The sequence below is a fragment of the Rhizobium sp. SRI_017 genome, from assembly GCF_057586295.1.
Window position 1 is genome coordinate 56,022 of sequence record NZ_JBYCZP010000008.1, and the last position, 221,185, is coordinate 277,206.

239 protein-coding genes and 20 pseudogenes (2 of these 259 only partly in view) are annotated in these 221,185 nt (G+C 58.7%); 135 read left to right on the forward strand and 124 right to left on the reverse strand.

The genetic code is table 11. The features are described 5' to 3' along the window. The 3 genes from AC2YI2_RS18210 to AC2YI2_RS18220 all read left to right on the forward strand — a co-directional run. A protein-coding gene (locus tag AC2YI2_RS18210; RefSeq protein WP_487387911.1) for a hypothetical protein crosses the window boundary here: on the forward strand, nt 1-42 show its final stretch. Its footprint begins 153 nt before the window's first position; the window shows 42 of its 195 coding nt (coding positions 154-195); the start codon falls outside the window, past its left edge; the stop codon is at nt 40-42. A 224-nt stretch (nt 43-266) separates the two neighbouring features. Then, the gene (locus tag AC2YI2_RS18215; RefSeq protein ID WP_487387912.1) at nt 267-521 is read left to right on the forward strand and encodes a DUF2188 domain-containing protein; all 255 of its coding nucleotides are present in this window, start codon (nt 267-269) and stop codon (nt 519-521) included. Between the two features lie 30 nt (nt 522-551). Next, a complete protein-coding gene (locus AC2YI2_RS18220; RefSeq protein WP_487387913.1) occupies nt 552-914 on the forward strand; it encodes a DUF4087 domain-containing protein in 363 nt (120 codons plus the stop codon). 533 nt (nt 915-1,447) lie between these two features. Here the strand turns inward: AC2YI2_RS18220 and AC2YI2_RS18225 are convergent. The 4 genes from AC2YI2_RS18225 to AC2YI2_RS18240 all read right to left on the reverse strand — a co-directional run bounded on the left by AC2YI2_RS18225 (nt 1,448) and on the right by AC2YI2_RS18240 (nt 4,573). After that, on the reverse strand, nt 1,448-1,717 hold the full coding sequence (locus AC2YI2_RS18225; RefSeq protein ID WP_487387914.1) for a hypothetical protein: 270 nt from the start codon (nt 1,715-1,717) through the stop codon (nt 1,448-1,450). Between the two features lie 396 nt (nt 1,718-2,113). Next, a complete protein-coding gene (locus tag AC2YI2_RS18230; RefSeq protein WP_487387915.1) occupies nt 2,114-2,344 on the reverse strand; it encodes a hypothetical protein in 231 nt (76 codons plus the stop codon). A 315-nt stretch (nt 2,345-2,659) separates the two neighbouring features. After that, the gene (locus AC2YI2_RS18235) at nt 2,660-2,818 is read right to left on the reverse strand and encodes a hypothetical protein (protein ID WP_487387916.1); all 159 of its coding nucleotides are present in this window, start codon (nt 2,816-2,818) and stop codon (nt 2,660-2,662) included. 1,401 nt (nt 2,819-4,219) lie between these two features. Then, nucleotides 4,220-4,573: a DUF6894 family protein gene (locus AC2YI2_RS18240; protein WP_487388157.1), complete on the reverse strand. Its 354-nt coding sequence runs from the start codon at nt 4,571-4,573 to the stop codon at nt 4,220-4,222. Nucleotides 4,574-5,067: 494 nt separating this feature from the next. Between AC2YI2_RS18240 and AC2YI2_RS18245 the strand changes: the two genes are divergently transcribed. The 4 genes from AC2YI2_RS18245 to AC2YI2_RS18260 are packed head-to-tail and all read left to right on the forward strand — an operon-like array spanning nt 5,068 to nt 6,653. Beyond that, nucleotides 5,068-5,298, forward strand: a complete 231-nt coding sequence (locus AC2YI2_RS18245; RefSeq protein WP_487387917.1) for a hypothetical protein — start codon at nt 5,068-5,070, stop codon at nt 5,296-5,298. Between the two features lie 2 nt (nt 5,299-5,300). Beyond that, on the forward strand, nt 5,301-5,576 hold the full coding sequence (locus tag AC2YI2_RS18250) for a hypothetical protein (RefSeq protein WP_487387918.1): 276 nt from the start codon (nt 5,301-5,303) through the stop codon (nt 5,574-5,576). Nucleotides 5,577-5,614: 38 nt separating this feature from the next. After that, nucleotides 5,615-6,334, forward strand: a complete 720-nt coding sequence (locus AC2YI2_RS18255) for an SOS response-associated peptidase family protein (RefSeq protein WP_487387919.1) — start codon at nt 5,615-5,617, stop codon at nt 6,332-6,334. 1 nt (nt 6,335) lies between these two features. Beyond that, nucleotides 6,336-6,653, forward strand: coding sequence for a hypothetical protein (locus tag AC2YI2_RS18260; protein WP_487387920.1), 318 nt, complete (start codon nt 6,336-6,338; stop codon nt 6,651-6,653). 199 nt (nt 6,654-6,852) lie between these two features. Here the strand turns inward: AC2YI2_RS18260 and AC2YI2_RS18265 are convergent. After that, a pseudogene (locus tag AC2YI2_RS18265) lies at nt 6,853-7,788 on the reverse strand (pirin family protein). A gap of 172 nt (nt 7,789-7,960) precedes the next feature. Next, nucleotides 7,961-8,872: a LysR family transcriptional regulator gene (locus tag AC2YI2_RS18270; protein WP_487387921.1), complete on the reverse strand. Its 912-nt coding sequence runs from the start codon at nt 8,870-8,872 to the stop codon at nt 7,961-7,963. Nucleotides 8,873-8,905: 33 nt separating this feature from the next. On the opposite strand from AC2YI2_RS18270, the gene AC2YI2_RS18275 reads away from it, so the two are divergent. Together AC2YI2_RS18275 and AC2YI2_RS18280 are read left to right on the forward strand one after the other, a co-directional pair. After that, a complete protein-coding gene (locus tag AC2YI2_RS18275) occupies nt 8,906-9,550 on the forward strand; it encodes a hydrolase (RefSeq protein ID WP_487388158.1) in 645 nt (214 codons plus the stop codon). A 398-nt stretch (nt 9,551-9,948) separates the two neighbouring features. After that, complete coding sequence (locus AC2YI2_RS18280) at nt 9,949-10,299, forward strand: ethanolamine utilization protein (protein ID WP_487387922.1); 351 nt, start codon at nt 9,949-9,951, stop codon at nt 10,297-10,299. Nucleotides 10,300-10,501: 202 nt separating this feature from the next. Here AC2YI2_RS18280 and AC2YI2_RS18285 read toward each other — a convergent pair whose 3' ends face one another. The 3 genes and pseudogenes from AC2YI2_RS18285 to AC2YI2_RS18295 all read right to left on the reverse strand — a co-directional run bounded on the left by AC2YI2_RS18285 (nt 10,502) and on the right by AC2YI2_RS18295 (nt 12,346). Beyond that, nucleotides 10,502-10,927, reverse strand: coding sequence for a DUF1801 domain-containing protein (locus AC2YI2_RS18285; protein WP_487387923.1), 426 nt, complete (start codon nt 10,925-10,927; stop codon nt 10,502-10,504). After that, nucleotides 10,920-11,562 (reverse strand): annotated as a pseudogene (locus AC2YI2_RS18290) (class I SAM-dependent DNA methyltransferase). The gene AC2YI2_RS18285 and the pseudogene AC2YI2_RS18290 overlap by 8 nt, the downstream one beginning before the upstream one ends. 16 nt (nt 11,563-11,578) lie before the next feature. Next, entirely contained in the window at nt 11,579-12,346 is a 768-nt protein-coding gene (locus tag AC2YI2_RS18295) for an SDR family NAD(P)-dependent oxidoreductase (protein WP_487388159.1), read from the reverse strand. Here AC2YI2_RS18295 and AC2YI2_RS18300 point away from each other — a divergent pair. The 4 genes and pseudogenes from AC2YI2_RS18300 to AC2YI2_RS18315 all read left to right on the forward strand — a co-directional run bounded on the left by AC2YI2_RS18300 (nt 12,254) and on the right by AC2YI2_RS18315 (nt 14,628). After that, nucleotides 12,254-12,472 carry a hypothetical protein gene (locus AC2YI2_RS18300; RefSeq protein WP_487387924.1) on the forward strand — a complete coding sequence of 73 codons (219 nt, stop codon included), beginning with the start codon at nt 12,254-12,256 and terminating at the stop codon, nt 12,470-12,472. The two genes, AC2YI2_RS18295 and AC2YI2_RS18300, sit on opposite strands and share 93 nt — an antisense overlap. Before the next feature lie 43 nt (nt 12,473-12,515). Next, nucleotides 12,516-13,715, forward strand: coding sequence for an MFS transporter (locus AC2YI2_RS18305; RefSeq protein ID WP_487387925.1), 1,200 nt, complete (start codon nt 12,516-12,518; stop codon nt 13,713-13,715). 12 nt (nt 13,716-13,727) lie between these two features. After that, nucleotides 13,728-14,126, forward strand: a pseudogene (locus AC2YI2_RS18310) (DMT family transporter); the annotation flags it as partial. 256 nt (nt 14,127-14,382) lie between these two features. Beyond that, nucleotides 14,383-14,628 carry an EamA family transporter gene (locus tag AC2YI2_RS18315; RefSeq protein ID WP_487387926.1) on the forward strand — a complete coding sequence of 82 codons (246 nt, stop codon included), beginning with the start codon at nt 14,383-14,385 and terminating at the stop codon, nt 14,626-14,628. Between the two features lie 2,936 nt (nt 14,629-17,564). Here AC2YI2_RS18315 and AC2YI2_RS18320 read toward each other — a convergent pair. The 6 genes from AC2YI2_RS18320 to AC2YI2_RS18345 form a co-directional block, all read right to left on the reverse strand. After that, nucleotides 17,565-18,314 carry a ribonuclease activity regulator RraA gene (locus AC2YI2_RS18320; protein WP_487387927.1) on the reverse strand — a complete coding sequence of 250 codons (750 nt, stop codon included), beginning with the start codon at nt 18,312-18,314 and terminating at the stop codon, nt 17,565-17,567. Nucleotides 18,315-18,335: 21 nt separating this feature from the next. Next, the gene (locus AC2YI2_RS18325) at nt 18,336-19,499 is read right to left on the reverse strand and encodes a mandelate racemase/muconate lactonizing enzyme family protein (RefSeq protein ID WP_487387928.1); all 1,164 of its coding nucleotides are present in this window, start codon (nt 19,497-19,499) and stop codon (nt 18,336-18,338) included. A 33-nt stretch (nt 19,500-19,532) separates the two neighbouring features. Continuing rightward, nucleotides 19,533-20,630 carry an ABC transporter ATP-binding protein gene (locus tag AC2YI2_RS18330; RefSeq protein ID WP_487387929.1) on the reverse strand — a complete coding sequence of 366 codons (1,098 nt, stop codon included), beginning with the start codon at nt 20,628-20,630 and terminating at the stop codon, nt 19,533-19,535. Nucleotides 20,631-20,640: 10 nt separating this feature from the next. Beyond that, on the reverse strand, nt 20,641-21,531 hold the full coding sequence (locus tag AC2YI2_RS18335) for a carbohydrate ABC transporter permease (protein WP_487387930.1): 891 nt from the start codon (nt 21,529-21,531) through the stop codon (nt 20,641-20,643). Then, nucleotides 21,528-22,487, reverse strand: a complete 960-nt coding sequence (locus AC2YI2_RS18340; protein ID WP_487387931.1) for a carbohydrate ABC transporter permease — start codon at nt 22,485-22,487, stop codon at nt 21,528-21,530. The genes AC2YI2_RS18335 and AC2YI2_RS18340 overlap by 4 nt, the downstream gene beginning before the upstream one ends. Before the next feature lie 76 nt (nt 22,488-22,563). Then, entirely contained in the window at nt 22,564-24,045 is a 1,482-nt protein-coding gene (locus tag AC2YI2_RS18345; RefSeq protein ID WP_487387932.1) for an ABC transporter substrate-binding protein, read from the reverse strand. A gap of 212 nt (nt 24,046-24,257) precedes the next feature. Here AC2YI2_RS18345 and AC2YI2_RS18350 point away from each other — a divergent pair, with 212 nt between their 5' ends. From AC2YI2_RS18350 to AC2YI2_RS18395, 10 genes are all read left to right on the forward strand, one after another. Next, nucleotides 24,258-24,968 (forward strand): GntR family transcriptional regulator, encoded by a 711-nt coding sequence (locus AC2YI2_RS18350; RefSeq protein WP_487387933.1) that lies wholly within the window; start codon nt 24,258-24,260, stop codon nt 24,966-24,968. A 55-nt stretch (nt 24,969-25,023) separates the two neighbouring features. Next, nucleotides 25,024-26,190, forward strand: a complete 1,167-nt coding sequence (locus AC2YI2_RS18355; protein WP_487387934.1) for a mandelate racemase/muconate lactonizing enzyme family protein — start codon at nt 25,024-25,026, stop codon at nt 26,188-26,190. Between the two features lie 63 nt (nt 26,191-26,253). Further along, the gene (locus AC2YI2_RS18360) at nt 26,254-27,615 is read left to right on the forward strand and encodes a mandelate racemase/muconate lactonizing enzyme family protein (RefSeq protein ID WP_487387935.1); all 1,362 of its coding nucleotides are present in this window, start codon (nt 26,254-26,256) and stop codon (nt 27,613-27,615) included. 42 nt (nt 27,616-27,657) lie between these two features. Beyond that, on the forward strand, nt 27,658-27,984 hold the full coding sequence (locus tag AC2YI2_RS18365; RefSeq protein WP_487387936.1) for an NIPSNAP family protein: 327 nt from the start codon (nt 27,658-27,660) through the stop codon (nt 27,982-27,984). Nucleotides 27,985-27,992: 8 nt separating this feature from the next. Continuing rightward, nucleotides 27,993-29,216 carry a mandelate racemase/muconate lactonizing enzyme family protein gene (locus tag AC2YI2_RS18370; protein ID WP_487387937.1) on the forward strand — a complete coding sequence of 408 codons (1,224 nt, stop codon included), beginning with the start codon at nt 27,993-27,995 and terminating at the stop codon, nt 29,214-29,216. Nucleotides 29,217-29,707: 491 nt separating this feature from the next. Then, entirely contained in the window at nt 29,708-30,631 is a 924-nt protein-coding gene (locus AC2YI2_RS18375) for an ArsR/SmtB family transcription factor (protein ID WP_487387938.1), read from the forward strand. Nucleotides 30,632-30,734: 103 nt separating this feature from the next. Next, a complete protein-coding gene (gene arfA / locus AC2YI2_RS18380) occupies nt 30,735-32,243 on the forward strand; it encodes an arabinosylfuranosidase ArfA (protein ID WP_487387939.1) in 1,509 nt (502 codons plus the stop codon). 48 nt (nt 32,244-32,291) lie between these two features. Continuing rightward, entirely contained in the window at nt 32,292-33,566 is a 1,275-nt protein-coding gene (locus AC2YI2_RS18385) for an extracellular solute-binding protein (RefSeq protein ID WP_487387940.1), read from the forward strand. An 88-nt stretch (nt 33,567-33,654) separates the two neighbouring features. Then, nucleotides 33,655-34,539 (forward strand): carbohydrate ABC transporter permease, encoded by an 885-nt coding sequence (locus tag AC2YI2_RS18390; RefSeq protein WP_487388160.1) that lies wholly within the window; start codon nt 33,655-33,657, stop codon nt 34,537-34,539. After that, nucleotides 34,536-35,378 carry a carbohydrate ABC transporter permease gene (locus AC2YI2_RS18395; RefSeq protein WP_487387941.1) on the forward strand — a complete coding sequence of 281 codons (843 nt, stop codon included), beginning with the start codon at nt 34,536-34,538 and terminating at the stop codon, nt 35,376-35,378. Before AC2YI2_RS18390 ends, AC2YI2_RS18395 begins: the two co-directional genes overlap by 4 nt. A gap of 77 nt (nt 35,379-35,455) precedes the next feature. Here AC2YI2_RS18395 and AC2YI2_RS18400 read toward each other — a convergent pair whose 3' ends face one another. After that, nucleotides 35,456-36,541 carry an ABC transporter ATP-binding protein gene (locus AC2YI2_RS18400; protein ID WP_487387942.1) on the reverse strand — a complete coding sequence of 362 codons (1,086 nt, stop codon included), beginning with the start codon at nt 36,539-36,541 and terminating at the stop codon, nt 35,456-35,458. 814 nt (nt 36,542-37,355) lie between these two features. Between AC2YI2_RS18400 and AC2YI2_RS18405 the strand changes: the two genes are divergently transcribed. Together AC2YI2_RS18405 and AC2YI2_RS18410 are read left to right on the forward strand one after the other, a co-directional pair. Continuing rightward, nucleotides 37,356-37,862, forward strand: a complete 507-nt coding sequence (locus tag AC2YI2_RS18405) for a GyrI-like domain-containing protein (RefSeq protein WP_487387943.1) — start codon at nt 37,356-37,358, stop codon at nt 37,860-37,862. A 118-nt stretch (nt 37,863-37,980) separates the two neighbouring features. Next, complete coding sequence (locus AC2YI2_RS18410) at nt 37,981-38,403, forward strand: YybH family protein (protein ID WP_487387944.1); 423 nt, start codon at nt 37,981-37,983, stop codon at nt 38,401-38,403. 188 nt (nt 38,404-38,591) lie between these two features. Here the strand turns inward: AC2YI2_RS18410 and AC2YI2_RS18415 are convergent, their stop codons facing one another. From AC2YI2_RS18415 to AC2YI2_RS18455, 9 genes are all read right to left on the reverse strand, one after another. Continuing rightward, the gene (locus tag AC2YI2_RS18415; RefSeq protein ID WP_487388161.1) at nt 38,592-39,296 is read right to left on the reverse strand and encodes an SDR family NAD(P)-dependent oxidoreductase; all 705 of its coding nucleotides are present in this window, start codon (nt 39,294-39,296) and stop codon (nt 38,592-38,594) included. Between the two features lie 132 nt (nt 39,297-39,428). Further along, entirely contained in the window at nt 39,429-39,896 is a 468-nt protein-coding gene (locus tag AC2YI2_RS18420; RefSeq protein WP_487387945.1) for a TspO/MBR family protein, read from the reverse strand. A gap of 50 nt (nt 39,897-39,946) precedes the next feature. Continuing rightward, on the reverse strand, nt 39,947-40,474 hold the full coding sequence (locus tag AC2YI2_RS18425; RefSeq protein WP_487388162.1) for a lipocalin family protein: 528 nt from the start codon (nt 40,472-40,474) through the stop codon (nt 39,947-39,949). Between the two features lie 354 nt (nt 40,475-40,828). After that, complete coding sequence (locus AC2YI2_RS18430; RefSeq protein WP_487387946.1) at nt 40,829-42,277, reverse strand: UdgX family uracil-DNA binding protein; 1,449 nt, start codon at nt 42,275-42,277, stop codon at nt 40,829-40,831. Further along, complete coding sequence (locus tag AC2YI2_RS18435) at nt 42,277-43,512, reverse strand: putative DNA modification/repair radical SAM protein (RefSeq protein WP_487387947.1); 1,236 nt, start codon at nt 43,510-43,512, stop codon at nt 42,277-42,279. The genes AC2YI2_RS18430 and AC2YI2_RS18435 overlap by 1 nt, the downstream gene beginning before the upstream one ends. 80 nt (nt 43,513-43,592) lie before the next feature. Then, entirely contained in the window at nt 43,593-44,030 is a 438-nt protein-coding gene (locus tag AC2YI2_RS18440; RefSeq protein WP_487387948.1) for a pyridoxamine 5'-phosphate oxidase family protein, read from the reverse strand. Nucleotides 44,031-44,595: 565 nt separating this feature from the next. Then, nucleotides 44,596-44,820 carry a hypothetical protein gene (locus tag AC2YI2_RS18445; protein WP_487387949.1) on the reverse strand — a complete coding sequence of 75 codons (225 nt, stop codon included), beginning with the start codon at nt 44,818-44,820 and terminating at the stop codon, nt 44,596-44,598. 489 nt (nt 44,821-45,309) lie between these two features. After that, entirely contained in the window at nt 45,310-45,492 is a 183-nt protein-coding gene (locus AC2YI2_RS18450; RefSeq protein WP_487387950.1) for a hypothetical protein, read from the reverse strand. Between the two features lie 56 nt (nt 45,493-45,548). Next, nucleotides 45,549-46,046: a DUF3597 domain-containing protein gene (locus tag AC2YI2_RS18455; RefSeq protein WP_487387951.1), complete on the reverse strand. Its 498-nt coding sequence runs from the start codon at nt 46,044-46,046 to the stop codon at nt 45,549-45,551. A 336-nt stretch (nt 46,047-46,382) separates the two neighbouring features. Between AC2YI2_RS18455 and AC2YI2_RS18460 the strand changes: the two genes are divergently transcribed. The 3 genes and pseudogenes from AC2YI2_RS18460 to AC2YI2_RS18470 all read left to right on the forward strand — a co-directional run. After that, complete coding sequence (locus AC2YI2_RS18460; RefSeq protein ID WP_487387952.1) at nt 46,383-46,580, forward strand: hypothetical protein; 198 nt, start codon at nt 46,383-46,385, stop codon at nt 46,578-46,580. Between the two features lie 130 nt (nt 46,581-46,710). Further along, nucleotides 46,711-46,851, forward strand: a pseudogene (locus AC2YI2_RS18465) (IS6 family transposase); the annotation flags it as partial. Continuing rightward, nucleotides 46,851-47,045 (forward strand): annotated as a pseudogene (locus AC2YI2_RS18470) (IS6 family transposase); the annotation flags it as partial. The pseudogenes AC2YI2_RS18465 and AC2YI2_RS18470, both read left to right, overlap by 1 nt. A 115-nt stretch (nt 47,046-47,160) precedes the next feature. On the opposite strand, the gene AC2YI2_RS18475 reads toward AC2YI2_RS18470, so the two are convergent. Then, entirely contained in the window at nt 47,161-48,042 is an 882-nt protein-coding gene (locus AC2YI2_RS18475; RefSeq protein ID WP_487387953.1) for a GntR family transcriptional regulator, read from the reverse strand. Between the two features lie 290 nt (nt 48,043-48,332). Between AC2YI2_RS18475 and AC2YI2_RS18480 the strand changes: the two genes are divergently transcribed. The 3 genes from AC2YI2_RS18480 (at nt 48,333) to AC2YI2_RS18490 (ending at nt 51,917) form a co-directional block, all read left to right on the forward strand. Beyond that, nucleotides 48,333-49,313: a substrate-binding domain-containing protein gene (locus AC2YI2_RS18480; RefSeq protein WP_487387954.1), complete on the forward strand. Its 981-nt coding sequence runs from the start codon at nt 48,333-48,335 to the stop codon at nt 49,311-49,313. 65 nt (nt 49,314-49,378) lie between these two features. Beyond that, on the forward strand, nt 49,379-50,926 hold the full coding sequence (locus tag AC2YI2_RS18485; protein ID WP_487387955.1) for a sugar ABC transporter ATP-binding protein: 1,548 nt from the start codon (nt 49,379-49,381) through the stop codon (nt 50,924-50,926). A gap of 22 nt (nt 50,927-50,948) precedes the next feature. Continuing rightward, nucleotides 50,949-51,917 (forward strand): ABC transporter permease, encoded by a 969-nt coding sequence (locus AC2YI2_RS18490; RefSeq protein WP_487387956.1) that lies wholly within the window; start codon nt 50,949-50,951, stop codon nt 51,915-51,917. A gap of 49 nt (nt 51,918-51,966) precedes the next feature. On the opposite strand, the gene AC2YI2_RS18495 is transcribed toward AC2YI2_RS18490, so the two are convergent. Further along, on the reverse strand, nt 51,967-52,881 hold the full coding sequence (locus tag AC2YI2_RS18495) for a phosphotriesterase family protein (protein WP_487387957.1): 915 nt from the start codon (nt 52,879-52,881) through the stop codon (nt 51,967-51,969). Nucleotides 52,882-53,196: 315 nt separating this feature from the next. Then, on the reverse strand, nt 53,197-53,970 hold the full coding sequence (locus AC2YI2_RS18500) for an AraC family transcriptional regulator (RefSeq protein ID WP_487388163.1): 774 nt from the start codon (nt 53,968-53,970) through the stop codon (nt 53,197-53,199). Nucleotides 53,971-54,106: 136 nt separating this feature from the next. Here AC2YI2_RS18500 and AC2YI2_RS18505 point away from each other — a divergent pair, with 136 nt between their 5' ends. Beyond that, nucleotides 54,107-55,258: an MFS transporter gene (locus AC2YI2_RS18505; RefSeq protein WP_487387958.1), complete on the forward strand. Its 1,152-nt coding sequence runs from the start codon at nt 54,107-54,109 to the stop codon at nt 55,256-55,258. 545 nt (nt 55,259-55,803) lie between these two features. Here AC2YI2_RS18505 and AC2YI2_RS18510 read toward each other — a convergent pair. Further along, complete coding sequence (locus AC2YI2_RS18510) at nt 55,804-56,364, reverse strand: cysteine hydrolase family protein (protein ID WP_487387959.1); 561 nt, start codon at nt 56,362-56,364, stop codon at nt 55,804-55,806. 110 nt (nt 56,365-56,474) lie between these two features. On the opposite strand from AC2YI2_RS18510, the gene AC2YI2_RS18515 reads away from it, so the two are divergent. Beyond that, entirely contained in the window at nt 56,475-56,918 is a 444-nt protein-coding gene (locus AC2YI2_RS18515; protein WP_487387960.1) for an Lrp/AsnC family transcriptional regulator, read from the forward strand. A 99-nt stretch (nt 56,919-57,017) separates the two neighbouring features. Here AC2YI2_RS18515 and AC2YI2_RS18520 read toward each other — a convergent pair whose 3' ends face one another. Continuing rightward, entirely contained in the window at nt 57,018-57,605 is a 588-nt protein-coding gene (locus tag AC2YI2_RS18520; RefSeq protein ID WP_487387961.1) for a TetR/AcrR family transcriptional regulator, read from the reverse strand. 87 nt (nt 57,606-57,692) lie between these two features. Between AC2YI2_RS18520 and AC2YI2_RS18525 the strand changes: the two genes are divergently transcribed. After that, on the forward strand, nt 57,693-58,730 hold the full coding sequence (locus AC2YI2_RS18525; RefSeq protein WP_487387962.1) for an SDR family oxidoreductase: 1,038 nt from the start codon (nt 57,693-57,695) through the stop codon (nt 58,728-58,730). 43 nt (nt 58,731-58,773) lie between these two features. Next, nucleotides 58,774-59,163, forward strand: a complete 390-nt coding sequence (locus AC2YI2_RS18530) for a nuclear transport factor 2 family protein (protein WP_487387963.1) — start codon at nt 58,774-58,776, stop codon at nt 59,161-59,163. 361 nt (nt 59,164-59,524) lie between these two features. Here the strand turns inward: AC2YI2_RS18530 and AC2YI2_RS18535 are convergent, their stop codons facing one another. Next, nucleotides 59,525-61,111 (reverse strand): calcium-binding protein, encoded by a 1,587-nt coding sequence (locus AC2YI2_RS18535; RefSeq protein ID WP_487387964.1) that lies wholly within the window; start codon nt 61,109-61,111, stop codon nt 59,525-59,527. A 28-nt stretch (nt 61,112-61,139) separates the two neighbouring features. Between AC2YI2_RS18535 and AC2YI2_RS18540 the strand changes: the two genes are divergently transcribed. Together AC2YI2_RS18540 and AC2YI2_RS18545 are read left to right on the forward strand one after the other, a co-directional pair. Then, entirely contained in the window at nt 61,140-62,240 is a 1,101-nt protein-coding gene (locus AC2YI2_RS18540; protein WP_487387965.1) for a sensor histidine kinase, read from the forward strand. Then, nucleotides 62,237-63,049, forward strand: a complete 813-nt coding sequence (locus AC2YI2_RS18545; RefSeq protein WP_487387966.1) for a LytR/AlgR family response regulator transcription factor — start codon at nt 62,237-62,239, stop codon at nt 63,047-63,049. The genes AC2YI2_RS18540 and AC2YI2_RS18545 overlap by 4 nt, the downstream gene beginning before the upstream one ends. A 410-nt stretch (nt 63,050-63,459) precedes the next feature. On the opposite strand, the gene ligD is transcribed toward AC2YI2_RS18545, so the two are convergent. The 3 genes from ligD to ku (AC2YI2_RS18560) are packed head-to-tail and all read right to left on the reverse strand — an operon-like array spanning nt 63,460 to nt 66,224. Then, entirely contained in the window at nt 63,460-64,503 is a 1,044-nt protein-coding gene (ligD, locus tag AC2YI2_RS18550) for a non-homologous end-joining DNA ligase (RefSeq protein WP_487387967.1), read from the reverse strand. Next, entirely contained in the window at nt 64,500-65,312 is an 813-nt protein-coding gene (gene ku, locus AC2YI2_RS18555) for a non-homologous end joining protein Ku (RefSeq protein WP_487387968.1), read from the reverse strand. Before ku (AC2YI2_RS18555) ends, ligD begins: the two co-directional genes overlap by 4 nt. Nucleotides 65,313-65,327: 15 nt before the next feature. After that, nucleotides 65,328-66,224, reverse strand: a complete 897-nt coding sequence (gene ku, locus AC2YI2_RS18560; protein WP_487387969.1) for a non-homologous end joining protein Ku — start codon at nt 66,222-66,224, stop codon at nt 65,328-65,330. Nucleotides 66,225-66,424: 200 nt separating this feature from the next. Between ku (AC2YI2_RS18560) and AC2YI2_RS18565 the strand changes: the two genes are divergently transcribed. After that, entirely contained in the window at nt 66,425-66,601 is a 177-nt protein-coding gene (locus AC2YI2_RS18565) for a hypothetical protein (protein WP_487387970.1), read from the forward strand. Nucleotides 66,602-67,144: 543 nt separating this feature from the next. After that, nucleotides 67,145-67,384, forward strand: coding sequence for a DUF6894 family protein (locus AC2YI2_RS18570; RefSeq protein ID WP_487387971.1), 240 nt, complete (start codon nt 67,145-67,147; stop codon nt 67,382-67,384). 915 nt (nt 67,385-68,299) lie between these two features. On the opposite strand, the gene AC2YI2_RS18575 is transcribed toward AC2YI2_RS18570, so the two are convergent. Beyond that, nucleotides 68,300-68,605 carry a hypothetical protein gene (locus AC2YI2_RS18575; protein ID WP_487387972.1) on the reverse strand — a complete coding sequence of 102 codons (306 nt, stop codon included), beginning with the start codon at nt 68,603-68,605 and terminating at the stop codon, nt 68,300-68,302. Then, nucleotides 68,606-68,797 (reverse strand): hypothetical protein, encoded by a 192-nt coding sequence (locus tag AC2YI2_RS18580; protein WP_487387973.1) that lies wholly within the window; start codon nt 68,795-68,797, stop codon nt 68,606-68,608. A gap of 557 nt (nt 68,798-69,354) precedes the next feature. Between AC2YI2_RS18580 and AC2YI2_RS18585 the strand changes: the two genes are divergently transcribed. Continuing rightward, nucleotides 69,355-69,693, forward strand: coding sequence for a hypothetical protein (locus AC2YI2_RS18585; RefSeq protein ID WP_487387974.1), 339 nt, complete (start codon nt 69,355-69,357; stop codon nt 69,691-69,693). 128 nt (nt 69,694-69,821) lie between these two features. Here AC2YI2_RS18585 and AC2YI2_RS18590 read toward each other — a convergent pair. Then, nucleotides 69,822-70,189 (reverse strand): annotated as a pseudogene (locus tag AC2YI2_RS18590) (nucleotidyl transferase AbiEii/AbiGii toxin family protein); the annotation flags it as partial. 47 nt (nt 70,190-70,236) lie between these two features. Continuing rightward, nucleotides 70,237-70,697 (reverse strand): annotated as a pseudogene (locus AC2YI2_RS18595) (DUF6088 family protein); the annotation flags it as partial. A 131-nt stretch (nt 70,698-70,828) separates the two neighbouring features. Between AC2YI2_RS18595 and AC2YI2_RS18600 the strand changes: the two are divergent. Continuing rightward, the gene (locus tag AC2YI2_RS18600) at nt 70,829-71,032 is read left to right on the forward strand and encodes a hypothetical protein (RefSeq protein WP_487387975.1); all 204 of its coding nucleotides are present in this window, start codon (nt 70,829-70,831) and stop codon (nt 71,030-71,032) included. A 130-nt stretch (nt 71,033-71,162) separates the two neighbouring features. Next, nucleotides 71,163-71,402: a hypothetical protein gene (locus AC2YI2_RS18605; RefSeq protein WP_487387976.1), complete on the forward strand. Its 240-nt coding sequence runs from the start codon at nt 71,163-71,165 to the stop codon at nt 71,400-71,402. Nucleotides 71,403-71,883: 481 nt separating this feature from the next. Here the strand turns inward: AC2YI2_RS18605 and AC2YI2_RS18610 are convergent, their stop codons facing one another. Continuing rightward, complete coding sequence (locus AC2YI2_RS18610) at nt 71,884-72,207, reverse strand: HWE histidine kinase domain-containing protein (protein ID WP_487387977.1); 324 nt, start codon at nt 72,205-72,207, stop codon at nt 71,884-71,886. Here AC2YI2_RS18610 and AC2YI2_RS18615 point away from each other — a divergent pair. From AC2YI2_RS18615 to AC2YI2_RS18630, 4 genes are all read left to right on the forward strand, one after another. Next, nucleotides 72,199-73,089: a methyl-accepting chemotaxis protein gene (locus tag AC2YI2_RS18615; RefSeq protein ID WP_487387978.1), complete on the forward strand. Its 891-nt coding sequence runs from the start codon at nt 72,199-72,201 to the stop codon at nt 73,087-73,089. The genes AC2YI2_RS18610 and AC2YI2_RS18615 overlap by 9 nt on opposite strands. A gap of 262 nt (nt 73,090-73,351) precedes the next feature. Beyond that, nucleotides 73,352-73,561, forward strand: a complete 210-nt coding sequence (locus AC2YI2_RS18620; protein ID WP_487388164.1) for a cold-shock protein — start codon at nt 73,352-73,354, stop codon at nt 73,559-73,561. A 115-nt stretch (nt 73,562-73,676) separates the two neighbouring features. Further along, nucleotides 73,677-73,895 carry a hypothetical protein gene (locus AC2YI2_RS18625; protein ID WP_487387979.1) on the forward strand — a complete coding sequence of 73 codons (219 nt, stop codon included), beginning with the start codon at nt 73,677-73,679 and terminating at the stop codon, nt 73,893-73,895. Beyond that, a complete protein-coding gene (locus AC2YI2_RS18630; protein WP_487387980.1) occupies nt 73,892-74,896 on the forward strand; it encodes a sensor histidine kinase in 1,005 nt (334 codons plus the stop codon). Before AC2YI2_RS18625 ends, AC2YI2_RS18630 begins: the two co-directional genes overlap by 4 nt. A gap of 285 nt (nt 74,897-75,181) precedes the next feature. On the opposite strand, the pseudogene AC2YI2_RS18635 reads toward AC2YI2_RS18630, so the two are convergent. Continuing rightward, nucleotides 75,182-75,433: pseudogene (locus tag AC2YI2_RS18635) on the reverse strand (DUF2171 domain-containing protein). 319 nt (nt 75,434-75,752) lie between these two features. Between AC2YI2_RS18635 and AC2YI2_RS18640 the strand changes: the two are divergent. Both AC2YI2_RS18640 and AC2YI2_RS18645 read left to right on the forward strand, forming a co-directional pair. Then, the gene (locus AC2YI2_RS18640; protein WP_487387981.1) at nt 75,753-76,628 is read left to right on the forward strand and encodes an SDR family oxidoreductase; all 876 of its coding nucleotides are present in this window, start codon (nt 75,753-75,755) and stop codon (nt 76,626-76,628) included. Nucleotides 76,629-76,745: 117 nt separating this feature from the next. After that, nucleotides 76,746-77,009 carry a DNA ligase-like domain-containing protein gene (locus tag AC2YI2_RS18645; RefSeq protein ID WP_487387982.1) on the forward strand — a complete coding sequence of 88 codons (264 nt, stop codon included), beginning with the start codon at nt 76,746-76,748 and terminating at the stop codon, nt 77,007-77,009. Between the two features lie 419 nt (nt 77,010-77,428). On the opposite strand, the gene xth is transcribed toward AC2YI2_RS18645, so the two are convergent. Next, nucleotides 77,429-78,202 carry an exodeoxyribonuclease III gene (xth, locus tag AC2YI2_RS18650; RefSeq protein WP_487387983.1) on the reverse strand — a complete coding sequence of 258 codons (774 nt, stop codon included), beginning with the start codon at nt 78,200-78,202 and terminating at the stop codon, nt 77,429-77,431. After that, complete coding sequence (locus AC2YI2_RS18655; protein WP_487388165.1) at nt 78,199-78,381, reverse strand: hypothetical protein; 183 nt, start codon at nt 78,379-78,381, stop codon at nt 78,199-78,201. The genes xth and AC2YI2_RS18655 overlap by 4 nt, the downstream gene beginning before the upstream one ends. A gap of 292 nt (nt 78,382-78,673) precedes the next feature. Between AC2YI2_RS18655 and AC2YI2_RS18660 the strand changes: the two genes are divergently transcribed. The 3 genes from AC2YI2_RS18660 to AC2YI2_RS18670 all read left to right on the forward strand — a co-directional run bounded on the left by AC2YI2_RS18660 (nt 78,674) and on the right by AC2YI2_RS18670 (nt 80,466). After that, nucleotides 78,674-79,582 (forward strand): 3'-5' exonuclease, encoded by a 909-nt coding sequence (locus AC2YI2_RS18660; RefSeq protein WP_487388166.1) that lies wholly within the window; start codon nt 78,674-78,676, stop codon nt 79,580-79,582. 163 nt (nt 79,583-79,745) lie between these two features. Next, nucleotides 79,746-79,889 (forward strand): DUF1127 domain-containing protein, encoded by a 144-nt coding sequence (locus AC2YI2_RS18665; RefSeq protein WP_487387984.1) that lies wholly within the window; start codon nt 79,746-79,748, stop codon nt 79,887-79,889. A gap of 364 nt (nt 79,890-80,253) precedes the next feature. Next, entirely contained in the window at nt 80,254-80,466 is a 213-nt protein-coding gene (locus AC2YI2_RS18670; protein WP_487387985.1) for a hypothetical protein, read from the forward strand. Nucleotides 80,467-80,663: 197 nt separating this feature from the next. Here the strand turns inward: AC2YI2_RS18670 and AC2YI2_RS18675 are convergent, their stop codons facing one another. The 5 genes from AC2YI2_RS18675 to AC2YI2_RS18695 form a co-directional block, all read right to left on the reverse strand. After that, nucleotides 80,664-80,906, reverse strand: a complete 243-nt coding sequence (locus AC2YI2_RS18675) for a hypothetical protein (protein WP_487387986.1) — start codon at nt 80,904-80,906, stop codon at nt 80,664-80,666. After that, a complete protein-coding gene (locus AC2YI2_RS18680; protein WP_487387987.1) occupies nt 80,906-81,193 on the reverse strand; it encodes a hypothetical protein in 288 nt (95 codons plus the stop codon). Before AC2YI2_RS18680 ends, AC2YI2_RS18675 begins: the two co-directional genes overlap by 1 nt. A gap of 593 nt (nt 81,194-81,786) precedes the next feature. Next, entirely contained in the window at nt 81,787-82,413 is a 627-nt protein-coding gene (locus AC2YI2_RS18685) for an MOSC domain-containing protein (protein WP_487388167.1), read from the reverse strand. Nucleotides 82,414-82,648: 235 nt separating this feature from the next. Continuing rightward, nucleotides 82,649-83,398, reverse strand: a complete 750-nt coding sequence (locus AC2YI2_RS18690) for a DNA polymerase III subunit epsilon (protein WP_487388168.1) — start codon at nt 83,396-83,398, stop codon at nt 82,649-82,651. A gap of 211 nt (nt 83,399-83,609) precedes the next feature. Continuing rightward, complete coding sequence (locus tag AC2YI2_RS18695) at nt 83,610-83,864, reverse strand: GlsB/YeaQ/YmgE family stress response membrane protein (RefSeq protein WP_487387988.1); 255 nt, start codon at nt 83,862-83,864, stop codon at nt 83,610-83,612. Nucleotides 83,865-84,406: 542 nt separating this feature from the next. Here AC2YI2_RS18695 and AC2YI2_RS18700 point away from each other — a divergent pair. After that, entirely contained in the window at nt 84,407-84,610 is a 204-nt protein-coding gene (locus AC2YI2_RS18700; RefSeq protein ID WP_487387989.1) for a hypothetical protein, read from the forward strand. Nucleotides 84,611-84,954: 344 nt separating this feature from the next. Here AC2YI2_RS18700 and AC2YI2_RS18705 read toward each other — a convergent pair whose 3' ends face one another. Then, nucleotides 84,955-85,278 carry a winged helix-turn-helix transcriptional regulator gene (locus AC2YI2_RS18705; protein WP_487387990.1) on the reverse strand — a complete coding sequence of 108 codons (324 nt, stop codon included), beginning with the start codon at nt 85,276-85,278 and terminating at the stop codon, nt 84,955-84,957. Nucleotides 85,279-85,420: 142 nt separating this feature from the next. Here AC2YI2_RS18705 and AC2YI2_RS18710 point away from each other — a divergent pair, with 142 nt between their 5' ends. Beyond that, nucleotides 85,421-85,729, forward strand: coding sequence for a putative quinol monooxygenase (locus AC2YI2_RS18710; protein WP_487387991.1), 309 nt, complete (start codon nt 85,421-85,423; stop codon nt 85,727-85,729). Nucleotides 85,730-86,100: 371 nt separating this feature from the next. Here the strand turns inward: AC2YI2_RS18710 and AC2YI2_RS18715 are convergent, their stop codons facing one another. The 3 genes from AC2YI2_RS18715 to AC2YI2_RS18725 are packed head-to-tail and all read right to left on the reverse strand — an operon-like array spanning nt 86,101 to nt 86,770. Then, complete coding sequence (locus AC2YI2_RS18715; RefSeq protein ID WP_487387992.1) at nt 86,101-86,346, reverse strand: hypothetical protein; 246 nt, start codon at nt 86,344-86,346, stop codon at nt 86,101-86,103. A gap of 53 nt (nt 86,347-86,399) precedes the next feature. Beyond that, nucleotides 86,400-86,564: a hypothetical protein gene (locus tag AC2YI2_RS18720; RefSeq protein ID WP_487387993.1), complete on the reverse strand. Its 165-nt coding sequence runs from the start codon at nt 86,562-86,564 to the stop codon at nt 86,400-86,402. Further along, nucleotides 86,561-86,770, reverse strand: a complete 210-nt coding sequence (locus AC2YI2_RS18725) for a hypothetical protein (RefSeq protein WP_487387994.1) — start codon at nt 86,768-86,770, stop codon at nt 86,561-86,563. Before AC2YI2_RS18725 ends, AC2YI2_RS18720 begins: the two co-directional genes overlap by 4 nt. A 924-nt stretch (nt 86,771-87,694) precedes the next feature. Between AC2YI2_RS18725 and AC2YI2_RS18730 the strand changes: the two are divergent. Next, nucleotides 87,695-87,990, forward strand: a pseudogene (locus AC2YI2_RS18730) (transposase); the annotation flags it as partial. Nucleotides 87,991-88,142: 152 nt separating this feature from the next. Here AC2YI2_RS18730 and AC2YI2_RS18735 read toward each other — a convergent pair. Then, on the reverse strand, nt 88,143-88,439 hold the full coding sequence (locus AC2YI2_RS18735; RefSeq protein ID WP_487387995.1) for a DUF982 domain-containing protein: 297 nt from the start codon (nt 88,437-88,439) through the stop codon (nt 88,143-88,145). An 87-nt stretch (nt 88,440-88,526) separates the two neighbouring features. Beyond that, nucleotides 88,527-89,003, reverse strand: coding sequence for an Hsp20 family protein (locus tag AC2YI2_RS18740; protein ID WP_487387996.1), 477 nt, complete (start codon nt 89,001-89,003; stop codon nt 88,527-88,529). A gap of 579 nt (nt 89,004-89,582) precedes the next feature. On the opposite strand from AC2YI2_RS18740, the gene lov reads away from it, so the two are divergent. Then, nucleotides 89,583-90,638 (forward strand): blue-light-activated histidine kinase, encoded by a 1,056-nt coding sequence (lov, locus tag AC2YI2_RS18745; RefSeq protein ID WP_487387997.1) that lies wholly within the window; start codon nt 89,583-89,585, stop codon nt 90,636-90,638. A 255-nt stretch (nt 90,639-90,893) separates the two neighbouring features. Here the strand turns inward: lov and AC2YI2_RS18750 are convergent, their stop codons facing one another. From AC2YI2_RS18750 to AC2YI2_RS18760, 3 genes are all read right to left on the reverse strand, one after another. Continuing rightward, entirely contained in the window at nt 90,894-91,175 is a 282-nt protein-coding gene (locus tag AC2YI2_RS18750) for a methyl-accepting chemotaxis protein (RefSeq protein ID WP_487388169.1), read from the reverse strand. Between the two features lie 139 nt (nt 91,176-91,314). After that, nucleotides 91,315-92,742 (reverse strand): phospholipase D-like domain-containing protein, encoded by a 1,428-nt coding sequence (locus AC2YI2_RS18755; protein ID WP_487387998.1) that lies wholly within the window; start codon nt 92,740-92,742, stop codon nt 91,315-91,317. Between the two features lie 682 nt (nt 92,743-93,424). Further along, on the reverse strand, nt 93,425-93,622 hold the full coding sequence (locus AC2YI2_RS18760; RefSeq protein ID WP_487388170.1) for a hypothetical protein: 198 nt from the start codon (nt 93,620-93,622) through the stop codon (nt 93,425-93,427). A gap of 141 nt (nt 93,623-93,763) precedes the next feature. Here AC2YI2_RS18760 and AC2YI2_RS18765 point away from each other — a divergent pair, with 141 nt between their 5' ends. From AC2YI2_RS18765 to AC2YI2_RS18835, 15 genes and pseudogenes are all read left to right on the forward strand, one after another. Continuing rightward, nucleotides 93,764-94,000, forward strand: coding sequence for a DUF6894 family protein (locus AC2YI2_RS18765; protein WP_487387999.1), 237 nt, complete (start codon nt 93,764-93,766; stop codon nt 93,998-94,000). 44 nt (nt 94,001-94,044) lie between these two features. Then, nucleotides 94,045-94,737 (forward strand): Crp/Fnr family transcriptional regulator, encoded by a 693-nt coding sequence (locus tag AC2YI2_RS18770; protein ID WP_487388000.1) that lies wholly within the window; start codon nt 94,045-94,047, stop codon nt 94,735-94,737. Between the two features lie 111 nt (nt 94,738-94,848). Continuing rightward, a complete protein-coding gene (gene katE, locus AC2YI2_RS18775; RefSeq protein ID WP_487388001.1) occupies nt 94,849-97,011 on the forward strand; it encodes a catalase in 2,163 nt (720 codons plus the stop codon). Between the two features lie 220 nt (nt 97,012-97,231). Further along, nucleotides 97,232-97,771 carry a nutrient deprivation-induced protein gene (locus tag AC2YI2_RS18780; protein ID WP_487388002.1) on the forward strand — a complete coding sequence of 180 codons (540 nt, stop codon included), beginning with the start codon at nt 97,232-97,234 and terminating at the stop codon, nt 97,769-97,771. Beyond that, nucleotides 97,764-98,180 carry a phage holin family protein gene (locus AC2YI2_RS18785; RefSeq protein WP_487388003.1) on the forward strand — a complete coding sequence of 139 codons (417 nt, stop codon included), beginning with the start codon at nt 97,764-97,766 and terminating at the stop codon, nt 98,178-98,180. Before AC2YI2_RS18780 ends, AC2YI2_RS18785 begins: the two co-directional genes overlap by 8 nt. Beyond that, nucleotides 98,177-99,172: a DUF3618 domain-containing protein gene (locus AC2YI2_RS18790; protein WP_487388004.1), complete on the forward strand. Its 996-nt coding sequence runs from the start codon at nt 98,177-98,179 to the stop codon at nt 99,170-99,172. Before AC2YI2_RS18785 ends, AC2YI2_RS18790 begins: the two co-directional genes overlap by 4 nt. A gap of 133 nt (nt 99,173-99,305) precedes the next feature. Then, entirely contained in the window at nt 99,306-99,485 is a 180-nt protein-coding gene (locus AC2YI2_RS18795; RefSeq protein WP_487388005.1) for a Gfo/Idh/MocA family oxidoreductase, read from the forward strand. Continuing rightward, on the forward strand, nt 99,482-99,850 hold the full coding sequence (locus tag AC2YI2_RS18800) for a Gfo/Idh/MocA family protein (RefSeq protein WP_487388006.1): 369 nt from the start codon (nt 99,482-99,484) through the stop codon (nt 99,848-99,850). The genes AC2YI2_RS18795 and AC2YI2_RS18800 overlap by 4 nt, the downstream gene beginning before the upstream one ends. Beyond that, nucleotides 99,765-99,977: a hypothetical protein gene (locus AC2YI2_RS18805; protein WP_487388171.1), complete on the forward strand. Its 213-nt coding sequence runs from the start codon at nt 99,765-99,767 to the stop codon at nt 99,975-99,977. Before AC2YI2_RS18800 ends, AC2YI2_RS18805 begins: the two co-directional genes overlap by 86 nt. A 229-nt stretch (nt 99,978-100,206) precedes the next feature. Then, on the forward strand, nt 100,207-100,989 hold the full coding sequence (locus AC2YI2_RS18810) for an SDR family oxidoreductase (protein WP_487388007.1): 783 nt from the start codon (nt 100,207-100,209) through the stop codon (nt 100,987-100,989). Beyond that, nucleotides 100,986-102,770: a malto-oligosyltrehalose trehalohydrolase gene (treZ, locus tag AC2YI2_RS18815; protein WP_487388008.1), complete on the forward strand. Its 1,785-nt coding sequence runs from the start codon at nt 100,986-100,988 to the stop codon at nt 102,768-102,770. Before AC2YI2_RS18810 ends, treZ begins: the two co-directional genes overlap by 4 nt. A 396-nt stretch (nt 102,771-103,166) precedes the next feature. After that, nucleotides 103,167-103,612, forward strand: a pseudogene (locus AC2YI2_RS18820) (DUF6766 family protein). A gap of 151 nt (nt 103,613-103,763) precedes the next feature. Continuing rightward, the gene (locus tag AC2YI2_RS18825) at nt 103,764-104,381 is read left to right on the forward strand and encodes a flavodoxin family protein (protein ID WP_487388009.1); all 618 of its coding nucleotides are present in this window, start codon (nt 103,764-103,766) and stop codon (nt 104,379-104,381) included. Between the two features lie 31 nt (nt 104,382-104,412). Beyond that, on the forward strand, nt 104,413-104,613 hold the full coding sequence (locus tag AC2YI2_RS18830) for a hypothetical protein (protein ID WP_487388010.1): 201 nt from the start codon (nt 104,413-104,415) through the stop codon (nt 104,611-104,613). A gap of 4 nt (nt 104,614-104,617) precedes the next feature. Further along, nucleotides 104,618-105,700, forward strand: coding sequence for a DNA topoisomerase IB (locus AC2YI2_RS18835; RefSeq protein WP_487388011.1), 1,083 nt, complete (start codon nt 104,618-104,620; stop codon nt 105,698-105,700). A 337-nt stretch (nt 105,701-106,037) separates the two neighbouring features. Here AC2YI2_RS18835 and AC2YI2_RS18840 read toward each other — a convergent pair whose 3' ends face one another. The 10 genes and pseudogenes from AC2YI2_RS18840 to AC2YI2_RS18885 all read right to left on the reverse strand — a co-directional run bounded on the left by AC2YI2_RS18840 (nt 106,038) and on the right by AC2YI2_RS18885 (nt 112,197). Beyond that, nucleotides 106,038-107,048 carry a YihY/virulence factor BrkB family protein gene (locus AC2YI2_RS18840; RefSeq protein ID WP_487388012.1) on the reverse strand — a complete coding sequence of 337 codons (1,011 nt, stop codon included), beginning with the start codon at nt 107,046-107,048 and terminating at the stop codon, nt 106,038-106,040. Next, nucleotides 107,026-107,538, reverse strand: a complete 513-nt coding sequence (locus tag AC2YI2_RS18845; RefSeq protein WP_487388013.1) for a DUF3833 family protein — start codon at nt 107,536-107,538, stop codon at nt 107,026-107,028. Before AC2YI2_RS18845 ends, AC2YI2_RS18840 begins: the two co-directional genes overlap by 23 nt. Further along, nucleotides 107,529-107,975, reverse strand: coding sequence for a pyridoxamine 5'-phosphate oxidase family protein (locus AC2YI2_RS18850; protein ID WP_487388014.1), 447 nt, complete (start codon nt 107,973-107,975; stop codon nt 107,529-107,531). Before AC2YI2_RS18850 ends, AC2YI2_RS18845 begins: the two co-directional genes overlap by 10 nt. 170 nt (nt 107,976-108,145) lie before the next feature. Beyond that, a complete protein-coding gene (gene nadE / locus AC2YI2_RS18855) occupies nt 108,146-108,961 on the reverse strand; it encodes an NAD(+) synthase (RefSeq protein ID WP_487388015.1) in 816 nt (271 codons plus the stop codon). A gap of 10 nt (nt 108,962-108,971) precedes the next feature. Further along, nucleotides 108,972-109,394 (reverse strand): low affinity iron permease family protein, encoded by a 423-nt coding sequence (locus AC2YI2_RS18860; protein WP_487388016.1) that lies wholly within the window; start codon nt 109,392-109,394, stop codon nt 108,972-108,974. Nucleotides 109,395-109,746: 352 nt separating this feature from the next. Further along, nucleotides 109,747-110,174, reverse strand: a pseudogene (locus AC2YI2_RS18865) (SDR family NAD(P)-dependent oxidoreductase); the annotation flags it as partial. 120 nt (nt 110,175-110,294) lie between these two features. After that, the gene (locus tag AC2YI2_RS18870; RefSeq protein WP_487388017.1) at nt 110,295-110,840 is read right to left on the reverse strand and encodes a YidB family protein; all 546 of its coding nucleotides are present in this window, start codon (nt 110,838-110,840) and stop codon (nt 110,295-110,297) included. A 145-nt stretch (nt 110,841-110,985) separates the two neighbouring features. Continuing rightward, on the reverse strand, nt 110,986-111,177 hold the full coding sequence (locus AC2YI2_RS18875; protein ID WP_487388018.1) for a hypothetical protein: 192 nt from the start codon (nt 111,175-111,177) through the stop codon (nt 110,986-110,988). An 84-nt stretch (nt 111,178-111,261) separates the two neighbouring features. Next, nucleotides 111,262-111,858 (reverse strand): hypothetical protein, encoded by a 597-nt coding sequence (locus AC2YI2_RS18880; protein WP_487388019.1) that lies wholly within the window; start codon nt 111,856-111,858, stop codon nt 111,262-111,264. Between the two features lie 30 nt (nt 111,859-111,888). Beyond that, nucleotides 111,889-112,197, reverse strand: a complete 309-nt coding sequence (locus AC2YI2_RS18885) for a PepSY domain-containing protein (RefSeq protein ID WP_487388020.1) — start codon at nt 112,195-112,197, stop codon at nt 111,889-111,891. Between the two features lie 170 nt (nt 112,198-112,367). Here AC2YI2_RS18885 and AC2YI2_RS18890 point away from each other — a divergent pair, with 170 nt between their 5' ends. Further along, nucleotides 112,368-112,652, forward strand: a complete 285-nt coding sequence (locus AC2YI2_RS18890; protein ID WP_487388021.1) for a hypothetical protein — start codon at nt 112,368-112,370, stop codon at nt 112,650-112,652. 263 nt (nt 112,653-112,915) lie between these two features. Here the strand turns inward: AC2YI2_RS18890 and AC2YI2_RS18895 are convergent, their stop codons facing one another. Then, nucleotides 112,916-113,758: a sialidase family protein gene (locus AC2YI2_RS18895; RefSeq protein WP_487388022.1), complete on the reverse strand. Its 843-nt coding sequence runs from the start codon at nt 113,756-113,758 to the stop codon at nt 112,916-112,918. 280 nt (nt 113,759-114,038) lie between these two features. Next, entirely contained in the window at nt 114,039-114,434 is a 396-nt protein-coding gene (locus AC2YI2_RS18900; RefSeq protein WP_487388023.1) for a response regulator, read from the reverse strand. A 225-nt stretch (nt 114,435-114,659) separates the two neighbouring features. Between AC2YI2_RS18900 and AC2YI2_RS18905 the strand changes: the two genes are divergently transcribed. The 6 genes from AC2YI2_RS18905 (at nt 114,660) to AC2YI2_RS18930 (ending at nt 118,772) form a co-directional block, all read left to right on the forward strand. After that, complete coding sequence (locus AC2YI2_RS18905; RefSeq protein WP_487388024.1) at nt 114,660-115,160, forward strand: YciE/YciF ferroxidase family protein; 501 nt, start codon at nt 114,660-114,662, stop codon at nt 115,158-115,160. Nucleotides 115,161-115,215: 55 nt separating this feature from the next. After that, on the forward strand, nt 115,216-115,875 hold the full coding sequence (locus AC2YI2_RS18910) for a DUF6766 family protein (protein ID WP_487388025.1): 660 nt from the start codon (nt 115,216-115,218) through the stop codon (nt 115,873-115,875). After that, nucleotides 115,872-116,843 carry an NAD(P)/FAD-dependent oxidoreductase gene (locus tag AC2YI2_RS18915; RefSeq protein WP_487388026.1) on the forward strand — a complete coding sequence of 324 codons (972 nt, stop codon included), beginning with the start codon at nt 115,872-115,874 and terminating at the stop codon, nt 116,841-116,843. The genes AC2YI2_RS18910 and AC2YI2_RS18915 overlap by 4 nt, the downstream gene beginning before the upstream one ends. Further along, complete coding sequence (locus AC2YI2_RS18920) at nt 116,840-117,334, forward strand: DUF4142 domain-containing protein (protein WP_487388027.1); 495 nt, start codon at nt 116,840-116,842, stop codon at nt 117,332-117,334. Before AC2YI2_RS18915 ends, AC2YI2_RS18920 begins: the two co-directional genes overlap by 4 nt. After that, a complete protein-coding gene (locus AC2YI2_RS18925) occupies nt 117,321-117,917 on the forward strand; it encodes a cysteine hydrolase family protein (RefSeq protein ID WP_487388028.1) in 597 nt (198 codons plus the stop codon). The genes AC2YI2_RS18920 and AC2YI2_RS18925 overlap by 14 nt, the downstream gene beginning before the upstream one ends. 630 nt (nt 117,918-118,547) lie before the next feature. Then, entirely contained in the window at nt 118,548-118,772 is a 225-nt protein-coding gene (locus tag AC2YI2_RS18930) for a hypothetical protein (RefSeq protein WP_487388029.1), read from the forward strand. Nucleotides 118,773-119,008: 236 nt separating this feature from the next. Here the strand turns inward: AC2YI2_RS18930 and AC2YI2_RS18935 are convergent, their stop codons facing one another. Both AC2YI2_RS18935 and AC2YI2_RS18940 read right to left on the reverse strand, forming a co-directional pair. Continuing rightward, nucleotides 119,009-119,623 carry a transglutaminase-like cysteine peptidase gene (locus AC2YI2_RS18935; RefSeq protein WP_487388030.1) on the reverse strand — a complete coding sequence of 205 codons (615 nt, stop codon included), beginning with the start codon at nt 119,621-119,623 and terminating at the stop codon, nt 119,009-119,011. Between the two features lie 133 nt (nt 119,624-119,756). Further along, nucleotides 119,757-120,158 carry a DUF1236 domain-containing protein gene (locus tag AC2YI2_RS18940; RefSeq protein WP_487388031.1) on the reverse strand — a complete coding sequence of 134 codons (402 nt, stop codon included), beginning with the start codon at nt 120,156-120,158 and terminating at the stop codon, nt 119,757-119,759. Between the two features lie 366 nt (nt 120,159-120,524). Here AC2YI2_RS18940 and AC2YI2_RS18945 point away from each other — a divergent pair, with 366 nt between their 5' ends. Then, nucleotides 120,525-120,884: a hypothetical protein gene (locus tag AC2YI2_RS18945; RefSeq protein WP_487388032.1), complete on the forward strand. Its 360-nt coding sequence runs from the start codon at nt 120,525-120,527 to the stop codon at nt 120,882-120,884. A gap of 713 nt (nt 120,885-121,597) precedes the next feature. Here the strand turns inward: AC2YI2_RS18945 and AC2YI2_RS18950 are convergent. Continuing rightward, nucleotides 121,598-121,831: a hypothetical protein gene (locus AC2YI2_RS18950; protein ID WP_487388033.1), complete on the reverse strand. Its 234-nt coding sequence runs from the start codon at nt 121,829-121,831 to the stop codon at nt 121,598-121,600. Nucleotides 121,832-122,512: 681 nt separating this feature from the next. On the opposite strand from AC2YI2_RS18950, the gene AC2YI2_RS18955 reads away from it, so the two are divergent. Beyond that, nucleotides 122,513-122,995 (forward strand): DUF2231 domain-containing protein, encoded by a 483-nt coding sequence (locus AC2YI2_RS18955; RefSeq protein WP_487388034.1) that lies wholly within the window; start codon nt 122,513-122,515, stop codon nt 122,993-122,995. Further along, nucleotides 122,988-124,478, forward strand: coding sequence for a PQQ-dependent sugar dehydrogenase (locus AC2YI2_RS18960; protein ID WP_487388035.1), 1,491 nt, complete (start codon nt 122,988-122,990; stop codon nt 124,476-124,478). Before AC2YI2_RS18955 ends, AC2YI2_RS18960 begins: the two co-directional genes overlap by 8 nt. A 450-nt stretch (nt 124,479-124,928) precedes the next feature. On the opposite strand, the gene AC2YI2_RS18965 is transcribed toward AC2YI2_RS18960, so the two are convergent. The 4 genes from AC2YI2_RS18965 to AC2YI2_RS18980 all read right to left on the reverse strand — a co-directional run bounded on the left by AC2YI2_RS18965 (nt 124,929) and on the right by AC2YI2_RS18980 (nt 127,865). Further along, nucleotides 124,929-125,204, reverse strand: a complete 276-nt coding sequence (locus tag AC2YI2_RS18965) for a hypothetical protein (protein WP_487388036.1) — start codon at nt 125,202-125,204, stop codon at nt 124,929-124,931. Nucleotides 125,205-125,573: 369 nt separating this feature from the next. Next, nucleotides 125,574-126,344, reverse strand: a complete 771-nt coding sequence (locus AC2YI2_RS18970) for a class I SAM-dependent methyltransferase (RefSeq protein WP_487388037.1) — start codon at nt 126,342-126,344, stop codon at nt 125,574-125,576. A 33-nt stretch (nt 126,345-126,377) separates the two neighbouring features. After that, complete coding sequence (locus AC2YI2_RS18975) at nt 126,378-127,232, reverse strand: alpha/beta fold hydrolase (protein ID WP_487388038.1); 855 nt, start codon at nt 127,230-127,232, stop codon at nt 126,378-126,380. A 51-nt stretch (nt 127,233-127,283) separates the two neighbouring features. Continuing rightward, nucleotides 127,284-127,865, reverse strand: coding sequence for a glutathione S-transferase N-terminal domain-containing protein (locus tag AC2YI2_RS18980; protein WP_487388039.1), 582 nt, complete (start codon nt 127,863-127,865; stop codon nt 127,284-127,286). Nucleotides 127,866-128,157: 292 nt separating this feature from the next. Here AC2YI2_RS18980 and AC2YI2_RS18985 point away from each other — a divergent pair, with 292 nt between their 5' ends. Continuing rightward, a complete protein-coding gene (locus tag AC2YI2_RS18985) occupies nt 128,158-131,037 on the forward strand; it encodes a helix-turn-helix transcriptional regulator (protein ID WP_487388040.1) in 2,880 nt (959 codons plus the stop codon). A 38-nt stretch (nt 131,038-131,075) separates the two neighbouring features. Here AC2YI2_RS18985 and AC2YI2_RS18990 read toward each other — a convergent pair whose 3' ends face one another. The 4 genes from AC2YI2_RS18990 to AC2YI2_RS19005 form a co-directional block, all read right to left on the reverse strand. Further along, entirely contained in the window at nt 131,076-131,945 is an 870-nt protein-coding gene (locus AC2YI2_RS18990) for an alpha/beta fold hydrolase (RefSeq protein WP_487388041.1), read from the reverse strand. A 524-nt stretch (nt 131,946-132,469) separates the two neighbouring features. Next, on the reverse strand, nt 132,470-132,772 hold the full coding sequence (locus tag AC2YI2_RS18995) for a hypothetical protein (protein ID WP_487388042.1): 303 nt from the start codon (nt 132,770-132,772) through the stop codon (nt 132,470-132,472). Then, the gene (locus AC2YI2_RS19000) at nt 132,769-135,291 is read right to left on the reverse strand and encodes a cbb3-type cytochrome c oxidase subunit I (protein WP_487388043.1); all 2,523 of its coding nucleotides are present in this window, start codon (nt 135,289-135,291) and stop codon (nt 132,769-132,771) included. The genes AC2YI2_RS18995 and AC2YI2_RS19000 overlap by 4 nt, the downstream gene beginning before the upstream one ends. Continuing rightward, entirely contained in the window at nt 135,288-135,902 is a 615-nt protein-coding gene (locus tag AC2YI2_RS19005; RefSeq protein ID WP_487388044.1) for a cytochrome c oxidase subunit II, read from the reverse strand. The genes AC2YI2_RS19000 and AC2YI2_RS19005 overlap by 4 nt, the downstream gene beginning before the upstream one ends. A gap of 72 nt (nt 135,903-135,974) precedes the next feature. Here AC2YI2_RS19005 and AC2YI2_RS19010 point away from each other — a divergent pair, with 72 nt between their 5' ends. Beyond that, nucleotides 135,975-136,496: a DUF2231 domain-containing protein gene (locus AC2YI2_RS19010; protein ID WP_487388045.1), complete on the forward strand. Its 522-nt coding sequence runs from the start codon at nt 135,975-135,977 to the stop codon at nt 136,494-136,496. Here AC2YI2_RS19010 and AC2YI2_RS19015 read toward each other — a convergent pair. The 6 genes and pseudogenes from AC2YI2_RS19015 to AC2YI2_RS19040 all read right to left on the reverse strand — a co-directional run bounded on the left by AC2YI2_RS19015 (nt 136,466) and on the right by AC2YI2_RS19040 (nt 141,212). Beyond that, complete coding sequence (locus tag AC2YI2_RS19015; protein WP_487388046.1) at nt 136,466-137,026, reverse strand: CopD family protein; 561 nt, start codon at nt 137,024-137,026, stop codon at nt 136,466-136,468. The two genes, AC2YI2_RS19010 and AC2YI2_RS19015, sit on opposite strands and share 31 nt — an antisense overlap. Beyond that, the gene (locus AC2YI2_RS19020; protein ID WP_487388047.1) at nt 136,972-137,517 is read right to left on the reverse strand and encodes a cytochrome c oxidase assembly protein; all 546 of its coding nucleotides are present in this window, start codon (nt 137,515-137,517) and stop codon (nt 136,972-136,974) included. The genes AC2YI2_RS19015 and AC2YI2_RS19020 overlap by 55 nt, the downstream gene beginning before the upstream one ends. 930 nt (nt 137,518-138,447) lie before the next feature. Then, nucleotides 138,448-139,219: pseudogene (locus AC2YI2_RS19025) on the reverse strand (phosphatidate cytidylyltransferase). Between the two features lie 29 nt (nt 139,220-139,248). After that, nucleotides 139,249-139,863: pseudogene (locus tag AC2YI2_RS19030) on the reverse strand (lysophospholipid acyltransferase family protein). After that, nucleotides 139,860-140,117 (reverse strand): annotated as a pseudogene (locus AC2YI2_RS19035) (CDP-alcohol phosphatidyltransferase family protein); the annotation flags it as partial. The pseudogenes AC2YI2_RS19035 and AC2YI2_RS19030, both read right to left, overlap by 4 nt. 657 nt (nt 140,118-140,774) lie before the next feature. Then, nucleotides 140,775-141,212, reverse strand: a complete 438-nt coding sequence (locus AC2YI2_RS19040) for a thermonuclease family protein (protein WP_487388048.1) — start codon at nt 141,210-141,212, stop codon at nt 140,775-140,777. Nucleotides 141,213-142,108: 896 nt separating this feature from the next. Here AC2YI2_RS19040 and AC2YI2_RS19045 point away from each other — a divergent pair. Continuing rightward, nucleotides 142,109-142,369 (forward strand): hypothetical protein, encoded by a 261-nt coding sequence (locus AC2YI2_RS19045; protein WP_487388049.1) that lies wholly within the window; start codon nt 142,109-142,111, stop codon nt 142,367-142,369. Between the two features lie 59 nt (nt 142,370-142,428). Here the strand turns inward: AC2YI2_RS19045 and AC2YI2_RS19050 are convergent, their stop codons facing one another. Then, the gene (locus AC2YI2_RS19050) at nt 142,429-142,614 is read right to left on the reverse strand and encodes a hypothetical protein (RefSeq protein ID WP_487388050.1); all 186 of its coding nucleotides are present in this window, start codon (nt 142,612-142,614) and stop codon (nt 142,429-142,431) included. 254 nt (nt 142,615-142,868) lie between these two features. Here AC2YI2_RS19050 and AC2YI2_RS19055 point away from each other — a divergent pair, with 254 nt between their 5' ends. Genes AC2YI2_RS19055 through AC2YI2_RS19070 form a run of 4 tightly spaced genes read left to right on the forward strand, consistent with a single transcriptional unit; the run spans nt 142,869 to nt 146,102 of the window. Further along, entirely contained in the window at nt 142,869-143,147 is a 279-nt protein-coding gene (locus AC2YI2_RS19055; protein ID WP_487388051.1) for a copper-binding protein, read from the forward strand. An 8-nt stretch (nt 143,148-143,155) separates the two neighbouring features. Continuing rightward, complete coding sequence (locus tag AC2YI2_RS19060; protein ID WP_487388052.1) at nt 143,156-143,656, forward strand: response regulator; 501 nt, start codon at nt 143,156-143,158, stop codon at nt 143,654-143,656. Further along, a complete protein-coding gene (locus tag AC2YI2_RS19065) occupies nt 143,657-144,937 on the forward strand; it encodes an NRAMP family divalent metal transporter (RefSeq protein ID WP_487388053.1) in 1,281 nt (426 codons plus the stop codon). A 34-nt stretch (nt 144,938-144,971) separates the two neighbouring features. Next, entirely contained in the window at nt 144,972-146,102 is a 1,131-nt protein-coding gene (locus AC2YI2_RS19070; RefSeq protein ID WP_487388054.1) for an AI-2E family transporter, read from the forward strand. 274 nt (nt 146,103-146,376) lie between these two features. Here the strand turns inward: AC2YI2_RS19070 and AC2YI2_RS19075 are convergent, their stop codons facing one another. Then, nucleotides 146,377-146,844: an anthrone oxygenase family protein gene (locus AC2YI2_RS19075; RefSeq protein WP_487388055.1), complete on the reverse strand. Its 468-nt coding sequence runs from the start codon at nt 146,842-146,844 to the stop codon at nt 146,377-146,379. 67 nt (nt 146,845-146,911) lie between these two features. Between AC2YI2_RS19075 and AC2YI2_RS19080 the strand changes: the two genes are divergently transcribed. Next, nucleotides 146,912-147,574: a TetR/AcrR family transcriptional regulator gene (locus tag AC2YI2_RS19080; protein WP_487388056.1), complete on the forward strand. Its 663-nt coding sequence runs from the start codon at nt 146,912-146,914 to the stop codon at nt 147,572-147,574. A gap of 7 nt (nt 147,575-147,581) precedes the next feature. Here the strand turns inward: AC2YI2_RS19080 and AC2YI2_RS19085 are convergent, their stop codons facing one another. Next, a complete protein-coding gene (locus AC2YI2_RS19085) occupies nt 147,582-147,806 on the reverse strand; it encodes a hypothetical protein (protein ID WP_487388057.1) in 225 nt (74 codons plus the stop codon). 127 nt (nt 147,807-147,933) lie between these two features. Between AC2YI2_RS19085 and AC2YI2_RS19090 the strand changes: the two genes are divergently transcribed. Then, entirely contained in the window at nt 147,934-148,422 is a 489-nt protein-coding gene (locus AC2YI2_RS19090; RefSeq protein WP_487388058.1) for a hypothetical protein, read from the forward strand. A 40-nt stretch (nt 148,423-148,462) separates the two neighbouring features. Beyond that, nucleotides 148,463-148,882 (forward strand): hypothetical protein, encoded by a 420-nt coding sequence (locus AC2YI2_RS19095; RefSeq protein WP_487388059.1) that lies wholly within the window; start codon nt 148,463-148,465, stop codon nt 148,880-148,882. A gap of 178 nt (nt 148,883-149,060) precedes the next feature. On the opposite strand, the gene AC2YI2_RS19100 is transcribed toward AC2YI2_RS19095, so the two are convergent. The 5 genes from AC2YI2_RS19100 to AC2YI2_RS19120 all read right to left on the reverse strand — a co-directional run bounded on the left by AC2YI2_RS19100 (nt 149,061) and on the right by AC2YI2_RS19120 (nt 152,751). Then, complete coding sequence (locus AC2YI2_RS19100; protein WP_487388172.1) at nt 149,061-149,246, reverse strand: YnfA family protein; 186 nt, start codon at nt 149,244-149,246, stop codon at nt 149,061-149,063. A 35-nt stretch (nt 149,247-149,281) separates the two neighbouring features. Further along, nucleotides 149,282-150,484: an MFS transporter gene (locus AC2YI2_RS19105; RefSeq protein WP_487388060.1), complete on the reverse strand. Its 1,203-nt coding sequence runs from the start codon at nt 150,482-150,484 to the stop codon at nt 149,282-149,284. A 114-nt stretch (nt 150,485-150,598) separates the two neighbouring features. Then, a complete protein-coding gene (locus AC2YI2_RS19110; protein WP_487388061.1) occupies nt 150,599-151,219 on the reverse strand; it encodes a class I SAM-dependent methyltransferase in 621 nt (206 codons plus the stop codon). A gap of 24 nt (nt 151,220-151,243) precedes the next feature. Then, entirely contained in the window at nt 151,244-151,936 is a 693-nt protein-coding gene (locus AC2YI2_RS19115; protein ID WP_487388062.1) for a phosphate/phosphite/phosphonate ABC transporter substrate-binding protein, read from the reverse strand. Between the two features lie 134 nt (nt 151,937-152,070). Beyond that, complete coding sequence (locus tag AC2YI2_RS19120; RefSeq protein WP_487388063.1) at nt 152,071-152,751, reverse strand: ArsR/SmtB family transcription factor; 681 nt, start codon at nt 152,749-152,751, stop codon at nt 152,071-152,073. A 76-nt stretch (nt 152,752-152,827) separates the two neighbouring features. Between AC2YI2_RS19120 and AC2YI2_RS19125 the strand changes: the two genes are divergently transcribed. The 6 genes from AC2YI2_RS19125 to AC2YI2_RS19150 all read left to right on the forward strand — a co-directional run bounded on the left by AC2YI2_RS19125 (nt 152,828) and on the right by AC2YI2_RS19150 (nt 157,866). Next, entirely contained in the window at nt 152,828-153,568 is a 741-nt protein-coding gene (locus tag AC2YI2_RS19125) for an MBL fold metallo-hydrolase (RefSeq protein WP_487388064.1), read from the forward strand. Between the two features lie 3 nt (nt 153,569-153,571). After that, complete coding sequence (locus AC2YI2_RS19130) at nt 153,572-154,822, forward strand: MFS transporter (RefSeq protein ID WP_487388065.1); 1,251 nt, start codon at nt 153,572-153,574, stop codon at nt 154,820-154,822. A gap of 14 nt (nt 154,823-154,836) precedes the next feature. Beyond that, nucleotides 154,837-155,148: a rhodanese-like domain-containing protein gene (locus AC2YI2_RS19135; protein WP_487388066.1), complete on the forward strand. Its 312-nt coding sequence runs from the start codon at nt 154,837-154,839 to the stop codon at nt 155,146-155,148. Nucleotides 155,149-155,358: 210 nt separating this feature from the next. Continuing rightward, the gene (locus tag AC2YI2_RS19140; RefSeq protein ID WP_487388067.1) at nt 155,359-155,676 is read left to right on the forward strand and encodes an ArsR/SmtB family transcription factor; all 318 of its coding nucleotides are present in this window, start codon (nt 155,359-155,361) and stop codon (nt 155,674-155,676) included. Then, nucleotides 155,673-156,158: an SRPBCC family protein gene (locus tag AC2YI2_RS19145; RefSeq protein ID WP_487388068.1), complete on the forward strand. Its 486-nt coding sequence runs from the start codon at nt 155,673-155,675 to the stop codon at nt 156,156-156,158. Before AC2YI2_RS19140 ends, AC2YI2_RS19145 begins: the two co-directional genes overlap by 4 nt. A gap of 502 nt (nt 156,159-156,660) precedes the next feature. After that, complete coding sequence (locus AC2YI2_RS19150; RefSeq protein ID WP_487388069.1) at nt 156,661-157,866, forward strand: multidrug effflux MFS transporter; 1,206 nt, start codon at nt 156,661-156,663, stop codon at nt 157,864-157,866. 181 nt (nt 157,867-158,047) lie between these two features. On the opposite strand, the gene AC2YI2_RS19155 is transcribed toward AC2YI2_RS19150, so the two are convergent. Together AC2YI2_RS19155 and AC2YI2_RS19160 are read right to left on the reverse strand one after the other, a co-directional pair. Continuing rightward, nucleotides 158,048-158,293: a DUF982 domain-containing protein gene (locus AC2YI2_RS19155; protein ID WP_487388070.1), complete on the reverse strand. Its 246-nt coding sequence runs from the start codon at nt 158,291-158,293 to the stop codon at nt 158,048-158,050. Nucleotides 158,294-158,457: 164 nt separating this feature from the next. Beyond that, nucleotides 158,458-158,871: a VOC family protein gene (locus AC2YI2_RS19160; protein ID WP_487388071.1), complete on the reverse strand. Its 414-nt coding sequence runs from the start codon at nt 158,869-158,871 to the stop codon at nt 158,458-158,460. Between the two features lie 206 nt (nt 158,872-159,077). Here AC2YI2_RS19160 and AC2YI2_RS19165 point away from each other — a divergent pair, with 206 nt between their 5' ends. Further along, the gene (locus AC2YI2_RS19165; protein WP_487388072.1) at nt 159,078-160,121 is read left to right on the forward strand and encodes a hypothetical protein; all 1,044 of its coding nucleotides are present in this window, start codon (nt 159,078-159,080) and stop codon (nt 160,119-160,121) included. A gap of 585 nt (nt 160,122-160,706) precedes the next feature. Further along, entirely contained in the window at nt 160,707-161,648 is a 942-nt protein-coding gene (locus AC2YI2_RS19170) for a hypothetical protein (RefSeq protein ID WP_487388073.1), read from the forward strand. A gap of 137 nt (nt 161,649-161,785) precedes the next feature. Here AC2YI2_RS19170 and AC2YI2_RS19175 read toward each other — a convergent pair whose 3' ends face one another. Next, a complete protein-coding gene (locus tag AC2YI2_RS19175) occupies nt 161,786-162,769 on the reverse strand; it encodes a phosphotransferase enzyme family protein (protein ID WP_487388074.1) in 984 nt (327 codons plus the stop codon). 299 nt (nt 162,770-163,068) lie between these two features. Between AC2YI2_RS19175 and AC2YI2_RS19180 the strand changes: the two genes are divergently transcribed. The 3 genes from AC2YI2_RS19180 to AC2YI2_RS19190 all read left to right on the forward strand — a co-directional run bounded on the left by AC2YI2_RS19180 (nt 163,069) and on the right by AC2YI2_RS19190 (nt 165,489). After that, nucleotides 163,069-163,854 carry a class I SAM-dependent methyltransferase gene (locus tag AC2YI2_RS19180; RefSeq protein ID WP_487388075.1) on the forward strand — a complete coding sequence of 262 codons (786 nt, stop codon included), beginning with the start codon at nt 163,069-163,071 and terminating at the stop codon, nt 163,852-163,854. Nucleotides 163,855-163,874: 20 nt separating this feature from the next. Next, nucleotides 163,875-164,261: a GNAT family N-acetyltransferase gene (locus AC2YI2_RS19185; protein WP_487388076.1), complete on the forward strand. Its 387-nt coding sequence runs from the start codon at nt 163,875-163,877 to the stop codon at nt 164,259-164,261. A gap of 190 nt (nt 164,262-164,451) precedes the next feature. Then, a complete protein-coding gene (locus tag AC2YI2_RS19190) occupies nt 164,452-165,489 on the forward strand; it encodes a hypothetical protein (RefSeq protein ID WP_487388077.1) in 1,038 nt (345 codons plus the stop codon). Between the two features lie 472 nt (nt 165,490-165,961). Here the strand turns inward: AC2YI2_RS19190 and AC2YI2_RS19195 are convergent, their stop codons facing one another. Further along, entirely contained in the window at nt 165,962-166,990 is a 1,029-nt protein-coding gene (locus tag AC2YI2_RS19195; protein ID WP_487388078.1) for an IS110 family RNA-guided transposase, read from the reverse strand. Between the two features lie 361 nt (nt 166,991-167,351). On the opposite strand from AC2YI2_RS19195, the gene AC2YI2_RS19200 reads away from it, so the two are divergent. The 7 genes from AC2YI2_RS19200 to AC2YI2_RS19230 all read left to right on the forward strand — a co-directional run bounded on the left by AC2YI2_RS19200 (nt 167,352) and on the right by AC2YI2_RS19230 (nt 174,555). Continuing rightward, nucleotides 167,352-169,022, forward strand: a complete 1,671-nt coding sequence (locus tag AC2YI2_RS19200) for a hypothetical protein (protein WP_487388079.1) — start codon at nt 167,352-167,354, stop codon at nt 169,020-169,022. 291 nt (nt 169,023-169,313) lie between these two features. Further along, nucleotides 169,314-169,664, forward strand: coding sequence for an iron chaperone (locus tag AC2YI2_RS19205; RefSeq protein WP_487388080.1), 351 nt, complete (start codon nt 169,314-169,316; stop codon nt 169,662-169,664). Nucleotides 169,665-169,846: 182 nt separating this feature from the next. After that, entirely contained in the window at nt 169,847-170,221 is a 375-nt protein-coding gene (locus tag AC2YI2_RS19210) for an ArsR/SmtB family transcription factor (RefSeq protein WP_487388081.1), read from the forward strand. Continuing rightward, the gene (locus AC2YI2_RS19215; RefSeq protein WP_487388082.1) at nt 170,218-170,694 is read left to right on the forward strand and encodes an SRPBCC family protein; all 477 of its coding nucleotides are present in this window, start codon (nt 170,218-170,220) and stop codon (nt 170,692-170,694) included. Before AC2YI2_RS19210 ends, AC2YI2_RS19215 begins: the two co-directional genes overlap by 4 nt. A gap of 1,115 nt (nt 170,695-171,809) precedes the next feature. After that, a complete protein-coding gene (locus AC2YI2_RS19220; RefSeq protein WP_487388083.1) occupies nt 171,810-173,042 on the forward strand; it encodes an endonuclease/exonuclease/phosphatase family protein in 1,233 nt (410 codons plus the stop codon). A gap of 16 nt (nt 173,043-173,058) precedes the next feature. Further along, nucleotides 173,059-173,544 (forward strand): hypothetical protein, encoded by a 486-nt coding sequence (locus AC2YI2_RS19225; RefSeq protein ID WP_487388084.1) that lies wholly within the window; start codon nt 173,059-173,061, stop codon nt 173,542-173,544. A 246-nt stretch (nt 173,545-173,790) separates the two neighbouring features. Further along, nucleotides 173,791-174,555 carry a DUF429 domain-containing protein gene (locus AC2YI2_RS19230; RefSeq protein ID WP_487388085.1) on the forward strand — a complete coding sequence of 255 codons (765 nt, stop codon included), beginning with the start codon at nt 173,791-173,793 and terminating at the stop codon, nt 174,553-174,555. A gap of 6 nt (nt 174,556-174,561) precedes the next feature. Here AC2YI2_RS19230 and AC2YI2_RS19235 read toward each other — a convergent pair whose 3' ends face one another. From AC2YI2_RS19235 to AC2YI2_RS19245, 3 genes and pseudogenes are all read right to left on the reverse strand, one after another. Beyond that, nucleotides 174,562-174,981: a hypothetical protein gene (locus AC2YI2_RS19235; RefSeq protein ID WP_487388086.1), complete on the reverse strand. Its 420-nt coding sequence runs from the start codon at nt 174,979-174,981 to the stop codon at nt 174,562-174,564. A gap of 22 nt (nt 174,982-175,003) precedes the next feature. Then, nucleotides 175,004-175,109: pseudogene (locus AC2YI2_RS19240) on the reverse strand (transposase); the annotation flags it as partial. Nucleotides 175,110-175,261: 152 nt separating this feature from the next. Next, a complete protein-coding gene (locus AC2YI2_RS19245) occupies nt 175,262-177,433 on the reverse strand; it encodes a putative bifunctional diguanylate cyclase/phosphodiesterase (protein ID WP_487388087.1) in 2,172 nt (723 codons plus the stop codon). A gap of 486 nt (nt 177,434-177,919) precedes the next feature. On the opposite strand from AC2YI2_RS19245, the pseudogene AC2YI2_RS19250 reads away from it, so the two are divergent. The 3 genes and pseudogenes from AC2YI2_RS19250 to AC2YI2_RS19260 all read left to right on the forward strand — a co-directional run. Beyond that, nucleotides 177,920-178,123: pseudogene (locus AC2YI2_RS19250) on the forward strand (3'-5' exonuclease); the annotation flags it as partial. 163 nt (nt 178,124-178,286) lie between these two features. Continuing rightward, nucleotides 178,287-178,430, forward strand: coding sequence for a DUF1127 domain-containing protein (locus AC2YI2_RS19255; RefSeq protein ID WP_487387984.1), 144 nt, complete (start codon nt 178,287-178,289; stop codon nt 178,428-178,430). A 217-nt stretch (nt 178,431-178,647) separates the two neighbouring features. Then, nucleotides 178,648-179,037: pseudogene (locus tag AC2YI2_RS19260) on the forward strand (NAD(P)(+) transhydrogenase (Re/Si-specific) subunit beta); the annotation flags it as partial. Nucleotides 179,038-179,061: 24 nt separating this feature from the next. On the opposite strand, the gene AC2YI2_RS19265 reads toward AC2YI2_RS19260, so the two are convergent. The 3 genes from AC2YI2_RS19265 to AC2YI2_RS19275 are packed head-to-tail and all read right to left on the reverse strand — an operon-like array spanning nt 179,062 to nt 179,947. Continuing rightward, nucleotides 179,062-179,373, reverse strand: coding sequence for a hypothetical protein (locus AC2YI2_RS19265; protein WP_487388088.1), 312 nt, complete (start codon nt 179,371-179,373; stop codon nt 179,062-179,064). Beyond that, the gene (locus AC2YI2_RS19270; RefSeq protein WP_487388089.1) at nt 179,370-179,639 is read right to left on the reverse strand and encodes a hypothetical protein; all 270 of its coding nucleotides are present in this window, start codon (nt 179,637-179,639) and stop codon (nt 179,370-179,372) included. Before AC2YI2_RS19270 ends, AC2YI2_RS19265 begins: the two co-directional genes overlap by 4 nt. 14 nt (nt 179,640-179,653) lie before the next feature. After that, a complete protein-coding gene (locus AC2YI2_RS19275) occupies nt 179,654-179,947 on the reverse strand; it encodes a hypothetical protein (protein WP_487388090.1) in 294 nt (97 codons plus the stop codon). Between the two features lie 397 nt (nt 179,948-180,344). On the opposite strand from AC2YI2_RS19275, the gene AC2YI2_RS19280 reads away from it, so the two are divergent. The 3 genes from AC2YI2_RS19280 to AC2YI2_RS19290 all read left to right on the forward strand — a co-directional run bounded on the left by AC2YI2_RS19280 (nt 180,345) and on the right by AC2YI2_RS19290 (nt 182,147). Then, on the forward strand, nt 180,345-180,776 hold the full coding sequence (locus AC2YI2_RS19280; RefSeq protein WP_487388091.1) for a SyrB-like regulator: 432 nt from the start codon (nt 180,345-180,347) through the stop codon (nt 180,774-180,776). A 355-nt stretch (nt 180,777-181,131) separates the two neighbouring features. Further along, the gene (locus AC2YI2_RS19285) at nt 181,132-181,530 is read left to right on the forward strand and encodes a hypothetical protein (RefSeq protein WP_487388092.1); all 399 of its coding nucleotides are present in this window, start codon (nt 181,132-181,134) and stop codon (nt 181,528-181,530) included. A 32-nt stretch (nt 181,531-181,562) separates the two neighbouring features. Beyond that, nucleotides 181,563-182,147, forward strand: a complete 585-nt coding sequence (locus tag AC2YI2_RS19290; protein WP_487388093.1) for a hypothetical protein — start codon at nt 181,563-181,565, stop codon at nt 182,145-182,147. Between the two features lie 117 nt (nt 182,148-182,264). Here AC2YI2_RS19290 and AC2YI2_RS19295 read toward each other — a convergent pair whose 3' ends face one another. Continuing rightward, nucleotides 182,265-182,471 (reverse strand): hypothetical protein, encoded by a 207-nt coding sequence (locus AC2YI2_RS19295; protein WP_487388094.1) that lies wholly within the window; start codon nt 182,469-182,471, stop codon nt 182,265-182,267. An 811-nt stretch (nt 182,472-183,282) separates the two neighbouring features. On the opposite strand from AC2YI2_RS19295, the gene AC2YI2_RS19300 reads away from it, so the two are divergent. After that, nucleotides 183,283-183,537 (forward strand): hypothetical protein, encoded by a 255-nt coding sequence (locus tag AC2YI2_RS19300; RefSeq protein ID WP_487388095.1) that lies wholly within the window; start codon nt 183,283-183,285, stop codon nt 183,535-183,537. Nucleotides 183,538-183,722: 185 nt separating this feature from the next. Here AC2YI2_RS19300 and AC2YI2_RS19305 read toward each other — a convergent pair whose 3' ends face one another. The 4 genes from AC2YI2_RS19305 to AC2YI2_RS19320 form a co-directional block, all read right to left on the reverse strand. Beyond that, complete coding sequence (locus AC2YI2_RS19305; RefSeq protein ID WP_487388096.1) at nt 183,723-183,848, reverse strand: hypothetical protein; 126 nt, start codon at nt 183,846-183,848, stop codon at nt 183,723-183,725. 151 nt (nt 183,849-183,999) lie between these two features. Beyond that, a complete protein-coding gene (locus AC2YI2_RS19310) occupies nt 184,000-184,281 on the reverse strand; it encodes a hypothetical protein (RefSeq protein ID WP_487388097.1) in 282 nt (93 codons plus the stop codon). A 414-nt stretch (nt 184,282-184,695) separates the two neighbouring features. Then, nucleotides 184,696-185,082, reverse strand: coding sequence for a type II toxin-antitoxin system VapC family toxin (locus tag AC2YI2_RS19315; RefSeq protein WP_487388098.1), 387 nt, complete (start codon nt 185,080-185,082; stop codon nt 184,696-184,698). Continuing rightward, nucleotides 185,079-185,327 carry a type II toxin-antitoxin system VapB family antitoxin gene (locus tag AC2YI2_RS19320; protein WP_487388099.1) on the reverse strand — a complete coding sequence of 83 codons (249 nt, stop codon included), beginning with the start codon at nt 185,325-185,327 and terminating at the stop codon, nt 185,079-185,081. Before AC2YI2_RS19320 ends, AC2YI2_RS19315 begins: the two co-directional genes overlap by 4 nt. A gap of 214 nt (nt 185,328-185,541) precedes the next feature. Between AC2YI2_RS19320 and AC2YI2_RS19325 the strand changes: the two genes are divergently transcribed. The 3 genes from AC2YI2_RS19325 (at nt 185,542) to AC2YI2_RS19335 (ending at nt 187,485) form a co-directional block, all read left to right on the forward strand. After that, on the forward strand, nt 185,542-186,360 hold the full coding sequence (locus tag AC2YI2_RS19325) for a calcium-binding protein (RefSeq protein WP_487388100.1): 819 nt from the start codon (nt 185,542-185,544) through the stop codon (nt 186,358-186,360). A gap of 168 nt (nt 186,361-186,528) precedes the next feature. Continuing rightward, the gene (locus AC2YI2_RS19330; RefSeq protein ID WP_487388101.1) at nt 186,529-186,861 is read left to right on the forward strand and encodes a hypothetical protein; all 333 of its coding nucleotides are present in this window, start codon (nt 186,529-186,531) and stop codon (nt 186,859-186,861) included. Nucleotides 186,862-187,047: 186 nt separating this feature from the next. Further along, the gene (locus AC2YI2_RS19335; protein WP_487388102.1) at nt 187,048-187,485 is read left to right on the forward strand and encodes a hypothetical protein; all 438 of its coding nucleotides are present in this window, start codon (nt 187,048-187,050) and stop codon (nt 187,483-187,485) included. Between the two features lie 622 nt (nt 187,486-188,107). On the opposite strand, the pseudogene AC2YI2_RS19340 reads toward AC2YI2_RS19335, so the two are convergent. After that, nucleotides 188,108-188,558, reverse strand: a pseudogene (locus tag AC2YI2_RS19340) (IS5 family transposase); the annotation flags it as partial. Nucleotides 188,559-188,702: 144 nt separating this feature from the next. On the opposite strand from AC2YI2_RS19340, the gene AC2YI2_RS19345 reads away from it, so the two are divergent. Next, a complete protein-coding gene (locus AC2YI2_RS19345) occupies nt 188,703-189,173 on the forward strand; it encodes a hypothetical protein (protein WP_487388103.1) in 471 nt (156 codons plus the stop codon). Nucleotides 189,174-189,469: 296 nt separating this feature from the next. Here AC2YI2_RS19345 and AC2YI2_RS19350 read toward each other — a convergent pair whose 3' ends face one another. Continuing rightward, on the reverse strand, nt 189,470-189,775 hold the full coding sequence (locus AC2YI2_RS19350) for a hypothetical protein (RefSeq protein ID WP_487388104.1): 306 nt from the start codon (nt 189,773-189,775) through the stop codon (nt 189,470-189,472). Between the two features lie 529 nt (nt 189,776-190,304). Between AC2YI2_RS19350 and AC2YI2_RS19355 the strand changes: the two are divergent. Continuing rightward, nucleotides 190,305-191,678 (forward strand): annotated as a pseudogene (locus tag AC2YI2_RS19355) (ISNCY family transposase). 713 nt (nt 191,679-192,391) lie between these two features. Here AC2YI2_RS19355 and AC2YI2_RS19360 read toward each other — a convergent pair. The 5 genes from AC2YI2_RS19360 to AC2YI2_RS19380 all read right to left on the reverse strand — a co-directional run bounded on the left by AC2YI2_RS19360 (nt 192,392) and on the right by AC2YI2_RS19380 (nt 198,867). After that, nucleotides 192,392-193,627 (reverse strand): CapA family protein, encoded by a 1,236-nt coding sequence (locus AC2YI2_RS19360; RefSeq protein ID WP_487388105.1) that lies wholly within the window; start codon nt 193,625-193,627, stop codon nt 192,392-192,394. A gap of 102 nt (nt 193,628-193,729) precedes the next feature. Then, nucleotides 193,730-195,388, reverse strand: a complete 1,659-nt coding sequence (locus AC2YI2_RS19365) for a dipeptide ABC transporter ATP-binding protein (protein WP_487388106.1) — start codon at nt 195,386-195,388, stop codon at nt 193,730-193,732. Next, entirely contained in the window at nt 195,385-196,260 is an 876-nt protein-coding gene (locus tag AC2YI2_RS19370; protein ID WP_487388107.1) for an ABC transporter permease, read from the reverse strand. The genes AC2YI2_RS19365 and AC2YI2_RS19370 overlap by 4 nt, the downstream gene beginning before the upstream one ends. An 11-nt stretch (nt 196,261-196,271) precedes the next feature. Then, nucleotides 196,272-197,249 (reverse strand): ABC transporter permease, encoded by a 978-nt coding sequence (locus AC2YI2_RS19375; RefSeq protein ID WP_487388108.1) that lies wholly within the window; start codon nt 197,247-197,249, stop codon nt 196,272-196,274. Between the two features lie 4 nt (nt 197,250-197,253). Beyond that, nucleotides 197,254-198,867 carry an ABC transporter substrate-binding protein gene (locus tag AC2YI2_RS19380; protein ID WP_487388109.1) on the reverse strand — a complete coding sequence of 538 codons (1,614 nt, stop codon included), beginning with the start codon at nt 198,865-198,867 and terminating at the stop codon, nt 197,254-197,256. A gap of 916 nt (nt 198,868-199,783) precedes the next feature. Here AC2YI2_RS19380 and AC2YI2_RS19385 point away from each other — a divergent pair. Then, complete coding sequence (locus tag AC2YI2_RS19385; RefSeq protein ID WP_487388173.1) at nt 199,784-200,014, forward strand: helix-turn-helix transcriptional regulator; 231 nt, start codon at nt 199,784-199,786, stop codon at nt 200,012-200,014. A 23-nt stretch (nt 200,015-200,037) separates the two neighbouring features. On the opposite strand, the gene AC2YI2_RS19390 is transcribed toward AC2YI2_RS19385, so the two are convergent. The 3 genes from AC2YI2_RS19390 to AC2YI2_RS19400 all read right to left on the reverse strand — a co-directional run bounded on the left by AC2YI2_RS19390 (nt 200,038) and on the right by AC2YI2_RS19400 (nt 203,596). Next, nucleotides 200,038-201,456, reverse strand: a complete 1,419-nt coding sequence (locus AC2YI2_RS19390; protein ID WP_487388110.1) for a hypothetical protein — start codon at nt 201,454-201,456, stop codon at nt 200,038-200,040. A 1-nt stretch (nt 201,457) separates the two neighbouring features. Continuing rightward, nucleotides 201,458-202,528, reverse strand: coding sequence for a class I SAM-dependent methyltransferase (locus AC2YI2_RS19395; RefSeq protein ID WP_487388111.1), 1,071 nt, complete (start codon nt 202,526-202,528; stop codon nt 201,458-201,460). A 204-nt stretch (nt 202,529-202,732) separates the two neighbouring features. Further along, complete coding sequence (locus AC2YI2_RS19400) at nt 202,733-203,596, reverse strand: helix-turn-helix transcriptional regulator (RefSeq protein WP_487388112.1); 864 nt, start codon at nt 203,594-203,596, stop codon at nt 202,733-202,735. Between AC2YI2_RS19400 and AC2YI2_RS19405 the strand changes: the two genes are divergently transcribed. The 13 genes and pseudogenes from AC2YI2_RS19405 to AC2YI2_RS19465 all read left to right on the forward strand — a co-directional run bounded on the left by AC2YI2_RS19405 (nt 203,595) and on the right by AC2YI2_RS19465 (nt 215,899). Continuing rightward, complete coding sequence (locus AC2YI2_RS19405) at nt 203,595-204,782, forward strand: MFS transporter (RefSeq protein ID WP_487388113.1); 1,188 nt, start codon at nt 203,595-203,597, stop codon at nt 204,780-204,782. The two genes, AC2YI2_RS19400 and AC2YI2_RS19405, sit on opposite strands and share 2 nt — an antisense overlap. Nucleotides 204,783-205,062: 280 nt before the next feature. Further along, on the forward strand, nt 205,063-205,239 hold the full coding sequence (locus tag AC2YI2_RS19410) for a hypothetical protein (RefSeq protein ID WP_487388114.1): 177 nt from the start codon (nt 205,063-205,065) through the stop codon (nt 205,237-205,239). Nucleotides 205,240-205,445: 206 nt separating this feature from the next. Continuing rightward, entirely contained in the window at nt 205,446-206,480 is a 1,035-nt protein-coding gene (locus AC2YI2_RS19415) for a DUF3991 and toprim domain-containing protein (protein ID WP_487388115.1), read from the forward strand. Nucleotides 206,481-206,544: 64 nt separating this feature from the next. Beyond that, a complete protein-coding gene (locus AC2YI2_RS19420; protein ID WP_487388116.1) occupies nt 206,545-207,150 on the forward strand; it encodes a DUF1419 domain-containing protein in 606 nt (201 codons plus the stop codon). Between the two features lie 83 nt (nt 207,151-207,233). Beyond that, nucleotides 207,234-207,434 (forward strand): hypothetical protein, encoded by a 201-nt coding sequence (locus AC2YI2_RS19425; protein WP_487388117.1) that lies wholly within the window; start codon nt 207,234-207,236, stop codon nt 207,432-207,434. A gap of 892 nt (nt 207,435-208,326) precedes the next feature. Next, a complete protein-coding gene (locus tag AC2YI2_RS19430; protein WP_487388118.1) occupies nt 208,327-210,063 on the forward strand; it encodes a ParB/RepB/Spo0J family partition protein in 1,737 nt (578 codons plus the stop codon). Between the two features lie 77 nt (nt 210,064-210,140). Next, nucleotides 210,141-210,461: a hypothetical protein gene (locus AC2YI2_RS19435; RefSeq protein ID WP_487388119.1), complete on the forward strand. Its 321-nt coding sequence runs from the start codon at nt 210,141-210,143 to the stop codon at nt 210,459-210,461. A 388-nt stretch (nt 210,462-210,849) separates the two neighbouring features. Then, nucleotides 210,850-211,437 (forward strand): annotated as a pseudogene (locus AC2YI2_RS19440) (hypothetical protein). A 292-nt stretch (nt 211,438-211,729) separates the two neighbouring features. Then, complete coding sequence (locus AC2YI2_RS19445; protein ID WP_487388120.1) at nt 211,730-212,629, forward strand: ArdC family protein; 900 nt, start codon at nt 211,730-211,732, stop codon at nt 212,627-212,629. A gap of 623 nt (nt 212,630-213,252) precedes the next feature. Then, entirely contained in the window at nt 213,253-213,564 is a 312-nt protein-coding gene (locus tag AC2YI2_RS19450) for a DUF736 domain-containing protein (protein ID WP_487388121.1), read from the forward strand. Between the two features lie 136 nt (nt 213,565-213,700). Then, nucleotides 213,701-214,756, forward strand: coding sequence for a Fic family protein (locus AC2YI2_RS19455; RefSeq protein WP_487388122.1), 1,056 nt, complete (start codon nt 213,701-213,703; stop codon nt 214,754-214,756). 346 nt (nt 214,757-215,102) lie between these two features. Continuing rightward, nucleotides 215,103-215,414, forward strand: coding sequence for a DUF736 domain-containing protein (locus tag AC2YI2_RS19460; protein ID WP_487388121.1), 312 nt, complete (start codon nt 215,103-215,105; stop codon nt 215,412-215,414). 320 nt (nt 215,415-215,734) lie between these two features. After that, nucleotides 215,735-215,899 carry a hypothetical protein gene (locus tag AC2YI2_RS19465; RefSeq protein WP_487388123.1) on the forward strand — a complete coding sequence of 55 codons (165 nt, stop codon included), beginning with the start codon at nt 215,735-215,737 and terminating at the stop codon, nt 215,897-215,899. A 47-nt stretch (nt 215,900-215,946) separates the two neighbouring features. Here the strand turns inward: AC2YI2_RS19465 and AC2YI2_RS19470 are convergent, their stop codons facing one another. The 6 genes from AC2YI2_RS19470 to traC all read right to left on the reverse strand — a co-directional run bounded on the left by AC2YI2_RS19470 (nt 215,947) and on the right by traC (nt 219,747). Continuing rightward, nucleotides 215,947-216,225, reverse strand: coding sequence for an HU family DNA-binding protein (locus AC2YI2_RS19470; protein WP_487388124.1), 279 nt, complete (start codon nt 216,223-216,225; stop codon nt 215,947-215,949). A 78-nt stretch (nt 216,226-216,303) separates the two neighbouring features. Then, entirely contained in the window at nt 216,304-216,672 is a 369-nt protein-coding gene (locus AC2YI2_RS19475) for a WGR domain-containing protein (RefSeq protein WP_487388125.1), read from the reverse strand. Nucleotides 216,673-216,877: 205 nt separating this feature from the next. After that, on the reverse strand, nt 216,878-217,282 hold the full coding sequence (locus AC2YI2_RS19480; protein WP_487388174.1) for a thermonuclease family protein: 405 nt from the start codon (nt 217,280-217,282) through the stop codon (nt 216,878-216,880). Nucleotides 217,283-217,327: 45 nt separating this feature from the next. Beyond that, a complete protein-coding gene (gene traG / locus AC2YI2_RS19485) occupies nt 217,328-219,244 on the reverse strand; it encodes a Ti-type conjugative transfer system protein TraG (protein WP_487388126.1) in 1,917 nt (638 codons plus the stop codon). After that, nucleotides 219,231-219,446 (reverse strand): type IV conjugative transfer system coupling protein TraD, encoded by a 216-nt coding sequence (gene traD / locus AC2YI2_RS19490; RefSeq protein ID WP_487388127.1) that lies wholly within the window; start codon nt 219,444-219,446, stop codon nt 219,231-219,233. Before traD ends, traG begins: the two co-directional genes overlap by 14 nt. Before the next feature lie 4 nt (nt 219,447-219,450). Then, complete coding sequence (gene traC / locus AC2YI2_RS19495; protein WP_487388128.1) at nt 219,451-219,747, reverse strand: conjugal transfer protein TraC; 297 nt, start codon at nt 219,745-219,747, stop codon at nt 219,451-219,453. A 252-nt stretch (nt 219,748-219,999) separates the two neighbouring features. Between traC and traA the strand changes: the two genes are divergently transcribed. Continuing rightward, nucleotides 220,000-221,185, forward strand: partial view of a Ti-type conjugative transfer relaxase TraA gene (traA, locus tag AC2YI2_RS19500; protein WP_487388129.1) — the 5' end (the start) only. Its footprint extends 2,129 nt past the window's final position; only the first 1,186 of its 3,315 coding nucleotides appear in the window; the start codon lies at nt 220,000-220,002; its stop codon lies off the right edge, out of view.

Here is a 221,185-nt window from a genome sequence, read left to right on the forward strand (position 1 = left end):
CGCCAGCGTACGGCGTTGGCAGAAGATCCGGATCCCGCGTAAGGAGGTCGCATAGCGCTCCTATCAGAAGCTTAGCGGTGTGGGAACCGAAAGCGGGAACCGTTTTCGACCATCCGCGTTTATCGGCCCATGCGAACCGATAGGACTCAAACTTCCACAACCGTTTTGGCGCTTTTCGGCGTCGGAGTAATCGTGTTTTTCGGGGCCGTCGCGACGGGATTCCAACCGTTTCGTTCGAAACTTCAGACTGAGATTAGCACTGCGAAATGACCATAGCGGAGCCCGTTACCTTCAAGTCGATTCCCGCCACACGCGGATGGACCGTCATCCGTGATGGGAGAGCTGTAGCCCACTATCCGAATCAGAGCATCGCCGAACGCGAAATGGCGCGCCTGGCGCGGGCGGTGGCGAAGAAGGGTGGACAAGCTCGAGCGATCCTCCATAAGCGGGACGGCTCTGTTGCAAGTGAGAGGACCTACACGAAACTGCCGACGCCATGGTTGGGGCCAGGAGCGAGGTAAGGTACCGTGCCTCGCCAGCCGGAGATTTTCGTGAGACTAATTCTTGCCAGTGTCGCATTGATTTTTCTAATGGCCGCTCCCGGCCAGGCCGAAGAGCGCTGTGGATGGCTGAGCAACTCCGCCACGGGTAAATGGGATCTCTACGACACCCGAGGCGCCTGGCAGATCATGTTCCTCGGAGGTGATAGCAGCCAAGCCGAGGGAATGGACAAGATCCCGGATCTGACGTTAGGGGAATATGTCAGAACGTTCGCGACCAAGGGGTATGGCTGCGCTTGCATGGACGCCGATACCGATGACGATGCGATCACGCGAATTCATTCGGTGAGGCAGTTGCCCCTTTCCAGATGTCGGACCGACCCGGCAATCCAGTATTTTCTGCAGAAGGATTAGATCGTGCGCCGCGCCAACAGGTAGCGGCGCACAGAAGGAGTTTTTCGACATTTTTTCGGGCAGGTGACTCTCACCAATCAATGTTGCATTCGGTCACATAGCATGTGCCTTTGCCGCCCGTGCTGTGCCTATCACACTCGCGAACAGCCTTGTTCGAGGCTTTGCGTTCCGAGTTATAACCTGTGCTCCACCCCGTAGCGCCTTCTGGATCTTCCGCCGTGCACCCCCACGCCAGAGCATTTGAAGACCACGCAAGGAGCCGGCTAGGACTGCAATTGCAATCAGGCTGTGTCTTATAGTAAAATGCATTGAAGTCATCCCTTGAGTTAGTTGCTCAGCTTGCGCTGGCATGCTGCTAACGTCCCAGCAGGAAGATCCATGCAAGATAAATATCCTAAATTCTAAGCTCGTTTCTTCAACTCCGGAAATTGGGGAAATTTCACTGTCGAAATCCGTATTCTTAACGAAGGTCTACCGGCGAAAGTTGTTGCTAACCAAAGGGTACCTTGTGATGAGGGTGTGGGCCGGAGTATTCAATGAATCGTCATCTCGTCGCCGTCGTCAGCATCAATAAGCCGACGTAGCCCGACCTCTTGCACCACCCGTGCGAAATCGTCCCACGCTTCCTGGTCGGTCGTAAAGAGCTCGGTCCACGTGACGGACGTTTCCTCATCGAGGGCGACCTCCAAGGTCCAGCCGTCGTTTCCCTCGATCTTGTAGATCATTACGTCAACGGTCATCTCGTTGTCGCCATATTGCTGCGAGAGTGATGAAATCTCCGCCTTCGGAGGTTCGTCTGTCATGCGATATCTTTCCAACCATGCATTTCTCAGTTCCTAAGATAGCTCTTCCCGCCATCATCCTCTAGGCAGTAGTGCCCGCCTTTCGGTCGAATGCAATATCGACCAAATCGGCATGAGCAGTTTTTGCCGATGACGGCGTCCATCTCCTGAGACGGGATCAGGCCCATCGCGCCCGTCGTCGCCGAGCAATTCTTCTTGCTGCCGCTCACTGAGCCATCTGAGATCAAACCGGCGACGTCATCAGAGGCCTCGAATTCAAAGCCTCAGTAAATCGCATCGGGACTCGAGCTGCCTGTCATGCATGACGCCGCGCTAGGTGCCGCCCCCGGGGCGGGCGCGCCTATGATAGGAAACGGGGGCAATGCCCCCGCTATCGTTTCATCACCGTCGCGATGACTACTGTTGCATGTCCATAGTGGTACCAGGCTCCTGGCACGGTGCGCCGCCCGCGACATGATCACGGCACTTCTGTGCGTCTTCCATGTCTGGTCGACTGGGGTCATTTATGCTGCCCGTGGCCATGTTGTCCTTGCCATTGTTATCGTTCTTTCCGCCATTGTTGTCGGCAGCAAAAGCGAAAGAGGATGCGGCCAGGAGGCCGGCGGCGAGTGTAAGTACGAGTTTCATTTCGAAGTCCTTTCGAGACCGGTTGAGCCCAGTAAACCGGTGGGATTCGAAAGCGTTTCATGATTCATCATGAATTTTTTTGGCCTGCGACGTGAAACTGTTTTTGGTTTCGTAACCAGGCGCACGCCGAAATTGCTGCAGACTTCCGGCGAAGGCTGCGAATATGGTGCTGATCCATCGAACATTCACTTGTGAACAATGGTCCCAACCGTTGCGGCGCGGGGAGAAGGGTGAACGGTTTCCCCACGCTTAACCGGCCCATTCACGGAAGTCGGTTACACCATCATACCGGTCGGCACGAGGTAACTTCTAACCTCAATGTTTCACAAGCCGCATTTGTCGGAGCCGCATCGTCTTCTCCACCCGCTGCTTGCGTTCGTTCTCCATGATCTCGGCGAAGGCCCGGTCGGTTTCCTTTCGCCGCGACTCGATCTTGCCCACGCGGATCTGTTGCTTCTGCTCTTCCTCTTTCATGGGGCACCTCCCGTTGACTAGCTTGGACGCCGTGAACGTGGCACGTCGGTAGAGGTTCCGCGAGCCTGGCATTTCTGTGGGCTGTCCGATCGCCGGGCCATCCTGGCCGCTCGATGCAAACCGTTTGTATCGGTGCTCAGCCAACACTTGATGATCAGATCCGAGGTCGAAATGACCGCCACGCTGATCTTGAGTTCCCGGATGCGCCTCGTGCGAGCGCCTTCCATCTCCCAATGCTGGACTGAACAATCATAGCTCGATCGGCGGCGGAGCCTTATGAGCTTGAGGGCATCGGTCGCCCGCCAAGTGAACCGCAACTTCACCGACCATGGAGTGACGCCGTGACCGAGGACGAACGGCGCCCGACAGATCAGAGCGCAACGCCGTAGCAGCACTCGACACCGACACTGCCGTCTTGCCTGTAGAACATAGTACGCGCAGACTTCCCTCGCTTTGCGGCCACCTTAGCCAGCCGCGTCGCGGCTCGTTCTGCGATAAATTGGAGCGAATATGCGTTGACGAGCTTGTCGTCTCGCGTCACGTGCCAACGGATGCCGTTTGGGGTGGCCTTGAAGACAATGAGATCAACCATGGGCATCAGAACCCCACGCTGAGTGAGATGATACCGATGAGAAGGAAGGGTAGAGCGCCCACGGCGGCCATCTTGATGTTGCGATTCTGCCTGGCGCGATTGCCGTCCCAATCATAAGTCAACTTCTTCTCCACTTGTTTGCGCATCATGGCGCCCTAGAAGCACGCGCAAATCATTTGCGCCGAGAAAATCATGTCTCTAAAAAAGGAAGCCGGCCGCGGGAGGATGCGGCCGGCTTCTGAATAATGGACTTTCGGCTTGGGAGCAGAGTGCCGATTGTCGGTGTGACCCGCCCGGGAGAAGATGGGCAAATCAGTAAGTCCGAAATACGCGAGCTCCCCATTCCCGTGAATCCCAAGAAATAGCGACAGTGACGCGAAAGGCCGGGCTCGCGAGCTCACTGCCGCTGCGAGTCCGCCTTGGGGTAACACAGTTGGCCTGCCCTGGGGCTTCGCCGCCCCGATGCTCATCGGTCAAAGAATAAGTTGACCTCGTGCGCCACTTCGGAGAACGGACCCTAGGTGGAGAGATGGGGCGTCCGGATTAACCAGCTAGAAAACCGCGTGAAGCATCCAGGCGAAGAAACTCGCCAGGGTCGCTGTTGTGAGCAGGCGGTAGATCAACTCATCAGTCAGATTCATCGGTGGGCTCCTTCGCGGAGCCAATGCCCTGATCGCTGAAAAGTTCACACAACGAGGCTGAAGTCGGCCGCAGTTGAGCAGGGCAGAAGGAGCGCCCGCGAGGACGGTCGCCAAGGGATGCTGCGCCACCCCTTCGCTCAGGTGCCCGTGAAACCTATTCCAGTCTCACTACCGACTTGAACGGGACCGTGAACAGCTTGGTGCCCAATTCGTCATCGATCTCGAATTTTTGACTGTCGATGACTTCGTACGGCGGACTTTCTCCCATAGGATTCTTCTTGCTGCTTCTTCAGCTTCGCGGAGAGCGTCTCTCACGCCATCCATCTCGCGCCCTTCCCGATCGGGGATGAGGGCATCGTCATCACGTATATGAAATAGAACCGTGTCATGGGCATTCTCCTGTAAGTGGAGCGACCTGCGACAGCGAATTCGGTTCTGTGAAAACGGCGCGGGTGTCCTCCCAAGATGTTCTGATTTACCCCGCGAATCGACAAGAGCAGCCTCTTGCCAACTAAGGAGGATTCGCTTGTATAACCATTACGAACTCATCTTCGACGTAGTGACAAGGGACGCGCTTGTAGTCATCGATGGTAAAATGTATCGCCTCGACGGACCTTTCGGCACAAGAGAAGATGCCGAGGCTGCGGCTGATGTACTAAAGTTGGCTCTCGCAGATCCAATTCAGACAGGTGCCGCCGCGTAGAATGACTACCCGCCCGCACCTCCCGAGTGCGAGCGGGCGTCGCTGAAGTCGGGACGTACGTCTGCACTGACGCGCGAGGGAAGGTTTCTCACGGCGCTGCCAAGGTAGCATGCCGCTACGGCGTCGTGGGCTTTGTGCGGAAACCTGCCGCCGGCGACGGCGTTCTTTCTTCGGCCCCGGGATAAAGGTTAATCCCGCAACTGGAGACGCTAGCGTTCGAAACTTGCTTGACTCTTTTCCTAACCATGAACAAAATAAGAACATATTCCGCATGAGCGGAGCGTTTTTCATTGTCAGCGATAGGAGAATCGCCATGGCAGCGGCCGAACAACTGCGCCTTGATATCTGCGAGGAGAGAGCTTCCCCGCCTCAGGAGATCGATCTCGTCGATGCATTGATCTGCGCCCATGGGGGTGACGCCAGGCGGGCGGTGCATGAGCTTATGCTGGATGCCGACTTTCTCCGCGATCAGCTTGCCACTGCGGCGTTGTTGATGAGCCGAGGCTACTCCCGCGGCTGGCGGCCGAAGTACGAGCGCCTGTAGACATGGCGGGTTCCGACCTGCGCTTTCTGGGCTTCGGCGTGAAATCCTATCGCGTCCATGATGGTGTGAGCCTCGACACCGTGACCGGCCTACAGCAGTGGGAGGTGCTGGGCGGTCAATGTGCCAAGTGCGGCCGGATTTCGTGGCTCGAAAAACGCGCCGTCGAAAGGAAGGTCGGCAATCAGTACCTTCTGAACCTGCGCGGCAAACTCAAATGCGAGTGCGGCAATAAGCAGGGTAACGACGTCCTCATCGGCTACCTTGACCGAAACCTCTGAGGCGGCAAGTATCGGCCGACCGATGGGAGGCCTACCGCATGTGCAACCTCTACCGCCTTAACCCGCGCGACTGGACGATCGGTTTTTCGGACGTCGTTGCGGGCGCTGAGTTCCTCGTCAACCATATGGACAGCTATGAGGTCTATCCCGATCGGGAGGGGCTCATTCTCCGGAACACGGCCCTCGGCAAGCGCCAGCTCGCCCATGTCAGGTGGGGCCTGCCGTCGTCGAAGAAGGCGCTGATGGACGCGGCATCCAAGCGTGCCGACAAGCTGCGCGCCAAGGGCAAAGAGGTCGATTTCAACGCGCTTCTCAAGATGGAGCCCGACGGCGGCACGACCAACGTCCGAAACACCTCGAGCTCACATTGGAAGCCATGGCTTGGTGTCGAGAACAGATGCATCGTGCCGTTCACTCGCTTCGCCGAGCCCGATCCGGCCAGCAAACCGGAAGGCGGCCGGACACCGAACGCGTGGTTCTCGCTCGACGAAAGCGAGCCCATTGCCTATTTCGCCGGGATCTGGGTTCCGCAATGGACCAGTGTTCGGAAGGTCAAGGAAGGATTGATCACCGCCGACCTCTATGGCTTCCTGACCACCGAGCCGAACGACATCGTCGCCCCGGTTCACCAGAAGGCTATGCCCGTCATCCTCACCGATCCCGACGAGGTCAACACCTGGCTTACCGCGCCCTGGCCGGACGCAAAGGCGCTGCAGCGGCCGTTGCCCGACGATCAGCTCGTCAAGTTGGCGGCGTGAGGTGGCTGAGAAACTCTATCCAACCCGGCACACGACGATTGGCTCGGTGATTGATGCTGGGCTTCGTATTCACGCGTTCTGCATCGACTGCGGCCATGACGAAGATGTGGACCTCGGTGAGGTGGCGCGCCGGCTCGGTCGCAAGCATAGCTCCCTGCCAGTGCACCTGGTGCCTCGGCTCGTCTGTAGCACTTGCGGTAGCAAGAACGTAGGCACGGTGCTGGCACCCGCCAATGAGGCCGTGCCCGCTGATCAGATCAAGCACGTCGATACGAAATGGAAAGAACACTATCGGCAGGACGGGGAAGGAGAGGCGTAATTGCGCCTAATAACGACGATTATCGTGAGCAGGTCGTGACTTTCTCCCGCGTTAAGTGGGCAACAGCCCCTAAATGACTTTCCATCCAAATCCGTCACATCGGTGCCAGCCAAGATCGCCTCCGAAAAGCAGTCTTGGTTCATGCCTCCGGTGATTTGAGAACCCACTTTGTCAACAGGACCTCGTTTGTCAGCACCGGTCAGTCCGGAAGAGGAATGTGCTCATCCCGGTCATCGCCCGGAAGATCGAAGCGACCCTTGCCCCAGTTTTGCGCGCGCCACTTGGATTTGGCCTCTTCGATGCGCGCCTGCGAAAACGCAACGAAATTCCACCAGATGTAGCGGGGCCCCGGAAAAGTCGCGCCGCCGAGAATCATCAACCGCGCGCCTTGGGCGCCGTCCGCGATCGTGATCCTGTCGCCTGGGCGGAAGACCATCATCTGGGAGGCGCCGAATTCCTGGCTGGCGACCGAGATCGAGCCCTCGACGATGTAGATGCCCCGGTCCTCCTGATCGTCCGGCATCGGCAGTCGACGCCCCGCTTCCAATGTCACGCCGGCGTAAAAGGTCTCGGAGAACATCCTCGCGGGCGCGTTCTTGCCGTAGGCGTTGCCGAGGATAAGCCGCACCGACACGCCGATGTCCTCGATCATCGGCAGCGCTCCTTCGCTGTGGTGCTCGAAGCTTGGCACCATATCCTCTTGCGCGTCGCTAGTGCCAGCCAGGTCTGAATACCGAACAGGCTGTTCGGGCCATTGCGGGCGGCAACAGAGGTGCGCTCTGAGTGGGACACGCCGCGTCCGGCAACCATCCAGTTCAACTCGCCGGGACGGATGATCTGGTCGGCACCCGGTGCTGTCCCGATGATGAACGTCACCACGAAACAGGTAGGTGACCGTACCCAGACCGATAGGCGGATGCGGTCGAACGTCAACCCCCTGTCCTGTTAGCAACTCGGCGGGTCCCGCCTGATCGAAAAAGATAAAGGGGCCCACCATCTGCCGCTCCGGCGCCGGCAGGGCGCGCGTGACCTCGAAGTCTCCGAGGTCACGCGTTCGCGGAACGATGAGGGTATCGATCGCGCCGATGCCAACCTTGTCGGGACAGCCAAAATCGATTGCCGGGTTCCAACTCATGCGCATCATCCTCTCCTGGGCTTTCGGACTGTCTAGATTGGCGCGACACTGTCTGCCGAACTAGCCCGGCGATCCGTCAAGCTGTGTTGCAGCAATTGGATCATGCGGGCCATCGCCGAGGGGGTGCCATCAACGAACGCCGGTCCTTGACGAGGCTTCGCACCGTTCGTTTCTAGCCGTCGAGACCCCAAAGTTCCGGGTTCCGTTTGAAATAATCGATCAGCATCTCGGTGAGAACCCGCACTTTCCGCGTGGGATACTGACCTGGCGGACGGACGACATACACACCTGCTACCGGTACCGGATAGCGCGTCATGATCGGAACGAGCGCGCCGGAGGCCACATAGTCATGTATGATGCAGTCAGGGAGCCAGGCGATGCCGAGGCTTGCCGCCGCCGCGACCGCAAGTGCTATAGCGTTGTCGGCCTTGAACCTGCCCTGCGGCTGAACCGTGACGATCTTGTCGCCATCCATGAATTGCCATGTCTCCGTTCCCTGCGTGAGGGCCTGATGGGTGACGAGGTTGCCTGGCGTTTCGGGTGAACCGTGCATTTCAATATAGCCCGGGCTCGCGACAAGCCTGCCATGGAACGGCCCGACGCGTTTCGCGATCAGGTTGGAATCCTGAAGGTAGCCAGCCCGGATCGCGCAATCGAAACCTTCGGCGATGAGATCGACGAAGCGATCCCCGTAGTAGGTATGGATGTGGAGCTTTGGGTGCTGGCGCGCCATTTCGGCAAGCACTGGGGCGACGTGGGTGGGGCCGAAAGTAAGCGGTATAGCAACCCGTAGCCGGCCGCGAAGATCACCGGTCGGAAGGATCGTTTCTCTGGCTGTATCGATCTCGGCGCTGGCTCGCGCCGCATGGTCCCTGAACGTAATTCCCGCTTCTGTTAGCGCGGCGCCGCGGGTCGTTCGTGCAAGAAGCTGGACGCCAAGCTCCGCTTCAATCCGAAATAGCCGCCGGCTGACGATTGACTTGGAGACGCCGAGACGGCGCGCGGCGGCCGATACGCCCCCCGCATCGGCCACTGCGACGAACGTTTGTAGATCCTCGCTGACGCATGTCTCCCATGAACCCATTTCCGTCCATGGCGGCAGAGAATGGAAGTCTTGATGACCCCTCGTAACGGCCTTGATTCGCTTCTTCGTCCCGAAGATTCGGTCCTCGTTCTAATCGATCACCAGCCTTATCAGCTCGCGAACCTGAACAGCCACGATCCGCACATGGTGGTCAACAACACGACCGCGCTGGCGAAGCTAGCCAAAGCCTTCAATGTTCCGACCATTCTCACCAGCGTCATCGCGGCACGCGGTGGACTTCTCTTCAAGCAGATCACCGACGTATTTCCGCGCCAGGAAGTCATCGATCGCACCTGGGTGAACACTTGGCAGGACGAGAATGTGGTAAACGTCGTCAAAGCGACCGGCCGAAAGCAGCTGATCATCGCCGGCCTGTGGACCGAAGTCTGCGTCGCAATGCCCGTGATCCAAGCCGTCGGCGAAGGTTGGGACGTGACCGTGATCACCGACGCATCGGGCGGGATTTCGAAGGAGTCCCACGAAGTAGCCATCCAACGAATGATTGCGGCAGGCGCGAACGTGATGACCGTGATGGCGCTCGCTGGCGAATGGCAACGCGATTGGGCGCGCACCGAGCATGTCGAGGAACTGACCGAGATTCTCATCCAGCACTTTGGCGGCAGCGGCATCGCTTATCTCTGGGAGCAGCAGCTGCTCAACACGCCAGTAGCTGACTGAGTCCGGCCGGGGTGGCGAGCATTTCGGTGAGAGTCGGAATCTATCCGTTTGTTAGCCCTCGCCGCCCTCACCTCACGCAGAAGTCTTCTACCGAAGCCATCCGCTCATATGCGGCGACTGCGTGTGATGCCAGCCGCCATCATTTGAATAATTTACGGAACTTTTCGATGCCTCCCACCTTCAACCTTGGAAGGGACTCGGTCCCGAGGGATAGGCTCCAATCGCAGGGGCGGCGTGGACCCGGCCGGGGGACATTGCCCTGGGCCTAAAAATAGCATCGCGGACACACTGGAAAGTAGCCGTAGATTCAGCATCCGGCCCGCGCTGAAGGCGCGGATCTATTTCACCGGTGCTTCGCATCGTCCACATTGCACAAATAACCATAGAGGAGTCAGTCCATGACCACGCGCAAATTTGCCCTTACCGACGCACCGCTGGAACGCTCGCCAGGGCAGGATGGCGACATTTTTGCCGGTAACGTCCTCGACCAGCGTCACGGCGGTCCGATAACGATCGGTTTCGGGCGCTATGGACCAACCCAGACCCTGGAGGAGACTATGGCCGTGCACGATACGATGGTGATCATCGAAGGAAAGATCACTGTCACCGACGACCACGGATCGGTGACGGCAGGTCCGGGGGAAATCATCGCCATGCAGAAGGGCGATAAGGTGACGATCCGTTCCCACGAGGATGGTGCCGTGACGGCTTACGTCACCTACCCTCATTGGCAACAGCCAGACGCTTGATTGCACCAGGTTGCGGTGGGACACCTAATGGGTCCCAACTGCGGCTCGCTCTCACGGGCCGAAAGCCAACGTCGGATCTTTTACTTTAAATGCCCACTCAAGTACCTTGTTCCTCCATAGGTGATCGGACCCCTTTCGGCCCTCAAACAGCCTTTACGCGTCCTGCGGTAATTTGAGCTCGCGGGTCCTGTGTTACTTCGCTTCAGCAGCCGTGGTCGGGGACGATCCCTTCGGCCGCCGCGTAGGTCCGCCGGGTGATCTCTTCAAGCACACCAAGATCTACGTCCGCCAATTTGGTCAAATAGAGGCAGGCCTTCGAGCGCTTGTGCTTGCCGAGCTTCGCGACCAGGGCGTCATAATCGGCAAACTTACCGACATAGAGCACGAGGTTGGCCGCCCGAGGCGAGAAAGCGACGCGGCACATATCGCCGCCATGGCCGCTCACGTACTGATAGTGATAGATTCCGAAGCCGACGATCGACGGACCCCACATCACCGCGTGCTCACCGGTGACACGCTCCATCATCGCGCGCAACGCGTGGCCGTCAGCGCGGCGCAGGGGATGGGAGACGCCGTTGAGGAAATCATCGACGCTGATGTCAGTCGGCTTCGTCTTTATTTCACCCATGCGTGCCTCCTTCAGCCCGGGTCGCCCGAACACTCAGCCAACGATCATCGGGCTTCCCAACGCACCGACGTATCTCGCTGACGATCCAGCCGGCGTCTGTGAGTTTGGACCGCAGGGCCGCCTCGCGCCAGTACGTCTCGACATAGCGCCGCGGCGTTGAAGCGCTGCCATGCGTGGACACATCCTCGCCATCGCCCTCTCTAACCGAGACATGGAGTGGACCGCCCGTCTTGGTCGCCCGGCAAGCCGTCCAAGCACCGTGCCGAAATCCTCACGCGCAACATGAATCAGACAGGCACAGGCCCAGATTCCATCGTATGGCGTGTTAGGATGCTTCGGGTTGGCCAAGTCCTCTGTCAGCGGATCCAAAAGGTCGGCCTCGAAGCCACTTTCGCGAAGCAGTTCGACGAAACTCTTCGAAATGTCCGTGCGCCGCACGCTGATCCCTCGTTTCTCAAGCTCAACTGCGTCTCGCCCGCCACCGCTTCCAATTTCGAGCACCCTGCCTGAGCCACCCAGCGCGGTCACGAACACATCGATCTCCGTCGCGACCCATTCAGGCATCACTGCCCCCTCAGCAGCATACTCGCCGCGACCGCATCGTAGGACCGCACGGTCTCCTGGTCGGTGCTCATCTTAGTTCTCCTCAGACTAGAACAGGCTGATCCCGGTCAACGCCCCAAGCTTTTCGATCAACCGATCCTGGAAGGTTTCGTCGGTGACATGGGCCGCAGGCCTGCGGACCTCGCGGTGATGCCAATACCTGCCACTGAGCTTGGCGGCGGGATCGTCGCTGACCGAGAGCCATGTCTGAGTCAAATGACCCTGTTCAAGATCATCAGGAGCGCCAGGCCCACCCATCTTCGTTGGCACCCAGCCGGGATCCACCGAGTTGCTTAGCACCTCCGGCCAGTGCCGGGCGACCGCCGCGGCAAGAGTGGCCACATGGAGCTTGCTGTCGGAATAGGCCTGGCTGGGGCTCCAGCGACGCCCGCTCCAATCGATGTCATCAAGCGAAGCACTGCCGCCGAGATGCATGCCGCTGCTGAGATAGACGAGCCTGCCCGGACGCTTGATCAGAGCGGTGAGCATGTAGGGTGCGATTGTGTTCACAGCCAGCGTCTTGGCGTGACCCTCTGCCGTGTCGCCACGAACGGGCTCGAGATAAATGCCGGCATTGTGGATGACCGCGTCGATGCGACCGATGGCGTTGACGTGCTCGGCGATCGATCGGGTCTCGACGGCGCTGCCCAGGTCGCCGATGACAACGCCTGCGATACCGTTTGTCATTCCGCTCACCGCCGAAGCGCGCGCATTCGAGCGTGCATGCAGCACCACCTCATGCCCTTGGCCTATCAAGGTTTGGGCCGCCGCGAGGCCGAGGCCATCGGTAGAACCAGTAATAAATATGCGGGGAATTGGTCGATCCTTTCAAAGGCAGCCGGTGGATTGAAACACGATAGTTCCGCCCCCGCAACCTTTGCTGCCACCAAGATGCTTGTCGATCAGGTCAGACTGAACAAACCACGGTTGCCGGAATTATGATGCTAAATCTCCTGCCAGCTGACCCTCGAGCTCCTGGAAACCGATGAAACAAGATAGCGAGCGTGTAGGATCCGCCATTTCTCCATTTGCCGTGCCGAATTTTGGGCCGGCATTTTTCGCGATCCTCCTGGCAATGCTCGCCGAGGCGATGGCAGGAAGCTATATCGCGCTCCTCGCCGTCGAAGACATCGGTATGTCGCCCCTGGAGCTCAGCGCGTTCCTTACGATTCCGGCAGCGTCCGGTATGGCGATTACCAGCCTGTTCGGACATCTGCTCGACCGCAAGTCTCTCATTTGGCCTCTTGTCGTATCGCTCCTCTCCAAATCGGTCGGGTTCCTGCTTTGCGCTTATCTCACCGAGATATGGACGCTGGTTTTGAATGCTGGGATCCTTTTCGGCCTTGGCGCCGCATCCTTCAGCATTCTGTTTGCCGTTGCGAAAGGTCGATTGGACCTAGTGGGTGGTTCGACGGTGTCGCGGGGCATGGCTATCCTTCGACTGGTCGCTTCCCTCAGTTGGACAATCGGCCCGGCGCTAGGCGCGGTGCTCGTGTCCCAGAAAGGGTTTCCTGGTGTTTTTCTGGGTGCGGCCTCGCTCGCGGCCTTGTCGCTGGCGATCGTTATCTTTACGCGCTTCAGAGCAGTGGAGCGAACATTCGCGAAGCGGCCGAAGTTGGGTCTCGAAAATCTGCGTCGGGCCGCGCCGGCTATTCTCGCGCTATCGGCGTTCCATACCGCAATGTTTATGGGATCGAACGCGATGTCGATCATCGTGGCACAGGACCTTGGCACTGAGCGCGATGTCGGCTTGCTATTCAGCCTCTGCGCGGGGCTCGAAGTGGTAGTGATGGGCGCCTTCGTGGTCTGGCCCGGTCTGTCGAACAGGCAAGGGCTTCTGTTCTTCGGATTCGCCCTCTTCGCTGCCTATTTCCTGATGGCGCTAGTCTGGCCAACATTGCAATCGCTTTATTTTGGTCAGATTCCGAGAGCGGCGGGGATCGGGATCATCAGCATTGTCGGCATGGCGGTCGTGCAGGACCTCCTGCCTGGTCGGGCCGGGACCGCGTCGGCGTTGTTCGGCAACACCATCAGCGTTGGCTTCCTGCTTTCGGGCCTCGGCACCGGTCTATGGGCGAACGCGTTCGGATACTGGTGCCTGTTCTGGCTCTGCGCGAGCCTTTGCGGATTTGGTGCAATCGTCCTGCTCTTCGGGCGGCGGGTTCCGATGATCCAGACGAGATAGGTTGATCGAGCAATGGATCGACGCGAGTGGATCACCATCGTCTTGCTGGCCTTCCTGTTCGGAGGCTCCTTCTTCTTCACCGAGATCGCCAATGAAGATGTCGGGCCGTTCACGATTGCCGCTTCGAGATTGGTGATCGGAGCGGTGGTCCTCATCGCAATTCTTCACTTCGTCCGGGTGGATGGAGACCGCTTGCCAACACTCCGGCAGATGGCTTTGCTTGGGCTGTTCAACAGTTTCATCCCGATCACTTTCATCGCGGTTGCGCAGCGCGACCTTGCCAGTGGGGTTGCAGCGATCCTGGCAGCAACGTCCCCGATCGTCGGCGCAATTTTTGCCCACTTCTTCTCACCGAGAGAACGGCTGACTCTTCTCAGGGCGCTCGGCACTAGCATCGCGTTCGTCGGCGTGATCCTGATCATCGGGCCCGGAACCCTAATGAATACGGATATCGCATTGGCACCTTTCGCCGTGCTGCTGGCTGCCATGTCATCTGCTGCTGCGGGCGTCTTTGGAAGAAGAGTTGTCGCCGGTGACGTCGCACCGCTATCTGCCGCCACCGGGCAAGTTGTCTCAGCGGCGACGATAGCGACAATCTTCGCATTGGTCGTGGAGCAACCCTGGACCCGGCCATACCCCGGTCTGTCATCCGTTGCCGCTCATCGTCATGGGCGTCTTGTCGACGGGGCTTGCCTATCTTCTCTTCTTTCGACTGCTGGCGAAGGTCGGAGCCGCAAACACTTTGATGGTCGGATTCCTGGTTCCGGTTTGCGCCACGCTGCTCGGGGTGACATTGCTGGAAGAGAGGTTGGATTGGACTGAGCTTTGCGGGCTGTTCTTGGTGCTCGTCTCTCTCTTGATCATCAACAGATCAGCACGCGGCCGCGGAGTCGAGCGAAGGTCTGAAGGCTAAGGGATTGAAGTTCTGCCAGCTGCCGTCCTACAATAGGCACCTTCCTTTGCCGGGGATGCCTACTTTTCGGATTTCGTCGTTGTCTCCAATGGCAAACTGGTCCTGGCGACCTCGATGCACCATGACTTCTCAAAAGAGTATCGGTCCCAGAGCGTGTCTGTCTCCAGGCATGCGATAAAGCGGCTGAAGCTCGGTAGCTGGATGGAGGACATCCAAGCCGTCAGCGACCTGCGCCGGAAAAATGAGAGGGTCGTCTGAAAAGGGGCGAGGAGGAGGATTTGGCGAAGCGGGAAGCGGGAATCGGTCTCGGGAAATACAAATCACTGCTTGGCTCATTTAGAACATATTCCCATATAGCACGGATAAAATTCCTATGGCTTACCGAAAAGGTGAGTTGAGCCCCTCTGCCGTTGACCGCGGCTGGCCTAATCAGGTGGCGCAGCAGGAGGACTTCTGTACGAGAAAAAACCACGACATTCACCGTGAGTTCACAAGCGCCTTTCTTTTTGCTCACGTGGCCACTCAATGTCCTATGACGGCTATTGGTACCGGGTGTTCTGCCACTCGTTGAAAGAGGACGCTGAGGCGTTCATGGCGCGGTTCGGCGGGGAGTGGTTTGACCCCCACCAGAGAGGGAAGGGTGCGAACTGGATGCATTACAAGGGAAAGCTCGTAGCACTTCCGCCGGTAAGACGGCTTAGACGGAACCGTGCAAGTTGTCGTTGGCGGGGTAAAGAAGCCTGTAGCCGCTCTCTGTGAGATGGAGGTGATGGCCGATCGCAAGTACCCAGCCATTGGCGCTTGCATAAATAAGGGCGTCCTCCATTTCGTGCATTTGGGCGCCATGTTCGACCGCACAATTCATGAACTTGTCTAGGCGGATTAGCTCCCCTGCCTTCATGTTCAAAAGTCGTGCGCAATCCAACACAAGGTGTCCATGCCGGCTCATACCAAGGCGCACTTTCCGTTGACAGCGTCGGCCGAAATAACATCCAGGGCGGTACTTAGTTCCCGGCGCTTTGATGATTGACGGGCTGCGCCTAATGCGCCCATATTTGGCATCGCCCTTTCCGCCACCAAAGCCACTAAAGCGCATTTCGCCGATGTTGCGGCCATCTGCTGAATTTTTGCGCTGAAGTGGGCCATGAAGGCGGCGCCGGACAACCTGCCATCACCCCATCGGCTTCGAGTGGTGGGGTAGGGCGCAGAGGGCGAAGGATGAGGAAGTCATCTCGCTGCGCGAGAGCCACCATCAGCACACCCGGAACGCAATTCAATGGATGGGCAGAAGCCGTTTCCACCGGGTCGATCCAGGCGGCGATCTGCTGTCTGCGAAGCGGAAGAAAACCTGGTCCATTGACGACGACGCAAGACGTGACCTTTGAGCAATCTACTATCGTTCCATCCATATGGATGTCGCGACTCTCCTGGCACCCTTTATTCGGAAGGTGGTTCTGCTCGGTCAAACCGCAACCTGCACCTTCGGGCGACACAGCGATCAACCTGTGACTTTCTGATCGATGTGCGACTAGCCATGGAGTCGATCGTGCTGGCGCTGAGACCGCTGATTCAGCATGGCCTGCAGCATGAGTTGGGGAACAAATTTAAGCCTAAAGGGTTTTTTGGAAGAGTATAATTGTGATTGATATGGAGTAGAAATTTGTCATTCCCAGCGACCACCGGGATTCTTATGCCTGATGACTTTCAGGTAATTCACCGTGTCTTTTGCGATATCGTCGCGGAGCCATGGTTTACTTGCTCCTCCGAGCGCCGTGAGCATTTCGCGGCGGAAATCGTGGACGCGTACCGTATGGGAATGACTGAAGCCAACTCGCTGTCCGAGCACTGTTGGACAATTGCTCGGCAGCGTTACGGGAACGGGGGCCTCAAAGCCTAAAACTAGCTATCTGCCATTTCACTTTCTACGAATGCTCGATGACCATCCTGCCCTCTAAGAGAAGGGCAACGATGTGCAAGAATTGACGTCTATCCATCTCTGTTGAGAGGCGTAGATCACGCCCTCCTGATAGCGGGCAGCCCGCACCTTGAGAAAGTCTTTGAGCAGGCGGTATGGAATCGTCTAGGCATCGTCAATCGCCCGTAGTACGCGCTGGCGGCATTAGCTGAACTGATTATCCGTATCTCTAGCCTCGCGTATGGTGAAGTCTGCGTTGGTCCCGCCTGCGAATTCCTCCGGCATATATCCGGCCGTTCCGGCAAGAGTTTTTGACGTCAGGGAATTGGCTTTCGGAACTCTAAGCTGACCATTCAATCCTGAGACGGTTCGTGTCGGTCCAGCAACCGAAAGAATATATTTCGTTCACGTAATGGACTCTTGAGGCAGATTCGCTCACATGCAAATGAGTAGATGCTTCCAGTTCGAGAGGACTCCGCGAGGCACGGAAGGGGAGTGCTGGCGGGCCTCCCCTTTTTCTTTGCGCGATACCGCACTTACCACTTGGGGAGCATTGCCCACGCAAGTTTTATAAGTATAGATGCCGCGCATTCACCGTAGAGTCTCTGGGGAGGGAATTCCGGTGTTTGAGGAATGGGGAGGCTCGCCAGCCTCCCCATAATTCGTCGCAGGACGTTGCCGACGGTTTGGGATTCATCCGTATACGAAATTATCTCCTTTGAGGGGCAGATGGGAGTCGGCCCCTTTTATTTGCCGCCGTTCCGGGGTCATGCTTGAATCTTGGGACAAAAAAAGTCCCTCTTATGAAAACCTTACCAAGGCCGCTAACGCATTGCTGCTTGCAGCCGCCGCACTCGCCACTGCCGCCACTTCCGACTGGCTGGCTGGGATACCCCACTATTGGCACTCAAGCCGTTCAAAGGCGACGAGTTCATGCCGGCGTAACATGAAGCCAACTCCGAGCAATCCGCTCCGGGTTTCCCCGACTCTCGTTAAATGGTGCCTCTGCGGATCAGCAAGGCTAACTTTGTTTCTCCAAAGGGTTTTTTTTGCGCCACTCTTCGTATTCTCCTTGAGCATCGTCATGCAGTGGATAGTAGCGCTGCAACGGCCCGCCCTCCATAAGCTTCACGCGCGAGAACTCCTCCCAATCGTGATGCTTTTGTGACTCCTTTATGACCGCCGAGGCCATTGTCGCCGGAACCACCACTACCCCGTCGTCGTCGGCGACGATGATATCGCCGGGGATTACCGTGACACCGCCGCAGGCAATCGGAACGTTGACGGCATTGGGATAGATGCTGGTCTGCACATGATAGTTGGGCGTCCAGCCGCGCAGCCATAGGGGGAGATCCAGCTTCTCGACATTGGGACGATCGCGCATGCATCCGTCGATGACGATGCCCGCGCCGCCTCTTCCTTTGAAATACGTCGACATCATATCGCCGAAGACGCCCGAGCTCATGTCGCCGCGCGCGTCGACCACGACAACGTCGCCCTCCTGCGCTTGATAGAGCACATGGCGGTGCAACTGCGTCTCCGGATCGGCATATTCTCCCTCGGTGAAAAGGTCCGGCCGCTGCGGCATGAACTGGAGCGTCAGAGCTGGGCCGACGATCGACTTCCCGTGGTTCTGGGGCACGGGACCGACCATGTGCGGATTGCGGAAGCCCATGTGGCCAAGCGTGCCGGCAATCGTCGCGGCGCCGATTTCCTTCAGTGCTTCGATCATGTTTTTGGGCGGTCGCGTAATGTCGGGAGGATGCGTCATTTAAGACTCCGGTGATTGAAACTACCAGTTCGTGACAGAACCGTCGCGGCGCTTGAGGTGAGGCGCTTCCCAGAAACGAAAGCTCTCCGCCTTGATCGCTTCTTCGTTGACCTCGACGCCGAGCCCCGGCAGATCGCTAACCGGATAGCCGGGGCCGTCGAGTCGGGGTTGCACGGGGAAGAAGTCGGAATTGTCGAAACCCAGCTTCGCCTCGGGTGCCCTGGTCTCGAGCCAGGCGAAATTCGGTACCGCGGCGGCGAGATGGATGGTCGCGGCCGTGCAGACCGGCCCAAGGGGATTGTGCGGCATCAGGTCCACATAGTGGGCCTCGCTCCAGCCGGCGACCTTCATCGCTTCGGTAAGCCCGCCAACATTGCAGACATCAAGCCGGTTGAACTGATGAATGCCGCGCTCGATGTAGGGCAGGAACTGCCACTTGCTGGCAAATTCCTCGCCGATGGCGAACGGGATGTCGGTCATCGTGCGCAGGGATTCGTAGGCCTCGGGTGTCTCGTCCCGTATCGGCTCCTCGAGGAAATCAAGCACGCCACGACCGAGCTTGTTACAGAAACTCGCTGCCTCCGCCACCGACAGCCGATGATGATAGTCGATCCCGAGAACGACGTTGTCACCCAACGTCTCGCGCGCCTTGTTCAGCATTCGTGCCGTCGCCCCGATCGACTCGCGCGGCTCAAAGATGTCCTTACTGCTTTGCCCGGCAGGGAAGAAGCGAATGGCCTGCCACCCCAGTGCGTGCAGTTCGCGGGCGCGTTCGATGGCAACATCGCCCTCTGCCTCGTCGCCGGTCGAGGCGAAGGTCGGAATGCGGTCGCGCTGCTTGCCGCCGAGCAGTTCGTAGGCCGGCACCCCCAGCGCCTTGCCCTTGATGTCGTGAAGGGCGATGTCGATAGCGGAAATCGCCGCCTGGAGAACGCGCCCGCCTTCGAAGTATTGGCTGCGATAGACTTCCTGCCAGATCCTGCCAATCTGCATCGGATCGCGGCCGACAAGAAACTCGCGATAGTGTTCAATCGCGCCGGCCACTGCCTTTTCGCGACCGCTCAGACCGCTCTCGCCCCAACCGGAAATGCCGCCGTCGGTCTCGACCTTAACAAGCATCTGGTTGCGTATTCCCACCCAAACCGGATAGGGCTTGATAGCAGTGATTTTTAGCTTCATCGTCATGCACGCTCTCGTTCCAAAGGCATCCGCTTCATCTCAGTTGGCCTTGAGGGCCATTTCCGTTTCGCCGTCAAACAGATGAATCCGCTCCTGGTCGAACTCGAGCCAGATCTCCTCGTCAGGTGCGACGGCGATGGTCGGCGGCACGCTGACGTTGACGATGGCGCCAGAAAGGAACGCCTGTACGAAAGTGACGTCGCCTGTCGGCTCCACCGTGTAGGCCTTGGCAGGGATGCTTCCTGACACTGCACTCTTGTGCAGCTTGATCGTTGAGTGGCGCGCGCCGAGCACGACATTCCGGGTGGTTGCCTGCGCGACTTTCTGGGCGTTCTGTGGCGAGAGATCGAGGCGCCAGCCCTCCGCGCTGGTCAACACAATGTTGCCGCCTGCCGTCGATGACTCCAGCGGAACAAGGCTCATAGCCGGACTGCCGACAAAGCTCGCGACGAACATATTCACCGGGTGGGCGAAGACCTGCGCCGGTGAATCGTATTGCTGCAGGTAGCCGCCGTTCATCACGGCCATCCTGTCGGCCATCGTCACGGCTTCGAGCTGGTCGTGCGTCACATAGATGATTGTCGCCTTGAGGTCCTGGTGGAAGCGCTTGATCTCCGACCGCATCTGCACGCGTAGCTTCGCGTCGAGGTTGGAGAGTGGTTCATCCATCAGGAATACCGCCGGATCTCGAACGAGGGCGCGGCCCAGCGCCACGCGCTGCTGTTGCCCGCCCGAAAGTTCGCGCGGCTTGCGCTCGAGCAGCTGCGTCATGTCGAGCACTCGCGCCGCTTCCCTGACCTTCTTGTCGATCTCGTCCCTTGGCAGTTTGCGCATCTGCAGCGGAAACGCCAGATTATTATAGACCGACTTTTGCGGGTAAAGCGCGTAGTTCTGGAACACCATTGCGATGTCCCGGTCCTTGGGATCGAGGTCGTTGACCACCCGGTCCCCGATGAGGATGTCGCCCGATGTAATGGGGATCAGCCCCGCTACAAGATTGAGCGTGGTTGTTTTGCCGCAGCCCGAAGGGCCGACGAGCGCAACAAATTCACCGTCATTGACGGTCAGCGAAACGTTGTTGACAGCTTTGAAGCTGCCATAGGTCTTGACAAGATCTTTGAGGACCACATAGGTCACCGGTAACTCCCTAGTGCTTGACTGCGCCTTCTGTAAGGGCGCGAACGAAGTATCGCTGCAGGACGAGGAACAGGACCACGACGGGCACGCTCATCATAAAGCTGGCCGCCATCAGGCCGGGGAAGTCCGTCGTATTTTCCGAGAAGAAGCGCTGGATGCCGACCGGCAATGTTAACTGGTCGTTCTTGGAGAGGAAGGTGTATGCGTAGATGTACTCGTTCCACGCGCCGATGAAGGAATAGATTGCTGTGGCGATGATTCCTGGCGCCGATAGCGGCATTACGATCAGGACAAAGGCCTGGAACCGCGTCGCCCCGTCGATGCGCGCGGCCTGCTCAAGCTGCACGGGGATGTTGTCGTAGAAACCCTTGAGGAGCCAGATTGCCAGCGGCAGGCCAAATGTGAGGTAGGTGAGAATGAGCGACCCATGCGTGTTCACTAGCCCGATCGCGCGCATCAGGATGAAGAGCGGTACGAGAAATATCACCGCAGGAAACATGTTGCGAAGCAAGACGGCGAAGAACAGAACGTTCCGCCCCGGGAAAGTGAAGCGCGAAAATGCGTAGGCCGCTGGAACTGCCACGATCACCGAAAGGATGGTCGTGGCAGTCGAGACGAAAAGGCTGTTCCAGAAGAAGCGGAGGAAGTCCTGGCCGACGCTGTTTTGGGGATCGAGCAGCTTCTCGTAGCTGGCAAGGGTGGGTTGGTCGGGCCACCATTGCGGCGGAAATTGCATGGCCGCAAAGCCGGACTTGATCGAAGTAAGCAGCATCCAGATCATCGGCAACGCAGTGTAAAGCAGCATGAAGACGAGGAAGATGCGTCCACTCCACCGCCATCCATCGATGCGGATACGGCGACGGGGCCGGCCTCCTGGAGCAGTGTCGGCAATCGCGCTCATGCACTCCCATCCTTCCGATCGTTGCTGCTAAGAGCACGGACGTAGAAGTAGGCGAGCGACATAAGAGTGAGGAACAGCAGCACCGAATAGGCCGAGGCCACCCCCCAGCGCTGGCGGCCGAAGGCGAGCTCATAAATGTGGGTGATCCAGATATGCGATGCGTTCGAGGGCCCGCCGCCAGTCATGATCCAGGGGATGATGAATGAATTGAAGTTGGCCACGGCCAGCAGAAGGATCGTCACTGTCGAGACATTTCTCAAGTGCGGGAAGGTGACGTGCCAGAACCGCTGCCATGCATTGGCTCCGTCGACTTTTGCGGCGCGCAGCAACTGGTCTGGGACTGTCTGCAGGCCCGCCATCATCATGATCATGGCAAACGGGAATTCCCGCCAGATATTGACGACGATCAGGGAGGGCAGCACCGTGGTGACGCTGTCGATGAAATTCGGTGGACGATCGGCCAATCCGAATCCGACGAGCACCGCGCCGATGATCCCAAAATCCGAATGGTAGATCCACTTCCAGATATAGGACGCGGCGACCGCGCTGATGACCCAAGGAATGATTAGGATGGCACGCAGAAGGCCACGGCCGAGGAAGTCACGATGGAGCGCCAGCGCGCAGGCAAAGCCCAATACAAATGAGATGATTGTGGAACCCAGAGTCCAGATGAGAGTGTTCGAGGTGACCTTCCAGAATACTGGACTTGTGAGGATCGAGGTGTAGTTGTTAAGGCCGACGAAAATCTTGTCCCGGAGTTGCAGACCGGGCGGCGTATTGAAGAAGGACAGCTCGATCGTGTAGTAGATCGGATAGACTATCACGATCAGCATCACCGCGATCGCAGGGAGCACATATGCGTAGTCGGCGCGATGCTCCCAAATCCTTCGCAGGACGCCGGACCTGTCTGGTTGCAGTGCTCGGCGAGCCTCGGCCTTGCCGGTCAAGATCGTCACAGTGGCGTGCCCTTGCTCTTCGGAAAAAACCGGCCGCACCCTCTGCGCAGCCGGTCAGATCGTGGTCAGGCTTGAACTAGAGTCCGCCGTCCAACAGGTCTTCGACCTTCTTGGCAGCGTCATCCGCGGCCTGATCGACGGTCATGGCTCCGGTAAGAGCATTCTGCAGCATGTCCGGGACGATGATATTCATGATCTCGGGGGTCTGCGGAAGCGCCGGGAACGGGATGCCGTACGGAAGCATCGAGGTCGTGACGTCAAGGAACTTGATGTTGTCCAGACGTTCCTTCATCCACTTGGTCTTGAAGCCGTTAAGGTTCCCCGGATTCGAGCCGGCATAGGCCATCTTCAGCGACCATTCGGGGCTCGTCCACATGCAGACCATAGCTTTTGCAGCCGGCTCGTCCACCTTGCCACCCTCGACATAATCGGGCTTCAGGATATGAATGTTCGAGCCACCAAATACAACGGCACGCTTGCCGTCGGGGCCGGTCGGAATCAGGCCGTAGCGCATGTTGTCGATGACGGTCTGCGCCTTGTCCTTGTCGGTGCCCGTCGCCTTCTTCTGCAGATCGAGCATGACATTGTAGTCGGACGGATGCGAGACCATCATGCCGAGCTGGCCAGCGAGGAAGAGGGGCTGGTTGTCTGCCTGCTGATTGGTGAGTGCCGAAACCGGAACCGACTTGTCGCGAACATACATATCGTATGAGGCTTGCAAAGCCGCCTTGCTCTGCGGGCTGTTGAGCTCAACCTGCTTATAGGTCGGGCTCGCGGTGGCCTCGTCGAAGACGCCACCGCCATAGGCCCATAGCTGCGGCATGAAGCGGTACGGCGTGTTACCGGCATTCTTGCGAGCCACAAGGCCGTAACCGGCAATGCCGAGTTTGTCGTGGATCTGCTTCGAATATTTGACGACGTCGTCCCAGGTTGCGGGAGCCTTGTCGGGATCGAGGCCCGCACGCTTGAAGACATCTGCGTTCCAAATGAACGCCATCGTCTCGTTGTTGGTTGGAACGCCGTAGGTGACGCCCTCCCAGGTCACGGCCTTCATGGCGCCGGGCCAGAAGTCCTCGGTCGAATATCCTACATCCTCGGGTTTGAGCGGCTCCAGATAGCCCTTTGCGGCGAACTCGGTGCCACCAAGGATCTGCAGGCGAACCGCCATGGGCGCTGCATTTCCCAGTAGTGCGGTCCGGAACTTGTCCAGAAGGTCGTTGTAGGTGAGCGCCTCTTCCTCGAGCTGGATGTTTGGATAGGTCTTGCGGAAAGTCTCGAAGAAGTCCTTGTAATACTGGCGTAGCATGTCGGGGTCGCCCTCGAACACGCCTTGATACCAGAAAGTCAGCCGGCCCTGGTAGTCGAGAGGGGTGACCTTGCCGCAATCGGCGGCGGTGTCAAACTCCTGCGTGCCGGCAATGGAGCGCACATATTCGGGCGACCATTTGTTCAAATCGACCGGCGGCGTGGCCAGCGCCGACGTGGACATCAACGATACGATCAAAGCTGTGGCGACTGTACCGCGCAGAACGGCATTGCCGAGTGAAATCCTCGTCATCGGGTCTCCTCCCAGGTTCTCTCCCATGCCGCTTTGCCTCGAGGCGAGCGGTCGCTGCTCGCAGACCACGGAACGTTCGCAGCCAATGTATCCCTTCGAGCTTTTTATACGTTTTCAGATCGAAGATTATCTGTCAACCGGATAAATCGTACATTGTTTGCGGAGGATTTGCATGATAGTCGAGCAACACCTGCATTATTTTGGGGGCGATATTGGACGAAACGAGTGACTTTAGAGCGGCGCCACCCGAAGGGATCGACGCGATGGGCGCCTCCAGCGAGGGGGCTTCGCTTTATCAACTGATTAGAGAGGACATCATCGAAGGGCGGCTCGCCGCCAACGAACGGCTTGTGGTCACCGATCTCGCCCGGCGCCACGGTACCTCCACCAACCCCGTCCGCGAGGCACTGCAACTATTGCGCGGGGAAGGCTTTGTGACCTTTCTTCCCAACCGTGGGGCGCGCGTCCGGCCCATAGATCAGGATTTTGTTCGGGACATCTACGAGATCGGGGTTTTGATCGAGCCGGCCCTGACGCGATGGTTCGTGAATATGGCCACCGTCGAGGACATCGCTGAACTCGAACGTATCCAGGGCCTGATTGAAAAGAATGACTTCGCCGACACGCTTAGGCACAGCGAGCTGGACACCGCCTTTCACACCGTGATGTACCAGAGGCACTACAACCGCCATGCCGCCGAGCTTTGGTGGAAGCATCGCGAAGTGCTGCGCGCCGTAAGCCGGCGTTTCAATTTCACGCTCGCCCGTCGTGCCGCGATCCTTCGCGAGCACCGTGAGCTCATCGCACATGTAAAAGCGGGGAATGCGGACGCGGCAGCCGAACTTATTGCACGCCATGTCGAGGGTTCCGGCCGGCACGTTCTCGAACATATGCGCGCGCGTAACGCCGCTCGGGCAGGATAGAATATCAGGTCTGGGAATATCGTTAACCCGACCACGTCAGGCAAAGGCAGTTGAGATGAAAATCACCAGCGTCCGGCCGTGGCTGATCCGGTCCGATGCTTCCCATTGGGGAGAGTTCCTGTTCGTCGAAGTGACGACCGACGAAGGGGTGAGCGGATGGGGCGAGATCACCACCACGACACAACTCGCCAACCGAGCTCTTTGCATGATCCTACGGCAGATCGGTGCCGCTGTGACAGGCGAGGACCCGGCGCGCATCGAGTATCTCTGGCACAAGGTATTCCGCAGCTTCACCTACATGGGCAGTCGCGGCGCTGCAGTCGAATGTGTGAGCGCCATCGACATAGCCCTCTGGGACATCCGAGGCAAAGTCCTTAGTAAGCCGATCTACGAGCTATTGGGCGGACCGGTACGCGATGAAATCGCGCTCTACACCCATCCCAACCAGACCAAATTTACCAGCAATGAGGCTGTGGTACGGGAAATTCGAGACATCGTCGAGTCCGGCCACACCGCGCTCAAGTTCGATCCTTTCCCCCACCAGGGTCGCACCGCCGATGGACAGTTCCGCGAGCACCGAGATGGCTATCTCGACGGCAGCATGACCCGCAAGGATGAGCGCGAAGCCGCCGAACTCACCGCCCTCATCCGCGAAACAGCAGGCCCCGACGTCGACATCCTCATTGATGCCCACGGCCGCTTCGACGTTCCCACCGCCATTCGCCTCTGCCGAAGCCTTGAAGAAGCCGGTCAGATCGACTGGTTCGAGGAGCCCTGTCCGCCCGAGAGCCTCAATGCCCTTAAGCAAGTCCGCGAGAGGGTCAGCGCCCCCATTTCATGGGGGGAGCGTGGCCACACGAAGTGGGACTTTGTGCCAGTGCTCGAGAACAAGCTCGCCGACTACATCATGCCGGATGTTACTTGGACCGGCGGCATTACCGAACTCAAGAAGATTTCCGCCTTGTGCGAAGCCTACTATATCCCGGTCTCGCCGCACGATGCCGCTGGGCCGATCAACGTGGTTGCGGGCGCGCAGGTGATGATGACCGTTCCAAATTTCTATAAGCTCGAAACGTCGGAGTGGAACCTCGACAAATACAATCACCTCATCGACAGACCACTCGATGTTTCGAACGGCAACCTCAAGCTTACGTCGAATCCGGGTCTCGGCATCGAGATGAACCGCGATTACCTTGAGCATCACGAGATAGATCTGGGATAGCGACGCTCTTTGCCGCGCCAGCCTGCGTGGTAACAATCCTGCCGTCCAGAACGAGGACAAATCATGCCAGAGGCAAATGGGGCCGACGAGGCACTCAATCGGGTGAACGCGCATTCCCGGCCGTCCGATCTCCGCATTACCGACATGCGGGTCGCCGAAATCGTCGGCGCACCGTTCGAATCGGTGCTACTCAAGATTTACACCAACCAGGGCATCATCGGGCTTGGCGAGGTGCGCGACGGCGCCAGCGCCAGCTATGCGCTGATGCTGAAGAGCCGGTTGCTCGGCGAGAACCCTTGCGACATCGACCGCCTGTTTCGCCGGATCAAGCAGTTCGGCGGGCACGGCCGGCAAGGCGGCGGCGTATCGGCGGTCGAAATCGCGTTGTGGGATCTTGCCGGCAAAGCCTATGGCGTCCCCATCTACCAGATGCTCGGCGGCCGGCTTCGGGAGAAGGTGCGCGTCTATTGCGACACCGACGCCACCGTGCCGAGCGGCACCGAGACCGGCAAGCGCCTCAAAGAGCGCATGGAGCGCGGCTACACCTTCCTCAAGATGGATCTGGGGTTGATGCAGATCGCGGATGTGCCCGGTGCGGTCGTGTATCCTGCCGGCTCACTTGAAGGATACCGCAAGAGCCCCCTCCGTGGCCCGCTGAAGACCATTGAAGAGCGGCGCGCCCGCAATGCCGCCTACGATTTGCATAACGTCCCGCACCCGTTCACCGGCCTCCATTTTACCGACAAGGGCCTCGACTTCCTTGAGCAGTACATTGCCGAGGTTCGTGAGGTCATCGGCATGGATATTCCGCTCGCCATCGATCACATCGGCCACATCTCAGTGCAGAACGGCATTCGCCTTGCCAGGCGAATTGAAAAATATGTGCCGGCATGGCTCGAGGATGTGATCCCATGGCAGTACACTGAACAGTACAGGCGACTGCAGGACGCCACCACGGTGCCGATCTGCACCGGCGAAGACATATACCTCAAGGAGGGCTTCGAGCCTTTGCTCAAGAGCGCCGGCCTCTCCGTTATCCACCCGGACCTGCTCACCAGCGGCGGTATCCTCGAGACTAAGAAGATCGGTGACTTGGCTCAGGACCACGGTGTAGCCATGGCCATCCATATGGCAGAAAGCCCGATCGCGGCAATGGCCGCGGCCCATGTCGCGACCGCGACCGAGAACTTCATGGCGCTCGAATACCACTCCGCCGATGTCGATTGGTGGGACGATATCGTCACCGGCCTTCCCAAGCCCCTCGTGAAGGATGGCTTCATCACTGTTCCGGACAAGCCGGGCCTGGGGATTGACGACATTGTCGACGAGGTGATCTCGCAGCATCTGCAGCCGGGTGTCACCGGCATCTGGCTGCCTACGGATCATTGGGACGACGAGTATTCCTGGGATCGCACCTGGAGCTGACAGGCTGCGCCCTGGAACAAATAACATACTTCAGGAGCGACCATGATCTATGAACTTCGTATCTACGACTGCCTGCCGGGCCGGCTGCCGGCACTGCTTAAGCGCTTCAACGACCATACCCTGGCCTTGTGGGACACGCATGGCATTCGTCAGGCGGGATTCTTCACGACGGTCATCGGCGAAAACAATCAGCGCCTCACCTACTTCCTGGCCTGGGAATCGCTGGCCGAGCGCGAGGTGAAATGGAATGCATTCACCACTGATCCGGCGTGGCTAAAGGCCCGCGATGAATCCGAGGCTGACGGCCAAATCATCGCCAATGTTATCAATCAATTGCTGGCGCCGACCACCTTCTCGTCGGTGAAATAGAGGACGCCATGAAAATCACCGATCTGCGCTGCGCCGTCATCGGCCAGCACCCCATTGTCCGTATCGTTACGGACGAGGGCCTTTTCGGCTTGGGCGAAGTCGAATTCACCAAGTCCTACCTCAAGCCCTGGATACTGCATTTCCGAGAGGCTTTGATCGGCGAGGACCCGACCGACGTCGAGAGGGTGATGCTGAAGATACGCCAACGCGGCTCTTTCAAGCCGTATGGCGCGGCGGTCAGCGCCATCGAGCACGCGCTGTGGGATATTGCCGGCAAGGCCGCGGGTGTGCCCGTCTATAAGCTGCTCGGCGGCAAGGTGCGCGACAAGGTGCGCGTCTATAACGGCTCGATCCGCCGGAAACGCACGGGCGACCGGCCGGAGGATTACGCCGCCGACGTCAAATGGATGATGGAACAGCCGCAGAACTTCTTCATGATCAAGCAAGGAATCTCGTTCCACTCCAACATGAAGGACACCGTCGAGGGCTTCCACTACGGCGTGACGCAGAACAAGGCCGGCTATCACGGTGCAATGGATCAGGGCATGATCAGCGAGCGCGGCTTCAATCACATGCTCGACTGCGTGATCGCCATGAAGGAAGTGTTGGGCGACAAAGTCAGCCTGGCGCTCGACTGCGGCCCAGGCTGGATGCTGCCGGATGCGATCAAGTTCGCGCGCGCGGTAGAGAAATACAATCTGATGTGGCTCGAGGACATGCTGACTGGGGACTATGTGCCCTGGGTCAATCCGCAGGCCTATCGGGAGCTGACCACCTCCACCTCGACGCCGATCCATACCGGCGAGCAGATCTACCTGCGGCACAATTTCAAGGAACTGATCGAGACACAGGCGGTGCGCGTCATCGGCCCCGATCCAGCGGATATTGGCGGCATTGCCGAGCTTAAATGGGTCGCCGAGCACGCCTACATGCACTCGATCCTGATGGCACCGCACGGCACCGCCAACGGCCTTCTGGGCCTCGGCGCGTTGATCAATGTCTGCGCCACCTTGCCGGCAAATTACATTGCGTTCGAATATCCGAGCGCCTCCGACCCTTGGTGGGAAGATCTAGTAATCGGCTTGCCGCCGCATATCGTCAAGGACAGCATGGTGGACATACTTGAAACGCCCGGGTTGGGCCTCGATATCGACGCCGAAGCGGCCAGACGATATCTTAGTGAAGAGGATGCGGGCTTCTTCGAACCTCCCTCCACTGCAAAGAGTGTATAGTCTTCGCAAACACTATCGAATTTTTCGATCAGATGTGGCCGCTTTGGGCCTGTCGACAGCAGAGTTTCAGCTATCAGGACACACCTTCCAAAAGCGGACATTCTTGGCCATGGCCATGGCCATGGCCCTGGGACGGTGGCGGATATCCAGCGGCTGTCACAAGATAACTGTAGTCCCTTGGCCAACTCTAAGGCGTTGCTTCGTAAATTCTCCAGCGGTTTTGAAGGAGCCAGCAGACGACTAAATTTGGCTCAGCCCAAGAATTTGCCACTTTGGAGTCAGTGCGCTTGAAAGGCAAGACTCGATGCGGCCGTTGAGCACGCTTTATCTTCGACTGTTGCCTCCGACCGATCGAGGCGCGGAAGCCACGCTTCCGGCATAAAGATTTGATGAACAACAGCAACATCAATGATCCATCGCGAAAAGTCCCACTGACAGTTGCTTTCATATCGTAAAGACTGATATGAAGAATAAGACATCGTGGGGACACCATGACCGGCAAAGTACTTGTTATTGATCCAATAGAGCGGCAGGACCTTATCAAAGGGCTTGCTAGCGATGTGCGCGTTCTGATGCTGAAGCTGCTTCGGTCGAGAGGGCCCAAGAACGTGAACGAGATCGCCGACGAACTAAATCTTCCTCAATCAACGGCCTCCATAAATTTGAAAGTTTTGGAAGATTGCGGGCTCATTTACACAGAGGGTCAGCGCGCTAAAAAGGGAAGCCAAAAGGTCTGTTACTCGGCTTTCCAGGAGATATTGATCTCCTTTTCGGAGCCGGTGGCAGATCGGTTGGCAGACGTCATCGAAGTTTCTATGCCGCTCGGCCTCTACACGCAGTTTGAGATCATTGGTCCATGCGGAATGTGCTCAAAGGATGGGGTTATCGGCCTTCTTGATGTTCCCGACACTTTCCTGGATCCCGACCGTATGAAAGCAGGATTGCTTTGGTTCACGAGGGGTTTTGTAGAATACCAGTTTCCCAACAATACCTTGCTGAAAAAAGCAAAGCCGAAGGCAATCGAATTTTCGATGGAGCTAAGCTCCGAGGTGCCAGGTACATCAGCGAACTGGCCGTCGGATATTTTCTTGCAGATCAATGGCGTCGAAATCGGCACGTGGACATCGCCAGGAGATTACGGCGATAAGCGGGGCACTTTCACGCCGGACTGGTGGAAGCTCGCAGGTTCGCAGTACGGCAAACTCAAGAACTGGCGCATCAACGGGCAAGGCAGTTTTGTCGACGGCGTGAAGATTTCCACTGTTACCCTTGACGATCTGGGGCTCGACAAGCACCGGTCGATACGGATGCGTGTCGGGGTCAAGGAAGAGGCGGAGCACCCCGGCGGCATCAACATTTTCGGTAGTGGTTTCGGCAATTACGGGCAGGATATCGTCCTGCGCATTCAGGTTTGAAAAGTCATACTTTCACTTGACGGCTTCTCAAATTGAGCTTCATATACCAAAAATTCGGATACGAACCGAATAACTGGATATTGATCTCTGGGAGGAGAGGGCTTTGGAAGCTCGGGTCACCGCGCATGCGCGCTACACAATCGCGGACATTGACAAGCGGCTTTATGGATCGTTTCTGGAACATCTGGGGAGAGCCGTTTACACGGGCATCTACGAGCCGGGCCATCCGACGGCGCTTCCCAACGGCATGCGTAATGACGTAATCGATCTCGTGCGGGAACTCGACACGCCAGTGTGCCGCTATCCCGGTGGCAATTTCGTATCGGCGTACAATTGGGAAGACGGCATCGGACCAAAGGAGAGCCGTCCGACACGGCTCGACCTAGCGTGGCGCACCTCCGAATCCAACCAAGTTGGTATCCATGAGTTCGCCGAATGGGCGGAGGCCGCAGGCACCGACATGATGCTGGCGGTCAACCTGGGCTCGCGCGGCTTGGACGCAGCAAGAAATTTTGTCGAATATGTGAACCATCCCGGCGGCAGCCAATGGTCTGACCTTCGTCGCCAAAACGGGCGTGCGGAACCTTGGAATGTGAGGCTTTGGTGTCTGGGCAACGAGATGGATGGCCCATGGCAGGTCGGTCATAAGAGCGCTGCCGAATACGGCCACCTCGCAAACGAGACCGCCAAGGCCATACGAGCGTTCGATGACAAGCTTGAGCTGATCGTCTGCGGGTCATCCCATTCCGACATGGCGACCTATCCGCAATGGGAGGCAACCGTTCTCGATGCGACCTACGATCAGGTCGACTACATCTCGCTTCACATGTATTTCGAGAATTACGAGAAGAAGACATCCGAGTTCCTGGCATTGCCGGAGAAACTGGATCGCTATATCGGTACTGTGAGCGGCGTCATTGATTTTGTGAAGGGCAGCAAGCGTTCCAAGCGGGACGTCAAGATATCCTTCGACGAGTGGAACGTCTGGTATCACGAACGCAAGAATGACGCCAAGCGGATGCGCGAATGGGACTGGCCTCACGCGCCCGTGTTGCTGGAAGATATCTATAACTTCGAGGACGTACTTCAGGTCGGATGCATCATCAACACGTTCATCCGCCGCTCGGACGTTGTGCGCGTGGCCTGCATCGCCCAGTTGGTCAATGTCATTGCGCCGATCATGACCGAGCCGGGCGGTAGCTCGTGGAGGCAGACGATTTATCATCCGTTCCAGCTGGCATCCCGCTACGGCAGGGGAACCGCTCTTCAGCTTGATGTCGATTGTGCGAGCTATGTCTCGAACGTTGCTGACGCGGTGTCGTATCTTGACATCGCCGGTGTTCATGATGGTGACGCCGGGACAATCACGTTCTTCGCGATCAACCGTCACGAGTCCGAGGCCGCGAGCATCAAGCTGGGCGTGGAGCGCTTCGGAAGCATCAAGAGTGTCGAGCACGTCCTGATCAAGCACGACGATCTCGAGGCCAGGAATACTAAGGACAATCCGGACAACGTCTCACCGCGCAAGACGGGTGACGCGATCGTGGAGGGTAACGGCGTCAGTGTATCCGTTCCGCCGTATTCATACTCCATGATCAGGGTCCAACTTTAAGATCAATCGGTGGCGGCACAACGCCGCCTGTCTAGGGAGGAAAGTGACATGCCGAATTGGTTCAAACTAACAAAGGCGCTGCTTGTGGCAGGCGGTCTAATGACCTCCGTCGCCCATGCCGAGGAGACCGTCGTCTGGTGGGACTTCCTGGGTGGCGGCGACGGCGTCCGCATGAAGCAGCTGATTTCCGACTTCAACGCCGCGCATCAGGGCAAGATCAAAATCGATGCGACCACCCTGGAATGGGGAACGCCGTTTTATTCCAAGGTCCAGACCTCCGCGGCTGTTGGGGAAGCGCCCGATGTCATGACCTACCATGCCAGCCGCATTCCGCTCGCGGTCAAACAGGGCATCCTGCAGGAGATCACGGCCGATGACTGGAAGACCATGGGTCTGGCGCAGGCCGATTACGCTCCCGCCACCTGGGACGCTGTCAGCATTGACGGAAAACAGTATGCCGTGCCGCTCGATACCCATCCGATCGTCCTTTACTACAATAAGGATTTGCTGAAGAAGGCCGGCGTGCTCGGTGACGATGGCAAGCCCAAGGGCTTGGACTCGCGTGAAAATTTCACTGCGACCCTGAAGGCGCTGAAGGCTGCTGGCGTCAAGTTTCCGCTCGGCTCGGTGACAGCTGACGGCAACTTCATGTTTCGCACCATCTACTCCTTGATGGGCCAGCAGGACGGCGAACTCATGACGGACGGCGAGTTCCTTGCCGGCGACAACGGCAAGAAGCTGGAGAACGCTCTGGCCGTGCTGGCCGACTGGACCAAGGAAGGGCTACAGTCGACCTATACCGACTATCCGGCTACGGTCGCGTTGTTCACATCGGGCGAAGCTGCGATGATGATCAACGGCGTTTGGGAGGTTCCGACGATGACCGACCTTCAGAAGAACGGCAAGCTGTTCGAATGGGGTGCCGTCGAGCTTCCGGTGATCTTCAATCACCCCTCGACCTATGCAGACAGCCACACCTTTGCGATCCCGGCGAACAAGGGCAAGGACATGAGCCCCGAGAAGCGCGCCGCAGTGCTCGAAGTCATGAGCTGGATTTCCAAGAACTCGCTGTTCTGGGCAACCGCTGGCCACATTCCGGCTTATGGGCCGGTGACCAATTCTGCCGAGTACAAGGCGATGGAGCCAAACGCGACTTACTCCTCGCTGACGGCGAACATGATCTTTGATCCGAAGTCGCCTCTGGCAGGCATTGCTGGGCCCATCTTCGATGTCATGTCGAACTATTTCGTACCGACGCTGAACGGCGAAATGGAACCCGCAAAGGCGGTTGAAGAGATCAAGGCAGGACTCGCAGACCTCTGATAACAGTTGATGCCCGGGCGGACCGACCTCCGCCCGGGCATTTCGAGAATGGCCGATCTTCGGCGACGTGAGGAGGAGCGGGACGATGATGCTCAGAAACCGACGCAACGAGTCTCTCTTCGCATTGGTGCTCGTTGCGCCCTTCGTTGCCATCTACGGACTCGTGTTCATCTACCCGACAATCAAACTCTTCATGATAAGCTTCACCGACGCGCCGCTTATCGGTGACGGCAGCTATGTCGGCTTTGACAACTACGCACGTCTCCCCTCCGACCGGCGCTTCGGTACCGCAGTGTGGAACACAGCGTATTTCGTGCTCCTCACGGTTATCCCGGGAACACTGACGGCCTTTGCCATCGCACTCGGCGTCAATCGCCTCGCCGGGCGGCTGCAGGCGGCGATACTCGCGCTGTTCTTTCTTCCCTACATTCTGCCAGTCTCGGTCGTTTACCTCCTGTGGGATTGGACGCTGAATTTCCAGTTCGGCATTGCCATGTATCTTTTCGATCTCATCGGTCTGGCGCGTATTCCGGTCTTCAAATCGACGGCTTGGTTCATGCCTGCTGTAGGCCTCGTCACCATCTGGTGGACGGCCGGCTTTTCAATCCTTTTGTTTCTCGCCGGGCTGCGGACCATCCCAACTGAAATTTACGAGGCAGCGGCATTGGACAATGCCGGCCGATGGTCGACGTTCCGCCGGATAACATGGCCGCTGATGTGGCCGATCACGGCTCTCGTCCTCACAATCCAGCTGATCTCTCAGCTCAAGATTTTCGACCAGGTCTATCTGTTTTCAGTTGGCGGGCGGCCGAACGACAACGTGGTGTTGGTCTACTATGTTTTTCAGCGGGCGTTCCAATCGGATCAAGGGGGAAGGGCCGCCGCCGTCGCGGTTGTCCTGTTTGTGATCGTGATCGTCGTATCGGTCCTGAATTTCCAGCTGACGCGACTTTCGGGAGGGCGTGAGCGATGACCGAAACTACAGCGCGCAGGATTAACATTCTTGGACTTGTCATCACGGTCCTAACTGTTCTCTGTGCGCTTATTTGGGCATTTCCTCTCTATTGGGCGGTTGTGTCCTCTCTGAAGCCCGAGGACGAAGTGGTCAGGCCCTATATCGAACTGTGGCCCGAGACCTTCACGGTTTCGCACTACGTCTTCGCACTGACCCAAACCGAAATCGGCAGATGGTACATCAACTCCATCGTCACGGCTGCCGCTGTTACCGTGCTTACCGTAAGCTCGTCGCTGTTCTGCGGCTACGCGATATCGCAGCTCAATTTTCCGCTTCGGAACGCGCTGTGGTGGCTCATTCTCGCCAGCTTCATGGTCCCGATACAGACCTTAATCGTCAACCATTTCGAACTGGTTGCCAATCTCGGTCTCATCAACACCTGGGCCGGGATCGTGCTGCCGCAGCTTATTCATCCCGTGATCATCATCGTCTACAAGCAATTCTTTGACGGCGTGCCGAAGGATTTCCGTGAGGCCGCCGTCATGGACAACGCATCCGAATGGCGGATTTTGACCCGCGTATATATCCCGATGAATTGGGGAGTAACCACGGCCCTGTCGATCGTCTGCTTCATCTGGTCCTGGAACTCGTTCCTATGGCCGTTCCTCGCGGTGACCAAGACAGAGATGATGACGATCACGGTGGGGATCACGCAGGTGAACGATGCCTTCGGGGTCTATTACGCTAGGCAGCTTACTGCAGCAGTCCTTGCCGGCCTACCTGTGGCGCTGGCTTACCTGATCTTCCAGCGGCGAGTAACAGAAGCGATTACGCTGTCCGCAGGCATAAAGGGCTAGTTTACTACTCTCCCGCTAGCCCTTTGCACGGACCTCCGATCAGTTGATTGGAGGTCCGCTGTCATGTGGATGCTAGCTCAGGCGGCTTGATAAGACTTCCCGTCTGCATCGAAGAGGTGAATGGCCGAAGGGTCTATTCTCACGCGTACGCGATCTCCGGGCCGCACCTCGGAACGCCCGCTATCCTGGGCGATCAATTGCGAGCCGTCTTCCAAAGTGCAATATGCAAGCGTCCGCTCGCCGAGCTGCTCCACAACGCCAACCTGCGCCTCGGTCGAGGGACGAGATGGATCGTGATCACCGGTTACGATGCGAACCGACTCAGGTCGAATGCCAAGGTCGAATTTCCCGGGTGCGGGCACAGGTGCCTCAATCTCAAGTTCGAAGCCGTTTCCGAACCGCACTGGGGTCCGGCCCGGCCGAACGACGTCGACCGGAAGGAAGTTCATGCCAGGACTTCCGATAAAGCCCGCAACGAAGCGGGATGCCGGTTTCAGATAAACTTCCATCGGCGTTCCGATTTGCTCGATCTTGCACTGATTGAGTACGACGATCCGGTCGGCAAGCGTCATGGCTTCGGTCTGATCATGCGTGACGTAGATCATCGTGGACTTCATTCGCTGGTGAAGCTGAGCCAGCTCTACGCGTGTCCGCACGCGTAGCGCGGCGTCGAGGTTCGACAACGGTTCGTCGAAGAGGAATGCCTTCGGCTCCTTGACGATGGCGCGACCGATGGCGACACGTTGTCTTTGTCCGCCGGAAAGCTGGGCAGGTTTGCGGGAAAGCAGATGCTCCATCTCGAGCATGCGCGCGGCCGTCTGCACTCGCGACTCGATCCCTGCCGGCGGGAGGCCGATATTTTCGAGCCCGAAAGCCATATTGTCCCGCACGGACATGTGGGGATAGAGCGCGTAATTCTGGAATACCATCGCCACATTGCGTTGGCCGGGAGGGAGCGTTTCGCTCCTGACGCCGCCGATGGTGAGCGAGCCCGAGTCGATGGTTTCCAACCCGGCGATCATTCTGAGAAGCGTCGACTTTCCGGATCCAGACGGCCCAAGAAACACGATCAGTTCGCCGGCGTTCACAGTCAGTGAAATGTCACCAATCACCGACACTGAGCCAAAGCTTTTCGAAACGTTTTCAAGCCGGATTTCAGCCATTTTTTCCTCCCAACTGTTTGCATCATTCTTTCCGGTATGTATCGGAAGTCAAGATATTAAGCGCGGTGTCTCTGGGTGTTTGCGTCTGATTGGGCCAAGGCAAGATCCTGACAGACGGTATCAATTCCGAGCCGTCGCACCTCACCACCAAGAACTAGTGGTCAACCGGGGCACTTATCAAATCCTCCCGAGTATGCGCACTGATACTAACCTCTCGACAAGCCATGGTACTGCTGCCGAACCGCCCGTTAGCTGCCTTATTGGCGGTCGCGCATTCCATGAATTCATTCGCCATCCTCAAGATCTTTATCCCCGACATAGGCCCCGAGACGCTTAATCGAGAGCCGGCTGGGCGGTGCGATGGTGCGGTCAACTAGGTACGGCGATGCATCCGATGCCAATGCCTGCGCGTTCGGGCTAGCAGGTGTGATGCACACAGGCTCGCGGAAATGGCCTCTTGTGGCGCGGCTATGACTTTAGGTCATCCGCCAATGTCTGCTTCCGAGCGAAGGCAACTATAGCCTCGATGGCCGACAGGGAGGCGCAATGCGGACCTCCCTTCAGAAACGACTGCATTCAGTAACCGAAGACATGGAGCGACGTCCGAAATGGTAAGCACTCAGCCGCTTCAACGATCACCCAGCCCGCTGTTGCTTGCAACTCTATAATGAATATGCAGTTTGAAGATAGAAATGTTGCCTCCCAGCTGAATCAATCAACTCGGCTGCAGTGCGAAAGTCAGCTGAAATTTCTTCATTGGATGTCGGGAAGGCCGTTGGTCGTTCGTCATATTGCGAAGCCTACGGAGGTAAACATGTTGACTCTGCCCCAAATCGTCGAGTTCCAAGCACGAAAATATGTTGCCACCCGTCTGCGTGTGGATATTCCGTTCGATACCGAGGTTGACCCTGCATTCGATGAACTTTGGGATGCCTTTGCCCGGGCGGGAGTTGAGCCCGACGGGATCGAATTCATCAAGTTCAACCTGATCGACATGCCGCGCCTCGAAATCGAAGTCGGCATGACAACCGACAGAACGCTCCCACTCTCCGGACGCCTGGTCCTTGGCGAGTTGCCCAGCGGAAGATATGTCAGTTCGACTTACACCGGCTCATACGACGGGCTCTACGATGCAACCGCGATGCTGATCGGCTGGGCAAAGGAAAGAGGAATCAAATGGGACGTCAGGTCGATGGAGAACGGTGACTTGTTCGCCTCCCGCCTTGAGATCCACGTGAATAATCCCTCGATTGAACCCGATCCTTCAAAGCTGGTGACAACGCTGATGATTAAAATGGCTGATGGCGCAGGTCTCAAGTGATCGTGATCTGGAGGGCCATCAGATTTGATTCTCCGAACATCTCGTTTCGTTGAGGTAACGGCCAGGACTACTGCAATGTTATCCATCTCGTAGAACTTCGGCAGCAAAGGAGCCGACTATGATCGCATCCGTATCAAACGATGCAACCGGAGCGCAGCTTGAAGACGCCACCTCGGCCGACGAGCGCGAAGTGAGAGCCGTTCTGGACAGGTGGGTCCGAGCCATTCGGTCACACGATCTCGACGCCGTTTGCGCGGAAAGGACCGACGATATCGTAATGTTCGATGTTCCTGAACCGCTCCGGCTGACGGGCATGGGCGAATACCGAAGCTCCTGGCCGCAATATTTCGCGTTCGAAGGATCGAGGGATTTTCAATTGCAGGATCTTGACGTGGTCTGCAGCTCTGATCTCGCGTGGGCACACGCTTTGCTTCGTTGCGAAGGCGTTCCCGAGCCAACTGCGCGATTGACGATTGGTTTTGTCAAACAAGCAGGCGCGTGGCGGGTGGCACATGAGCACCATTCCGGACCTGCGAAGTAGGGGCGGCTAAGGTTGCCGCTGCAATGTCTGCTTCTAGGTATGTGCAGATATTGTGCGGAGGGCATATATGAGGGCGCTATGCCCCCGCTGGGGCTCGTTTCCGATTCTGACGATGATGACCGCGACGCTAATTAGCAAGCCCGGCTTATGGCTTCGTGTCCGCGGGTGAGAGGGTGCCCGCGGGCACCTCACCATTCTATTCGCGATGCGTCATAGGCGAAAAATCCGCCTGACTCCGCAGGCGTCAACCCGTCCAGGGTGCGTAACATGAGCGAAGCGGATTGCTCCGGCGTCATTCGATCGTGCCCCCTGGCGAAAGGCTCCGACAGAGGGGTTTGCACGCTTCCCGGGTGCAGCGCGACGACGATGGCTTGTGGATGGGTCCGGCCAAGCTCGACCGCTGCGGTTCTGACGATCTGGTTCTGGGCGGCCTTCGACGCCCGATAGGACATCCAGCCCCCCAGCTTGTTGTCTCCGATCGAACCTACCCTTGCCGAAAGCGATGCGAACATACTGCGCCTGTCCTTGGGCAAGAGAGGGGAAAAATGCTTGAGGAGCAGGGCCGGGCCGATGGCGTTTACCGCAAATTGCCTAGCCATTGCGGAGGGGTCGATCGCCCGCAACGACTTTTCGGGACCAATCGTGTCGATCGTCAGCGCGCCTGTGGCGTTGAAGATAAGGTCGAAATGCCCGAATTGTCGCGCCAGTCGCGCCGCCGCATCGGCGACCATTGCCTCGTCCGTTATGTCCACACCATGCTCGCCTCCTCGCGACACGGGAATGGCGGCCTCACAAGCCGGGTCGGATTCAAGGCAGGCCCGAATGGCTCGACCAATGCCACCGGATGCGCCGAAGATAAGTGCGCGGTATCCGGGGTTGAGTGAGGTCAGGATTGTCATGACCCTGTTACGCGACTTGCCGCCGTTCGGATCGTTTGACGGCGCAGCGAATTGCCTTGATGCCGCAGTCCAAACTCCTGGGATCATGGCAAGTCACACCGCAATCACGCACCCAGTCGTCGAGCGTCAGCCGTTGAGCCACAGCAGGGAAGCATTCAGCACCGAAGCAAAGCCGACCCAGAGCGCATAGGGCACGAAACACAGCCGAGCGATGGTATCGCGGGTCGTGACAATGAACAGCAAGATGGCAAGCAGCAGGACAATGATGACGACCAGACCGGCCGCCATTTGATGGGCGCCAAAGAAAAGCGGTGTCCAGATCCAGTTCAGCAGCATCTGGCCCATCCAGATCCGCATCGGCAAGCTTGAATGCCCCTCGAGGCGCCACGTCCGCCATCCGGCAATCGCGATCAGGACGTAAAGCACTGTCCAGGCAGGGCCGAAAATCCAATTGGGCGGATTGAACGACGGCTTGCGCAGGGCGGCATACCATGTGCCTGGCTGTATCGCCAAGCCGATGGCAAGGCCCACACCAATGACCACAAGCAGGAACATTAGCAGTATCGTCAACTGGGCAGGGCGCGTTTCAGCCATGATCTTTCGCGATCTCCTTGTCGGCCATTTTCGAGTGGTGGCCGCCAGCGCTATTGGGCGGGAAACTCGAGCTTTCTTACGTCATACCCCAGGGACTTCGCCTTCTTCACCATCACGGAAAGCTTGTGTTTGGACGGAACGCGACGCGAATAGATCCAGAGGTTCTTCATTTCGGGGTCGGCGCTGATGAACCAATCACGGCCAGGCGCTTCATAAAGTACCCAGTAATTGAAGGTGACGAGGAAGGGATAGCGCACCCTCAGCTTGGCGCGGGTCGTCTCGACATCCAGAAGCTCGCCCTTGCCTTTGACGGTCTTCAATTTTCCGGTCGGGGTGCCCTCGCGACAGCCGTCTTCGACCAGGATCTGTCCGGCGCGCGGACCCGGCCGATACGTCGTATAGCCAGCGACGCATCCATCTGTCAGCCACATCGGCCGCCTGCCGATTTCCAACCAGGTACCGCGATAATGGCTGTTGTCGACGCGAACCACGGCTGGCTCTGCCCGCGCGAGAGCTTGGGGAACTGCCAGTGCAGCAAAAACCAGCGCAATTGCATATCTCGATATCTTGAAACGCATCGTCATTGTCTTCTCCCGTCGTGAACCCCTGTTACGAGGACGGGGAGAGGCTGGATCAAACGATGTTTAAGTCCCGGGCGCAAAGAGGCCTGTTACCAGAGTGGCGAAAGGAATGCGGACATTTGGTGCTCTTCGATCAGCGCGGAGCTACTATTTGGGGAGAACATGCCATATGGGCAAATGAGCGAACAGATCGGATTGGGCAGACAAGTAGTTCTCAGGAAGCTTTAGCCCTGTCAATTGATTTGGAGTCCAATCCGCCTATCACCATACCGGCCCGCGGCGTGTACTGGCCTCAATATGGTCTACACGCCGTTGTTGCTTTGGACTTACCGCATCATCTTGAACACATCACTACCGTAAATGCCCGGCCAGCGCCTGTAAGTCCCTTAGAAAATCCGCCCGAGCGTCCGCTTGATCCGAGGCGTCACCAGACCGCAGCACCGCCGACGGGTGAATGGTGATGAAAACGGGTGTGCCGTCTCCCAGCTTTTCCATCCGGCCGCGACGCTTCATTAAGTCTGAACCGCTTCCCGTCACCGCCTTTGCAGCCGTAGCACCCATGGCGACGATTATCTTCGGCTTGATTAGGTCACGCTCGATACTCAGCCACCATTTGCAGCGTTCAATCTCGCCGGCGTTCGGCCGCTGGTGCAGCCGCCGCTTGCCGCGCGGCTCATATTTGAAATGTTTGACCGCATTGGTGATGTAGTAGCGGTCGCGATCGATGCCGGCGGTCTCCAGCAGTTCATTCAGTAGTTGGCCCGCCGGACCGATGAACGGTTTGCCGGTCAGATCCTCCTTGTCACCTGGCTGCTCGCCGACGAACATCACTTCGGCCTTCGCGGGTCCCTCGCCGAAAACGGTCTGGGTCGCGAATTTATGCAGCTCGCACCGCGTACATGTCGCCGCTGCCTTGCGGGCCTCGACAATTGTCTCGGGCAACTTTTCGGAGTGCCCGGCCTCCGGTGTCAACGGCAGGCGCCTAACGATACGTTCTGTTCTTACATGGGCGAGGTTCGGCATCCTTTCCTGCATCTCTCTGGCCGCCGTTTCGGCACCGGCGATCAATCCCGGGATCAGCCGCGCCTCCGGCATGTTCTTCCAGTATCTGACCGGCATCTCCGATTTCATCGCTTGCACCTTCAGCCGCGCGGGATTGAAGATATTCGCGAAATAGGTGCGCCACAGCTCGTCGGCGACGTCTTCAGGCAGATCGGGACGCACTTCGCATGGCTCAATCGAGAGCCTACCGTCTTCAAAACGCGCCACGAGGTCGGGGGTTGCAATCGTCCAATCCATGTCCGCGAAGCGCCGGACGAAGAAAGGCGCGGTCAGCTCGACGATGTGGTGCTGCGGCTCGAACCACGCGCCGAATTGCCGCCGTCCGCCGGCGCTTACACCCAGTTCCCGGAAGCGGACAAAGGCATGCATTTTGTGATTGTCGCGTCGGACTGACTTCTCCATTTCGTAAAGCGCGGCGACGTCATTGTCCGCACGATCTAACAGCAGGTCACGATTGCCCTGCAACCGCCAGAGAACCCGATAGGTCAGTGAAAACCTCTCTCGACCAGAATCACAGACGGCCGCGTCCGCGAGTGGCAGAAAAGCTTTCGGCACCGATGGCTGCGAGACCGGCTCCAGTCTGCTCGGCTCTGACGGCTGCAAATCGAAAAGACCGCCCTCCTCACCAGCGCTGACCCACGTCACATCCCGTGGTCGTACGCCCCGATGCAGCAGGTCGCGCGCCGCGTTCCGCCACGCCTCGCGAAAGCCGATGCGGGGCATCGTCACGTACGGCATCAGAACAGGCTCAATTGTTTCGGCGCGGGTTGGAACCGCTGGCGCAGCTTGTCGGAATCTCCAAGCTTAGCCGGCGACCAGTCCACACAACTCACGAACGGCTTGGCCTTCGACATCACCGCTCCCAGCTTTAGCAGATCGTCGTAACGCAACGAATGCTGGCGCCGCGAGGTCAAAATTCGGTTGACCGTCTTTCTGCCGAAGCCCGGCACACGGAGCAGCAGTTCACGCGACCCCCTATTGATGTCGAGCGGAAAGTGCTGCCGATTGGCCAAAGCCCAGTTGAGCTTCGGATCAATGTCGAGATCGAGCATGCCATCGGGATGCGCGCTCGCAATCTCGCTGGCGGAAAAGCCGTAGAAGCGGGTGAGCCAGTCCGCCTGGTACAGCCGGTGCTCACGCATCAGCGGTGGCCTGATCAGCGGCAGTGAGCTCGATGCGTCCGGGATCGGGCTAAAGGCGGAATAATAGACGCGCTTGAGATCGTAGCCGCTATATAGCGCTTCGCTGCGCATCAGAATATCGGTGTCGCTCGAACCATCGGCGCCGATGATCATCTGTGTGCTTTGGCCCGCCGGCGCGAACTTCTTGAGCTTCTTGGTCTTCATTGTCGGCTCACCATGCTCGGCGATCTTGAGCTTGAGATCAGCCATTGAACGCCGAATCGTCAGCGGGCTCTTCTGCGGCGCATAGCGGGCGACGGCAGCATCGGTGGGAAGTTCGACATTGACCGAGAGGCGGTCTGCATAGAGCCCCGCCTCCTCCACCAAACCTGGCGATGCATCCGGAATGGTCTTCAGGTGGATGTATCCGCGAAAACTGTGGGTTGTGCGCAGTTCGCGGGCGATGCGCACCATGCTGCCCATCGTCTCGTCAGGCGATTTGATGATCCCCGATGAGAGGAAAAGCCCCTCAATGAAGTTGCGACGGTAGAATTCAATTGTCAACCAGACAACTTCCTCGACCGAAAACCGCGCTCGCTCGACATTGCTCGACACCCGGTTGACGCAATAGAGGCAGTCGTAGATGCAGAAATTGGTCATCAAAATCTTGAGCAGTGATATACAGCGTCCATCCGGCGCATAAGCGTGACAGATGCCCATGCCCTCGGTCGATCCGAGGCCCTTGGCATCCGCCGAGTTGCGTTTCTCGGTGCCGCTGGAGGCACAGGACGCATCGTATTTCGCCGCGTCGCTTAGAATGGCTAGCTTCTCATTCAAACTCTTCTGTGCCATTCGTTCATGATATGTTCAAAACGACACTCGTTGCAAGCCCGTTCCAACCGCCCCTAGTCCTTGATGTGCACGACACCTCGTCAGGAGAAGGGTATGACCTCGTTGTCTTCGCCATCCCAATACTCGATGCGACCGGCACGGACTTTGATTAGCACGAGCCCTGGCGTTTCCGTACCCTTCGTGAACCAACGGTCGAGATCCGAAACCCAGTGCTTTTTGAACTCTTCCTTGTCCATGATGATGCTCGCCTGCCCTTCGATGGTGACGAAGATACCGGGCTTGCCGAGCAGGCTTGGTGATGCGGAGAGAGACAGACTTACGCTCGGGTCAGCACCAATCGCCACGATTTTCCGCGTGTCCTCGAACGAAAAAAACCATGAGTCCCCATCGTATTCGACATCGCCGTTGTTGCTCATCGGCCGCGTCGAGATCCCGCCACTCGCTTCTCGCGTCGACAGCATGCAGAAGTCGATACTACGCATCTTTTCGGACAGCTCTTCGATTGACATGGCGGCCATCGGTTTCTCCTCGGTTGGCGTGAAGCACAACGACGCTGGCGGCTGGCAGTTCCGGCTAGTAGTTTTCCTTTCCTTGCAGCGTTGCCACAAGCCGCTTCGAACGATGTCGTTTTCCGTCCGGAGATATGCAGCTTGTTATCGCCCAAAGCACTGTTTGTTGAAACTTTCCCGATTCGATTGTGGTGTGAAGATGTCTGGTATCTTCGGTTGATTTCGGTGTGCCATTGAGATCCTTTGATCGGCGGTCATTCAATTCCCTGATGGAATTGGCTAGCGATTGGCGCATCAGGGCACAAGGGGAGAGGCCGGCAATTGACTGCCGACCATTTCTTGATGGCGATGATCTAAATGTCGCCTGGTACCGGGATCGGCACGTCAGGGCTATTGGGCATCCCATCTTTGGAATCTGGGTCGCGCTCGCCAAAGCGGGGCTTCTGGCCCGGTTGCAAATCCTCGTTTTCGGGAACTGGCTCGCCCGGGAGAACATCCGGTATGATGGCTGGATTAGGGTTTGGCATCGATATGTCTCCGTTGAACGCACTCAACCCACCAGAGGTCGAATGGTTCAATCGGAGATCCACCCGCCCTGGTCACGCATCCGAAACCATTCCCGGGCGAACAGCACGGAACGCGCCTTTAGCGATTCCTCATCATGCCCGTTTCCGTACTCATGCAAAAGATAAGTTGCTAGCGAGTTCTGATCGGCCGGTTCGAACCACTCGAAATGCGAGATCTCAATGAAAACCCTCCGGACAATCAGATAGTCATGCTGCGAGAACGCGCGCTTCATTATTCCCCCGTCTATCAATGCAGCCTATGCAACGATCGAGTTCCTGGAAGAGTTTCGCAGCATGCGCTGCGCCTCCGCATGTGCATTCCAAACCCTTAAAGGCTGTATTGTGTCGGCACAGGTCGTCGCGTCGGTTCCTCAGGATAGCTCGGCCTCGGTCGTCGGAGCATAGGGCGTAAGCCTCGTTTCCCGCCTCAAACGGGGCCATCCGGGGCGGCACTATCTGTGGAGCGTTATTTGGGTTTGCCGCAAAGCGCAAAATCCTGTCCAAGTTTGCCTTCGCTGCCCTCAAGGCAGCGTCTTGCTGATCGAAATACGCTTGGTCCCCACAAAACATTGCCTCGCCGGTCTTCCAAAGAAGCGACGAACCTCCATCTGGGCGCCTGTTCACGACTGTCCTCAGCTTCGGACTCTCCATGATGGCTGATCGGAGTCAAAGCGCTGACAGCCAAACAGCGGCGAGCGATTGCGATGAGAGCGCTGGTCGCTTCACACGGACGGCTTGTCCGGCATGATGGTCACCGTGACTTCACTGTCATCGAAGAGTTTTGCAGCTAAGTCTTTCGTGATGCCTTCGCGCTCGGCGACGGGGACGGACTGATCGAACTCTACGAAGAGGGAGTTGCTGTCGATCCGAAACCTTACCCCGGGGTATTCGTCATGCTGTTCCAATGTTGTGCTCCTCCCTCGCACCGGCGCCAAGAAGCTGGCGGCGGTCATTGGTTCGCTCAGTCGAGCAGCTCGGCAGGCACACGGCCGCCGTTCTCGGCCAGCTTCTTCATAAGCGCGCGGTGCAGGAACATGTTCATTGCGGCGGTGTCGCTGGTGTCTCCGGAATAGTTCAGCTCTCTAGCGAGATCCCTGCGCTCCTGAAGGCTGGCATCCATTCCAACGACCTTCATCAGGTCCACGATCGATGTGCGCCAGTTAAGATCCTGGCCGCGCGCGTTTGCCGCCTGGTCGAGCTGCGAGGCGACGTCGATCTCCGTTTCCCGGGCGGTAGGGTTCTGGACCGCCTGGATCTCGTGCTTCGATATCGTCTGGACACCGCTCACAGCGATGTCTCGTATCGCCGGATCATTCGCGGGTGTCGACGCATCGGCAACCACACCCGTCGTTGCCTGATCGGTCCCGAGATAGGAGTCGCGTACCGGATCGCCGCCCGGTGTCGGCGTCAGATCATCGGTGCCCCAGATCGCGTCTTTGATTTTGTCGAAAATGCCCATGGAAATTCCTCCGGGTGTATTGCGAAAAGCAACTCCGTCGGAGCCGCATTGGTTGCGTCGTCTCAGATATTTTCGGAAAGCAATGTTTAGAATCAGGATGCCTCCCGCGCGCCTCTGCCGCCGGGGCTACCGCGGGTTCCTGCGTGAGAGGCTTTTGTCCGCCTGACGACACCCGAATCCCTTCACCATAGCAGACGCGAAGGTGCGTCTAGGGGCGACACAAGGCGGGCAGAGTTCTCTGTGCCGCCTCCGCCCATGTCACGGAGGGATTGGCCCACTGGAAAACCGCGATGTCGCGGCGCGAGCAATCCGGCAACTTTCTTCACGGCATGCCGCATGTCGAGACCCAGCTCCTTTATCCTGTGCTGGATGGGCTTGGTCTACTCGATCCCGCTGTCGCGCGCCGAGATGGAACGCGAGCCGGCGCATTGGAGATTTACTCGCGAGACGGCCGACAGCCTGGTCAGGGAATATCGCCTGGCATCCCCACGCGCGCTCGGCCATCGCGCATTCCTGGAATACATGACACGATAAAGCGAGTTGCGGCTTGAATGTCTAGCTCTCCAGCGGGCGGCGTGCCGACTTGGTAATGCTGGACCATGTTCTGCACCGGTGGTGATGTAACATTATTGGCGACCTAACGGTTGATGGCTAAGCCGGCGCCATGAACCCGTTGATCGTCAGCTACAAGAAGCATCGCTTTCTACCGCAGATCATTGCCCATGCCGTGTGGCTGCATTTCCGGTTTCCCCTGAGCCTGCGGCTGGTCGAGGAAATCTTTCTAGAGCGCGGCTTCATTGTCTCCTGCCGCTGCGAAAGCGAGAACGGATGATGCAAGGCTTCCGATCCGCCGTCGGATTGCAACGATTCATCGCGGTCTCTTTGGTAATCGGAAATCAAATTGTCCTGTGCCACCAGAAGCACACCGCCCTCGCCACCTACATTCATCGAATCCGCGCAGTGGCGCAGTCGAAGGCCGTAACCGGCGCGGCTGCCTGAGTTCAACGCCAAGTCCTTCTCCCGGCTTCAGTCAACGTGACATCACCGGCCGAACGTCTACTGCATGGAACGTGTGGAGACGGCGGCGTGCTTTCAGAAGCGTTGGCGGCAACGGTCAACTTCTAGCCGATTCCAGCAAAGTGTTTCGTGCTGATGCCAAATGGGCGCGACAGGCGGCTTCTAGAGTCTCTCGATTGCCAGTTTTGAGAGCGTGAATATAGGCGAGATGCTCTTCAATTGCGCGCCGGTTGCGAGATTTCTGCGTAATTCGATTCCACTGATAGTGATAGTGGAAGACCATCGAGATCACGTCATAGAAGTCGGCTATGAATCGATTGTTGGACGCACGATGAATCAACAGATGGAAACGCTCGTCGAGCGGTGAAAAGTCCTGAAAACGCTCCTCGAAATCCTCCAGCAGCAGATCGTGGTCGCGCTCAATTGCCTCGAGTTGTGACCAAAGCATGTGTTCCTTCGGCAGCTTGGCGAATTCAAGGGCTGAGTGGAGCTCGAACATTTCCCTCACATCAGCAAGTTCGAGCGCAAATTGGCGCGTGAAACCCTTCAGGGTCCAATGGCCGTTTGGCCGCTTTTCGATCAGTCCGAACCGGCTGAAGCTAATCAGATATTCCCGAACGGAAGTCGTGGCGACGCCGATTTCGCGAGCCAGTTCGAGCTCGTTGATGTGCATACCGGGCGCGGCATCCCTCGATAGGATCATTTGCATGAAGTTCTGCTCGATCAAATCATGCAGCGAGTTTGTCTCGCTTTGCGGGAAGTAGTCTTCCTGCTGAGGGTCGCGCAGAACGGTTTTTTGCTGCCTGTTCCACGCAATGATCCCTGATCTCTGAAGTTGATCCAGGACCGCGTGGGCGGTGCTTCTGCCGATACCAAGATGCAAAGCAATTTCAGGCTCCGAAGGAAGCTCCATGCCTATCCGCAATGTATAAAGATAACGATTGTAAGCATTTTTGAACAGATTGTTTGCTTTTGCCACTGTCGGATCATCCAAAGAGAGCAACTGACCCGTCAACGGGCGTATGGTCTATTCTTGTTCTGGCCATGTGGCCGGAGGTTGAAGTCCTCACGACGCAGAGGCCTCCACGAGGAAGCCGATTGCGCATCACGGGCGTTCATGGAAGCATAGTATCTTCCATGTTCTCCCATACCTCCAAGGGACATACCGGGCATTTGACAACTCCTCCAGTTTGTTGTTTATCGATAAACAGCATTGCGATCAATGCTCGCTTTGTGTTGCGTCATGAAAACTCTGGGAGGAAAGACATCATGAGGAAATCGACGACTGAACTCACGCGCCGCATGTTCATGGGTGCTACCGCGGCGGCGGCAATTGCCCTCGCGTCGCCGTCCTTTGCGGCGGATGTGACGATACCGATCATCGTCAAGGACACGACCTCGTTCTATTGGCAGATCGTTCTGGCCGGCGCCCGCGCTGCCGGCAAGGATCTTGGCGTTAACGTGCCGGAACTTGGCGCCCAGTCGGAGTCCGACATCGCCGGACAGATCTCCATCCTCGAAAACGCGGTTGCCGGGACACCAGCTGCGGTCGTGATCGCGCCGACCGAATTCAAGGCGCTTGGCAAGCCGATCGACGCGGCAGCGAAATCCGTGCCGATTATCGGCATCGACTCGGGCGCCGACTCCAAGGCATTCACTTCGTTTCTGACGACCGACAACGTACAGGGCGGCCGCATTGCCGCCGAAGGGCTCGCCGAAGCCATAAAAAAAATGAACGGCAAGGCGGAAGGCAAGATCGCCATCATCACCAGCCTGCCGGGCGTCGGTTCGCTCGACCAGCGCCACGAGGGCTTCGTCGAAGTCATCAAGGCGAAATATCCGGGTCTCGAGATCGTGGCCGACAAATTTGCCGACGGACAGGCGACAACCGGGCTTAACATGATGACCGACCTGATCACCGCCAATCCGGATCTCGTTGGCGTCTTCGCATCAAATCTGATCATGGCGCAGGGCGTCGGCCAGTCTATCGCCGAAAACAAGATGGGGGATAAAATCAAGGTGATTGGCTTTGATAGCGACGAAAAGACCGTCGGCTTCCTCAAGGATGGTGTGCTCGCAGGCTTGGTCGTCCAGGATCCCTATCGCATGGGTTATGACGGCATCAAGACGGCGCTGGCGGCGTCGAAGGGCGAGAAAGTCGAAACCTTCGTCGACACCGGCGCCAACCTCGTGACCAAGGACAACATGTCCGATCCGAAGATTGATGCGCTTCTGAATCCGAAGATCTGATAAACTGCGGGCGGCGGGGCATTGACGTGCCGTCGCCGCCTGGACCTATGCGAGGGGAGGGGTCGATGGTTATATCGGACATCGTCGAGACGTCGGCGGCGGCCGCGGATGATGGCTTTGCCCCGATAGTGCAGGGCAGCACAATCCTGGAGCTGGTCGCGCTTCGGAAGAATTATCTGGCGGTCGAAGCGCTGAAGCCTGCGACAATGTCGTTCAGGGCCGGTGAAGTCCACGCTATCGTCGGAGAGAACGGTGCGGGGAAGTCGACCCTCATCAAGCTTTTGACCGGCGTCATCATCCGCAGCGGCGGGGAGATCCGTTGGCGCGGAAAGGTCGTCGCGCTCGGCTCGCCGCAGGAAGCGATCACGCTGGGTATCAATGCCGTCCACCAGGAAGTGGTTCTTTGTCCACATCTCAGCGTCGCCGCCAACCTCTTCCTCGGCGAGGAAGCCCTCCGTTTCGGCATGCTGCAGAAGACCCTGATGCGCGAGAAGGCCCAGGCGGTGTTGGATCAACTCGGTTTCCAGATTCCGGCGCATGTGCTTCTGAGCGAACTCACCATCGGCCAGCAGCAACTGGTCGCCACCGCGCGTGCGGCCATGCGCGGCACGAAGCTTCTCATTTTCGATGAGCCGACCGCCTATCTCACGCGTCAGGAATCCGCCCAGCTCTTCAAACTGATCCGCAAGTTAAAAGCTGAAGGCGTCACGATCGTCTATATCTCGCATCGCATGGAGGAGGTGTTCGAGCTGGCTGACCGCGTATCGGTGCTCCGCGACGGCACACATGTCGGCACGCGTGACATTGCCGATACAAATGAGGCGGAACTGATCGCGCTGATGATCAACCGCACGATCGAGCAGATCTACCACAAGGAAGCCGTCCCGTTCGGGAAGGTGATCCTGGAGGCAAGGGATTTGTCCGGTCAGGGTTTCCGTGACGTCTCGCTCTCGGTGCGTGCTGGCGAGATTGTCGGGCTCTATGGCCTGATTGGCGCCGGTCGCAGCGAATTCGCCCTCGGACTTTACGGACGCAATCCCGCGAGCTCAGGGGAAATATTATGGCATGGTTCGCCAGTCCAAATCCGCCGTGAGCGAACTGCCATGGATCTCGGCATAGCCCTCGCACCCGAAAGCCGGCGCGACCAGGGGCTTTGCCTCAATCTGCCCATTGGGTTGAACATCAATTTGCCTGTCTATAAGCGGCTGAGCCGGGCGCTGACGATCGATAGAACGCGCGAGGCGGCCAATGCCGGCAAGCAGATCAAGGATCTGTCGATCAAGACACCGTCGCCGGGCGTGCTTGCCATGGCGATGTCGGGGGGCAACCAGCAGAAGATCGTCATCGGAAAATGGCTCAGTCACGGTGCGGAGCTATTCATCTTCGATGAGCCTACGGTGGGTGTCGATGTCGGAACAAAGGCAGAAATCTACAGGCTGTTTGCCGAATTGTTGAAGAAGGGGGCGGGCATCATCCTGATCTCTTCCTACCTGCCCGAAGTCTACGAACTGGCCGACCGGCTGCATGTCTTCCGAAGCGGTACGCTGGTCGCAAGCCACAATTATCACGAGGTCAGTCACGAAACCGTGCTTGGCGAAGCCATCGGCGCCTGACGACGAATATGGAGCGAATGGAATGAGCGTTGAGGCAATCGAACCGCCGAAGAAGCGGGGCCGTGGACTAAGCATCCTGTTTGGACTGACGCTGCTCGGTCTTCTCTTGGTACTGTGGCTGCTGTTGGCATTTTCGACCAACAGCTTCTGGACATCGAACAATATCAGCAACTTGTTGCGCCAGGGATCGATGACCGCCATCCTCGCGGTCGGGCAGACCTTCGTCATCATCACCGGCGGCATTGACCTGTCGGTCGGCGCCGTCGTGGGCTTTTCGAGCGTTGTCATCGCCTGGCTGCTGCAAGCGGGCGTTCCGCTGTGGCTGGCGATCCTGCTGACGCTGCTGCTCGGCATGGCGATCGGCGCCTTCCACGCCTTCGGGATCGTGCGGATGGGTATGCCGCCCTTCATCATCACGCTGGCGACACTCACGGCCCTTCGAGGCATTGGACTGCTGATCACCAATGGTTCGACGATCAACATCACCAATGACGATTTCACCTCGTTCTCGCTTGCCGATTTCGCCGGGGTGCCGAGCCTATTCTGGATGGTGATCGCTGTGGCAATCCCGGCCTATATCCTGCTGCATCACAGCCGGTGGGGGCGCTATCTCTTCGCGGTCGGGTCCAATCGCGAGGCGGCCCGTCTCTCCGGCGTCAATGTCGATCGCATGATCTATCTCGCCTATATCCTCTCGTCGACTTTTGCAGCCTTCGTCGGCGTGCTCTTGGCGTCGCGAATTGGCATCGGCAACGCAACCCAGGCGGAGGGATGGGAGCTGCAGGCCATTGCTTCCTCGGTGATCGGCGGAACCAGCCTTTTCGGCGCCGTGGGGACCGTGCACGGCCCGCTTCTCGGTGCATTCATCCTCGCCACGATCAATAACGGGGCCAATCTCCTGAACCTGAATTCCTTCTGGCAGAGGATCATCACTGGCGCACTTATCATTCTGATCGTGTTCTTCGATCAGTTGCGCCGGAGGCGTGGTTAGGACGGGGTGATCAAAGCCGGAGTTCGCCGGCGAGCATCGCGCGCCCGCTTCAGCGTGCGAATGCCTCGAAGGGATTGATTTCGGTGATCCGCCGGATAATCGCCTCATTGACCCCCGCGGCTTTGAGCGACGGTAATAAGTGCTCGACGAGATGCGTGTATGGTCTTGGCGTTCCGCCGCCGGGCTGTGCTGGATCGTACCAGCCGAGATCGTGACTGAGGAGCAGATGCTCGCCCAATCCAGCCTCGATCGCGCGTGTCACCATGGCGACCAATTCCTCGTCTGGCGCTCTCCCGACATGGTCGTATTCGATCCACGCACCGCGGTCTACCAACGCGCGGTGAAGCCCGAAGTCCTCCTCCTCCTGGGTATGAATGGAAATGAAGCGTTCCGCCGGGCAGCTCTCCGACTGCAGTATGTCCAACTGCTCCATCACAACCCTTCCGCGGATCGTATGTGAGCCGATCACGGCATTGGTCCGAACCGACGCCCTTGCTGCCGCCCGCAGGATACGGGCTTCGAGCGGCGTGATACCATCGTCGCCGGCGCTGAGCTTGATCCATCCCGCGATGACACCCGTGTCCTCGATGCCATCGGTGAGTTCGCTTACCATCCAATGCTCGAGATCGCTTTCCTTGGCCTCCGCGACCCAGGCGGGTATCCAAGGTTCGCGATAATTCCCGGTGGGAACGACGATCGGAAAGTCGGCTGCTTTCGACACAGCGAGATCGATGTCCGCCCGCCGGCCGACGCCACCGGTGGTGCACTCAACGAGAAGCTTCACGCCCTGCTTTTTGATGGCGTCGATCTGTGGGACCATGAGCGCCACGACTGCGTCGATCTCTGCCTGGGCATAGCCGGGCTGGTCGGGTGTTCTTAGGTCGACGAACACATGCTCGTGCGGGAGGATTATCCCGAGCTCGTCCAGTCGCTTCGGTCCCAGAGTTGTATGGATGTGCTTCATCTTCAAAGGCCTTGCTTCCATGATGTCGGTGGGCAGAGAGGGGGACAGAACGTTGAGAAATTGTTTTGTCGTGGATTACAGCAATGATGCTCGACCGGAATTCAGATGGTCAACAAGCTTGCAGCATAATTGCTTCGTTGTGGCTACAGTGCATAGGCCCGAAGCACCATCGATATCCCACGCTTCGATTGCAGCATGATCCGACTCTTCCTGATGCTTACGGACTAAGAAAGCACGCAACCCGCGTCTCTATAATTACTGTCTGAGGATCGTCGCTCGTAATGGACGTCCGTTGCACAAAGTGCCGGTACGCCATCATCGGCGATAAGGATGGTAGCGCGGATGAATATCATGCTTGTGCAAGAACTCGCTTGGGCTTGTGCCGAATGTAGCGCGGAACATGTAGGCAAAAGCGCTCGATGAGCCATAACCTAGATCAAATGCTACCGAACTGATCTTCTTTCCAGAGGCGAGTTGAGATATCGCGTGGAGAAGCCGCGCCTGTCTCAGCCATCGTAACGGCGGCATGCCGGTTTCGAAGCGGAAAATTCGCTCAATAGTCTTTCTGCTGGCCGCCGCGCCTTTTAGCCATTCATCCACAGAGGCGATCGAACCTGGATCATCCATTGCGGCGTGAGCGAGATCAATTATGCGCCTGTCCTTTGGCATGGAAATCGATAGCGGCATGTCGTGGGCAGTGAGAACCTCATGACGCAGCAGATCATGTAGGGCGTCGAGGTGTTGATCCGCCCTCCCAGCTGAGGTCTCAGGCAAGGTCGCCAGCATGAGTGCGTTGAGAAGCGCTGTCATCCCGACTATGCGGATATTCCGACCAAGCTCGTCGGCTTCCTGCCGATTCACATCGACGTAAAGCATCACGTTGCTCGAGCCATACCGCATCCAGTGTTCAGCGTTCGGTGGTATCCAAATCGCCATTGCGGGGCTCAGGAGCAGAACACGAGTCCGCGTCCCGACAAACATCGACCCGCGCGCCGCCGAAATAAGTTGACCGAAGTCATGCGTATGCCAATCGAAAGCCTTGCCGGCTTTCTCGCTTACTATCTCACCGAGGTATCTGGGCCTTTCCACAGAGTTCAAGTCGCGCTCCTTCACGCATATGCCCTCGCCACCCTGACGATTTCTCGACGTATGTTAGCCCTTTGTCGACAGACAGACAAACCCCACGTCGTTAAAGAGCCTAGGGGTGCGAGGAGATAAGAAGAACATGGTTGAGGTGAGAACCGACGTACCCGATTGGCCGGCAATTGCCGTTGTGATCATGAGCGTGACAGCCTTCGCCATCGCTCAAGGACTCACGTTTCCACTCATTGCAATCGTACTGCAAAACAAGGAAGTTTCCGGCAGCCTGATTGGACTGAATTCCGCCGTCTATGCAGTGGGCGCGGCGACGTCGGTGTTCGCAATCGACCGGCTCACCAGCTGGCTCCGTGCGGACCGCTTGATGACTGCGGCTCTGTTCGGCTGCTCCGCGGGTCTCGCTGTCTTTGCACTCACCGACAATCTTCCGCTCTGGTTCGTCGCTCGGTACGTGATCGGGTTTTCCGCCAGCCTGATTTCCATCCTAGGGGGAGCGTGGCTGAACGCGGCTAGCCCTGATCAAATCCGCGGGCGTCTCTCTGGCTTCTACGGAGCAGGAATGTGCGCGGGTTTCGCCATTGGACCTCTTGCCATCCCGCTCGTAGGGACGGAGAACGGTTCAGCCTTCGCTTGCGTCGCCCTCTATGTCGCTCTGATCGGGCTTACAAGTATGAGCCTCATGGGCAAAACGCACACCTTGCCGCAGCGCGCACCGTCCGGGGCACTTCTATTTTTCATCCGGTCCGCCCCGGTGCTCGTTGTCATGGAATTGGCTTTCGGTTTCGCCGATATCGCGGCTATTTCTGGCATGGCTGTCTATTTCGTTCGCGTCGGCCACTCCGAGGCGTTCGCCGCCTACGCTATTACCGTTTTGTCACTACCGACCGCGATCGCACAACCTTTAGTGGGATGGTTGTTAGACAGAGCTTCTCGCAAAGTGGTCGCTTGTGGTTGCGGTCTTGTCGGCGCCGCGTCGTTCTTCGCGATACCTTTCCTTCAGTCTGAAACAGCCATTCTGATTGTCTTCGCTATCATCGGAGCAGCGACGTTTGCACTCAGCACGTGCGCGCTGACGATTTTGGGTGAGCGTTTTCAAGGCGGAATGCTGGTTGCAGGCACCGCGAGCTTTTCATTGGCGTATTCAGCAGGCAGCGTAATGGGCTCGACCGGAACAGGTGTTGTCATGGACGTTCTTGCGCCCGCGGCGGTGCCGATCAGTGTCGCCGTAGGATTGCTTGCGTTCGCCATATTGATGGCTTCTCACGACCTCTCGCGATGATTCGTGACTATATCGCTCGGAGGGCTGCTATCGCTACAGTTTGTCAAGAACGTGCCTTCGAACCGGTAACGGCTGCTTGCGGGCAACGCCGGCAAGGGCCTCTATGTCCTGCAAGAGGGTACGGAGCAACCGTTAGACACAGCCGTGCTTTGTCGGACCTCTGAACTGAAGCGATCCACTCTGCTCACCCTCCACAATTATCGGCAATATGTTTAACACTTGGACGGCCTTGGGCAGCTCCAGCAAATAGTGCTAGTCCTGGTCCCCCGGGAGGTGGTGTATCCGCGTTGCTTGCGCCCCAGCGAACCGCTGCATCGCCTCAACGCTCTCCCATTATCAGATCCATGAACTCGGTGTCCGTCTCGCGATCCTCCCTAAACAGCTCCACGTCAAGGGCAGTCGATTGCAGGGACCTGACGCCCGTGGCTATCAGGTACGTTTGGTATACGTCAGCTGTCTCTCGAGCGGTGCGCCCGCGCCATAGTCGTACGATTAATGCTGCGGCGTGTTTTCGATGTGGCATCTGATCTCTTGTCGACGGATGCCTATAGCGCTGACACGAGCTCAGCTGTGCGTAGCACGGTAGCAAATTCGTGGCGAAGCGTGGCGACGTGCGCGCGATGGATGTCGCGGGCGGCTATTGTGCCTCCGTCACCGTCGGGAAGATCGAAGCAGTCGCAGGCATCCTCTACCAGGATCACCTTATAGCCGGTGTTCGCGCCGACACGGACACTGGTGGAGACGCACATGTCGGTCGAGATGCCAAACAGGACGACGGTACTCGCTCCAAGGCGTCGCAGACGGAGATCGAGGTCGGTGGCGATGAAGGCGGCATTGACGCTCTTCGTTACCAGCGGCTCGCCGACTTGGGGTTCAAAACCCGGGCGGTGCGCATTCCCGGGAGTTGCCGGGCCCAATGTTGAGTTCGGTTCAACGCTGTCATGGCGGACGTGGATGACTTGCCGCCCGGAGGCGCGCCATGCGGCGAGAAGGGCAAGCCCGTTTTCATCGAGCTTGTCGTTCCAGCGTCGCGGCCAGGGGGCAGCGTCAAACGCACGCTGCATGTCGATCGGGATCAGGACGGCATCTTCTGGTATGACAGGCATTGATCTCTCCTTGACGTGATGACCGATGAATAGTTCTCTTCTCGTCCGGCATCGACCAGCATGATGACGGCATACCGGACGATCGTCCGGCGGCTTGGAGAAATTTCCGGATGAATGAGTTGGACACCAAAGACAAGCAATTGCTGGCGGCTCTTCGCGCGGATGCGCGCCGCAGCCTTGTCGAACTTGCGCGGGACACCGGCCTGTCGAGAAGTGCAGTGCATGAACGCGTTCGCCGATTGGAGGCGCGGCAAGTCATCGTCGGCTACACGGTGCGACTGGGCTCCGACGTGGACCGACATGACGTGGAGGCGCTCATTTCGGTCACCTTCCAGCAGGGCCGAAATTGCGACCATATCGTGCCGCATCTGACAGGGATCCCGAGTGTCGTTACTTGTTGGTCAGTTGCAGGCCCGACCGACCTGATCTTGCTCGTCGAATGTACTTCAAATTCCGAACTCGACATCGTCAGACGTCAGATAGCAACGACGCCGGGGATTGCCACGGTCCAGACACATGTCTCGCTTCGCACCCATTTCGACCGCCGGCTATGACGTCGGAGCAAAACTGACAGTGCAAACTTATCAACGCGGACAATCAGGGGAGCAGATCAACGGTAGACTGGAAATCGTCGATGTCGCCCTCGACTACGATCATCGGTCGGGCTTGAGCGCGGACCGGAGAATTCGCATCAAAAGTCCGAGCGCGCTTTCCGCCGATCCATCGGCACTGAAGCTGTGTTTGATGCCATCCATGGCCGCAGCGATGAAGGCGGCAACTTCCATGGGTGAAGACTTCAATGTCTTGAGCTCGATCTCGCCCTGAGCTTCGGCATCTGCTAGAGTTTGCGACAGGAGATGAAGCAGTCTTGATCTGGCAGCGCTTGTTATGTCTGCAGCCAGCTGCATGTTGATTTCGAAGAGTTCCTTAGCGTTCTCGCTCTTGCTGAACGGAGCTATCAGCCCTTCTTGGAACGTCGAGATGGCTGCCGCAATTCGGTCCACCACTTCTCCTTTGCTCAAAAGCACGCTCTCGACATCAGACATCGTCCGTTCATGGGCTCGCGCCGATCCGGCACGGAAGAGCTCTTCCTTGCTATTGAAGACGAGATAGAGCGACGCCCGCGAAATCCCCGCCGCACGCGCAATATCCACCATTGTGGTCTTGTGAAAACCGTACCGGGCAAACACCGGCAGCGCGGCGTCCAGAATTGATGCTGACTTAGGTTCTGCTTTTTCCATTTGGACATATTGACGTTATCTGTCTTAGATGTCAAAGAGACGATTAGACAAATATGGTCTATTTGTCTAATCCGACTGGAGCACCTTATGAGTGAAAAGCAATCAACCCAAAACACCACGGTCCTCGTCACCGGGGTCAGCGGCTTCCTCGGCGGACACGTGGCGCTGCAGCTGTTGCAACAGGGCTATTGTGTACGGGGAACGCTACGGCGGATGAGCTCAGCCCCGGGACTGATGTCGCGCTTCCAGCCGTTCGAAGAAGACGTAAGCTTGGTTGAAACCGATTTGGATCATGACAAGGGATGGGCCGAAGCGGTTTCGGGCTGCGACTACGTCATACACACGGCGTCTCCCTTCCCAAGCGGCGCGGTGCGAGATGAGGCAGGATTGATCCGGACCGCAAGAGAAGGAGCGCTTCGCGTGTTGCGGGCGTCCCACGAAGGCAAGGTTCAGCGGGTCGTCCTTACCTCGTCCATCGCAGCCACCAACCATGGTAGCGGACATGCGCCGTTCAGCGAGAAGGACTGGACGGACGTCCGGAGCAAACGGGCCACGCCCTATTACAAGTCAAAGACCCTGGCCGAACGCGCCGCATGGGCGTTCGCGGAAGAACAAGGCCTGCCTTTGGCGGTGATCAACCCCGGCCTCATCCTTGGCCCATTGATGGCAAATGATATCGGTTCCTCCGTTGGGCTGATCTGGAAGCTGATGAACGGCAAGTTCACAAGACTCCCACGTTACGGCTGCTCGGTCGTCGACGTGCGCGATGTCGCTCTGGCCCATGTTCAGGCAATGATCGAACCCGCCGCCGCTGGACAGAGATTCATCGTAGGAGGCCGAGTGCTCTCGATGAAGGACCTGTCGCTCGCACTGGCAAAGTCCTTTCCGCTATACGAATCGCAGCTACCCACCGCCGAGCTTCCAGATTGGTTCGTCCGGATTCTCGCGTTTGTCGATGCCGATGCTCGAACGATCGTGCATGAGCTCGGACGCGACCTTAGCGTCGACACCTCAAAGGCCAAGAGCATGCTGCAATGGCGTCCACGCTCCGAAGAAGAAACCATCCGGGACTGCGGTCAAAGCTTGATCGACAGGGGATTGGTCGCCCCGCGAAAGGCCATTTGACATTGACCTCTGATCAACATCCATCAACCATTGGAGACCAGAAATGATAAGCGAAGGACAAACCGAAGAAGACAATATCCGTGAGATCGAGCGTAGCCGGCTGCGGGCACTCGTCGCAGCTGACGTAGCCACGGCGCATCCACTTCACGCAGATGATTTCCAATTGATCACACCGATCGGAGTGGCGCTGTCGCGTGAGGAATATCTCGGTGCTATCGCCGCCGGGCAGATCAAATACATGGCATGGGAGCCAGGCGACATCGCGGTCCGTCTTCATCGCTCTGCAGCAGTGATCCGCTACCGAGCCCGACTCGAAGTAGTCTTTGGCGGACATCCTGTGCCATCAGGAGAGTATTGGCACACTGATGCGTACGAGCATCGCGACGGCCGCTGGATGGTCGTATGGTCGCAAGCGACGGCCATCAGTCGATAGTCTATCGAGATACTGCCGACCTTCGCACCGGTGTCTCATCCGCCGGGATGCTCCTCGCGTTCGTCACATCCTTCGGCGAAGTGGGGGATTGCACTCTTCATCATAGGCTCCGGGGGACGCACGGTGCCCCGCCAGATGTGGGGCGGCGTGTGCCAGGCGCTGACCCGACCATCGCGGCCGTCGCAACGCTTCCTATCTGTTCTCGATCGTGTATTTCGCTCCGGTCCAATCGCTGCAGTTCCTGGTCGAGCGGCAAAAGACCCGCTTCTGCGGTTGTAACCAAGGGAGAAGACAGCTTCTCCCGTGGAATGATCGACAAGCCGCCCACCCCACGCTGGTTTTGGATAGCAGTTCCCTGTTCTTACAGTAGGAAGTCACCCTTGGTGAGGGATGCAAGATCATCAAGGTGGATGGCAAAGTCCGCCTTCCCATCGCCAGTCACGTCACCATATATGTAGGTGTCCAATGCCTTGTTCTCGAAGCGCAGTTCGCCGGCGGTCTTTGAGAACGTGTCTGTTCCAATGAACGTGAACGTGTCGTTGTTAAGCCTGCCTACTTTTGCGTCGATTTCTCTTAGATCAATCCGGTCGGCGTTCGAAAAATCGAAAATGGTATCGCGTCCAGCCATCGAGACCCTCGAATCCTTGATCGTTTCCAAAACGAAAATGTCCTTGCCAGCGCCCCCGTAGATGTCGTCGCTGCCAAGACCGCCGATCAATTTGTCATTGTCGTCGCCGCCTTCCAACTGATCCGCGCCGACACCTCCGTCGAGCGTATCGTTACCGCCGCCAGTGCGCAGAGTGTCGTTGCCACCGCCACCGGCGACTTTGTCGCTACCAATGTATCCGACGTAGAGATCATCGGCGCTCGCGAGGTTGATTTCCGGGCCGGAATTTCGGAACTGTGTGAGCCCGGACAGGTCGAAAATGTCAGCGGCTGATGTGCCATTCAGTGCGTTGCCGGCGCGGTCTAACAGTTCCACCCCCGCGGCGGAATCAAGGATTAGCCGATAGCGTGTCGCGGCGTCGTCAAGACGAACGGTGTCGACGCCCTCGCCACCAAGAAATACATCGGTGTCGTTGCCTGCGATGAGGAAGATGTCGTCGCCAGCGCCTCCATCGAAAGTGTCAGCGCCATCGCCGCCCGAGAACATATCATTGCCCCCGCCGCCGTCGAGTTGGTCATCGCCGTTACCGGCATTGACGAAATCCGCCCCGTCATGACCGATGAACTCGTCGTCACCGGTTCCAAGATCAATGGCGGTCGCGCCATGGATGATACTGGCAACACCAGAAAAATCGAACTCGTCGCCATACTGCGTTCCCGAGAGCGCGAAAGCACTCATATCTAGTGTTTCCACGCTGGCCTCGGTGTTCAGAATCAACCGCTGATAGGACACAAAGTCCTCGAGCCGAATAGAGTCGGTTCCCAGGCCACCGCGGAATGTATCCTGAAGATCGTCCAGCACGACAAAAATGTCGTTGCCGGCTCCGCCGTCGAAGTGATCATTACCCCGGCCACCGTGGAGAATGTCGTCGCCGTCACCGCCGTAGAGGTCGTCGCCACCGTCGTCGCCCAGCAGCGTATCATTGCCGCCGCCGCCATAAATGTCATCGTTGCCTCCGCCGCCCCGCAGGGTATCGTTGCCGAACTCGTTTTCCGGGAACGTGTCTTCGGGATAACCATATAGGATATCGGGGCTGCTACTGCCGGTGATACTGTCATTCCCCGGCGTTCCAAAATAGGTGGTCACAATTGCATCCTTCCTCGTTACGTCAACCTGTTCGGACGGCTGCGGGCGTATGGCCGCACCCGCCGTCATCGCGAAACCTTTCGCGGCACGATACGAACGGGGCAAGGCGGTGGCGTCGAACGACAAAATCTGGCCGTCGGGCGGCAGAGATTTTCGATGAACGACTGCGATCGGCTGACGAGCGTGGCTCGACACCGACCCCAGCGACAGAGATTATCCTGACATGACTACGAACGACTCAGTGATCGGCCTATCCGGTTTCCCGAACGCCGCAGTGTCCCGGTCAACCGCTTTCGGACGAGAGGTTGTGATACTGGGACTGGCCTTCGTCGCCATGCTTTTCGTGGTGTCGAGCGTGATTTGGGGCATCGCCGGGATCGATCCGATCGAATCGGCGTTCGGGAAAATGATCGGCATCGGCGGTGACACGATCCTTGCGATATTGATAACGCTTGCTCTGTGGCGCATCAGGGCGTGGAGCCTCGGAAACAAGGCACTGGTGGCCTGTTTGCTATCGTTGGCGGCAGCACCCGCTTCTGGAATGCTGGACTGGGCTATCCAGATCTTTTTCGTTTGGCCGAAGCAGGTACCGTTTAATCCCCAGTATTTTGCGCAGGTCGTCGTCTTTACCACATCCGAGCTCTTCGGATGGTCATGCCTCTACCTCGCACTGCAATACAATTCCCAGATGCGCGAGTCGGAAAGGCGCTTGGCAGCGGTACGCGAGGAGGCTCTATCTGCCCAGATGCGCGCTCTGCAATACCAGATAAACCCGCATTTTCTGTTCAACACGCTCAATTCCGTTGCTGGTTTGATGGAAGAAGGCTCAACCGAACCTGCCCGCGACATGGTGCTGAGGCTTGCGAACTTTCTGCGGAGGACACTTGCGCTTGATCCGATGACGGATGTGCGGTTGGATGAGGAGATTGCGCTTCAGCTCGAATATCTCGGTATTGAGGAAGCGCGCTTCTGCGACAGGATGGATGTGCGGCTGGATGTCGATCCGTCGGTCCATATCGCAAAAGTTCCGGGATTGATCCTCCAGCCTCTGGTCGAGAACGCTGTCAAGCACGGTGTAGCCCGGACACCGGGATCTGCAATTCTCATTATAGGGGCATGTCGGGGCGCTGATCGATCGCTGCGGTTGTGGGTCGAAAACTCCGTACCGCCTGGCGAACCCCCGCCGCTCGATGGAATGGGGATAGGGCTTTCCAATGTTGCCAGCCGACTGACCGCGCGTTACGGCAAGGTCGCAGAATGTGTCTCGGTAGCGACACACACAGGAAGTAGTCGCGTCGAAATACGAATGCCACTTGTTTTATGATGACACAGCAACCCCTCTCCATTCTTGTCGTGGACGATGAACAGATCGCGCGGCGACGCCTTTTGCGCTTGCTGCGAGCGATGGAGGATGTGGTCGTCGTCGGCGAGGCGGGTGATGTAGATTCTGCCGTCGCTGCAGTGCGGACGCTTCGGCCCGACATGTTGCTCCTTGATATACAGATACCAGGCGGTGACGGTTTCGCGGTTATCGATCGACTTGGTTCAGAATCGACGTTGGTCGTATTCGTGACGGCCTTCGATCATCATGCTCTGCGCGCCTTCGAGATGGAGGCCGTGGACTACGTCACAAAGCCTGTGGAGTTCACACGTCTGGCTACGGCGATCCGTCGGGCGCGGGCGGCGGTTTCCGTGCAGGGCCGTGAAGAGCAGATCGCCGATCTCCTGGCGACGGTCGATGCGCTGCGGCACTCGCTGCGCCAAAGTCAAAGCGAAAGCCACTCACGCTCGTTCTGGATAAAAAGTCGCGGGGTCCACCAGCGGGTCGCCATGGAAAGCATTGATTACATCCAAGCTGAGCGAGACTACGTCCGCCTGTTTGCCGGCGGCCAGTCGCATCTGATCTCCGAGAGCATTTCTGTCATGGAAAGTCGCCTTGCGCCGCTGGGCTTTCTGCGGATCCATCGGAGCACGCTGGTACGACATGATACAGTGGCGCAAATGTTGCAAGGCCGATATGGCACATTCACGCTGCGGCTAATAGACGGCACCGAACTGCGTGTTGGGCGAACATATATAAAAGGCCTCCGGGTTGCACTTGGCCTGCCCAAAACTGACCAAGGAAACCTATAGCGGTTGGTGGCTCTTCGATGCCGCATGCGTCATAAGGCCGTCCGAAAACGTCGTTGAAAGGCGAACGAGGTTGGTCGGACTGAAAGAGGATACTGAAGTTAACAAGCTTCTCACCTGCGAACTATGACCATGGTGAAACATAACAGATGCGAGACGAGATCCGCGCCAGTTAGAGTGCGTGGCAGGTAGCTGAGTTTTGGGCGACGACCCTTCCCTCAAAACACTTGGCGCGCGCGACCGGGCAAAGTCGCCTTCGCCAAGACCATAAAACAGGACTGGCCGCAATATGGCTGCCTGACACGCGCAGCATTTGAGACCTGCGTTCCAAAATTGCAGTTGGCCCCACGCGATCGGGACACGCCGGTGTTTCCAATCCTTTCAAGGCGATTAAGCTGGTCAACCTGTTTATTTCAGCTGGCCAGCCGTTCGCTCATGTCGAAAACCGCGGCATTATCCTGAACCTCGCGGAGGCCTTTGTAGGATGCATGGCGCAAACTGCCGTCGTGGGTCCAGCCCCGGAAGTCGATCTCTGCGATCAGTGTCGGCTGGGCGAACACAAGGTTTTTGCCTTTAAGCGGCACGACTGGCTGTTTTGTCTTGAGCTTATCGAGCGTCATGCGCAGGTACTCGGCATCTTTGGTGTTGAACCCGGTTCCGACCGAACCGACATAGACCCAATCATCCCCGTTTCGGCCGGCAAGGAGCAAGCTGCCGATCCCGCTGCGTGCCGACGCCGATTGCTCATAGCCCACCACCATGAAGCTCTCGCTCTGCACACATTTGATCTTCAACCAGTCGCCGGTGCGGCCGGGCCGATAGATGCTGTCGCGATGCTTGGCGATGATACCTTCCAGCCCGATGGCGCAAGCATTTTCCAGGAGCGTGGCACCATCACCGCTGACCTCCTCGGACAGTTGGATCGCCCCTTCGGCGCCATCCATCAGATCCTCAAGAAGGTGCCTTCGCACCGACAGCTCGGTCCCCGTCAGATCATGGCCGTCGAAATAGAGTAAGTCGAAGGCATAGAGGATGGATTCCGTCGATGTCCGCTTGCCGCCGCGTCCGCCCAGTGATCGTTGCAGAGCCCCGAAATCCGACCGCCCCTGCTCGTCGAGCACCACCGCCTCGCCATCCAGAATGGCTGTCCCGACGCTCAGATTCTGGGCTGCGGCTGCGATTGCCGGAAACCGGTGCGTCCAGTCATGGCCGCCGCGCGTGATGATGCGGACCCCCTTCGGCTCGACATGGATCGCCAGCCGATACCCATCCCACTTCACCTCATAGGACCAGTCCGGACCCGCGGGCGCCGTCGTCCTCAAGAGAGCCAGGCATGGCTCGATACGATCAGGCATGGGATCGAACGGGAGGTTAGGCTGGGCGGGATCACGGCGCCGGCGTGGCTGTGATTTGGCGGCGTGTTCGTCCTGGAGAAGCGGTTTTGCACGTCTGCTCATTTATGGGTCCGGTTTTCCGCAGCAACTGACTTGCGCAAGGCATCCATGATGTTGACGACGTTGTTGCGTGGCGGCGAGGATGGGGGAGCCTTTGCCTTGCCGCCCGACGGCTTCTTGAGTGCCTTCTTTTTCGTGTTGATGATGTCGAGCAGCCGGTCCTGCACCGGGTCGGCGACCAGTTTCGGCGTCCAGTCCTGGGTCTGCTTTTTGATCAACTGCTGGATGAGGGGAATCATGTCGGAATCCGCCCTCTCATCGCCAATGCCCTCGAAATAGCTCTCTTCATCCCGGACCTCATCACCATAGCGTAAAGTCCAGAGAACGATACCCTTGCCGCGTGGCTCGAGCATGACGGCCCGCTCGCGACGGGTGATCACCAGCCGGGAGATGCCGACCATGTCCTGGGATGCCATCGCATCTCGAATAACCGAGAAAGCCTCCTGGCCGACCGGATCGTTGGGAGAAAGGTAGTAGGGCGTATCGAGCCAGATCCATTCGATGCTGTCGCGTTGTGTGAACGTCGAGATATCGATCGTCTTGGTGCTGTCCAGCGCGACATTCTCGAGCTCCTCGTCTTCCAGGATGATGTATTCGTCCTCACCGCGCTGGTAGCCTTTGACTTCGTCCTCTTCCTTCACTTCTTTGCCGGTGACGGAATCGACGTAGTGGCTGACGACACGGTTTTGAGTCTCGCGATTGAGGGTATGGAAACGGACCTTCTCGCTCTCGGAGGTCGCCGGCATCATCTGTACCGGGCAGGTGACCAGGGAGAGCTTGAGATAGCCTTTCCAATAAGGACGGACTGCCATGACGACTTCCTCCGATCAGCCGGCCCGGCGCGTGAGCGTCGCGGCAGGCTTGGACTTCGCCACAACCTTTGCAGCTTTCTGGCGAGCAGCTCCCTTGTTGACGTTTGCAGCGGTGGGTTTGGGGTGGGCCTCTTTTGCACCCAGGCCGGCGCTTTCGCGTAGCGCCTGCAGAAGATCGCTGGGTTTCGAGGCCGCCGGTGCCTTCCTCTTCGGCAGCGAACGGCCCTCGATCTTGGCTTTCACCAGTTCGGCAACGGCTGCCTCGTAGCGGTCGTCAAACGTGCTCGCATCAAAGCTGCCCTTCTTGGTGCCGATGATGTGTTCGGCAAGTTCGAGCATCTCGCCCTCGATCTTGAGGTCGGGCATGTCCTCGAACGCTTTTTCCGACGATCGGACCTCGTAGTCGAAGTTGAGCGTGTTGGCGATCAGGCCTTTGCCGTGCGGACGGATGAGGACGGTGCGCATGCGCCGGAACAGAACCGTCCGGGCGATGGCTGCGACCTTTTCGTTTTTCATGCCATCGCGGAGAAGCACGAAGGCATCCGACCCCATCTTGTCGGGCGCCAGATAGTAGGGCTTGTCGAAATAAGTCGTGTCGATCTGCCAGCACGGGATATAGGCCTCGATGTTCAAGGTCTTGTTGCTCTCGGGCACGGCAGCTGCGACTTCATCCGGCTCCAGGACGATGTACTGGCCGTTGTCGATCTCATAGCCCTTGATCTGATCCTCGCGCTCGACGGGTCTGCCGGTCTCGCTATCGACAAACTCACGTTTGACCCGGTTTCCCGTTTTGCGGTTGAGCGTGTTGAAGGCGATCCGCTCCGACGAGGAAGCGGCGGTATAGAGCGCCACCGGACAGGAGACCTCTCCGAACTTCATGAAGCCTTTCCAATTCGCTCTCGGGCTAACCATGATAACGCAACTCCTGACGCAACTCAGGCGATTCAAGCGAATCGCCGGCGAATCGTTCCGAGTCAAAACGAATCATTTTTCAATGACTTAGCTGACAACCGCTGCTCGCATTGCGAGTCACCGATTAGCGGCTTGATTCGCATGCATCTTTTGGACGGCACGCGCGTTTCTGGGCAGAACAACCCCAAGGGAGTCCTGCCATGAGCAAGCGAGAACTGATCGATACTGGCACCGACAAACGCTATGTCCGTCGCGATGAAGACGGCAAGTTCAAGCAAAGCGTCGATGTCCCGCGATCTCTGTCGGCCGATACGCGTCACGATTCCAAGAATGACGTCAAGCCCGGCCAGGGTGATAAAGGCGATCGCAAGCGCTGACCGGTGAAACTCGCCACCTACAAGATAAACAGCATCAACCGCAGCCTCGCCGTGTTGCTGTGCTGCTCGATGAGTTGCATCCAGATGTCGTGTGCGAGCAGGGCAAACGCGTGGGCGACTCCACGCCTATAGCGGCCACGCAGTTGGGCCGGAACTGGAATAGGGCTCCGCGAACGGTTTCCAGTCGCTCCCGCGGTATTCCTCGTGCATGGTGACTGGCCCCGCTCGTAGCGATGATATCAAGGGTCTCCCGAGTCACTAAATGCCGGCGCAGTCGGGCTGGTCGCCGGTACAGTTCAAAGGTGAACGCCCAAAATGCGAAAGTTAGATTTGAGTTCCATGTTCTCAAAGTCTCTTCGTTCCCGATTCGGACTCGTTTCAGGGCGCGATCCAGCTGGCATTTGTCGGCTGCATCCGCAGTCAACGAGCGCTCCGCAAGAGCTGCTGACGGCTCATCCTACGGTAAATTCTATGTGCTAAATCCACTAAGCCGGAACTTTCCGTTGCAAATCATGTTTCGCCAAAAGCAGTACGGCGAGTCCCATGCCAATATTTTTCTTTCATGTGCGTGACAGCGCTCCGCTTTTCAAAGACTACCGGGGGACAGACTTCCCTAATCTCGCCATGGCCGTAAACGAGGCGCATTGCATTGCCGCAGAGATCGTAGGCGGTCTGCTGGGGCGGCCAATCCTGTTCGCCAACCTACAAGTCAACATTTGCGATGCGGCCGGAAAGATCCTGGAGATCGTGGACATGCCGGACACTGCCGGTTTCCCGAGGTAGAGCCGACCCAGGCACGCAGGCTGACGCCTTCGAGGCCGACCACAGTACAATCAGTTAGTGTTCCACTCGCAGCCTCTATCGGAGGCGCCTACTGGCCTTCAGGCCACGCCGATTTGCCTCGCGGCGATCCTCGGCTGCCAGCACGATCTTGAGCGCCAGCTTGCGTGCGATACCGTGCTTTCGCGCAAAGTACGCCGCAGAATATTGCTTGGGGTCGGATTGTCGAACGAACATCTGGGGAACTCGGTGAGCGGATGATAGTTCGTATCACCGGCTTTTCGATGTTGTAAAGCGACCGGCCGTCTTATTCTTAGCGCACTTGGAGCTCTGTCAGCACTGCCAAACGGCAACCGCGATGTTGGGTGACGCCGATCATTAGGCGCTCAAGATGACGGGGATGTTAGTACGTCTGATCAGCTCCCGCCGCAAGCAGCTACCCTGAAGCTACCGCTTGGAAAGCACAACGGGTGATCGCTGTAAGCGAAGCGATCGGAGTGCAGCCGCATTCGCTGCAAGGTAAAACGCACATGAGAGTGTGGCAGCGACCGTGAAAATTGTTTCGGCCATATTAGCGACTCCTGCTTTCACTTTCGTCAGTGAACCACAGTTCGCTTGATAGCTGAATCGCAAGAATTAGGGAGGGGCTGGTACGACGCAAACCGGCCGGCAGCTCGCAGTTACGTGCCCGGCCGTGCTGAGCGCCTTAGCGGCGACGGGCGGAAAATTATCCAGCAGTGATTACGGACTTGTTTAGTCGTCAGATCAGCTCGGCCCACTTGCGAATATGCCGAAGGGTGACAATCATCAAGATACCGAAGACGCTTAGGATGATGTAGGCATGAGCTGCGGGGAAGTGCACATAGTAGGCTCCTTCAATCTTTGGACAACTGACGGTCGGCGGAAGGTTTCTTATTGTCAAGCCGCGATTACAATGCTCGCATGGGGTGACGTCTCATCGACCTCCATTAGCAATATGCCTCGATACGTATTGTCGTCCTTCCATTCCGCGGTCCTCTGGAAGGAGTCCAACAAGCCCGGCGTGGCCGCTATACTTTTCGCGTCCACGCCTCGTTGGTGGAGGGCATCAAGAACGCCGTCGAGCCAAGCGCGGCCGGCCTCGAAGCCGATAGTGTCGATGTCGACGTTTGCAGCGCTGCCACCGGCTTCGGCGAGCTCTTCGCCGGCGTGGCGGCCGGCGTCAGTCCAATCAATCTCTGTCATCTATTCAGCCGCAAATCTGTACATACCGTTTTCGCGCTCGATTTCGGCGAGCAGCTGGTCAGCTTCAGCTTTTGCCTTGACGACTTGCATATATGTGCGTCGTCGCGGTTCGTCGGCCATGATGGATCGACGCGCCTGATCCAGCTCAGCGACCACTTGGCGAAGACGGTGTTCAACATCAATCTCGTTCATAATAACCTCCCTGAGGAGCGATTAACGCCGGGCAGTCGGTCAGGTTCCTGTGCGGTTTCGCACATACCTTGGAATGACAGGGCGGAGCGGCCACGATTGTGGGGCGGCTCCTCACGCGGACGCGCTTCTTCTAATCGATCCTTTCAAGCATTTCTCGGAGGAATGCTTTTGTGATGGCGGAGATCCGTTTTCCGCGTTCCTCAAGAGACTCGCAGAGCTGCGGTTGGATGAGGTCAGGCATTGCCGACCTGGCGGGCTCGGACGACGACCGACATCTTGCCGCGGCCACTCGCCTTACGCTCCTCGGCAGCCAGGCCATGGCGCTGTCCCAGACGGCGTGGCCTGCATCGAGCTTCAGGGGCGCAGACGCCGCGATTTTGGACGCTCTATCATGGCGTAGTTGAGCTGGATTGATTGCATGCTGTCTATGGCTGAAAGCTCTGAAGTTCAGTATGCCTTGGGATCCGACACGGTCGGGCATTGCGAAGGGCAAGAAACGGCCATTCGTCCAGGCCCCGGGTCAGCTGATCATCAACCCGAGAAATAGGAGGCTTCACATGACCACAGCCACGATAGCGAGGGTTTGGCGAGGACGGACCCGACGAGACATCGCTGACGAATACGAACGATATCTATTAGCCGAAGGAATTCCGCCTCTGCAGAAGACCGCTTTGGGCGTGCAGTTGTTTCGGGAGGATCGCGAAGAAGAGACTTGGTTCACGACGACGTCTTACTGGCCGAACATTGCTGCGATGACGGCATTTACCAAAGGGGACCCGGTCAAGGTTCATCATTTGGCCAGAGACGCCGAATACCTGATGGAACTGCCCGAACGCATCGCCATCCAGACAATCGTCATCGATCTCAATCATGGCGGTGAGCACGAGCGGCATTGACTGAAATCTGTCCATCTTGTCACGCCGCGCTCCGGGAGCAATGCGGGTTTGGCCTTGGCCGAGGATCGGGCTCCATCTTTGCATGCCGCCGCAGGATAGCGCATGACCCACACCGGGACCAAGGCCCCCAAGGGGCCTGAGATGCACTGCCGCCCGGCCTCATCGACCTTTCCGACCAAGACCTTCTGTTACTGCGTCCCTGACGCAATCTCGGCTTCGAGTGGAACTTGGAGATCGGTCTCGTAGATGCCGATATCGATGTCTTCGGAGAAGCGTCGGATCAGTCCATACGCCTTGCTCAGGCTCGTGCCTCCTTTGAAATAAGGGCGCGTCGCATCGGCCGGCCGCCGATTGAAGAGGAAATCGAGCGCCCAGCAGACATAGAGATCTTTTTCGACATTTTAGGCGCGTCTCCAGTCCCGCGTCCGCGCGGGAAAATGAGCGCTCGCTGTTCATCAGCAGTAGAGCGAAGAATCTCAAGAAAGGATGGATACATAGCGGGTTTCCGATTCCTGCCCACTCTTTTCCATTTCCGTCCGCAAACGACAGCTCCGCGACAATATCGTTCACAACAGCATACATCCATGCTGGAAGAGCGTTGATGTTTTCCTGCAGGTCCTGGAGGATCGCCTGTCGGTGTGAACTCTTTGACAGATGGCGGACGATACCGCTGACGGCGGGTTCGAGAGTTGATCGGTCGTCACGAAACCAGTTGAGGGCCTGAACAATCCGCATGGCCGGCCGGCCGGCCCAATATGCGGTCTTGGCGGCGATGCGCTTGAAATCGAGCGTATAGACTACCGGCTTCGCAGCACTCGGGTCCCCGGCATTGGCCTCGATCTCTATCGTACGTGGATATGTATCCGGATAGATCGTCAATCGTGCGGGAACGGATGTGGTTAGGCCAAGGTCATTGGCGGCAGTCATCCCATCGACCAGTATGCGCAACTTGAACGCCGCGCGATTGCGTCGATGAAGGAGGAGCGTGGTGGAAACAGCAACTCAACGCTGCGCAGGGCGCATTCGCTCGTGAACAATTTTGAGTAGTTGAAAATTTCAGAATCCCCCGCGGAACTTTTGGCCCGCTTCCGTCATTTTTCCGGGCGCAAAAGGTCTAAGGACAGGGTCTTGCGTCATGGATAGAGAGTATACGGTTCGTATCGGAAAATCCGAATTCCTCATCACGGTACAGCAGATTGGTGCCGCTAGCTGGTTGGCAAGGGCGACCCGCGATGACGGTGAGATCATCGAGTTTCCCGGCGACGATGCTTCATATGCTTTGGAACGCGTGAAGCAGCACCTCATAGCCACCGACCAGAGCGATAGTGAGGCGGCGTAAGCCAACCCGCTACCCGCGGCGAAGCTTGCGCGAGGCTGTCCAAAAATCCGATTTGGCATTTTGCGATGAGACTTTTCCATTTCACACCCGTTACCGCCATGAAAGCCAAGTAACAACCGGGATGACGCTCATGTCCAAGCGTGTGAAAGTGCAGGAAATGGTCATGCAGATGCACGAGAAGAACCTCGTGCTGGTAAATATCCTCCGAGATATCGTGGAGAACGAGACGTCGTATCATTTGAACGGTAATGAGGAAGATGAAGTGCTCTACCGCGTCCTCGCCGACAAGGCCGCACGTCGCCGGGAAATCCTCGGCGAGATTTTCAACTTCCTCCGTAAGGAAGACATGGCGCGCCGGGTGAACGCTTAGCAATACGGTTGCCAGTGGGCTGGGTCATGATTCAGCATGGCCACCTATTAGCGAGCCGTCAAGGACAAGCGCGTGAGCGACACTGAAGTACAGTAGTGTGGCGAGCAATAAGCCGATTTCTTGCAGTCTGCTTCGCGGTGTTCGTTGCCTTCCTCACTGGGTGATTTGAGGCCTCAAACAAAGTTCATTCTAGAGAAGCCGAAATCTTTGGGAGCAGGCAAAGATGCAAGTCTCCGGAGGGTAAAGCTGGGGTCACTGATGCGACATTCTTTCGAGGGCGGGGAAGTGGGACGCCGGTGGTCATGCGGGGTAATGGCCTGTCCTCGAACGACTGAAGGCGGAATGGTTCCATTGGCGCGGAAAATAATGCGGCCCCAGCCACTGGAGTACGACTGGGGCCGACTTGCTCGGCGCCAGCGGCGAAGTGGTTGGGGAACTACGTGCTGGCGCGTATCAACTGTCCAGCGCAAAGGTGGTTCCGTCAGCCAAAAAAGCCCTCCGAAGACGGTTCGGCAAGCCGAATGAGTCTCCTGGTGCGGAGTTCGTGAAGGGACATGGCGATCGCCACCGTTGCCTTGACCTGGGCGGATTTCTGGCCCGGTGATGGTAAACTGGGGCCGCGAAAGAAAGGGGCGATTGTCGCTTTGACGAGGTGGTCTCCAAATAGCGCGGTGAAGGCTTCACCGATGGCACTTAACCGCTTCCTGAAGGTCGATAAGGCTTCAGAAGTCGAGGTCGCCTTGCGGAACGTCTGCTGGGCAATGCCTTGGACTATGGCAAGGGCGTTCTTGATCCAGTGGCCCATTTCGGTTTCCAGCGGCTCGCGTTAGGCTCGCGCCGCATTCCGCTCGCCCATGAAGCTGTCATCGGCTCCCTCAAGCGGGCATTGGACGAGCTCTCGCGCGGCAATCTCGGCTTCCGCATCGACAGCCATTTTTCCTCAGCCTACGAACAGCTGCGCACGACCTTCAACTCCAGCGTCGATACCCTCGCGCGCTGGATCGACGCGGTATCGGACGCGACCGGCACGCTCCGCCACTCGTCCTCCGACATCTCCGAGGCAATGGACGCGCTTTCCCAGCGCACCGAACAGCAGGCTGCGACGATCGAGGAAACCTCGGCCGCACTGACCGAGATCACCGCCGCCGTCGGCAACTCCTCATCCCAGTCGGCCGAAGCAAGCCGGATGATGTCCGAGACCAGCCGCGCCGCCGCGCAATGCGCCGGCCTGATGCGCGATGCGATCGGTGCCATGCAGCGGATCGAGGGCTCGTCCGGCCAGATCGGCTCGATCATCAATGTAATCGACGAGATCGCCTTCCAGACCAACCTGCTCGCACTCAACGCCGGCGTCGAGGCGGCACGCGCCGGCGAGGCCGGCAAGGGCTTTGCCGTCGTCGCCCAGGAAGTGCGCGAACTCGCTTCGCGATCGGCCAAAGCCGCCAAGGAGATCAAGGCACTGATTTCGGCGTCCTCGGAACAGGTCGGCGCCGGCGTCTCGCTGGTCAACCGCACCAGTGATGCGCTCACCGACATCGAGGCCAAAGTCCAGCGTGTCGGCGAGCTGATCGACGCAGTCGTCACGTCGTCCAGCGAGCAGTCCTCGGCGATCGGTGAGATTAACAGCTCGGTCCATGCGATGGACGACGTTACGGGCGTGGATTTTTGTCGTAAAGCCACCGCGTGATCGACCAAGAGGCAGCGCCCCCTAGGGTAGCCCCAACCTACCGAAGCATTTGCGTAAATCCCTTCCAACATCCGCCATAACTTTACGTTGACAACGGTGTGGCGTGGCACTATCTGTAGTTTATCGAGATTTGCTTGCTGAGCTTTGGTTACCGCGCGATTGGCACCGCGCCCTGAACGAACCTTCCTTTCAAAAATCGCTAGCACTGTCCGTTGCGTTTTCGCGTCAATGGTCATTCGAAATTGCTATGAAAGGGTTCGTTATGATCACCGACACAGTTAAATGGTTCAATTCCACCAAGGGCTTCGGCTTCATCCAGCCTGTCAACGGGGGTCAGGACGCTTTCGTGCACATCTCCGCTGTGGAGCGCGCCGGAATGCGGGAAATCGTCGAAGGCCAGAAGATCAGGTTCGACATGGAGCGCGACAACAAGTCTGGCAAAATGTCCGCCTGCAATCTCCAGGCTGCCTGATCTGAACTGCCTCCTCTTTGACCACGGATGTACTGGCACTGCCGGAAGTTAGTGATTGCAAAGGTCGGGCTCTGATCCGGCTCTTTTTCGTTTTTGGGAGGTGATCGGAGACCCCATGTCGAGCAAGAATGCCCGCGAGCAGGCCGAGACCGCGTTCGGCGATCTGCAATCCCAGTTTTTCGCGCGCTTCAACACTAGTGAAGAGATCGAGCAAGTGACGAAAGCGCGTGAGGATAAGACGATCGGTCTAGGCGACGCGAGACACGCAAAAGAAGAGCACGACCGCCTAATCGCTATTTTCAATCCTGCTCCTAAACAAAGGAAGAGGGTGTGAACAACAAGTTTGGTTCCGAGCATTCCGATTGGTCATATAGCCAGTTGCGCGAGGCTATCGAAGCGGCAGGGGTCGCCCTCTGGTCGTGGCAGGTCGACAACGACGATCTTGTGATGGACCGACAAGGTTATGTGCTGTGGGACGTTACCAAGACCCAACACCTCACCTTTGAACATCTTTCTTCAAAGATTCATCCGGCAGATCGGGATCGAGTAAGAGCTGCCTTCACGGCGACCCGGGCCGTTCTGGGACCCTATGAGATCGATTTCCGAATAATCGTAGGGCCTGATGTGCGTTGGATATCAGCACGGGGACAAGGCAATGACGCGGGAATGAAGAACCGCAAGATGACGGGAATCTTTCTCGATGTGACGGGTAGGAAAAACGCCGAGGAAAGCCACGAACTTCTTGCGGGCGAAATGAGCCATCGGGTGAAAAACCTGCTGGCGATAGCAACGGGTCTGACCCACATCACATCGCGATCGTCGTCTTCGATCGAGGACATGACAAAGCAACTGACGACCCGCCTGACGGCTCTTGGCCGTGCCCATGACCTCGTCCGTCCGCTGCCGCAGGGACAAGGAAATGCCGCTCTGCTGGGCGACATCATCACTGTCTTGCTTGCGCCCTATGATGATGAAGGCGCTTTCGCAGGACGCATCAGGGTGGCGGTTCCGCGTCTTGGTGTGGGCGAAACGGCCGCTACCGGACTCGCGTTGGTAATCCACGAACTGGCAACGAACGCAATGAAGTACGGCTCGCTGTCGGTACCGGAAGGCACGCTGGACGTGTCGGGCTCGATGGTCGACGACAATGTCGAGATACAGTGGACAGAGCGCGGCGGCCCCGTAGTCGTCAGACCGGATGGCGTAGGGGGTTACGGAAGCAAGCTTCTTCACAGAACGTTGGCGGGTCATCTGGGCGGCACGCTGGAGCACGACTGGTCGGAAGAGGGGCTGTTGGTGACCTTGAGGATCGACGGCCGACACCTTCCCATATGAGCCGGCAATTCGAAAGCCGACGGCGTCACTTGAGGCTTATCCAAGTCGGCGCGTGGTCGCTAGTGTGCTCCCAGCGCCTGACCTCCTCGTCGACGCCTACCTTCGCCAGACTTGCGCCGTGTCCGGCCATTCAATCTCGCCTATAAGTTTGGCGTCGGGGGTCTTGGCTTCTTGAAGGCACACGACGTCTGGCGAAGCTTATTCAAAGCCAACGCGTCAGGATGTCGATCGTGCCGCATATGCCGTTGAAGCTCGCGATCTTCATGGCTGGAAGGCGGTTTCAGGCTATTTCCCTCCCTCGAAGGTAACCGCCACGTCTCCGTTCCCTGACCGGCGGACCGTTTCGCCCTCGACTTCGGCGACGAGGCTCAGTGAAATCTAATGATGATGGTCCTTGTGCTGGCCTTCGCCCGAATCTTTTTTGGTAAGTTTGATACGGTCGTCTTCGACGCCTTCGACGCCGTCGACCATCGCGACATGGACGCAGTCCGCGCCGATCCCCTCGGCATGCTCTTTGATCTTGCTGGCTTCGATCATTCCGATCTCCGTTGACGCGGATGCATTGTTGCAAAAAAGCGACGTGCCATCGGGGACGGGGAGACGATGGCGGGGCTGTTTCCAACCGCGGGAGGGGCGGTCGGTCGGTGCTTGGCTATCAGGCGCATGCTGGAACTTAATGTTCCTAAATTGAGTCTAAGGAACCTATCGCCCTGTCAGCGCTTTTCCTCGCCGAAGGCCCGGACCTGTCAATCTGACATGACGGCATGAAAACGCGAAGTTTATCCGATATCTCACCGCGGGCCACGAAAGGCCAGACGAGGTTGTCCGGGCGCTTCCTTAGCGACAAGGATCGATCATGCAAGACCCCACTTTGAAGTACCCACAGCCGCCGTTCGACAAGCAAAAGCAGCCCTGGCCCGGGCTTGCGTCGAAGATGGACCCTGTGCCCGATCACGGCGAGGAGAGCTACAAGGGCTCAAATCGTTTGAAGGGCCGCAAGGCCCTAATAACCGGAGGCGACTCCGGAATGGGACGTGCCGCTGCTATTGCGTACGCGCGCGAAGGAGCCGACGTTGCCATCAACTACCTCCCGGCCGAGGAGGAGGACGCCAAGGAAGTCGTCGCCCTCATCGAAAAAGCCGGACGGAAGGCCGTGGCATTGCCCGGCGATCTGCGTGATAAGGATTTCTGCGAGAAACTCGTCAAAGACGCTGTCGCCGCCCTCGGAGGCCTCGACATCCTCGTCAACAATGCCGCCCGGCAACAGACGAAAGCTGACATTGCTGACATCTCTTACGAGGATTTCGACGCGACGATGAAGACCAATGTATACGCGACCTTCCTGCTGACCAGGGCGGCGCTCAAGCACATGAAACCTGGTTCAGCGATCATCCAATCAACATCCGTTCAGGCTTATGATCCTTCAGAAGATTTGGTCGATTATGCACTCACCAAGTCGGCGGTCATGAGCTTCACGAAGTCCATGGCCAAGCAGCTCGGCCCGAAGGGCATCCGAGTTAACGCAGTTGCGCCCGGGCCGATCTGGACACCTCTGCAAGTATCGGGTGGTGCGACAATGGAGAAGCTCGAAAATTTCGGCGGTCACACGCCGCTCGGACGACCAGGCCAACCTGCGGAACTGGCCTCGATTTACGTCCAACTCGCCGCCGAAGACGCCAGCTTTGCCACTGGACAAGTTTACGGTGCGGCCGGCGGCGGCGGGCAGCCCTGAGATCGAGGGAGATGTTATGAGCGACCACGACGTCGAAGCATCACGCATGGAAGGCACAATTGGACTGATCGATTTGCGGGGATTGCGGCGGCAGCGCGTGAATTCAGCCTTAGAAAAATGATCCTGGTCGGTAAAGCGGTTCTGCTGGACGAGCAAGGACGGTGGAGTTTCTCCGCGCTGCAGAAGGCATTCGGCGGTCGAGGTGAGAAGCGCAATGCCAGCGAGGTAATCTTCTCTTCTTTCGATCTGCTATACCTCGATGGTTATGACCTGACGAAACTCGGCCAACACGAGCGCCGGCATATGGATGCAGCCAGGCTCTCGAAAACGATCGAGGCCGACGGCGATGAGCTTCTGAAGCAAGCCTGCGAACTCGACTAGAAGTCATCATTGCCAAGCAATATGATCACCCATACCGATCCGGCCGGACCGGGGATTGGCTCGAGGTCAAATGCGTGCAGTGCGACGGCTTTATTGTCGTCGGCTATGAGCTGTCGGCGGTCGTGTCCGGCGTCATTCCCAGTTTCCTCCTCGCCGCGGAGCGAAAAGGCGGCCTGATCTCTCTCGGTGGGGTCGGCACCGACTTCAAGCGGACGCAGGCGATTGCACTCTGCCGGCAGCTTGTCGCCGTTCGAACGCCGGAGAAATCTTCTCGATCAATTCACTGCCCCTCATCGCTGAGCAACACCGACTATATGGGGCTCCATCACCCGTTTTGGCGCGCAATCCTGAGCCTCGGATGTACGAAGTGGTCCGGGTCTAGGGCGCTCCCTGAAAGGGTCGAGCGCCCTTTCACTTCCTCAGTCCCTGAGCTCGATCCAGACCGGCGCATGATCGCTTGAATGTTCCCAGCCCCTTGCGAACTTGTCGACGCCGCAGCTTTTGAGCCTCCGCTCTAGCGATGGACTGAGCAGGAAGTGATCAATCCGCAAGCCAGCATCTCTGGCAAAGGCATTCCGGAAATACTTCCAGAATGTGAAGATCCGTTCATCGGGATGAAGATGCCTGATGGCATCGGCCCAGCCTTGAGCGACGAGGTCAGCGTACGCCTTCCTGACTTCCGGCCGGAAGAGAGCGTCGTCGTGCCAGCGTTCTGGCTTGTAGACGTCCAGGTCCGTGGGCATCACGTTGTAATCGCCGATCAGGGCGACAGGGACTCCCAGTTCCAAGAGCTCGGCCGCGTATTGTTGGAGACGATCAAACCACTTGAGTTTGTAGTCGAATTTCGGGCCCGGCGCCGGATTACCGTTGGGTAGATAGAGGCAACCGATAACAATGCCGTCGATCGCTGCTTCGATATATCGGCTATGGCTGTCATCGGGGTCGCCGGGGAGGCCCCGCCGCGTTTCGATCGGCGCGCCGCCTCGGGCGAGGATCGCGACGCCATTCCACGATTTCTGGCCATGCCAAATGGCGCCGTAGCCCGCCTTCTCAAGTTCCCGCGCCGGAAACTTGGCGTCCGGCGCCTTGAGTTCCTGCAGACAGACGACATCGGGCGCTGCCAGCTCAAGCCATCGCAACAGGATGCTCAGTCGCCCATTGATGCCATTGACGTTGAAGGTCGCGATCTTCACGGGCGACGCTTGCGATCGCCCCTATCGCCCTGGCCTGGCTTGGCGTCAGCTTTTGCTTCCCGCCGCGCATCGGCCGAAAGCGATCGGGACACGTCAACGCTTTTCTTGAACTTGCCTTCGTCGTCACGCCTGACATAGCGCTTGTCATTTCCGGTATCGATCAGCTCACGCTTAGTCATCATGATAGACTCCAATTGTTTGGCGAAGACCTCAACGCATTTGATCGCCGAAAGATGCATGCAGTAACGTGGATGCCGAAGGCGAGGATACTTTGGGTTCGGTTTGTTCACGATTAGGTTCTCGGGTGTTCCGTTACAGGCGCAGGACCGCGATAGACATGTGGATATACGGATGTCGGAATAGATCGAGCAGCGACACGGCCGTTGCTGGCAGGTATTGAATTGCATGGCATTGCAGTTCGACATGTTTTCCAACGAAGAGCGCGAGACGGGGCGCAAGCGCGGCCGCAGCATGCCATCAATGCGCCAGCCGTCACGAGAGCTGACCGAAGCGGACATGGTACGGCGTCTCCAAGACACCGGGCGATATCGTATTCTCAGGAAGCTCGAGCCCAGGGCTGTTGCCGAGGTCGTTCGTCCCGAGTTTCCGCTGCGCGGTGTCATCCTCGATACCGAGACCACCGGTCTCGATCATCGCAAGGACGAAGTCATCGAGATCGGCGCGATTGCCTTCTCCTTCGATGCCGCCGGCAACATCGGCGACGTTACCGGAGTATATGGCGGACTGCAGCAGTCCAGCATACCAATACCCGCTGAGATCACGAAGCTCACCGGCATTACCGATGACATGGTGGCGGGGCAGGTCATCGACATCGCCGCCCTGCGAGAACTCATTGAACCCGCCGATCTTGTGATCGCCCATAATGCTGGTTTCGATCGTCCGTTCTGCGAGGCCTTGTCACCAATTTTCGCCGACAAGGCATGGGCATGCTCGAACTCCGAAATCCAATGGCCGTCCCGGGGCTATGAAGGCACCAAACTCGGCTATCTCATCGGACAGGCAGGTTATTTCCACGAGGGTCATCGCGCCGTGGATGACTGCTTTGCGCTGCTCGAAGTGCTGGCGCGCGAGGCGGAAGGCATTGCCGCGACTGCATTTGCCGAGCTCTACCAGGCCAGCCAGCGGGCCCGCGTTCGCGTCTTCGCCGAAAACAGCCCCTTCGATATGAAGGACCACCTCAAGGCGCGCGGTTATCGATGGTCGGATGGCAGCGACGGCCGGCCCAAATCCTGGTGGGTCGAGCTGGCGGAGGAGGTGCTGGACGACGAACTGCACTATCTCCGCTCCGAGATCTATCGCTGGCCGGACGCCGATCCTTCGATCCGCAGGCTGACGGCCTTCGACCGGTTCAAGGCCTGAGCAGACCAAATCCAGAAGAGCGCGGCATGCAATTTATGCATGCCTGAGGTGTCATCTTATCCATTATTTGGGAGGCTTGCCCGACCTATATCAACGTCATCGAAACGACGCGGGGACTGAACAAGCGGTAGCCAGCGTCCCATCCTCTCGAAAGGGGACTATCATGAACGTTGCACGCACCTTCACCAACTGGGTCAAGTTTCGCCAGACCGTGAGTGAACTCGGCCGCATGTCGAGCCGCGAACTCAACGACATTGGCATCGACCGCGCCGATATCCGTCGCATCGCCCGGGGCTCGGCCCTCTGATTGAATTCAAAGTTCGAGCGGCCCACTCCTCCTCCCAAAGGGTCGTTCGTCGGAATAGCGATACTCCTCCCCCTAATCGCTATTCCACTTCATGAAGCCTGCCGCACCTCCTCCCGCGGCAGGCTTTTTCGTTGGGAGCGGGACAGAATGAGCAGCCGCGATGTTTATATCTGGACCAACAGAAATCTCGGACCGATGGCATCCTTTGGCGTCATCGGTCGTTTTTGGTGACTCGGCATGGGGATGGCGGGATCTTGTGTGAGGGGATTTGCATGAATCTTGAAGAATTATCGGGTGTTGCACCTAACTGCGCGCGCTAGTCGATGCTGTTTGCTGGTCATCAGTGACATTCGTTGGAGCGGGTATGACCCTGCAGCCTAAGCCGCCGTCGGCGACATTCTTGCATATGTTCGACGAGATCGTCTGTCTCAAGCTTGAGGGCGAATGGTGTTACGTCGAGAGCGGGGAGCCGGCCCTGCAAAGTCTTCCCGAACGCTTTGCGTATGAGGCCAAACCGTCGTGGCAGCGGGCCCATTTTACATGCACGGCGTTTCTCGCTGGTCAGGTTGGAATCTAAGGCGCAAAGCGTGCATTGATTGTTGCAGCCAAGGCCCCCGGCATTCCCTTGGAAGTGGCGAGCACCTTCTCTGCCGTCGAACGACACGTGGAGAAGGCCGCCACCGAGGTGTTGATGATCACTGCTGTATGGCGGTCAAACAAATGGCTGCCCGGTCATCGACGGGCCACCATCCTTACCCATCGGATATGGGAGGCTCAATCGTTGGTCAGGCGCCCGTAGCCATCGCTTGTCAGGATGGCGGACTGGTTTGGTCCATATTCTTTCCAGCCCTGCAGATTGGCATAAGCCAGCCCGGCCTCTATATCCTCGGGGTCCAACTCCCTGTCCTGAAAGTCGCCGACGAGATCGAGCGCGGACAGTGCCTCTCCAACGGCGGTTCCGGCGGAGCGGAATGCGTCGAGCACGAGATGGCCCTTCTCCTCGTCGGTCCTTGCCATCAGGGGTGTGCCCAGCTGTGCCATGTGGACGGCGGGACTGGAGCGTACTGGCCGTTAAGCGCTTCGACGCCTGACGTGGTCAGCTTCAGCGCCTGGATATCGGTCCGCTCGACCCAACCGGACGAAACAGCGTAATGGACACCGGCGACCATATCGGACACGGGCAGACAGTGGCGGCGGAAGTACTCGGCAATGTGGTTCCATGAAACTTCAGCGCCAATGTGGGTATACGGAAACGCTTGCAAGACGCGCTTTGCGGCCTGGGCTGGACTAACTCTCTTGCGCATGTGGCTCTCCCTTGCGGCAAAACAGAATGCAGCTACGCAAGGTAAGTTCCCGAAAGGAAAGGTCCGGTACGATACCGCACGCGGCATGATAACCATGTTGCTCCGTAGAGCCGGAAGAGTTCGCTATCGTTCACGGTGTATATGCGAAGATCGCCTCAGAGGGATGGTTTACCCGTTCCAACGAACGCCGTGGGCAATTGCGGCAACGGTTGATGACCTCTACCGGGGCGGCGTCACCAACCCTCAGGATTTGGCTGCGCGGTGCCGGTCACTTGCGCTGCAGAATTTTGAGAATGGTAGCATGGAACACTAGCTACCATTCCACGCTAAGCGGTTGAGCCTGGTGCCGTCAGCGAGTTCTGCGAGTAGCGCATCGGCATCGTCTCTTGCCTTTGAGACCTGCATATTTGTCTGGCGGCGCCGCTCGTCGGCCTTGGACGTGCATGATCGAGCTCCGCAACCAACGCCCGCAGTTTGTCGGCAATATCAATGGTGCCCATAAGAACTTCCCTAGCATCGCAGCTCAAACGCCCGTGGCGTCGAAGGGTAGTTGTGCGATAGCGTGCCCATCCCTCGAAACCAGCGGATTGGGCTCAGAATTTGATCTTGCCCGTCGCCAATGACGCTCGAAGCTTGTGATGCACAGGCGCTGAGAGATAGGCCGCCAGGCTCTCGCCGGAAATCGTCTTGCCAAAATTCCGCATCATTTCCGGCATGGTGATACGGCTGCCTTTGTACGCGATTAGCTCGGCGTCCATCCCGGCTTGCAGCTGTCCTGGCCTGATGACGCGGCAATAAAAGCCCGGCCGCTCGGCTTTGCGGTATCGCTTGACGAATTGCGGATCGCTCATCTTCGCAGCAAAGGTCGAACACGGCATTCGCGGCGCTGTCACCTCCAAAATGACATCGCTGACAAGCAGGCGATCTCCAACGGCGACAATCTCATTGTCTAGCTGGTCAATGACGAGGTTCTCACCGAATTCGCCATGCTGGATCGGCCTGTCGAGATCCTCGCTCCAGCGGCCCAACGAAATGCCACCCTCGACATAGATGGCCTGATCAGGACCGCCATGATATCGCCGGTCGCAGATGGCGTCTCCTTCGAGCCCTTCGAAACCGAGCGCTAACGGCCCTTCAACGGGATGTTTGTGAATCCCGGTCTTGTAGCGCTTCCCGGGAAGGGTCTCGGGATGACCGATAGAGACAGAGAGCAGGCGCATTGAGGTCAAGGTCTAAAATCTCCGTTGTGTACCGATCAACCGTAATGGATTAGGGCAGTTCCTATGGAAAACTTCAGAACTCTCTAATGCTCAAGGGAACCTGACCGCAACCTGGAAGTTTAACGCGCGGCGGACTATCCCTCCCAAGCGTCCGCGATAGCGCGGGCTGTGTCGCTTCCCCTCGATACAGCCCGCGCGCATTTGCGACCCTGACTTGATTGTGACTGCGCAAAACTTAGAGCAGCGACCTCTGGGCGGGTTCGGCTTTGAGCGATCCCTGGTTTTCTCCGCGGCGGGCGAGTTCGGTCTCGGCCGTGAAACGAACATCCACATCCCGGTCTAACGACAACTCTTGCAACGAGTCCATGTTCAGCCTATCCCACCCCTCGCCTCGATCGCGGCCCGAGGGAACGCGGGGCAGGAGACCGGGCTCACAGCTCCAGGCCAACAACTGCTCGAGGGATGCGTCGTTCAATAGGTCACGCAAATGATGGGCTGTGACATAGGCGTCAGGCATTGCCCGATGGGCGGGTAGTCCGAGCTCGTGAATCAAACCATCCGGCATCCGTTGATAGCGGAGCATCTGGTTGGAGAACCTCGGCAGCTCCGGCCAAACGCGCAAGGCACATTTCCAGGTGCAGATCCATGGCGTGCCGCCACAGAGCCTCGGCGTACAGTAACGCTGTTCGAACGCTGCACGATGAGCGGCGAGCGCCTGAAAGCCTTCGCCAGGCTGCAGGATCGATGCCGCGATCTGCTTCCAGAGAGGCGCCTCGGCCACCTGAAAATCGAGGATGTGGTGAACCGCCATTGCTTCGGCAGAGATTGCTCGCCCTGGATTGACGAAGAGAGCACCGCGCTCGTCGTTCAGACGCCATCGTCCATCCTGCTCGAGCATAACATCCTGCCAACCGATCTCGCAGACGTCGTTTGGACCGTTTCCGGCAGTCTCAAGATCTATGACACGGACTTTCATCTCTTCCATCAACTTTGTGTCCCGTATGTCAGCTTCAGCATTTGAGATCGTCAGCTTCGGTCAACAAGAAGGTCGCTGGCTCGGCTCCCATGAAGACCCTCGCTTCTGGTTCGTTGGAACGCGGAAATCTCAGTCGTCAAAGAACCGGAGAACTGGGTGCGGACGATCTTGCCCAATCCCGCGAAACCGAAGTACCGCCGGATTGGACAATCGTTTGAAGTTAAGCCCGTCTTATCAGGCGAAGCAGGAGCAACAGAATAATGGCGCCGAGTACGGCAGACAGAATGGCTCCCACGTAGCCAGCTCCCAGGCTTATGCCAAGACGTGGAAACAGCAGGCCTGCGATAAGGGCGCCTACTATGCCCACGACGATGTTCCCCAGCAGGCCAAAGCCATAACCTTTGACGATGACACCGGCTAACCAGCCTGCGACCGCTCCGATGATCAGAAATAGGACGAGACTTTCGATACCCATGTTACATTCCCTCTTCGATGCCATGCTGGCGGCTCGATATGGTTGATATCGACGAGTAAAAGTCAAACTGAACTGGCAGGTCCCTATCATGAAACCTAGACATATGTCGGGAAGAGTGAATCAGACGGCTGGGCGCTTCAGACTAGGCGATGCCGGGCTCTTTGCTGGCAATCAGAGCGTTGATCGCCTTAAGACTGTAATCGGGACCACGGAGCAGCAAAGTCGGTAGGCGATAAGCCAACCAGCCGCCGTAGCGAATTCAACTCGGACGCTTACCCCCAGAGGCGAGCGCATTGCCGCTGTCCTGATCAGTCTGTTGATCGCATTCTTCTTCGGAAGATTTGCCAAAGGATGGGCCAAAACTGTCCTTCGCTCCGTGGCGAACGTTGAGCCGAAACCCAATTAAACGCTCGGCCAAACGGTCAGTTCCTCTCATCGCCGGATCAAACGATTTTATTTTTTTGGATGTCGTTTGGGTTTGCTCAGGTGTCACCGGTCGGCTTTATAGCTAGCCATCCGGCGGTCTAACTTTATGGGTCAACATGAAAGTCAGGACGACAGATACGGCACGCTTTGAAATTTTTCGGGTTCAGACCCATTTCGCCGTTGAGCGCTTGATTGAAGAAGCGACAAAGAATGGATTTTCTGCGGACGACGCAATTGACGTACTGGAGCAGGCGCTTGACGTGATACGCACCTACCATTCGACCAGCGCGATACGCCCCAAAACGCTGCGCCTATTTTAGCGGGCGCACGGTCGTTTAGACAAACGGACCGGTCCACCGTCTCCTGTTGAGGTAGTTCGTGTTCAATGTTCCAATTTCTTCCGCCGTGTGGGAACTATTAGGAATCCGGCAAGTTATTGTGGCAAGCCGACGTTCCCGCCCCTCCACAAATCGTTGGCTCCCGCGCATCCCTGTCCCCGAGGATGCACATCAATAGCCCCAGCCTGCCCCAGCAGCTGGGGTTTTTGCTGCCGCAACCCAGTTGCTGAAAGTGGCTTTCGCACCTCAAAAGGCGCTCTCTTTTGCGTTGGCGACACGGAGTAGTTCCTTCAGGCCGCCCTCGGCCCCTCTAAATGCCTGCGATATTAAGTGGATCTTGCCTTGTGCAGAACGCCCCAATTGCCCACGGCATTTAGGACCGGAACGAGGGTGCGACCATAATCCGTATAGTCATATTCGACGAATTCTATCGAACCTACTTTGAAGGGTGTACGCGATATCAGTCCGTCGCGCTGCAAGGCACGAAGGTTCTCATGCAAAACCTTTTCGGAAACTTCCACGACCCGATGTAGTTCGCCGAACGAGGCCGCCCCGTTCCGCAAGTGCCATAAAATACGTGGTTTCCATTTGCCACCGATCGCTTGAATCGTGTCCATGACAGGGCAGTCGTTCAGCTTGTCAAATTTCATGGATCTTTCCCATTTTTTCGATCGTCCGGGGCCGAACAGGTAATAGAGGCGTCATTTAGCCGTACACCCCTTACCTTGAGGTAAGCCATTGCCAGGACTGAAGAACAGTTCATGATGACGGCGAGTCAATCGGGGAAATTCAATGACAGTCGAATACATCCGCTACCAGATGAAAGAACATATGCCTGAGGATCTGATCGAGGCGTATAGCGTCGCCACAGAGCATCTCCGCGCCGCGCCACAGTGTGTGGGATATGATCTTGCCCGCTGCGTGGAAGAACCGCTCACCCTAATTTTGCGAATCCAATGGACATCGACGAAGGATCATCTGGAAGGCTTTCGCAAAGGTCCTCACTTCCCTCCATTTCTAGCGCTCATTCGCCCCTTTGTCGGGGAAATCGCGGAAATGCGGCACTATGAGTACGGCAACGTCCAATGGCAGCGATCGTAACGCAAGACTCACAGTGGAAACCTCGCTGCCCGCTGACCACGTGGAAGGGTCGCTCCATATGGAGGTTTGGCACGACATTGGAACAAGTTCACGATCTCCGCCTATCAGACCGTGCCCGACACGGCCGCGACCCGCGCCCGGATCGCGTTCGTGCGCGGCCGCCAGCCCGGAGCGGCCCGCCACTCTTAAAGGTAACGGGATCCGCCATCGTCATTTTGCAGTGCTAATCTCAGTTTGAGGTGGCGAACGAAACGGTTGCCAACCGGTCGCGAGGGCTCCGAAAAACACTATCATCGCGACGCACAAAAGCGCCAAGGTTGTTGTGGCAATTTCAGTTCGATTGGTTCGCATGGGCCGATAAACGCCGATGCCTAAAAACGGTTCCCGTCTTCGCTTTCGGCTATTTGCTCTGCGACAATTCCGTGGCTAATGAACCGGGTAATTTGAATTTGCGATGCTTCCTTGGTGCAAAGCACCTTCACCCGGGCTCCGTTTTCGACCAACGCAGACGCTTTCTGAAACGCTGAATCGAACTCCAGCGGTTCTGCATCCTTAGCCATTCCGCCGTCATCTTCGTCGATGACATAGAACCGAGCATCTCGAATATCTAGGGCCATGGTCTATCCTAATGTCTGGCCTTCCGCGGGGACCGGATCGTCCGCCAATGCTGTTACTGGCCTTCGCAAACTACCTTGAACGTCATCAGCAGATCGGCAGCCGAAAGACCAGCATCGGGTGCGTCGGCTAAGATTTCACCCATGTGTTCCTCAAATTGCTGTTCCAGCTCCACCAGCCGTCGCAGGTCGCCGAGTGACCGCGACGCCAGGTTCATCAAGGTCCTCTCCTCAAGAAGTCAGCACCAGAATGCCGACGCAAAACAAGAATGCTGCGCTCAGAAATCCGATTGAAACCAGATGCCAATGTTCCATGACAGCCTCCTTTCGCGACGGATTCAATTACCTTCAGCCCCGAAAGTTCCAGTGCCAGGAACGCCTCCGGCCGATTGCCATCAATTGCAAGGGCCTTGAGCTGGAATTGCATGGTGTCGGCCGCCATCGGCCCAGATACAACGGAAGGTTCCGACGCTGCAACTCGCCAGAAATATCCAAGGCTGATCAACACTAGCGTGCAGGGTAAGTTGTCTGGACCCGATTGCTGAAAAAGAGGAAATTAAATGTCTGAATTTCGCATCTGGTCTTCCTTCATCGCCTGGCTGCTTTTGCCCTCTCGCAGCATGGGTAACTCAATGGCTGCTTATCTTGCTCAGTCCGCAAACGCACCATGGCTTCGTTGCTCTAGCTATCATGTCGAGAGTGTTCGCCGCGTATGGCGTGCGATCCCCAGTGCGGTGTGTGGGTCAAGTCTCAGTTCGACGCGGCCAATCGGATCTTTTGTCCGGCTTCGCGCACAGTTGTGTCGCTTCAGTCAAGGTTCAAAGCTCTTCTTCGCCCCCTCGGCGAGGCGGGGTCCGATCCTGTTTGATCGTCTCGCCATTACGATGGTGATTTGGTCAGCAAACAAACAACCTCCCGCCGCGAGCAGCATCAAAAACATTCCGACAACACCGTTAAGGCTGATTGCCTCACCTTGAATGACTGCACCGACGCCAACTGCTGCTTTGAGCGATCTCGTGAGCCTTTTCGCCTCAGCGGCGGGCTGGCTTCTTCTTGACACATCCAAGAGTGGACGGCGCCTGCGGTGTTCTGATGCCAACTGCGGACGCGTGAACGTGTCAACCGATTTCGAATGAAAAAAGGGTAAAGCGGCCACCAAGCGCGCGATGCTTGCGGCATGTTGTTCAGCATATTCGATCGCAATCCACCTACCCGCTTAGCCATCGCGTTGGGCGACAGGTGGGCGGCAGCATGCGTTTTCGTCGCTGCCTTAGCGGTCGTCAACAATTGAGCGTAAGTGCCGTTAAGCTCAACTCATTAGAGGGTTTGTTGTCGCAGCAGGTGTCTGCACGGGGCCCTCGCGCCAGACGCAAGCCGATGGATATCTTCGCGCCCGGCCTTCGCGTGCTCGGCAAGCTGTTCCGACGGCTGTTCCTCACCCGGCTGGTCGCTCTACATGAAGCGGGCCGGCTGAGCTTCGTCGGGTCGATCGCAGACCTGACCGAGCGGCGGGCCTTCCTGCGGCATCTGTCGCCGGTCCGGAAGAAGCGCTGGGTGGCCTATACCAATGCGCTGTTCGCGGGGCCGGAGGCAGTGCTCGCATATGTGTCCCGCTACTTCCACTGGGTCGCGATCTCGAACTGCCGCGGTCTCCTTCGACGAGACTAGTGCCTTCCGAAGGACTACCGCGGCGCTGGCGAACCGACAGCTAGCGAGCGGCAACCGAGTTGAGGCCTGGCCCGTCCGACCTGATCTCACCAAGTCCGAGGCGACCCGCGGAACATCACCCGGTCTACCCCTTAGTGGACGTGTGGGTCGTTGGGCCGGTGGGCTGCGGCGACCAGATAATCCAGGTCCGGCGCGATCAAATCCTGCTTGCGGGCAAAAGCCTCGAAGGCTCCACGGGCGGTCTCCGCTTCGATGTCACCTACCAAGGCGGCCTTGCAGGCTTTGAGGGCCATCAGCTGGGTCGAGTTCCGCATATAGCCGGGCGCATCGTTCAAAAACATATAGGCTTCCAAGACGTCACGGATTTCCCGCACCACGCCGAGACCAACAAGAACGCGGACAGGTTTGTCAAAAGTATCGGGTTTCATGACTCCTCTCCTTTCATCCCGATTATTGAGCAGCACCGGGCTGGAAAGCCCGGTTCTCTGCAGTCCTTGCCGACAAGCGGCGCTATGTCAGGCGGCCCGCTGCCCCTCGATCTGCTGCGGATTGGCCGAAGTCACAGACGCGGCCACGGTTTGGATCTCAATCTTGCGCGGCTTCATTTCATCTGGAATCTCGCGGAGGAGATCCACGGACAGGATGCCATTATCCAGGCTTGCCCCCGTCACCTTGACGTGGTCAGCAAGCTCGAACCTGTGCTCGAATGGACGGCCGGCAATGCCACGGTGGAGATAACCTTCAGCTTTGTCCCCTTCCTTTCTGCCGGTGACGATCAGCAGGTTCGATTGGAACGTGAGGTCGAGATCCTCTTCATCGAAACCAGCCACCGCAAGAGTAATCCGGTAGGTGTCATCTCCGGTCTTGAGGATATCATAGGGTGGCCAGTCACTGATTGGACGGACGCGTTGGGCGTTTTCCAGAAGATTGAAGACCCGGTCAAAACCGATGCTGGACCGGAATAGGGGGCTGTAATCGTAAGATGTTGCCATAGCCATATCCTCCTTGAAGCAACATGGGTATTAAGGCCATCGAGCCTTTTAAAACCGGCCCTTCTCGGCGCCGGCACGGATCGATTTAGTTGGGGTGTCTTGCAGTTCAAGATCTTCCCCAAAATTTTTTGGGAGCGTCGTCTTCGCCCCGCGCAGACTGTCGGCCTCTGTTCAGCCCTTTGGCCCGCCTCAACGCCCAGAAGCGCTGGATCTCGCCCCGCGGCCCATCAAGCTGTTTCAGCGCGGCGAGAATATCCTGAAGGCAGATTTGGGCACGGGGCACCCGGGTGGGCGGCTCCTCTCAGGGTTCACAACAACCCGTTCTGGCACACTCAATACAGTCGGAGGTCATGATAGAAGCCACCGTCCGTTACAAGAGTGATCGCCGCCGCCGCGCTGACGGCGTCCGAAGATGATCGTACCCGACCGGAATAGGCGAAGATTTGTTCCAGGCGCGCTCGGACATCGCGCACGAGTATCGAACGGGGGAATTCCCACTCAGGACCCAACAGGGAGGGTGTCCGCGGGATCAAAACTGCGGCGTCGGTCGTTTATGTGTTCCACTACGTAGAGGTACCCGTGTCTGATTCCGAGCATTCTACAGCCAATTTCCACGGTGACCGCCCGTCGGCGACTTCTGAAAAGGGCTTTCTTGATCACAAGGAATTGTCGGCTACAGCGCTTGAGCGGACTCGAATGCCGATAACTATCGCCGACGGACGTGCTCCAGACTTTCCGATCGTGGTTGCCAATAAGTCATTCCTGAGCCTGACAGGGTATGGCGCTGAGGAAGTCATTGGCCGCAATTGCCGTTTCCTACAGGGGCCAGCGACTTCGCCAGTCGCCGTCGCGGAGGTTCGAACCGGATTGCGGGAACAACGCGAGGTCAGCGTTGAAATCCTGAATTATCGTAAGAATGGCTCGCCCTTCTGGAACCGGCTCCACATAAGCCCTATTCATGACGACGACGGAAAACTGATTTACTGGTTTGCCTCGCAGATCGATAATACTCAGTTCCGCAGAATTCAGGCGTTGGAAGCCTCCGAACACCGGCTGCTCATGGAGGTCGATCATCGATCGAAGAACGTGCTCGCAATCGTGGACAGCATTGTACGGCTCAGCAACGCGCGCGACCCTCACATATATGCGGCATCAATACAGCATCGCGTCCAAGCGCTTTCCCGCGTTCACAGTCTGTTTGCGGAGCGAGGCTGGAGCGACATTCCGCTTGAGGATGTGGCTCGGCAGCAGGTACAGCCGTTTGGAGGAAGGCGGGCCTCGTTCCAGGGGCCGCCGGTCATGCTGTCTCCTATCGTGCTGCAGCCCTTGGGACTCGTATTCCACGAGCTTGCTACCAATGCCGCAACCTATGGCGCTTTTGCTGTTCCGGACGGCAAGGTCAGTGTGGAATGGACCCACAGCGAAGGAATGTTGAGCATCTCGTGGTTGGAGAGAGGAATTTCCGAAACCGTTCGAGCGGTACACAAGGGGTTTGGCGGTGTGATGGTGGATGCCATGGTGGAACGCCAGCTGAATGGTCAGATTAAGCGAGAATGGGCGCCGGGCCGCCTCGCTGCACTCATTACGCTGCCGGCTCCGAAATCTTCCCAGTTCGATGAGACCGAAATAGACTGAATCCGCATCTGCCAGCCGGCACGACAGGCGGCCGCTATCCATAGGTCTACCGCTTCAATGCGGCTGTGCATCGGCAGACTCTGTAGTTTACTGTTGCAGCGACCTAAAGAACGAAGCCGCCGCCGCAGTCCACTGCTCGACCATCACAGCATGCTGCTAAGTTGCCTGATGGACCAGATCGACTGCCGCATTGGTTTCGGCGAGCCCTGTGGACTGTTCGCGCAGGGGTAGCGATCGGCCTCCATGCCAGATTGATCAGCGCGACAGGGTCACCGATCGACTTAGGCCTGACAAGCCAGTTTCGAGATCACGGTCGACCATTTTCTGAATTGGATCTTTGATCTCCTTGGCCGCCAGCGCGGCACGCTCGGCGAGCGCGCGGACTTCCTGCACGACCACGGCGAAGCCCTTGCCTGCTACGCCCGCGCGGGCACCAGCGCCCTCGGCGGCATTGCTTTCGTCGTTGCCACGGAAGTCGCTGTTGTTCGAAGCCAGCGAGACTTCGTTGGGAGAATGCCCGCGGCTTCTAAGTTGAATTCGGCCGCTTCGGCATCGTTATAGGAATCGAATATCCCTGTGACTGTTCTTGTTTCAATCCTTGTTCTGGAATCGACGGTTAACCGTGACGCGAGAGCGTGCGATCCGCCGCGCGCATGGACGCCCGAACCAGGACGGTTCATCGGCCTTTGCGACCAGGAAGCCGCAACCGACCGCGAAACAATCCACGTCGTTCGATCGGTTCAAACAGTTCCTCTGGACCCTCAGGATCGAGGATTTCGTTGTCCGCCAGCCATTTCTCAATGTCAGACACATCCGGCGTTTCGTAACATCGCAGTGACTTCACCCCGGTCCGTTGCCTCAGCGCTTCGATACCGCCGATGGCCGAACCCGCGATTTGCATCGCATCCTCGATCTCGTGGGCCCTGACATCCAAATGCTCGCCAAGCAGATCGCTTCTGAATCCGGCGATACGGCGACTAAGAGCTTCGTCTCCTCGTGCTACGAACGCGACATCGCATTCTCTGTCGAAGCGCATCGACCGGTTGTTGATGTTGGACGAGCCGACGCGAACGATCTCATCGTCGATCACCATGAGCTTCGAATGGACATAGATCGCCTGGCCGCTCGCGGTTACGGGATGGTACATGCGGAAGCGATCCCGCGGATCGTGCCGTCGCAGGGATTCCCGCAAACGCGCACGCGCAGTGTCCATGGCTATGGCACCGAGCCAGTTGTCGGACGCGACGGGGTTGATTAGAACGACTTCAGGTCCATCAGGCTCCGCCAAGCGTCTCGCCAGCGCCTGGGCTATTGCGCGAGACGCGAAATACTGGCTTTCAGCGTAGATCAACTTCCGCGCCGACATGATCATGTCGACATACAGCCGCTCGATCTCCATGACACTTGGCTCGTCGAGGTGCGCTGGTTCGGTCCTGGAGATGGCAATGCTAACCGGACCGAACGAGTAGCCTTGTCCATGTTCGTCCTTACGAGGTTTCAGTCCGGCTGCGAGTGGTATCTCCTCGCCTCCGGCGCGCGTCCAGCGCATCCGGCACAGCTCCCCGAGCGACCTCGCGGCTTCTCCGGTGAACTTGCTCGACGCGTCGTGCCATGGTCCGTAAGGGCGGCCATTCGGCCGGTGCCTGGAGGGATGGTCGTCAAGGTGTTCGCGCGTGTCCCATCGATCGAGGGTCACATCAATGCCGCCGCAGAACGCTGTCTGATCGTCCACCACAAGCATTTTCTGGTGATGGGAGCTGCCTATAGGATGTCTGCCGTCCAAGCGGACGGAGATGCGTTTGTGAAGCTTCCATCTCAAGAGATACGGCAGATTGGAGAGCCGCATCCAGCTCGCGAGCAGTGCCGGGCTCCAAAGAAGTATCTTTATCTCTAGCTTGGGCCTCTTACGGGTGAGCCAGATTATGAAATCACCCACCTTACGCGGCGCGCCGTCATCGACGTCCGGATGACCGAGCGTCGTACCCGCATCGAAGTCCCACCCAACCAGGAAGATCAGCTGTTCAGCGGCCATCATTGTGCGACGGATAGCGCCGAAGTAATCGTCGGCGTCGACGATGATCGAGAAGTCGTCGGCCGGCTTCACCCTCCAGCAATTGTCGCCCGGGCGAAAAAGGCACGTGCCAGACATCTCATCCTCCTCTCGCAAATAGGTCAGTCGAATATCTGATCGACTTTGAGAAGTATTCGAGCAAGCCGTTTTCCGCCGCCTTAATCACGCGCTCCTCCAACTCTGACCCATCGCCATAGACTTCAAACGGATGGCCGCCTCGAGCCCGAAGCCCAGAATCCCGCCTGGGGAGTTGCCTCCGAAAAGGGTTCCAACGCCACAGTTGGCAAGGCGACTGAAGATGCCGCCCAGGTCGTCGTGTTCCTGCCGCTGCGAGAGGCTGCCGTTACTGTTCGGGATCTGTTGTGGTGGGAGGCCATTGAGGACGTCTGCGATCTTGTCCGGATTCTGGTATGCAGTGCGGCGACGCTCGCCAGGAGCGCGGTTAGATTTGAGGGTGATGATTTCGTTTGCTCCTGTGTTAATCAGAGAACGTGTCTCGTGGTGCCGATCTCCGATTGATGACGAATTGGGCGGCCAGCGCGATGTGTACGCCAGTGAAAGCCGCGCCCCAACTATTCCTGTTCTAGAGCGGGTGTCGTCGGAGTCTGCCAGCTACGCGGTTTCCCGGACATCATTAACGTCGGTCGTGAGCAGCCTTCGTTGATGATCGATAACCGCTCAAAGAGGCGTAAAGGCCGGTGGAACCGTACTTGCATCACCTGTCGTCGCGCGTCTTCATTGCTTCGGAGACGTTCCACTTCCGCGGGTCCCGCAGGTTCTCGCCGACAGCGTCGCGAGCGACTTCCGGATCGTCCTTGGCGGGCCGATAACCGCGGGGGCGAGTTTCTTTTGGTCCCTCCCAGCGTGGAGATTGCTCCGTCGTGCCGGGTACTCCGTCCTTGGGTGTTTTCAAATTCATCTAGATTCTCCTTAGTATTGGATGCAGCACTCAAAACAGTTCACCTCAGACTGGGTTCCCTCATGCGCCCTGCAAGAAGGCGCTGTGGGAACCGCGATGCTCGTCAATCGTTGCCAGAACTCTGGAGCGATCGGCATGCCAAAATTCTACTTTCATATAAGAAGCGCCCACGACTTTGTTGAAGACCTCGAGGGGGTAACTCTTGACGGGGAGAAGGAAGCCTATGAGGAAGCGACCCACGCCGCCCGGGAGATACTCTCAGAACGAGTAAGGAAGGGCGACGTCGTAGATGGACACATATTCGATGTCCATGACGAAAGCGGAACCAAGCTGTTCTCGCTTCCGTTCCGGGACGTCCTTCGTTTCCATTAGGCCACGTCTCGCTCGCGGCCCAATTAAAAGCAAGAGCGTTAGTCATGCGAATTCGTGACAACAGACTGCTGGCGCTGGCTAGCCCAACCGCAATCGAGCGTATACGCTATTCATTCGAATTCATCCAGTTACAGCAGGGTCAAGCCATCCATGAGCCGATGCAGCCGATCGAACATATCTTCTTTCTGACTGAAGGCATGTCCTCAGAAATCGCCATCGATGAAAGCGGTCAAAGAATTGAAGTCGGATGCATCGGATTTGAGGGATTTGCAGGGGTTCCAGCCATCCTCGGCGTTGACCGCTCTCCTCATCGATCATTCATGGAGACGGATGGCGCGGCCTTCAGAATCAGGACGATCCACTTAGTTGACGCGGCCTGCGAGGACCCCGAGTTGAGGGGGCTTCTGCTCCGCTACGCACATGTGTTCATGATTCAAGTTGCGGCGACGGCGCTCGCGGATGGCAGATATCGCGTTGAGCAGCGGACCGCCCGATGGCTGCTAATGGCTCATGACCGGTTGCAGATCGACGACCTGCCGCTGACGCACGATTTTTTAGCGCTCATGTTGGGCGTGCGCCGGTCGAGCGTGACGACGGCACTCCACATGGTAGAGGGCAGCGGTGCCATCAAGGCGACGCGGAGCCTGATCACTGTTCGCAATCGGGATACCTTGGAGAAGATCGCGGGCGCGAGCTATGGTCTTCCGGAAGCAGAATACAAACGCGTGCTCGGTTGAGATCTCGCCTCTGGCCCGACGTCCCGCGCTCTGTGCGGTATCGTCCGGGAACCTTGGCGTCGAATATCTGTTTGTGCTCCGTCGCGATACACGCACATCGGAGTCCCCGCAATGCCGACCAAACGCATTTCAAAGTCCTCATCGACAACCAAGGCAAGATCGGTCTCATCAGACGCCACCATCCATGATCAAGTGCTCGTGAGAGGCGAGGGCGGAGAGTTGCACCAGACCGCCGGCGATGCGATCCCGGTTCTGACAACCGCACAGGGCGGTCCTGTTGCTGACGACCAGAACTCGGTGCGTGCCGGCCCGCGCGGGCCGTTGCTGGTTGACGACTTTCACTTCCGTGAGAAGATTTTCCATTTTGACCACGAGCGCATTCCCGAACGCGTTGTTCATGCCCGCGGCTATGGCGCACATGGCTTCTTCGAAACCTATGAATCGCTGGCCGCCTATACCAGGGCAGACATCTTTCAGCGGCCAGGAGAAAGGACTCCCGCCTTCGTGCGCTTCTCGACGGTCGCCGGCAACAAGGGCTCGTTCGATCTGGCACGTGACGTCCGTGGCTTCGCCGTAAAACTCTATACCCAGGAAGGCAACTGGGACATTGTGGGCAACAACATTCCGGTCTTCTTCATCCAGGACGCCATCAAGTTTCCGGACCTGGTGCATGCGGTCAAGCAGGAGCCGGATCGCGCCTTCCCACAGGCCCAGAGCGCGCATGACAATTTCTGGGATTTCATCAGCCTGACACCCGAGAGCTTCCATATGATCATGTGGGTGATGTCGGACCGTGCGATTCCCCGCTCGTTCCGCTTCATGGAAGGCTTCGGCGTACACACATTCCGCATGATCAATGCCAAGGGTGAGAGCACTTTTGTCAAATTCCACTGGAAGCCGAAGCTCGGACTCCAATCGGTCGCATGGAACGAGGCGGTCAAGATCAATGGCGCTGATCCGGATTTCCACCGCCGAGATCTCTGGAACGCCATCAAGTCCGGTAACTTTCCCGAATGGGAACTCTGTCTCCAATTGTTCGATCAGGACTTTGCGGACAGTTTCGAGTTCGACGTTCTCGATCCGACCAAAATCATTCCGGAGGAAATCCTTCCGCCGAAGCCCGTTGGCCGACTGGTCCTCGACCGCATGCCCGACAACTTCTTTTTTGAGACCGAGCAGGTTGCGTTCATGACGCAGAACGTGCCGCCGGGTATCGATTTTTCCAACGATCCGCTCCTTCAGGGCCGAAACTTCAGCTATCTCGACACGCAGCTCAAGCGACTAGGTAGCCCCAACTTCACCCACATTCCGATCAACGCGCCGAAATGCCCATTTCACCATTTCCAACAGGACGGCCACATGGCGATGCACAATCCCGTCGGTCGCGCAAACTACCAGCCGAACTCATGGGCCGACGGGCCGCGAGAGTCCCCACTAAAGGGCTTCGTGCATTTTCCCGCCGAGGAGCAAGGAGAAAAGGTAAGGCTTCGTCCGGGGAGTTTTGCCGACCATTACAGCCAGGCGCGTCAGTTCTACATTAGCCAGACCCCGCCGGAGCAGCGCCACATCCAGATGGCGCTCACCTTCGAGCTAAGCAAAGTAGAGACACCAGTCATCCGTGAACGTGTCGTCTCGCATCTGATGAACATCGACGAGACTTTGGCGACGGCCGTCGCGCAGAAACTAGGGCTCCAGTCGATGCCGAAACCTGCGGACGCCGCGATGCCGACGCGGCAGGACCTTGAACCGTCTCCGGCGCTCAGCATCGTGGAGCGTGGCCCGAAGCGCTTCGAGGGACGCAAGCTCGGCATCCTCGTCTCCGATGGCGTCGACGCCAAGCTCTTGCAAGGTTTACAGGACACGATCGTGTCGGCGAAGGCCCAAGTCGAACTCATCGCTCCCAAGGTCGGAGGCGTGACAGCGTCAGATGGTAGCTTCATTCCCGCAAACCACATGATCGACGGTGGTCCGTCCGTTCTGTTCGACGCCGTCGCGCTGCTGGTCGCAGCACCGGCAGTGGAAGACCTCGTCAACGAGGCGGCTGTGCGGGACTTCGTCGCCGACGCCTTCCAGCACTGCAAGTTCATTGGCTATGTCGCGGAAGCCAAGCCGCTTCTTCAGGTCGCGGGTGTCGCCGACAAGCTCGACGAAGGAACGATCGAACTTCCTGGAGAAAGCCTGGTATCCTTTGTCGAAGGACTCGGCAAGCTACGCGTCTGGGCGCGCGAGCCAAGCGTGAAACTCGGGAAGGCGTCGACGCCAGTCGAGAGGTAGGCTAATTCTTCGCATAGAGCTGCGTAGCGCATCAGGTCGGACCGGTCGAAACCCGGTCTCGATCTGATGCGATTCCGCCGCTCTTGATATCGTCTGAAGCGTCTCCCATCGACCTCGTTAACGCCCTTCGCACCCGCTGGAACAAAGCCGCTTCGGCGACGTTGCTTTCCACCGATGACGGGTCTTTTCCGTCACGCGTTCACCACGATGGGAGGCCACCATGGCAGACACCTTTGGAACCCCGAACGGCGCATCGCCGTCGGCAAACGCACCCTCTACGGAATTCGGGCGTTCAATAGGACGCGACACAGAAGCTACCCCCGAGGCCGCCCGTAGCCTTCGGGAAAAGATCGACGAAGACATCTCCTCAGTCAAAGAGACCGCCCAAGACGTTGCGCACAAAGCTGCCGACAAGGCTGCCGAAATCGCTGACCGTCAGAAAAGCTATGCCGCCGATCAGATCGGCAAAGTCGCGAGCGCGCTCGAACGCGTCGGCGAAGAACTCAAATCCGACGACGCTGGTGCGATCGGTGGTTACACCTCGCAACTCGGCGTCTCCGCAAGGCATATCGCCGACAAGGTCAAGGACAAGAACCTGTCCGAAATCGCCGGCATTGCCGAGGACTTCGGCCGCCGCCAGCCTCTGGCGTTCCTGGGATTGGCAGCCGTCGCCGGAATAGCCGCAAGCCGTTTCATGATGGCGTCGAAGCCGGCAACCACGGTGCCCTCGAACTCGTCGAAGGAGACACACAATGGCTAACGGTGACACTCGACCGCTCGGCGACCTGATATCGGGTCTCGTATCGGATATTTCCGGTCTTTTCCGCAAGGAAATTGAGCTTGCAAAGACAGAGGCGTCAGCCAAAGTTTCCAATGCGGCCTCTGGCCTAGGCATGTTCGCGGTCGGCCTTGTGCTTGCCGTCGGCGCGATCGGCGTGCTGCTCGCGGCGATCGTCAATGGTCTCGGAGCGGTGCTTGTGGCCCAGGGTTTCACCGAAGCAAACGCGGACGCCATCGCTTCGATCGTCGTTTCCGTAGTCGTTGGCATCGCGGCATGGATTGCGATTTCTCGCGGCCTCGCAATCGTCCGCAATACCAATCCCACGCTGCCGCGCACTGCGAACTCGCTGCGCCGGGATGCAGAGGTCGTCAAGGAGAGACTGTCATGAAGGACGTCGCAGAAAAGAGCGCGCAAATCGAGCGCGAGATCGAACAGGACCGTCGCCGTATCGAACAGAAGATCGGAGCTATCCAGGAGAGGCTGTCTCCGGGCCAACTGATCGATGAGGCCATTGCATACGCCAAGGGACATGGCGGTGCGGAGTTCGCTTCGAACCTCAAGGCATCGGCGGTCGCCAATCCGGTGCCCGTCGCGCTCATCGGCATCGGGCTGGCGTGGCTGATGGCCAAGCCCTCCCCAGCCGTCAGTCACACCAGCCGCGCTAACGCTGTCGAGTATCCGCTGGCTCCGATCACGGGCGAGGTGCGGCGCTCGCGTTCAGCCGTTCTCGATGGCGATAAGCGCTACAGCCATTTCCAGGACTCGACAGGCAAGAGCTTCCGGGCTCTGGCCGACGAAACAGGTCGCCGGGCGGGCCACTTCATTGATGATGCAGGGAACACGTACCGCGGCTTCGCTGATGCAAGCGGACAGCAGATCGACCGCATCGCCGACGAGGCCGGCAACGCACTTGACGCGGCTTCCGGATGGGCGGAGCGCGCTTGGTCGGCCGTGACCGACGCGGTCTCGAGCGTCACCTCCGGCAGCGACACACTTCGAGGCGCCGCATCCGCATCCATGGACGCGATGCAGCAGCAGTCAGCGCGTATGAACGACATGATCCAGACCGCCTTCAAGGACCAGCCTCTGGTCGGAGGTGCTCTGGCGTTCGCATTCGGCGCGGCCATCGGCGCGGCACTTCCGAGGACCGAGCATGAGGACGCTCTCATGGGCGAAACTGCGTCGAGTGTGAAGAAGTCTCTTCACGCCGAGGCCGACAAGGCATTGGAAAAGGGCAACGAACTCGCTTCCGACGCACTCGGGACCGCCACGGCTATCGCGTCCGATGTGCGCGATGTGGCCAAGGACCGCATCACCGAAGAATACGGAAAGTTCGCTCATTCGCCTTCTCAAGACAATGCTTCTCTCAAACATCATTGAGAGGCTATGAAGAGTTGAGGCGGTGCGAGAGTGCCGCCTCAATTGCGTTCACTGTAGCATTCTGTCAGCAGCATCGCATCGGCCAGCATCCGGCAGTCGAACGACGCTCTCGAATGGGGCGAATTCGAAGCGGTTGGCCAACGTCAGTCCGGACAGCGCGTATCACGCCACGACTTTGGAAGTCGCCCGCGTCGGGCGGCATGTCTTCTGCGAGAAGCCGCTAGCCACGAACTTCGCAGAGGCCGACGAGATGATGAAGGCGGCCTCCGACGCCCGTTTAGTTGCGATGGTCAACCTGACGTATCGAACGTGACTGCGTTGCAGAAGGCGAGGGAGCTTGTCACATCCGGAGCGATCGGGGACGTCAGGCATGTCGAGGCCTCCTACTTGCAGAGTTGGCTGGCGGCGAAGAATTGGGGCGACTGGCGCACCGAGAGCAAGCTCTGGCGCTTGTCCAAGTCGCATGGATCGCATGGGGTGTTAGGCGACATAGGCATCCACATCCTGGATTTCGCGTCTTACGGCGCGGCTTCGGCGATAGATAATGTGACGTGCCTGCTAAAGGCCCTTCCGAAGGCTCCCGAACGACCAGATAGACGAATGCACCCTCGACACGAACGCCTCTTTCGTGATGGCTATCGAATTCGCCGACGGCGCTCTCGATACAGTCCACGCTAGTCGCTGGGCACCTGGGAACCGGGACGACCTCAAGCTCCGCATATTTGGAACGAAGGGTGCTCTCGACGTTAGTTACGGGGCCGCAACGCGAATGGCATGCGCATCTTGCGGCTCGATCTCTGCCTAGCCGACGATGTCGAGGCCCAAACATGGTTCGTGTATCCGCTGACCCAAGTGGAATCGAATTATGAGCGGTTCTTCCGAGCAATCCGTGAAGGCGCGAGCCTGGAGCCGTCATTCGCGCACGCCGCCGACAGTCGTCGTGGACCCGTGAGCTCAGGTCAACGGTACGGTTTCGGACCGGAACCGACTCACTCTCAAACTGTTGAAAACTCCAGATAATCATGGAGTTGACAATGGCGGAGAGCGGGAAGGTGGCGCTCGTCACGGGCGCGGGATCGGGTATAGGCAAGGCGACGGCGTTCGCGCTCGCGAGAGAAGGTTACGCGGTGGGTGTCCTGGGTGACGACCTTGAAGACGTCATTCCGGTTACCGATGAACTGAAGTTCTTGGGTGCTACCGCGACCGCGCTGCGCGCAGACGTTTCCGTCGAAAGCGAGATGCGCAAAGCCGTGGATCATCTTGTCGTGAATTTCGGCCGGCTAGACGTCGTCATCGCGAACGCTGGCATCAATGGCGTCTGGGCACCGATTGACGACCTCAAGCCGGAAGAATGGGACCGGACAATCGCGGTCAATCTCCGTGGCACCTATCTCACCATCCATACGACGGTGCCGCATCTCAAATCGGCGGGCGGTGGATCGATCGTCGCCGTCTCTTCGATCAACGGCACCCGCACATTCACGACCCCCGGCGCAACCGCCTACACCGCGACCAAGGCCGGGCAAGTCGCCATGGTTCAGCAACTCGCTCTTGAGCTCGCGAAACATCATATCCGCATCAATGCTGTCTGCCCTGGCGAGATCGAGACAAACATCGACGACAACACTTCGCTGCGCGGCGAGGAGGAGACGGCGATCCCGGTCGTTTGGCCCGAGGGTCAAGTGCCGATCACAGGCGGCGCGCCGGGAAGAAGCCAAGACGTCGCCGACGCGATCGTCTTCCTCTGCTCCAACAAGGCGAGGCACATTACCGGATCGCCACTATGGATCGACGGCGGGCAGGGACTTCTACGATGAGATTGGCCGATCGCGAGTACACATGGGGGCCTTCGTTTACGAAAAGCGGCACCCGGTTTCGGTTGTGGGCTCCGGACGAAAGTGGAGTCTCCCTCATACTCGATGGCGAGACGCATCCCATGGTCAGAAGGGACGGGGGTTGGTTCCAAGTAGAAGTCGTGGGGCGAGCCATTGGCCGCGATTACGGATTCGTTCTGGCGGATGGCTCCACCGTGCCAGACCCCGCTTCGAGATATCAAAGCGACATCCTCGGGCCTTCACGGTTGGTCGATCCCAAGTCTTACCGTTGGAAAACCATTGACTGGAGAGGGCGCGATTGGGAAGAGGCCGTTGTCTACGAACTCCACGTGGGTACCTTCACCGAGCAAGGCACGTTTCGTGCCGCCGTCGAGCGTCTCCCCTATCTGGCGGACATGGGCTTCACGGCGATTGAGCTCATGCCGATCGCGCATTTTCCCGGGGAGCGCGGCTGGGGATACGATGGAGTCTTCCCATACGCGCCGTTCAGCCCCTACGGTACAGCTGACGACCTCAAGTCATTCGTTGATACCGCCCACGGCCTGGGGCTGATGGTCTTCCTTGACGTGGTCTACAACCACTTCGGACCCGAGGGCAATTTCCTATCCAAATACGCATCCGGGTTCTTCCGGGAAGACAATCCGACGCCCTGGGGTCCGCGTATCGATTTCGCCAAAGGCCCCGTGCGCCGGTTCTTCATCGAAAACGCACTCTACTGGACCGAAGAATTCTACCTCGACGGCCTTCGTCTGGATGCCGTGGATCAGATCGAGGACAGCGGTGACATCCATTTCCTCGAGGAGTTGGCGTACGAAGTCTATGCCTCCGTGGGCGGTCGTACGCTTCATCTCATCACTGAGAACCCTGTCAACGGCACCGATCTCATGGCGCAAAGGGAAGGGGGCCGGCGTCTTTACAAGGCAGACTGGAATGACGACTTCCACCACGCTATCCACGCTGCCGCGACAGGAGAGCGGACGGGACACTATGAGGCTTTCTCGGTCGATCCTTGGCGGAAAGCGGCGAAAGCTCTCGCTGAGGGATATCTTACTGAAGGCAGGCGCGTCTTGAAGTCGATTGAGCCGCCTGCGTCCTCATCGCTTCCCACCGACTGCTTCGTCCACTTTCTGCAGAACCACGACCAGGTCGGAAACCGGGCGATCGGCGACAGATTGCATTTCGGTATCGACCCCGATTTGAACGCCGCTTTGACGGAAGTGCTTTTGTTGTCTCCTCAAATACCGCTGATGTTCCAGGGCGACGACCATCTCAGTCAGCGGCCCTTCCGCTTCTTCTCCGACTATGAAGGGGAGTTGCGCGCCGATGTCTGGAAGAACCGAGAGCGGGAAGCCATCAGCTTTGGCGGTTTCCCTGAAGGTTTAGGACCAGAGGACATCCCCGATCCTTCTTCTACGGCGACGTTTGAGAATTGCAAACTCAAATGGGATCGCATTGAAGGTGATCGAGCGACGGCGTGGAGGGATTTCATCAAGCACCTGCTATGGGTGAGGCGCAAACACGTCCTACCACTGCTCGGGCCTGACATGTGCGGCGGGCAAGCGCTGGAAGCGCCTGTGAACTGCATGTTTGTCGATTGGTCGAACGCCGCAAGGAAACTCAGGCTCCGCGCCAATATGGGAGATGTTCCGGTGGTTATTGAGGACGACGTCGATCTAGTTTTCGAGGTCTATCCTCTTCGCGGGAAGATCGGCGATCGCAGCCTAAACGGAAAAAGCGTCAGGGTCTTCGTCGAAGGGAGTTGACGCCCCGCTCGTGGAAAATCGTAAGATCATGCTCCTGGCGCCGTTGGTCTCACTGCATAATTGCGGTCGCGTTAGGGCCTATCTGTACTTCTCTGATCCCGTCCGCGACACCGCCGAGAAGTCGGTTCAGGAGACAACACTTATCAGCCGGCTAGCCAGCCCGCTGTGCTCGCCAGCGAAACTGTGCTTCTGGCTTCCGAGGAGTAAAGCTACATTACGGGTACGGTCATCCTGGCTTCGGGCGGGGAGGGCATGATTAACCCAGAACAATTCTGATGTCCGACCCGGTGACCGAAGTGTGGTAGTCGAGCGACACCTTCGTCGGGAACCGTACGGAAGCCGAGTTGCTGGAACAGCGGCCGCTGGTGTGACGTTCATCGCTCTGCACTACCGGACTTGGCTTCACTCCCGATAAGGACGGGCGGCGTTCCTCGGACCCTCTATTCCTATCCGCTGGGCCTCACACCTCATATACTTTTCGCGCTGAGCTTTGTTCTGCATCTGGGTGAGAGCGCCGCCGCCCGGGCAGCCGACGCGCTACTTCATCATCAACCTACGCCCAAGATCTCCGGTCACCTGGCGAGCGCGCAGTCTGGTTCGAGTCCTTTCATAACTGGCAGTCGGAATTCCTGTCCACCGTGGTGGTCGTCGTCCTCTCGATCTTCCTAAGGTTTAGGGGACCGTCGGAATCCAAACCCGTGGCCGCGCCCCCAATCGGAAACAGGGTCTTGATGACGTACGACGCGGCGGTCGTCGACGGGATGGTCGAGCCTTCGTTTTCGACACGCTATATTCCGTGCTCGGCCTCATCGACGACCGCGCGCGGATCGTGCGCTGTCTGAGGCAATCCGCAACTGAACGCAGGCATTCGTTCTCGGCTTTGTGCCGTAGTGGTCGTTGAATGCCCTGAAGCGATCGACGTCGGTAATCAGAAGGGAACCGCCCCGCGCGCGGCAAGTTCTATCGTCCATACCAGTCGAAAAGGACCCTCGTATGCAGCTCAGAGCCATCGCGTTCAATTCCACCCTCAAGTCCAGCGTAGCTCAGGAAAAATCCTCGACCGACAGAATGCTTCAACTGATCGCCGACGAGCTCAAGAAATTCGATGTCGAGACGGAGATCATTCGACTTGCCGATTATAACGTCAAGCCTGGTGTGACGTCGGATGAGGGCGAGGGCGACGCTTGGCCTGCGCTGCGGCAAAAAGTGCTCGACGCGCAAATTGTCCTTTTGGGTACTCCTATCTGGCTCGGTCAGCCCAGCAGCATCGCCAAGCGCGTAATGGAACGCATGGACGCCTTTCTGGAAGAGACAGATGACCAGGGCCGGATGGTGTCCTATGGCATTGTCGCCGGGGTGGCCGTCGTCGGCAATGAGGACGGCGCGCACCATGTATCGGCCGAGGTCTACCAGGCGCTGAACGACGTCGGCTTCACAATCCCGGCTAACGCGGTCGCTTACTGGGTAGGCGAGGCAATGGGATCGACGAACTTCGTAGACCTCGAGGAGGTGCCCGAAGTTGTTATCAAAAGTGTACAGACGCTGGCGCGCAACGCGGCCCACTTGGCTCGCTTGCTGGCGAACGACGAGTATCCCGGCGAAACGAAGTAACAGCAGCTGAAGCCAATCAATGGAGGACATCGTGACATCTAAGAAGCAAGTCGAGGCCGACGCCCGAGGCCAGTACGCCCCATCGCAAGCCGATCCCGAGAGCGATGGCGTTGCCAATGCGATCCCGACCAAGGTTGTCCACTACGACGACGCCACACTCTACAAGTCCGGAAAGAAGCCGTCGCCCAACCCTGGGTTCGACATCCGGACGCAAACTAGCAAGCGAGACTGACGTCATGCATCAAGTCGATCTCGTGGAAGGTATGGCGCTTGTGACCAGGGATTTGCCGCAAGCGGTCTTCCAGGGCTCGGGTTTGGTCTATGCATCGTCGCTTGAAGGCGGGATTACCCGAAAGCCCGGCAAGAATGGGTTCCTTTATTTCGACGCTAGCGGCAACCGCATCCGAGACCCTCAGGAACTCGCCCGGTTTTCGGCGATGGCAATTCCGCCAGCCTACACCGACGTTGTGATCTCGCCCGACCCGAACGCTCATCTCCAAGCAATTGGCGTCGATGCGAGAGGGCGTAAACAGTACCGCTATCACCCAGATTGGTCCGCCGAGCGCGGCAGGGCAAAATTCGAAAAGCTGGCTACGTTCGCGAACTGTCTTCCCGAGATCAGGGAGCGTGTCGACCGTGACCTGGCTGTCAGGAAGCCGAGCTACGAAAAGGCGCTGGCGACCGTCGTGCATCTCATGGACAACCTTTACATCCGGGTGGGCAACGCCAGTTACGCCGCCGAGAATGGTTCTTTCGGTCTCACCACGTTGCGCAACAGGCATGTGAAGATCGAGGGCTCTGTCGTCAGATTCCGCTTCCGCGGGAAGTCCGGAAAAGTATGGAATGTTGCCCACAATGACAGGCGGCTCGCGGGAGCGCTCAAACGCATTCAAGAGTTACCGGGACAGAACCTCTTCCAATACATGGACGACGATGGGATCGCCCGCCAGCTGAGTTCGCAGGACGTCAACGACTATATCCGGGAGGCGTCGCGCGGGGACTTCACCTCGCGCCAATTCAGGACCTGGGGAGCAACCTGCATGGCAGCGTTCTCCTTGGCCGCCGTTGAAGCCGCGGCGAGCCCGCGCGAGCGAGCGCGACAGATGAATGCGATCATCGACCAAGTCGCCGCCAAGCTCGTGAACACGCGCTCAGTCTGCCGCAGTTCGTACATCCATCCACGGGTATTCGAAGACTTTGAAGCCGGAACGTTGAGGGAACTGGTCAAGCTTGGGAAGACACGAAGCCCACGCCTTCTCGACTGGATGGACGAGGACGAGATTTGCGTCCTCAAGTGGTTGACAAGGTCGACCGCCTGACCATCCAAAAGCGGCCATCCGAGCCACCCATTGACCAATCTGAGTGCTGGCGGCGCGCAATCCGATCCCTGCGGACCGAGTTCTGTCGTCCTTCATCCCAGTCATTGTGTACCGTTGACGGCTCCTGTGTTCATTTATCCTTGCTAACACGCGAGGAGCGGCGACGCTGGCCGAACGTGTTTTCCCATCAACGCGGCGACGTTACTGGCCGACGTCGCAAGAGCCATCGAGCACATCTAATCTCTGGAAGTCGGCGTGTCGTCCAAGATCGCCCTCGACCGCGACGGACGTTCCCTGCAAGCAGCCTCCGCTTTGCTTAGACATGTTGCGAGCCCGATCAGTCGTCAGCGGCTTTGCCGAGCGTGTCCGCCATCTCCGCACCGCGCTCGCCCATAGGCACTGGGGGCCCTGTCGTGGAGTCACACTTTGTCTGGTGTTCGAGTTCGGCGTTCAGCTCCGCGCCGACAATCAGTATGACGACCGACAACCAAATCCAGATCATGAAGGCGACCAGCGCACCAAGGGTGCCATAGGTCGCGTTGTAGGTGGCGAAGTTGAGCAGGTAGATTGAGAACCCAGTGGTGGTTAGTGCCCACGCGGTGGCGCTGAAGGCAGCGCCCCAGGTCAGCCAGCGGAACTTCGCCTTTTCCCGACTAGGACCATAGCGATAGATGATAATTGTCGCCGCGCCCGTTATCAGCAAGATCGCTGGCCACCGTGCCACCCGTGCCAGTGTCTCGGTCCAAGCGTCGAGGTAAAGCGCTTTCAGGATTTCGGGTACGACGCCGACAAGTGCCACCAGTACGACCAAGGTCAGTATGGCCGCAAGTGTAAAGGTGAATGCCAGCCAAGTAACGTTGACGAAGCTTCGCTTTTCGACTTCTCCGTACGCCACATTCATGGCATCGAAGAGCGCCTTGACGCCGCTGGTGGCGCTCCAGAAGGCGATCATCAAGCTTGCCAGGAATGCGAGACTGAGTTCGGAGCGTCCTTTGTGGGCCAAGGCGTCAAGCTGCGGGACGAGGAGGTCGTAGGCCCCGGGCGGCAGGACATCGCCAAGGAAAATCATTTGCATTGCCAAATCAGATGGGTCGGTCAGCAAACCGTAGATCGACACGAGGACGCCCATTCCAGGGAAAATCGCGAGCACAATGTAGTAGGTGACGCCCGCGGCGATGAGAGTAACCCGGTCAGCAAGCACCTCGCTGTAAACGCGCCACAAGACGTCGCGCAGCCCCCGGGCGGGAATTTCGGAAGGCGCTTCTGCGAGTCGGCCACGGCCGTCGTCCATTGCTTCCGCGTTGGCTGGATTGAGCGAGAGGGTCTCAGCTTTCGGCACCATCGTCATTGCCGTTACTCCCGGTGAGTTTTCGATAGAAGGCGGAAAGCCGCGCCACCTCGATCCCGAGTTTCGTGATCGAAGCGGACGCACAGAGCACGTCCGGCTCGATCAACCAGAACCAGTCATCGAAGCCCAATGTCGTCGTGTCGCCGTCCTTGTTGGGCACATCGCGAGAGTACCGCCAATGGAAGGCATTGCCGAGCTGCTCGCCCTTGGCAGATCCGTCGATCGATGCCTCGAAACCCTCGTATTCAACATCCGACTTCTTTAGGATCGACCAATTGAGCGCGTCGGAGCGGCCGTCGTGGAAACGGTAGAACTCGCTCATCGTTAGCGTGCTTGTGTTCGGGTCCCAGTGACCCTGAGTGTCAATCTTGAAAGAGTTCTGAAAGCCCCCAAATCTGCCCACTGTGTATCCCCAACCCTTGAGTCGCCCCGAGAAAAATTGTTCGAGAAGCAGCGCAGGAGTCTTTTCGTCGAAGTCTCTTATATCCACGATGGCACCTCTGGCGACCGAGATGACTTCGGTGTCCTCGCCGTCCTAATACTTGATACGGGCCATGTGGATTTGATCCGAACAAACCCGACGCCCTGTTCGAGCCGCGGCTCGAGTTCTTCGACCCAAAGTTCTTCGAATGCCGCCTTGTCCTTAATGATGGATGCCTGATCGTTGACGACCGTGAAGATGCCAGTCTTTCCAAGCAGGCTAGGGCATGCAGACAGCGAGAGGTTCACTTGGGGATCACCGGTAGTCGCGGCGACCTTGCGAGTATCCTCATACGAGAAGATCCAGAACTCGTCGTGATATTCGACATCGCCGTTGTTGTTTATCGGACGGATCGATAGTCCGCCGTCACCCTCGCCGGTTGACGGCATGAAAAAATGAGTCCTGTGGATCCCATTGGACAGGTCTTCGGGGGACAGGGAGGGCATCGAGCATCTCCTTCTGGGTGCCGGCAACAACGATGGTCCGATAGCCAAAGTTCCGCCCATGCTCACGCAAGGAGTGCCGATTCCATGTCGGAATGACGGGTAGCGCGGAGGGATTACGATAGCCTACCTCGACAAGCGTCGTCCAAGGACGACCTTCCACATCGATCCGTCTAAGGTCCCGCAGGCAAAGCCCGCTTATGCGCCGACGCTTTGCACATGGCGAGAATACGTTCCCGCGCGCTGGGATCAACCTCCTTGCCTTCCAGGAAGTCGTCGATTTGTGCATAAGTGACCCCGAAGGCCTCCTCGTCAGGGCGCAGCGGCGCGTTGGATTCCAAGTCCGCCGTAGGAACCTTGTAGACCAAGTTCGCTGGTGCGCCCATCGACTCCGCCAAGGCGCGAATGCGCCGCTTGTTGAGGCCCGTCAGCGGCACAACGTCCGCGGCACCGTCTCCGAACTTGGTGAAGAAGCCCATCAATGCTTCCGCAGCGTGATCCGTGCCGATCACCAATCCTCGGACCGCACCCGCGATCGCGTATTGGGCGATCATGCGCTCGCGAGCTTTTATGTTGCCGTGATGGAAATCTTGGCCGCAGGAGCGGAATAGGTCTCCGGCTTCCCTCGCCACCTCTGACATCATCGCATCTGCCGCTGCCTTGATGTTGATTGTGACCACGCGATCCGGCTGGATCGCGTCCAACGATGCTTGAGCATCTCCTTCGTCCGCTTGCACACCGTAAGGAAGACGGACGGCGATGAATTCGGCGTCTACGCCGTCGCCTCGTAGTCGGCGCACGGCCTCCTGTGCCAGCATAGCCGCGGTCAAGCTGTCTACGCCGCCGCTTACGCCGAGGACGTAGGCCCTCGCTCTGCTTCCTGTCAGGTAATCTGCAAGAAAGCCAATACGACGTTCACGCTCCGCCTCGACGTCGAATTCGCTGGCGATACCCAGCTCTGCGATAATCTTACGTTGATCGTCCGTCATGACCGTTCCCTCAATGCGCGCGCGCCGCGCGCAGACCCGTCTCGGACATTTCCTCGGCAATCTTCTCGTGGCAGTTTTCGTTGCCGGGGCACTTCTCGTCAATAAGCTTCCTCAGTTCGCGCAATTCCGCCTCGTCGAGCTTCTCTATGCCAATGAAGCGGTTCTCGGCCCGTTTGCTCGCGAAGATCAACTCGTCCAACTTGGCCTGCAGAGCCTGTCCGTCACGGTTCTGCGAATTCTGAAGCACGAAGATCATCAGGAAGGTGACGATCGTCGTGCCCGTATTGATCACCAACTGCCAGACCTCAGAATACCCGAAGAAAGGTCCCGCCGCCGCCCAAAGGCATATAACGAGCACGGCCGTGACAAATGCCCCCGGTTTGCCGACGGCATGCGAAACTGAATGGGCGAAACGTGCGAACAACTTTGACATCCGATACTCCTTGGGGAACGCGGAGAGAAACCGCGAAGACTAGGATCCGTTCCCGTACGGTATAGAACCGTCGAGTATGTTGGGGGTTGTCGCAGGTTCGCACTGATCTGGTGGGTGCGTGGGGAAGAAATCGAAACTACGAAGGATCGCCCGACAACTATGTCCGCTCCATCAGGTGGCCGCGCTGCCGTACCGGCGATCTTCCCACTCCGCGTCAAAAGGATCACGATTAGGTACAAGAGCTTAAAGATCGCAAGCGCAAATAGCTGAGCGCCGAGGAAGCCGCCGAAAGATTGGATGATGACGGCCGCTTCGTCTGTTGGTTAAGCGTTACGTCGATGCGCTGCGGCCGTCAGAACGCTTGTGCTTGCCCGATACCCGGTTCCGCCATCTTCCGGTGTTGCTCGGCGAACATTTCCGCCGGGGCCCCTTCGCAGAGGCCGCCATCGCCTTGTTCTTGAAGCCGCTGACGACATCGCCTTCGCGATCCATCATGGCATCGTAACCGACGCGGGCGACATCGCCGGATCGTCCTTCTGCCCTGGCCGACGCTTGTATCGACCATGTTGGTTCGCTCGGAGAACTTGGTGTCCGTCGCACTAGGCATGTGACGGTAACGCCGCTGTCCTTGAGCTCATCGCCGAGCGCAAAGGAGAACGAATTCAGATAGGCTTTGGTCGCGTTATAGACCCCCTGGAAGCTTCCCGCCATGAAACCCGCGATCGAACCGGTAATCAGGATACGGCCCGAGCCTTGGTCACGCATGATGTTGCGGGCAGCACCTAACCGAAGCGGCCGAATTGGGCGTCAGGACGATCCGCTGGGCGATTGGTCGGACATCGCTGGAAATTTAGCTAACGAGCGCGGCCAATACCGTCCGCGCCCATTGACGCCGCCCGATCAGGCCATGCGGCCCACAGTCGGCACCGAGGACCGACCGGGCGTACCCGCCTCATCGAATGCCTGTGCCGTGGGGATCGTGCCGTCCGGAGTCAAATCATCAACGGCGTTAGGTAGATCGCGCGACAAGCGCTGCAGGATTTCTTCCTTGGAGAGGCCTGTCTTCTGCATGAGTTCGTCGAGTACATCGTCGCCAAGCGCCTGTGACAGTTCATGGTCCTGAATGCCCTCGTTGGGTCCGGTCTTGACCCATGTGTCCGCCCGGTCGCCGAGGCCATTCTGCCGGAAAGCATCGAGCAGTCCACCGAGACCGCCACTGAGGACACCGCCGGGTGAGCTGCCGCCCAGAAGTCCTCCCAAGCCGCCATTCGCCAACCGTCCGAGAATGCCGCCGAGACCGTCCTGAGCCTGGCTGACGGTACCATCGGGGCTTGAGGACTGGGGATTTTGGAGGCCTTTCAAGACTTCGGCGATCTTGTCGCGGTTCTGGTAGCCTGCCATTGCGAGGACCGCCAGGAGAGCGGTGAGGTTTGCACGGGAAGACATGTTGCGGCTCCTTGAAATTTCGTTTTCTCTGAAGTGACCTGCCAACGTCCCTTCGTAGGGAAAGTTCCGACAGCGTGGGAGATATGCAAGCGAGCTGAAGAGGTGGGACATCGAAGCTCATCAGGCCACTGGAGCCATTGCGGTACTACGCTTCGGCGATAGGGCTTACATCACCCATCGTTGTCTTCGCTCGCCGGATGATCTCGTCATCCGCCATATCGACGAACTCGTCGCCGCGGAGTTCAACTTCGATTGTCTGACCATCTTTTCCGATGAACTCGACGCACGCGCCTGGAGGCGTCCTGCGGTGAGATACCTTGATGTTCACAATGTCCATTGCGTTGCTCCGGTTCACGGTGGCTGGGCGTCTACATAGCTGGAGAGGACAACCGCCGCCGGGAAAGCCCGGCGGCGGCGGTGATCAAACGCGAGGATAGCGCCGGCGCTCCTCTGCGACCTGGTCGGCCGAGTAGGGATCGTGAGCTGGGTCGAATCCCTTCCAGCCGCCCTCTTCGTAGGTCCGACGGCGGAGCGCCGGGTCCACCCAATTAGAACCCTTGAGGATCGCTTCTGCTTCGGCCTGGCGGGTTTCATCGACGCGCGCGGTTACCAATGTACCGCCACGACGTACTCCCTCGGCATAGACATGAGCGTCGGCTTCGGAGACGCCGGAGTCCGTAAGTGCACCGATAAGACCACCCGTCGCACCGCCTACTACTGCGCCTGCTACGGCACCCGCCGCCGTGGCGGCGAGCCAGCCCGCTGCGACGACTGGACCAACGCCGGGGATCGCCAGCAGGCCAAGGCCCGTTAGAAGGCCGCCCGCGCCGCCGACAGCGGCACCGATCCCAGCCCCAGTGCCAGCCCCTTCGGCGGCGTCGTTGTCATCCTTGTAACGGCCGTCGCTGTTGTTCGAGACCAGCGAAATGTCGGAAGAGGGGATGCCCGCGGCTTCGAGGCTGGAAACGGCTGCACCGGCGTCGCTATAGGTATCGAAAAGTCCTGTGACTGTTTTCATAGTTCTAATCCTTGTTTCTGAAATCGACGGTTATTGCGCGACGACGTTGCCCTGATAATCAAGGCCGACGGACATGGATTTGCCGCCCTTTGATGCCGTGGCGCGCCAGATGCCCTTGTCGTCGAGCTTGAGCGCACCGACGTCTGTGTAGCCAGCGTCAGCGATGCGGGCCTTGGCTTGGTCTTCGGTGAAGCTGTTTTCACCTTCGACTAGGACCCCAGCATTCTTCGTATCGGTGGTCGTGACGGCAGGCGTTTCGCCCTCGGTAGTCGTGGTTTGCGCGTACGCATGGATAGAGAAGGCGCTAATCAGCGCCGCGGCGATGAATGTCTTTTTCATTGATTTTTCCTCGTAGTCAGGCCAGGGTGGCCGTGCTCCAAAAACACGGCAAGCGTGATAAGGTTCCGTGCTATCAGACTGAACGAAAACAAGATTCGTCATCTCGATTTCAATGTGATGTCTGATAATGCAATCGGGAACGACGAGTCAGCATCGCCAGAAAGGCGAACGTGAACGTCCCCTCCGATGCGACGAAGAAACCGATCGTCGTTCTGCTCCGCGAGGATGTCGACAACTGCGTTGCAGGGACGTCGAAGCCACTCAATTCCCGAGGCACGGGCCGCGCTCGGGACCGGATCGGTTTCCGTTATGGTCACCGATGTCCACGTACCGGAAGCAGAATCCTTGGCAACGCGGCCGTGATCAGCAAACCCCATATTGATGCGGAGCTGATCTCGCTCATTAAAAAATGGCTCGGTAATGTGCGCGTCGCGGAACGAACGATGTCACGTTGACTTGAGGGGAAATGAACGCCCACAGATTGCGAAGCTCTCCGAGCCGATCGCCCTCGTCGTCGATGACGAGCCGCTTATCCTGATGGACACCCCCGACATGGTGGAGGAGGGGCATGCCACGTCAAAGCGTCGAGCGCCCACCGGCTCTCGAGTGCCTTCAATAAGCATTTGTCGCTCAAACTGCTCTTAACCGACGTGCATACGCCCGGAAAGATCGCCGGTTTCCAGCTGGCCCGTAAAATGGCCGAACGCTGGGCGTAAATTCATGTCGTCGTGGCGTCGGGAGCCGCTAAGCCCAGGGAAGGCGACTCCCTGATGCGGCTCGCGGCAATATACCTCTCTCGGCCCGCGCCATCATTAAAATAGTAAACCACGACGACGGTCCCATCACCCGAGATCGTCGCCTTGGGATAGCCGATATCGGGTGTGCCACCGTCCGCACGCAACACTCTTTCTCCACTCCAAGACCTTCCGTCGTCGTTGCTCAGGGACATCCTCATCCCGAACGGGTCCGCACGACATCCGTAGAACAGGCCGAGGCCGCCATCTTCCAGCCGGACCAGAGCAGGAGGATTGCCGCCTTCGCCTGTGTTCTCGACGGCTTTCCCGGCAAATGCCCATGTGCCTCCAGCGTCCGACGAAATGAAGATTTCGACCGACCCCCGCTTGTTCCGGTCTGCGCAGCGTGTCGATGTGACGATTGAGCCGTCCGGCAACCGGAGCGACGACGGCATGATGCGATATCCCTCTGGCTCCGGACCAACAAATCCGATGAATTGAAAGGACAGTCCGCCGTCTTGCGTTCGTGCGCAGAACACGCGGCCTTCCTGGCCATCGGTCTTTGCCGTTGTCAGCATAAACAGTGCTTGCCTGCACCCAAGCGGCACGATGTCCGTGCGGGCGGCGACGGGGAGGTCAAGCCCTCTAAAGGCGTAAGGACCTTCCCAATGGCGTCCGCGAGATCGGCTGACATAGAACCAACCAACCGAATCCCTTCCCAGCCCGGTCCGAGCGCACATGACGATCGTTTCGGGGTCGGTGAAATCGAGGGGATCATCGAGAAGGGCAAGATCGCGCACTCGATCCAGCTGCGGCCGAATCTTCATCTCGATCTCGAGGTGCTCATCGGCCGAGAGCGAGGCACCGCCGGGCACATGCCCATGGAATGGCTCCGCTTTCCACGTCATGCCGCCATCGAGGCTGCGGGCCTGACAAGGCTTGAATGGATGTTCTCGATCGAGTTCGTGGATGTCGCCCTTTGGTCCCACGCGGCCGACCGCGAATACCGTCAATATCTCATCTTCCCACGCCCAGAGGCCGTAATTGGCGGGCCAGCCCGCGAAAGCGCCCGATCGACGAAAGACCTCATGATGGCTGACATGCACCTTAGCGCGCATGGCATCGGCCGCAATATTCTTCGATCGCCGCGTGGACCACATCCGGCGAAATCGGCTTGCCCATGAAGATTGCGGATGGCGGCAGATCGTCGTCGGCGGCCTGTGTGGCCCCGCTCGCAACGACGACACCGATATGCGACGAACGTCGGTTCACTTCCGAGGCAAGTTCGCTACAGTTCATCGCTCCACCCCTCTGGGTGTCGATAATGACCAACCGGAGTGAAGGGTGGTATTTTAGAAAGCGGTAGGCCTCGTCTGCGGTTCTGGCTTCGATAACGTCGAAGCCTTCGTCTGCAACCACATCGGCTGTGTCGATTTGGATGAGGGGTTCGGGGTCGACGACGAGGCCGACAGGTGGCGATGGTATGAGCTGTTCGTGAGGCATGCCTGAAAAAGGCAAGTCGAAAACGAAAGTTCCATACGGCGATGAACTCTCCGAGCCCTCATCCGATCTGATGGACGAGTGCTGGAATTTGAGTGGAGCCGCGGCGCGTGCGGAAACGTACTCAGCGTTTTAGCGGCGGAACAAAGAAAGAGCGGTTCCATTGAGTCGAGCCCGCAGCTGATGCGGCCTGCACCGTAATTGCCCCCCATTTTCAGGAGCGCTCCCATGCCCATAAAGACACTCGAAGACCTCTTCATCGACGGAGTGAAGGACATCTTTTACGCAGAGAAGAAAATTCTACAGGCACTCAAGAAAATGGGCCGAGGCGCAAAGAGCCCCGATCTCAAGGCGGCCTTCGACAAGCATCTGCAGGAGACCGAAATGCAGGTCGAACGCCTCGTCCAGGTCTTCGAGCTTCTCGGTAAGCCCGCCCGCGGCAAGACCTGCCCGGCCATCGACGGCATCATCGAAGAAGGCCAGGAGATTCTGGAAGAGTTCAAGGACTCAGAAGCGCTCGACGCCGGCCTTCTGGCAGCCGCCCAGGCTGTCGAGCACTATGAGATTGCTCGATACGGCACGCTGAAGTCCTGGGCCATGCAGCTGGGTCAGCAGGAAGTCGCCCAGATACTCGATGAGACACTGCTCGAAGAGACCAAGACCGACCAGGCGCTGACCCAGCTCGCCGAGGCCCAAGTCAACGCCAAGGGCAAGCAGAAGGCCGCTTGATTGAACAGGGTCGGGCGGATCGGCCCGCCCGACTCTTATTGTGGAGTTTGTTCGAATGCGGTTCCTCAGGGACAACGGCCTCACCATCGTCCTTGCCGCGGCGACTCTCGTCACCGCGGCCGGGATGATCTTCACGGGCCAATCGGTCTACAACGATGAGCTTACCGGCCACGGGGGCGATGCGCTTTCAGTCTGGCAGTATGTCGTCTCCGGCCATTTTCTCAGCGCGTTGTTCGAGAACTGGGAATCCGAGTTCTTGCAAATGTCTGCCTATGTAGTGCTGACCGCTTTTCTCTTCCAACGTGGTTCCGCCGAGTCCAAAGACCCCGACGAGTCGGCCCCTCAGGATGAAGACCCATCAGTGAGTCGGAACGGTCCTGGCGTTCCGGCTGCTGTTCGCATGGGTGGTTTGCCGAGGACACTGTATTCCTATTCATTAGGCATCACGCTTTTCCTGCTGTTCCTCTTGAGCTTCGTACTTCACGTGCAGGAAAGTACTGTGGCACAGGCCCGGGAAGCACTGCTTCATGGACAACGTGCACCGACCACGATGGAACACCTGTTCAGCGCACAGCTGTGGTTCGAGTCTTTCCAGAACTGGCAGTCAGAATTCCTGTCGACTGCCGTCGTCGTCGTGCTGTCGATCTTTCTGCGCTTCCGAGGTTCGCCCGAATCCAAACCCGTCGCAACTCCTCATTCGGAGACCGGCGCATGAGCACACCTATGTATGACGTAGCTATCGTCAGCGGAGGTCCGGCAGGACTGACGGCGGCGCTTTTCCTCGCGCGCTATCACATGTCGGTATTGCTTGCGGACTCCGGCGAGAGCCGCGCTGCACTCATTCCCATGACGCGCAATCAGCCCTTCTGGCCCGACGGAATCAGCGGCGTGGCCCTTCTCGACCGGATGTGGGAGCACGTGTCGCGATATCCCGTGGATTGCCACAGGGCGCATGTCAGAGGCCTCTCGAAGTTACCAGAAGGCTTTGAGATTGAGCTGGGCGAGGTGGCGGTGCAAGCCAAATCGGTATTGCTGGCCACCGGAGTTGTAAACAGACGTCCCGCCATACCCGACGACGATCATGCCACCGCCGTACGATGCGGGCTACTACGGTATTGCCCTATCTGCGATGGTTTCGAAGTGACTGACCGGAGTGTTGTCGTCGTCGGCGAGGGCGATCGACTGTTCGGCGAGGCCAAGTTCCTGCGGAGTTTCACTTCCTCGCTCGCGATAGGCTCTCAAGCCCAAGACCTTGACCTGACGCAAGCGCAACGCGACGAGCTTGCCCGCCTCGGCATCGAAATCATGGACGGGCATGTGTCCGAATATTTGCTGGCGGGCGACGCGATCCACCTCCGAGTCGGTGGCGCTCTTCGACGCTTCGATACAATGTACGCAGCGCTTGGCACCCTCATCCGGTCGGAACTCGCAGTCAAGCTCGGAGCACGGGTCACGAAGGAAGGATGCCTCGTCGTCGACGACCACCAGAGGACTTCGGTGCCGAGGCTCTACGCGGCCGGAGACGTCGTTTATGGTGTCGATCAGATCGCGTATGCGGTCGGCCAGGCCACTTTGGCAGCTACGACCCTAAGGAACGATGCCTGGGAACGTGTGCCAATGGTCCGCGGAGAAGGAACCTGTGATCCTTTGCCTTGTTATGGCGGCAGGAGGATCGACCCATGATCAAGACCACGACATTTGCCACTTTTTGCGTATTCATCGCCGCTTCCTGGGCCATCGGTGCGGAGATGAAAGCCACCGACTTCGCGACGAAGGCCGCACAGTCCGATATGTTCGAAATCGAGGCCGCGCACCTCGTTGCAGAAAAGGGCGTTTCCGACGAGGTCAAGGCATTCGCAGGCGGCATGATAAAGGACCATCACAAGAGCACCGAAGGCCTCAAGGAGGCCGCGGCAAAGGACAAGGTTGCTCTGCCCGCCGATATGGGCGCTGAACTGCGCAAGAAATTGGAGGCTCTAAAGTCTTTGTCCGGCCCTGCTTTTGACGCGGCGTATGTGTCCACGCAGGTCTCGGTCCACACCGACGCGGTTGAACTGTTCGACAAATTCTCCAAGGACGGCGAGGGCGGCGCCCTCAAGAGTTTTGCTCAGAAAATCTATCCCACGATCCGCATGCATCTCGTCAGGGTTCGAAATTTCAATGTCGAGCAGTAGCGGATCGACGTTAGGCAACTGGCGGCACATTTGCGTCGACATGCAGCGGATGTTTGCCGAGGACACGCCTTGGCACGTGCCCTGGATGCAGGAAGTCTCGCCCCAAGTCATCGAGGTTGTATCCGGTCACGCCAACCGAACAATTTTCACGAGATTCATGACTCCCAAAACCCCGGCGGAGGCGGTCGGCCAGTGGCGGCCGTATTATGAGAAATGGTGGGCTATGACGAGAGAGCACCTACCGCTGGAAATGCTCGAGCTGGTACCCGAGCTTGCCCGGTTTCTTCCACCAGCCCGGGTATTCGACAAGCTCACTTACTCACCCTGGATCGGTGGTGGCCTGGATTTGATGTTGCGAAGAGACGCGGTCGAGACGCTGGTAATCACGGGAGGTGAGACAGATGTCTGCGTCCTCGCGACGGCGCTCGGCGGAATCGACCTCGGCTATCGGGTGATCGTCCTGAGCGACGCCGTGTGCAGTGGAGCGGACGAAACTCATGACGCCTCGCTGACCTTGCTGGGCGACAGGTTTTCGGTTCAGCTCGACCTCGTAACGACTGAGCAGTTTCTTTCTGTGCTTTGACGTCGGAGGGATCTTTGCCAACTGCTCGTGCTGGCGATCGAAATATGATCGTGGACTGGGAGTGCTCCAGCAGACGAAGAAGAATCCGTTCGTACAATTCGAATGCCGTCCCATTGTCGCGGCAACCCTAAATTAGCGTTAGATACCGCTCGGTGCGAATCTGATCGCTCCCGGATTTGCGACGATCTTCGCGTTGAGGGCGGTGGCTGTGTTGTTCATGTTCACGGCGGCGGACCGCAACCGCATCCGTTCGCACCGTGTGCGCGGAAAACGATGGCGACGCATTCAAGCGCGGTATCGCTTAATCCCACATGCCCGGACATTCCCATGCATGACCCCCATCAACCGGGAGGATGGTTCCACCCGTGCTCTGGCAGCCGGCCGGCGGACGCGACGTCGATCGGCGTGATTGTGCCCAGGACAATAGAGCTTCATCGACTGCCGCCAAAGGTCGTCGAGATCGTGCCGGCCTATCGCGAGCACCTGTGCTTCATCTTCGCGGACGGCACGATCGTAATCGTCGATCCGACAGCTACGAGGCGGCTCATATCGTCTCGGTCTGACGTTAAGTTTGGAACTTCAACCCCTTGCGAACATTACAATATCATCAACCCCGAAAGGAGATTTCTGATGAAAAGGACCCTCGCAATCGCCCTCGCGGCAACCTTCACCACGGCCACGCTGGCCTATGCCGACAGCGTCACGATCAGGCAGACCGATCCCGAACCCACGAACTCGATCGTGATCAAGGAGAAACAGGACCCCGATCTGATCATCAAGAAAAAGAAGAAAGTCGTGATCAAGCAAGACAACGATCCGGACGTGACCATCAAGGGTTCGATCAACGTCGATTGATGCCATCGCCCGCTCGCGGACCTTCTGCGAGCGGGCTTCTTTTCATGAAGCGAGAATCCCATACAGAAAACGTCCCGCCCAAAGCTCCGACCGATGGCCATTGCTGTCGCGACCGCATTCATCGCCAAGCTCAATCTTGCTTTCCGCCACCAAGATGGGTTCGCCCACCGTCTCGGGTTATGGCGTCAACGCCTCGGTCGATGGCGACAGCCTGACACTCACAAGGTTGGCAGTCGTTAATCCTTGATGGCGGCCACGGGAATGTCTGCCACGGGCTGGTCGATCTGGACCCATTGTCCCGCGTCCACAGAGGACTGGCGTTTTTGCAAGCGGTAGGGTGTCTGCCACCAACGCCTCACCCGATCGTCCAGATTGTCGAGCACGAAATCGCCCTCGGAGGTCCGAACCGTCAGAATCGCGTGACCCGAGCCGTCGTGTTTCTTGACCACGGTAATCAGGAGATTGGATTCCCGAAACCCGAGCGCCTTTAGCTCTCGCTTTTTCAGGAGTGCGAAGTCTTCACAGTCACCAGCCGATCTTGGATACGTCCACCATTCCGGCTTGCCATAATATTCCTCGTCAGTGACCTGGATGATCTTCGCATTCACCTTTTCGTTCACGTCGATGATGACATGCCATGCCACCTCGGTGAGACGTGCCGGTTTTCCAACGGAGATCGTCGGTCTGCACTCGGACGGGTGTGTCTTGCAGAAATAGTAATGGCCAACAGGCTGCGGTACTCTGCCGCCTGTCTTCATGGATGCATTGTGCTCCGCAATTCCGTCGGCACCAAGTGCTGCGGTCGCCGTGCAACCGATCGACGCCGCGATGAGAATGGATTTGAAGCTCAACATTCACCCCGAGTGCTAATCAAGACAACGCTTGTCAGCCTCTCGGGGCAAGATGCCGCAATCGCAAGAAATTGGAGTACGGCCCATTCTGATGTTGTTGGAACGGACCTCGGTGGTCCCATCCAACTCCAAATTACTCGATGATCTTGACGATTGCGCGATTATCCCTCTGGACGATCACGCGGCGGTCATTGATGACCGTGTATGCATAGACTTCGTTATCGGGGACCGCCTCGAGGACGACGTCATCCGGAAGCGTGTTGCCGACAACGATCTTTTCCTTCACCACGTACTTCTGAGCAGGAACCGGACGTTCCTCTACGTAGGTCACGACCTGCTTGGGCGGCGGGTCGAGGGAGGCTCCGGCGATCATGCCGAGCGCGCCGCCGATCACAGCGCCGACCGGACCACCGACGATGGCGCCGGTGACGGCACCGCCCGTGCCGGTCACGATGGCTGCGTCGTCGTCAGCGTAGGCCGGGATCGAGATGGTGGAGAGAGCCATGCAAGTGGCGATGATGAGGGTCTTCTTCATGTTCGGATTCCTTTCCGTTGTCTGAAGTGCCACCCCAACGCTCCTTGAAGACGCTGGTTCCACATAAAGGCCCTGCGTCCATCTTGATGACGAGTATCAACTTACAACACAACATCTGGGCGATACTCTTCTGAAACACCGAGAATCTTGGAAATCAGGTTATCTCGTGGAACTCTTGTGGAGGTTTCTAAGTTCGTGTCCGACAACATCGTCCCAAACCAATCAGGAGTGAGAAATGAACCAGATAATTTGGATTGTGGGAGCCGTCGTAATCGTTCTGGCCATCCTGGGCTTTTTCGGCCTGCGCTGACCAAAAAGACCGCATTGGTCGCCTGACAGAGGCCGCGAGTTCAATGGAGCTTTGTGATGGATAAATTCGAAAACACAAACGGAGCAGTCCCGAAAACAGAATTCGAGCGATCGATCGCACGTGCGGCGTCCGCTGACCCGACATCTCGGACCGCGAGCAAAGTTCCGCCGCTGGTCGATGGTCGCGGGAGTGCGCTGAATTCAGACTCCATGGCTGACGACCAACTAGAAGCGTTGAAGGTTGAGCTTGAGAACATTAAGCAGTCGGTTGCAAAGATAGCGGCAACGGCGCGGGGAGTGGCGACGGAGAAGGTGGATGTCACAGTCGCCGATGTCGAGGAGGCGTTGCGGAAAAACGTCTTCGCCTCGGTCGGCGTGGCCGCGTTGATTGGCTACCTGTGGGGAAGGACGCGCTAACGCGCTCGCTTGAGGGGCAAGTTTAGCGCACTCATCACCGATATCGATCTTGGGCCGCTACCGTGGTTGGGGCTCGCTCGCAGGGAAAAGGGTACTCTCTCCTAGCATCATGATCGTCTACGCAAGCGGCCGTTGCGTCATCGATTGGCCGCGTGACGGCGTGTCTTACAACGGGATGCTTCAAATTCGACGCTGCAACATTGGCAATCTAAGGCTTGAGATATGGGGCGAAGACCTTTGATCGGAACCCCAGGTCACCTTCAGCATTAAGGCGGCAAATCATCGTTTCATAGCGAGGTTGCTATGCCCGAGCAGAAACAACAAACCCAACTGCAGTCCCACCATCAACACGCCGAGGGGGAAAGCCGCGCGCACCCCGCGACCGATACAAATCCCTTACCGATTGATGGGCTTCTGCTCTCGATGCGCCAACTGCAGCAAATGCCCGCACGACATTGTGAACCGGTACGCTAACCCACGGAACCCGACCAGCGGCGCGGCGCTAATCGCTTCCGACTGGGAGTTCATGAGTGAGATTGATGTGGAGCATCCGCCGCCCCAAGAGAGCTTGAACAGGCGCGCTGATCGTTGATGGCCGACGAACCTTCAGCTGCTGTCAGTTTCTTCGCTCCAGGCCAATCACATGGGGCCCGACATGTACACTTAGCGTCAGCCAACGCCTACATCAACCTCAGCTTGATCGGCTTTGCCTGTTAGGGGAATGAACCAGGTGAGCTACCGGATGTCTCCTCAATGGACCGCCTGATCGCGCTGAGAATGAACTTCACCAGGCCTCCGTCGGCCGCACGTGACAGCTCGGAATTACTGATACCCGCCTTTGATGCATCGACCATCATCTGTTCGAGTAGTCTTGGAGCGTCCGTCACCTGAGTTCCACTGTGAACATATTGGGCCTTCCAGCGCGTGAGGAATTGTTCGACCGTCATCAGTTCGCCTCCGTTTGCCAGACGAACCCCCACCGAGGGAAAAGGTTGTTTAGACGGGCGTCCAGAAATCGTTCCTGGAAACCGGGGACGCGTGTCGGACGAATGCGAAGCTCATTTCAACGCGGGCGCAGAACGAACCTCGGTGGCGGACTGACCGGCTTGGGCGGAGCTGGCCTGCCGATACAATTTCCGCGTTTTGCCAATGAGTAGGGCGGTCCTCGGGTCGGCCAAAATTGCCGTGTCGACAGTTCGACCCAACTCAAGGCGGCCTTTACGATAGCGGGGGTGCTTTCACATCGTCCATGAAATCCTACAGCGATGTTTGTCGTCGGGAACTGCGAAGCGGTCACAGCGCTTAAGGTGTTGCTGACACTACATGGGAACTGAATGTGGGCGCCGGTCTATCGATCCGAACGACCTGTCCCTGTGGTTTTCTCACTCTTCTTGCCAGCTGTTCCAACGAGCCCTCGGCGCTAAACCCTGCCTACCCATCGCTGCGCAGTCTCAGCGGAGGCTATATCCGGAACCAACTCCGGCTTCTCCGCGATGGCGCCCGTGGCGGCGGAACCTATCGCGACCTGATGGCGCGTGCCGTAAAGGATCTCATCGACGCGGATGTAGAAGCGTTGGCGCACTACTTCGACGATCGCGGGATGACCGGTAGCGTCCGGTGATCGCACAATGTTCAGGGAACCTTTCGTTGCGCCGCGCGTAAGGATTGATCATCAGCCCAGCTCCGGTAATCCAATGACTTTTCAAACAGTACCCGCGACGACACCACCGGGAGAATTGGTCCAAAGATACCTGTTGTCTTTTCCCGTAGCCTGCTTTTCCCTCACCGTCATTACGGACATCGCCTATTGGCAGACTTCGAACCTTCTCTGGCTCCACTTCTCCGAGTGGCTGCTTTTTGCAGGAGTGGTGTTCGGCGTATTGGCAGGCGTCGTGGCTGGCATACGAAGTATTGGGGGTGCGTCAGGGCTAGCCTGGCTCAATATTCTGGGCTGGATCGCTGTTCTCGGCTTAGCCATCCTGAACAGTCTTATTCACACTGCGGACGGCTGGACGGCGGTCGTTCCCTGGGGGATCACGACCTCCATTCTGACGCTGATTTTGATGATGGTCGTGGCCCTCCTTAGTCGCAGGGGGCCAGAAAATGTGTAGAATTGCCATTCCCGCGATCGCTGTAAGTTCATGTCTCTTGCTTTTCGGATGCGGCGACAATGGCGATTTCGATGTGACGCGGCAACTGGGGACCGATCCGGTACTGCCCGAACCATCTCAGAGCCTGTTGCCCGATCTTAAAGTCGCCGAAGTGGTCGGTTGGAAGGATGGCCAGAGCCCAAAAGTTCTGGATGGATTTGTCGTATCCGCATTCGCGAAGGACCTCGCAAACCCTCGCACGGTGCATACACTGCCAAACGGTGACGTGCTCGTGGTTCAATCAAAAGCTCCGGAGGGCAAACCGCTTAACCGACCCAAGGACATCATCCGGGGGTGGATCATGAGCATAGCGGCGGGAGGCGGAGGCGGGGCCAAGGAGACCAATCTCATCACCCTTCTACGCGACACTGATCGCGACGGCGTCGTCGATGAGCGTACCGATATCCTCAAGGGACTGAACTCGCCGTTTGGCGTCGCTTGGCACGATGGAACGCTCTACGTCGCGGCCGCGGACGCCATCCTCGCCTATCCGTATCAATTGGGCGGCGGCGCCATCATCGATAAGGCGACAGTCCTGACGCCACTTCCGGGCGGTCCCATCAATCATCATTGGACGAAAGACCTTGCATTGGGCCCGGATGGGCGGTTCCTCTATGTTTCGATAGGGTCAAACTCCAACGCGGGCGAGCGCGGCTTGGAAGCCGAGAAGGGACGCGCGGCGATCTGGCAGGTCGATCGGGTAACTGGGGCGGCTAAGGTCTTTGCATCGGGTCTCCGAAACCCCAACGGACTGAACTTTCACCCTGAGACCGGCGAACTCTGGACCGTTGTCAACGAGCGTGACGAACTCGGGCCCAATCTTGTTCCGGATTATCTTACCTCTGTGAAGGAGGGCGGCTTCTATGGCTGGCCGTGGAGTTATTACGGTCAGCATGTCGATCCACGGGTCCATCCGCAGCGGCCGGACCTCGTCAAGATGGCGCTCGAGCCGGACTATGCCCTGACAAGCCACGTCGCTGCACTCGGACTGGCCTTCAGCAACGATTCTGCGCTGCCGGCCGACTTCCGTGAAGGAGCATTTGTCGGAAATCGCGGCAGTTGGAACCGCAATGCTTTCAATGGCTACAAGGTTATTTATGTCCCATTCAAGCGCGGGAAACCTTCAGGTAAAGCACAGGACGTCGTGACCGGCTTTATTGAAGGAGACGAAGCGCGGGGTCGGCCGGTGGGTCTCTCAATCGACGGAACTGGCGCCTTGCTCATCGCTGATGATGCCGGCAATACAGTCTGGCGCGTGGCCGCGGCTGACGGTTCCAAAACCCCAGCACCTATTTCATCGGACAGGGTATCCGTGCCTGCCAACGCGATTAAACATGATGGGATCAACGACGAACGGCCAACGGATGAAGAAGGCTTAGACCCTTTGGCTGTGCCATCCCAAACGGACATCGCGCCCGCGGTCTCACCCGAAGACGGCAAATAGACTGGTCCGCGAATTGAGAACACATCTGCAAGATCGCGGCCTTTCGCTCGCTCAAATCTTCATCGAAAGATCCCGCTTCGGCTATAGGAACGGGTTGGACAAGAGTGCATTTCGGGTGACACGTTGCGAATACAGGAGTTCAGTGCTCGCCAGAAATGCGGAACATCTGTCGGATTTCGAGAGGCGCCTCCGTCGCCTACTAACGGTCGCGCAGGTTATGGATACTGTCCTGATCGTCGCCGGTACCCAATATCCGCCTCTGTGCAAATGCCCTGCTAGGTCTCGTCCCGGGTGCGGGCGATTTCGTCGGCGCGGCAATTAGCCTTGCGAACGTCAATGAGGCTCGGCGTCCCAAATGCACTCGCCCCAAGGTAGGAGGCCGTCCAACCTCATCACGCCCACAAAAAAGCCCGACATTTCCTGTCGGGCCGTTCTTTTCCATATAAGCCGTCAACGGCAAACACGAACGCGCTTTATTACCACGTTGCCGTAGTTGTTCACGCGCCTTACTTTTTTCGTAAAGCAGTCGTCCCGATAAACGACGCGCGGCGCCACATAGACGCGACGCGGCGCTACGTACACTCTCGCGCGCGGACGGACGACGACGGTCGCATGAGGGCGGTGCCAGCCGTTCTTGTACTTGACTATCGTATCTGCACTTGCCGTGGATGCGAATGAGACGACAGCAGCGACAGCTGCAACACCTGCGGTGATGATCTTCTTCATAATTTGATCCTCGTAGTTATTGTGGTGTCAGCTATCCAAGTCTTCTAGAGGCCAATCGTTCCGTTATGATCACTGATTGTGCGGAGCCGGACGTTGCCCGAAGACGGAGCGGGCCCGCCAATGCCGGCGAGCCCTATGACCGAACACGATCTAAGGGGACGACGAAGACCGCATTCACCCCATGTGTTCGTAAGTACACACTTGCGTGTGAACCAGTTGTGAACGCTCCGTTCATATCAGCTACGCCCGCCTGGACCGTGGCCCATTTTTTGCCCGCCTTCGTGGCGGGCCATTTCAGCAACAACAGGATCCCATGGGGCCTGTCGCAAATTTTCGAGGTTAACGCGCTGTTGACGACCATTGGAGTAATCAAGCAACCCTGCGGGCGGTAATGATCCACGCGCAGGAGTCGAAGAGTACGCCCTCCGGGGTCATATGCGCCTCCAGCAAATCGCGCAGCCGATGCAACACCGTTTCGGTCGCTTCCTCGGTTCGCGCGAGCATATCCTTCACAAGAAAGACGTCGATGAGTGCGTCATATGCGCTATCAACGTCCGGCCCATAGAAGACCGGTTCTCGCACGTCGGAAAATTCGATCGAAACAAATCCGGCCGCGCTGAGAAGTTCGGTGGTGAGGGTGGGGTCGCCAAGTGAAAACGCCTTGGCGGCATCTGCCGACTCGGCGGTCGCCGGCGCAAGGGTTCGCCGAATCGCGCCAGACCACGCATTGCGCTCCTGACCCTGCCACACCATCCACATAAGGCGCGCGCCGGGACGCATCGCGCGGGCGATATTGGCAAACGCCGCGGCCGGATCAGCAAAGAACATGACGCCGAACCGGCTGATGCAGAGGTCAAAGCTCGCGGTGGGAAACGCGTAGTGCTGGGCATCACCCTGCTCAAACGCAACGTTTCGCAACCCCGCTTCGTTGGCGCGTCGTCGGGCAACCTGGAGCATCTCCGCGGACACGTCGACGCCGGTCGCATGGCCTTCGACCGCGACACGGGCGGCCTCACGCGTCGATTGTCCCGCTCCGCAACCGATATCGAGCACACGGTCACCGATTCCAACGCTGGCGGCGGCGCGCAAATGCGCGTTGTGCAGCTTCAGTTCCGCGTCATAAAAGTCGGCAAGATCCAATGTCTCTACTCCCACTTGGTTTTGTCCAAGTCATTAGGTTCGTCTTCCGAGATGTTCATCGATAGCAGAAATGATCTCTCGCCAGTCCTGCGGATGAATTTCGTGGCCACCACCCTCGATCTTCACAAGCGTCGCTTCAGCGACCGTGCGCGCGAGGGCCTCACCGTGTGCCAACGGGAAAACCGGATCGGCTGTGCCATGAACGACAAGAAGCGGCACTTTCATCTCGTTGAGCCGGCCTTGCCATGTCTCGCCGATTTCAAAGAGGACGCTGTGGTTGGTGGCGCTGAGATAGCCCCCGGACCGGTCGAAATCCCGTTCGATGAAGGCTCGGGTCCCGGCTTCGTCGAAAGGATGTGCTGTTCCGGCCGTCAGGCGCGCGTCATCGACCAGATAACCGACCGCATCTGCCCGGTCCGACCAGTCGGCCTCCACGGCCATGTGTTCCATCCAGGCCTCGCCGCTCGGAGGGAAGTGCGAATTGTCCACCCCGACCGGCGAGGTGCTGATCGCCGTCAGGGAAAGAACCCGCTCCGGTCTCTTCAGTGCTGCCACCTGGCCGACCATGCCCCCGAGGGAAAAGCCGACCAGATGGACAGTCGAAATCCCATAGCCGTCGAGCACGCGAAAGACGTCATCGACGGCGTCGTCGAAAGTGTAGCCCGGCCGGCCGGGAGGATATTTCGTCGAAAGGCCGGTATCGCGCTGGTCATAGCGGATGACGAAGCGACCTTGCTCGGCCAAGCGCAGGCAGAAGCTCTCATGCCACCACAACATCGACGCCATTCCGCCCATGATCAGAATGACGGGCGGGTGCGACGGGTCGCCGAACGCTTCCGTTGCAATTTCCAGTCCGCTGCTGCGGATCACGCGATGACCTGTTTGCATCCTATCCTCCGGTTGGCTTGAGCTCTGTGCTGATTCTCACGGCAAGCGCGGTCAAGCCGATTCGCGTCGTTCTGCCTCCCGTACAGAGGGACGCGCCTCGATGCGGTCGACATAATCGCGAAAGCAACTGGCAAGCGGAAGCTCGAGTTCTAGCGCGCCACGCGCCAGCATAAAGAGGTAGGGGTCTGCCGCGGTGAAATTCTCGCCAAAGAGATAGTTCGCGCTCTCCAGCCTGCCGGCCAGAAGGCCGAAGCGCTGAAGAATCTCTTCGCGGAGAACCGCCTTCGATTCCTCGGACACCGAGAAGTAGATGGGAAAGCGCTTGTGAATCTCGCTGGCGAGGAAGCTCAGCATCTCGATGAGCCTGTATCGGCCGAGTTCGCCGCGCGGCGCGAGATTCGGAGCCCGGTCCGCTACCCAGGCAAGGATCGCGGCATTCTCCGTCAAAAGTTCTCCGTCGTCGAACATCAAGGCCGGGATGTAACCCTTGGGATTGATGTCCGTGTAGTTGCCGCCGCCTTCGACCTGCTTGGTCCAGATATCCACCTTGATGAGATCAAACCGAAGCCCGGCTTCAAGCATCGCGATGTGGTCGGCGATGCTGCTAAATCCGGGAGCATAGAAGAGTTTCATCCAACCAATCCTTCCTTGGTTTCATATGTCGATGGGTCCTGCCGCCCCGACGAAATCACAGAGAATCTGGCGCGCATCACGCGACGTCCGCATCTGTCCCATTGTGTTTCTAAGGTAGGGGGTGCCGCATCGGGCATCTTCAGTACGACTGGCTCGAAATACACTTTTGGGAGGGTAAGTGTTCCGGCAGGGGTTTCGGGCCTGAACATCGCTGCTCAAGTGATGTCCGTGCCAAATGGGTGACTGCGTCGCCAGCTCTGCTAATCTCGAACGCCGCGTACCGGAGCATCTTATGTCGACATTCCTCAGAAGGACCCGGTTCTCAGGCCGCTCAGCAGAACTCGATTCGATGGAATCCGCCTTCCGAGATGTCTCCGGCTGTCGGCAACGTTCGCTTCTTCTCGGGGCAGAAGCAGGTGGCGGAAAGAGCCGGCTGGTAAACGAGTTCGCTGGTCGGCTCTCAGGCCGTGCCCTGATCCTGAAGGGCGGGTGTGTTGAGCAGCAGGAATCGGCCTTGCCCTATGCGCCTGTGACGGCAGTGCTGCACGAACTGGTTCAACTGCGTGGTGGGCCTGCGGTCCGGTCGCTTGTCGGCACTGAGGGTGCACGCGAATTGGCGTGGCTTCTTCCCGAATTCGGCGAGACCTCTGCGAGGTTTGACGCGGGCATCACAAGAGCACGGCTGTTCGAAGCGCTCAGAAAGCTGTTCGAAGAACTCGCAAGGGAGAAACCTCTCGTGCTGGTCGTGGAGGATATTCACTGGGCGGATCAAGCCACTTGCGATCTGCTTCGCTTCCTTACGGCGCGGCTAAGGAACATTCGACTCATGCTGATCGTCACCTATCGACCCGAGGAGATTAACGGCGGACACGCCTTGCGGTCGATCATCGCGGATCTCTCCCTTCACGAGGGTGCCGGAGTGTTGAAGCTTCCTCGCCTTACCCGCGGGGAGATTTCCTTGCAACTTGAGGGGCTCCTCGGTCGCCCGCCGACACCTGCCATGGTCAATGAGGTCCATGCGCGAGGATGCGGAATCCCGCTGTTCACGGAGGCGCTCATCGATGTGAGCGGAAGCTTGCGGACAGATTTTCCCGGTTCGCTCAACGATTACTTGATGAGATCCGTCAGAGAAATGCCAGCGTCAACGGCCGAGCTGCTGAAGATGATGGCGCTCGGCGGTCCGCATATGAGCCATGCGCTGCTTCGCAGCGTGGCAAATACCTCTGACCGTGACTTGGCTGAGTCGCTGCGCCCGGCGATCTTGGCGGGCATCCTGATCCCTGATGGGGACGGATATGCGTTCCGCCATGCACTCATCCATGAAGCTGTGCGAGGTGACCTAATCGCTGGCGAAAAAGTAGCCATCCACCGCACCTATGCCGAAATACTGGAGCGCGGACCGGCCCCAAGCCACCGGATTTGGCATTCCGTTGCGCTCGCACGCCACTGGCACGGCGCCGGCCAGGCCGAGAGTTGCCTGAAATGGGCTTGGCATGCGGCGGCCGAAGCCGCTGCCGCCTTCGCCTATGTAGACCAGATGGAGATGTTGAAACTCGTGCTGGCAGCATGGCCCGAGGTCGACAATGCTGTCGAATTGATCGGCGCAGGTCACTGCAAGGTTCTGGAACTCGCTGCCGACGCCGCCTGCTGGGCAGCAGAGGCCGAACAAGGTCTGGCCTTTGTCGAACGCGCACTCGCCGAAGTGGATGCCGAGCGCGACGGCGAGCAACTGGCAGCGCTTCTTCTGCAGCGCGCGGTGATGCGTCAGCACGCGCTTATCCCAGGCGAGATCACCGACCTTGAACGCGCCCTTGATTACGCGCGAGATCCCACAAGGCTGCGTGCGGACGGACTGGGACAGTTTTCCCGCGCACTGATATTGCGGGGAGAATTCGATCGTGCCAGGCGCCTGGGCAGCGAACTGAAGATTCTGGCGGAGAGGCTCGATGACGAGGAGTACCGCATCGAGGCAATAATCGTCGCGGCGTGTGTGGACATGCCATCGGACAGTTCTCACGTCGATGCCCTATGGAGCGTGTCTTCGCGCGCCCGGCAGGTCTCCATCGGCCGGGTCGAGGTGCTGGCAGGCGCAGCGCTGCTTCAGGCTCTGCGCGATAGAGGCGATTACGCTCAGGTCATCGAAATCGGACCGGCGATCCTTGCGCGTACCGTCGAGTTCGGCCAGGCCCGGTATATCGGGGCGATCGTGGGCTCGCCTTTGTGCAGCGCCTTTCTTGCCATGGGCCGCGTATCCGAAGCCATTGAGACTTGTGAACGGATGGCGGCTTTGGATCCGTTGCCTCTGGGGCTTGTCCACGTATTCGAATGCCAGGCGGAGATCGCCATGGTATTGGGCGATGCGAATCGAATCGCCGTGGCGGCAACATCCTTGCGCAATCTGCCACCGGGGCCTCAAGTTGCGGGCCGCATGGCGGCCAATCTTCTGAGATTCGACATCGAAAGCCGGGCGCTGGCCGGCGATATGGAACAGGCTCGGATCTTGGTGAGATCCGCTCAGACATATTTGGAGAAGCGAGGCTGCACTTCTTGGGCGCTACTTGCCTCGGCCATGCGTGTTGCCATCGATGCGAGCGAAAATGATGCTGCCCGGCAGCTCGCCGACCTTGCCGCTCAGACCCCATGCCGCAATGTGGTAGAGGAAGCCGAAAAGCTGGGCATCTCGGCCGAGATGTCGCGCAATAGGAATTCCGACCTCGATGCCTGGGAAGCGGTTGCCCAAAGCTGGGCTGACTTGAGCCAGCCCTTCCGGCAGGCCTATGCGCTTATGCAGGCTGGTCGTGCTGCCGTGAATGCGGGCAAGCGCGCGAAGGGCGCGGGCCATTTCCGGCGTGGAGCGAGTATCGCCCATTCTATTGGGGCTTCCCTCCTCGACAAACAGATCGGGACCATCGCCGCAAAGGCCCGGATTGATCTGCGCGATGGCGAGGACACAGGTATATCAAAGACTCCCCTCGGCCTGACGGATCGAGAATTTGAGGTGCTTCGGCTTGTCGCAGCGGGGTTGAGCAATCGCGAGATCGCCAACAATCTGCTTATCTCCTCGAAAACGGCGAGCGTCCACGTTTCCAACATATTGAGCAAGCTTTCCGTCCCTAGCCGCGGCGCTGCAGCCGCGATGGCGCACCGGCTGCGGATCGTCGGTCCGGACTAAGGTTCGTCGGCGAGGAATGCCATATGGCACCCCACTTCTCACGCTGAATGCACCCGATCGAGGAAATCACGAACAAGCCCTACTACCTGGTCAAGATGCGTCTCGAGCAGCCAGTGTCCGCCGTCAAGTAGGTGGAGCTCGGCCTTCGGAAGATCGCGTAGGTAAGCGCGCGCCGACTTTTCGGGCATATAGTGGTCTTCGGGACCCCATACGATGAGCGTGGGTGGCTGGTAATTGCGCAAGTAGTGCCGATGCTCGGGAAACCAGGCGCGGTTTTCTTTCAGTCCAGCGATCAACTCGATTGCGATCTCCTTGCGTTTGGGGGTCATGAGGGACCAATGCAGCTGCCATAGATCGGGCGGAATGCAGCCGGCCAATTCGGGCCTCACCGCATTTAGAAACTCCTCCCTGAAGCCGTCTTCCGTCACCGCCTCTGCTAACTGTTCCCTCATTCGCTCATCGGACAGCGTCCAGGTTTTCTCGATATCCGCGTATTTGGGCCCCAGCGAATCCTCGTAAGGTATGTCGCCATTCTGAATGATGAGCGCTGCAATGCGCTCCGGCCGCCTGATCGCGAGCCGTGTTCCGATCGGGCATCCAAAATCGTGAAGATAAAGGGCAAAGCGGTCGATGCCGAGCGCCTGTACGAGGTCGTCGAGGAAAGCTGCATAGCCATCGAAGCTATAGTCGAAGTCGTCAGGCGTTCCGCTATAGCCGGCACCCGGATAGTCCGGCGCGACGAGCCGCCAACGATCCGCCAAGCGCGGTATGAGATTGCGGAACTCGTATGAGGAACATGGATAGCCGTGGGGAAGAAGCAGGACCGGAGCATTCTCCTGCCCAGCCTCTCGATAGAAAGCATCGACGCCTCCGATCGTTATGCGCCGGTGGCGCACGAGAATATCCATGAGCTTCTCCTGATTTTTGGGGCCTCACTGCGGCCTCACTGGGGCCTCACTGGGGCCTCCTGAACAAAGGACGAGGCGCCCCCTTACCTGTTTCGATTTTCGAAGATGCGCGGGATCAACCTCCTGCTTCCGCCAGTAGCGGCATTGTAATGGTGTTAGATCGCTGACGGTTCCAATCATGTATTGGCTGTGGAAGAGGGGATGACGAGGCCTGCCGTTCGATTCCCATCAATTCAGGGGAGTTAAGCGAGGATATCGTCGACGACATCTCCTATAACCTGCGGTCTGCCTCAACTCATCCAGATGCCGAGGAACTGGAGCTCCGCCAAAAGCGCGTCCCAAAAGACTTCAGGACCGTTTACGAGTGAGGCGGCGACGTTCGGCGAACCGGCGTCCGGCTTTGTCACGACCTGGGAGGAGATCGCCATCGAAGAAACCAAGTTGCACTGCTGGCGTTTCGTAGTTCGTGAGCCGCGCCTAAAGTAAGCAATCGCGCAACATCCGAAACTGGCCAAGGCTAGCGATCAAAGGCAGACCGAGGTGGCAATTACCGGCATTATGGTCCACACCGCTGTGACAAGGGCGGTCGCGGCAAGTGCTGTGGCCGTCGTCTGCACAAAACGGGCCGGGGACGGTGCGTAGAGGACTGCCATCAGCGCTATAAGCTGAAGGACAATGGCAACAGCCCAGGCGGCAAGCAGAACCGGGCGGGCGTCGAGGTCAGCAGGCCAATGGCGCGAACAAGACAGCCCCTGTAGCGCGTAGACTGCGCTAAAGCCGGCAAGCCAAACTGTAATCGGCAGCGACAGGCGTAGGATTTCGCTCATGCTAACGCTCCTGGCAACCACGCCGCCGCCAGTGCTACGAGCCCAGTGGCGACGGTGAAATCCGCCCAGAGCCTCACGATCCCTGCCTCGCCAATGCGAGCGGGCGAGGCATATCCTGCAGCCACCCTCGCAGCCAGATAGCACAGCATGATTGAGGACAGGAATGTGTGCAGCCCGACATGGCCCGCCAGCAACCACAACGTGGCGTCATAGGCATGGCTGGCAGGGTCGGGCCGATCCAGCATCACGCTCGCTGCAGCGATGGAAAGTGCCAAAGCGCCGACAATTCCAAGGGCAATCGCGGGCCACACAGCGCCGCCCCTAGCAATCGCACGCACCGCAAGGCGCGGCCCCACGGTCAGCGCCAACGCACCCGTCAGCGCAAGGATGACGGCCCATATCTGCGGCTGAAGATAGGAGTGTGGCGGCCAGTTCGGAGCAACTGTCCACAGGAACGCATAGCCGAACAGCAGTGATCCGAAATGCACGCCGTCCGCAAGCAGCAGGAATACCGATCCCCACCACCCCGGCGGGTCGGGACTTTCGGATGCCAGCGGCAGCGTCGCGCCATGACCTGCGTCAACATGCCCTTCGTCCACGCGCGCGCCCAGACCCCATGCCCAGACAAGCGCAAGCGCAACCACGCCCAAAAGCGCAAGGCCCGCGACTATATAGGCGTCGAACAGGGGGGCCAGAAAGGATATGCTGGTGACAACGGCCAGCAGGAAAGGCAGCACGGAATTGCCTTGCAGCACCACGACTTGCGATGGCTCACCGCGCGCAATTGACACGATCAGCGTTTCGCGCCGATTCCGGGATGCATCGCCAAGATAGCCCTCGCCCCGCGCGATGTGCAGCGCAAGGTCCGGGTCGTCGTGCAGCGGGTAGCGGCCTTGTACGATGGGGATTGACGCAAACCCGTAAGCAGGCGACGGGATTACCGCCGCCCATTCCAGCGTTCCCGCCCGCCACGGGTTGCGCCGCCCCCGCACGGCGACAAACGTATTCACCGCCACATCAAGTATGATCAGGGCAAAGCCGATGGCCATCACGAAGGATGCGATGGATGCGACGAGGTTCAATTCCGTCCATCCCTGACCCGCGTCATAGGTCCAGGTGCGCCTGCGTTGACCCAGCAACCCCGCGATGTGAACCGAAAGAAACGTAATGTGGAACGACGGCACGACCAGCCAGAACGCCACCTCGCCCAGTTTGAAAAACCGCGTCCGCCCGGTGAGCAGAGGCATGAAGTAGTAGATCGCCGCGACCATCGGAAAGACATAGCCGCCGATCAGCACGTAGTGCAGATGCGCCACCACGAAATGTGTGTCGTGGACCTGCCAGTTGAACGGCACTACCGCCAGCATCACCCCTGTAAGCCCGCCTATCACGAAGGTTGCAAAGAACCCCATGATCCACAGCATCGGCAATTCCATCCTGGCCCGGCCTTTCCACAACGTTCCAATCCACGAAAAAATCATGACCGAAGTCGGCACCGCGACGAGCGTGGACGCCGCTGAAAAGAACGCGAGCCCCATATGTGGAATACCGGTCGTAAACATGTGGTGGACCCAGAGGCCAAAGCTGAGCACGGCCAGCGACACACCCGCCGCCACAACCCAGCCGTAGCCGAGCAAATTGGTGCGCGCCATAACCGGCAGGATAGTGGCGATCATGCCCGCTGCGGGCAGGAAGATAATATAAACCTCAGGGTGACCGAACAGCCAGAATAGGTGCTGCCACAGCAGGGGGTCGCCGCCGTTTTTCACCTGAAAGAACGGCCAGTTCAGCGCGCGTTCCACCTCCAGCAGTAGCGAGCCAAGGATCATCGGCGGAAACGCCGTCAGGATCATCACCGACACGACAAGAATATACCACGCAAAGATTGGCATTCGCGACAGACTCATCCCCGCCGCGCGGTAGCGCAGCACAGTCACGATCACCTCGATCGCCGTCGCGATAGCCGAGACCTCAATCGACGTGATACCCAGCAACCAGACATCAGCCCCAATCCCCGGTGAAAACGCCGCCGAGGAGAGCGGCGGATACATGAACCAGCCACCATCGGGGGCAAGGCCCATCAGCATCGCGATAATTACCGCGCTGCCGCCAAAGATATAAACCCAAAGTCCGTAGGCCCCAAGACGCGGGAAGGCCATATCGCGGGTGCCCAGCATGCCAGGCAGCAGCAGCATCGACATCGCCTCGAAAAACGGGATCGCGAACAGGAACATCATCACAGTGCCGTGCATCGTGAAGATCTGGCTGTAGACCTGGGGCTCCATGAAGGCCGAGTCCGGTGTCGCAAGCTGTGCACGGATCAACATGGCAAGGATGCCACCAATGACGAAGAACGAAGTGGCGACGATCAGGAACACGGCGCCGATGTCATTGTTATTGCTGGTGGTGAGCCAGCCACGAAAACGCTGATCGGACCCCCATATTCTCGCAAGGCTCCGGTGTAGGCGTAGCGCCTTTCCACGCGGCTGCGAGACGGGTAAAGGACGGGCATCGGTCATTGTGTGTCTTGTGCCAGGAATGTGGCCCATGACTCCGCATCATGCGCCTCGACCGTAAACACATGCTCGCGATAACCGCGCCCGCTGAACTCGGCACTTTGACCGTCATATGTGCCCGGACGTGCTGCCTCGATTCGCAGCACGTTCACATGGCCGGGTATCGCATCGAGCTTGCCTGCCAGACGTGGCACCCAGAACGAATGGATCACATCAGTGCTGGTGATCTCGACATTCACGGGGCGACCCGCCGGAATGTGCAGCACGCCTTCGGTTGCAATCACTCGGCCCTCGCCATAGCGAAACGTCCACGCCCATTGCCGCGCTTGGGCCTGAACGGTCACTAGATTGGGCGCGTCACGTGCGAGCAATCGCTCACCGGTGGAAAGACCATATCCTGTCAGCGCGGCCAGCGTTACCAGGGGAAAGCCAAGACCAAGACCCCACATCCAGACACGGGTTCCGCTCTCATCCCTGCTTGACGGATCAGCGGGGCGATAAAGGGCGGCAAATAACAACGCCATAACGAAAAAAAAGATTGCCAACCCGCAAGTCAGCATGACCCACCACAAATCTGCAATAGTATACGCTGCCGGTCCCGCAGGATGCAGCATTGAAAGTCGTTCTTGGCAACCGGTTGCGATCGAAAGCGTTGTCACAAGGGCAACACTGCGAAGGAGTCTCGGGTGACACAAAAGATGAGGCAAGTGGCAGAGGATATTGCCCCGTTGGAAGATCCGATCTCCAACGATCCAGCCTTTCAACAAACCGAAAGCCGCGTCGCGATCTGGGGTCATCCGTTGCATGCCATGACCGTGGCTTTCCCCGTGGCGCTGACATTTTGCGCCTTTGGAGCCGACGCGCTTTACTGGTGGTCTGGGCAGGAACGTTGGGCTTGGGCGGCGCTTTGGGCCACAGGGACTGCGTTTCTTTTCGGCCTGCTGGCAGGGGCCAGCGGCACGATGGAATTGTTGATGGTCCCCGGCATCCGAATCCGCGCTGCAGCTTGGACGCATTTCGTCATCGCGGTAATGCTGCTGTCCCTGTTGGGGCTGAATTGGGGATGGCGGCTGGCCGGATACGAGACCGCCATTCTGCCTTGGGGCATCCTCATGTCCGGCTTTGCGGTCATTGTGGTGGCGGCTACGGGGTGGCATGGCGGCAAGCTCGTTTTCGACTATGGATTGGGTGTATCAAAGGGCAATTGACGACCCAAAGGTTGCAAAAGCCACGACGGCATTGATATTTCGCCGAGTTGAGGCTTGGCCAGGACAAGGAACAGGACGCCGATCACCAGACCGAAAGTAAGCATCGTTGGAATCAGAGGCTCGGGCGGTTCGTGCTCCCCTTCCGTTTCGGCCACGGCGATGATCGTATGCCCCACCCATGCATGCATTGCGACAAGCCCTGTGACGAGGATGAGTTTCCCAAAAATCCAAACGGTGAAAACCTCGCGAACGAAGATCAGGGTTGATCCGGTGAAAATTGCCAGAACCGCCACTGGCGTGATGACCCAGACATATCCGAAATGCGTGGCGCGGCGGATTTGCGCGAATTCGGCCTGCAAGATCGCGCGGTCGTGGCGGGCCAACATGCCGGGCAAGGCGATCAGCCCGGCAACCCAGACCGCGACGAAACTCAGGTGCAGCGCCTTGAGATGCGGGACCAGTCCTTCAATCCAGATCAGTGGAGTTCTCCCATCTCGCGCCAGACCCGTCTTGCCAGCATCCCCCCCCACACAGCGAACGGTAGCCCCGCTGGCATCCACATCACCAGTCCGCCAAGCTGCTGGTCAGACAGCGGCGACAGCCCCCAAAGCAGCGGCGCCGTCGCGTGAGTTGCGTAGACCGCATTCGGCGCAAGGGTCAGGATCGCGCCCAACAGCCCCATCGCAAGATAAGCCAGAAACACCCAACCCGCGCCCGACCCTCCTGGTTGCGAAAACACTGCACGCCAGAAGAGATATGCACTCCCAAACAGGGTCGCCTGCATGGCCCAGAAAACCGCCATATGCCCCTGGGCCGCGTCATAAGCCACAGGCGCATGCCACAGCCACAGCGCGGCCGTAGCCTGAAGAAACGGCAGACCCACGCCCGTTGTCGTCCGCGCGGGGCGCGAAAGTGCAAAAAGCGGGGCTGCCACCGCCACCAGAAGCACATGATGCACCACCCGCGCTGAAAACAGCGCCGACGACAGTGCGCAAAGCGGCGAAAGGAACGCAAATGCCAACACGCTTATGGCCGCAGCCCCAGGGCGGTTCCGCCCTGCCCAGAGTGCCAGCGCGACCATGATTGCTAGTGCCCAAGGCTCGAAATTCCAGCGTGACAAAAGATCCGCCGGTATCGGCGCGGGGCCACAATAGCTGCCCTGCCAATTGGTCACGTCGAGGCCAGAAAAGCCGGTACTGCGACACTCATATCTTCTCACTCCTGTGCGGGAAGGCGGTAAGCAACCACCCAAATTTCACTTCCCAACCCGATTCATAAAGAAGGCCGCGAGAAAGTCCTTGGTCGTGACGCCCTCACCAAAAGCGTGCCACAGAACCGTGGTAAGGTCCAATCTTTAGTCGCTTCTGCATCTATGCTGCGCCCTCGTGCATGCCTCGATAAAGGTTCCAAAATAGCCGGCGATGAAAATTCATCAATGGGCTTGTGCGCCAACTGCTGCCTTGCCATTTGGCAAGTTGCTGATTCAACAAGCATGTAATTCAACGGACCTTTGATCCAAAATATCCCGCACGCGTAGCACAAACTGTTCGGAGGCGAACGGCTTGGAAATGAGCTGAACGCCCGCGCTGAGCTGCCCGTGGTGAACGATTGCGTTTCGGGAATACCCCGTCGTGTACAAGGCCTTGAGTCTTGGCAGGAGTACGACTGCTTCGTCAGCCAAGGATATGCCGTTCTTGAAGCCGCTGAAGCCGAGCCTGCGGTCGCAGAATGGAGGTCTCTTTGACAACGACGAGTCCAGCAAAATGCTTCATGCCAAACTTCCTTCCCGATGGCGGTGGCTGCGTCACGCAGACCACTGTTATCATTAGCTTAGAATGCAGAACCTCAACCCATCACCACTAGATGGGACGCCAGCCAAGTACCCCATCTAGACACATCATCCGGCTAGCCGAAAAGAGGTCCGGGTTCAAACGCGGGATTGTCCCTGGGATCAACCTGAAAACCAATAGCGCGTGATGTGGAAAAGCAGCGGTGCGGCGAAGGTTATCGAGTCGAGCGATCGAGTACGCCGCCATGGCCTTCGATGACATAGCCCCAATCCTTGGCCTTGAGATCGCGCTTGATCGCCGAGAGCACGAAGCCGCCAAAGAAGCCAGCGGTAACGATAACGCCGCTGACGGCCGCCGACTGCGGAGGTGAGAAGGGCGTCAGAGGATAGAGAAGTGTTCCCACTGCGATTGCCGAGAGGCCGCCACCGACCAACCCCTCGATCGTCTTGGAAGGGCTGATATTGGGCGAGAAACGGTGCTTGCCCAGGAGCTTTCCCCTGACATATTGGAACACGTCGCTGAGCTGCACGACGATCACGAGATAGACGAGGAGCAGGGCCGGGGAGGATCCTGTTTCCAGCATCAGCAGGGCAGGGGCTTGACTGATCGAATAGACCGTCAGCATCAATCCCCATTGCACCTTGGCGCTACGTGCGAGGAAGTCGTTGACGTCGCCCGCACCCGCAATGGACATCGTGGCCGGCAGGATGAGGAAGGCGTAGACCGGGATGAAGATCGAAAACAATCCAATGGCGAACAGGAAGGTTGTGACGGTTTGCCCCAAAAAGACGGCGCCGCCGAAGACCACCACCATGATCCACCAGGACCGGATGCGCGCATTGAGGTTTTCGACGGTCGCAAGCGACGAAGGCTCGGTCCCCTTTGCTGAAGCACGAAACCGACCAAGGTCGAGACGGCGAGGAGGGCGAGAATTCAGCCGAGAACGAGCGAGAATGTATCGGTCATGGCGTCGCACTTCCATCCGAAAGGCCGATCACGGCGTTACGGGCGGGGACAGAAACGCGGCCTTTTCTTCGCCCGGGATCAGGCGAAGCGGTGTTCCAAAGCGCGCCGTGCATGTGATTGGCACAACCAGCCAGCTTCCCTTGGGCAGGATGCGGCTGAGGTTGTCGAGATAGATCGGCACCAGATCGACATCCGGAAAACGGCGCGCCAGATGGAACAGACCACTCCGGAAGGCAACGACCTCATCAGTGGCGCGCGTTCCCTCGGGGAAAATCAGGATAGAACGACCTCTTCGAGCAGTCTTTCCAGCGGACCAAGCGGATCGCTGTGCACACGTGGCTTTCGGTCGACCAGAACAGCGCGCAGGCACCTTTCGGCAATGAATTTCCGGAGCCCGCTCGTGCCCCAATAGTCACTGGCGGCGACCGGATGGGTCAGGCGACGCACCGACCAGGGCAGGGCAGCCATGACAGCCACGGTTCGAAATGGCTGCTATGGTTGGCGAAATAGATGCGGCGACGTGGGTCCGGCGCACATCCTCGCCAGTGGCTTCGCGCGCCCACGAGAATGCGAACGAGTAGGACAATCAGGCGGCGGATGATGGCAATCATGCACGCTCCAATGCGCGGCCGATGGCTATAGTTCGGGTGGCGCAGGTCACGAGGCATCCAAGCGCGATAATCGCGCAGGCGACAATGAGCGGCCAGGCGCTCGCGACGAAGGCCGCGGCAACGGCCTGGACGACAAGGCCGACCGTCAGCACCACCGTGCGACGCTGCTTGGCCATCACGCCACTGAAGTCCTGCGGCAGCCCGACCGATCCGCCGAACACTCTGAAATAAGCGGTCAGGGCGGCCAGCAGCGCAGTTTCTTCAATTGCAGTAAATGAAACGGGTCACACACTCTTCGCCAGCCATTTCCTCACAGCGACGAGTTCCGTCATCGACAACGTAGCTGTATGAAGGACCGAAACTGTGGAGGCTAGTTCCAGATGGAGCGCGGAACCACCCAATGCATGGCTGATCGGTGGTATCGGCTATCGCACATTTGCCTCCTGATTTAATGCATTTATCCATGGCTTCATCAATCGCGTCTGGCTTGCTTGACCAAGTGCTCGACCCATAGCAACGCGAGTGATCGGCGTCGCAGACGAGGGCGGCTGCCGCATTGCACAAATTCGGTGAAGCCAATCCCGCCAGGACTAGCACAGCAAGTTCGACTCTCAATCTCGCTCGTGCCACTGCAGCTCTCCATCAAAAAGAGGGTACAAGTCGACTACCGGACGGTAGTGTTCCTTTAGGTGAGTGCGCCATCCAGTAAGGCCAGCGGAATGTCGCGTACGATATCGCCTAGGGGGCTTGGCAAACCGGCAGCACGGAATAGCAGCTTCGGTAATAAAGGGCTGTTCCCTTAGTAATAGCGTGGTGGCTCAATCGCTATTGAACAGCCGTTGTTTTCAATCACTCTCGCTCTGTTAAGCCCCTGTTACAGGACGGGCATAATCGCTGATAGGCTGCTGTTTTCAGCGCGCATCGCACCACACGTTGCCGGAATTGGGCCAAGGCTGTGCCGGGCGCTCTTGAATGAGGATTGAAGCGACGTCGCGACCATCTGGCAGCACAATGTCCACCAGTCGCTGCGAGCGCTTGCCTTTCCCATCGGCCTTGCCGCTCCAGCGGATCACATGTCCGTGTTGCATGAGGGTGATAAGACGATCCCGAGAGCGGCGGGCGAGTTCCAACTCCCTCGGGCATGCGGCGTCGGAAATCTCTGGTGCATCGACATCAAGTAGACGCCACTTTACTCCGTTTTCCCATCGGGTATCGCCGTCATAGACCCATGTGACATGGCGGGCGGCGGGATGGCCGGCCCTGCAAATGTCGATCGCGCCCTTGCCGGGGCCATATGCTTGGGAAGGAAGGGGAAGCGCGAGCAGAGCGGCGGCGAGGATCAACCTCATTTGTCGTGCGCTCCTTTCTGCTGGCGTCTCGAAGAGCCCCCATAACAGGTGCCTTGGATGAAGGCGGTGTCGCCGGAGGTCGTCGAGATGTCGGGTCGGCATCCCGAGCGAACCATTTTCACGAGGTTCATCCCGCCGGAAGAAGTTGACGACATGCCGGGCATGTGGCGGCTCTATTACGAGAAAAGGGCGGCGATGACGAGAAGCCGGCTGCCGCCCAAAACGCTCGACCTCGTTCCCGCGCTGTCGCTACGTCATCTCCCTGAATTTCGTGACAGGTACGTACGTGGCGAGGCTCTACGCAGTCACCAGTGCGATGGACTGGGTCGCGGCTCAGTTCGAGGTGCCAGCCCTCGACGATGAAGTCGAGATCGACCGCTGTCACTGCGTCGGCTTCCGCGTTCGCCGCGTCAGACCGCCACCTTCTGCCGAGGAACTCTTTGGCCCGAAAAGCGTTTGTTTGCGCAAGGAGAGCTGGGTAATGTCGCTTAGGCCGCTGATCTTACGATTTATGCTTTGTCTCGCCTTCGTCCTCGCTTCGAGGTACGTCCAGGCGATGGCTCATGTCGACAACCCTAGCTTCGCATCCACGGTCCATGTCGCGAAAGCCAAGCTTCCTCCCTGTCATCAGACAATGAATCGGGACAAATCCGACTCAAAGGGTGCCCACCACGACGGCTGCTGCTCGAATTTTGCCTGCGCCATTGGGTTGGCAACAGAGTACGTCCCGACCCCTGTGCTGAAGGCGACATCTATCCACGATATCGATTACGGCACCACGTCGCGCTCTGCCGTCCGGCGACCCCTCAACCCTCCACCCAAGTCAATCTGATCCTCATCAAACATCTAGGCCGCCGTCCATCCGGGCAGGTTACCCATGATTTCGAGGCTCAATAATGAGAAAGATCACTCTATCGCTCGCCTTCGCGGCGAGCGCCGTCGCCATGGCTTCAATGCAGGCTGAAGGCTCCGGCACCTCGTCGCTCAAGACCATCGTCGCCCGAGACGCACGGGCATGCCAGGTCCTCGTCCAGAAAATGGTGCGGTCCCCTTCCGCCAACAACTGGCTCAATCGCATGCGCACGTGGAAGTGCCGCGACGACCTTACGCCCGACACACCCGACACGGCCGCGCTGCTCCAGGAGATGGATCGATGAGGGCGGGCGGTACGAGAGGCGATTTTCAGGGCAAAAGGATTTTGGTCGTCGAGAAGGACCTACTCGTTCCGTTTAGGCTGTATCGTCTGCTGGAGCAGTTCGGGGCTGAGGTAATAGGGCCTGTGACATTCCCGGAGGATGTCACGCTCCTCCTTGCTGATCGACACCTCGATGGAGCGATCCTCGACAGCCACATGGAGGCCGACGATCGAAACGCGGTCCTTCGGGCATTGCGACATCGACATGTTCCCTTCGTGGAAGCATGCAGTTGTATGAATTGCGTCAGCGGGTTCGACGGCTGCTACAGACTGACGGAAACCGGAGAAGACTTGATCATCGTCGGGCGCGCTCTGTTCCCTGGCGGGCCGTCGGGTGAAGACAAGTCGGGTCTAAACTCCGGCACCGCTCGCAACCGCGCTGTGGCGGGGCTGAACTCAAGGGGCTGGACGAGTGCCGCGCAGGTGCTTTCGGCGAGCCGACACTAAGGAGGAACAGAGGTATGAAGACAGCAATCATCGTATTGGCTGCCGCGCCGACGCTTTCGTTTTCGATCGGGTTCGCCGCAGACTTTGTCAAAGGCAAGGTTGTCGAGGTGGATCAAGCGGCGCGAACGGTGACGCTTGAGCATGGCGACATTTCCAATCTGGGCATGCCAGGAATGACGATGAGCTTCGTCGTGGGCGAAGATGTCGACATCACAAGGCTCAAGCCAGGGACTGCGATCGAGTTCACCGCGGACAGCATAGACGGCGGGATTATCGTGACGGGTGTGAGGTAACGAACGCCATGATCTTTAAAAGGGAGCGACCTACATCGCAGTCCGCTGAAGCTGCCCTCACGGTACTTGTCGTGGAGGACGAACCGCTGCTGGCCTATGAGCTTTTCGACGAGCTCGCCCAGCTCGGCCACGATGTCGTCGGTCCGGTGATGGCCGGCCGCGATGTGATCGGCGCCATCGAGGAAAGGCCGATCGACTTCGCGTTGGTCGATGTCCATCTTCTCGACGGCCCGAGCGGCATAGAAGTCGGACGCAATCTCTGCTCGCGCGGAATTCCCTACGTGTTTTTCACGGGCACCCCGAAGTGCATTCCGGCGGACCTGGGTGGCGCGCTCGGTGTTATCGCTAAGCCTTATGACGTCTGTGCTTTACGCGAGGCATTGATCTACCTCGGGCGTGTTGCATTAGGCGGGTTAAGCGAGACGGCGGCCCCTGCTTCGATACTCCCTCCACCGAGAGCGGGTGTTGAGTCGGCGACATTGCAAAATATTCTGACCGGAGAACATTGAATGGTTTCATCATCGATCGATAGAACTGCTCATAAGAAGTCGCCCTCCGGCTTCCTCAAAGCGCTCGGTCCTGGTCTCGTAACGGGTGCTGCCGACGACGACCCCAGCGGGATAGCGACCTATAGTCAGATTGGCGCGCAGTTCGGTTACACCCTTGGTTGGACGATGTTGTTCAGCTACCCGTTGATGACGGCTGTGCAAGGGCTTAGCGCAGGCATCGGTGCTGTGTCGGGCAGCGGCCTCTCGAAGAACCTCAAGCGACATTACTCGCCCTGGCTTGCATACGGCGCGACGGCTCTTCTGTTCATCGCCAATTTCATCAACATCGGCGCGAACCTTGCCGCCATGGGAGCCGCACTTCGCCTTTTGGCCGGCGGGCCGCAGGTCCTCTATGCGCTCATGTTCGGCATTGTCTGCGCTCTGGTGCAAGTCCTTGTGCCATATCCGGCCTATGTCCGAGTCTTAAAATGGCTGACGCTATCCCTCTTCGCCTATGTAGCCGTCGTGCTCGTCGTTGGCGTACCCTGGGAACAGGCGCTCGAAGGGATCCTTATCCCAAGCGTCGAAATGTCAGGTGCAACGTTCACCGCAATTGTCGCGATCCTCGGGACCACCATCAGTCCCTACCTGTTCTTCTGGCAGGCCGGCGAGGAGGTGGAGGAACTGGAGCGTAAGCGAGCGCCCTATCTCAAGAGATATCCGTCGAAGGCGAAGGACGAACTCGGCCGCATCAGGATGGACACTCTTATCGGCATGGGCTTCTCCAACTTCGTCGCCATCTGCATCATGGTCGCTGCAGCCTCAACCCTGCATGCTCAAGGCGTCAACCACATAGAGAGTTCGGCGCAAGCCGCGGAAGCACTCAAGCCCGTCGCTGGACAGTTCGCCTTCATCGTCTTCGCGCTGGGCATCATCGGCACGGGATTGTTGTCAGTCCCGGTTCTGGCCGGGTCAACTGCTTACGCCGTCGCCGAGAGCTTCGGCTGGAAGGAAGGGCTCGGCAAGAAGCTCAGTGACGCCAAAGCGTTTTACGCCACGATCGTCGTCGCCACTCTCGGCAGTGTCGCAGTCACCATGGTTGGTCTCGACCCGGTCCGCGCGTTGTACTGGAGCGCGGTGGTCAACGGAGTGTTGGCGACCCCGCTCATCATCGTCATGGTCATGATGGCGAGGAACCGCGCCATCATGGGCGAACTCAAGGCCCCGCGTTGGATGATCGCGATCAGCATCTTCACCGCCGTCGTAATGGGTCTGAGCACCATCGCCATGTTTGTGTTCTGAAGTCGCACTCGTGCGCAGTCAATCGGAGGATGTGATGTCTAGCGATCACGCCAATGAATCTCGTCCTCGTCGTCTCGCCACTTCATACAGGTCGCATCCCTACATTGTCGGCATCTTCCTGATGATGTTTGTCTACGGCATATATATTGGACGTGAGTTCCTCACCCCTGTTGTCATGGCTTTTATTCTGGCGACGACGTTGACACCCGTGGTCCGCTACATGGGCAAATGGGGCGTGCCTTCTGCAGTTGCTGCGACCATTTTGATCTTCATGTCGGCTCTCGGCTTCGGAACGCTAGGCTATTTCACGAGCGGACCGGTTTCGCAGATGATTAGTGACGCTCCAGAGATCGGAGAGAAGCTGCGTGAACGCGCCGAGACCGTGCGCCGCATGTTCGAAAAGGCGATCAAGGCCACGGACCAGATCGACAAAGTCTCTGAAAATGTCGATGACGGCACCGTCCAAAAAGTGGTCGTAGCGCAGCCTGGCATTCTGTCGCGAGCAGCAGGCAGCCTTCTATCCATAGGTACCACGCTCGCCGTGACCTTTGTGCTTTCGCTCTTCCTGCTCGCGTCCGGAACGCTGTTCTACCAGAAGATCATCCAGCTCTTCCCCAATCTCAGCGACAAGAAAAAAGCCCTCAAGGTCATCTACAACATCCAGGCGGAAATAAGCCGTTATCTCTTCACGATCTCCGTCATCAACGTGATCGTCGGCATCGTTGTCGGCAGCGGCATGTGGATCATTGGAATTCCGAACGCTCTTGTCTGGGGCGTTGCCTCGACTGTGCTCAACTTCCTGCCCTATGTCGGGGCGCTTATCGCAATTGTATTGGTCGGCGTGATCTCGATCGTCACATTCGATGACACGCTTTACGCTCTTATCGCTCCCGGCTTCATTCTGTTGGTCCACATCCTCGAAGGTCAATTTCTGACGCCGATGTTGTTGGGTCGGCGACTGGAACTAAACGCGGTCTTTGTGTTCATTTCGATCTCGTTCTGGTCCTGGCTCTGGGGCTTCGTCGGGGCCCTGATGGCCGTGCCGATACTGGTGATCATCAAAGTGGTTTGCGACAACTTCGAAACGCTTCGTCCCATCGGCAATTTCCTCGCCGCGGAGAAGCCTGGTCCGAAAGAGAGCGCCGACAATGCTGGAGACAAATGACGGAGTCGTAGAAGGCGCGATGGGAGGGTGCACGCGTGAACGGCGCTAAAGCTCGATCAAGGTTTTTGATCGTCTTTCTGGTTGTGGTGCTGGGTGTCGGCTTCGCCAGGCGGGATATCGAATAGCATCAAATGCCTCGAACCACGCTCACCCATTGATGATGACGGTCCCGTCCGTGTTCAGTGACCTGCATTGAGGCCTCCTCAACATTTTCGGTCGCATGAAACGGTAGGTGAAATCGCGATCATCGGTCGGTGGGGATGCCCGAACAACGTTACGCTTTTCGGTCGATGAAGATTGCGGTGATGAGCAGCACCTGGGCGATCGAGGTCGTCGCAAAACGCACTTGGTGCCACGTCCACCACAGTTGGCGAACCTCTGACCACTCCGTCGGGAGCGATGCTGCAGTCCACGTCATGACCTGCGCGTTGATCGGCTGGTTGATGAATCGAGTAATCAAACCGCCGACAACGACAAGTCCGGCGACGGTCAGATAGAGCCACATGATTGGCGGCTGTCGCCTAGCCATGACGGCAAGAACTGCAACGAGCACGAGGGCGGCTGCCGCCAGAGCAGGGAGGACCGAATTCAAACCTCGGACCGCACCTTGATGCACCTCCACAAACGTCGAGGGTGAGTAGCCGACAATCGGGTAGCCTAGCCAGATCGCGAACATGCTGCCCGTCACCAGACCCAGGAGCATCACTGCGAGGGCATGAGCGATGGCAACGTAAATTTGCATGCTAGGCTCCTTCGAACTTGCGCATCAGGAAGCTTTTGCTACACTCAAGTCATATTCAATACAGTCAATGTTTATCCAAATCATGAGCCCTGTCAAGCCAAAGCGAAAATACAACTCGGCCCGCCGTTCCGAGCAGGCGGCACGAACGAGAAATCTAGTGATCGGCGCTGCGCGGACACTCTTCATCTCCTTGGGATGGCAGTCGACCACGATTGCCGGAATTGCGAAGGCGGCCAAGGTGTCACCTGAAACGATCTATGCCACCTTTCGGAACAAGGAGGCTATTCTCCAGGCTGTGATTGAGAAGGCTATTCGAGGCGACCAACCCGACAAGGCGCTGTTGGAGCAAAGTGGGCCTTTGGAGATTGTGCGGGCAGAAAGCCAATCGGTTCAGATTGCCCTCTTCGCACAGGATATTGCGAGGGTTCTTGCTAACGTCTCGGATATCATGGCGGTGTTGCGGACGGCTGCGGCGGCCGACTCCGGCTTATCGAAACTTTATGCAACAATGCATGAGAGCCGCCGCAGAAACCTGAGTTTCGTGGCAACCTCGTTGATCGGCAATGGACCACTTCGAGGCGACATCGACATTTCACAAGCCACGGATCATCTCTGGCGGCTGGCAAGCCCCGAACTCTTTCTCCTAATGACAAAAGTGGAGGGTCTTTCGAACGACGCCTATTCCGATTGGCTGCGGGATATTTTGCAAACTCAACTGCTCAGGCAATAGTGCGTAGCTAATTGGACGAATGCTGTTGGCGCTTGTGGGACACCTGGTTACGACCCCGCCGGCCTTTACGATCGTCGAACAAAGTCTCTGGTTTCTGGTCGGCGAGACGCTGGTCGGCAGCGGTGATCCGGCACTGGAGGCCGTCGGGGTCGAAAACCATTTCGACGTCGGCTCCAAGTTGGCTGGCAAGCCCGCGTTTGAAGAGCGTCGATCCAAACCCGGTGCCGTTCATAGGCAGCCACAGGGCATTCGCGACAATGACGCAGCTATGTTAAAGTGCCCCCACCAAATCTGGTGCAGACACCTCTTGGGACAGGCTGGTGATTAGCCGAGGCAATCCGGCTTTCAGAGATCGGCAAATGGCAAGCGAAGGACAGCAGAAAAGATCTCTGGCGTCACAGGCGGCATGGCCACTGCTCGTTCTCACTGCTGTGCTGCAGGTCTATTCGGGCGTGTGGAATGTGGCCTACTTTTTCATGGGGGTGGGTTACCCGGGCTCCGGACGCTTTGGATGGATGGCGGCCGCGATGGCCGGGCTCCAGGCGGTTGCAGCCGTCGTCGCTTTCGCGCTGGTGGCCCGCCGCGATCTTCGCAGTACTACACTTGTCGTGGCCGGAAGCGTCGTGCTGGGCTGGCTTTCGTCGCTGCCATCAATCGACTTTCACGGCGACGACAAAGTTAGCCCGATCTACATCGGCGGATCGGCCGTCTTCGCAATCGCCGGGTCGGCGCTCGCATGGCGCAATGTCTATCCGATTGCCGCCGCCCTCCTGGTGAGCGCGATGACCATTGTCGGCATCTTTTTCGTCCTGGCGTTCGCAATGATCATCGCGGTGCACGGCTTCTAAGTCGGCTCGCTGCCGCTTCTTAAAACATAGGAGATTTGCAATGGCCGGGGATAACACAAATCCCATGTCGAACGGGCAAAGCGATCACGAATGGAAGTGGTCCCGTCAAGGTGTTGAACAGCGCATAAAAGCGATGTCTCCAGCCGATGCGCTCCTTACGATTGAGCTATTCAACGCCAGACATGCAGATGTCTCAAAGAACCTGGATGAGGGCGCTTGCCTGTCTGGTCTATCACCGCGCGAAGCCCACGAAATTCGGGAGCGAGTGGCAGCGCTTCTACAAAGTGCCATGCGCTGGGGCCAAGAGTATTGGGCCGAGCGCCTTCGCGAGGAACGCACAGGGATCAAAGACCACGGCCATGACGACGTGATAATGGCAAAAATGGCTGCTGCACATCCGGGCTTCACTGTCGAGTCGCTGCAAGCGGTTTACTTCTTCGGATTTATGCTGGCGCGTTGACGCTGTTTGCGGATCTGGGCTGCACTCAAAAACCTACCTGACGTGTGGGTGACCAGGCGTATCGATTCCAAACGAAAAATCTGCCGCTCCGCTCGCGCGCCATCGGTCAGGCCAAAGCATAGCCGCGCATGTCTTGTCTTGGTGCATCAGAGACCTGAGGTCACGGCTCAAGTTGGCCCTAAGCAGACCTCGGCGCAAGGAGGATGATCCCGCTCCCAATCAAGCAAACAAATGCGCCTGCAGCATCCCAACCGTCCGGACGGCTTCCCTTGACAACCCAAAGCCAGATGATCGATGCGACAATGTAGACGCGGCCATATGCAGCATTGGCTCGCCCGCCCGTGTCGCTGTCGACCAGCGTCAGGAGGTTGCTTGCATCATCCTCCGCCTAGCTCTCGATTACTCCGCCGCCGCCGCCGCTCTGAGAGCCCGACGCTGGAACCATCCAAGCCAGACGATGGCGGCCGCTGCGAGAACCAGCCAGGGGATCAAGGCGATGTTCATTGCCTCCCATCCGAACCGCTCTAGCAGAGCCGCTGCGCTGAAGGAGCATGCGAGGCCGACGGCGAAAATGGTCATGTCGTTCGTGGCTTGGGCGCGTCCCTTTTCGGCGGCGGTATAGGTAGTGGTGAGCAGAGTCGTGCCGCCGATGTAGAGGAAGTTCCAACCGATCCCGAGCAGAACGAGGGCGGAAGCGAAGGACGCGAACCCCGTTCCGGAAAGGCTCATGACGATGTGTCCGGCGAAGAACAGCACGCCCGTCAGCATGATCCGCAGCACGCCGAACCGGGCGATCAATGAACCAGTGAAGAAGGATGGAAGAAACATGCCGAGGACATGGAGCTGGATGACCGTAGCGGTCGCCGAGAGCTCGTGATGGTGATGGGACATCGCCAGCGGCGTTGCCGTCATCGCGAGGATCATGATCCCGTATCCGGTGACCGCGCCGAAGAGAGCGACCAGATAGGCGGGCTGGCGCACTATCTTTGACCAAGGCCGGCCGCCGCTGTCGTGGGCGACCCCGGAGTGTGTTTCCGGGCTCCGCAAGCCGAGGAGGATGGCCGCCGCCACGGCGGAGACGACCGCGAGCAACAGGAACGAACCCGTGTAGGCCGGAGACAGGATCGACCCTCCGAGGCGTCCCAGCATCGGTCCCGCCAAAGCGGCGACGACGCCGCCGCCCATGACCAGCGAGATCGCGCGTGGCTTGAAGGCGTCGTCCGAGACTTCGCCAGCCGCGAACCGATAGAACTGCGCGAACGCTTGGAAGGTGCCGACAAGGAATGTTCCCAGCGACAGCACCGCGAGTGACCCCATCCAAATTCCGAATGCAGCGCTCAGGCCCCCAAGAACGCCGAGCAGGGCTCCGAACACAAAGCCCGTCCGACGTCCGACCTTTGCCATCCACATCGACGCGGGAAACGTCGCCGCGGCCGTGCCCAGGAACATTGCGGCGATCGGCATCGTGGCGAGCTCAGGCCGCGACGCGATCTGAGCGCCCGCAAGGCCGCCGACGGTCATCACAAGGACCGATGCCGTCTGGAACAGGGCTTGCGCGGTGGCGAGGAGGAGAACCTGTCTGTGCATGGAACTGCGGAGCATGAATTTCGCTTTCGTTCGAATGTTTGGCGGAGCGCCGGAGACAAGGCTCAGGCCGGAAAGGGTTGGGCATGATCGGGGCGTGGTATTTGAAGCAAAGGGTTGTCGGGTTCCCCATCATGCCTTTGTGGCCGTGACGACGACGGGAGATGTCCTCTCGGCCGCCGCATCGACGACCTCGACATCGAAGCCAGCGTCTTCGAGAGCAGAGGTTATTCCGTCAAGCGCGGGGAAGCGGTAGACGTCTGCCGGAAACGCATCGACCGACTGACTGACATTCGTCCGGAACAAAAGCGCCAGCCGGCCGCCAGGTTTGAGGACACGGGCGATTTCGCGAAGCGCATGAGTGAGGTCGGGCCAGAAATACACCACATGGACGCAAAGCGCCTTGTCGAAGGAGGCGTCTGGGAATGGCAGCGCCTCCACCGAAGCTGTGACCACTTGGACCCGCCCAGACGTTATGAGCTCCCCGGCATGACGGGCCGCCATGTCCGCCATGACGTCGGATGGGTCGACCCCCACAACCTTGCCCGTGGGTGCCAGTGCCGCCAGTTCGGTCAGACTTCGCCCATGCCCACACCCCACATCGAGCACATGGTCTCGGGGGGCAACCGCGAGCGCTTGGATCGCCCGCCGATTGTCGCCCTTGGTCTCGTGGGACATGATGAACGCAATGAGCCTGCCGAGCAGTCCTGTCGCGTTTCGGGCCTGCTCGGCGATGAAGCGGGGTCTTCTCACACCAGTTCCTCCGGCATCCCTGTTTCAGTCCACCATGGCTGGAGTGGTCGCGTGCAGTTCAAAGTAGCCCCTTCGAAGTGCCACGGCCTCCAGTTCGACGATCTTGAGATATTCGTGGGCAGGAAGAAGCTCCACACCCTCAAGGAGCAGTATCGATCTGGCATCGACCAGGGCCGGATCAACGAGAGCCTCCAACAAGGCTTCGCGTATCCGCTTCCTGATGTCGTCCGGAAGGGCGGCCGAAGCCACAAACGGCGGCGCAGGGACGGGAGCGGACTGCCCGATGACGCGGGTCCCGTCCAAGGCGCGGGGCCGATGCCGCAGGAGCAGCGCATGAAGAACGCAGTCGATGGCCATGACGTCGGCCTGCCCATCCAGAAGCATGTCGAGGCTCCTGACGTGACCTCCGCTCACCTTGACCTTGGAGAAGAATCTGCCCTTCCGACTGAACGGGGCCACGACGGAGCGAAGGGCGTTGGCTCCCGAATGCGAGTTGAAGCCGTTGATGACCGCCACGCGTCCGCGCAGACTGGATATGTCGCCCATAGCCTCATCCTCGCGCACAAGGATTAGGCTGCTGTAGGTAGCGATCCCGCATCCTGGTGCCGAATAGCGCGGCGTGGCGAGATAGCCCACCGTGGCCGAGAAGCCGTAGACGAGGTCGTAGCCGCAGCATTGTCCGAACACCATCCGAGGGTCGGCGAGCAATGCCTGCACAGAAACCCCACGCGTCAAATGCCCTGGCAGGTGCCTGACACCGTGACGTCGGAGATGCCTCGCGAGACCTGCCCAAAATGCGTCCTGCGCTCCCTCGGTCTCCGGTAGATGATACCAAGGGAGGCAGGAGATGGTCATGCGGCGCTCACGCCGGCTTGGTTGAACTCGACAGGCAGACCCGCCGCCTTCCACTGAGGAAATCCTTCCTCGAGCCGATGAACTCCAAAGCCCTGCCGCCGCAGGAACGTCTCCGCTTCGAAGGAGAACACGCAGTAAGGGCCGCGGCAGTAGGCGACGATCTCGCGGTCATTCGGCAATTCCGCCAGCCGCGCCGCAAGCTGTTCGATCGGCATGTTGAGAGCGCCGGGAATGTGGCCGAGCAGAAACTCGGCTTCGGGCCGCACGTCGAGGATGGTCACGGTTCCGTCGCCGAGCTGAGAAAGAAGTTGCTCCCGGGTGACGGCGTCGAGCGTGTCGGGCGAGTGGAAATAGTCGGCCACGATGTGCCGGACTTCAGCATCGTTCCTTTCGCCGACGGCAGCGACCGCGCCGAGGAGCCCGACGACTTCGGCTTCGCCCGAAAGAGAGTAGAAGACGTTCCTCTCACGCCGTTGGGCGGTGACCAGATGCGACTGCCGGAGGACCTTCAGATGCCGCGAGGTGTTTGCGAAGGACAGGTCAGTCAATGCGACGAGTTCCTCGACGGTGCGCGTTCCCTGGGCGAGGTGTTCCAACAATTCGATGCGGTGCGGATGGGCGAGGCCCTGGGCAATCTCGGCGAGGCGGGCGAACACCGCCTTCTTGGCGCTTGACAATGTTTGGCTCCCGGTTCAATCATTCACGAAATTAGTTGAATGAGAATTATCACACCAAAGGGAGGCCCGCAAGGTCATGATCGTCAGGCAGTTTCTCCATTCCGACCCGGTCGGCATTTCCTATCTTCTTGGCTGCGGCGGCCGAGCCTCCGCGGCCGTCGTCGACCCGGTCGGCGACATCGAGCCGTACATCCGCGCCGCCGAGCAATCGGGAATGCGCATCCTCTATGTCATCGACACCCACGTCCATGCGGATCACGTCTCCGCCGGAAGGGCGCTCGCCGAGGCGTCGGGAGCCGAATACGTGCTGTCGGAGAAGGCGAATGTCAGCCTGCCGTTCAAGGCGGTCCGTGACGGCGACGAACTGGAACTCGGCAACGTCGTGCTCAAGGTGCTGCACACGCCCGGCCACACGCCGGAGCACATCTGCCTTCTCGTGACCGACCGAACCCGGGCGCAGGAGCCGTGGTTCGTCGTCACCGGGCACACGCTGATGGTCGGCGATCTCGGGCGCACCGAACTCGCGGTCAGCGCCGAGGAAGGTGCGCGGGACCTGTTCCGCAGCATCGAAAAGCTGAAGGCGCTCCCGGACTATCTGGCGATCATGCCCGGTGCGTATGCCGGGTCGGTATGCGGCAGGAGCCTGAGCGGCAATCCGTCGTCGACGATCGGCTTCGAGAAGCAGTTCAACAAGGCCTTCAGGATCGAGAGCGAAGGGGAGTTCGTGGCGTTCATGACGAAGGACATCCCGCCGGCTCCGTCACAGGCCGCAGAACTCCGGGCGATCAACTCCGGCACTTCCGCGGCGGCGGCCTGATCGATGGCGACGTCCGCGATCGACGAACCATCCGCCGTCCGGCTTGGACTGAAAGAGAACTGGCAACAGTTCTCCTTGCTTCTTCTCATCAACGCCTTCGTCGGCGGCATGGTCGGCATCGAGCGCACCGTCGTGCCTTTGATCGGCGCGAACGAGTTCCATGTGGAATCGACCGTGCTGATCACCTCCTTCATCGTCAGCTTCGGCGTGGTGAAGGCGCTCGCGAACCTCGTGTCAGGCCAGCTCGCGGACAGCTGGGGCCGCAAGCGTGTGCTTGTGGCCGGATGGCTGATCGGCCTTCCGGTGCCGTTCATCATAATCTTCGCTCCGAGTTGGGGATGGATAATCGCGGCGAACGTGCTCTTGGGTCTCAGCCAGGGCTTCGCATGGTCGATGACAGTCGTCATGAAGGTCGACCTAGTCGGACCCAAGGGCCGTGGCTTCGCCGTCGGCCTGAACGAGTTCGCCGGGTACTTCGCAGTCGGCCTCACCGCGTTCCTGACGGGTTACCTGGCAAGCCGACATGGCCTGCGCCCCGTGCCCATCTATCTCGGTGTGGTCTATGCGGTCGCAGGCACGATCCTGTCGATCCTCTTGGTGCGAGACACACGCCAGCATGTCCAGCTCGAAGCGAGCCAAGCGGCAAAGCCTTCGTCCGCGCTTTCGTTCCGCGAGGTGTTCGTTCTCACATCGTTCAAGGACCGGAACCTCATGGCTGCGTCGCAGGCGGGCCTGGTCAACAACCTTAACGATGGCATGAGCTGGGGCATTTTTCCGCTATTCTTCACCACACTCGGCCTCGGGATCGAGCGGATCGGCGTCCTCAAGGCCGTCTATCCGATCGTTTGGGGCGTCGGGCAGGTGATCACTGGGCCGCTCAGCGACCGCTGGGGCCGAAAGGGGCTGATCGTCGGTGGCATGTGGGTTCAGGCCGCCGGGCTGTTCATCACGGCGCTTGGCGGCCACTTCGGATGGTGGTTGGCGGGGAGTGTCCTTCTGGGAGTCGGAACCGCGATGGTGTATCCGTGCCTGATCGCCGCCGTGTCCGACGCGTCGCATCCGACATGGCGCGCCCGGTCGCTCAGCGTCTACCGATTCTGGCGCGATCTCGGCTATGCCATCGGCGCGCTTTCGGCGGGACTGATCGCGGACCGCTTCGGTTTCTCCGCCGCAATCATCGCCATCGGCATCCTGACGTTCCTGTCTGGGACTTTTTACCTAATCGCGGCCGTTGAACCCCAGAAAACCGCATAAACCACGGAGTACTCATGAGTGACGTTTCGCAATTCATCGAACAGGCCGAACTACGCGAGAAGCTGAAGGCGGGTGAGAAGCTTATGCTTGTCGATGTCCGGTCGGCCGAAGAATTCGCCGCGGGACATATCGACGGAGCCATCAATATTCCAAAGGATCAGCTTGCGGCGCGGCGAGGTGAACTCCCTTCGGACGTGCCAATCGTAACCGTCTGCAGCTTTGGCGGCGCGCGATCCTGTGGCGCGTCCGAGGAGCTTCATGGTTTCGGACTGGACGCGATTCCGCTGCGTGCTGGGATCAATGGGTGGCAAGAACACGACAAATGACACCAATGCGTAGCGGTACAGTATGCCCCAACCTTCGCAGATAAGCTCACAAGGTCTTTTTCGTGCTGGCCGGTGACGGCAAACCAGTGCCTTGATCCAAATAGAGCGAGCGTCGGGCCTGTTGCCCGACCTCGGTCCTGGTCGAACATCCAATCTCCGATCCGAAAAATCACGTTTGACTCGATGATCAGTTTACGCTAATCATAAGTCATGACTGTTGATAATGCCCAACTTGCTGCTCTCGGCGACGCCACCCGACGCACGATCTTCGAACTGATCGCGTCTCGTCCGCGAACTGTCGTGGAAATCACACGCGAGGTCACCGTCTCCCAGTCGGCGGTTTCCCAGCACCTCAAGGTGCTACGGGAATCGCATCTGGTTCGAGCGGAGTCGAAGGGGGCAAGCAACGTCTATCATGTCGATCCGGCGGGGCTCGCCCAGATGCGGGCTTGGCTCGATCGGTTCTGGAGCACAACCTTGTCGGCGTACAAAGCGGTCGTCGAGGATTCATCGGAGGAGTCGAAATGAACATGCAGATACCGATTGCGTCCGTCAAACAGTCGATCGTTGTCGAGGCACCGATAGAGCGCGCGTTCAAGGTCTTCACCGAGGGGTTCGGAAGCTTCAAGCCGCCGACACACAATCTGCTCTCCGTCCCAATCGCCGAAACGGTATTCGAGCCACGCGTCGGCGGCTATATCTACGACCGCGGCACCGACGGCAGCGAGTGCCGCTGGGGGCGCGTCCTGGCTTACGAACCGCCCAACCGGGTGCTCATGAGTTGGGACATCAACCCGCAATGGCAAATCGAAACCGATCTCGACAAGACCAGCGAGTGGGAGGTGTTATTCACCGCCGAGACCGACAAACGCAGGCGCGTCGAGCTCGAGCATCGAAACCTGGAGCGTCACGGCCAAGGCTGGGAAAGCGAGCGCGACGGTGTCGCGGGGGATCAGGGCTGGCCGCTTTACCTTCAGCGGTTTGGAGACCTGTTCCCAAAGGCGGCTTGAACAGCGCATACTGGTCCCTTGAACAGGATTTGACCAACCCCGCGGGTGTCGGCGAATTACAGCCCAGTGCTTCAGTCCCGACACCCATTGTTTTCCCAAACCGCCCATACAGTGGCGGTGGCGCTCAAGCATCGGTCCTTGGTCCCGCGTGACCTCGGCTGCGGCTCTTGCGACGTCTCCTATATTGGCGCATCAGAGACCTTGGTCTTCGCTCCTGATGGCCCGAAGCGGTCATGCAGGATTGACCTGCACGCGTCTGACATGGGGTGCTTTGCGGACAGACGGCTTATGGCGGCGATAATCTGATTGTTGCCGCACTGACGTCGAGTTGACGGACATCCCTCCTTGCCGTAACAATTGGCGCATGATGATCGAAAACGGCATGGTCGTAGTAGGCGCGCGCATGGGCACGGCAGCATAGCTGCCAGGCGAAAGCACCCATGCGCGGAGAAATCAGCCCCTCACAGGGGCTTTTTTATTGCCTCGTTTCCCACACACGCAATTGGCTTTGATCATGCCAGGTTCATCAGCTTCTCCTCACCTGTCCACGTTGGTTTTTCTGTCGGCACTTGCTATCCTGCCGATCAACTTCTTCCTTCCATCTCTCCCCCAAATGGCCGCCGAATTTGGCGTAGATTATGGACTAATCGGGCTTTCGCTAGCGGCTTATGCAATTGTGTCATCATGCCTTCAGCTAGTTCTGGGCCCGCTCTCGGACCGTTTTGGTCGCCGGCCTGTAATCCTTGGGGCGCTGGCGATATTTATCGCTGCGACGGTCGGGTGCGCCGTAGCGCCGGATGCCTGGACCTTCCTGGCCTGCCGGATGGTGCAGGCTGTGATCGCGCCAACCTACGCGGTGTCACTCGCGGTGATCCGTGACACGACCAATCGAGAACAGACCGCGAGTCGGTTCGGCTATCTGGCCATGGCGTGGGCTATTGCACCCATGCTCGGCCCCACGGCAGGCGGGCTGCTGGATCAGGTATTTGGCTGGAGGGCCAGCTTCTACGTTCTGGCGCTTTTGGGAATCGCGGTCCTAGCATTGTGTTGGACCGACCTGCGCGAAACGAACACTTCGCGATCCGTCACTATGCTGGAGCAGTACAAAGCCTATCCCGACCTGCTCGGCTCCAAACGCTTCCTGGCTTATTGCCTGTGCATGGCCTTCTCGGTCGGTGCCTTCTATGCCTTCCTGGCTGGCGTCCCACTGGCCGCTTCAGCCTTCGATCTATCGCCAGCAGTTCTGGGTCTCTACATGGGCTCGATCACAGGCGGCTTCGTGCTCGGCAGTTTTCTGGCCGGGCGGCTCGCCGGCAATCTCCCGCAGGCCACCCTGCTGATTGCAGGAAGGATTGTGGCTTGCGGGGGGCTCTTGTTCGGCATCGTCTTGTACTTTGTCGGCGTCGATCATGTGGTGGCATTGTTCGGGCCATGCCTTTTCGTCGGGGTTTCGAACGGACTTACGCAGCCTAGCGCCAATGCTGCGGCAATTTCGGTTCGCGCAACGCAGACGGGAAGCGCCGCCGGTCTCGCCGGCGCGATCACCGTCGCAGGCGCTTCCATTATGGCAGCGATCGCGGGTGTCGTTTTGACGGAAGAGAATGCTCGGTCTGGCCTGCTAATGGTGATGCTGGCCTCAGCGATTGTCGCCCTGGGTGCAGCCCTGTTTGCTCGTCATCTCGAGATTAATACGCCCCAAACGACATAATCAAAGGAGAACGCGCCACGCCTCCTTTCGGTGAAGGCGAAACGTTACCCCTATTTCTGCGATGGGGTCGAAACAGGTGCTTTCATCAACGAGTGGAGCTACGTCTCCTGTTGGCGCGATTTCCGCATTTTGCCCGAAGGCGACCAATGCTCACGTCTACCGCGATGGCGGCGGTATGCCCTTACCCACGGATTTCAATCTGGGCTTCATGCGCCGCTGCAATGAATGCAAGCCTCGCGGCCTCTGGTGTCTTCCTGCCTTTGATCGCGGCCTCGATGACAAGCAGAGCGTGATCCAGGGCATCGCCGTCTTCGACCGGCCAATCTTCAATAAGCGCCCATGAGGCTTCTTGAATGTTGTTTATGGTCGTGAATTTGCCCGGTGCTTCCAGCGCCAAAGTCACACCCTTGCTCCAATTGCTGTTCACTCGTGAGGCTCCAGATACGGTTTGATAATTCTTAGCATGGATCGACCGACTTGGTGTGACGACGTTGAGGTCCACGCTGTTGCGTTGCTGACGGGCGGTCGCGACCGCGCTTGGCGCGGAACTGCCGTGACGGGATCAATCGTCAGGTGGTCGTCGCCGGACTCTTAGTTTGCAAACACACTGTCGAAATCCTTGAACCCCTTGACTTCAATCGGGTTTCCGCTCGGATCGAAGAAGAACATAGTTCGCTGCTCACCCAGCTCGCCTTTGAAGCGGACGACAGGCGGGATGTCGAAGGCGATGCCGGCGCTCTCCAACCTCGCGGCGAGGTCGAACCATAGGTCGAGGGGCAGGACGACGCCAAGGTGAGGCATCATCACCATGTGATCCCCAACTTTGCCTGTGCGCGTGACCTCGAACGGTCTGCCGAGATGGAGGGATATCTGATGTCCGAAAAAGTCGAAATCCACCCACGTCTCGGTGCTGCGCCCCTCTCGGCAACCCAGGACGTCGCCATAGAACGAACGAGCGGCGTCGAGATCGGTCACATGGTAGGCGAGATGGAACAGGCTCTTCATCGTATGGCTCCTTGCGCGTCGACAGAAATACCGCCCGCGCCACGAAAGCGAAATCGTTTTCTCGCGGTTCTGCGTGCACGGCGTGCTGAAGTGTTCGGCTTGTCGCGGTTGCCTTCAAATCGATCGAAGCTCTTCATCATTTCCTCTCAGATGGTTGTCATAAGGCGGCAGCTCACGTCTGCCGCGTAGTGGATGACCCTCTAGTCATGTACATCTCGAATTTTCTCCTGTTTTTCACCTTGGCCCCATACGCGATCGGCTTCCTCGCGCTTTGTTTCTGGTGGCGATGGTGGCTGTTGTTGCCGATCGGAGCCGTGGCGGCCGGCCTTGTGGCGCTACAGTACCGCGGCATGATCCGGTCCGACGGGCCCGACATGTTCCTCGACGTTATCCTGTTGATTTTTCTTGTCCTCGGCGCGGGGAGCGGAGCCTTGGCAAGCGCGCTAGTGATGGCGGGGCGGGTCTTGCGCTGGCGAACGCTGAAACCGATCGTCGTGCTTCCGGCAGTTTTCCTGCTCGGGTTCGGAGGCTATTTCGCGTTCGGCTGGACCCAAGAGAAAATCCGGGAAGCCCGGTTCGCCGCGCCGTCGGACGCTTGCCTCAACGGTCTCCATCCGGCCAGGCTCGGCGATGTTGACCTCGATATTCCCGTCGCGCCCGGACTGTTCCTTTGGGGCATCGACCGCGACAATGAGCATTACATCCTTTGGAGCAATCCTCATGCACGCGCGTTCTGCGAGCTTGCCGAACGCGATCCGGTGGCGCTCTCGGGCGTCCACTTCAATATCGACGGCTCGCCATCCAGACGGGTTGCCGAAACGAAGATGCCCTTTTGCTCGCGGAAGCACGCTGAATATCCGTGGGCGGACATGGCGTGCAATCTGATCGCCTCTCGGGTCATCCCGGACAACCCAGTGAGGGTGAATGTCGACCTCAGCAAGGGCAGGTTTGACTGGGTCGCCAAAGAGCGGGAGGCGATGCAGAGGAACCCGGTGTCCATCGCGCCGGATGGCGTAAGGACATACCGAGAGAAACATCGCTTGTACCTCGAGCGGCCCGACGGCTATTTCGCCCGGTGCTATGCACCCAGCTCGGCGAGCCAGCCGTGGCTCTACTGCTCGGTCCGAGAAAAGCTCGCTGAAGATTTGACCATTTCCTATGACTTCCGGTCCACGGAGGCGCTGTTCCTGGCCACGTCGCCGATCATCGCCGTAAACGCCCGAGCGATTTTCGACTCGCTGAAGCATTGACGAGGCGAGAGGAACCATTTCGCGCGGGACGGTCTTTAGCGCGGAGTACGTCGACCGCGAGCAGACTTCGAAGGCGGCCGGCCATCATTGCGAAGCATTCGAACAGCGCGTCTGCGTTCGTCGAGAATGCTGATTATGATGTCCGCCCTCGGGGAAAGTGGCGGCGACACTGGATGGCTAGGTCTCATTATTGGCCAGCAGATTGGCCACTTTTGGGTGCTTCGAACACTTGGGTGCCGGCTCGTGTTGGCCCATTCCGGCCATCGCTGATGGGTTGATCTTGCCGATGCCCGACGTTTCAACATGCACTCTGAGCGTAAGATCAGTAGACGAAAATCGACTAAGGGGCGGGTCAGCGACGCTCATGCCGCTGCAGGGACTTGAGGTCTTGGCTCAAGTTGCCAATTGCTGCCACCCAACGCGAGGCTGGCTCGCGCCATTAGGGACTTGGGTGTCGAAGCACTGGGTCGATGCAGGTTGCGAAGGAATTGTCGACCAACATCCATCGCATAACGCCAAAAACCGATGACGCGCTGCGGACGACATGCAATAGTTGCATCATCCCGGCGACGTGGCGAAAAGCGAATGAGTGCGAATGGACCGAACGACGACTGGCCAGGTGCCGTCATCGAATTCCTGAAGGAAAGACTGCCGGTGGCCCGTCGATCTCCCCTGACATGGTCTGACGATAGCATGACGGCCTATCAGTTGGGGTGTGACGCATTGGTGGCGTTGGGACAGGCGGAGCGCATCGGGCCAAGCGCCATATCAAAAGACTGGCCAAAACTGCCCGAAGTTCTGCCGCGCTGGGATGACATATGCGTGGTTGTTCTGGGGCTGGCGGATGTGACGTTCATGCAACCGGGAGCGCCCACATCAACCAAGAGGTATCCACCCGTTCAGACAGCACCAGACGTGAATATCGCCGCCTGCAAGACCGCTGACGCGGCAGAAGCCAGCACGGACATTCTACCGCTGCTCGCCATCCTCGGTCTGACACAGAACGGGCGATGGACAGAAGCTTCAGAGACGATCCATTGGCGCGATGCGGCGGGCTGGAAGCCCTCCCACCTCCGAGACGTTCGTTTTATGGAAGCGGTCAAAATTGCCTGCGAGACAATGCCTGATGACATCAACGACGAAATGGACCGCCTCGTGACGATCACTGACGATGATGTCGAAAAGAGTGCGACACGTATCCGTAAAGTCAGAGACCTGAACTATGCCAACGCCAAACGAAGAGGGCGGGACGTCGCGCCTCCCGAAGTTTTCCCGCCGGAAATCGAGCTGGCACGCGGACGTGCTGGCGTCGAGCGTAGCCGATCAGGCGAACTCGACTGGCTATTTTATCGACGCTGGCGACTATCCGACGGTTGGCTGTCGGATGAAGAGTCTCAGCGAGCGCTCGAAATATTCCACGATCCACTTGCGCGGAATATGAGACGCGCCGTTATCCGCGAGAGGTACGATGGCTTCGTTTTGGCTGAATTTGGCTGGAAGCCGCCAAACACGTCGTCAGTATCATAAGTTTCCTCACCGATCAGCATCTTCTGCCCGCCGCTCCGCTCCAATGACCGCAATTGGCGCACTTCTGTCGTGGGGCTTTTGCAACTGATGCCCGAAGCGGCGATCCCTTCATTTCATGCCTAGGCTGAATGCCGAATTCAGAACAGACGATCGTTAAATTGCTCGGCTTCCCACGTCCTGAGAAAACTCGCCTCCCGTGCAATCCAACCGACACTGTTACTTCCCCACTCTTGCGCTCGGCTCGCGTACTCGCCCATCAGCCAAAAGTGGCGGACTACTACAAGTCGAACGGCTGCCTCGAAGTCGTCCGGAGCTATCGGCCTTATCGCCCGATATCCGTCCAAGAAGGCATGCCACACAGCGGTCAAACTCCGACCAAAGGAGATTTTCGCCCACAGGAAAACCGCAAGATCATAGGCGAGGTATCCCGGTCCTCCGTCATCGAAGTCGAAAAACACCGCTTCTCCAGCCTCGTTGATACGAGAATTGAAGCCGTGGCAGTCCCCATGACAATATGTCCAAGTCAAATTGCTGAACGCCTCGATCGCCTTTCCAGTCCGTTCGGCGATGTCTTCAAGATCGCTGAAGACCTGCGCATCGTTCACGATTCCGCTATCACGTATTCGCGCGAGCGGCCGATGCAGTAAGTGTTCGAGGTCGAGCCGATACATCGCCCCGTCAGAAGGAAATGTCTCGGCCGCATTGTGTAGCAGAGCGAGCGTCTTCCCATTCGCCCAAGCATCGCCCGCGTCGCCCGCATGCGGTTCACGGCCATCAATCGCCCTGAAGAGCACACAGTCGCGCGCACCTTCCGGCGCTTGCCCCTGAAGGAAGAAAGTGCCAGCGCGTGTCGCAATAGGCGCGGCGACCGGAACGCCTGACTTTGACAGATGGGTGAGGAATGCCGTTTCGCTTTTGACGTCGGCTGGCCCACGTGCACGGTGGTGGGAAAGTCGGAAGACGTAACGCTCGCTGCTGCCAGCGCTGGCAAGATAGACATCATTCAAACCGCGTTGAATTAGGCGGCAAGAAACCGACGCTCCCAGCGCGTAGTGCTCATCAATGAACCGTTCGATCGACCTAATCTGAGAGGTCGAATATTGTGGATCGAAGTCAAGCATAGTGGATGTCCCGCAGGAGCCTCAGGAGGCTGTCTTTGTGTTGCTGCCAATCTCGGCTGCTTTGCAAATTACGGAGTTCTGCGACAGCTGCAATGACCGCCGTTGGTGCTTCTGGGACCTCTGGTTGCGACCCCGCCGGCCCTTTGTGATCGTCGACCAAAGACCAACAAGTCTGCAGGCATTGGTCGATGCGGTCGCCGAATGACGCAGAGCAGCTTCAAGCGAGTGTCCCTCCGCCGCATCTTCTCCACGATTTCGGGCATGGTAGGGCTCGTCGAAGTTGTCGCGGAGGACTAATAATGAGCGCCAGGAGCGTGGCTGACTGCTGGGAAGGGAATGCCGAGAACTGGACGAAGTTCTCGCGGGCTGGGTATGACGTCTACCGAGATGCACTGAACACCCCAGCATTCCTCGACTTGTTGCCGCCAGTGGGCGGATTATCGGGCCTCGATCTTGGCTGTGGTGAGGGAACGAACACTCGCGCGGTGGCGCGATTGGGAGGCCGGATGACGGGACTCGATTTAGCCCCGACTTTCATCCGACACGCACGTGAAACCGAGGAGCGCGACCCTCTCGGGGTGACCTATGTCGTGGGCGACGCTCAGGCTATCGATTTCCATGACGAGAGGTTCGATTTCATTACAGCCTTCATGTCGATGATGGACATGGCCGATCCCCTGAAGGTTTTCCCCGAAATCCGGCGTGTGCTCAAACCGGGGGGATTTCTGCAGTTCTCCATACTGCATCCATGCTTCGTGCCGCCGACCCGCCGCAACATCCGCGATGACAAAGGCGAGGCAATCGCAGTCCAGGTGGCTGACTATTTCGACGAGACCGATGGCCGAATCGAATACTGGACTTTCTCTGCGATCCCGGGCGATGAGCGTGATGGCATCACACCGTTTGCGGTTCCGCGCTTCCACAGAACGCTTTCGAGCTGGGTCGGGATCATTGTTGGTTCTGGGCTGACAATAGAAGCGTTCGGCGAGCCAACGGCCTCAGATGAAGTTGCCCGGGCAGTGCCTACCGTCGCGGACACCCAAGTGGCCCCAATATTCCTCCACATTAGAGCTCGGAAAGCATAGCTTAACTGGAGAGCGGCGAGATGGTGACGCTTCGGATTGATCCGTTTCCAACCCAAGACGAGTTGAATCTGCTCTGGTTAGAAGCTTGGGGCAGCCATGAGCCAATAGACTTCCCTCGCATCCTGTCGCGCAGCCTTGCCCATATTGCGGCTTATGAAGATGATCGGCTGGTCGGCTTCGTGAATGTGGCGTGGGACGGAGGTATCCACGCCTTTATCCTCGATACCTGTGTCACCCCCCGGATGCGAAGAAGGGGTATCGCTTCCCGCATGGTGGCGGAGGCTATAAATGCGGCACGCGGGCGCGGAGCGAAGTGGTTGCATGTCGACTTCGAACCGCATCTGACTTCGTTCTATCGCAGTTGCGGATTCCGACCGACCGAGGCGGGCCTCCTAAAGCTGAAGTGATGACATCCGTCGAACTGGAGCCCAACATTGAAGTCAGAGGGCGGGAGTTGGCAGCCAATCCGAGGCAGTGTTCTAACTGTTCCTCCCGATCTTGCCTTCAAATCGATCGAAGTTCTTCATCATTTCCTCTCAGATGGTTGTCATAAGGCAGCAGCTCCCGTCTGCCCCGTAGTGGGATGGCCCTCCAGATATGTACACCTCGAGCCTACTTTTTACCCTGCCGCCGTACGCCATCGGTTTCCTTGCGCTTTGCTTCTGGTGGCGATGGTGGCTGCTGTTGCCGGTCGGGGCCGTGGCGGCAGTCTTTGCCACGTGGGAGTACGTTGTCGTCATGCGGTCGGACGGGCCGGGGATGGGCCTCGGCGTCATCCTCTTGATTTTTCTTGTCCTCGGCGCGGGCAGCGGAGCCGTCGCGAGTGGGCTGGTGATCGCGGGACGAGTGTTGCGCTGGCGTGCGCTGAAACCCCTCGTCGTGCTGCCGACGGTCTTCCTACTCGGCTTCGGCAGCTATTTCGCGTTCGTTTGGACCCAACAGAAAATCCGGCAAGCCCGGTTCGCCGCTCCGTCAGAGGCATGTCTGAACGATCTCCACCCGGCAAGGATCAGTGACGTGGACCTTAAGGTTCCGATCGCTCCCGGACTATTTCTTTGGGGCATGGACCGCAATGAGGAGCACTACATCCTTTGGAGTAATCCCGATGCCCATGCGTTCTGCGCGATGGCCGGGAACGATCCGGTTACGCTCACGGGCGTCCACTTAATGATCGACGGCGGTCCGTCCAGAAGGGTATCCGAAACGAAGAGTCCGTTTTGCTCGAGGAAGCATCCCGAGTATCCGTGGGCAGACATGGCGTGCAATCTGATCGCTTCTGAGGCCATCCCCGACTACCCGGTGAGGGTGAACGTCGACCTGGCCAAGGGCAGCTTCGACTGGGTCGCCAAAGAGCGCGAGGCGATGAAAAGAAACCCGGTGTCCACCGCATCCGACGGCGTAAGGACATACCGAGAGAACCATGACTTCTACCTCGAGCGGCCCGACGGCTATTTCGCCAGGTGCTATGCACCCAACTCGTCGAGCCAGCCGTGGCTCTACTGCTCGGTCAAGGAGAGACTATCCGAAGACTTGACCATTTTCTACGACTTCCGCACGACGGAGGCCCTGTTCCTGACCAAGTCGCCGATCATCGCGACCAACGCACGAGCGATCTTCGACTCTCTGAAGCGTTAACCTGCGAGTGCGGCAAACACGCGCTACGACGGCGTGGCCCTGCGGCGTCGTGCGTCTATCAGCTTGCGCATGACCGCTTCTCTAATCGGGCATTTGGGTCAAGCTCTTTGTGATGGTCGTTGGCCTGATCGTTCACGCGGGTCACGCTTCTCTTCGCAGTCTATTGGCTCCTCGCGTCGGAGCCGCTGCACGCATGCATGGGATCAGGGTCTGGAGAGCCTCGCTTCTCTAATCGGGCATTTGGGTCAAGCTCTTTGTGATGGTCGTTGGCCTGATCGTTCACGCGGGTCACGCTTCTCTTCGCAGTCTATTAGCTCCTCGCGTCGGAGCCGCTGCACGCATGCATGGGATCAGGGTCTGGAGAGCCTCGCTTATGGACGCGCTCAAAGCGCAGCAGTCATTGTCGGCTTCATCCATCCCGTCGTCCGCATGGGACGATCCGGCCAGGATCGGCTTCGGTGGCTGTGTCAGATCATGCAGCGCCCTCCGATCCGAACCGGAACTCGGTGCCATCGCTCCACATACGATGCAGTACGACGGCAATCTTGCGTGCGACAGCAACGATGGCTCGCCGCCGTCCTTTGGTCTTCATCAGCCGCACGCCCCATGCTTTCAAGCTGCTCCAGGCAATCGAGCGCATGAGCATCGCGTTGGCGGCGGCGTAGAGTGTCGCCCGGACATCCGCGTCACCGGCGTGTGAGATGCGTCCGGGATTGTCTTTTTCCCCTGACTGGAAACGCCGCGGCGTCAGTCCGAAGTGTGCCCCTACCGTGCGTGAACTCTTGAAGCGAGTGGGATCGTCGACAGCAGCCTTGAAGCTAAGAGCCGTAATCTCACCGACCCCTGGTATGCCCATAAATCGCACGCAGATGGCATCTTCGCGGGCGGCCCTGCGTACTCGCCGGTCAAGTTCAAGGAAGGTTTCTAGAAGCGTGTGCCTGGCCTCCAACATTGGAGGAAGGGCGTTGCTAAGAGCAGGATCGCTCTCGATCGTGTCTCGGACGGTCGCATCGAAGGACCCGCGGGAGAGGCGCATCGGCAGCTTCACGCCGAAGACCTTCAATAGCCCCCGGATTTCGTTCTCGAGATCAATGCATTTTCGCTGCATGACCTTGCGGCTGGTAAGCAGGGCCCGGATGTAATGGCTCTCGACACTTTTTACATGAACCCGGCTGTACCATCCTGAACGCAAAATTTGGGCAATGCCACGGGCGTCATGCTTGTCCGTCTTGTTGCGCATCGCCGAGAGGGCAGCATTGACCTGGCGGGCCTCCATGCACACCACGTTAAACCCAGCCTCTTTGAGTCCGTAGGTCAAATGCTGGGTCAGGGTACCGGCCTCAAGCCCCACCTGATGAATCGGCTCACCAAACTCACACAGGCACCGGACCAAATCGGGCACGTCAGAAGGAACCGAGCGCTCCAACCGTACCTTTCCGTCCTGATCGATGATGCAAATCGCCACTGAGCGTAGCGACACGTCCAAAGCAGCATAAAACATCGTTGTCTCCCATTATCGCGGCAACGCCGGGATTGTAGTGGGAGCTTGCCCCTTGTGGGACCGCCCGATTACACATGCTTGTGGCGCTTTAAAGGCTTGAGGTCTAGGCCCCCGTTGGCCCAAAGCCGCCCTTGCGAGTGGGGACGTTGATTTTGTCGATGCGTTTTCAGATGTTCGTCGCGCCGCTCCGGCGGGACTATAGTTCGCCGCCCGGTTGATACTTTGGCACAACCCACGTTCGATTAGAATTTCAGGTCAGGACTTGGCGAAAGATTAATGACCGCATGCTTATTTCTGCGGAATGATTGCCGCTCGACCTCTGTTTATCGCATATGCGGCCCTGACCGCAGCGACCGCCTTGATGGCTGTAGCGCCGCTGCTGGCGGTCCTTGTCGGCATTATGACCCTAGGGTTAGCGGGCCTGATCCCCTCGATCTGGCTCTACTTCACGGCGATGATGCCAGGGCTGTTACTGCGCAGGATTGGTGTTCACTGGTCGCTGGCGGCGCTGGTAAGCGTCACCGCGGCAGCGGCGCTCGCCATCATTCCCGCTATTATCGCCGTACCGCACGCCAAGCGGACACTGTTTGAACTGACCGCCGATGACTTCCGCAAGCCCTTGCCGCGCAGGCCGGAGCGGATTGAGCTGATCCGCGACCAGGTGGCCTTCGTCCAAGAGGGTGACGATCCCGTCGAGCACGCGGCCTGTGACGAAATCTGCCAGCACCTGCTGCTGACGCGTCAGGTCACAACCGTCACCGTCATCGCCCATGCATTGTTCGGCAAGCCGCCGATCGTGGTCAGCTACTCCCTCGCGGCCATGGCGAGATGTCCCGCAGTTTTCGACAGTCAGAACAACAATGTTCTCCCATCGACGACAAGGGCCAGGATTGGCGGTCTCTGCATCGTCCCGGCACGCGGCGTCGGAATGACCGATGGCATCAGTATCAAGGACCATAAACTCACCAGCAATTCGGTTCCCACATTCTCATTGACCGCGGTCAGACTGGCCCGCCGGGTGGAAGCCTCGGAGAAACGACAGGGAGAGGACATTCCTCTCATGCGCACCACCGAAGTGGAGATCGGCAGCGCATCAATACCCTTCATGATATTTCCCTATGGTGGGTTGCTGACGACAGTCAGCGGGACTGGCATCGCGAAGGACGTCCGCACCGTCAACCCGCACCCTTTGCTTGCGTTGATGGACCAACTCGGCTTCTCGCTCGTTCCCGGTGATAAGCGACGGGACAACATGCCGGTCCAGGCGATGATCTCCCGCGCCGACGGACGAATGCGCCCGGACAGAACCATGGTGATGTCGATCCTGGCTCGACCAGGCGCGGATCGCTTCGATCGTGACCTGCAGGAAGCGGTGACGCAATGGACGGACCCGTTCTGGTCCAGTAAGGTCGAGCCGGACGATGAAGACCGTTCGGTATTGTCCGCCGTAACGCTCGACCGCCGAATCTCACGCATCGGTGGTCTGCATGTGTTGTGGCGCGGCCGTCCAGAGTCGGTGGCGCTGCTGGCCGAACCGATCCTAACACGGTTGGCATGGCCCGTGCCCGACGCATCCTACGACCAGGACCGACAACTGGCGCAACTGGTGCAGCGCCAGGACAAGGCCTTCCTGTCGGCACACTCGGCGGCGCTGCTTGCGATCGTGCGGGACCGCCTTTCACGCAACACCTCTCCGCTGCTTGTCGCGGTTGTGGGCCTTGGCGCGGATGGAATGCCCGCAGTGCTGGCAGGTCTGGATTCCGCGGACATTACGATCCGCATAGACGCCATTAACGCCGCCTGCCGGGCATCAGCGGACGCCGCCACGATCTTGCCCGTCATCCGGACCATGCTGCTCAAACAAGGTCCGGAGAACAGTAATCTGATCGTTGCGCTGGCGGCTCTGGACGGCATCGAAGCGGCAGAGCAGGAGATTGAACGTCAGCCCGCCCGGGACAAGAAGCGCCTGTGGGCAGTGCTGCGGCACAACACTGTTGGCGACGAGGTCAGTTGCCTCGGTTCTCCAAGTTGATCCTTCGTGCCGGTGTTCGCTTTCCACTATTGAGTATCAAGATAAGTCGACGAAAATCGGCTCGAAGCGACGCCATTGTCCGAAAGCAATCGGTCCATAATCGGCCCCAAGTTCGACATACATCTTTGGGGTACCGGCGATCACTCTTGGCGCATCAGGGACCTAAGGCCTTGTCTGGGTTTGGCCCAATTCGGACCCTCTGCTGATCAGCTTGCCCCAATCATCCAACTGATTGATAGTGGGATGGTGCGCGCTTGCCTTTAATGACAAACCAGTGGAGGCTCGCTCTTCATGATTGCTGATCACGATTCCTACATAGCTGAGGCTCCTGACGAACTCCGGCCTCTGCTGCTTCGACTGCGCGCTCAACTTGCACGCACGCTACCTGACGCTGAAGAAGTCATCGCCTATAAGATGCCAGGCTTCAGGATCGGACAATCCATCATCGCCGGATATGCGGCGTTCAGTAAGCAATGCGGGCTCTATCTATCTCCTGCTTCCATCGAGTCCCATGCCGACGACATCGCCGCGGCCGGCCTCAAGTCTAGCAAGACGGGGGTCACCTTCTCGCCACGTCAGCCCATCTCTGACGAACTCGTCGAGAAACTCGCCCTGGCGTCCAGAACGCATCAAAATCTCTGAGCGAGCCACTTCGGAATGGTTTGTTTTTCGACCTTGGCGCGGTAGCTCGGCTTTACTGGTCCCACAACCCACTCGCGTCATTGCCGAACGTCAGCTTTCGGCGTGCTGTCGGCGGACCGATCGATGGAATGATGCTCCCAGGTAAACTTGACAAAATGTAACGAACTGGTTACGGGTTCTGTATGGATGCTGTTGCTCACGCCCTGGCAGATGCTGTTCGTCGTGACATTATGCGGATGCTGCGCGATCAGCCCGTGAACGCCGGTCGCATTGCGGGAGCTTTCCCGGTCAGTCGACCTGCGGTCAGTCGCCACCTGCGGGTGTTACGCGAAGCCGGGCTGGTTCGCGACATGTTGCGCGGCCGCGAGCGCGTGTACCAGCTGACGCTGGACGCGCTCTCGGAACTGGAAGCTTATCTCGCCGAATTGCGCGCGCCGAGTCGGTGGGAGCGCCGATTGATGGCACTCGAGACCGAAGTTCATCGTGTGAAGCGCGAGCGGCAGGATCCTCCGAGCGCTCTCGAACGCGTGAATGACAGCAAGAAGGATATAGCATGAGCCCGGAACCTACCGGTCACGTTGTTGGCAATGACCTGATCCTCACACGCGTGTTCCGCGCACCCATCGATGACGTCTGGACGAGTGTGACGAAGTCCGAAAGCACCGCGCGCTGGTTCGGCCCGTGGGAAGGTGACGCCGGCCCCGGCAAGATCGTGCGGCTGCAACTGGTCCATGAGAAGGGCCAGCCTTGGACGGATGTGACGATCGAAGAATGCGAAGCGCCGCACCGCCTCATCCTTACCATGAAGGATGAATTCGGAGCGTGGCGGATCGAACTGAGTTTGACGCAAACGGACGACACGACCGCGCTTCGCTTCGTTCAGCACCTGCCCGACCGCGAGCTCGCGGGTGACGTGGGGCCGGGCTGGGAGTATTATCTCGACATGCTGGTCGCCGCGCGTGAGGGCAAGACGCTTCCACTATTCGAGGACTACTACCCCTCACAAAAGGCATACTACATGAGAGACTAATAACCATCGGCACGTCAGTCTGCCGGGCTGCCAGCAACGGCACCCGTCTTCATCTGTAGGAGATCAACCAGTTCATCTGGCTGATCGGTGCAGTCATGACGACCGCTGGTGGCGCGTTTGAGACCTCAGGTCGCTAGCCAAAGGAAGCTTTCGGAAGGTCGACCGGGTGCAGGGCTTGAACCTATGTCGACATCGAAGTCTTGAGGGACGTGGGCATCCTTGCGATGTCTCCGACCACGAGGATTGGCGCGCGCGATCCCTATTCGGACTTGGCGCGCCTTCATTGGGGTTGAAGTCTTGGGCGTCGAGCGACGTTCACACCGCTTTCGGCTGGCCGAGAATCGGGTAACGATTAGCCAATCAAATTGCTCGCTTGGTAGGCTGTTCAAGGTAACGTGGCGAAGCCGCCAGAGTTGTCACAGGGAATGTGACGACGTAGCCAAATGATCTTGGAGCTACCTACGGTATCGTATTGATTTCGTTGGTGTGCTCGTTCAAAGGTTTGTGACGGGCCACACACGGCCAGGGGTGCTGCGGGCTGAACCGACTTTGGACACAATGCGGCGGCAAACGGCCATCATGGTGAAATGGCTCATACCCGCTGCAATAGTTTCCCTCCTCGCCGGATGCGATCGATACAAGCTGATGTATGCGGATCATGCTCATGGCGCGTGCATTGCGCGCTTTGGCGGAGGTCCGCCTTCGCCGACGTGCATAGAGCAATACTGGGCTCATCGCACCATGGAAAAGCGCCAGATCGAAGCGGCGTCAGACCGCTGCAAAGAGGGCCTGGGCGATCCCTCGGGAAAACAATACTGGGTGTGGCGAGGCTGCATGGAGAAATGGTCCGAGGCGCGGAAGAAATCGCGTTCACCGGATCAGCCGTTCCCATTATCCAATCCTCTCTGACGGCGTCAACGTGGCTCGGGCGGAGGCAATTTGGCGGGTGCGCTGAGGCGAGGAACTGTAACCCGCCGTCCACTCCACGGATGCGAAGGCAGGCGATGATCGCTGTCACACGGTAGAAATTCATGTATGCTAATCAATTCCTGGCTGTGTTCGCGACGGAGGAGATGATGATGTTGCGGGGAGCTTGCATGGTAGGATTGGTGTTCATGACCGCTGTGTCGGCCGAGGCGCGCGACCTCAGGATCGCGACATGGAACGCGGGTTGGCATCTTTCCAAGGCCGAGGCTGTGGATTGGATCGCCAAGTGCTCGCAGCCCTTCGCGCTGGATGCCGCGGGAACCGCCTTCGAGCCCGCGGCCACCGGGACTCCTGGGTGGGAATTGGATTGGGACCGGAACGCGGCGATCAAGCCCCAATGGGACTTCAACGTGCTTCCACCCTGCAACGTCTATCAGGACCGTGATCGCAACACAGTTCCCGTCACCGCCGCCGCTTACGACAAGCGGGTCACGCAGATGGCAACATTCATCGCCGACAAGATCAATCCGGATGTCATCGCCTTCCAGGAAGTGAGCGGCAAGAAGGCCGTCGAGGAAATCCTTCCGGGTGGCGGAGCCGACTATAAAGTCTGCTCCTTCGAAGGTTTCAAGGTGCAACGCCTCGCGTTTGCGTGGCGGAAGGAGTTCGGCGGCGGCTCATGCGATGTCGAACAAGCGGTCAGCCTCCCGGGCGAGACACCCCAGAACCAAGTGCGCCCCGGCTACTCCCTCAAGCTCACTATCGACGGCAAGCCGACCACATTCCTTTCGGTTCACCTGAAGTCGTCCTGCGTGTCGCCACTGGACGCATCGGCCTCGAACCCGACGAAAGGCAAGCTGGAACAGGGCGAGGACAACTGCAAAATCCTGCAACAGCAGCCCGTGCCGCTTGAAGCGTGGATCGAGCGCACCATGCCGGCTGACGGTCGCCTGATCATGATGGGTGACTTCAATCGGAGCCTATGGTTCGAAAACCAGTCCGCTGACCCGGTTCGCACCGATGGTTCCGATCCGACGACGGCGTTGCCGAGCGGCGTGAAGGTGATCAACCTCATCAAGGAGATCAATGACGGAACGCCGACGGAAACCAAGCTCACTCTCCTGCATGAGGCCTGCCCGGTCACGCCAGCGGCTCAGACGATCTGCGATGACCCGGCCACCGTGACCGATCTCGTGAAAAGGAAGGAAGCCAGACGCGTCTTGCCGTTCTCGGAGAATCTCGGCTGCCGCAATCCAATTGAACTCGACCACATACTGATCGGAGCGGGCTTCACCGCGGCCACGGCGGAGAAGGTGTCCATCGGCCGGATGGGCGGCACGCTCCCGGCAAACGACACCCATCCCGATCCGCTGCTTTCGATTTCGGATCATTGCCCGTTGATAGCCGTGGTGAGCGATTGATGAGGCGCAGGTGAGAGTGATCGGCGGCTGGAAGGCTTTGTCGGCGAGCGTTGCCGCGCTCGCTCTGGTGGGGGCTGTAGGCCTGTTCGCGCCCGCGCCGGGAGAAGTGACGAAGCCGTGCGGGACAGCCACCTATGATCCTGCTCTTCGGATCGTCGGATTTGAATTCGAGAAGGATTCCGCTGGTCAGGTCGATCTCGTGGCCAAGGTCACGATGAACCCGGAACACTTCGTGATCCGACACCAGAAGAAGCATCCGACCGCCGTCACGCAGTTCAGCGGATCGGTCCTGCTTGCGTGGTCGGATGACGACCGCCACGGCATCGGCTTCTCGATTTCGAACCAATCGATCACGGCGGACACTCCGACGGTCGTACGTGTTCATGTCGAGCACCCAACCTATGCCGAGAGGCTCTTCAAAACGTCGCTCGACAGTCTGAAGGCGTGGGCGTGCGAAAGCACCTATTCCTATGACAACGGCTCACGCATCATCGTGAATTGAGGACGCCAACACGCGAGGGGGGATTCTATGGGGTGGCGAACTGACCAAGCCTATGAGGACGCACAGAAGGTTGATCATGCAAGGTGGAGGGCCTCCCTGACATGGCCCGAAATTTCGGCGCTGTCTTCCGAGCATATTCGTCGCTTCTCGCGGGAGCAGGTGTTGCGCTCGTTGGGATCGTCGCCTTCTGGCTCATATTTCGGTAACGTCGTGAGGGCGGTGCTGGGCATCGACGCGGCGTGGACGTTGACTGAGCCAAGCGGTATCGGCTTGGCGGTCGATGATGGTGGATGGCGTCTCGCGGCGGTCGCGCCCTCCTATGATGCGTTCGTCCGCCTCGCCGAAGACAAACCGGCCTCGACCAGCCGACCGTGCGGGTCGGCTCCGGATGCGGAGACACTGATCGCGGCCGCCCGCGCCATTTCGAAATCGGCCATCGATCTCGTTGCCATCGACATGCCGTTGTCGAGGGAGCCGATCATCTCAAGGCGGGCGTCGGACCGTGCCGTGAACGCCGCCTATTCCGCTCGATGGTGCTCGACCCATACGCCGAGCGCTCTGCGGCCGGGCGCGATCAGTGACCGACTGCGTCTGGAGTTCGAGGAGATCGGATATCCACTCCGGACGATATCGGCCGCGGCTCCCGGCCTGCTTGAGGTCTATCCGCATCCGGCCTTGGTCGAGTTGGCGAAGTCGGAGAAACGTCTGACCTACAAACATGGAAAGGCGCGCGACTACTGGCCCAGCCTCGCTCCCCACGACCGCAGGGCGAAGATTATGGAGACGTGGCGCATCATCATTGATCTCTTGGAGGCGAGGATTTCGGGTGTCGTGTCGATGCTGCCGGTTCCGCCGTCAGACGCCAAAGGATGGGAGATGAAGGCGTTCGAAGATCAGCTCGACGCCGTGGTCTGTGCGTGGATCGCGATCGAGGTCTCGGAGGGCAGGGCGAAGCCGTACGGCGATGAAGTCTCGGCTGTGTGGATTCCCGATGGGCAAGTTGAGAGATGAGCCGATTCAGCTCTCAAGAAGTGCGAGAACGAACGCAGTCAAATCGTCATCGATGGCTCCGTTGCGATAAACGTCGCAACGCGGGATATTCCTGCGGGGCAAGTTGATTACCAAATGCACACCCACCCGGTAGCCATAGTCAAAATCCGGGTCGACGCCGTGATCCAGGGTCATTCGGGTCAATTTCAACACATCGTTCGCGAACTTCCTGTTGCTCACGCGCTCGGCTTCGATCACCAAGAGGTTCTCGTCCTGGCGATGGGGGATATGAACGATTATGTCGGGCTGGACCTCCTTTATCCTGCGACGTCCTTCCTCGTCGTCCCAAGCGATCCGCTTCTCGGCCTCTTCTCGACGTGTCCACTCAGGGCTCACCCGGTGGTCAGGAAAGTACTTCACCATCTTCATGGCGAGTTCGGTGGTCACCGACAATTCCGCCGGGTTCGCCCGAACCAGGGGATGCGATTCAAGTAGCCGTAGATGAAGAGCTTCAGCAAAACCGAGGGGTGATAGGAAGGGCGTCCGGTTTGCGCAGGCTCCATCCGGCCAAAGCCAGCTCCCCCACCGAGTTTTTACACAGCCTCGGCCCATTGCGGACATGCTGCCGTGAGGACATTCTGACGACGCTTAGTATCATGCTTGCCTCATATCTCATTGCTGACCGACATCCGTCACGAGCGAGCTGCATAGGGGTTGTCAGGCGGCCTCAACCAGTGTGGGCGAGCGGTTGTTCGAAATACTTCGCGGTAATCTCATCTGCCGTTACGGGTTTGCTAAAGAGATATCCTTGCAGCTTGTCACAACCGAAAAGCCTTACCGCCGTCGCATGCTCTTCGGTTTCGATGCCCTCGGCCGTAACCGGCAACCGGAGGGCGTTCGCGAGCGAGACCGTCGCCTGAAGAACAGCGCCTCCATTATCGTCCTGATCGAGCCCGACGACGAGCGAACGGTCAATCTTCATACTGTCGAAGCCGAATTCGCGGAGGGTTCCGATACTGGCATAGCCGCATCCGAAATCGTCGAGAGCGATTTTGACGCCCAGTTCCCGCAAGCCATCGAGTGCCCGCTTCGCCTGGTCGGGGTTAGAGATGAGTACGCCTTCGGTCACCTCGATCGTCAGCCGCGCCGGGTCGAATCCGGACTCCTTGATGACATCTCTGACTTGTTGGCAGAAATATGGATTTCTGAGCTGCAGCGGCGACACGTTGACGGCGACCCCGATGCCCGGCCAGCGCATCCCCTCGCAAATTGCCGTCTTGAGAACCTGGAATCCGAGCTGGTCGATAAGGCCGGCCTTCTCCGCAACGCCGATGAACACTTCCGGCGAAACCGGCCCTCGGCTCGGGCTGGTCCAGCGGGCAAGTGCCTCGACCCCAGTCATTTCCCGGGTTGACGCATCAATCAGGGGCTGGAACACGACCCGGATGTTTCCGGCAGCGAGGCTCTGACGCAGTTCCTGCTCGAGTTCGGAATCCTTCCCGGCATCCTCGTCGAGCGAAGTTTCGTAGACCACGGCAACGCCGCGCCCGAGGTCTTTTGCCCGATAAAGCGCCAGGTCGGCTCGCCTCAAGAGTTCGACGCTGTCGGTCGCGTCGTGGCCCTTCTCAGCCCAACCGACACTCCCGCCGATCTCGATAGTCCTGCCATCGATGTCGAATGGCGTCGCCAATGCGGCGAGTATCCTATCCGCTAGCGTTCTCGGGTCAGCCTCGTCCGTTGGCGCGCCGCGGATCACCGCAAACTCGTCGCCGCCGAGACGTGCTACCACTGCGGTCGGTGGCAGACTGGTAAGCAGTCTTGCCGCCACGGCTTTGATGAGCTTGTCACCCACCAGGTGCCCCCAGGCATCGTTGACGGGTTTGAAGCCATCCAGATCGAGAATGTGCAAAGCAGTCTGGGCCCGGTCGCCAGCCGCCAGTGCGACCTCGAGCCGCTCAAGGCATCCAGCTCGGTTCCAAAGGCCTGTCAGCGCGTCATGCTTGGCCTTGTGATTGGCCAGGCGCTCACTGTTACGCAGAGCGCGGAAGACCAGCAGGCCAGACACTGCCACGGCTGCAAGCAAGACTGCAAGGACGAGCGCCGAGAGAATAACTGTGGGTCGGACGTGGTGATAACTCGCCGTTCCCGGGTGCATCGGCGGCCACGTGATCCTGGCGATGTCGCGGCCTTTGATATCAACGACATCAGCGTGGAGCATTGACTGCTCGCCCGGCGCATCAGTTAACACGAGACCCGCAATGCTGAAGGTTTCGGCGATCTCGGCGACCACATTCGCAGTCAGTTGCTTGGAAAAGACAAGGACCTTTGCCGTTCCCATGTCGAAGGCCGGGTCCTCCGCCGAAGGCTGGATAGCGGCAGCGCCGACCAGGGCGACACCTTTGCTGGTTTTCACAAAGGCGACCGCGAGGTTTTCCGCCGCAAACCCGGTACGGCGAGCCGCGGCAACGATATCGCCGAGGTTTCCCAGAAAGAAGCTGTCAACGTCCGCGTCGCTGATCGCAGCACCTTTATGGTAGGCGATCAAGGACCCGCCATCAGCTTCGATCACCAGGGCCGTGTCGTAGAGCGGATAGTCCTCGGTCGTCGTCCCCCAGTTCTCGATCGCCCAATCCGCGGCTCCTTCGGCATTCAGGCTTCGATAGGCATCGTCCCAGTATGCGTTGTCGCGAACCGTCGCGCCAAGTTGCTTCTTCAGGGCCGTCAGCGCGCCCTTCGCGGCAGTGAGAGCGCGGGCGTCGTCCATCTGATCCGCCGACTTTGCCATTGAGCCAATCGCCCCAGAGACCACATAGGCGAGAGTGGCCAGCGTGAAGAGGATCAGCAGACACGTGGCAAAGACCGCGAGAAGTCGCAGGCGAAGTTTTGAGCTGAAGGCCATGTGCAATCCATCGAGGCGTTGACGCCCTCATGCATCGGGCGGCCAGACGGCATCATGCCTCGCCGGAGCGCTGGGGCATGCAGCTTACGCCATGCACGTTGAATCCACCGTTAATATGTGCTCGTACGCTAACGTACAGTCAGACGCCTCGTTTCGAGGCCCGCGTCATTGGCAATTCCATCGCGGGGTGACGCTCAGGCGGTCGAACTGCGAAGGTTCAGCCGGACTTCCGTGCGGCAACCTCTGCGAACGGGCGCTCTCGCAACTGTTCTATCGACCTGAGCGGCCATCAGCTTGATCAGACGCGACCCCACACCTTCCCCAACATCTGGGGGACACCCAAACCCGTTGTCTTCGACGATGATCATCGAGTTGTCGGCATTCCCGCGCAAGACGATGTCAACTCTGCCACCTTCGCCATCGGGAAAGGCGTATTTGAAAGCATTGGTGGCGAGCTCCATTGACGATCAACCCCACAGATACCGCCCTTTCGACATGAAGGACCACCTCAAGGTGCGCGGTTATCGATGGTCGGATGGCAGCGACGGCCGGCCCAAATCCTGGTGGGTCGAGCTGGCGGAGGAGGTGCTGGACGACGAACTGCACTATCTCCGCTCCGAGATCTATCGCTGGCCGGACGCCGATCCTTCGATCCGCAGGCTGACGGCCTTCGACCGGTTCAAGGCCTGAGCAGACCAAATCCAGAAGAGCGCGGCATGCAATTTATGCATGCCTGAGGTGTCATCTTATCCATTATTTGGGAGGCTTGCCCGACCTATATCAACGTCATCGAAACGACGCGGGGACTGAACAAGCGGTAGCCAGTGTCACATCCTCTCGAAAGGGGACTATCATGAACGTTGCACGCACCTTCACCAACTGGGTCAAGTTTCGCCAGACCGTGAGTGAACTCGGCCGCATGTCGAGCCGCGAACTCAACGACATTGGCATCGACCGCGCCGATATCCGTCGCATCGCCCGGGGCTCGGCCCTCTGATTGAATTCAAAGTTCGAGCGGCCCACTCCTCCTCCCAAAGGGTCGTTCGTCGGAATAGCGATACTCCTCCCCCTAATCGCTATTCCATTTAATGAAGCCTGCCGCACCTCCTCCCGCGGCAGCTTTTTTCGGCTGGAGCGGGTTTCAGCCGCTGGGCGCGGCCTTGAGATATGGTTCTACAGTAACCCCGCCGGTGGTTGCCGCGTCGCCCGGGACCCGGCATGCGCTGCGTGAAATCGGTGACGGCGTCGAGGTCAAATACGCGATCCATCCCGTCGCCGGCCGCGTGCCGGCCATATATCAATGTGCTGCTCGCCGAGGCCAACGTGCCCTTTGACGACGTCTTCGAACTCAAGGACATCAATTCCGACTTCGGCCAGGCCGATGTCGCCTCTGGCATCGGCGCCAACGACGTCACCAACCCCGTCGCGCGCGACGACAAGACCTCGCCGATCTATGACATGCCGATCCTCGACGTCGACAGGCCAAGACCTGCCCTTTAGCCAAGCGCTCGCTCGGCCCGGGTTAGGCCGCCATCGACAGCACGCTGTTTTCCAAGGATGGTACGATGATGCTGCTCGACGACGCCAAGAAGATGACCGAGGATACCCGCTCCCGTCGGCCAGGATCATTACGTCGGATCGACCAGTGTAACCATCGTGCCGCTGTCGAGAACGATGCTCAGATCCCTGATCATCTCAGCCGCGTGAAGAAGTGCATGGTGCCACTCCTCCATCGGAACACGGTCCGCGCCTGCTGCGACAGCGCGGATGTAGACTAGCGCATCCTTGCCCGGAATGGGTATGATATTCGTCTGACGTCGAAGCTGGCAGACGGCCTCGACGGAGTCATCCAGCATGCGGGCGACCCGGGCGGGCGTCTGCCGCTCGACGGTATTGGCTGCCCGCAATAGTTCGGCGATCAAGCGGTTGACGCCACTCATCGATCACTCTCTCGAAGCGCACCCGCATTCGACAACGCATGGTGGGTGCGGTTATCATCGGCAATACCATAGCGTTGTCGCGCTTCTGGTTCACATGCGGCGAGCAGGTCCTCGGGGTCTTCCGCGCCGGCCGAATACTGTTGCAAAACCAGCTTGGCGCACTCCTTTTCATGGGGTGCCGTGCGATCAAACCAGGGCGCCTGGACAAGTCGCTTGAACACGCCTTGCACGATCTCGTATTCGGCCGGCTCAAGAGGCATTTTCATCACTGAGGTTCCGCTCAGTGTATGGCGTGGCTGACAACGCGATGCGGATGTGCAGCCCTGAACTGGCTGATCATCGAATTGGCTTGCTCAAGAACGCGGCCAGCATTCTCGATATCCTCACGCGCGAGTTCGTCGGCATGAATTCTGATAGCTTCGGCCATATTGTTCGACATCAGCGCGAAGTTGGGATTGCCGGCGAAGATCGCATCCCGCGCGGTGTGTTCCAAGATCGCTGCGACATCGATGAGAATTTCTTCTCGCTCTTCGACGCTCAGTTCGGCGATCGACTTTTCGGTCTTATCAATCATCGTCACTCACTCCATAAGACATGGCGACTGCTTCACCGAGCTCATCAAGCCTCGGCGCCACTAAGCTAGGTTGTCGAAAAATCTCTTTCAAGTCTCTTGGATAATTGCGCACCGAGTTCGCGTTGGAATGACGGGATCTCGGGTTCTGATTCCATCTCTCCATGAGCGCTAATGGCAAATCGACGGTTCGTGTCCTTCAAGACTCCTGGTTTGGCGAGCGGAGCGCTAAGAACTTGGCATGGTCAACCACTGAAGTAAGACTCGGCACGTAGCTGCTAATGCTGTGTTTGCCGTTCGAACCCATCAGCCGTGAGCAAGGTTTCGTCGGATACCAGCAATGTTGACTTCGTCGTTCGCTCGGACGACAAGAATTGTTGCCTGCAGAGGGAGATAACTGATGGCCGACGAGAAAATTGCGAATTCCAATACTGACGCTGCCGTGACGGATGCACCGGCAACAACGCCGGAGCCTAAGAAGCAGCGTGTTCCACGTCGCCAAAAAGTCGCCACCGAAATGATGGGAGGCGTGACAGTTGCGAAGTTGCCCAGAGGCCGGCGCAAGCGGATCGAGAAGTCCGCAGACGCGACAACGTCGCCGACCGAAACGCCAGTTGCCAGCAAGCGCGCGCCGAAGGGTGTCATCAAAGTGGACGGTAGAAAGACGCGGTCGAAGCGTGCCGAGCTATCGGTGACGACGCCCATCGCGGCAATGGACGAGATGGCGGATCTTCTTCAGCTCGAGGAAGAGAACAAGAGGCTCCGCAAAACCCTGGCAGAAAAGCTGCGTGCGGAAAATGCCGATCTGCGCAAGCGGCTTGGGCTCGTTTGATCGCGGGTCGATCAATAGCGATACGGTTGCGACGCCGGCCCCAGCCACAGCATTGTTGGAATGGCAAACATTGGCCGGGCTCGCATCGAGCCCGCTCCGAAGGTCTGGCAACGTCATGGTCCGGTTGGCCAGAGGTTGAAGCGCTATGAAATCACCATGGAAATTTCTTGCCCAATTCATACCGCAGCGACGGTCGGCAGAAGCATCCGAGAGTTCGATTGGGCAACACTCTGACATTGAGAGAAACAAGCGTGAACCGCAACAATCGTCGGGTCTTCCGCCAGACGCAACGGAAGACCCTCTTGGATCTGCGCTCGAGGAAAGCCAGCCTGCTGAACTCCTCACGAGTCCGACCTTGGATCATCTCGAACCCGAGATGGATGCCACCCCAGCAGCCGCGGCGCCTGATGATGTCGACGCTTTTCATGCTCCGAAGCGTCGGCAGACCATCGAGTCGACCCTGCGGTCACATGTGTTGCCGGTGGAAAACGGGCCGAAGAAAAAGTCCCCGCGAGCACCACCGACAAAAGGGCTGACACGCGCGAAAAGAACCCGCACCGACGCAATTGCGCGGAGCAATGCCGTTGCAAACAGGAGTAAGAGTTCGCAACCTGCGTCTCCCCGAGACGCATTCTTTGCCGAGGTGGGAGGCCTGGATGAGGACATCAAGCAACTGAGAATTCAATTGGCGCGGAAGCTGCATTTGCAGAATGATCAGCTTAAGAAGATGCTCGAGCGATTCGACGTCTCGTGATCCTGCCTTTCAATCTTATGGACTGAATACATATGAAAACACAGCAACGAAAGTTCGTTGTCGAACGCAAAGTGGGCCGCCGGCGTCTGACGATACAGCCGGCGTCGATTTGGGGCGATACCGATCTCAAAGCTCTTGTGCGAGAGGCGGAAACGGATGCCCCACATCTGTTTGCGCACGACACGGTTTCTGACACTCTGGGCCAAGTCAGCGAGCCGCAGCCAGAACCAACGGTCGAAACTCACCTGAACGAAGAGACTGAAACCGCAGACCAGAGGCCGATCATGGCATCACCCGTTGAGGCGGAAAAGAACTCCCCTTCTCAGCAGAGCAATGTTCGGACTTTGGACGCCGCGGCACACTTGGATCTGGACATGGCCGTTTCGCGGTCTCCAAGAACGGCGACGCGTCGAGGCCTACGGACGCATAGCCGCCAAGTGGAAGGCACAAGCATCGCGCCCACAGTGCGACCAACGGCCGTTCAGGTCGAAGCGCTTGGGGATGAGTTGATCGCACTTGAAGATGAGAATCGGCGGCTAAAGGGCTTGCTGGCACAACATTTTCGTCAGCAGAATATGCAGCTTCGAACGATGCTCGCGCGATTTTGTGTCAGTTGAACATTGTGTGATCGATCCTCCAACCTGAATATCGACGGTCCGATTCAAAGCTCTGAGAAATATGCGCGATTGACGGGGCCTGAGGTTCTGCTCCCACACTCCAAATAGGGAGCGGGTTCACCGAAGAATCACAAAACCGGTGATAGGCATAGTCAAGTCAACGACGCGCTTGCCATCCGGTTTCTCGGTGACCGCGATCGATCCGCCGACTTCAGCGGGTTCGGTGGAATAGAGGCACTGCATGGTCGTGCCCGGAGCGTGCAGGTCACGATCAACAATGACGGACACTGATCGGGCTTCGTCGCTGTCCGTATTGACCGCCAAGAGTATCTCCGTGCGATCGAGGATCCGCGACCAGGGAACCACGGAACGCATTTCGCTGCCGACCGTGTGCGGGAGACCGTAATCGACGCCGTTGCCTGATTATCTCGCGCAGGTACTGACGGCCGCGTCGGATGGCAAGTTGTTCGCGGCGGATCTGGAACACTCTTGCAAGCTTCTGAAACAGCCAAGTGTTTTCGCGAAAGAAGTGCCTCTCCTTCGTCCCGAAGGTATTGGAGGCGCTCGACGAAGTCGTCGACAATCGGAAGTTCGTCTACGCTGAAGACCCTGACCCGGCCGATGATCTAGAGCCGGAGCCGGAACTAGAGCGTCGCGAAAGCCCTGCTGAATTCCAGTCCCAGCACACTCCGTAAAGTGTCCGGAAGAGGAACGAAGAACATTCTTGAGATGTGGAACTCAAACTCGACTTTTGCATTTGACGCGCGTTCAGACCTTTGACTTATGCCGGCTAGCAGCCCCGTCTGCGCCGGCATCTTTTTGTTTCGACGGGCGTGGGGCATCCTTTCGCGGGAACCGCAGCCTGACAACATTGTTCGATGAGCGCAGGCTTCCCACCTGCGTTATGTGGCGCCATCATCGCCCGCGCCACATGCTCCCTAATTGACCCCCCTGCCAAAAAACACAACCGGCCGCTGCGGAGCGGCGTCATTTGAGCCGACGCGGGAAGAGTCCGCGGTAGGAGGCGACAAATGTTTGCGAGCGACTAAGGTTCCAACGTGCATTTGTATGAACTAATGAAACCCTTTCCATGTTGTGCAGTTCTCTGATGGTATCCAACCCAATGGAGAAAACCATGAAAACCGCACTAGCAACTACCTTCGCCGTGGCCATGCTGGCCGCATCGTCTTTTGCCATTGCCGCTGACAACGGCAACAGGTCCGGCGCAGACAACAACACCGTTCCCCGGATGAACGATAGCATGGACATGAAAACCGACCCCGATAGCACGGGCTCGATTAAGTGCGACAACAGCAATGCGAACGTGAATTCCGGCTGCGATAAGCCTGGTCATCTGAAGCAGGAAGAGCACATGGAGGAAAACCAGTAACCGATCCTTGCCATACGATGGAACGATAGCGAGGGCTTCAGCCCTCGCTTGTCTAGAGACCCGGTTGGGGCGGCCGACATCGATTCCGGGCCCGATTTACGACAGACAGCCCCGCTCCGCGTACGTCTGCTCTCCTGCAGTCATGCTCCGGAGAGATCCTCTACCGGCAAGTTGGTGACCAGCATCTAGTCGATCGGCTCGCGATCGGACGGCGGCTTCTCCTCGAGAGCATGGATGTAGGTCAGAACCTGTGGGCTGTAACGCTTCTGCTTGCCCAAGGGCGGCAAAGTTCTGATGGTAGCGAACTTCACTCGAAGCCAGGTCGTCTCATCCCTGCCAACCGTATTGGGATGACCCGCCCAAGGTGCCGCTGCAAGTTGGGACAGCCCTGGCGGCCGGCAACCGGCCAAGCTCCATCGAACAACGCCTTTCAGCCGCCTCCACTTCGGGGGTGAAGGCCGCTCAAACGGTCTCGTCCGTGAGCTTGTCCAGGTGGAATTCAATCGCATCGAGCACAGTGAGGAGGGTGTCGAGATCAGCCTCCATGCCCGCGTCAGCATCGGCGATCGCGCGCGCCATTCTACCTTTCAGGATGGTGATAAGGTTTTCGATACGGGGATTTGAGGGGTGCGCCGTTCTCAACGCAGCCGACAGCAGATGGTAAAACCCCCAGCTGCGCGACTTCAAGCTATCTGCCTCCTGTACGGCTTCCCGCAGCTTCCTGACGAAATAATCGATGCCCACACCCCACTCCTTGTGGGCGCATAGATAATTGAAATTGAGGTGGGATCAAGTTCAGAAGACGGTGCGCAATCGTACCCACCCAAGCGTCAAATAGCCTCGTTTGGATCATTTGGAATCGCGCATTAAGGTCGTGCAGCCGTCCGTCGTACCAGCCGGCGTCACGCGCCCTCAGACCCTCCTGGATGAATGGCCTTGCCGGTACAGCTGGCTCGGCAAGAGCGTCGGTCCTGGTGGATCGGAAGCCGGCATGTATCCAGCGCGGCAATATTCTTCGATCAGTTTGCCAGCCATCCATAATCTCGTCGTGTTTCCATCGTGGGCACAGAATGCCGTTCAACGCCAGGGGAGGGGGCTCACTCGCAGGCGGCACGATTGCTAGTACGGATCCGGATGTTAGTGGGTAGTCGGCCGTGATCACGCCGCCTGGACATCGGTCTGAGCAAAATCGTTGCCCTTGAATAGCAGCGGCTCACCAGACTCTTTGGCCAGAGCATAAGCAAAGCAGTCCCCGAAATTAAGACCCGCCTTGTGACGTACTTTACCGAAATCCAGAAACGCTTGTCGGGCAAGTTCGCCATGCTCGAGCGTGACGGGCTCGACTAGGATTCCAGCGCGTCGAAAGAAGGCCTCAGCCTGACGCATGCCATCCGGCGCAAACTGGCCTTCCACCACCATCGATAACTCGACGTAATTGGCGACGCTTATTCGGGCAAGTTCGGCGTCATGGATGACCTTAACGAAGCTAGCCGCTTCGGGCTCACCATAGAGGATTGCGACCAGCGCCGAGGTGTCGACGATCATTTCGGCAGGCCGTTTTCGTCATAAAGAAAATCGGCGTGATCGACATAGGGGCGTCTGACGTGTGCTGCGGCGCGATCGGCGATCGCCAGAAGTTCCTCGACGCTGGCCCGGCCCTTTCGACGCTCGATCTTGGCAAAACGCTCACGCAATGCCTCGATGACCACGCGAGTCATGCTTTCGCCGGTGACGTGGGAGATTGCCTGCGCCAGGCGATGAGCTTCCGGATCCTTAATGCTCAGGCTCATCGGCGATAGGTTCCATCTAGAAAATAGCGTTCTTTCTAGATTTCTACACAAAATCTTGCCCACTTCAATCTTCGACGGACGTCAATTAATTTGACGTCCTGATTGATCGCGATCGGTTGTTTCAGTTGCGCGTCTTCCAGGCCGTTCGACAGCTATGCTGCGAATATCCTTGGGCAGCTACTCGTCAGAGTGGCCATTGGCTAAGGAGAGCGACATGGCGACAAAGAAGGGCAGCAATAAGAACGATACACTCAAAGGCACTGACAGTGGCGATGTTCTGCTGGGTCGCGGTGGTGATGACACACTCATTGGCGGCAACGGCAATGACCGGCTGGACGGCGGCAAAGGTGCCGAGGAACTTATTGGCGGCAAGGGGAACGACCTGCTGTCGCCAGGCCAAGGCGGCGCCGACGCGATGGACGGTGGCGACGGCATCGATACGGTGAGCTACGCCAACTTCGTGCCATCAGGCAGTATGGGTGTCATCATTCAATTCGATCCCGACTCCACATCAACCGATCTGGATGCCGCTGGCGACGATTTCGCCAATGTGGAGCGCTTCGTTGGAACAACCGTCAGCGATAGATTCGAGTTCTACCGTCATGATGTCTCACAAGGCTATTATGTGAAGGGCGGCGGCGGTGACGATCACCTGCACGTTGAAGGCGGCATCATGCGCGGCGGGAGCGGCATAGACGCGCTCTATGGCGATACCAAGGACCAGTTTGTCGACACATTTTGGCTTGAGCTCGGCAAAGGGGGTGATGAGATTGTTGGGTTCACGGACGGCCAGGATATTATCCGTATCTCCGGCAAGGAATTCGGAATAGGAACGCTGTTGAATTCCGATGAGCTGTACAACCAGACGAATTCCACTGCCACCGGCATGAAAGCGCAGTTCATTTACCGCATGGGTGCAAACCAATTGTATTTCGACGCTGACGGAACCGGGAGTCAGACGGCAGTGATGATTGCCGACTTTGGCTCCAACGGTCCAACCACCCTGAGTGTCGCAGATTTCGAAATCGTCTGAGACGTTATCGATGCTCTCGATCAGTCCTGGTTGCCACCATTCCACTGTTGGTGGCGCGCCGAAGGATCTATGTAACGTATCATTTCTTGCACGCCAAATGGCCAGCCGTTGCGGCTCTTGCTTGAGCGGCGACTTCAGGCGAGCCTGCGGAGATAGGGAGAACGCACTTTGATGTTGGGCTACTACACGGGAATTTCTTGGATCATGATGGCCGTCGCGGCGCATGCCGGAGCGGCTGCCGATCGGATGGCCGGCGAGTACGAGCCGGTGCAGCTCGCAGCCCTCGCATCCGTGATACGATCGGCTGGGCATGAGTGTCCGTCAGCGAGCAAATTGCTCTACATGGGCGACATGGAGGCGCAGAATGCCGGCTTTTGGACAGTGCAATGCCCCGCCGGAGATTTCGTAATCATGATCTCAAACCTAGACGATATGAAAACCCTTGTGCTGGATTGCACGATCGGCAAAAGCATCGGCGCGACATGCTGGGAACCGTTCTAAGGCGGCTGGCGGTCGCCTTCGTTAGGGCGAATCTCGTCGGCTTGTTCATGTGGCCCTCTCGCGCATGGTTTCGGGCGCAAGGGTCACCCTTTGAACGGGGCGCAGCAACCTCCAGCGAGTAACATGTATGACCTTGACCGGGACCGCGAAGGCATTGGATGCCAACACCAGCCAACGGAGAACCTAATGCCTTTACATGAAAATTACTCTCTCGGCGCGCTCCATGCGAGTAAAATCATGAAATCCGTCGGCCTTACGTTGGTGTCCATTGCCTTGGCCGCCATCATCGTCGGATGCTTCGTGGCCCCGACCGTCTATGGGTTTAAGGTTTGGCGCGGTGAAGCACTGGCCATCCTCATCGCATTGGCCGCCTATTCCACACCGGCAGCTTTGATGGCAGGACTCCCCGTTGCTTACGCGCTGCCGAGGATACTGTGGCCTTTCATAGGGCTGGTCGTTGGCATGGCAAATTGGATGTTATTGAGCTGGTTAGATTACTATTTCACTGGCCCGGGCATTTCAGTGCCGTGGATGCTCTTTGGTGGCGTACACGGGTTCGCGGCCGGCATCTTCGCGTGTTTGTTCCAGGTTGTGGCTCGTCTCGTAAGATTCGATCGCACGTGAGAGCGCCTAGATGCCAATGGGCTTAATGGAAAAGCGGACCGCAGTTGGGGGAATCGTACGAAGAACTGGTTTCGCGACTGCCGGGTTACCGATCTTTGACCCGCAGGCTTTCCCCGGCAGGGCGGCGCTTGTTCAAGGACCGGAATACTTTGTGAGATTCCCGCGGAAATGGGTCGCGGTGGCGCTGGGACCGGCAGGTCATTAGGCCCAGCTTCTGACCGAATCTTGAATGAGCAATGTATAAGGAAAGGAACCTTTGCAGGCGTCTTTTATCGATCGATTTACGGGCCTACAGTGCGACGCTTTGCCTGGTTGGCGTTAGAGCATCCCGGATCGGCCGGGACGCACCCACGGGCTCCAATGACCGAAATGCACCAATTGCAGGGTTTTAGGAGCGCGGACGAGGAGACAAGAGGGGCGGGACCCCGCTTAGAGCGCTTCGACGGTCAGTATGCGGCGTGCAATCCCCGATCTGGGAAGAGTCGTCCACCGAACTGAGGCCGGGATCCAGCGATCCGGGACGAGAAATTCGGCGAAAACCCCGCGTTTCCTGGCCGTTCCGTCGATCCAGGAAGGCCGACACGAGCCATTCTGGATGTCAAAAGCCATCACTTATCGATACTCCGTCCATATCGACAATCGCTTGTCGCTTGCGGCCTTTGATTTTCTTGCCCGCATCGTAGCTACGTGGACCGCCGCTCTCGGTGGTTTGACGCTCTGGCTATCCGGCACGGCGGCGCTGGGAGAGGCATCGCGGCGGGTCCGCTCGCGATCCATGATGACAAGGCGATGATTGATCCTCGTGAAGACACGGGTGTCGCGCCAGCGGCAGAAATAGCCGAACACCGTGCTCTTGACAGGTAGGTCCTTCGGGATCAGACGCCAGGGTATTCCGCCTCGCAGAGCATAGAAGATGGCGTGATGATTTCCCGCAGCGGCCAAGCTGGCTTCCGCCCTCTTGAGGCAGGCCGTGGGAGAAGAGGTGCGATAACCGCCCATTCCGCATCCGTCAGGTCGGTTTCGTATCGTGGCTGATTGCGACTATACTGCCGCCGGGTGGTCGGGTTCCACATGTCGCTTCCATTCAGGCTTCAGACACCTTCTTGGAATCATCATCGGCCCGATCACTCAACCCCAATTCTCGGACAGGCTCAGAGGCACTGAGGGGCGATGTCGCCCGAGGTACGCGACCTGAACACAAGAAGGTAAAACTCGTGATGATGTCTCATCTTCTCTCTTTGCTAATCATTGGCGCCACGTTTCTCCCCACTGGCTCGCAGCAGGCAAACCCGGAGGACCCGGCGGTCGAGGTCTGCGAACGGAGTCGCTTCGACGGCCGAACCGCAGCGGAGATTGGATTCTCGCGACAGGCTTGGTCGATGACAGGAGCGACCGTAGCCATAATGTTCGCGAGCAATGACGGACGCGCTGTCGAGGTCGACTGCCCATTCAGATTGAACGGAGGAAAGATAGTATTTGCCGACACCACTGCACCGCATATCGCAAGGTGCATCGAATACCTGAGATTTCAGCGGCAGGATGTTTCGGATGCGGAGTTTTGCAAGACGCTTACTAATCTAGAACCGTTTTATCAGCGAGACTTCGCGGAGAACGTGATTGCGCCGTTGATGGACGCCGGCATCTATCCAATCGACCCCGCAAAGACGGCGTTGGACTTCGGCCAATAGGCGGATGCTCTGTCCAACGCTTCTTAGTAGACGAAAAGGCTTGCGGAAACATTCCTCGCCCCCCATGCCCGACGCGCCGCAATCGGCAGGCGACGTGCCAAGTGCGCACCAATTGCTAGTGTCGTGGTCTCGCTAATCCGCGTTCTCAAACTCAGAGATCAGCGACGCAATCTTCTGATCGATGATCGCGCTCAGATCATCACGGTTCTGACTAGGTGACGCGCACCATACTCGCGGCATGTCGGACATGTCGATCTATCACCCTTCCGATCGTCGGCTTAATCGCGGCGGACCTATTATCCTGAGACCCATGTCGCCCCCGCATCTCCGAAGCTGCGCTGGACGGCCGCAATCTGACTCAACGGAATGTCAGCAGAAACCTCGATCTCGCCATTGAGCGGCGCGTCTCTGCGCGATCCTAATTCGTGAGATGCGTCTCCGCCCGATGGCTCCGAGCCCGTGGTGTTGTCATTGCCTGCAGCTTGGATGAATATATCCGGCCTGGAAACGCCATGTTGTTGAACGAGGTGCTCGACGGCTAGATCGGCTGCCTCCCGCGTTTCGAATGTGGCCCGAATGGTGGTGGTGCTGTTGTCCGCCATCGTGATCTCCTCGACTGGTGTTGTATTGACAACGTTCGAAGGACAGGAGAGTTGCGGGCTAACGGCATTGAGCAGCGGCCCCCAGCAACTGTGCCATTGTCCTCGCTGTATTATCTAGCCTGAAGAGACGGGCTGGCCCATTTCACTGGAATTGAGATCACCTATGAAACTATTCGCCGTCTGCATCGACCAGCCCGAAGCGCTTCCCGGAAAGCGAAACAAGACGGTGGCCAGCCGAAATACTCGGACCTGGCAATTGCGATGTGTCTGACCCTGCGTGTTAACTCTCGATCTCGCCGAACATTACCACCGAGGCCGTCGTTCGACCGGCGCGAATCTCAACGGTCGTTAAGAAGCTGCGTTAAGCCGTCGTTTCGTCCCTGACATGCTACCTGGTTAATATCAGTGGGCAGTTCCATAACAAATATTATGCCACATTGAAACTGTAGCCGCAAAGTTGGAATGTCCTGTTTCTGCAAAGTTGAAGTGTCACTCTCCCCGGATATGAACGGCTCCTGGGAGATTGCAGATGGGATTGATTGCGATGAGCGAGCGCGATCTGCAGCGAATCGAGATTCTGTCGAAGGTTGTCGCCGGCCGGATGCCGATGGTGACGGCGGCGCATGTGCTTGACTTGAGCGAGCGTCAGGTCCGTCGTCTTCTGGAGCGGATTCGGAATGACGGCGCAGCATCGATCCGTCACAAGGCGATCGGCCGGCCGTCGAACAATCGGATCAACGACGGTGTTCGAGACTATGCGGTGACGCTGGTTGGTGAACGCTATGCGGATTTCGGACCGACGTTGGCGGCGGAGAAGCTTGCCGAGCGCGATGGATTGCGTGTGTCACGCGAGACGTTGCGCAGCTGGATGGTCGATGCCGGACTCTGGCTGTCGCGCAAGCAACGGCGGACGTTTCATCAGCCGCGGCTGCGACGCTAGGCCTATGGCGAGCTGGTGCAGATCGATGGTTCCGAGCATCGCTGGTTCGAGGATCGCGGAGCTCCATGCTCGCTGCTGGTGTTTGTCGATGATGCGACCGGCAAGTTGATGCAGTTGCGTTTCGTGCGATCGGAAAGCGCCTTCACATACTTCGAGGCACTGGCGCTTTATCTGACGCGTCACGGCGCACCGGTTGCCTTTTATTCCGACAAGCATTCGGTGTTCCGGGTGGCGAAGAAGGATGCCAGGGGTGGTCAGGGCATGACGCAGTTCGGGCGTGCGCTCTCAGAGCTAAATATCGAGATTCTTTGCGCAAATTCGAGCCAGGCCAAGGGTCGTGTCGAGCGCATGAACCGGACGCTGCAGGACCGGTTGGTCAAGGAATTGCGGCTGGCCGGCATCGACACCATGGAGGCAGGCAACGCGTTCTTGCCAGGCTTCATGGAGGACTACAACAAGCGGTTTGCGATCGTCTCTGCCCGGCCTGAAGACCTGCATCGGCCGCTGAATCTGGCGCCGGATCGGTTGACCGAGATCCTGTGCAAGCGCGAGCAACGTTATGTCGGCGCGCAGCTGACTTTTTCGTTCGAGCGCCAGCGGATCATGCTGCAGGAGACCGAGGTGACGCGCGGTCTGGTCGGTCGCTATGTCGAGACTTATGCCTATGCCGACGGTCGCTTGGATGTGCGTTGGAAGGGGCATTCCCTACCCTACCGCGTGTTCGACAAGGATCAGCGGGTGACGCACGCGGCGATCACTGAGAACAAGCGGCTCGGTGATGTGTTGGCCTATATCAAAGAGCGGCAGGACGAGCGGGACAAACCTGACGTCAAGACCAACAGCGAGAAGCTTGGCTACGTCAAGCGAGGGCGCAAGCCAGGCCCGAGGACAGATTTTACAAACGATCCGGTGGTGATCGCGCGGCGCGAGAAGGCGCAGGCGCGGCTTGAAGCTGCAGAATGATGTCGATCACCCAGCCTCAAAGCTAAAGCCGAAGGGGTGGTCCTCACCCGCCCCGATCTGATCTTGCAACCGGGATCAGCCGCTCAGATCGGGGCTGCTCGACACCCAGGGCGGCGACCAGCCGGACATTTCTACTTTGCAAACCGGCGGACATTCCAACTTCCCCGCCACAGAAACCATTGGTGGTAATAATGTGATATAGCCATTTAAGATTGCGCACTTTGGTGGATTCCAAACAACGCGATCTGCACTGATTACTCCAGCCAGCGGTAGGATTGCGACCGACGGCAGAGCCGTACCTTGCGGGATCCATTGCCTGCGCTGGGGCGGTATATAGGCGGCGAGTACCAGGAAACGCCCATCAGACCCAAGCAGAATGCGCTACCGATGCCCGCAAGGCGAGGTTGTCCAGACTTCAAAGAAGAGAGCCGCCAGGATGAAGACGGTCAGCGGCTTTCAGGGCACGGCTTTGCGGTGTCACGCTCAGGAGGAAGACCAACGGCATCGCGGAAAGGAAGAGGATTTGTGCTCCGGTTTGGACTTTCGAATCGGCCTGTCTAAAATTCTGGACATGAATTGGCTTAATGACCAATTAAATGAACAAAACTTGACTTCAGACCATTATGCGGGTTCGCGATGAAGTTTCATGATCTTGTTGGCGGCTTCCTTAGGGTGCTCGTTGATCATTCAGGCATATGGTGTGGCGGACGAGCCTAGGTGTTCAGATAGCCAATGCCGGTCGAAATCTCGATGTTCGTGCCGAGCTGCGCCGACTGCTGCTGAAACCGGTGAAGCATCCTCTCGGCGTCGGCGCCGGTGGCCAATTCGGGTGCAAGGCGCCGTTCCAGGTCGCTGCTTTCTGCAAGTTCGCTGCCCCCAATGACGATCGGGTGAAACGAGATGCCTGCAAGATCGCCGTCGTTGCAAAACGTGCATAGACCAACGACACTTTCCCAGACTTCTCGTGCACTCCATGGCGATTTCCCGGATCGCACGTGAAAAATGAAATTGCCCAGACTGTAAAAGATAGGCCGGTACCGATAGATCTCGACAGGCTGGAGAACCGGAGCGCCATGGCTGACGAACATTGCAGCACCGGCATCGATGCATCTCTTCGCAACGCCCCCAACCCATTCCGGAACCTGGTACCAATCGGAAGCCCAGTGGTGATGGTGCAGGTAGGCGATAACCAAATCTCCTTCCTCTGCTGTGGCCGCAATCGCAGCAAGGTTTCGCGAGATGTCGGTTTCATCGACTTTGACATTTCGTCTGAAGCCGGTGGCCCGCCTGAATACAGCTCTCGAGATGCTGATCTCGTTCTCAGGATCGACATGGGGGGCGTCGTCCGGCTGGCTGTCATTGGCGAGGTCCATTGCGGTGTAGCCGACCTGATCGCGCACGAGACGCAATTGGTCGAATGCGGCAATATCGACATCGATGATCTTGCTCAGTTTCAGCCGGTTTACGCCAGGCCGCTCGGGGCGAATATTGGTAGAATCCGCCGCATACATGAAATCGGGCCCGGGTCCTCCATCCATGGCGACCAAAGCGACCTTCCTCCCACCTATGGAACCCCTTGCGGGGCGCGCCGCTGCAGTCTGATTGCGTCCAATACCCGCATGGAGGAAGCCTCGACGGTCTGCCTCCTCAAGAGTCGACAACACACCGCCAGGACCGAGATCGAAGGCATGATTGTTCGACAGCGCCAGCGCGTTGAAACCCAGAGCCTGCAAGCTGTCGAGAACGACCGGTTGGCTGCAGCCAAAGAACGAGCCCTTGAGCGGCCATCCGCCGTGGCTGCCGAGGATGGTGCTCTCGAAATTCGTGAATGCAAGATCGGCCTGGCCGAGTAGCGCCTGAACGCCGAGAAAACCTGGCGTGTTGTCGCCGCGAAGATCGTGCTTGATGAGCGATTGCCCGGTTGCCGCGATGGTGAACGTTTCTGTCATGAGGTATTTTTCCCGTCGCCGACGGCCGCGGCGCGAATGTGATTGAAGTTGGGGAGTGCCGGGATCGCCGTGGACCGGCGGTCCAGTGGCGTCGTCTGATCTTCAGTGGGTGAACCGCCGCGGACGGGCATCAATCAGGCTTCGCGTGTAAGGGTTTCGCGATCTTGCGAAGATGAAGTCCGAGGGCCCGGCGTCCTCGACCCGGCCATCCTTGAATATGTAGATGGCGCTGCAGAGGTCCTGTACGAGCGCGAGATCGTGGGAGATGAACAACATCGAGATGCCGCGCTCTGCGACGCTTTCCTTCAGAAGATTGATGATCTCCGCCTGCACAGACACGTCGAGCGCCGAAGTCGGCTCATCGGCAACGATGATCTGCGGCTTGGCAAGCAAGGCGCGTGCGATGCAAATACGCTGTTTCTGTCCACCCGAAAGCTGATGCGGATACCGGTCAAGGTGGCTCCGGGCCAAGCCCATCCGATCTATCATGGTGCCGATCTCAGACTCTTGCCCGCTCCCGCCGCGCGCGCCGTATCTGAAGCTTTCGCGAAGTGCTTCACCGACCGACATTCGAGGATTGAGAGATGCGGATGGATCCTGAAAAACCATCTGGATCCGGCCGAGCAGTCCGCTTCGGCGACCGGGCAGTATGAGATTGAAACCGGCGTCGTCGATCTCAAGCTGTCCTTGCGAGGCAGTCTCCAGGCCGGCAATGATCCGCCCCATGGTACTCTTGCCACTGCCGCTTTCCCCGACAATGCCCGTAACCTCGCCCCGGCGCATCTCAATGGAAATATCCTGCAACGCGGACACGACGAAACTGGGGTGCAACCATGCAAACCCCCGCCCGCCAAATGCCTTGGTCACACCCTTCGCACGAAGGAACGGCGATTGCGCCTCAAGCCCCCTCCCCGACATTTCCGACTGCCAATTGCCGTAATCGTCGGAGCGGCCCATTCGCAACACGGGTACCGCCGCCAGAAGGCTCCGCGTATAGTTCTCGCGCGGGTCGTCGAGGATCGCCGAGGTGGCACCCTGCTCCACGATCTGGCCATGGCGCATGACCGCGACCCTGTCGGTGATCTCGGCGATGACGCCCATGTCGTGCGTGACGAGAACGACGGATATCTGCGTTTCGTCCACGAGATCGCGCAGCAGCCCGAGAATCTGCTTCTGAACCGTGGCATCGAGCGCGGATGTCGGTTCGTCAGCGATAATGATCTCCGGACGCCCTGCCAGCGCGATCGCGATAACGATCCGCTGGCGCTGGCCGCCGGAGAACTGATGGGGATAGTTGCCGTGGCGTTCGGCAGGCTCGGGGATTCCCACGCGATGGAGCAGTTCGAGGGCGTGGTCGCGCGCTTGCTGCCGCGATGTCTTGCCGGTAGCCAGGATTGTTTCCTCGAGTTGGGCGCCGACCGTCATCAAGGGGTCGAGCGACGCCGTGTGATCCTGGAATATTGCCGAGATTCGGCGCCCAGCCGGTTTGTCCTCTGGCGGATTTCCCTCTTTGTGCGTGAGCTGCGAATCGAACCGGATGGTACCAGCCGCTTGTTCGAGTTCGGGCGCCAACAGGCCAAGCATCGCGTTGCCGAGCGTGGACTTTCCCGCTCCGGATTCGCCGATCAGACCAAGGATCTCCCCGCGGCCCACGCTGACGCTGACATCATCCAGGATTGTCGCGGAACCGGGAGTCCCGCGATACCTGATCGTGAGATTGCTGACGACCAGCAAATGGCTCTTGTCTTGACCAACATTCATAGCGAGCGGCTCCTGGGATCGAGGCGGCGGCGAACGTTGTCGCCGACGAAGTTGATGCTTGCGATGAGACCGAACAGGGCGAGGCCAGGGAAAAGGCTGATCCAATATTGGCCGGTCAAAAGGTACTGAAAGCCGCTTGCGACGGCCGACCCGAGAGATGGTCGGTCGATGGGAACACCGAGCCCCAGGAACGAGAGCGTTGCTTCCAGCGCCACGGCATGCCCCAGTTCGATCGGGATGAGGGTGATTGCCGGTGCGATGCTGTTGGGGAGCAGGTGGCGAAAGATGATCCGGAATCGCGGGAGCCGCAGCAGACGCACGGCGTCCAGGTACGGCTTGTTGATTTCGCTGAGCGCAATCCCGCGCGCAATCCTCGCATAGCCCGCCCATTGCACGATAATGATCGCCAGGATGATCCGGTCGATGCCCGGTCCGAGCGTGACGATTGCGATCAGGGCCACCAGGATTGTCGGCAGGCTGAGCTGGAGATCGACGATGCGCATGATGACGACATCGACCCAACGGCCGAAATAGGCAGCGCTCACCCCGGCGGCGAGACCGATCAGGGCGGCGGCCGCTGTGCTCGTGGCCGCAACGATCAGGCTGATACGCAAGCCGTAAAGAATGGTGCTCCAAATGTCGCGCCCAAGGCCATCCGTCCCAAGCAGGTAAAGATAGCCTCCGCCAGACGTGGTTCCAGGCGGTGATGACGCTTCCCAGCCAAATATCTGCAGCGGATCATAGGGATTCTGCGGAGCCACGATCGTTGCTGCGAGCGCAAGGAGAACAAATCCGGTGAGCACGACCGCGGACGGCTTAAGCCGTAAGCGCGCGGGATGCTTCCAGAGCGCGTGAAGAGTTTGTGCTTTCATCGTCTCTCCTTTCATCCCGATATCCGGACGCGTGGGTCGAGCACCGCGTAGAAGAGATCGACGACTGCATTGAGCGTGACGAAGGCGACGGTGACAAAGGTCAAGGACGCCATCAGGACGGGGCGATCCAGAAGCTGTATGGAATCGATCAGCAGCTTGCCGACACCGGGCCAAGCGAAGATCGTCTCGACGACCACCGCGAAAGCGAGCATGCCGCCGAACTGCATCCCGATCACCGTGACGATCGGAATGCTGATATTCGGCAATGTATGTCGAAACAGGATCCTCCTCGGGGTGAGGCCTTTGGCCCGACAAAAGCGGATGAATTCCTGACTTTCCACCTCGATCGTTCCCGATCGGGCAAGTCGAGCGATCAGCGCGACGTTGGGGATGGCGAGTGCCAGTGCCGGCAACACGATATGCCGCAGGCCGTCGATTGTGGCGAAACTCCATTCCCGCCCCAAGAGGACAACTGTGTCCCCTCTTCCGCCTGACGGAAACCAGCCGGTCAGGATTGCGCCAACCAGGATGAGCATCATGCTCAGCCAGAAGGAGGGAATGCTGAGCGCAAGCACGCTGGTGCTCAGGATGCCGCGATCAAGCCAGCTGCCTTGGAGTCGTCCGGCCACCAACCCGAGCAAGGTTCCGCCGCAGGCTGCGAACAACATCGCAATCGAAGCAAGTTCCATCGTGGCGGGCAATTTGCTCATCACCAGGCTGAACGCCGGTAGATGGTAGATATAGGATGTCCCGAAGTTGCCCGTGATGACGTTGCCGATAAACAGCAGGTACTGCCGCCAGATGGGCTGATCCAACCCCAAGGCGACCGATGCCCGCCGTATATCCTCGGCGGTCGCGGTTTCGATATTGACGATATTGTAGACAGGGTTGCCGACGGCATGAATGCCGATGAAGCCGATGAGCGACATGGCAAGGAGGAGCAGGAAGGCTTGGAAGAGCCTTCCCCCCACGGTGTTGACCAGGATCATGAGTTCACTCCCCCGAAGGGACGGCCTGCATCGCCGTGACCCAGCCGCGCGGATGGACAGTGAAGGCGCCGACTTTCTCGCGATATCCGACGATCAGATGGAAATGGTAGAGCGGGATCATTGGATAGTCCGCCATGACGAATTCGGTTGCGCGAGCCAGTGCCGCGCTTCGCTCCGGACCGTCCTCAAGAGACTTGGCCTTCGCGAGCATCTCGTCAAAGACCTTGTTCTGATACTTGCCGTAGTTTAGCGAGCCGGTGCCCAGCTCCTTGTTTGGCGAGCCAATCACGCTGTCGAGGCAAAGCGTTACGGCCTCACCCGAGCAGCCGCCATACCAGACCGGATAGACGCCATCGGATCTTTGCGTGGCAAAGACGGAGAATGGCGCGACGACCGGTTTGACCTCTACGCCGATCCGCGCCCAGTTCTGCGCGATAGCCTGCAGGGATTCGCCGTCGCCAGGATAGCGCCCTGTCGGACCCCCGAGTACGACACTGAAACCATCGGGATAGCCCGCTTCGGTCAACAGCGCCTTCGCGGCATCATAGTCGGGCGCTTCTGCCTTGAGCGTAGTCGAAGTCCCCGACAGGCCGGCAGGAAAGAGCTGCGCGGCCGCGGTCCCGTATCCGAGAAGAATCTTCTCGGCCAGGAACCGCCGGTCGGTCGCCATTGTCAAAGCCTGTCGGACCCGCTTATCACGGAACGGGTTCTTGATCGGATTGCCTGCCTTGTCTGTCACGCCCGGCGGCTCGTCTCTTGCCACGTCGAACTGCAGGAAATTCGATCGGGCGGCACTCGTGCTGCCTATCTTCACTCCATCCTGCTCGAGCCCGGACACGTCTCGCGCCGGGATATAGTCAGCGACATCGACATCGCCAGTCTTGAGAGCCGCAACGCGCGCTGCCGGGCTTTCGATAATCCGGAAAGTGACGTCCGACCAGACAGGTTTGCCGCCCCAATAGGAGTCGTTGCTGACGAGCTTGAGAACTTCACCCGACTGCCAGCTCTGGAACTTGTAGGGTCCGGTTCCCACCGGCTGAGCAGCCGAATTGAGCTCGTCGGTCGTCACATACCCGCCCGCCTTGTGGGGCATTATGAAGATTGACGACAGCGATAGCGGGAGCGTGGGAATATCGCTTCTGGTCTCGACGACGACCGTCAATGCGTAAGGCGCTGTTACCGACTTGATCGATTGCGTGTAGGCTCGAAAGCCCCCACTCGGCGGATTGAGGAAGTCGCGGACACGCTCGATGGAATAGATCACGTCCTGCGCCGTGAAGGGAGAGCCGTCATGGAAGCGGACCCCTTCCCTCAGCTTGAATTCCCACTGCGTCTTCGAGAGACGCTTCCATGAAACAGCGAGGCCCGGTTTGGGATCGAGGTGTTCGTCCTGATAGACAAGGCGCTCATAGATATGGGACAGCAGTGACGTATTCTCGTTGAGGTCAGCGAAATGCGGATCAAGCGTCATGAGCTTGAATTGCGTTCCCACACGCAGTTCCTCTGCCCAGCCCGCGGCGTTGATGGGCACGATTGTTCCTGCAGTGGTGACGGCCACGGCAAGCAGGATCGAGCGTAGTTTATGCAAGGATGGCATTACGATGTTCCCTCTTTTCATTAGGCGATAACCCTGCCGCGATGAGGCTTTGTTCATCGCGCGCGTCACCGTTTCTTCGAGGCGGTTTTCTCGCCTCGAAGCTCAGGTTTGATTGCGTTAGCAGTTCGAAGTCGTGATCGCTGTCGCTGCTACGAGACCCTGGCGACTGAGCGGCGTTCCGAAAGATCCGGAAGGGTGGTTGTATCGGGAGTGCTCGCCATCAGAAGGTCAGCAAGTGCCGACCGGATCTGGGGCCATGGGAACTCACCGCTACCTGGCACGGGTTCTCCCTGTTCGAGGAGGCAGTGGAGCTTGGCCATGGCAGAGACGGCTGATTTCCCCGATACGGACCACAGGTCCGCGGCCAGCAATTGCTCGCGCGCCGAAGCGGAGTCTTCCGCTGCTTTGGCGCGGCTATGACCAGCGACGTCGTCCACTGCGTCCCACTGAGAGGCACGGAATCCGACTTCCGGTTCCGAGCTGGACAGCGCTTTTGCGGGAGCGTCTCGTTCGAATGGCTCTGAGGGGGCAAAAGACGCGGATTCTGGTAGCGGCACACGTTGTTCGGTAGCGGCGGTTCGAAACAGCTCGCTCTCTAGCCTCTGTTGAACGCCGCAAAGACGGGAATAGTCAGAGTAGGCCTGCGACCAAGTCGACCATTTGGTAAGGGCCTCAGTCGTGTCGGCGCCGTTTGCGCCGCCCTTATTGACCGCGATTTCCGACAACAGACGCGCTGTGGCGGCGAGAAGGTTTCTATACCTGTTTGAAGGCAAAGTTCTGCTATTCTCAGAATCAGCCATGATCCGAGCTCCCAACAGCTTGATTGTGGTTAGGTCGGGCAGGCGTTCCAGCACCTACTCAACCGCAGGCGCCAATGTTTCCTACAAAATGATAGAAGTCAATCAGAAAGTTTGCCTTGAGGAACGATCATCTTACGGTGGAGCAGTGCCGCGGTGCACGAGCAATGTTGGGTTGGAGCCAGTCACAACTCGCGGAAGCAGCGAATGTGTCGCGTCAAACGATTGCTGATTTCGAACGCGGGGCACACACGCCCATAGGCAACAATCTGGCGAGTATCGCCGCAGCCTTTGAAAAGGCAGGAATCGATTTCATTGCTGAAAATGGTGGCGGCGTGGGCATTCGATTCAAGAGGCAGCCGCAGACCTAGTCAAATAGGGCCCTCGGCCGTCACTATCGAGATCCCGACCATTGCCATTCCTTGGACGCCGCGCTGATCGTGCCAGCGGCGACATGGTCTGAAAGGTTTGCCCAGACCGCTCCCTTCGTGAAGCTCGCCAGGTCATCGCTTGCTTGTAGGAGGGACAGTTGAGCGTAGGTCGCCAATAGAGGCGCAACGCTTCCCGCGAGCTCGAGTTCGCGAAGAGGGGCGCCATTTGCAGGCTTCAATGTGCGATGTCCCCAGAGACCTGGTCGATAGTCTCTCTCGAGTGCCTTCAGCAAATCAGAGTTCCCCGACCGCTCGGTCGCGATTGAGGCCAGATATCGCATGAGTGGATAGTAGATCGTCTGGCGGCAGCCTCCAAGAACCCTCGTTCCGGGCAGGATCGACATGACAAGGAAGACGGTGAACAGGTTGGGCACGATTCTGCGGGCGCGAAGCGACTGGGCAAGGCTGGCGGGGTCGTACGGAACCTGGAAATTTGACGGCCCCTCGGATTTCAGAGCGCGGTCGTGTAAGTGAAGAGGTGTCACCCTGCCGGCATTAACTCGCCAAAAGAAGTCTGTCGTACTTCGGATCCAACCACGCCAAACGCCGGCGTTCAGTTCATCGATCGCATCCAGGATAGCAGTGGCCGTCGTGCCGTCTCCCACGAAATGCGCCGACATCCAGGACTGCGCATCCTCGAGATGATCGGCAAGCAGATCGGCGATATCCAAATCGTCAAGCTGCAGCAAATTCACTGGTGTTCCGAACTTGCTTCGCCAGAGCGCTTGATTGGCCGCCTTGATCGCCGCCGCCGCCGATGGGAACTCTGCCAGCGGCATATGCCTCAGCAATCTGGCGACCGACGCTTTCGGGGCCATGCTGTTGCTCGGATCGGTGAGCCGAAACTTGTGAGGGCCGTTCGGGCAGCAGATGCTCCTGCCGTCCATCCGACGCCGCGGCAGGCCGAAGAGATTGTGGGCGACGCCCTGGAGTTCGAGCCAGCCGGGGCCCTTCTTCCCGGACTCACTGTAGGACGTCGTGGACACGGCATATTGGATGTGCCATTTCCGACCCTGTGCTTTGAGACCAAGCAGGCTGAACAGATGGGTGTAGAAGGCATCCGGCTCAACGACCAAAAGGCAATGAGGCCCGGTCTGGAGCACAGGCGAATCCAGAATTTGACGACTGGCGCCGGCTGCCTCCTGCGCGCTGAATCCTCCCCTCCGTGCCGCACGCTCAATGCAGGCAGCGAGGCGGTGCATCGCGGAAGCGCGCTCAGGACAATCGGAGCGAAACGGGTCGACGTCGTAAACCACCGATGCGAATGCATGAAGCGGACGTTGCCAGTATCGCGAGATATCAGGCATCAGCGCCGACAATGTGGTCCTGACGTCGGCTGCGCTGCAGTCCCTTTGGCTGTTTGCGGGCGCGGTGTCCGACATATCAAGACACCGCACCCGCTCTGGGGGCCACCAGCGTCATCATGTTGGCAGACCGCCAAGACAGGCTCGGTGTCAGCGGTTCTGCTTCTGTGTCCACGATCACCTTCGGCAAGGACTCATAGCAATAGGCTGGTGGGATCGCAGGCTTCAGCATTAGCGAAACCAGCTCCAGGATCGACGCCCGCGAATTTGACGCGACGATCGTATAGAAATTTCCGCTGTTCCAGGTCAGGACCGCATAGCGAAAGAAGCTAGCGAGGGCCGAGGTGGTAGTATCGATGTCGACCTGCAGGGTGGACATCGTCGCAACGACCTCGTCCTTCTTCTCGGCGATTTGGTTGGCCGAAAAGAACTGCGCCTTGAACTGCTCGTCCTTCTGCCGTTCACGCGCTTCGTAAACGCGGGGATCACGCTGCGCGAGTTTCTGCACCTGAACCAGAACACCGCCGGGCCTTATCCTGGGAACGACGAACTCCAACTGCTTCCTTCGGTCGCTGTCATACATCTGGAACGTCGTGTCCTCGACGAGAACATCAAATCCGCCTCTGAAGGCAACGAGATCCGGGTCCGTCGCATAGCGATCGGGATCGAGTTCGAAGAACGGCCCAAGGAAGAAATGGGCATGTTCACTTCCGCGATTGGCATAGAACGCATCGCGATTGGCTGCCGTAGGACTGCAGCATAGCGTTTCGATCCTCCCGTCACCGAGTGTGGCCAGCGCGCGCGACATGCGGCCGGTGCCAGTGCCAAGCGTGTAGATTGTCGTAGGAGAGCCACTGCGGGCCCATGTCTTCAAGGCAAAGGACAATATCGCTGCACCTACCCTGCACGCCTCTTCATATCGGAACGGGATGCTCGCGACATAGTGGATGTCGAACGTGCCGCGGAGACGCCGGTAGGTGTCGGCAAAAATCGCCACTTCCAAGTCGAAGTCGAGCATCCCCAGGTCTATTTCAGGTTCGCTTAGATCCGGTGCCCCGCCCTGGCCGCTCGCTGTCCTGTCGAAGAAGGCGGCGAAGGATGTCAGCCGAGGTGCGTTCCGCCATTTTTCGATTGTTTCCCTGTCCACCATGGCGATCTTCCTCCTCGGATGCAGATGGCGATGAATGTTCCCGGCTCGTGGCGCCGCTCATGTTTCGCCGCACTTACCGGTTGCAAATTTCGAGTGCTACCATCACTGACGCTGCAGGGACGACGCGGCAACCTGCCGAAATCGACAGGTTGACCTCCGCCGCAGGAAGGCGCGGTATCGAGGTCACCAACGGGACAGTCGAGGTTACAGGGAGATCAGTTCAAGAAAGCTCGCCTTCGCGACGGCCTGATGGCTCGTCGAGGCGCCTAGCTTGAGCCTCGCAGATCGCAGGTATTGTTTTACGGCGCTCTCGGAAATGCTTAAGGCCGCAGCGATCTGTTTCGAGAGCCGGCCTGCCGCCAGCAGTTCCAGGCACTGCCGCTCGCGCCGGGAGAGGTCGCGATAGCGGCTGGCATCGCGAAGGCCGGTGACCGCAAGCACGGTTTCGTCGACATAGTGGGATAGAATGAGCAACTCGTGAATGCTTTCGGTACGCAGTCTCAACCAGTCCCGTCGAGATCGATTGCACGTGACCGAGAATAGACAGCGTTCTCCCTCTGGCCCTCGAATTGGAATGGTCAAACCATGTGGGCCGATATCGTGATGCCTCGCCTGATTCAGAAGGCTGGCTGCGCTCGGCGGCTTCCAATCGAGCGATGACCAGTCCACCGGCAGATGGCCCCATCGCAGGATATCGATCACCGGGTCAATCACGAAATAGTGGTTGTCGAGATAGATCGCAGTCCAGGCATCGGGATAAGTGGTGCAGACGTAGGGATTTCGCTCTGATCGGCTCCTGACGGATGCGACCAGGAACGTCATATGAGACAGGCCATAGCGCAGGCATAGGCTCCGCAGCGACGGGGCAAGTTGATCGCGATTTTTGGCCAGTCTTAGGGTCGCGAGCGACGCAGACAGTCGATCTCTCATTCTATGGGCCTCTCGTAGTCGCTGCGCCGTCGTGGCGCGGCCGGACGCACAATTGCTGCCAACCACGCCTCCAAGCGCCAATGCTAGCTGAAGGACTGCGGCTTTGAAAATTGCAGAATCTACGAGTGCAGGGCCCATGGGCGAACACCCAGGAAGACCGCGCGGGATCGTGTTTCTGGTCGTTGGCGCAGGCATCGTCACAACCGCTCGCGCGATGAGCATGACCTTCCTCGCGATCGAACTGCAGCGAAAGTTCGGACTAGGCCCGGCGGCGATTGGATTTTTACTCGGGATTGGCCCGCTGCTGGGCGCGGCGATAGCCCTCTTTGCAGGATCAATGTCGGACCGGGTGGGCCGGCGGCCGCTTCTTGTTCTGACGCTGATGGCGATGGCATTTGCGATGATCGCAATCGGCCTTGCTGGCTCGGTGGTGTTGTTTTGCCTGGCACAGACTTGCGCCGCGATTGCGATCGCTATTTATGGTCCTCTTTCCAGAGCGTTGATCAGCGATATCTGCCCCGAACCGCTTCGCCTCAAGTATTTTTCCTGGCGTTACACGGCGTCGAATGTTGGCTGGACAGTTGGGCCGATAATGGGAGTGGCCGCTGGTCTCGCACCAACGGTGCTCTTTGTCGGCGCAGGGTGTACCTATGCAATTCTTGCGCTGGCGCTTCACCTTGTGCATTTGCCGGACCTGCGATCCAGGCACCATATTCAATCGTCGATGGCGATGCCATTGGTTACAAGTATCAAGCTCGCGATCCGTGACCCGAGGATGATTTGTTTCGCAGCGGGCGGCACGCTGTTGGTTGCCGTTTATGGCCAATGGACCGCGACACTTGCGCCTTATCTTTCCGCCAACATTGTCGATGGCGTTGAGATCTTCGCCTATCTGGTGTCGATCAATGGCGCGGTGGTCTTGTTCGGCAACCAGGTCGCCCGGAAACTCATCGAACGTGTCGGCGCATTGCATGCGCTCGTAACAGGCTGCGCAATGTTTGCGGCCAGCCAGGTTGGCTTCATGCATTCCTCTGGTTGGATGGGCTTTGCAATTTCCATGATCGTGTTTACGATCGGCGAAATTCTGGTCGTTCCCTCCGAATACGTGCTGGTTGACGGTATCTCGGATGAAAGTAAGAGAGGGAGCTACTATGGCGCCTATGCACTTTCTAGCGCCGGGAGTTTCTTGGGACCCGCACTCGGTGGGCTGACATTCGACATTCTGGGCGCACCGGCGATGTTTGCTCTCTTTGCCGGATTCGCCGTAGCTAGCGCCGTTCTTTACATGTTTGGTAGCGGCAGGCCCGCGCGTTCCGATCGATGAAGAGACCAAACGCGAACAGATCAGCAATCTCTCCTGCCGATCGGCGAAACCAGACGCGAGAAACCTTGCGACGCTCAGACTCGGACCGAGAGCTTACCAATCCCGCTCTCTTTTGATGGCGTCCTGGCCCAGAGCCGGATCTTCCACGATCAACCCTCAAGGGGTCCGCTAGCCAGCTGCGGCCACTCAGGCTGCGCCATCGCGGTGATCGCGCCCGTCCCCGGGCCTCCTTGGGAGCCATCGAGCGGGAAGTGGCCCGCTCCCGGATGGAGCCTCTCAAATGTCGCACGATCTCAGCCTCGCACAGTCCCACGCCTTCCAGCTTGCCCGCGACCTGACGGTCCCGGTGACCGTCTTCGAGGTCGACGGCGAATATGGTGTGCTGCCCTCGAACGAGATCGACGCAAGCGACGACCTTGAGGTCATCCATGAATTTCATCCATTCGGGGCTCATTGAGCCCTGCTTTGCCTTCGGCTGGCGCTTGCGAGCCGGCGGCCGCAAGGGAGGCTGCGCCGCGGCTGGCCCAGATGGCACTCATAGATTCTGCGGTTGCCAGCCGCGCCCTTGCGTCCTTTGCTCTTCGCGCCCGTCGGGAATTGGCCCGCATGAAGCGGGAAGGAAAGAAATGAGAGGCCGGTCGAAATGCGACTGAAAGAGAAAGAATGAAGAGAACCGAGATCGAGCTATTGCGGGAAACGATTGGCTGCCAGGCGGTGCTGGAAACGTCCGGATTCGCCCTTGACGCCAAAGAAAGCACCAAGCGCGCGATGAAGTATCGTCGCGACAGTGAGATCATCATCGTCACGCATTCCGGCCGTGGATGGTTCGATCCCCTCAGCGACGCGAAAGGCGACATTTTCGGCCTAATCAAGGTGTTGGAGGGTTGCGATTTCCCCGAAGGATGCGCGCGAATTGCAGACCTTTTAGGGGTCCCGCCGTCAGACACACAGCGGCACCAGGATGACCGCGAGCCGGCGATCCGAACCTCGCTTGCAGACGATTGGGATCGCCGGAGGCCACCATGGCCTGGCTCAGCGACGTGGCGCTATCTCCGTTGGGATCGCTCCCTGCCTGCTTCCATCATGCGCACGGCCATCGCCCAAGGACTTCTCCGTGAGGGGCCGTGCGGCAGTGTATGGGCCGCGCACAGGGACAGCTCCGGAGCCATAACCGGTTGGGAAAGCCGCGGTCCAGAATGGCGGGGCTTTGCGACCGGCGGCACCAAGACACTATTCAGGCTCGGCCCGAGCACTCCCACCCGGTTCTGCGTCACCGAGGCGGCGATCGATGCGATGAGCCTGGCTGCCATAGAGGGCATGCGGGATGCGACGTGCTATCTGAGCACCGGCGGAGGATGGGCGCCGGCGACCACGGCGGAATTGCGTCAGTTGGCAACAGCCTCCGACGTCCAACTCGTCGCCGCGACCGACGCCAATTCCCAAGGCGATGTCTACGCCGACCGCCTTCGCACTATCGCGGAAGACGCGGGCTGCGGATGGCTCAGGCTGCGTCCTCCGGAGAACGATTGGAATGAGGTGCTGAAAAAGCGGGAAAGAGAAAGAAGGGAAATGAGGTTTGGGAAAGGAAGCGTGCCGCATTCCCACCGGTCGCGTCAAGGGAAGCTTTGCCCGGCTGCGCAGGCCCTTGACCCGACCGGCCGTGATGCCGGCAGCGAGGGGAGGGTCATGAAGGACTGAAGAGGAACATGAGGTCTTGAGGAGCCTCGGCGCTTCGGTCCGGCAGAAACCGAAGGAGCCGTCGATGACAAACCTGAGCCCAATCCGAAAGGTCTTCCAGGGGATGACCACGCGCCAACAAATGTTCTCGCTTTTTGATCGCCATGCCCAACGCCCGAACCGATGGGAAGACGATGCGTCCGCGCTCTATGCCGGCGAATGGTTCGAAATCGCTGAGACAGAGCACGACACCATGTTCGAACTGCTGCCGCCGCTCTGGATCCGCGGCTCGATGTTCGCCATGCGCGAGTTCCTGACCGGGTCGGTGACGTCAGTGTTCTTCACCCTCAGAATAGACGGTGTGATCCGCCATTTTCATAGCTATTGCGATCTCTCCTGCCCCGGCTCGACCGAGGCGATGCGAGTCGCGATCATCGAGCGTGAAAGCCGGCCGATCCGTGCCATGACCCGCGACGAGCGTCTCGAACACATCTGGAGCAGCACGACCGATGGCTATCGTGGTTATGCCGGTGATCGATGGCCTGAGGATGCTCGAGGGCAACGGACAGTCGTCCTTTACGGCGGCCCGGAAGGCACGTTTCTGAAACTGCTGACCGACCTGTCGAATGACGAGATCTCGGCAAAGCTCCCTGTCCACCTGCGGCACCTGCCGGAGCCGATCGCCGCCTGACCACCACACAATTCTCACGAAATCCACGCGTCAATCGCCTTCCGGTTCGGCGGGCGTCTTGTTCTCTCGAAGGAATGACCTCAGTGAACCATGACCCCTTTACATTGGACCTGTTTGGCAGCTCCGCCCTCTCCTCGGGACTGCGCCTCGGCGTAACCGCGTTTGGCGGGTACGATCTCGTCGCTGCCAACGATGATGATACTGATCCGACACCACCCTCGCCCTCCCCGGTGCCTGCACTCGGTCTCGCGATGGCGGTGCCTTCGCCTTTGGCGATGAACTGAAGGAGAAGCGCCGGCAACTGCACGAGGTCGACGATGATCTCGCCGAGACTGCGCGCCAGGACGCGACGGTCGTCAAGGCGGCCTGACCCAAGAAGGAGCTTATAAGCAGCGCAGCATTAACATGGCTGCATTGCACAATAAATGTTTTACGATTGGTCAAAAATCGGGCATGTTGCCTTCAGTTGATGCGCATGGCGGTTTCCTCCCAGTGCCGCTGCATCAGCTGTTCCCCTCTGGAGGTTTAAGATCTCCACACTTTATGGGCCGCGGCTTTCGCCGGCGGCCCTTTTTTCTTCTGCATAGCCGGCTCAGTTTTTTGCCGATGCAAGTGTCGTGTCGTCATCCAGAGTGAAGTATGGCCGTTCGCCTCGGAAGAGCGCGCGCACCAACGTGGTCTTGCCGCACTGGCGAGGTCCGTTCGCGAGGACAACCGGTGTATCGGTCATTGCGATAGCCACGCGTGCAGATGCGGCTCTTGGAAACAGCGAGTCAACATTGTGATCGTCGGTCAAAAATCGAATTCCTGAAAACAGCTCTTTTCGAACGTCCAATCCGGAAACCAGCCTCGTCCAGTTCGGAATGCAAGCTCGTCCAATCCGGAAAGTGTGTTCGTCTATCTCGGAGACAGCGAGGGAATGAAGGGATTGAGAAGGGAAATGGGAGGATACCCGATCGCAGATCGACCGTCCCGTCGACGCTTCGCTCAACCGCCCCGTCCTCAACCCGGCCTGTCGTACTCGCATGGCTGCGCCTTGCTCGCCCAGACCGGCAGGGTCGCTCCGGCGCAGTTGCACCGGCCCCGCCGCTCCGCAGTCCGGTAAGTGTCTTCGGAAAGAACTGAGGACGAAACAGGAGCGGTTCGCCGTTCCGCAACTCGGGCAAGGAGCTTCCCATGCACATCATCAAGATCGATCCGCGCGTTCTGAACGAAAACCCCGACGATATCAGGCGGTCAAAGTCTACCCCGCAGGCCGACGCACTGCTGCTCGCGACCGTAAAGGCCGTCGGCATCATCCAGCCGCCGGTCGTGTCGGCGCAGCCGGACGGCGGCAATGGTTATGTCATCCAGGCCGGTCACCGACGTGTCCGCACGGCGATCGCAGCAGAGCTCGAGGAAATCGAAGTTCTGGTCGCAGAGGCGGCCAACGACAATGGCGCCATGCGCTCCATGGTCGAGAACATCGCCCGCGAGCCATTGAACCCGGTCGACCAATGGCGCGGCGTCGAACGCCTGGTCGCGCTCGACTGGAGCGAGGAAGCGATCGCTGTCGCTCTCGCCCTTCCCGTCCGCCAGATCAAGAAGCTGCGGCTGCTCGCCAATGTTCTGCCGGCGATGCTGGATCACATGGCCAGGGGCGACATGCCCAACGAGCAGCAGCTACGCACAATCGCAGCGGCGTCCCAGGAGGATCAGAGGCAAGTCTGGAAGGCGCAGAAGCCGAAGAAGGGAGACACCGCATCCTGGTGGCAGATCGCCAACGGACTTTCCAAGACCCGGATGTTCGCCAGGGACGCGCGCTTCGGCGATGATCTGCGCGAGGCTTATGGCATCGAATGGGCGGACGACCTGTTCGGGCCGGCCGACCAGGACAATCGCTTCACCACCAATGTCGAGGCTTTTCTCGGCGCCCAGCAGGAATGGATGACCTCCAACCTGCCCAAGAACGGCGCCATCGTCGAGGTGAACAATTTGGGTCAGCCCGAATTGCCGAAAAAGGCAAGCCAAGTCTACGGCAAGCCCGGCAAGGGAGATCTGACCGGTCTCTATCTCGATCGCGAGGGCAAGGTGCAGACAGTCCATTATCGCATGCCGGAATCGAAAACCGAGAAGGGTCAGGCCTCCAATACTGGCGACACACCGGCCGAAGACGATAGCAGCGTCACGAAGTCTCGGCCCGATGTGACCCAGAAGGGTCAGGACATGATCGGCGACTTCAGGACTGATGCGCTGCACGAGGCCCTCGCCCGCGCGCCGATCGAGGACGACATGCTGATGGCATTGCTCGTGCTCGCCTTCGCCGGCTCGAATGTGCGCGTTGATTCCGGGGCGGGTGGCATGCACTACGGCGGGTCGCGCTTCGGTCGGCATGCAGCACGCCTCTTTACCGAGGATGGTCGACTGTCCTTCGACATGGACACCGTGCGCGTTGCTGCGCGCGGCGCGCTGATCGATGTCCTCTCGTGCCGGCGCGGCATGTCGAACAGCGGCGTTGTCTCCCGCGTCGCCGGCGAGGCGATCGGTGCCGACAGCTTCCTGCCCAACATGGGCACGGAGGACTTTTTGATATGCCTGTCGCGCCAGTCGCTCGAGGCTGTTGCAAAGGACGTTGGCATTCAGCCACGTGCCCGCGTGCGCGAGACGCGTTCGGCTCTGGTCGAGCACTTCGAAGGTGATGCAGTGCTCGTTCACCTGGCCGCATTGTTCCCTCCCGATCCCCAGGACATCACTGCGCTTCTTCGTCATGGCGACCGTGGCGACGTTGGTGATGACGAAACCGCGGCCGACCCGGTGGAAAGCGATAGCAATGTCGATAGTGCAGACGATATCGAGGCGCCTGTTGACCTCAATGATGAGGGTGCCGGCACGCTCGACGATCACGAAAGCGCCTACGGTATCGCCGCCGAGTAGTCGTTTCTCCCCGCGGACCAAGCGCCGCTGGCTATAGCCGGCGGCGATCTCTTCTATCGACATTACAGGAGATTGCCATGAGCCAGCATCTGCTGCTTGTGAGGATGGAAGCTGCCCATCAGTTGACCCAGCGCCAGCTGGACCTCATTCATCGTCAGATAGCCATGCGGACTGAGCGTCTGACTGTGACCGACAAGGCCAAAGCCAGGTCGCATCGCCGAGGCCGAACCAATTGGACACGTTCCGACGAACAGATGTTTCACGATCACCTCGATCGGCTGACATTTGAGCGTCGGTCCGAGTTCGATGCCCTTTCGCGCAAACTAACCCGGCAGGAATACGCGATCGTGCTGGTCCGCAAGAAGCTGGACGTCGAGCTGGACGCGGAGGTGCATTGAGCCCGGCCACCCAAACCTTCGTCGTTCGAGCGGTTCCCCTTAGCAGTTCATCGCATTCCAGGCGGGCCGGGGCCAATCCATTCGCGTCCCCGTTAGCGCGGCATTCCCTTGCCGGAACACCCTTCGTTTGGTCACGGTCTAAGCCGGCGGCCGGTCGTTTCAAGGCCGCTAACGCGCCGCGGTGCGGCCTCAACCCCCTCACTTCGCAAGTCGGCCCAGCGTCCTGCGCGGGATAATGATCCCACTGGTCCGCAAGGCAGGCACGCTCATTCAGGGATTTCGGACCTGTGAAAGTGCCCGTCTTTCGCCAGCTTTTTTCGACCGTACCGAAGGGCGCTCCGGCAAGGGGCCGGCGCAAAGTCTTCGGAGAAATCGAAAGGATACAGAAATGGCCAAGCCCGCAAACAACTCTCGCCAATCCGCCCGCGTCGTACCGCTCCGCAAGGGCGCGACCATCGAGATGGTCCGGCTGACATGCCCCGACAGCGCCCAGGCGCTCAAGATCGCCGAGAGCTTCGGGACCGCGGTCGTCGACAGCGAGGGTATCCGCGCTCTCCATGAGCGCCTGATCTCCGAGACGGCAGACGCTCTCAGCGAGGGCCTTGGCGACCGTGCCATGCAAATCCACCTGTAGCGCATCGTCGGCGCCTTTGTCGGCTCGGCCCACGGCGCCGGCCAGTTCTACAGCAAGGCCGTCACCGAAGCGCGCGACGCCACGGCCAGGGCCGCGAACGACACCCGTGACGAGGACCGCGACGGTCCCGTCGGATATGACAGCGCCGCGCACCGCAAGCGGGAATTCGCGGCCGATATGGGGATCCAGGCCCACTCGCTGCGCATGGCCGCCGAAGGTGCCGTCGCCGCCTACAAGCACATCGTCGGCGAAAGCTGGAAGCCTTTCGATAGGCCGGTCGAAAACGCCGGCCATGCCGTGGACCGCAAGGCGGCTGCAGCGCAGATATCGGCCTTCGACTGACACCATCTGGGCGGGGTTCGCCCCGCCTCTACCCTTTCGGCCGTTCCTTCGGGGCGGCCTTTTCGCATGTCGGCTCTCTCCTGAGGAAAGGGAAAGAAGGAGGGTCTGACCGATCCATCACGCCCCGTCTCGTGCGTCGGACCTGCAGGAGCCGCCGCCAGCCCGCAACGGCTTCGCCGTCCTATACTTCGTTGCGGCCGTTCCGGTGCGGGCCATCGGCTCCCGGGCTCCTGCCTTCTGGCCTCCGCGACGGGACCGCTGATGGAGCGGCTCCGAATAGTGGAGATGAGCAATGAGCAAGAAGATCGAAAGCCAGCGTACCGATATCTATTCCCGGATCACCGCGCGGATTATCGAGGAGCTCGCCAATGGCGTCCGTCCCTGGATGAAGCCGTGGAATGCGGCGAATACGGATGACCGTATCACCTATTCGGGGATGAACGTGCTCCTGCTCTGGTCCGAGCAGATGTCGCGCGGTTTCACCTCATCGATGTGGATGACGTTCAAGCAGGCCCTGGAGCTCGGCGGGGCGGTTCGAAAGGGCGAGACGGGATCAACGGTCGTGTTCGCGAGCCGCTTCACCAAATCCGAAACAGACGGCAAAGGTGGTGAGATTGATCGGGAAATCCCGTTCCTTAAGGCCTATTCCGTGTTCAATATCGAGCAGATCGATGGCCTGCCTGATCATTATTATCACCGGCCGGCGCCGGTTCTCGATCCTGTTGGCCGGATCGAGCAGGCGGATCTATTCTTTCGCACTACCAGTGCTGTAATCCGTCACGGTGGCAACCAGGCCTTCTACGCCCCCGGTCCGGATCTGATTCAGATGCCGGCCTTCGAGACCTTCAAGGACGCGGCAAGCTATTATGCCACGCTGAGCCACGAGGCGACGCATTGGACAGCTTCAGAGACCCGGGTCGGGCGAGACCTCTCGCGCTACGCGAAAGACAAGACCGAGCGCGCACGCGAAGAGCTCATCGCAGAGCTGGGGAGCTGCTTCCTCTGCGCCGATCTCGGCATTGCACCTGAGCTCGAGCCGCGGCCCGATCATGCCTCCTATCTTCAGTCCTGGCTGAAGGTGTTGGCCGACGACAAGCGTGCCATCTTCCAAGCGGCCGCACATGCACAGCGCGCGGTAGCCTACCTGCATGACCTTCAACCCGCAGCAGGCAGCGAATCCCGGGCCGCATAAGCGGCTTATTGGCGACGGTCGTCCCCGCCGGCGGCCGTCGACACGGAACCTTGTGCGTCATCCTGCTGATCAGCGTTCAGGCTGAGATCGAGCTTTCCCCAGATCGAGGGCTTTCCCGCACCGGACTTGGGTTTGCGGGATGGCTTCTTCTCGACAATGAACGGCTTTGTCTGCTGACGTATGGATCCTCCGGGCGGCGATTCGCGCGGTGACGCTATCGCGTCATGGGGTGTGCCAGTCGAACCGATGAATGCGGAACGGCGGATAGCCCCGGCCTTCCAGGGGCAGGGAACTCGGACATGTGAAGTCGCCCAGTGCCGTGAGCACGCTTGTGACCGCCATCGTCATATTCCTTTGCACGTGGTTTGGCGCACATCAGCGGGCTCGATGAGGCATGTCTGACCGGAGATCGGCTTCACCTCGATCGTCCTCCCGCAACGGCAATTCCCAGATTTCTTACCCCTGAAGGCTACGCCTTCTTCCTCTCCGACTAACAAATCTGCGACTTGCCGCCCTCCACGGTGTTCCGGCCCTATGGGTGCGGTCCGATCGTCCCCGGTCTTTGCGACTGCCATCGAGGCCGCGATGGGCGCGGCCCGATTGAGCGAAAAGGAACTACGACAATGGCTACCATCGGCACCTTCACCGCAAACGACAACGGCTTCACCGGCACCGTCCGCACTCTGGCGCTCAACGTCAAGGCTCGCATCGCCCGCGTCGAAAACCCCTCTGACAAGGGACCGCACTTCCGTATCTACGCCGGCAATGTCGAACTCGGCGCCGCCTGGCAGAAGCGCTCCAGCGAGAGCGACCGCGACTACCTCTCGGTCAAGCTCGACGACCCGAGCTTCCCCGCTCCGATCTACGCCACGCTCACGGAGGTGGAAGGCGAAGACGGCTACCAGCTCATCTGGTCCCGCCCGAGCCGGGACTGAGTATCCCGAGGCCCCGCCCAAAAGGCGGGGCCGACCTTCGCGAGTCGAATTCAGCCCCGTGCATTGGGTGGAAATGGATGGACTATTGGATGGCGCCGTGCAATACCGTTTTGGATGGAAACGGATGGATTAATGGATGCAGGCTCTCGACCTGGCGAAACTTCGGATCACCCCAGAAATCCTTTCGCTGATCGCTGAGATCGACGAATTCAAGGGTGCATGGCGCGCGCTGGGTCGCATCGCCCCGGACCGGCTATCCAGTCTGCGACGGGTCGCCACGATCGAGAGTATCGGATCCTCCACCCGCATCGAAGGGGCAAGGCTGAGCGACCGCGAGGTCGAACGATTGCTCTCGAACCTGCGCATCGGCTCATTCTCCACACGTGATGAGCAGGAAGTCGCTGGCTATGCCGAAGTGATGGAGACGATCTTCTCGGCTTTCGACACAATCCCACTCAATGAAAATCACATCCGCCAACTTCATCGAGACTTGCTCGCTTACTCGACCAAGGATGAACGGCACCGGGGAAGCTGGAAGACGCTTTCCAACAATGTAGAAGCTTTCGATGAAGACGGCCGAAGCCTGGGCATCGTGTTTGAGACCGCTTCCCCCTTCGACACACCAGGCCGAATGGCGGATCTCATTGCATGGCAACGAACACAAGAAGAGGACGGGACATTTCATCCCCTGCTTATCGTAGCGGTTTTCGTCGTCGTCTTCCTCGAAATTCACCCGTTCCAGGATGGCAATGGCAGGCTCTCGCGGGCTTTGACAACATTGATGCTTCTACAGGCAGGCTATGCCTATGTGCCCTACAGCTCGCTCGAAAGCGTCATTGAGCAAAACAAGGAATCCTACTACCTCGCTCTGCGCCGGACACAAGGCACGATCCGGACTGACCAGCAGGATTGGAATCCCTGGGTCGAGTTCTTCCTCCGAAGCCTCCAACGCCAGAAGCAGCGCCTGGAGCGCAAGATCGAGCGCGAGCGCATTCTGCTCGGCGACCTGCCCGAGCTTTCCGTTGCGATCCTCGAGTTGGCCCGCGAGCGTGGAAGAGTGACCGTGATGGATGCAGCAACCGCCACCGGCGCAAGCCGCAATACCGTCAAGGACCATCTCCGGGCATTAACCGAGCATGGACACCTGTCCCTGCACGGGGCAGGTCGTGGTACCTGGTACAGTCTGAGCTGAAACGACACGTGAACAGCAGAGCCGAGGACGCTGCGTTATCGATCATGAGGTCGCGTTTGCCATGGTCATATTCCTTCGCACGTGGTTGGCGGCGCATATCAGCAGGCTCGATGAGGCATGTCTGACCGGAGATCGGCTGCGCCTCGATCGTCCTCCCGCAACGGCAATTCCCAGATTTCTTACCCGTGAAGGCTACGCCTTCTTCCTCTCCGACTAACAAATCTGCGACTTGCCGCCCTCCACGGTGTTCCGGCCCTATGGGTGCGGTCCGATCGTCCCCGGTCTTTGCGACTGCCATCGAGGCCGCGATGGGCGCGGCCCGATTGAGCGAAAAGGAACTACGACAATGGCTACCATCGGCACCTTCACCGCAAACGACAACGGCTTCACCGGCACCGTCCGCACTCTGGCGCTCAACGTCAAGGCTCGCATCGCCCGCGTCGAAAACCCCTCTGACAAGGGACCGCACTTCCGTATCTACGCCGGCAATGTCGAACTCGGCGCCGCCTGGCAGAAGCGCTCCAGCGAGAGCGACCGCGACTACCTCTCGGTCAAGCTCGACGACCCGAGCTTCCCCGCTCCGATCTACGCCACGCTCACGGAGGTGGAAGGCGAAGATGGCTACCAGCTCATCTGGTCCCGCCCCAGCCGGGACTGAGTATCCCGAGGCCCCGCCCAAAAGGCGGGGCCCCTTCTATTATCACTTATGAAGCCAGGACCGGGTCTCGAACCCGAGCCTGACTTTTTTTGTGCCATACGGACAGGTGGTTGTCTGCTCAGATCGAATATGGTGCCGGGCCGCAATGCCGGCTTCAAGGACGCGCGGTCCCCCCAAATTTCAGCCGCGACCCTCACGGGCCTCGTCAGAAATTCGGCTCCCCCACTCGCCGGCTCCGCCGGTCGCTCTCGCGATCCCTGACCCCGCCATTTCGGCCCGCCCCCCAAACTCGTCTTTCACGAACTCAAGGAGATGAGACAATGACGATCGAACAGCACATTGAAGACCTGCGTGGCGAGCTGAAGTGCGCCTTTGATAGCGCCGAGCGCCGCCAGATCGAGGCCGAGCTCGAACTTGCCCAAGCCGACCTGGTCGTGATGCTGGCCGAACAGGTCGGCTCCGTTGAAGCCGAGCCGCCCTTCTGAGGGCGACTTCTCCCGCTTCGTCACAGCGCCGCCCGCGCTGGCCGCGCTTACTTGTTCAGGGCATCCTTCAGGGCCTTGGCAGGCGTGAAAGTGAGCTTCCTCGCCGCCGCCACCTTGATCGTCGCGCCGGTCCCCGGATTACGCGCCTCACGCTCTGGCGTATCCTTCACCTTGAACTTGCCGAAGCCTGGGATTGAGGTTTCAGCACCGGATCCCGCGGCAGCGGCAATTGCAGCGAACACAGCTTCGACGATTGTCTTGCTTTGAGCTTTGGTCAGACCCTGTTCGCTTGCGATCTTGTCGGCGATTTCATTCGTTGTCGTCATTGGCGTTCCCCTTGTTGACGGCGAATCCATGTCAGCAATGGGGAATGCTGTCATCGGCGCAACGCGGCAAATCCCCAATCAATTTTGAGATTTTCCACCGGGTGGCACCGGCCGATAGCCTTTTCGCCGCTTTTCGCGAAGAATGTCGAGGAAAAGGATGAGCGCCTGCTTTTCGTTTTCGAAGAAGTGTATCCTCTCCTGGCCGCGTGTTCCAATACGCCCCCAATTGCGAACCACCGAGATGTTGCCGAAGAGCGTCGGCTCAATCGCCAGTCGATAGTAGCGCGCCATGTTCCTAGTGGCGTCGAGGCGCTGGATGTGAAGATGATAGGCCGAGTAGCTCATGGTTTCAGTTTCGCGCGAGCACCGAACCGCGTCCAACGACTTATCTGAATCGATCACGCGGCATCGATTCACGCCGGTGATGATTCTCAGTGGCGAGTCCAAGCAGAGCCACTTGCCGGGGGTAGTCGGTCCCGGGTTCCGCGCGGCGCGGCGCTAACCCTCCTGCGGCTACCCTGTTAACCGGTCAAGCGGCGCGCGAACGGGCGCAGGATGCGGGGTGCATCCTCTGCCTCGTATGCTCATCCTCCGAAGAAATAGTCGACGACCGGTGTTCAGTGTTTTCAAGGATTGTGGTGTTCGCCCGGCGTCAATCGCACCAGCTGCGACGGTGTCCCTCCCAATGCCGGGCCAGGCCTTCGGCGATAAGAGTTTCGCCTATCGAGGATCCTTTTCGCAGCACGATCCGCAACTTTCGGCCATTGCGATCTTCGTCGCGAGATCCCGTCACGAGGGAAAACGCCCCTGCATTGAGAAGCCCGAGCAGACGATATTTTTCAGCTTCACCGAGCTTAGCTTCGCGCGGGCAACGCGGCGGGCTCAGTTCGGGTGTATCGATGTCGGCAATTCGGATCTTTTGACCGCGAAACCAGAAGGTATCCCCATCGACAACGCAGTTCGTTCGCGGCGAACCGCTGCAGATCGAGAATCTGGCTGAATGGCTGTCGCTCATTGCCGCAGGAGCGCCGGCCGTTCCGACGATGCCAATCAGCATGACCGTCATGGCCAAAATGACTTTAGTACCCTTCATCCACATCCCCTATTTCGTTTTGCCGAATCTGTTTTCGGCGACGCAACTTTTCATGTCATTGCGGCGGAACCAGATGGCGCGCCCGCATCTGAGCGGCGGGTTGCCCGCCGTGAAAACGATCTGTTCGTCGGTCCGCATCCGCAGTACCTCATGCGGTTGAATCAATGGCCGTGCCGCGAGCTGCTTTGAGCGTGTGCGCGAGGATCCTCGCGATTGGAAATTGCGGCTGACCTGGTCGATCTCGACCGTGGTCATGCCGCAGCGCTTCGAGATATAGTCGGCGGTATCGGGATCGTTGATCGCGGCAAACGAGATCCAGCTTGCGCTCTCGAACCATTTGCTGGTCGCGTCGCGGCCGCCATAGGTTTCGCGCATCTGTCCGATGGATTGATAGATCATCGTCAGCGTGATGCCATATTTGCGGCCGGCGTCACGCGCGGTTTCCAGGATCCGCATGTAGCCGAGGCGGGCGACCTCATCTAGGAGGAAGAGCGCCCGTCCCTGCATCTTGCCATCGCGATTGTAGATCGCGTTGAGGAACGATCCGATGATGACGCGCGCCAGACCCGAATGTGTCTCCAGCGTCTTCAGGTCGATATTGATGAAGACATCGATCTCGCCTGTCGCCAGCTCGTCCGTCGAGAAGCTCGAGCCGGAGACGAGGGCAGCATAGTTCGGATATGAGAGCCAGTGGGTTTCCTTGACCGCATTGGCGTAGACGCCGCTGAAGGTTTCGGGCGTCATGTTGACGAAGGAGGCGACATTTTCCTTGACGAATTCGGATTTCGAATTGCTGTGAATGGACTGCAGCCGCTCGCGCAGTTTTGGTTCCGGCTCTGCGAGGTTCTTGCGCACTTGCCGCAGAGTCTGGAGCTCCTGTCCCGTATGACCGGAGAGGCAGACATCGGCTATCAGTGCCGTCAGAAGCTGCAGGGCCGAGGTTCGGAAGAAATCGTCGCGCACGCCGCGCGCACCGCCGCTGTCGCTCATGATCCATGAGGCGACGGCGGCGATGTCCTCCTCTTTCGTACCGCCATGTAGCCCGATCCAATCAAGCGCGTTGAACCCTTCCTCAGTATTTCCAGGCTCGAGGATCCGGACATCACGCCCTGCACTCGATCGGTGCTCGGTCACCATCGGCGCGACTTCGCTTGACGGATCGAGCAAGACCAACGTGCCGCCCCATTTGAGCGCTGTGGGGATTGTCACCGACGTCGTCTTGAAGCCGCCCGAGCCGGCAAAGACGATGCCATGCGACGATCCAAACGAACCGTCGAAGCAGAGCAGAGGCGCCTTGCCGCCGGCGCCCCAGGTCTCAGGACTGTCGGCCCGGAAAGACTGTGGCGCCGTGTTGTCCTTGTCCACGCGATAGCGCTCGCCGATGACGATGCCGCCGGTATCGGCAAAGAGCTTTGCGGCGTGGACAAGTTTCATCCAGTCTGCCTCGCCATGCAGCGCGCGACGTCCACGAATGCGCTTCGGCTCCGCATTTGCGAATGCCGCATTGCCGACCAGCGCAACGCGCAGCCCAAAAGCCGCGGACATCAGAACGGCGCTTGCCCCGAATATGGTTGCCGGGTCCACGTAGGACACGGCCGATTGGTCCGCTGGGAGCTGGCCGGCTAACGCGAAAAGGCGGAGAGTTTCGCGAGCGGCGGCAATCGCGATCGTCGCACCGCCGCCGGCGATGACTCCCCAACCGGCAAGCTTGATATTGCTCGACCCCGCGCTGGCGAACAGGCTGATGATGCCGATGGCGGCTGCCACGACATACGGAGCGGCGATCCCGGCCCGACCGAGTGTCAGCCGCGCAGCCTCGGTTTTCCCGAAGCCGGAAAGCCACTGTTCGATCCCCGTCGTGACAACTACGACGAGGATCATCAGCGTGGCCGGTGCGATTACAAGCAGGATCCTATTCGCCGTCATTGCCGAAGGCCTCCGCGCCGATTGCGATGAGCCGGGCTCTCTCTTCCGCGTCCCCCTTGATGCGCCTCGCAATCTCGACCAGCGCCCCGAGCAGCAGCGCCCGCTTCTCGTAGCGCAGACCCGCCTTGACGATCAGGCCACCGAGCTCAATCTTTTCCCGCGTGTCCTTCTTGCGGGCGTCGGACGATGTCGTGCGTGCCACGCGCTCACGCCTCGCTACCGCCGCCCGCAGACGCGCCAGGCGTGACCGGCGTGGTCTGGATGCCTTCACCGCCACCACGGGCCGTCGTTTTTCCTCCGCTCGAAACCCCCTCGCTTCTGCGAAACCGTTTCGCCAAGTCCTCCAACGCTGCCTGCAGGTCCGCTTCGTCGATCTCGATCTCGCCAAGTCCGGCCTTGAGCGCGATACGTCCGATCCTTTCGGCCTCTCGCGTCTCCGCCTGCCTGAGTTGATCCTGCAGCTTTGCGATTTCTTCGCGGATTTTCGAGGATGGCTTCTTCATTCCGTTCGTCTCCTGGCTTCGAAAGCATGTCTTTCGAAGCCAAAATTTCAGACCGACGCGCGGAACGCACTACGGTGAATCCTACAATCGCCAAGGCGCAAGCTTTGGTGAATGATCCCGGCCGTTCCGAAGGAGCGGCTTCCAAGGGCGCAATTATACGTCGCTGGCGCGACGTGTTGCTTCTGCCCCTGGCGGGGCCTGCCGTCCCGACGAACGCTTTGAATTCGTTCGCAGTCGGGAAGGAACTCTACCGTGGCGGTCCCTCATTTCTCCGTCAGCATCGTTGCCCGAGGCTCCGGCCGCAGCGCCGTGCTGTCGGCGGCCTACCGGCATTGCGCCAGGATGGACTACGAGCGGGAAGCCCGGACGATCGACTACAGCAGAAAACAGGGATTGCTGCACGAGGAGTTCGTCATCCCTGCCGATGCGCCGGCCTGGTTGCAGGCGATGATTGCCGACAGATCCGAGGCGGGCGCCTCGGAAGCGTTCTGGAATGCGGTCGAGGCCTTCGAAAAGCGCTCGGACGCGCAGCTCGCCAAGGACGTCACCATCGCCCTGCCGCTCGAGCTGACCGAGGAACAGAACATCGCGCTTGTCCGAGATTTCGTGGAGCGGCACATCACAGCGAAGGGCATGGTGGCGGACTGGGTCTATCACGACGCCCCGGGCAATCCGCATGTGCATCTGATGACGACACTGAGGCCGCTAACCGAGGATGGATTTGGCGCCAAGAAGATCGTGGTACTCGGTCCGGATGGTGAAACGCTGCGCAACGATTCCGGCAAGATCGTGTACGAACTCTGGGCCGGCAGCACTGATGACTTCAACGCCTTTCGCGATGGCTGGTTCGCTTGCCAGAACAAGCATCTGGCATTGGCCGGTCTCGACATCCGCATCGACGGGCGATCCTTCGAAAAGCAGGGGATAGACCTCACCCCGACCATTCATCTCGGTGTCGGTACCAAGGCGATCGACCGCAAGGCCGAGCAGGTCAAGTCAAAGGAACCGGCCTGGTCGCCCAAGCTCGAACGCATCGAGCTGCAGGAAGACCGCCGCGCGGAAAATGCCCGCCGCATCCAACGCCGCCCGGAAATCGTCCTCGACCTCATCACGCGCGAGAGAAGCGTCTTTGACGAGCGCGATATTGCGAAGATCCTGCATCGCTACATCGACAATGCCGGGTTGTTCCAGAGTCTGATGGTGCGCATCGTGCAGAGCCCGGAAACACTCCGCCTTGAGCGCGAGCGGATCGATTTCGGCACCGGCATTCGGGCGCCGGCCAAATACACGACGCGGGAACTGATCCGGCTGGAAGCGGAGATGGCCAACCGAGCGATCTGGCTTGCCGGCCGATCCTCACACAAAGTCAAACAGGGCGTGCTCGAGGCGACCTTCGCACTTCATTCCCGGTTGTCGGAAGAGCAGCGTGTCGCGATCG

Excerpts from the sequence above, each read along its gene's own strand:
- AC2YI2_RS18215 (WP_487387912.1), top strand. The coding sequence starts at position 267 with ATGACCATAGCGGAGCCCGTTACCTTCAAGTCGATTCCCGCCACACGC.
- AC2YI2_RS18225 (WP_487387914.1), bottom strand. The coding sequence starts at position 1,717 with ATGACAGACGAACCTCCGAAGGCGGAGATTTCATCACTCTCGCAGCAA.
- AC2YI2_RS18230 (WP_487387915.1), bottom strand. The coding sequence starts at position 2,344 with ATGAAACTCGTACTTACACTCGCCGCCGGCCTCCTGGCCGCATCCTCT.
- AC2YI2_RS18235 (WP_487387916.1), bottom strand. The coding sequence starts at position 2,818 with ATGAAAGAGGAAGAGCAGAAGCAACAGATCCGCGTGGGCAAGATCGAG.
- AC2YI2_RS18245 (WP_487387917.1), top strand. The coding sequence starts at position 5,068 with ATGGCAGCGGCCGAACAACTGCGCCTTGATATCTGCGAGGAGAGAGCT.
- AC2YI2_RS18250 (WP_487387918.1), top strand. The coding sequence starts at position 5,301 with ATGGCGGGTTCCGACCTGCGCTTTCTGGGCTTCGGCGTGAAATCCTAT.
- AC2YI2_RS18255 (WP_487387919.1), top strand. The coding sequence starts at position 5,615 with ATGTGCAACCTCTACCGCCTTAACCCGCGCGACTGGACGATCGGTTTT.
- AC2YI2_RS18270 (WP_487387921.1), bottom strand. The coding sequence starts at position 8,872 with ATGGGTTCATGGGAGACATGCGTCAGCGAGGATCTACAAACGTTCGTC.
- AC2YI2_RS18275 (WP_487388158.1), top strand. The coding sequence starts at position 8,906 with ATGACCCCTCGTAACGGCCTTGATTCGCTTCTTCGTCCCGAAGATTCG.
- AC2YI2_RS18280 (WP_487387922.1), top strand. The coding sequence starts at position 9,949 with ATGACCACGCGCAAATTTGCCCTTACCGACGCACCGCTGGAACGCTCG.
- AC2YI2_RS18285 (WP_487387923.1), bottom strand. The coding sequence starts at position 10,927 with ATGGGTGAAATAAAGACGAAGCCGACTGACATCAGCGTCGATGATTTC.
- AC2YI2_RS18300 (WP_487387924.1), top strand. The coding sequence starts at position 12,254 with ATGCAGCACCACCTCATGCCCTTGGCCTATCAAGGTTTGGGCCGCCGC.
- AC2YI2_RS18305 (WP_487387925.1), top strand. The coding sequence starts at position 12,516 with ATGAAACAAGATAGCGAGCGTGTAGGATCCGCCATTTCTCCATTTGCC.
- AC2YI2_RS18315 (WP_487387926.1), top strand. The coding sequence starts at position 14,383 with ATGGGCGTCTTGTCGACGGGGCTTGCCTATCTTCTCTTCTTTCGACTG.
- AC2YI2_RS18320 (WP_487387927.1), bottom strand. The coding sequence starts at position 18,314 with ATGACGCATCCTCCCGACATTACGCGACCGCCCAAAAACATGATCGAA.
- AC2YI2_RS18325 (WP_487387928.1), bottom strand. The coding sequence starts at position 19,499 with ATGACGATGAAGCTAAAAATCACTGCTATCAAGCCCTATCCGGTTTGG.
- AC2YI2_RS18335 (WP_487387930.1), bottom strand. The coding sequence starts at position 21,531 with ATGAGCGCGATTGCCGACACTGCTCCAGGAGGCCGGCCCCGTCGCCGT.
- AC2YI2_RS18345 (WP_487387932.1), bottom strand. The coding sequence starts at position 24,045 with ATGACGAGGATTTCACTCGGCAATGCCGTTCTGCGCGGTACAGTCGCC.
- AC2YI2_RS18355 (WP_487387934.1), top strand. The coding sequence starts at position 25,024 with ATGAAAATCACCAGCGTCCGGCCGTGGCTGATCCGGTCCGATGCTTCC.
- AC2YI2_RS18360 (WP_487387935.1), top strand. The coding sequence starts at position 26,254 with ATGCCAGAGGCAAATGGGGCCGACGAGGCACTCAATCGGGTGAACGCG.
- AC2YI2_RS18365 (WP_487387936.1), top strand. The coding sequence starts at position 27,658 with ATGATCTATGAACTTCGTATCTACGACTGCCTGCCGGGCCGGCTGCCG.
- AC2YI2_RS18370 (WP_487387937.1), top strand. The coding sequence starts at position 27,993 with ATGAAAATCACCGATCTGCGCTGCGCCGTCATCGGCCAGCACCCCATT.
- AC2YI2_RS18375 (WP_487387938.1), top strand. The coding sequence starts at position 29,708 with ATGACCGGCAAAGTACTTGTTATTGATCCAATAGAGCGGCAGGACCTT.
- AC2YI2_RS18385 (WP_487387940.1), top strand. The coding sequence starts at position 32,292 with ATGCCGAATTGGTTCAAACTAACAAAGGCGCTGCTTGTGGCAGGCGGT.
- AC2YI2_RS18390 (WP_487388160.1), top strand. The coding sequence starts at position 33,655 with ATGCTCAGAAACCGACGCAACGAGTCTCTCTTCGCATTGGTGCTCGTT.
- AC2YI2_RS18395 (WP_487387941.1), top strand. The coding sequence starts at position 34,536 with ATGACCGAAACTACAGCGCGCAGGATTAACATTCTTGGACTTGTCATC.
- AC2YI2_RS18400 (WP_487387942.1), bottom strand. The coding sequence starts at position 36,541 with ATGGCTGAAATCCGGCTTGAAAACGTTTCGAAAAGCTTTGGCTCAGTG.
- AC2YI2_RS18405 (WP_487387943.1), top strand. The coding sequence starts at position 37,356 with ATGTTGACTCTGCCCCAAATCGTCGAGTTCCAAGCACGAAAATATGTT.
- AC2YI2_RS18410 (WP_487387944.1), top strand. The coding sequence starts at position 37,981 with ATGATCGCATCCGTATCAAACGATGCAACCGGAGCGCAGCTTGAAGAC.
- AC2YI2_RS18420 (WP_487387945.1), bottom strand. The coding sequence starts at position 39,896 with ATGGCTGAAACGCGCCCTGCCCAGTTGACGATACTGCTAATGTTCCTG.
- AC2YI2_RS18425 (WP_487388162.1), bottom strand. The coding sequence starts at position 40,474 with ATGCGTTTCAAGATATCGAGATATGCAATTGCGCTGGTTTTTGCTGCA.
- AC2YI2_RS18430 (WP_487387946.1), bottom strand. The coding sequence starts at position 42,277 with ATGCCGTACGTGACGATGCCCCGCATCGGCTTTCGCGAGGCGTGGCGG.
- AC2YI2_RS18435 (WP_487387947.1), bottom strand. The coding sequence starts at position 43,512 with ATGGCACAGAAGAGTTTGAATGAGAAGCTAGCCATTCTAAGCGACGCG.
- AC2YI2_RS18440 (WP_487387948.1), bottom strand. The coding sequence starts at position 44,030 with ATGGCCGCCATGTCAATCGAAGAGCTGTCCGAAAAGATGCGTAGTATC.
- AC2YI2_RS18445 (WP_487387949.1), bottom strand. The coding sequence starts at position 44,820 with ATGAAGCGCGCGTTCTCGCAGCATGACTATCTGATTGTCCGGAGGGTT.
- AC2YI2_RS18455 (WP_487387951.1), bottom strand. The coding sequence starts at position 46,046 with ATGGGCATTTTCGACAAAATCAAAGACGCGATCTGGGGCACCGATGAT.
- AC2YI2_RS18460 (WP_487387952.1), top strand. The coding sequence starts at position 46,383 with ATGTCGAGACCCAGCTCCTTTATCCTGTGCTGGATGGGCTTGGTCTAC.
- AC2YI2_RS18480 (WP_487387954.1), top strand. The coding sequence starts at position 48,333 with ATGAGGAAATCGACGACTGAACTCACGCGCCGCATGTTCATGGGTGCT.
- AC2YI2_RS18485 (WP_487387955.1), top strand. The coding sequence starts at position 49,379 with ATGGTTATATCGGACATCGTCGAGACGTCGGCGGCGGCCGCGGATGAT.
- AC2YI2_RS18490 (WP_487387956.1), top strand. The coding sequence starts at position 50,949 with ATGAGCGTTGAGGCAATCGAACCGCCGAAGAAGCGGGGCCGTGGACTA.
- AC2YI2_RS18495 (WP_487387957.1), bottom strand. The coding sequence starts at position 52,881 with ATGAAGCACATCCATACAACTCTGGGACCGAAGCGACTGGACGAGCTC.
- AC2YI2_RS18505 (WP_487387958.1), top strand. The coding sequence starts at position 54,107 with ATGGTTGAGGTGAGAACCGACGTACCCGATTGGCCGGCAATTGCCGTT.
- AC2YI2_RS18510 (WP_487387959.1), bottom strand. The coding sequence starts at position 56,364 with ATGCCTGTCATACCAGAAGATGCCGTCCTGATCCCGATCGACATGCAG.
- AC2YI2_RS18515 (WP_487387960.1), top strand. The coding sequence starts at position 56,475 with ATGAATGAGTTGGACACCAAAGACAAGCAATTGCTGGCGGCTCTTCGC.
- AC2YI2_RS18520 (WP_487387961.1), bottom strand. The coding sequence starts at position 57,605 with ATGGAAAAAGCAGAACCTAAGTCAGCATCAATTCTGGACGCCGCGCTG.
- AC2YI2_RS18525 (WP_487387962.1), top strand. The coding sequence starts at position 57,693 with ATGAGTGAAAAGCAATCAACCCAAAACACCACGGTCCTCGTCACCGGG.
- AC2YI2_RS18530 (WP_487387963.1), top strand. The coding sequence starts at position 58,774 with ATGATAAGCGAAGGACAAACCGAAGAAGACAATATCCGTGAGATCGAG.
- AC2YI2_RS18540 (WP_487387965.1), top strand. The coding sequence starts at position 61,140 with ATGACTACGAACGACTCAGTGATCGGCCTATCCGGTTTCCCGAACGCC.
- AC2YI2_RS18545 (WP_487387966.1), top strand. The coding sequence starts at position 62,237 with ATGATGACACAGCAACCCCTCTCCATTCTTGTCGTGGACGATGAACAG.
- ligD (WP_487387967.1), bottom strand. The coding sequence starts at position 64,503 with ATGAGCAGACGTGCAAAACCGCTTCTCCAGGACGAACACGCCGCCAAA.
- ku (WP_487387968.1), bottom strand. The coding sequence starts at position 65,312 with ATGGCAGTCCGTCCTTATTGGAAAGGCTATCTCAAGCTCTCCCTGGTC.
- ku (WP_487387969.1), bottom strand. The coding sequence starts at position 66,224 with ATGGTTAGCCCGAGAGCGAATTGGAAAGGCTTCATGAAGTTCGGAGAG.
- AC2YI2_RS18565 (WP_487387970.1), top strand. The coding sequence starts at position 66,425 with ATGAGCAAGCGAGAACTGATCGATACTGGCACCGACAAACGCTATGTC.
- AC2YI2_RS18570 (WP_487387971.1), top strand. The coding sequence starts at position 67,145 with ATGCCAATATTTTTCTTTCATGTGCGTGACAGCGCTCCGCTTTTCAAA.
- AC2YI2_RS18575 (WP_487387972.1), bottom strand. The coding sequence starts at position 68,605 with ATGACAGAGATTGATTGGACTGACGCCGGCCGCCACGCCGGCGAAGAG.
- AC2YI2_RS18580 (WP_487387973.1), bottom strand. The coding sequence starts at position 68,797 with ATGAACGAGATTGATGTTGAACACCGTCTTCGCCAAGTGGTCGCTGAG.
- AC2YI2_RS18585 (WP_487387974.1), top strand. The coding sequence starts at position 69,355 with ATGACCACAGCCACGATAGCGAGGGTTTGGCGAGGACGGACCCGACGA.
- AC2YI2_RS18600 (WP_487387975.1), top strand. The coding sequence starts at position 70,829 with ATGGATAGAGAGTATACGGTTCGTATCGGAAAATCCGAATTCCTCATC.
- AC2YI2_RS18605 (WP_487387976.1), top strand. The coding sequence starts at position 71,163 with ATGTCCAAGCGTGTGAAAGTGCAGGAAATGGTCATGCAGATGCACGAG.
- AC2YI2_RS18610 (WP_487387977.1), bottom strand. The coding sequence starts at position 72,207 with ATGGGCCACTGGATCAAGAACGCCCTTGCCATAGTCCAAGGCATTGCC.
- AC2YI2_RS18620 (WP_487388164.1), top strand. The coding sequence starts at position 73,352 with ATGATCACCGACACAGTTAAATGGTTCAATTCCACCAAGGGCTTCGGC.
- AC2YI2_RS18625 (WP_487387979.1), top strand. The coding sequence starts at position 73,677 with ATGTCGAGCAAGAATGCCCGCGAGCAGGCCGAGACCGCGTTCGGCGAT.
- AC2YI2_RS18640 (WP_487387981.1), top strand. The coding sequence starts at position 75,753 with ATGCAAGACCCCACTTTGAAGTACCCACAGCCGCCGTTCGACAAGCAA.
- AC2YI2_RS18645 (WP_487387982.1), top strand. The coding sequence starts at position 76,746 with ATGATCCTGGTCGGTAAAGCGGTTCTGCTGGACGAGCAAGGACGGTGG.
- AC2YI2_RS18655 (WP_487388165.1), bottom strand. The coding sequence starts at position 78,381 with ATGACTAAGCGTGAGCTGATCGATACCGGAAATGACAAGCGCTATGTC.
- AC2YI2_RS18660 (WP_487388166.1), top strand. The coding sequence starts at position 78,674 with ATGCCATCAATGCGCCAGCCGTCACGAGAGCTGACCGAAGCGGACATG.
- AC2YI2_RS18665 (WP_487387984.1), top strand. The coding sequence starts at position 79,746 with ATGAACGTTGCACGCACCTTCACCAACTGGGTCAAGTTTCGCCAGACC.
- AC2YI2_RS18670 (WP_487387985.1), top strand. The coding sequence starts at position 80,254 with ATGACCCTGCAGCCTAAGCCGCCGTCGGCGACATTCTTGCATATGTTC.
- AC2YI2_RS18675 (WP_487387986.1), bottom strand. The coding sequence starts at position 80,906 with ATGGCAAGGACCGACGAGGAGAAGGGCCATCTCGTGCTCGACGCATTC.
- AC2YI2_RS18680 (WP_487387987.1), bottom strand. The coding sequence starts at position 81,193 with ATGCGCAAGAGAGTTAGTCCAGCCCAGGCCGCAAAGCGCGTCTTGCAA.
- AC2YI2_RS18685 (WP_487388167.1), bottom strand. The coding sequence starts at position 82,413 with ATGCGCCTGCTCTCTGTCTCTATCGGTCATCCCGAGACCCTTCCCGGG.
- AC2YI2_RS18690 (WP_487388168.1), bottom strand. The coding sequence starts at position 83,398 with ATGGAAGAGATGAAAGTCCGTGTCATAGATCTTGAGACTGCCGGAAAC.
- AC2YI2_RS18695 (WP_487387988.1), bottom strand. The coding sequence starts at position 83,864 with ATGGGTATCGAAAGTCTCGTCCTATTTCTGATCATCGGAGCGGTCGCA.
- AC2YI2_RS18700 (WP_487387989.1), top strand. The coding sequence starts at position 84,407 with ATGAAAGTCAGGACGACAGATACGGCACGCTTTGAAATTTTTCGGGTT.
- AC2YI2_RS18705 (WP_487387990.1), bottom strand. The coding sequence starts at position 85,278 with ATGAAATTTGACAAGCTGAACGACTGCCCTGTCATGGACACGATTCAA.
- AC2YI2_RS18710 (WP_487387991.1), top strand. The coding sequence starts at position 85,421 with ATGACAGTCGAATACATCCGCTACCAGATGAAAGAACATATGCCTGAG.
- AC2YI2_RS18715 (WP_487387992.1), bottom strand. The coding sequence starts at position 86,346 with ATGGCCCTAGATATTCGAGATGCTCGGTTCTATGTCATCGACGAAGAT.
- AC2YI2_RS18725 (WP_487387994.1), bottom strand. The coding sequence starts at position 86,770 with ATGCAATTCCAGCTCAAGGCCCTTGCAATTGATGGCAATCGGCCGGAG.
- AC2YI2_RS18735 (WP_487387995.1), bottom strand. The coding sequence starts at position 88,439 with ATGAAACCCGATACTTTTGACAAACCTGTCCGCGTTCTTGTTGGTCTC.
- AC2YI2_RS18740 (WP_487387996.1), bottom strand. The coding sequence starts at position 89,003 with ATGGCAACATCTTACGATTACAGCCCCCTATTCCGGTCCAGCATCGGT.
- AC2YI2_RS18765 (WP_487387999.1), top strand. The coding sequence starts at position 93,764 with ATGCCAAAATTCTACTTTCATATAAGAAGCGCCCACGACTTTGTTGAA.
- AC2YI2_RS18770 (WP_487388000.1), top strand. The coding sequence starts at position 94,045 with ATGCGAATTCGTGACAACAGACTGCTGGCGCTGGCTAGCCCAACCGCA.
- katE (WP_487388001.1), top strand. The coding sequence starts at position 94,849 with ATGCCGACCAAACGCATTTCAAAGTCCTCATCGACAACCAAGGCAAGA.
- AC2YI2_RS18780 (WP_487388002.1), top strand. The coding sequence starts at position 97,232 with ATGGCAGACACCTTTGGAACCCCGAACGGCGCATCGCCGTCGGCAAAC.
- AC2YI2_RS18785 (WP_487388003.1), top strand. The coding sequence starts at position 97,764 with ATGGCTAACGGTGACACTCGACCGCTCGGCGACCTGATATCGGGTCTC.
- AC2YI2_RS18790 (WP_487388004.1), top strand. The coding sequence starts at position 98,177 with ATGAAGGACGTCGCAGAAAAGAGCGCGCAAATCGAGCGCGAGATCGAA.
- AC2YI2_RS18810 (WP_487388007.1), top strand. The coding sequence starts at position 100,207 with ATGGCGGAGAGCGGGAAGGTGGCGCTCGTCACGGGCGCGGGATCGGGT.
- treZ (WP_487388008.1), top strand. The coding sequence starts at position 100,986 with ATGAGATTGGCCGATCGCGAGTACACATGGGGGCCTTCGTTTACGAAA.
- AC2YI2_RS18825 (WP_487388009.1), top strand. The coding sequence starts at position 103,764 with ATGCAGCTCAGAGCCATCGCGTTCAATTCCACCCTCAAGTCCAGCGTA.
- AC2YI2_RS18835 (WP_487388011.1), top strand. The coding sequence starts at position 104,618 with ATGCATCAAGTCGATCTCGTGGAAGGTATGGCGCTTGTGACCAGGGAT.
- AC2YI2_RS18840 (WP_487388012.1), bottom strand. The coding sequence starts at position 107,048 with ATGACGATGGTGCCGAAAGCTGAGACCCTCTCGCTCAATCCAGCCAAC.
- AC2YI2_RS18850 (WP_487388014.1), bottom strand. The coding sequence starts at position 107,975 with ATGCCCTCCCTGTCCCCCGAAGACCTGTCCAATGGGATCCACAGGACT.
- nadE (WP_487388015.1), bottom strand. The coding sequence starts at position 108,961 with ATGACGGACGATCAACGTAAGATTATCGCAGAGCTGGGTATCGCCAGC.
- AC2YI2_RS18860 (WP_487388016.1), bottom strand. The coding sequence starts at position 109,394 with ATGTCAAAGTTGTTCGCACGTTTCGCCCATTCAGTTTCGCATGCCGTC.
- AC2YI2_RS18870 (WP_487388017.1), bottom strand. The coding sequence starts at position 110,840 with ATGTCTTCCCGTGCAAACCTCACCGCTCTCCTGGCGGTCCTCGCAATG.
- AC2YI2_RS18875 (WP_487388018.1), bottom strand. The coding sequence starts at position 111,177 with ATGGACATTGTGAACATCAAGGTATCTCACCGCAGGACGCCTCCAGGC.
- AC2YI2_RS18880 (WP_487388019.1), bottom strand. The coding sequence starts at position 111,858 with ATGAAAACAGTCACAGGACTTTTCGATACCTATAGCGACGCCGGTGCA.
- AC2YI2_RS18885 (WP_487388020.1), bottom strand. The coding sequence starts at position 112,197 with ATGAAAAAGACATTCATCGCCGCGGCGCTGATTAGCGCCTTCTCTATC.
- AC2YI2_RS18895 (WP_487388022.1), bottom strand. The coding sequence starts at position 113,758 with ATGAAGATTCGGCCGCAGCTGGATCGAGTGCGCGATCTTGCCCTTCTC.
- AC2YI2_RS18900 (WP_487388023.1), bottom strand. The coding sequence starts at position 114,434 with ATGCCTCACGAACAGCTCATACCATCGCCACCTGTCGGCCTCGTCGTC.
- AC2YI2_RS18905 (WP_487388024.1), top strand. The coding sequence starts at position 114,660 with ATGCCCATAAAGACACTCGAAGACCTCTTCATCGACGGAGTGAAGGAC.
- AC2YI2_RS18910 (WP_487388025.1), top strand. The coding sequence starts at position 115,216 with ATGCGGTTCCTCAGGGACAACGGCCTCACCATCGTCCTTGCCGCGGCG.
- AC2YI2_RS18915 (WP_487388026.1), top strand. The coding sequence starts at position 115,872 with ATGAGCACACCTATGTATGACGTAGCTATCGTCAGCGGAGGTCCGGCA.
- AC2YI2_RS18920 (WP_487388027.1), top strand. The coding sequence starts at position 116,840 with ATGATCAAGACCACGACATTTGCCACTTTTTGCGTATTCATCGCCGCT.
- AC2YI2_RS18925 (WP_487388028.1), top strand. The coding sequence starts at position 117,321 with ATGTCGAGCAGTAGCGGATCGACGTTAGGCAACTGGCGGCACATTTGC.
- AC2YI2_RS18930 (WP_487388029.1), top strand. The coding sequence starts at position 118,548 with ATGAAAAGGACCCTCGCAATCGCCCTCGCGGCAACCTTCACCACGGCC.
- AC2YI2_RS18940 (WP_487388031.1), bottom strand. The coding sequence starts at position 120,158 with ATGAAGAAGACCCTCATCATCGCCACTTGCATGGCTCTCTCCACCATC.
- AC2YI2_RS18945 (WP_487388032.1), top strand. The coding sequence starts at position 120,525 with ATGGATAAATTCGAAAACACAAACGGAGCAGTCCCGAAAACAGAATTC.
- AC2YI2_RS18950 (WP_487388033.1), bottom strand. The coding sequence starts at position 121,831 with ATGACGGTCGAACAATTCCTCACGCGCTGGAAGGCCCAATATGTTCAC.
- AC2YI2_RS18955 (WP_487388034.1), top strand. The coding sequence starts at position 122,513 with ATGTTCAGGGAACCTTTCGTTGCGCCGCGCGTAAGGATTGATCATCAG.
- AC2YI2_RS18960 (WP_487388035.1), top strand. The coding sequence starts at position 122,988 with ATGTGTAGAATTGCCATTCCCGCGATCGCTGTAAGTTCATGTCTCTTG.
- AC2YI2_RS18965 (WP_487388036.1), bottom strand. The coding sequence starts at position 125,204 with ATGAAGAAGATCATCACCGCAGGTGTTGCAGCTGTCGCTGCTGTCGTC.
- AC2YI2_RS18975 (WP_487388038.1), bottom strand. The coding sequence starts at position 127,232 with ATGCAAACAGGTCATCGCGTGATCCGCAGCAGCGGACTGGAAATTGCA.
- AC2YI2_RS18980 (WP_487388039.1), bottom strand. The coding sequence starts at position 127,865 with ATGAAACTCTTCTATGCTCCCGGATTTAGCAGCATCGCCGACCACATC.
- AC2YI2_RS18985 (WP_487388040.1), top strand. The coding sequence starts at position 128,158 with ATGTCGACATTCCTCAGAAGGACCCGGTTCTCAGGCCGCTCAGCAGAA.
- AC2YI2_RS18990 (WP_487388041.1), bottom strand. The coding sequence starts at position 131,945 with ATGGATATTCTCGTGCGCCACCGGCGCATAACGATCGGAGGCGTCGAT.
- AC2YI2_RS18995 (WP_487388042.1), bottom strand. The coding sequence starts at position 132,772 with ATGAGCGAAATCCTACGCCTGTCGCTGCCGATTACAGTTTGGCTTGCC.
- AC2YI2_RS19000 (WP_487388043.1), bottom strand. The coding sequence starts at position 135,291 with ATGACCGATGCCCGTCCTTTACCCGTCTCGCAGCCGCGTGGAAAGGCG.
- AC2YI2_RS19005 (WP_487388044.1), bottom strand. The coding sequence starts at position 135,902 with ATGCTGCATCCTGCGGGACCGGCAGCGTATACTATTGCAGATTTGTGG.
- AC2YI2_RS19040 (WP_487388048.1), bottom strand. The coding sequence starts at position 141,212 with ATGAGGTTGATCCTCGCCGCCGCTCTGCTCGCGCTTCCCCTTCCTTCC.
- AC2YI2_RS19045 (WP_487388049.1), top strand. The coding sequence starts at position 142,109 with ATGAGAAAGATCACTCTATCGCTCGCCTTCGCGGCGAGCGCCGTCGCC.
- AC2YI2_RS19050 (WP_487388050.1), bottom strand. The coding sequence starts at position 142,614 with ATGTCGATGTCGCAATGCCCGAAGGACCGCGTTTCGATCGTCGGCCTC.
- AC2YI2_RS19055 (WP_487388051.1), top strand. The coding sequence starts at position 142,869 with ATGAAGACAGCAATCATCGTATTGGCTGCCGCGCCGACGCTTTCGTTT.
- AC2YI2_RS19060 (WP_487388052.1), top strand. The coding sequence starts at position 143,156 with ATGATCTTTAAAAGGGAGCGACCTACATCGCAGTCCGCTGAAGCTGCC.
- AC2YI2_RS19065 (WP_487388053.1), top strand. The coding sequence starts at position 143,657 with ATGGTTTCATCATCGATCGATAGAACTGCTCATAAGAAGTCGCCCTCC.
- AC2YI2_RS19070 (WP_487388054.1), top strand. The coding sequence starts at position 144,972 with ATGTCTAGCGATCACGCCAATGAATCTCGTCCTCGTCGTCTCGCCACT.
- AC2YI2_RS19075 (WP_487388055.1), bottom strand. The coding sequence starts at position 146,844 with ATGCAAATTTACGTTGCCATCGCTCATGCCCTCGCAGTGATGCTCCTG.
- AC2YI2_RS19080 (WP_487388056.1), top strand. The coding sequence starts at position 146,912 with ATGTTTATCCAAATCATGAGCCCTGTCAAGCCAAAGCGAAAATACAAC.
- AC2YI2_RS19085 (WP_487388057.1), bottom strand. The coding sequence starts at position 147,806 with ATGAACGGCACCGGGTTTGGATCGACGCTCTTCAAACGCGGGCTTGCC.
- AC2YI2_RS19090 (WP_487388058.1), top strand. The coding sequence starts at position 147,934 with ATGGCAAGCGAAGGACAGCAGAAAAGATCTCTGGCGTCACAGGCGGCA.
- AC2YI2_RS19095 (WP_487388059.1), top strand. The coding sequence starts at position 148,463 with ATGGCCGGGGATAACACAAATCCCATGTCGAACGGGCAAAGCGATCAC.
- AC2YI2_RS19105 (WP_487388060.1), bottom strand. The coding sequence starts at position 150,484 with ATGCTCCGCAGTTCCATGCACAGACAGGTTCTCCTCCTCGCCACCGCG.
- AC2YI2_RS19125 (WP_487388064.1), top strand. The coding sequence starts at position 152,828 with ATGATCGTCAGGCAGTTTCTCCATTCCGACCCGGTCGGCATTTCCTAT.
- AC2YI2_RS19130 (WP_487388065.1), top strand. The coding sequence starts at position 153,572 with ATGGCGACGTCCGCGATCGACGAACCATCCGCCGTCCGGCTTGGACTG.
- AC2YI2_RS19135 (WP_487388066.1), top strand. The coding sequence starts at position 154,837 with ATGAGTGACGTTTCGCAATTCATCGAACAGGCCGAACTACGCGAGAAG.
- AC2YI2_RS19140 (WP_487388067.1), top strand. The coding sequence starts at position 155,359 with ATGACTGTTGATAATGCCCAACTTGCTGCTCTCGGCGACGCCACCCGA.
- AC2YI2_RS19145 (WP_487388068.1), top strand. The coding sequence starts at position 155,673 with ATGAACATGCAGATACCGATTGCGTCCGTCAAACAGTCGATCGTTGTC.
- AC2YI2_RS19160 (WP_487388071.1), bottom strand. The coding sequence starts at position 158,871 with ATGAAGAGCCTGTTCCATCTCGCCTACCATGTGACCGATCTCGACGCC.
- AC2YI2_RS19165 (WP_487388072.1), top strand. The coding sequence starts at position 159,078 with ATGTACATCTCGAATTTTCTCCTGTTTTTCACCTTGGCCCCATACGCG.
- AC2YI2_RS19170 (WP_487388073.1), top strand. The coding sequence starts at position 160,707 with ATGAGTGCGAATGGACCGAACGACGACTGGCCAGGTGCCGTCATCGAA.
- AC2YI2_RS19175 (WP_487388074.1), bottom strand. The coding sequence starts at position 162,769 with ATGCTTGACTTCGATCCACAATATTCGACCTCTCAGATTAGGTCGATC.
- AC2YI2_RS19180 (WP_487388075.1), top strand. The coding sequence starts at position 163,069 with ATGAGCGCCAGGAGCGTGGCTGACTGCTGGGAAGGGAATGCCGAGAAC.
- AC2YI2_RS19185 (WP_487388076.1), top strand. The coding sequence starts at position 163,875 with ATGGTGACGCTTCGGATTGATCCGTTTCCAACCCAAGACGAGTTGAAT.
- AC2YI2_RS19190 (WP_487388077.1), top strand. The coding sequence starts at position 164,452 with ATGTACACCTCGAGCCTACTTTTTACCCTGCCGCCGTACGCCATCGGT.
- AC2YI2_RS19195 (WP_487388078.1), bottom strand. The coding sequence starts at position 166,990 with ATGTTTTATGCTGCTTTGGACGTGTCGCTACGCTCAGTGGCGATTTGC.
- AC2YI2_RS19200 (WP_487388079.1), top strand. The coding sequence starts at position 167,352 with ATGGCTGTAGCGCCGCTGCTGGCGGTCCTTGTCGGCATTATGACCCTA.
- AC2YI2_RS19205 (WP_487388080.1), top strand. The coding sequence starts at position 169,314 with ATGATTGCTGATCACGATTCCTACATAGCTGAGGCTCCTGACGAACTC.
- AC2YI2_RS19210 (WP_487388081.1), top strand. The coding sequence starts at position 169,847 with ATGGATGCTGTTGCTCACGCCCTGGCAGATGCTGTTCGTCGTGACATT.
- AC2YI2_RS19215 (WP_487388082.1), top strand. The coding sequence starts at position 170,218 with ATGAGCCCGGAACCTACCGGTCACGTTGTTGGCAATGACCTGATCCTC.
- AC2YI2_RS19220 (WP_487388083.1), top strand. The coding sequence starts at position 171,810 with ATGACCGCTGTGTCGGCCGAGGCGCGCGACCTCAGGATCGCGACATGG.
- AC2YI2_RS19245 (WP_487388087.1), bottom strand. The coding sequence starts at position 177,433 with ATGGCCTTCAGCTCAAAACTTCGCCTGCGACTTCTCGCGGTCTTTGCC.
- AC2YI2_RS19255 (WP_487387984.1), top strand. The coding sequence starts at position 178,287 with ATGAACGTTGCACGCACCTTCACCAACTGGGTCAAGTTTCGCCAGACC.
- AC2YI2_RS19265 (WP_487388088.1), bottom strand. The coding sequence starts at position 179,373 with ATGAGTGGCGTCAACCGCTTGATCGCCGAACTATTGCGGGCAGCCAAT.
- AC2YI2_RS19270 (WP_487388089.1), bottom strand. The coding sequence starts at position 179,639 with ATGAAAATGCCTCTTGAGCCGGCCGAATACGAGATCGTGCAAGGCGTG.
- AC2YI2_RS19275 (WP_487388090.1), bottom strand. The coding sequence starts at position 179,947 with ATGATTGATAAGACCGAAAAGTCGATCGCCGAACTGAGCGTCGAAGAG.
- AC2YI2_RS19280 (WP_487388091.1), top strand. The coding sequence starts at position 180,345 with ATGGCCGACGAGAAAATTGCGAATTCCAATACTGACGCTGCCGTGACG.
- AC2YI2_RS19290 (WP_487388093.1), top strand. The coding sequence starts at position 181,563 with ATGAAAACACAGCAACGAAAGTTCGTTGTCGAACGCAAAGTGGGCCGC.
- AC2YI2_RS19300 (WP_487388095.1), top strand. The coding sequence starts at position 183,283 with ATGAAAACCGCACTAGCAACTACCTTCGCCGTGGCCATGCTGGCCGCA.
- AC2YI2_RS19315 (WP_487388098.1), bottom strand. The coding sequence starts at position 185,082 with ATGATCGTCGACACCTCGGCGCTGGTCGCAATCCTCTATGGTGAGCCC.
- AC2YI2_RS19320 (WP_487388099.1), bottom strand. The coding sequence starts at position 185,327 with ATGAGCCTGAGCATTAAGGATCCGGAAGCTCATCGCCTGGCGCAGGCA.
- AC2YI2_RS19325 (WP_487388100.1), top strand. The coding sequence starts at position 185,542 with ATGGCGACAAAGAAGGGCAGCAATAAGAACGATACACTCAAAGGCACT.
- AC2YI2_RS19335 (WP_487388102.1), top strand. The coding sequence starts at position 187,048 with ATGCCTTTACATGAAAATTACTCTCTCGGCGCGCTCCATGCGAGTAAA.
- AC2YI2_RS19345 (WP_487388103.1), top strand. The coding sequence starts at position 188,703 with ATGATGTCTCATCTTCTCTCTTTGCTAATCATTGGCGCCACGTTTCTC.
- AC2YI2_RS19350 (WP_487388104.1), bottom strand. The coding sequence starts at position 189,775 with ATGGCGGACAACAGCACCACCACCATTCGGGCCACATTCGAAACGCGG.
- AC2YI2_RS19360 (WP_487388105.1), bottom strand. The coding sequence starts at position 193,627 with ATGACAGAAACGTTCACCATCGCGGCAACCGGGCAATCGCTCATCAAG.
- AC2YI2_RS19365 (WP_487388106.1), bottom strand. The coding sequence starts at position 195,388 with ATGAATGTTGGTCAAGACAAGAGCCATTTGCTGGTCGTCAGCAATCTC.
- AC2YI2_RS19370 (WP_487388107.1), bottom strand. The coding sequence starts at position 196,260 with ATGAAAGCACAAACTCTTCACGCGCTCTGGAAGCATCCCGCGCGCTTA.
- AC2YI2_RS19375 (WP_487388108.1), bottom strand. The coding sequence starts at position 197,249 with ATGATCCTGGTCAACACCGTGGGGGGAAGGCTCTTCCAAGCCTTCCTG.
- AC2YI2_RS19380 (WP_487388109.1), bottom strand. The coding sequence starts at position 198,867 with ATGAAAAGAGGGAACATCGTAATGCCATCCTTGCATAAACTACGCTCG.
- AC2YI2_RS19390 (WP_487388110.1), bottom strand. The coding sequence starts at position 201,456 with ATGTCGGACACCGCGCCCGCAAACAGCCAAAGGGACTGCAGCGCAGCC.
- AC2YI2_RS19395 (WP_487388111.1), bottom strand. The coding sequence starts at position 202,528 with ATGGTGGACAGGGAAACAATCGAAAAATGGCGGAACGCACCTCGGCTG.
- AC2YI2_RS19405 (WP_487388113.1), top strand. The coding sequence starts at position 203,595 with ATGGGCGAACACCCAGGAAGACCGCGCGGGATCGTGTTTCTGGTCGTT.
- AC2YI2_RS19400 (WP_487388112.1), bottom strand. The coding sequence starts at position 203,596 with ATGGGCCCTGCACTCGTAGATTCTGCAATTTTCAAAGCCGCAGTCCTT.
- AC2YI2_RS19410 (WP_487388114.1), top strand. The coding sequence starts at position 205,063 with ATGTCGCACGATCTCAGCCTCGCACAGTCCCACGCCTTCCAGCTTGCC.
- AC2YI2_RS19415 (WP_487388115.1), top strand. The coding sequence starts at position 205,446 with ATGAAGAGAACCGAGATCGAGCTATTGCGGGAAACGATTGGCTGCCAG.
- AC2YI2_RS19420 (WP_487388116.1), top strand. The coding sequence starts at position 206,545 with ATGACAAACCTGAGCCCAATCCGAAAGGTCTTCCAGGGGATGACCACG.
- AC2YI2_RS19430 (WP_487388118.1), top strand. The coding sequence starts at position 208,327 with ATGCACATCATCAAGATCGATCCGCGCGTTCTGAACGAAAACCCCGAC.
- AC2YI2_RS19435 (WP_487388119.1), top strand. The coding sequence starts at position 210,141 with ATGAGCCAGCATCTGCTGCTTGTGAGGATGGAAGCTGCCCATCAGTTG.
- AC2YI2_RS19445 (WP_487388120.1), top strand. The coding sequence starts at position 211,730 with ATGAGCAAGAAGATCGAAAGCCAGCGTACCGATATCTATTCCCGGATC.
- AC2YI2_RS19450 (WP_487388121.1), top strand. The coding sequence starts at position 213,253 with ATGGCTACCATCGGCACCTTCACCGCAAACGACAACGGCTTCACCGGC.
- AC2YI2_RS19455 (WP_487388122.1), top strand. The coding sequence starts at position 213,701 with ATGCAGGCTCTCGACCTGGCGAAACTTCGGATCACCCCAGAAATCCTT.
- AC2YI2_RS19460 (WP_487388121.1), top strand. The coding sequence starts at position 215,103 with ATGGCTACCATCGGCACCTTCACCGCAAACGACAACGGCTTCACCGGC.
- AC2YI2_RS19465 (WP_487388123.1), top strand. The coding sequence starts at position 215,735 with ATGACGATCGAACAGCACATTGAAGACCTGCGTGGCGAGCTGAAGTGC.
- AC2YI2_RS19470 (WP_487388124.1), bottom strand. The coding sequence starts at position 216,225 with ATGACGACAACGAATGAAATCGCCGACAAGATCGCAAGCGAACAGGGT.
- AC2YI2_RS19480 (WP_487388174.1), bottom strand. The coding sequence starts at position 217,282 with ATGCTGATTGGCATCGTCGGAACGGCCGGCGCTCCTGCGGCAATGAGC.
- traG (WP_487388126.1), bottom strand. The coding sequence starts at position 219,244 with ATGACGGCGAATAGGATCCTGCTTGTAATCGCACCGGCCACGCTGATG.
- traC (WP_487388128.1), bottom strand. The coding sequence starts at position 219,747 with ATGAAGAAGCCATCCTCGAAAATCCGCGAAGAAATCGCAAAGCTGCAG.